Annotated in this window: 199 protein-coding genes, 2 tRNA genes and 1 pseudogene (1 of these 202 cut by a window edge); 113 read left to right on the forward strand and 89 right to left on the reverse strand. The window is 43.4% G+C overall.

What is annotated here, in order from left to right; genetic code table 11:
• From QNI24_RS08880 to QNI24_RS08890, 3 genes are all read right to left on the reverse strand, one after another.
• On the reverse strand, positions 1-935 hold the 5' portion of the coding sequence (locus QNI24_RS08880; protein ID WP_267176341.1) for an SLC13 family permease. 898 nt of this gene lie to the left of the window's left edge; only the first 935 of its 1,833 coding nucleotides appear in the window; it begins with the start codon at positions 933-935; the stop codon falls past the left edge of the window.
• A 5-nt stretch (positions 936-940) separates the two neighbouring features.
• On the reverse strand, positions 941-1,624 hold the full coding sequence (trmB, locus tag QNI24_RS08885; RefSeq protein WP_267176342.1) for a tRNA (guanosine(46)-N7)-methyltransferase TrmB: 684 nt from the start codon (positions 1,622-1,624) through the stop codon (positions 941-943).
• Between the two features lie 75 nt (positions 1,625-1,699).
• Entirely contained in the window at positions 1,700-2,290 is a 591-nt protein-coding gene (locus QNI24_RS08890) for a hypothetical protein (RefSeq protein ID WP_267176343.1), read from the reverse strand.
• A 123-nt stretch (positions 2,291-2,413) separates the two neighbouring features.
• Between QNI24_RS08890 and QNI24_RS08895 the strand changes: the two genes are divergently transcribed.
• The 6 genes from QNI24_RS08895 to QNI24_RS08920 all read left to right on the forward strand — a co-directional run bounded on the left by QNI24_RS08895 (position 2,414) and on the right by QNI24_RS08920 (position 10,772).
• The gene (locus QNI24_RS08895) at positions 2,414-2,935 is read left to right on the forward strand and encodes a MarR family winged helix-turn-helix transcriptional regulator (RefSeq protein ID WP_267176344.1); all 522 of its coding nucleotides are present in this window, start codon (positions 2,414-2,416) and stop codon (positions 2,933-2,935) included.
• Positions 2,928-4,601 (forward strand): urocanate hydratase, encoded by a 1,674-nt coding sequence (gene hutU / locus QNI24_RS08900; RefSeq protein ID WP_267176345.1) that lies wholly within the window; start codon positions 2,928-2,930, stop codon positions 4,599-4,601. The genes QNI24_RS08895 and hutU overlap by 8 nt, the downstream gene beginning before the upstream one ends.
• Positions 4,583-6,124 carry a histidine ammonia-lyase gene (gene hutH, locus QNI24_RS08905; protein ID WP_283708636.1) on the forward strand — a complete coding sequence of 514 codons (1,542 nt, stop codon included), beginning with the start codon at positions 4,583-4,585 and terminating at the stop codon, positions 6,122-6,124. Before hutU ends, hutH begins: the two co-directional genes overlap by 19 nt.
• Positions 6,106-6,882: an N-formylglutamate amidohydrolase gene (locus QNI24_RS08910; protein ID WP_267176347.1), complete on the forward strand. Its 777-nt coding sequence runs from the start codon at positions 6,106-6,108 to the stop codon at positions 6,880-6,882. Before hutH ends, QNI24_RS08910 begins: the two co-directional genes overlap by 19 nt.
• 99 nt (positions 6,883-6,981) lie before the next feature.
• A complete protein-coding gene (locus QNI24_RS08915) occupies positions 6,982-8,394 on the forward strand; it encodes a metallopeptidase domain-containing protein (protein WP_267176348.1) in 1,413 nt (470 codons plus the stop codon).
• 155 nt (positions 8,395-8,549) lie between these two features.
• Positions 8,550-10,772, forward strand: a complete 2,223-nt coding sequence (locus QNI24_RS08920) for an NADP-dependent isocitrate dehydrogenase (protein ID WP_267176349.1) — start codon at positions 8,550-8,552, stop codon at positions 10,770-10,772.
• A gap of 52 nt (positions 10,773-10,824) precedes the next feature.
• Here the strand turns inward: QNI24_RS08920 and QNI24_RS08925 are convergent, their stop codons facing one another.
• Positions 10,825-12,729 carry a tetratricopeptide repeat-containing diguanylate cyclase gene (locus QNI24_RS08925; protein WP_267176350.1) on the reverse strand — a complete coding sequence of 635 codons (1,905 nt, stop codon included), beginning with the start codon at positions 12,727-12,729 and terminating at the stop codon, positions 10,825-10,827.
• 384 nt (positions 12,730-13,113) lie between these two features.
• On the opposite strand from QNI24_RS08925, the gene mraZ reads away from it, so the two are divergent.
• The 15 genes from mraZ to lpxC all read left to right on the forward strand — a co-directional run bounded on the left by mraZ (position 13,114) and on the right by lpxC (position 29,363).
• Entirely contained in the window at positions 13,114-13,578 is a 465-nt protein-coding gene (gene mraZ, locus QNI24_RS08930; RefSeq protein ID WP_267176351.1) for a division/cell wall cluster transcriptional repressor MraZ, read from the forward strand.
• Complete coding sequence (rsmH, locus tag QNI24_RS08935; protein ID WP_267176352.1) at positions 13,578-14,501, forward strand: 16S rRNA (cytosine(1402)-N(4))-methyltransferase RsmH; 924 nt, start codon at positions 13,578-13,580, stop codon at positions 14,499-14,501. The genes mraZ and rsmH overlap by 1 nt, the downstream gene beginning before the upstream one ends.
• Complete coding sequence (gene ftsL, locus QNI24_RS08940; RefSeq protein ID WP_267176353.1) at positions 14,498-14,767, forward strand: cell division protein FtsL; 270 nt, start codon at positions 14,498-14,500, stop codon at positions 14,765-14,767. The genes rsmH and ftsL overlap by 4 nt, the downstream gene beginning before the upstream one ends.
• Positions 14,764-16,485: a peptidoglycan D,D-transpeptidase FtsI family protein gene (locus QNI24_RS08945; RefSeq protein ID WP_267176354.1), complete on the forward strand. Its 1,722-nt coding sequence runs from the start codon at positions 14,764-14,766 to the stop codon at positions 16,483-16,485. Before ftsL ends, QNI24_RS08945 begins: the two co-directional genes overlap by 4 nt.
• Positions 16,475-18,001 (forward strand): UDP-N-acetylmuramoyl-L-alanyl-D-glutamate--2,6-diaminopimelate ligase, encoded by a 1,527-nt coding sequence (locus tag QNI24_RS08950; RefSeq protein WP_283708640.1) that lies wholly within the window; start codon positions 16,475-16,477, stop codon positions 17,999-18,001. The genes QNI24_RS08945 and QNI24_RS08950 overlap by 11 nt, the downstream gene beginning before the upstream one ends.
• Complete coding sequence (locus tag QNI24_RS08955; RefSeq protein ID WP_267176356.1) at positions 17,998-19,341, forward strand: UDP-N-acetylmuramoyl-tripeptide--D-alanyl-D-alanine ligase; 1,344 nt, start codon at positions 17,998-18,000, stop codon at positions 19,339-19,341. Before QNI24_RS08950 ends, QNI24_RS08955 begins: the two co-directional genes overlap by 4 nt.
• Positions 19,338-20,420, forward strand: a complete 1,083-nt coding sequence (gene mraY, locus QNI24_RS08960; protein ID WP_267176357.1) for a phospho-N-acetylmuramoyl-pentapeptide-transferase — start codon at positions 19,338-19,340, stop codon at positions 20,418-20,420. Before QNI24_RS08955 ends, mraY begins: the two co-directional genes overlap by 4 nt.
• A gap of 3 nt (positions 20,421-20,423) precedes the next feature.
• Positions 20,424-21,599, forward strand: a complete 1,176-nt coding sequence (gene ftsW, locus QNI24_RS08965; protein WP_267176358.1) for a putative lipid II flippase FtsW — start codon at positions 20,424-20,426, stop codon at positions 21,597-21,599.
• Complete coding sequence (gene murG / locus QNI24_RS08970; RefSeq protein WP_267176359.1) at positions 21,596-22,645, forward strand: undecaprenyldiphospho-muramoylpentapeptide beta-N-acetylglucosaminyltransferase; 1,050 nt, start codon at positions 21,596-21,598, stop codon at positions 22,643-22,645. Before ftsW ends, murG begins: the two co-directional genes overlap by 4 nt.
• On the forward strand, positions 22,642-24,072 hold the full coding sequence (gene murC / locus QNI24_RS08975) for a UDP-N-acetylmuramate--L-alanine ligase (RefSeq protein WP_267176360.1): 1,431 nt from the start codon (positions 22,642-22,644) through the stop codon (positions 24,070-24,072). Before murG ends, murC begins: the two co-directional genes overlap by 4 nt.
• Positions 24,065-24,976, forward strand: coding sequence for a D-alanine--D-alanine ligase family protein (locus QNI24_RS08980; RefSeq protein WP_267176361.1), 912 nt, complete (start codon positions 24,065-24,067; stop codon positions 24,974-24,976). Before murC ends, QNI24_RS08980 begins: the two co-directional genes overlap by 8 nt.
• On the forward strand, positions 24,969-25,709 hold the full coding sequence (locus QNI24_RS08985) for a cell division protein FtsQ/DivIB (protein ID WP_267176362.1): 741 nt from the start codon (positions 24,969-24,971) through the stop codon (positions 25,707-25,709). The genes QNI24_RS08980 and QNI24_RS08985 overlap by 8 nt, the downstream gene beginning before the upstream one ends.
• A 2-nt stretch (positions 25,710-25,711) precedes the next feature.
• Complete coding sequence (gene ftsA / locus QNI24_RS08990; protein WP_267176363.1) at positions 25,712-26,935, forward strand: cell division protein FtsA; 1,224 nt, start codon at positions 25,712-25,714, stop codon at positions 26,933-26,935.
• A 69-nt stretch (positions 26,936-27,004) separates the two neighbouring features.
• A complete protein-coding gene (gene ftsZ / locus QNI24_RS08995) occupies positions 27,005-28,198 on the forward strand; it encodes a cell division protein FtsZ (RefSeq protein WP_267176364.1) in 1,194 nt (397 codons plus the stop codon).
• Positions 28,199-28,451: 253 nt separating this feature from the next.
• On the forward strand, positions 28,452-29,363 hold the full coding sequence (gene lpxC / locus QNI24_RS09000; RefSeq protein ID WP_267176365.1) for a UDP-3-O-acyl-N-acetylglucosamine deacetylase: 912 nt from the start codon (positions 28,452-28,454) through the stop codon (positions 29,361-29,363).
• Between the two features lie 38 nt (positions 29,364-29,401).
• Here lpxC and QNI24_RS09005 read toward each other — a convergent pair whose 3' ends face one another.
• The 5 genes from QNI24_RS09005 to QNI24_RS09025 are packed head-to-tail and all read right to left on the reverse strand — an operon-like array spanning position 29,402 to position 34,766.
• Complete coding sequence (locus QNI24_RS09005; protein WP_267176366.1) at positions 29,402-29,779, reverse strand: TIGR04076 family protein; 378 nt, start codon at positions 29,777-29,779, stop codon at positions 29,402-29,404.
• On the reverse strand, positions 29,769-31,175 hold the full coding sequence (locus QNI24_RS09010) for a Na+/H+ antiporter NhaC family protein (RefSeq protein WP_267176367.1): 1,407 nt from the start codon (positions 31,173-31,175) through the stop codon (positions 29,769-29,771). Before QNI24_RS09010 ends, QNI24_RS09005 begins: the two co-directional genes overlap by 11 nt.
• 4 nt (positions 31,176-31,179) lie before the next feature.
• Entirely contained in the window at positions 31,180-32,223 is a 1,044-nt protein-coding gene (locus tag QNI24_RS09015; protein ID WP_267176368.1) for an aldo/keto reductase, read from the reverse strand.
• 3 nt (positions 32,224-32,226) lie between these two features.
• Positions 32,227-33,948, reverse strand: a complete 1,722-nt coding sequence (locus tag QNI24_RS09020) for a DUF885 family protein (protein ID WP_267176369.1) — start codon at positions 33,946-33,948, stop codon at positions 32,227-32,229.
• 53 nt (positions 33,949-34,001) lie between these two features.
• On the reverse strand, positions 34,002-34,766 hold the full coding sequence (locus QNI24_RS09025) for a hypothetical protein (RefSeq protein WP_267176370.1): 765 nt from the start codon (positions 34,764-34,766) through the stop codon (positions 34,002-34,004).
• 119 nt (positions 34,767-34,885) lie between these two features.
• Between QNI24_RS09025 and QNI24_RS09030 the strand changes: the two genes are divergently transcribed.
• The gene (locus tag QNI24_RS09030) at positions 34,886-35,281 is read left to right on the forward strand and encodes a phasin family protein (RefSeq protein ID WP_267176371.1); all 396 of its coding nucleotides are present in this window, start codon (positions 34,886-34,888) and stop codon (positions 35,279-35,281) included.
• Between the two features lie 201 nt (positions 35,282-35,482).
• On the opposite strand, the gene rraA is transcribed toward QNI24_RS09030, so the two are convergent.
• Positions 35,483-35,965 (reverse strand): ribonuclease E activity regulator RraA, encoded by a 483-nt coding sequence (gene rraA / locus QNI24_RS09035; RefSeq protein ID WP_267176372.1) that lies wholly within the window; start codon positions 35,963-35,965, stop codon positions 35,483-35,485.
• A gap of 181 nt (positions 35,966-36,146) precedes the next feature.
• Here rraA and QNI24_RS09040 point away from each other — a divergent pair, with 181 nt between their 5' ends.
• Positions 36,147-36,473, forward strand: coding sequence for a HesB/IscA family protein (locus QNI24_RS09040; RefSeq protein WP_267176373.1), 327 nt, complete (start codon positions 36,147-36,149; stop codon positions 36,471-36,473).
• A 3-nt stretch (positions 36,474-36,476) separates the two neighbouring features.
• Here QNI24_RS09040 and QNI24_RS09045 read toward each other — a convergent pair whose 3' ends face one another.
• Positions 36,477-37,001: a GspH/FimT family pseudopilin gene (locus QNI24_RS09045; protein ID WP_267176374.1), complete on the reverse strand. Its 525-nt coding sequence runs from the start codon at positions 36,999-37,001 to the stop codon at positions 36,477-36,479.
• A 199-nt stretch (positions 37,002-37,200) separates the two neighbouring features.
• On the opposite strand from QNI24_RS09045, the gene ssb reads away from it, so the two are divergent.
• Positions 37,201-37,671: a single-stranded DNA-binding protein gene (ssb, locus tag QNI24_RS09050; RefSeq protein ID WP_267176375.1), complete on the forward strand. Its 471-nt coding sequence runs from the start codon at positions 37,201-37,203 to the stop codon at positions 37,669-37,671.
• Between the two features lie 121 nt (positions 37,672-37,792).
• Positions 37,793-39,748, forward strand: a complete 1,956-nt coding sequence (locus tag QNI24_RS09055; RefSeq protein WP_267176376.1) for a hypothetical protein — start codon at positions 37,793-37,795, stop codon at positions 39,746-39,748.
• A gap of 33 nt (positions 39,749-39,781) precedes the next feature.
• Here QNI24_RS09055 and QNI24_RS09060 read toward each other — a convergent pair whose 3' ends face one another.
• Positions 39,782-42,607 (reverse strand): serine/threonine-protein kinase, encoded by a 2,826-nt coding sequence (locus tag QNI24_RS09060; RefSeq protein WP_267176377.1) that lies wholly within the window; start codon positions 42,605-42,607, stop codon positions 39,782-39,784.
• On the reverse strand, positions 42,597-43,208 hold the full coding sequence (locus tag QNI24_RS09065; RefSeq protein ID WP_283708641.1) for an ECF-type sigma factor: 612 nt from the start codon (positions 43,206-43,208) through the stop codon (positions 42,597-42,599). The genes QNI24_RS09060 and QNI24_RS09065 overlap by 11 nt, the downstream gene beginning before the upstream one ends.
• A gap of 161 nt (positions 43,209-43,369) precedes the next feature.
• Here QNI24_RS09065 and QNI24_RS09070 point away from each other — a divergent pair, with 161 nt between their 5' ends.
• The 12 genes from QNI24_RS09070 (at position 43,370) to infA (ending at position 56,938) form a co-directional block, all read left to right on the forward strand.
• Complete coding sequence (locus tag QNI24_RS09070; protein WP_267176379.1) at positions 43,370-44,227, forward strand: aldo/keto reductase; 858 nt, start codon at positions 43,370-43,372, stop codon at positions 44,225-44,227.
• Between the two features lie 107 nt (positions 44,228-44,334).
• Positions 44,335-46,107: an acyl-CoA dehydrogenase C-terminal domain-containing protein gene (locus QNI24_RS09075; protein ID WP_267176380.1), complete on the forward strand. Its 1,773-nt coding sequence runs from the start codon at positions 44,335-44,337 to the stop codon at positions 46,105-46,107.
• A 9-nt stretch (positions 46,108-46,116) separates the two neighbouring features.
• A complete protein-coding gene (locus QNI24_RS09080; protein WP_267176381.1) occupies positions 46,117-46,989 on the forward strand; it encodes a type II secretion system protein N in 873 nt (290 codons plus the stop codon).
• Positions 46,989-48,878, forward strand: coding sequence for a type II secretion system secretin GspD (gene gspD / locus QNI24_RS09085; RefSeq protein WP_267176382.1), 1,890 nt, complete (start codon positions 46,989-46,991; stop codon positions 48,876-48,878). The genes QNI24_RS09080 and gspD overlap by 1 nt, the downstream gene beginning before the upstream one ends.
• Positions 48,879-48,883: 5 nt before the next feature.
• Positions 48,884-50,365, forward strand: coding sequence for a type II secretion system ATPase GspE (gspE, locus tag QNI24_RS09090; RefSeq protein ID WP_267176383.1), 1,482 nt, complete (start codon positions 48,884-48,886; stop codon positions 50,363-50,365).
• A gap of 5 nt (positions 50,366-50,370) precedes the next feature.
• Positions 50,371-51,600, forward strand: coding sequence for a type II secretion system inner membrane protein GspF (gene gspF / locus QNI24_RS09095; protein ID WP_267176384.1), 1,230 nt, complete (start codon positions 50,371-50,373; stop codon positions 51,598-51,600).
• 14 nt (positions 51,601-51,614) lie between these two features.
• Positions 51,615-52,292 (forward strand): cell division ATP-binding protein FtsE, encoded by a 678-nt coding sequence (ftsE, locus tag QNI24_RS09100; protein WP_267176385.1) that lies wholly within the window; start codon positions 51,615-51,617, stop codon positions 52,290-52,292.
• Positions 52,289-53,224 (forward strand): cell division protein FtsX, encoded by a 936-nt coding sequence (locus QNI24_RS09105; RefSeq protein ID WP_267176386.1) that lies wholly within the window; start codon positions 52,289-52,291, stop codon positions 53,222-53,224. The genes ftsE and QNI24_RS09105 overlap by 4 nt, the downstream gene beginning before the upstream one ends.
• A 58-nt stretch (positions 53,225-53,282) precedes the next feature.
• On the forward strand, positions 53,283-54,080 hold the full coding sequence (locus tag QNI24_RS09110; RefSeq protein ID WP_267176387.1) for a response regulator: 798 nt from the start codon (positions 53,283-53,285) through the stop codon (positions 54,078-54,080).
• Between the two features lie 6 nt (positions 54,081-54,086).
• Positions 54,087-54,755 carry a uracil-DNA glycosylase gene (gene ung, locus QNI24_RS09115; RefSeq protein ID WP_267176388.1) on the forward strand — a complete coding sequence of 223 codons (669 nt, stop codon included), beginning with the start codon at positions 54,087-54,089 and terminating at the stop codon, positions 54,753-54,755.
• 69 nt (positions 54,756-54,824) lie between these two features.
• On the forward strand, positions 54,825-56,618 hold the full coding sequence (locus tag QNI24_RS09120) for a hypothetical protein (RefSeq protein WP_267176389.1): 1,794 nt from the start codon (positions 54,825-54,827) through the stop codon (positions 56,616-56,618).
• A gap of 101 nt (positions 56,619-56,719) precedes the next feature.
• Complete coding sequence (gene infA / locus QNI24_RS09125) at positions 56,720-56,938, forward strand: translation initiation factor IF-1 (RefSeq protein WP_099019321.1); 219 nt, start codon at positions 56,720-56,722, stop codon at positions 56,936-56,938.
• Positions 56,939-56,972: 34 nt separating this feature from the next.
• On the opposite strand, the gene clpA is transcribed toward infA, so the two are convergent.
• The gene (gene clpA / locus QNI24_RS09130) at positions 56,973-59,255 is read right to left on the reverse strand and encodes an ATP-dependent Clp protease ATP-binding subunit ClpA (RefSeq protein WP_267176390.1); all 2,283 of its coding nucleotides are present in this window, start codon (positions 59,253-59,255) and stop codon (positions 56,973-56,975) included.
• Positions 59,255-59,575 carry an ATP-dependent Clp protease adapter ClpS gene (clpS, locus tag QNI24_RS09135; protein WP_267176391.1) on the reverse strand — a complete coding sequence of 107 codons (321 nt, stop codon included), beginning with the start codon at positions 59,573-59,575 and terminating at the stop codon, positions 59,255-59,257. The genes clpA and clpS overlap by 1 nt, the downstream gene beginning before the upstream one ends.
• A 305-nt stretch (positions 59,576-59,880) precedes the next feature.
• Between clpS and QNI24_RS09140 the strand changes: the two genes are divergently transcribed.
• The 4 genes from QNI24_RS09140 (at position 59,881) to QNI24_RS09155 (ending at position 65,068) form a co-directional block, all read left to right on the forward strand.
• Positions 59,881-60,969 carry an alkane 1-monooxygenase gene (locus tag QNI24_RS09140; RefSeq protein WP_267176392.1) on the forward strand — a complete coding sequence of 363 codons (1,089 nt, stop codon included), beginning with the start codon at positions 59,881-59,883 and terminating at the stop codon, positions 60,967-60,969.
• 84 nt (positions 60,970-61,053) lie between these two features.
• The gene (locus tag QNI24_RS09145; RefSeq protein WP_267176393.1) at positions 61,054-62,877 is read left to right on the forward strand and encodes a DEAD/DEAH box helicase; all 1,824 of its coding nucleotides are present in this window, start codon (positions 61,054-61,056) and stop codon (positions 62,875-62,877) included.
• A gap of 119 nt (positions 62,878-62,996) precedes the next feature.
• Positions 62,997-63,929, forward strand: a complete 933-nt coding sequence (locus QNI24_RS09150) for a YbgA family protein (RefSeq protein ID WP_267176394.1) — start codon at positions 62,997-62,999, stop codon at positions 63,927-63,929.
• A gap of 80 nt (positions 63,930-64,009) precedes the next feature.
• Complete coding sequence (locus QNI24_RS09155; RefSeq protein WP_283708642.1) at positions 64,010-65,068, forward strand: GGDEF domain-containing protein; 1,059 nt, start codon at positions 64,010-64,012, stop codon at positions 65,066-65,068.
• Here the strand turns inward: QNI24_RS09155 and QNI24_RS09160 are convergent.
• On the reverse strand, positions 65,048-65,581 hold the full coding sequence (locus QNI24_RS09160; RefSeq protein ID WP_267176396.1) for a chalcone isomerase family protein: 534 nt from the start codon (positions 65,579-65,581) through the stop codon (positions 65,048-65,050). The two genes, QNI24_RS09155 and QNI24_RS09160, sit on opposite strands and share 21 nt — an antisense overlap.
• Positions 65,582-65,589: 8 nt before the next feature.
• Positions 65,590-66,144 (reverse strand): nuclear transport factor 2 family protein, encoded by a 555-nt coding sequence (locus QNI24_RS09165; RefSeq protein ID WP_267176397.1) that lies wholly within the window; start codon positions 66,142-66,144, stop codon positions 65,590-65,592.
• Between the two features lie 147 nt (positions 66,145-66,291).
• Here QNI24_RS09165 and QNI24_RS09170 point away from each other — a divergent pair, with 147 nt between their 5' ends.
• Genes QNI24_RS09170 through QNI24_RS09210 form a run of 9 tightly spaced genes read left to right on the forward strand, consistent with a single transcriptional unit; the run spans position 66,292 to position 74,913 of the window.
• Positions 66,292-67,212, forward strand: coding sequence for an acyl-CoA desaturase (locus QNI24_RS09170; RefSeq protein WP_267176398.1), 921 nt, complete (start codon positions 66,292-66,294; stop codon positions 67,210-67,212).
• A complete protein-coding gene (locus tag QNI24_RS09175; protein WP_267176400.1) occupies positions 67,209-68,444 on the forward strand; it encodes an NAD(P)/FAD-dependent oxidoreductase in 1,236 nt (411 codons plus the stop codon). Before QNI24_RS09170 ends, QNI24_RS09175 begins: the two co-directional genes overlap by 4 nt.
• Positions 68,441-69,253, forward strand: coding sequence for a DUF1365 domain-containing protein (locus QNI24_RS09180; protein ID WP_267176401.1), 813 nt, complete (start codon positions 68,441-68,443; stop codon positions 69,251-69,253). The genes QNI24_RS09175 and QNI24_RS09180 overlap by 4 nt, the downstream gene beginning before the upstream one ends.
• A 33-nt stretch (positions 69,254-69,286) precedes the next feature.
• Complete coding sequence (locus QNI24_RS09185; protein WP_458368002.1) at positions 69,287-70,561, forward strand: class I SAM-dependent methyltransferase; 1,275 nt, start codon at positions 69,287-69,289, stop codon at positions 70,559-70,561.
• Entirely contained in the window at positions 70,561-71,085 is a 525-nt protein-coding gene (locus tag QNI24_RS09190; protein ID WP_267176403.1) for a DUF2878 domain-containing protein, read from the forward strand. The genes QNI24_RS09185 and QNI24_RS09190 overlap by 1 nt, the downstream gene beginning before the upstream one ends.
• Positions 71,072-71,848: a DUF1295 domain-containing protein gene (locus QNI24_RS09195; protein ID WP_267176404.1), complete on the forward strand. Its 777-nt coding sequence runs from the start codon at positions 71,072-71,074 to the stop codon at positions 71,846-71,848. The genes QNI24_RS09190 and QNI24_RS09195 overlap by 14 nt, the downstream gene beginning before the upstream one ends.
• Complete coding sequence (locus QNI24_RS09200) at positions 71,845-72,876, forward strand: SAM-dependent methyltransferase (RefSeq protein WP_267176405.1); 1,032 nt, start codon at positions 71,845-71,847, stop codon at positions 72,874-72,876. Before QNI24_RS09195 ends, QNI24_RS09200 begins: the two co-directional genes overlap by 4 nt.
• On the forward strand, positions 72,873-74,222 hold the full coding sequence (locus QNI24_RS09205; RefSeq protein ID WP_267176406.1) for a sensor histidine kinase: 1,350 nt from the start codon (positions 72,873-72,875) through the stop codon (positions 74,220-74,222). The genes QNI24_RS09200 and QNI24_RS09205 overlap by 4 nt, the downstream gene beginning before the upstream one ends.
• A 7-nt stretch (positions 74,223-74,229) precedes the next feature.
• Positions 74,230-74,913 (forward strand): response regulator transcription factor, encoded by a 684-nt coding sequence (locus QNI24_RS09210; protein WP_267176407.1) that lies wholly within the window; start codon positions 74,230-74,232, stop codon positions 74,911-74,913.
• 6 nt (positions 74,914-74,919) lie between these two features.
• On the opposite strand, the gene yjgA is transcribed toward QNI24_RS09210, so the two are convergent.
• On the reverse strand, positions 74,920-75,462 hold the full coding sequence (gene yjgA, locus QNI24_RS09215; protein ID WP_267176408.1) for a ribosome biogenesis factor YjgA: 543 nt from the start codon (positions 75,460-75,462) through the stop codon (positions 74,920-74,922).
• A gap of 163 nt (positions 75,463-75,625) precedes the next feature.
• Here yjgA and pmbA point away from each other — a divergent pair, with 163 nt between their 5' ends.
• The 6 genes from pmbA to QNI24_RS09245 are packed head-to-tail and all read left to right on the forward strand — an operon-like array spanning position 75,626 to position 81,128.
• Positions 75,626-76,942, forward strand: a complete 1,317-nt coding sequence (gene pmbA, locus QNI24_RS09220; protein ID WP_283708643.1) for a metalloprotease PmbA — start codon at positions 75,626-75,628, stop codon at positions 76,940-76,942.
• On the forward strand, positions 76,942-78,294 hold the full coding sequence (locus QNI24_RS09225) for a MurL-like N-terminal domain-containing (protein ID WP_283708644.1): 1,353 nt from the start codon (positions 76,942-76,944) through the stop codon (positions 78,292-78,294). The genes pmbA and QNI24_RS09225 overlap by 1 nt, the downstream gene beginning before the upstream one ends.
• A complete protein-coding gene (gene murD, locus QNI24_RS09230; protein ID WP_283708645.1) occupies positions 78,236-79,594 on the forward strand; it encodes a UDP-N-acetylmuramoyl-L-alanine--D-glutamate ligase in 1,359 nt (452 codons plus the stop codon). The genes QNI24_RS09225 and murD overlap by 59 nt, the downstream gene beginning before the upstream one ends.
• The gene (locus QNI24_RS09235) at positions 79,591-80,433 is read left to right on the forward strand and encodes a tetratricopeptide repeat protein (RefSeq protein WP_283708646.1); all 843 of its coding nucleotides are present in this window, start codon (positions 79,591-79,593) and stop codon (positions 80,431-80,433) included. The genes murD and QNI24_RS09235 overlap by 4 nt, the downstream gene beginning before the upstream one ends.
• 1 nt (position 80,434) lies before the next feature.
• Positions 80,435-80,773 (forward strand): DUF2288 domain-containing protein, encoded by a 339-nt coding sequence (locus QNI24_RS09240; protein ID WP_283708647.1) that lies wholly within the window; start codon positions 80,435-80,437, stop codon positions 80,771-80,773.
• Between the two features lies 1 nt (position 80,774).
• Positions 80,775-81,128, forward strand: coding sequence for a Z-ring associated ZapG family protein (locus tag QNI24_RS09245; protein ID WP_283708648.1), 354 nt, complete (start codon positions 80,775-80,777; stop codon positions 81,126-81,128).
• 34 nt (positions 81,129-81,162) lie between these two features.
• Here QNI24_RS09245 and QNI24_RS09250 read toward each other — a convergent pair whose 3' ends face one another.
• Positions 81,163-81,417, reverse strand: coding sequence for a ComEA family DNA-binding protein (locus QNI24_RS09250; protein WP_283708649.1), 255 nt, complete (start codon positions 81,415-81,417; stop codon positions 81,163-81,165).
• 221 nt (positions 81,418-81,638) lie between these two features.
• On the opposite strand from QNI24_RS09250, the gene QNI24_RS09255 reads away from it, so the two are divergent.
• The 4 genes from QNI24_RS09255 (at position 81,639) to QNI24_RS09270 (ending at position 86,258) form a co-directional block, all read left to right on the forward strand.
• Positions 81,639-83,516 (forward strand): hypothetical protein, encoded by a 1,878-nt coding sequence (locus QNI24_RS09255; protein ID WP_283708650.1) that lies wholly within the window; start codon positions 81,639-81,641, stop codon positions 83,514-83,516.
• Positions 83,513-84,139 (forward strand): hypothetical protein, encoded by a 627-nt coding sequence (locus QNI24_RS09260; RefSeq protein ID WP_283708651.1) that lies wholly within the window; start codon positions 83,513-83,515, stop codon positions 84,137-84,139. The genes QNI24_RS09255 and QNI24_RS09260 overlap by 4 nt, the downstream gene beginning before the upstream one ends.
• Complete coding sequence (locus QNI24_RS09265) at positions 84,136-85,629, forward strand: Ig-like domain-containing protein (protein ID WP_283708652.1); 1,494 nt, start codon at positions 84,136-84,138, stop codon at positions 85,627-85,629. The genes QNI24_RS09260 and QNI24_RS09265 overlap by 4 nt, the downstream gene beginning before the upstream one ends.
• A 98-nt stretch (positions 85,630-85,727) precedes the next feature.
• A complete protein-coding gene (locus QNI24_RS09270) occupies positions 85,728-86,258 on the forward strand; it encodes a DUF5655 domain-containing protein (RefSeq protein WP_283708653.1) in 531 nt (176 codons plus the stop codon).
• Between the two features lie 13 nt (positions 86,259-86,271).
• On the opposite strand, the gene QNI24_RS09275 is transcribed toward QNI24_RS09270, so the two are convergent.
• The 6 genes from QNI24_RS09275 to QNI24_RS09300 all read right to left on the reverse strand — a co-directional run bounded on the left by QNI24_RS09275 (position 86,272) and on the right by QNI24_RS09300 (position 91,242).
• Positions 86,272-87,411: a GGDEF domain-containing protein gene (locus QNI24_RS09275; RefSeq protein WP_283708654.1), complete on the reverse strand. Its 1,140-nt coding sequence runs from the start codon at positions 87,409-87,411 to the stop codon at positions 86,272-86,274.
• A 171-nt stretch (positions 87,412-87,582) separates the two neighbouring features.
• Positions 87,583-87,657, reverse strand: a tRNA-Val gene (locus tag QNI24_RS09280).
• A gap of 99 nt (positions 87,658-87,756) precedes the next feature.
• A complete protein-coding gene (locus QNI24_RS09285; protein WP_283708656.1) occupies positions 87,757-89,049 on the reverse strand; it encodes a PDZ domain-containing protein in 1,293 nt (430 codons plus the stop codon).
• Between the two features lie 20 nt (positions 89,050-89,069).
• On the reverse strand, positions 89,070-89,555 hold the full coding sequence (locus QNI24_RS09290; protein ID WP_283708658.1) for a hypothetical protein: 486 nt from the start codon (positions 89,553-89,555) through the stop codon (positions 89,070-89,072).
• Positions 89,539-90,090: an RNA polymerase sigma factor gene (locus QNI24_RS09295; RefSeq protein ID WP_283708659.1), complete on the reverse strand. Its 552-nt coding sequence runs from the start codon at positions 90,088-90,090 to the stop codon at positions 89,539-89,541. Before QNI24_RS09295 ends, QNI24_RS09290 begins: the two co-directional genes overlap by 17 nt.
• A gap of 63 nt (positions 90,091-90,153) precedes the next feature.
• On the reverse strand, positions 90,154-91,242 hold the full coding sequence (locus QNI24_RS09300) for a glycosyltransferase (RefSeq protein ID WP_283708660.1): 1,089 nt from the start codon (positions 91,240-91,242) through the stop codon (positions 90,154-90,156).
• 86 nt (positions 91,243-91,328) lie between these two features.
• On the opposite strand from QNI24_RS09300, the gene QNI24_RS09305 reads away from it, so the two are divergent.
• From QNI24_RS09305 to QNI24_RS09320, 4 genes are read left to right on the forward strand one after another with little or no spacing between them, the layout of a single operon-like run.
• On the forward strand, positions 91,329-92,009 hold the full coding sequence (locus tag QNI24_RS09305; protein WP_283708662.1) for a glycosyltransferase family 2 protein: 681 nt from the start codon (positions 91,329-91,331) through the stop codon (positions 92,007-92,009).
• Complete coding sequence (locus tag QNI24_RS09310) at positions 92,006-92,398, forward strand: DUF2304 domain-containing protein (protein WP_283708663.1); 393 nt, start codon at positions 92,006-92,008, stop codon at positions 92,396-92,398. Before QNI24_RS09305 ends, QNI24_RS09310 begins: the two co-directional genes overlap by 4 nt.
• On the forward strand, positions 92,398-93,543 hold the full coding sequence (locus QNI24_RS09315; RefSeq protein WP_283708664.1) for a glycosyltransferase: 1,146 nt from the start codon (positions 92,398-92,400) through the stop codon (positions 93,541-93,543). The genes QNI24_RS09310 and QNI24_RS09315 overlap by 1 nt, the downstream gene beginning before the upstream one ends.
• Entirely contained in the window at positions 93,540-95,255 is a 1,716-nt protein-coding gene (locus QNI24_RS09320; RefSeq protein ID WP_283708666.1) for a dipeptidyl-peptidase 3 family protein, read from the forward strand. Before QNI24_RS09315 ends, QNI24_RS09320 begins: the two co-directional genes overlap by 4 nt.
• Positions 95,256-95,279: 24 nt before the next feature.
• On the opposite strand, the gene QNI24_RS09325 is transcribed toward QNI24_RS09320, so the two are convergent.
• The gene (locus QNI24_RS09325; RefSeq protein WP_283708667.1) at positions 95,280-96,677 is read right to left on the reverse strand and encodes a hypothetical protein; all 1,398 of its coding nucleotides are present in this window, start codon (positions 96,675-96,677) and stop codon (positions 95,280-95,282) included.
• Positions 96,674-97,792: a hypothetical protein gene (locus QNI24_RS09330; protein ID WP_283708669.1), complete on the reverse strand. Its 1,119-nt coding sequence runs from the start codon at positions 97,790-97,792 to the stop codon at positions 96,674-96,676. Before QNI24_RS09330 ends, QNI24_RS09325 begins: the two co-directional genes overlap by 4 nt.
• Before the next feature lie 253 nt (positions 97,793-98,045).
• Here QNI24_RS09330 and QNI24_RS09335 point away from each other — a divergent pair, with 253 nt between their 5' ends.
• From QNI24_RS09335 to cgtA, 4 genes are all read left to right on the forward strand, one after another.
• Positions 98,046-98,816: an FHA domain-containing protein gene (locus tag QNI24_RS09335; RefSeq protein ID WP_283708670.1), complete on the forward strand. Its 771-nt coding sequence runs from the start codon at positions 98,046-98,048 to the stop codon at positions 98,814-98,816.
• A gap of 157 nt (positions 98,817-98,973) precedes the next feature.
• A complete protein-coding gene (gene rplU / locus QNI24_RS09340; RefSeq protein WP_267176432.1) occupies positions 98,974-99,282 on the forward strand; it encodes a 50S ribosomal protein L21 in 309 nt (102 codons plus the stop codon).
• Between the two features lie 13 nt (positions 99,283-99,295).
• Positions 99,296-99,556 carry a 50S ribosomal protein L27 gene (gene rpmA, locus QNI24_RS09345; protein ID WP_267176433.1) on the forward strand — a complete coding sequence of 87 codons (261 nt, stop codon included), beginning with the start codon at positions 99,296-99,298 and terminating at the stop codon, positions 99,554-99,556.
• A 77-nt stretch (positions 99,557-99,633) separates the two neighbouring features.
• Positions 99,634-100,665, forward strand: coding sequence for an Obg family GTPase CgtA (gene cgtA / locus QNI24_RS09350; protein ID WP_283708671.1), 1,032 nt, complete (start codon positions 99,634-99,636; stop codon positions 100,663-100,665).
• Here cgtA and gcvA read toward each other — a convergent pair.
• The gene (gene gcvA / locus QNI24_RS09355) at positions 100,655-101,572 is read right to left on the reverse strand and encodes a transcriptional regulator GcvA (protein WP_283708673.1); all 918 of its coding nucleotides are present in this window, start codon (positions 101,570-101,572) and stop codon (positions 100,655-100,657) included. The genes cgtA and gcvA overlap by 11 nt on opposite strands.
• 625 nt (positions 101,573-102,197) lie before the next feature.
• On the opposite strand from gcvA, the gene QNI24_RS09360 reads away from it, so the two are divergent.
• From QNI24_RS09360 to ykgO, 3 genes are all read left to right on the forward strand, one after another.
• The gene (locus QNI24_RS09360) at positions 102,198-102,950 is read left to right on the forward strand and encodes a GGDEF domain-containing protein (RefSeq protein WP_267176436.1); all 753 of its coding nucleotides are present in this window, start codon (positions 102,198-102,200) and stop codon (positions 102,948-102,950) included.
• A 46-nt stretch (positions 102,951-102,996) separates the two neighbouring features.
• A complete protein-coding gene (locus QNI24_RS09365) occupies positions 102,997-103,704 on the forward strand; it encodes a 2OG-Fe(II) oxygenase (protein ID WP_267176437.1) in 708 nt (235 codons plus the stop codon).
• Between the two features lie 92 nt (positions 103,705-103,796).
• On the forward strand, positions 103,797-103,922 hold the full coding sequence (gene ykgO / locus QNI24_RS09370) for a type B 50S ribosomal protein L36 (RefSeq protein WP_077412593.1): 126 nt from the start codon (positions 103,797-103,799) through the stop codon (positions 103,920-103,922).
• Between the two features lie 82 nt (positions 103,923-104,004).
• On the opposite strand, the gene QNI24_RS09375 is transcribed toward ykgO, so the two are convergent.
• Together QNI24_RS09375 and QNI24_RS09380 are read right to left on the reverse strand one after the other, a co-directional pair.
• Positions 104,005-104,373 (reverse strand): Mth938-like domain-containing protein, encoded by a 369-nt coding sequence (locus QNI24_RS09375; RefSeq protein WP_267176438.1) that lies wholly within the window; start codon positions 104,371-104,373, stop codon positions 104,005-104,007.
• 6 nt (positions 104,374-104,379) lie between these two features.
• Positions 104,380-104,706 carry a YhbY family RNA-binding protein gene (locus tag QNI24_RS09380; protein ID WP_267176439.1) on the reverse strand — a complete coding sequence of 109 codons (327 nt, stop codon included), beginning with the start codon at positions 104,704-104,706 and terminating at the stop codon, positions 104,380-104,382.
• Between the two features lie 85 nt (positions 104,707-104,791).
• Between QNI24_RS09380 and QNI24_RS09385 the strand changes: the two genes are divergently transcribed.
• From QNI24_RS09385 to QNI24_RS09415, 7 genes are all read left to right on the forward strand, one after another.
• Complete coding sequence (locus QNI24_RS09385) at positions 104,792-105,409, forward strand: RlmE family RNA methyltransferase (protein WP_267176440.1); 618 nt, start codon at positions 104,792-104,794, stop codon at positions 105,407-105,409.
• 15 nt (positions 105,410-105,424) lie between these two features.
• Positions 105,425-107,356 carry an ATP-dependent zinc metalloprotease FtsH gene (ftsH, locus tag QNI24_RS09390; RefSeq protein ID WP_430539209.1) on the forward strand — a complete coding sequence of 644 codons (1,932 nt, stop codon included), beginning with the start codon at positions 105,425-105,427 and terminating at the stop codon, positions 107,354-107,356.
• A gap of 11 nt (positions 107,357-107,367) precedes the next feature.
• Positions 107,368-108,189 (forward strand): dihydropteroate synthase, encoded by an 822-nt coding sequence (gene folP, locus QNI24_RS09395; RefSeq protein ID WP_267176441.1) that lies wholly within the window; start codon positions 107,368-107,370, stop codon positions 108,187-108,189.
• A gap of 1 nt (position 108,190) precedes the next feature.
• On the forward strand, positions 108,191-109,531 hold the full coding sequence (glmM, locus tag QNI24_RS09400; protein WP_267176442.1) for a phosphoglucosamine mutase: 1,341 nt from the start codon (positions 108,191-108,193) through the stop codon (positions 109,529-109,531).
• Between the two features lie 44 nt (positions 109,532-109,575).
• Complete coding sequence (locus QNI24_RS09405) at positions 109,576-110,037, forward strand: copper chaperone PCu(A)C (RefSeq protein ID WP_267176443.1); 462 nt, start codon at positions 109,576-109,578, stop codon at positions 110,035-110,037.
• 16 nt (positions 110,038-110,053) lie between these two features.
• Complete coding sequence (gene queA / locus QNI24_RS09410; protein WP_267176444.1) at positions 110,054-111,079, forward strand: tRNA preQ1(34) S-adenosylmethionine ribosyltransferase-isomerase QueA; 1,026 nt, start codon at positions 110,054-110,056, stop codon at positions 111,077-111,079.
• Between the two features lie 232 nt (positions 111,080-111,311).
• On the forward strand, positions 111,312-113,501 hold the full coding sequence (locus tag QNI24_RS09415; protein ID WP_267176445.1) for a hypothetical protein: 2,190 nt from the start codon (positions 111,312-111,314) through the stop codon (positions 113,499-113,501).
• A gap of 288 nt (positions 113,502-113,789) precedes the next feature.
• On the opposite strand, the gene QNI24_RS09420 is transcribed toward QNI24_RS09415, so the two are convergent.
• The 4 genes from QNI24_RS09420 to QNI24_RS09435 all read right to left on the reverse strand — a co-directional run bounded on the left by QNI24_RS09420 (position 113,790) and on the right by QNI24_RS09435 (position 120,878).
• Complete coding sequence (locus QNI24_RS09420; protein WP_267176446.1) at positions 113,790-116,471, reverse strand: M14 family metallopeptidase; 2,682 nt, start codon at positions 116,469-116,471, stop codon at positions 113,790-113,792.
• Positions 116,472-116,597: 126 nt separating this feature from the next.
• A complete protein-coding gene (locus QNI24_RS09425) occupies positions 116,598-118,697 on the reverse strand; it encodes a 3-hydroxyacyl-CoA dehydrogenase NAD-binding domain-containing protein (RefSeq protein WP_267176447.1) in 2,100 nt (699 codons plus the stop codon).
• A 4-nt stretch (positions 118,698-118,701) separates the two neighbouring features.
• Positions 118,702-119,997 (reverse strand): acetyl-CoA C-acyltransferase, encoded by a 1,296-nt coding sequence (locus QNI24_RS09430; RefSeq protein ID WP_267176448.1) that lies wholly within the window; start codon positions 119,995-119,997, stop codon positions 118,702-118,704.
• 131 nt (positions 119,998-120,128) lie between these two features.
• Positions 120,129-120,878: a 2OG-Fe(II) oxygenase gene (locus tag QNI24_RS09435; RefSeq protein ID WP_267176449.1), complete on the reverse strand. Its 750-nt coding sequence runs from the start codon at positions 120,876-120,878 to the stop codon at positions 120,129-120,131.
• Between the two features lie 203 nt (positions 120,879-121,081).
• Here QNI24_RS09435 and QNI24_RS09440 point away from each other — a divergent pair, with 203 nt between their 5' ends.
• Positions 121,082-121,726: a urate hydroxylase PuuD gene (locus QNI24_RS09440; protein WP_283708678.1), complete on the forward strand. Its 645-nt coding sequence runs from the start codon at positions 121,082-121,084 to the stop codon at positions 121,724-121,726.
• 331 nt (positions 121,727-122,057) lie between these two features.
• Positions 122,058-124,142, forward strand: a complete 2,085-nt coding sequence (gene fusA, locus QNI24_RS09445; protein WP_267176451.1) for an elongation factor G — start codon at positions 122,058-122,060, stop codon at positions 124,140-124,142.
• A 158-nt stretch (positions 124,143-124,300) separates the two neighbouring features.
• Here fusA and QNI24_RS09450 read toward each other — a convergent pair whose 3' ends face one another.
• Entirely contained in the window at positions 124,301-124,762 is a 462-nt protein-coding gene (locus QNI24_RS09450) for a methylated-DNA--[protein]-cysteine S-methyltransferase (RefSeq protein WP_283708680.1), read from the reverse strand.
• Positions 124,759-126,156 (reverse strand): DNA-3-methyladenine glycosylase 2 family protein, encoded by a 1,398-nt coding sequence (locus tag QNI24_RS09455; RefSeq protein WP_283708681.1) that lies wholly within the window; start codon positions 126,154-126,156, stop codon positions 124,759-124,761. Before QNI24_RS09455 ends, QNI24_RS09450 begins: the two co-directional genes overlap by 4 nt.
• Before the next feature lie 174 nt (positions 126,157-126,330).
• Between QNI24_RS09455 and QNI24_RS09460 the strand changes: the two genes are divergently transcribed.
• From QNI24_RS09460 to QNI24_RS09480, 5 genes are all read left to right on the forward strand, one after another.
• On the forward strand, positions 126,331-126,870 hold the full coding sequence (locus tag QNI24_RS09460; RefSeq protein ID WP_267176453.1) for an RNA polymerase sigma factor: 540 nt from the start codon (positions 126,331-126,333) through the stop codon (positions 126,868-126,870).
• Entirely contained in the window at positions 126,860-127,684 is an 825-nt protein-coding gene (locus QNI24_RS09465) for a HEAT repeat domain-containing protein (protein WP_267176454.1), read from the forward strand. The genes QNI24_RS09460 and QNI24_RS09465 overlap by 11 nt, the downstream gene beginning before the upstream one ends.
• A gap of 20 nt (positions 127,685-127,704) precedes the next feature.
• On the forward strand, positions 127,705-128,598 hold the full coding sequence (locus tag QNI24_RS09470) for a DUF4097 family beta strand repeat-containing protein (protein WP_267176455.1): 894 nt from the start codon (positions 127,705-127,707) through the stop codon (positions 128,596-128,598).
• A gap of 16 nt (positions 128,599-128,614) precedes the next feature.
• On the forward strand, positions 128,615-129,451 hold the full coding sequence (locus QNI24_RS09475) for a DUF4097 family beta strand repeat-containing protein (protein WP_267176456.1): 837 nt from the start codon (positions 128,615-128,617) through the stop codon (positions 129,449-129,451).
• Positions 129,452-129,579: 128 nt separating this feature from the next.
• On the forward strand, positions 129,580-132,834 hold the full coding sequence (locus tag QNI24_RS09480) for a S41 family peptidase (protein WP_267176457.1): 3,255 nt from the start codon (positions 129,580-129,582) through the stop codon (positions 132,832-132,834).
• Between the two features lie 39 nt (positions 132,835-132,873).
• Here the strand turns inward: QNI24_RS09480 and QNI24_RS09485 are convergent, their stop codons facing one another.
• The 4 genes from QNI24_RS09485 to QNI24_RS09500 form a co-directional block, all read right to left on the reverse strand.
• Positions 132,874-133,017 carry a hypothetical protein gene (locus tag QNI24_RS09485; RefSeq protein ID WP_267176458.1) on the reverse strand — a complete coding sequence of 48 codons (144 nt, stop codon included), beginning with the start codon at positions 133,015-133,017 and terminating at the stop codon, positions 132,874-132,876.
• 79 nt (positions 133,018-133,096) lie between these two features.
• The gene (locus QNI24_RS09490) at positions 133,097-134,149 is read right to left on the reverse strand and encodes a phosphatidate phosphatase App1 family protein (protein WP_267176459.1); all 1,053 of its coding nucleotides are present in this window, start codon (positions 134,147-134,149) and stop codon (positions 133,097-133,099) included.
• 155 nt (positions 134,150-134,304) lie between these two features.
• Positions 134,305-134,925 carry a hypothetical protein gene (locus tag QNI24_RS09495; protein ID WP_267176460.1) on the reverse strand — a complete coding sequence of 207 codons (621 nt, stop codon included), beginning with the start codon at positions 134,923-134,925 and terminating at the stop codon, positions 134,305-134,307.
• A gap of 71 nt (positions 134,926-134,996) precedes the next feature.
• Positions 134,997-135,081, reverse strand: a tRNA-Leu gene (locus QNI24_RS09500).
• Positions 135,082-135,325: 244 nt separating this feature from the next.
• Between QNI24_RS09500 and QNI24_RS09505 the strand changes: the two genes are divergently transcribed.
• Complete coding sequence (locus QNI24_RS09505; protein WP_267176461.1) at positions 135,326-135,640, forward strand: HPF/RaiA family ribosome-associated protein; 315 nt, start codon at positions 135,326-135,328, stop codon at positions 135,638-135,640.
• A 66-nt stretch (positions 135,641-135,706) separates the two neighbouring features.
• On the opposite strand, the gene QNI24_RS09510 is transcribed toward QNI24_RS09505, so the two are convergent.
• The 3 genes from QNI24_RS09510 to QNI24_RS09520 form a co-directional block, all read right to left on the reverse strand.
• Positions 135,707-136,174 carry a Dps family protein gene (locus QNI24_RS09510; protein ID WP_267176462.1) on the reverse strand — a complete coding sequence of 156 codons (468 nt, stop codon included), beginning with the start codon at positions 136,172-136,174 and terminating at the stop codon, positions 135,707-135,709.
• Positions 136,175-136,293: 119 nt separating this feature from the next.
• Positions 136,294-138,171 (reverse strand): formylglycine-generating enzyme family protein, encoded by a 1,878-nt coding sequence (locus QNI24_RS09515; protein WP_283708682.1) that lies wholly within the window; start codon positions 138,169-138,171, stop codon positions 136,294-136,296.
• Entirely contained in the window at positions 138,171-139,691 is a 1,521-nt protein-coding gene (locus tag QNI24_RS09520; RefSeq protein ID WP_283708684.1) for a bifunctional metallophosphatase/5'-nucleotidase, read from the reverse strand. Before QNI24_RS09520 ends, QNI24_RS09515 begins: the two co-directional genes overlap by 1 nt.
• Positions 139,692-139,791: 100 nt before the next feature.
• On the opposite strand from QNI24_RS09520, the gene QNI24_RS09525 reads away from it, so the two are divergent.
• Positions 139,792-140,847, forward strand: coding sequence for a ribonuclease D (locus tag QNI24_RS09525; protein WP_267176465.1), 1,056 nt, complete (start codon positions 139,792-139,794; stop codon positions 140,845-140,847).
• Positions 140,848-140,856: 9 nt separating this feature from the next.
• Here the strand turns inward: QNI24_RS09525 and QNI24_RS09530 are convergent, their stop codons facing one another.
• The 13 genes from QNI24_RS09530 to QNI24_RS09590 form a co-directional block, all read right to left on the reverse strand.
• A complete protein-coding gene (locus QNI24_RS09530) occupies positions 140,857-141,426 on the reverse strand; it encodes a hypothetical protein (RefSeq protein WP_267176466.1) in 570 nt (189 codons plus the stop codon).
• The gene (locus QNI24_RS09535) at positions 141,423-141,905 is read right to left on the reverse strand and encodes a GNAT family N-acetyltransferase (RefSeq protein ID WP_267176467.1); all 483 of its coding nucleotides are present in this window, start codon (positions 141,903-141,905) and stop codon (positions 141,423-141,425) included. The genes QNI24_RS09530 and QNI24_RS09535 overlap by 4 nt, the downstream gene beginning before the upstream one ends.
• Positions 141,906-141,909: 4 nt before the next feature.
• Entirely contained in the window at positions 141,910-142,686 is a 777-nt protein-coding gene (locus QNI24_RS09540; RefSeq protein WP_267176468.1) for a Bax inhibitor-1/YccA family protein, read from the reverse strand.
• A 270-nt stretch (positions 142,687-142,956) separates the two neighbouring features.
• Positions 142,957-143,568: a response regulator transcription factor gene (locus QNI24_RS09545; RefSeq protein WP_267176469.1), complete on the reverse strand. Its 612-nt coding sequence runs from the start codon at positions 143,566-143,568 to the stop codon at positions 142,957-142,959.
• The gene (locus tag QNI24_RS09550; protein ID WP_267176470.1) at positions 143,561-144,679 is read right to left on the reverse strand and encodes a sensor histidine kinase; all 1,119 of its coding nucleotides are present in this window, start codon (positions 144,677-144,679) and stop codon (positions 143,561-143,563) included. The genes QNI24_RS09545 and QNI24_RS09550 overlap by 8 nt, the downstream gene beginning before the upstream one ends.
• A gap of 12 nt (positions 144,680-144,691) precedes the next feature.
• Positions 144,692-146,533, reverse strand: a complete 1,842-nt coding sequence (locus tag QNI24_RS09555; protein WP_267176471.1) for an amidohydrolase family protein — start codon at positions 146,531-146,533, stop codon at positions 144,692-144,694.
• Positions 146,533-147,300: an ABC transporter permease gene (locus QNI24_RS09560; RefSeq protein WP_267176472.1), complete on the reverse strand. Its 768-nt coding sequence runs from the start codon at positions 147,298-147,300 to the stop codon at positions 146,533-146,535. The genes QNI24_RS09555 and QNI24_RS09560 overlap by 1 nt, the downstream gene beginning before the upstream one ends.
• Positions 147,297-148,217 carry an ABC transporter ATP-binding protein gene (locus QNI24_RS09565; RefSeq protein WP_267176473.1) on the reverse strand — a complete coding sequence of 307 codons (921 nt, stop codon included), beginning with the start codon at positions 148,215-148,217 and terminating at the stop codon, positions 147,297-147,299. The genes QNI24_RS09560 and QNI24_RS09565 overlap by 4 nt, the downstream gene beginning before the upstream one ends.
• A gap of 147 nt (positions 148,218-148,364) precedes the next feature.
• Complete coding sequence (locus tag QNI24_RS09570; protein WP_267176474.1) at positions 148,365-150,569, reverse strand: DEAD/DEAH box helicase; 2,205 nt, start codon at positions 150,567-150,569, stop codon at positions 148,365-148,367.
• Positions 150,566-151,459 (reverse strand): HamA C-terminal domain-containing protein, encoded by an 894-nt coding sequence (locus QNI24_RS09575; protein ID WP_283708685.1) that lies wholly within the window; start codon positions 151,457-151,459, stop codon positions 150,566-150,568. The genes QNI24_RS09570 and QNI24_RS09575 overlap by 4 nt, the downstream gene beginning before the upstream one ends.
• 693 nt (positions 151,460-152,152) lie before the next feature.
• Positions 152,153-153,634: a S41 family peptidase gene (locus QNI24_RS09580; RefSeq protein ID WP_267176476.1), complete on the reverse strand. Its 1,482-nt coding sequence runs from the start codon at positions 153,632-153,634 to the stop codon at positions 152,153-152,155.
• Positions 153,635-153,718: 84 nt separating this feature from the next.
• Positions 153,719-154,537: a helix-turn-helix transcriptional regulator gene (locus tag QNI24_RS09585; RefSeq protein WP_267176477.1), complete on the reverse strand. Its 819-nt coding sequence runs from the start codon at positions 154,535-154,537 to the stop codon at positions 153,719-153,721.
• Positions 154,538-154,604: 67 nt separating this feature from the next.
• On the reverse strand, positions 154,605-155,702 hold the full coding sequence (locus QNI24_RS09590; protein WP_267176478.1) for a bifunctional chorismate mutase/prephenate dehydrogenase: 1,098 nt from the start codon (positions 155,700-155,702) through the stop codon (positions 154,605-154,607).
• Between the two features lie 84 nt (positions 155,703-155,786).
• Here QNI24_RS09590 and QNI24_RS09595 point away from each other — a divergent pair, with 84 nt between their 5' ends.
• Positions 155,787-156,488 carry a CsgG/HfaB family protein gene (locus tag QNI24_RS09595; protein WP_267176479.1) on the forward strand — a complete coding sequence of 234 codons (702 nt, stop codon included), beginning with the start codon at positions 155,787-155,789 and terminating at the stop codon, positions 156,486-156,488.
• A 78-nt stretch (positions 156,489-156,566) separates the two neighbouring features.
• Here the strand turns inward: QNI24_RS09595 and QNI24_RS09600 are convergent, their stop codons facing one another.
• The 3 genes from QNI24_RS09600 to QNI24_RS09610 all read right to left on the reverse strand — a co-directional run bounded on the left by QNI24_RS09600 (position 156,567) and on the right by QNI24_RS09610 (position 158,726).
• Positions 156,567-157,655 (reverse strand): hypothetical protein, encoded by a 1,089-nt coding sequence (locus tag QNI24_RS09600; RefSeq protein ID WP_267176480.1) that lies wholly within the window; start codon positions 157,653-157,655, stop codon positions 156,567-156,569.
• Positions 157,648-158,061, reverse strand: coding sequence for a hypothetical protein (locus tag QNI24_RS09605; RefSeq protein WP_267176481.1), 414 nt, complete (start codon positions 158,059-158,061; stop codon positions 157,648-157,650). The genes QNI24_RS09600 and QNI24_RS09605 overlap by 8 nt, the downstream gene beginning before the upstream one ends.
• A 143-nt stretch (positions 158,062-158,204) precedes the next feature.
• Positions 158,205-158,726 (reverse strand): fasciclin domain-containing protein, encoded by a 522-nt coding sequence (locus QNI24_RS09610; protein WP_267176482.1) that lies wholly within the window; start codon positions 158,724-158,726, stop codon positions 158,205-158,207.
• A gap of 177 nt (positions 158,727-158,903) precedes the next feature.
• Here QNI24_RS09610 and QNI24_RS09615 point away from each other — a divergent pair, with 177 nt between their 5' ends.
• The gene (locus QNI24_RS09615; RefSeq protein ID WP_283708686.1) at positions 158,904-159,449 is read left to right on the forward strand and encodes a CIA30 family protein; all 546 of its coding nucleotides are present in this window, start codon (positions 158,904-158,906) and stop codon (positions 159,447-159,449) included.
• A 70-nt stretch (positions 159,450-159,519) separates the two neighbouring features.
• Here QNI24_RS09615 and lpdA read toward each other — a convergent pair whose 3' ends face one another.
• From lpdA to QNI24_RS09640, 5 genes are all read right to left on the reverse strand, one after another.
• Positions 159,520-160,941, reverse strand: a complete 1,422-nt coding sequence (lpdA, locus tag QNI24_RS09620) for a dihydrolipoyl dehydrogenase (protein WP_267176537.1) — start codon at positions 160,939-160,941, stop codon at positions 159,520-159,522.
• Between the two features lie 10 nt (positions 160,942-160,951).
• The gene (gene sucB, locus QNI24_RS09625; protein ID WP_267176484.1) at positions 160,952-162,145 is read right to left on the reverse strand and encodes a dihydrolipoyllysine-residue succinyltransferase; all 1,194 of its coding nucleotides are present in this window, start codon (positions 162,143-162,145) and stop codon (positions 160,952-160,954) included.
• A 7-nt stretch (positions 162,146-162,152) separates the two neighbouring features.
• Positions 162,153-164,984 carry a 2-oxoglutarate dehydrogenase E1 component gene (locus tag QNI24_RS09630; protein ID WP_267176485.1) on the reverse strand — a complete coding sequence of 944 codons (2,832 nt, stop codon included), beginning with the start codon at positions 164,982-164,984 and terminating at the stop codon, positions 162,153-162,155.
• 430 nt (positions 164,985-165,414) lie between these two features.
• Positions 165,415-166,182, reverse strand: coding sequence for a hypothetical protein (locus tag QNI24_RS09635; protein ID WP_267176486.1), 768 nt, complete (start codon positions 166,180-166,182; stop codon positions 165,415-165,417).
• A gap of 105 nt (positions 166,183-166,287) precedes the next feature.
• A complete protein-coding gene (locus QNI24_RS09640; protein ID WP_267176487.1) occupies positions 166,288-167,253 on the reverse strand; it encodes an RICIN domain-containing protein in 966 nt (321 codons plus the stop codon).
• Between the two features lie 308 nt (positions 167,254-167,561).
• On the opposite strand from QNI24_RS09640, the gene acnD reads away from it, so the two are divergent.
• Together acnD and QNI24_RS09650 are read left to right on the forward strand one after the other, a co-directional pair.
• The gene (acnD, locus tag QNI24_RS09645; RefSeq protein WP_267176488.1) at positions 167,562-170,150 is read left to right on the forward strand and encodes a Fe/S-dependent 2-methylisocitrate dehydratase AcnD; all 2,589 of its coding nucleotides are present in this window, start codon (positions 167,562-167,564) and stop codon (positions 170,148-170,150) included.
• A 27-nt stretch (positions 170,151-170,177) separates the two neighbouring features.
• Positions 170,178-171,149: a M28 family peptidase gene (locus QNI24_RS09650; protein WP_267176489.1), complete on the forward strand. Its 972-nt coding sequence runs from the start codon at positions 170,178-170,180 to the stop codon at positions 171,147-171,149.
• 121 nt (positions 171,150-171,270) lie between these two features.
• Here the strand turns inward: QNI24_RS09650 and QNI24_RS09655 are convergent, their stop codons facing one another.
• Entirely contained in the window at positions 171,271-171,477 is a 207-nt protein-coding gene (locus QNI24_RS09655) for a cold-shock protein (RefSeq protein WP_267176490.1), read from the reverse strand.
• 438 nt (positions 171,478-171,915) lie between these two features.
• On the opposite strand from QNI24_RS09655, the gene prpF reads away from it, so the two are divergent.
• Positions 171,916-173,097 carry a 2-methylaconitate cis-trans isomerase PrpF gene (gene prpF, locus QNI24_RS09660; RefSeq protein WP_267176491.1) on the forward strand — a complete coding sequence of 394 codons (1,182 nt, stop codon included), beginning with the start codon at positions 171,916-171,918 and terminating at the stop codon, positions 173,095-173,097.
• A 30-nt stretch (positions 173,098-173,127) separates the two neighbouring features.
• Here the strand turns inward: prpF and QNI24_RS09665 are convergent, their stop codons facing one another.
• Positions 173,128-174,471 carry a diguanylate cyclase gene (locus QNI24_RS09665; RefSeq protein ID WP_267176492.1) on the reverse strand — a complete coding sequence of 448 codons (1,344 nt, stop codon included), beginning with the start codon at positions 174,469-174,471 and terminating at the stop codon, positions 173,128-173,130.
• Positions 174,472-174,750: 279 nt separating this feature from the next.
• On the opposite strand from QNI24_RS09665, the gene QNI24_RS09670 reads away from it, so the two are divergent.
• The 3 genes from QNI24_RS09670 to QNI24_RS09680 all read left to right on the forward strand — a co-directional run bounded on the left by QNI24_RS09670 (position 174,751) and on the right by QNI24_RS09680 (position 176,924).
• Positions 174,751-175,524 (forward strand): sulfite exporter TauE/SafE family protein, encoded by a 774-nt coding sequence (locus QNI24_RS09670; RefSeq protein ID WP_267176493.1) that lies wholly within the window; start codon positions 174,751-174,753, stop codon positions 175,522-175,524.
• 239 nt (positions 175,525-175,763) lie between these two features.
• Entirely contained in the window at positions 175,764-176,072 is a 309-nt protein-coding gene (locus QNI24_RS09675; protein WP_283708688.1) for a hypothetical protein, read from the forward strand.
• 6 nt (positions 176,073-176,078) lie between these two features.
• The gene (locus QNI24_RS09680; RefSeq protein WP_267176495.1) at positions 176,079-176,924 is read left to right on the forward strand and encodes a hypothetical protein; all 846 of its coding nucleotides are present in this window, start codon (positions 176,079-176,081) and stop codon (positions 176,922-176,924) included.
• Here the strand turns inward: QNI24_RS09680 and QNI24_RS09685 are convergent, their stop codons facing one another.
• The 6 genes from QNI24_RS09685 to QNI24_RS09710 all read right to left on the reverse strand — a co-directional run bounded on the left by QNI24_RS09685 (position 176,925) and on the right by QNI24_RS09710 (position 183,599).
• Positions 176,925-177,737: a crotonase/enoyl-CoA hydratase family protein gene (locus QNI24_RS09685; protein WP_267176496.1), complete on the reverse strand. Its 813-nt coding sequence runs from the start codon at positions 177,735-177,737 to the stop codon at positions 176,925-176,927.
• An 84-nt stretch (positions 177,738-177,821) separates the two neighbouring features.
• On the reverse strand, positions 177,822-179,231 hold the full coding sequence (locus QNI24_RS09690) for a sensor domain-containing diguanylate cyclase (protein ID WP_267176497.1): 1,410 nt from the start codon (positions 179,229-179,231) through the stop codon (positions 177,822-177,824).
• An 83-nt stretch (positions 179,232-179,314) separates the two neighbouring features.
• A complete protein-coding gene (locus QNI24_RS09695) occupies positions 179,315-179,809 on the reverse strand; it encodes a DUF2306 domain-containing protein (protein ID WP_267176498.1) in 495 nt (164 codons plus the stop codon).
• Complete coding sequence (locus tag QNI24_RS09700; RefSeq protein ID WP_267176499.1) at positions 179,806-181,056, reverse strand: saccharopine dehydrogenase family protein; 1,251 nt, start codon at positions 181,054-181,056, stop codon at positions 179,806-179,808. Before QNI24_RS09700 ends, QNI24_RS09695 begins: the two co-directional genes overlap by 4 nt.
• Positions 181,057-181,171: 115 nt before the next feature.
• Positions 181,172-182,731: a leucyl aminopeptidase gene (locus QNI24_RS09705; protein ID WP_267176500.1), complete on the reverse strand. Its 1,560-nt coding sequence runs from the start codon at positions 182,729-182,731 to the stop codon at positions 181,172-181,174.
• Between the two features lie 139 nt (positions 182,732-182,870).
• Positions 182,871-183,599 carry an SDR family NAD(P)-dependent oxidoreductase gene (locus tag QNI24_RS09710; protein ID WP_267176538.1) on the reverse strand — a complete coding sequence of 243 codons (729 nt, stop codon included), beginning with the start codon at positions 183,597-183,599 and terminating at the stop codon, positions 182,871-182,873.
• 264 nt (positions 183,600-183,863) lie between these two features.
• Here QNI24_RS09710 and QNI24_RS09715 point away from each other — a divergent pair, with 264 nt between their 5' ends.
• The gene (locus tag QNI24_RS09715; RefSeq protein ID WP_267176501.1) at positions 183,864-184,535 is read left to right on the forward strand and encodes a hypothetical protein; all 672 of its coding nucleotides are present in this window, start codon (positions 183,864-183,866) and stop codon (positions 184,533-184,535) included.
• A gap of 66 nt (positions 184,536-184,601) precedes the next feature.
• Here the strand turns inward: QNI24_RS09715 and QNI24_RS09720 are convergent, their stop codons facing one another.
• From QNI24_RS09720 to QNI24_RS09735, 4 genes are all read right to left on the reverse strand, one after another.
• Entirely contained in the window at positions 184,602-185,729 is a 1,128-nt protein-coding gene (locus QNI24_RS09720) for an esterase/lipase family protein (protein ID WP_267176502.1), read from the reverse strand.
• Between the two features lie 91 nt (positions 185,730-185,820).
• Positions 185,821-186,834, reverse strand: a complete 1,014-nt coding sequence (locus tag QNI24_RS09725; RefSeq protein WP_323373320.1) for a cupin domain-containing protein — start codon at positions 186,832-186,834, stop codon at positions 185,821-185,823.
• Positions 186,835-186,934: 100 nt separating this feature from the next.
• A complete protein-coding gene (gene purB, locus QNI24_RS09730) occupies positions 186,935-188,302 on the reverse strand; it encodes an adenylosuccinate lyase (protein WP_267176504.1) in 1,368 nt (455 codons plus the stop codon).
• Between the two features lie 176 nt (positions 188,303-188,478).
• Positions 188,479-189,129 carry a peroxiredoxin-like family protein gene (locus tag QNI24_RS09735; RefSeq protein ID WP_267176505.1) on the reverse strand — a complete coding sequence of 217 codons (651 nt, stop codon included), beginning with the start codon at positions 189,127-189,129 and terminating at the stop codon, positions 188,479-188,481.
• Between the two features lie 155 nt (positions 189,130-189,284).
• Here QNI24_RS09735 and QNI24_RS09740 point away from each other — a divergent pair, with 155 nt between their 5' ends.
• The gene (locus QNI24_RS09740) at positions 189,285-190,430 is read left to right on the forward strand and encodes a M14 family metallopeptidase (protein ID WP_267176506.1); all 1,146 of its coding nucleotides are present in this window, start codon (positions 189,285-189,287) and stop codon (positions 190,428-190,430) included.
• The gene (locus QNI24_RS09745) at positions 190,427-190,771 is read left to right on the forward strand and encodes a hypothetical protein (protein ID WP_267176507.1); all 345 of its coding nucleotides are present in this window, start codon (positions 190,427-190,429) and stop codon (positions 190,769-190,771) included. The genes QNI24_RS09740 and QNI24_RS09745 overlap by 4 nt, the downstream gene beginning before the upstream one ends.
• Positions 190,772-190,781: 10 nt before the next feature.
• On the opposite strand, the gene QNI24_RS09750 is transcribed toward QNI24_RS09745, so the two are convergent.
• The 4 genes from QNI24_RS09750 to surE form a co-directional block, all read right to left on the reverse strand.
• On the reverse strand, positions 190,782-191,942 hold the full coding sequence (locus tag QNI24_RS09750; RefSeq protein WP_267176508.1) for a GGDEF domain-containing protein: 1,161 nt from the start codon (positions 191,940-191,942) through the stop codon (positions 190,782-190,784).
• Positions 191,943-192,147: 205 nt separating this feature from the next.
• Complete coding sequence (locus QNI24_RS09755) at positions 192,148-193,071, reverse strand: peptidoglycan DD-metalloendopeptidase family protein (protein WP_267176509.1); 924 nt, start codon at positions 193,069-193,071, stop codon at positions 192,148-192,150.
• Positions 193,071-193,727 carry a protein-L-isoaspartate(D-aspartate) O-methyltransferase gene (locus tag QNI24_RS09760; protein WP_267176510.1) on the reverse strand — a complete coding sequence of 219 codons (657 nt, stop codon included), beginning with the start codon at positions 193,725-193,727 and terminating at the stop codon, positions 193,071-193,073. The genes QNI24_RS09755 and QNI24_RS09760 overlap by 1 nt, the downstream gene beginning before the upstream one ends.
• Positions 193,724-194,488 carry a 5'/3'-nucleotidase SurE gene (gene surE / locus QNI24_RS09765; RefSeq protein ID WP_267176511.1) on the reverse strand — a complete coding sequence of 255 codons (765 nt, stop codon included), beginning with the start codon at positions 194,486-194,488 and terminating at the stop codon, positions 193,724-193,726. Before surE ends, QNI24_RS09760 begins: the two co-directional genes overlap by 4 nt.
• 278 nt (positions 194,489-194,766) lie before the next feature.
• On the opposite strand from surE, the gene QNI24_RS09770 reads away from it, so the two are divergent.
• The 4 genes from QNI24_RS09770 (at position 194,767) to QNI24_RS09785 (ending at position 197,413) form a co-directional block, all read left to right on the forward strand.
• Positions 194,767-195,183 carry a hypothetical protein gene (locus QNI24_RS09770; RefSeq protein WP_267176512.1) on the forward strand — a complete coding sequence of 139 codons (417 nt, stop codon included), beginning with the start codon at positions 194,767-194,769 and terminating at the stop codon, positions 195,181-195,183.
• Positions 195,183-195,401 (forward strand): helix-turn-helix transcriptional regulator, encoded by a 219-nt coding sequence (locus QNI24_RS09775; RefSeq protein WP_267176513.1) that lies wholly within the window; start codon positions 195,183-195,185, stop codon positions 195,399-195,401. The genes QNI24_RS09770 and QNI24_RS09775 overlap by 1 nt, the downstream gene beginning before the upstream one ends.
• 166 nt (positions 195,402-195,567) lie before the next feature.
• Positions 195,568-196,482, forward strand: coding sequence for an oxygen-dependent coproporphyrinogen oxidase (hemF, locus tag QNI24_RS09780; RefSeq protein ID WP_267176514.1), 915 nt, complete (start codon positions 195,568-195,570; stop codon positions 196,480-196,482).
• 4 nt (positions 196,483-196,486) lie between these two features.
• Positions 196,487-197,413 (forward strand): aldo/keto reductase, encoded by a 927-nt coding sequence (locus QNI24_RS09785; RefSeq protein ID WP_267176515.1) that lies wholly within the window; start codon positions 196,487-196,489, stop codon positions 197,411-197,413.
• 14 nt (positions 197,414-197,427) lie between these two features.
• Here the strand turns inward: QNI24_RS09785 and QNI24_RS09790 are convergent, their stop codons facing one another.
• Both QNI24_RS09790 and QNI24_RS09795 read right to left on the reverse strand, forming a co-directional pair.
• Positions 197,428-200,076 carry a M14 family zinc carboxypeptidase gene (locus QNI24_RS09790; protein WP_267176516.1) on the reverse strand — a complete coding sequence of 883 codons (2,649 nt, stop codon included), beginning with the start codon at positions 200,074-200,076 and terminating at the stop codon, positions 197,428-197,430.
• Complete coding sequence (locus QNI24_RS09795) at positions 200,073-201,188, reverse strand: hypothetical protein (RefSeq protein WP_267176517.1); 1,116 nt, start codon at positions 201,186-201,188, stop codon at positions 200,073-200,075. The genes QNI24_RS09790 and QNI24_RS09795 overlap by 4 nt, the downstream gene beginning before the upstream one ends.
• A gap of 167 nt (positions 201,189-201,355) precedes the next feature.
• Between QNI24_RS09795 and parC the strand changes: the two genes are divergently transcribed.
• The 5 genes from parC to QNI24_RS09820 are packed head-to-tail and all read left to right on the forward strand — an operon-like array spanning position 201,356 to position 206,623.
• Complete coding sequence (parC, locus tag QNI24_RS09800) at positions 201,356-203,596, forward strand: DNA topoisomerase IV subunit A (protein ID WP_267176518.1); 2,241 nt, start codon at positions 201,356-201,358, stop codon at positions 203,594-203,596.
• 19 nt (positions 203,597-203,615) lie between these two features.
• Complete coding sequence (locus QNI24_RS09805) at positions 203,616-204,395, forward strand: CE1 family esterase (protein ID WP_267176519.1); 780 nt, start codon at positions 203,616-203,618, stop codon at positions 204,393-204,395.
• Position 204,396: 1 nt separating this feature from the next.
• A complete protein-coding gene (locus QNI24_RS09810) occupies positions 204,397-204,846 on the forward strand; it encodes an ATP-dependent zinc protease family protein (RefSeq protein WP_267176520.1) in 450 nt (149 codons plus the stop codon).
• On the forward strand, positions 204,843-205,748 hold the full coding sequence (gene rimK, locus QNI24_RS09815; RefSeq protein WP_267176521.1) for a 30S ribosomal protein S6--L-glutamate ligase: 906 nt from the start codon (positions 204,843-204,845) through the stop codon (positions 205,746-205,748). The genes QNI24_RS09810 and rimK overlap by 4 nt, the downstream gene beginning before the upstream one ends.
• The gene (locus QNI24_RS09820) at positions 205,745-206,623 is read left to right on the forward strand and encodes a MaoC/PaaZ C-terminal domain-containing protein (protein WP_267176522.1); all 879 of its coding nucleotides are present in this window, start codon (positions 205,745-205,747) and stop codon (positions 206,621-206,623) included. Before rimK ends, QNI24_RS09820 begins: the two co-directional genes overlap by 4 nt.
• Here QNI24_RS09820 and truD read toward each other — a convergent pair.
• Genes truD through QNI24_RS09835 form a run of 3 tightly spaced genes read right to left on the reverse strand, consistent with a single transcriptional unit; the run spans position 206,610 to position 209,345 of the window.
• A complete protein-coding gene (gene truD / locus QNI24_RS09825) occupies positions 206,610-207,668 on the reverse strand; it encodes a tRNA pseudouridine(13) synthase TruD (protein WP_267176523.1) in 1,059 nt (352 codons plus the stop codon). The genes QNI24_RS09820 and truD overlap by 14 nt on opposite strands.
• Complete coding sequence (locus QNI24_RS09830) at positions 207,665-208,528, reverse strand: bile acid:sodium symporter family protein (protein ID WP_267176524.1); 864 nt, start codon at positions 208,526-208,528, stop codon at positions 207,665-207,667. Before QNI24_RS09830 ends, truD begins: the two co-directional genes overlap by 4 nt.
• 7 nt (positions 208,529-208,535) lie before the next feature.
• Entirely contained in the window at positions 208,536-209,345 is an 810-nt protein-coding gene (locus QNI24_RS09835; protein ID WP_267176525.1) for a class II aldolase/adducin family protein, read from the reverse strand.
• A gap of 138 nt (positions 209,346-209,483) precedes the next feature.
• On the opposite strand from QNI24_RS09835, the gene QNI24_RS09840 reads away from it, so the two are divergent.
• Positions 209,484-210,200: a response regulator gene (locus tag QNI24_RS09840; RefSeq protein ID WP_267176526.1), complete on the forward strand. Its 717-nt coding sequence runs from the start codon at positions 209,484-209,486 to the stop codon at positions 210,198-210,200.
• A gap of 12 nt (positions 210,201-210,212) precedes the next feature.
• Here the strand turns inward: QNI24_RS09840 and QNI24_RS09845 are convergent, their stop codons facing one another.
• From QNI24_RS09845 to uvrA, 3 genes and pseudogenes are all read right to left on the reverse strand, one after another.
• Positions 210,213-211,451 (reverse strand): hypothetical protein, encoded by a 1,239-nt coding sequence (locus tag QNI24_RS09845; RefSeq protein ID WP_267176527.1) that lies wholly within the window; start codon positions 211,449-211,451, stop codon positions 210,213-210,215.
• 76 nt (positions 211,452-211,527) lie between these two features.
• The gene (locus QNI24_RS09850; protein WP_267176528.1) at positions 211,528-212,265 is read right to left on the reverse strand and encodes a TMEM175 family protein; all 738 of its coding nucleotides are present in this window, start codon (positions 212,263-212,265) and stop codon (positions 211,528-211,530) included.
• Between the two features lie 59 nt (positions 212,266-212,324).
• A pseudogene (gene uvrA / locus QNI24_RS09855) lies at positions 212,325-215,147 on the reverse strand (excinuclease ABC subunit UvrA); the annotation flags it as partial.
• A gap of 176 nt (positions 215,148-215,323) precedes the next feature.
• On the opposite strand from uvrA, the gene QNI24_RS09860 reads away from it, so the two are divergent.
• From QNI24_RS09860 to QNI24_RS09880, 5 genes are all read left to right on the forward strand, one after another.
• Entirely contained in the window at positions 215,324-215,494 is a 171-nt protein-coding gene (locus QNI24_RS09860) for a hypothetical protein (protein WP_267176530.1), read from the forward strand.
• A 160-nt stretch (positions 215,495-215,654) separates the two neighbouring features.
• Entirely contained in the window at positions 215,655-216,188 is a 534-nt protein-coding gene (locus QNI24_RS09865) for a DUF7010 family protein (RefSeq protein ID WP_267176531.1), read from the forward strand.
• 299 nt (positions 216,189-216,487) lie between these two features.
• On the forward strand, positions 216,488-216,877 hold the full coding sequence (locus QNI24_RS09870) for a hypothetical protein (protein WP_283708693.1): 390 nt from the start codon (positions 216,488-216,490) through the stop codon (positions 216,875-216,877).
• 20 nt (positions 216,878-216,897) lie between these two features.
• Entirely contained in the window at positions 216,898-217,200 is a 303-nt protein-coding gene (locus tag QNI24_RS09875; RefSeq protein WP_267176533.1) for a hypothetical protein, read from the forward strand.
• A 228-nt stretch (positions 217,201-217,428) separates the two neighbouring features.
• Positions 217,429-217,635: a hypothetical protein gene (locus QNI24_RS09880; RefSeq protein ID WP_267176534.1), complete on the forward strand. Its 207-nt coding sequence runs from the start codon at positions 217,429-217,431 to the stop codon at positions 217,633-217,635.
• 95 nt (positions 217,636-217,730) lie between these two features.
• Here QNI24_RS09880 and QNI24_RS09885 read toward each other — a convergent pair.
• On the reverse strand, positions 217,731-218,020 hold a 290-nt coding region (locus QNI24_RS09885), incomplete at its 5' end, for a phage integrase N-terminal SAM-like domain-containing protein (protein WP_283708694.1).

A 218,020-nucleotide genomic window follows, 5' to 3' on the forward strand; every position in this document is an offset into this window, starting at 1 on the left:
AAATTAAACTCTTCCGCAAAATCTTCGATTTGTTGTTTGCTGCCCATGACGCCCAACACTGCACCATTCCAAATGAAGCGGGTTCTGGGAGGCGAGATGGTTGATTCATTTTCACTGAACAAAGCGACAATGTTGGGAATATGAGGGTCAAACTCCAGCTCATAGATCATCTTACCAACCAGCGGAGAGTCTTTATTAACGATCATTTCAGTGATGGTCTTATCAATGCCGTAATTGTCACGGAAGTAGGAGTCAGATTTGTGGTTATTGACGTGGTTGACCGCTTTGTCTTTGGGTAATAGAAATCGTCCAATCAGTAAAAAATACAACACCCCACTGGTCAACAAAGCCAGTCCTATTGGGGTGGTCGAAAACAAATCAAAAGATGGCATGGTCTCAGCGCCTGGCGGCAGTGAGCGGTTGGAAGTTTCAATCAAATCATTGAGTAAAATCAGTGGTGATGATCCTACCATGGTGACGGTGCCGCCTAAAATGGCACAAAAACCCATGGGCATCAATAGGCGTGAAATGGGTAATTCAGCAGCGCTGGAAATTTTACTCATGACCGGTAAAAACAACGCGGTCGCGCCAACATTCTGCATGAAGCCAGATATGCCACCAACTGTGGTAGAAACAATCGGCATCACGGTTGTTTCAGTCTTGCCACCAATTTTGAGGATCACATTGGCCACGGCGGTCATGACCCCAGTGCGATCAAGTCCAGCACCCAGAATCATCACCGCAATAATAGCGATTACCGCATTAGAAGCGAAGCCATCAAATAAATGCGTGTCTGGCACCAAGCCGGATAAGCCCAACATAACCAATATCAGTAATGCCGCCACATCAATCCTGATAACCTCAGTAACAAACATTAAAATGGTATAGGCCAATATGGCAAATACCATCAACATCTCATTAGTGAGTGGCAGCATTTCCATTATTTTTTGGTCATGATGAGGTCATAGGAGCCGTGTTCTAATTTTTGCCCACGTCGTTCGAACTTGGTGACGGGTCGCCATTCGGGCCTGCTGGCAAAGCCGTTGTTGCTTTCTTGGTTTTTAAGCCAAGTATTGGCTGCCAGTAATTCTTGAACCTCTAAGGCATAAGGGTGCCAGTCCGAAGCATAGTGGAGGCGTCCACCTGTTTGTAGTTTGGTTTGGATTAAGTCAAGGAATTCTTGGTTCATGATGCGTCTTTTGTGGTGGCGTTTTTTGTGCCACGGATCGGGAAAGTACACATGAATCGCAGCCAATGATTCATCGGCGATGAATAAGTTGAGCATATCTACGGCATCGTTGCGAATGATGCGTACGTTTGTTAACCCCAGCTCTTTGATGACCATCAACAAGTGTCCCACACCAGGCAAGTGCACTTCGATACCGAGAAAATTAATCTCGGGGTGTTGTTGTGCGGCATGAATGATGGATTCACCGTTGCCAAAACCAATGTCTAACCACACGGGGTTGTTGTTGCCGTAAAGTTTTTCAAAATCAATGGTTTGATCTGGGTCAAAGGCATAGATGGGCATCAGTTCTTCGACTGCTTTTTTTTGCCCTGTGGTCATTTTCCCTTTGCGCAAAACAAAGCTGCGAATTTGTCTGTCGGTTGGTTCGAATTTCATGCTTGGCCATTGATCTCAATGCTGCTATTTTACCGAAAATCAGGCCATGATGACCACCACTTTGTTAATCAGCCTTCAGATTATCGGGCTGGGTACCAATGTTTGGTATTTCTCAACGGGGCCCTCAGCAGTGAAATCAGTGAGCTTCAGTGTGTTCAAGTCAAGCACATGGTCGTGGGGGTAGGGGTTTTTATCGTAATAAGTTTGCTCGCCACATTTGATGATTTGTATCAGTTTGGCCTCTACCAATTGTGCAATGACAGCCTCTGCGTCTTGTGTCCAGGGTGTTTGTTGTTGCGAAAAAAGCAATAGCGTGTCATGGCAAGGATGTTGTGGTGTCATTCTGATAAACAACAGCATGTCAGCCATTTCATTGTGTCCGGCCAGGTCTATGGCTTCAAGGTCTTGAATGATTTGGAATTGATGCAGGCAACGCTGATGATGAAAACTCGCTTGCATCAACGCATATTGGGCCAATTGTTTTTCTATGATGAACGATTGGCTGGAAGTGCAACGGGCCAGGTTTTGTTGTAACTGCATGAACAGGTGTTTGGCCATGGGGCCCATCCAACTTCTGAAATTACGGGCTTTGTCGGTGTGGTTAAGTTGTAAGCAAAACTCATGGGTGTTTTGGAAGTTACAGTCAATATGTAGTGTCCAGGTCATGATAATACATTGTTGAAAAATTAATCTTAAATATAAATGATAATCATTCGCATTACAAATAAAACTTTGAAATATTTTGACTTGATATGCAGATTCAGAGAAAATAGCAAGCTATTGCGCAACATGTTACCTAAATTGACAAAGAACAACAAAAAATATCAATTAAATGAATCTTTTATTGGCAAACAAGCCGATGACTTGGGGCAATTAATCAGTGAACAAATCAGGCCACTGTATGACTCTTTGGGCATAGTGGTGCCGGTAAAATCTTGTTCAATCATCCATGCGCTAAACGAGGTTAAACAAGCCTCGGTCACAGAAATTGCGCGGTCATTGAAGCAGTCACATCAATTGGTTAAACAGAAACTGCCGAGGTTACAAAAACTGGGCTTAATCACCGCCAGTTCTGACCCAAGTGACAAGCGTAAAACAGATTATCAACTGACTTCGATGGGTCAAGACCAGGCGTTGTTGTTGAAACAACATTCCTTAGCAGCAGTTTACGAACAATTATCTCAAGAAGTTGGGGCAGACCTGTTTAAGGTGCTGACGGCCGCCATTGACGGCTTAAAAAACAAAGATTTAATGACCCGATTCAAACAACAACTACCTAATCATAGAAACAGCGAGACAACACATGAATGATCGAATCATCAAAGCACCGACAGGCACTGAACTTAATACCCAATCATGGCTCATTGAGGCGCCATTGAGGATGTTGATGAATAATTTAGACCCTGATGTGGCAGAGCGCCCGGAAGATTTAGTGGTTTATGGCGGCATTGGTAAAGCAGCTCGAAACTGGGCTTGTTTTGATGGCATGGTGGATGCGCTTAAAAGGCTGAATGAAGACGAAACTTTGCTGGTTCAGTCGGGTAAACCAGTGGGTGTATTTAAGACCCACATTGATGCGCCCAGGGTGTTGATTGCTAATTCAAATTTGGTGCCTAAATGGGCCAATTGGGACCATTTCAACGAACTGGATAAAAAGGGTTTGATGATGTACGGTCAAATGACCGCAGGATCATGGATTTATATTGGCTCGCAAGGCATTGTGCAAGGCACTTATGAAACCTTTGTAGAGGCTGGTCGCCAACACTTCAGTGGTGATACCAATGGCAAGTGGATCCTTACTGGTGGTTTGGGTGGCATGGGTGGTGCGCAGCCCTTGGCAGCCACCATGGCGGGCTATTGTATGATTGCGGTGGAGTGCGATGAAACCCGAATTGATTTCAGGATGAAAACGGGCTATGTCGATAAAAAAGCACAATCTATCGATGAAGCAATGAAACTGCTGAATGAAGCATTAGAATCAGGCCAGGCGATATCGATTGGCTTACTGGGTAATGCCGCAGATGTTTTTGCGCAAATGTATAAAAACGGCGTGCGCCCTGACTTGGTGACTGACCAAACCTCAGCACATGATCCAGTCAATGGCTACTTGCCGCAAGGATGGAACGTCAGTCAATGGCGCCAAGAAGCCAAAACCAACCCAAAAAGAGTGGCTGCTGCTGCCAGAAAATCAATGGCAGTGCAGGTTCAGGCGATGCTCGATTTTCATGCATTGGGCATACCCACAGTTGATTATGGTAACAACATCCGCCAAGAGGCCTTTGATGAAGGGTTGGAAAATGCTTTTGATTTCCCAGGGTTTGTACCAGCGTATGTCAGACCTTTGTTCTGTCGTGGTGTGGGGCCATTTCGCTGGGCTGCCTTATCTGGTGATCCTGAAGACATCTATAAAACTGATGCCAAAGTCAAAGAGCTGATACCTGATGACCCTCATTTGCATAATTGGTTAGACATGGCTCGTGAACGCATACACTTTCAAGGACTGCCTGCGCGCATTTGTTGGGTCGGATTGGGCTTGCGACACAAATTGGGTTTGGCTTTTAACGAAATGGTTAAAACAGGTGAGCTCAAGGCACCAGTGGTGATTGGTCGTGATCACTTGGACTCAGGCTCCGTGGCTTCTCCCAACCGCGAGACAGAAAGCATGCTGGATGGCTCAGATGCCGTTTCGGATTGGCCGCTACTGAATGCCATGTTAAATGTAGCTGGTGGGGCCACTTGGGTGTCACTGCACCATGGTGGCGGAGTGGGCATGGGCTACTCTCAACATTCAGGTGTGGTGATTTGTTGTGACGGCACCGATGCTGCTGCTAAACGAATCGAAAGGGTGTTATGGAATGACCCTGCCACTGGCGTCATGCGTCATGCCGATGCCGGTTATGACATCGCCAAAACATGTGCCAAGGAACATGCATTGAATTTACCGATGATCAATAAGACATGGGAGCAGCAATCATGATTTTTACCATCAGCAATAAGGGCTTTACTCTGCAAGAGCTGCGCGAAATTTGGCAAAATCCGGTCGAGATCAAGGTCGATGACCACATGATGCAAGGCGTGATTCGCTCGCGCCAGACCATTGAACAGGTGGCGGCATCGGATGAGACTGTGTACGGCGTCAACACAGGTTTTGGGCTGTTGGCCAATGTACAAATAGCCAAAGATGAGTTAGACACCTTACAACGAAATTTAGTGATTTCTCATGCCACTGGGGTTGGAAAGCCGATTGATATTGGCACCACCCGATTGATTATGGCACTGAAAGCCATGAGTCTTGCTCAAGGATATTCTGGCATTCACCCGAACACGCTGAAACTTTTAACAGACATGATCAAACACGAGATTTATCCGATCATTCCGGAGAAAGGTTCGGTTGGTGCCTCTGGTGACTTGGCTCCATTGGCGCATTTATCGGCTGCCATGATTGGTATGGGTGAGGTTTATTTTCAAGGTGGTGTGGTTGCTGCCATGGATGCATTGAATGCAGTGGGTTTATCGCCGATAAAATTGGGCCCCAAAGAGGGTTTGGCATTGTTGAACGGTACCCAGGTTTCGACCGCCTTGGCATTGAAAGGTTTGTTTCTTACTGAGAACTGCTTCTCCGCTGCGATTTTATCTGGTGCCTTATCGGTGGATGCAGCGAAAGGCTCCTTGTCGCCTTTTGATGAGCGCATTCACCAGGCCAGAAGGCAGGTGGGTCAAATACAAGTGGCGCGGGCCATACGTGGGTTGCTGAAAGACAGTGAAATCGTGGTATCACATGAGGATTGTGATCGGGTACAGGACCCATATTGTCTGCGTTGTCAGCCACAGGTGATGGGTGCGGTGTTAGATACCATCAATTATGTCGCTGATAAACTATTAATAGAAGCCAACGCTGCCACTGATAATCCATTGGTTTTTGCAGAACAAGGAGATGTCTTATCGGGTGGTAACTTTCATGCCGAACCAGTGGCACTGGTGGCAGATTTCTTGGGCATTGGTTTGACCGACATGACCAACATGTCTGAGCGCCGCATGGCGATGCTGATTGACCCGGCCTTGAGTCGCTTACCGGCCTTTTTGGTGCCTGATTCAGGGGTCAATTCTGGTTTTATGATTGCGCATGTGACAGCGGCGGCTTTGGCCTCAGAAAATAAAACCCTGGCTCATCCGGCCAGTGTTGATACCATTCCCACATCAGCCAATCAAGAAGATCACGTCAGTATGGCCACTTTTGCTGGAAGGAAGTTAACCGATATGGCAGAAAATTCTGCTGCGGTTATCGGTATAGAAATGATGGGTGCTTGTCAAAGTATTGATTTTCATCGAGATTTAAAAACTTCAGAGGCACTTTTTGCGGTGTATCAAAAAGTCAGAGAGGACGTGGCTTTCTTGGACAAAGACCGGATGTTTGCACCGGACATCAACCACATGCAGCAGTTGGTTTTATCAGGTGCATTGAATCAATTTATGCCGGCTTTATGTCCCTCTTTGAGTTAAGACAAGAGACATCGCCCTTGGTGATCAGTGTGCCGCACGATGGTGCTCAAATACCCGACGATATTGCAGCACTGATGAATCCGGCGGTGATGGGCTCAACTGACCGAGATTTATTGATCAACGAGGTGTTTGAATTTGAGGGGTTTAAATATTCAAAAATCAAAGCCAACTATGCACGCCATGTGATTGATTTGAATCGTCCGGCCAGTGGTGAGGCTTTGTATCATAACCAAGCAGAAACCGAGCTATGTCCTACCAGTACATTTGATTTTCAACCGATTTACAAACCAGGGCTTGAGCCTGATACTGAAGCTGTCAAATACCGCATAGAAAATTACTGGCAGCCTTATCATAACCAGTTAAAAAAGTTGATTGATCAAGCCCAACAGGCCTATGGTTTTTGTTTGTTGCTTGATGCGCACAGCATTGATGATGAAGTGCCGAGGTTTTTTGATGGTCGCTTGCCAGACATCAATGTGGGTTCCAACGCAGGCAACTCTTGTGGCGCAGCCATTGAGTCGCTTTTGATGCATCAATTGGCGACCCAAGAACATTACAGTTACATCAATAATGGCCGATTCAAGGGTGGTTTTATCACTCGCCATTACGGCCAACCAGAAAGAGGTGTGCATGCCATTCAGTTGGAGCATGCCAAAAGTGCCTACCTGCATAAGAGCCAGTTCAGTGGTAATAAAACCCACAAATTACGTCAATTCTGGCAAGATTTGATAGCGGTGCTGTTAAAAAGCCTGAATTAATGTTAACTACATAGCAAAAAGCAGAAAGTGGTGTAACAATGCATGCAAAAGCATTTAGAATGTTTAACCAATGAAATTAAAGACATTCTGGTGAAAACAATGAACACATTAAAATCAATGCTGTGCTTATCGACCCTCATTTTAATGACTGCAGCGATGGCTGCTGAGGATTCAGTTGAAGGTGTTTTGATCTTTGAGTATGGGGACACTTTTGATGCCACCCAAGCCCCGCATCAAAACTTTTACTTACAAACTGAAAAAGCAATCATCAAACTGGATGCCAGCGCGGCTTTCAAATCACGCCTGCCGATTGACGCTTGGTCTGGTAAACGTGTTTCTGTTAAATTCAAAAACCAATTGGCCACAAATCTGGGTCGTTCAATCCAAGCCATTGAATTGATAGAAGGAGAGGCTATGCGTGGCGGTGGTATTTCAGGGCCACAAAAATGGGTGTCTTTTTTATGCAAGTTCAATGATGTTGCTACTGAGCCGGAAAACGAAGCGTATTTTGATAATATGTATGCCAACACGCCAGCTGGTTTAGACCATTACTGGCGTGAAGTTTCCTATAACAACGCCAATGTGGCCGGGTCGGTGGCTTTTGATTGGGTGGACTTGCCCGGTACCCACACCAGTTATGTTCCCACTCCTGGCTCGGGAACAGATGCTGATTTGAACTTGTTGTTTGATGACTGCACCGACACAGCCATCAGTACCTATGGAGGTTTGGATATCAATGATGATTTTGTTGGCATCAATATGATGTTCAATGAATCATTGGATTGCTGTGCTTGGGGTGGTGGGCGTTACACTTCACTGGATGGCGGCCCATCGAAATTGTGGCGTGTGACCTGGAATCCACCTTGGGCTTTCAGAAGTATTGGGGTGATTGCGCATGAAATGGGACATGGTTTTGGTTTACCTCACGCCAATAATTCTGACGGTGACAGCAATCCCTATGACAGCCCATGGGATGTGATGAGTTCAGCCACAGGCTATGCTGTGAATGATGGGGTGTATGGCAGATTGGGCAAGCACATCAATATGGAATTCAAACAGCGACTTGAATGGGTGACTGATGGTGATGGCTTTATCGCTGATGAGAATACCGACAATGAGGAGGTTTTTATTAATTATTCATCGCGCCCCACTACCATGGTCAATGGTGTCAGATTTGCGCGCATACCGGCCAGCAATAATACCTATTACATGGTTGAGGTGCGCAAAGCAGAGGGTAACTATGAATCCAACATCGTAGATACCGCCGTCATCATTCATAATGTGGCGAATTGTAGATCAGAGCCACCTTGGGTGGTTGATGGTGATACGCCTGCAGCTGACTATGCCGATACTGAAGGCGTGTTGTGGCGCACTGGGGAAGTTTTCGTGGATCCAATTGATGATTTCAGCGTGACCATTTTGAATGAATTCGAAAACGGTTTTACTGTCAATTTGTCGGCTTCACAAGATTTAATCAATCGCAGCACTTTTGAAAACACTGGATGCCTTTAAACCAAGCGTAGCATCATGAAAATGCGACGATAAAAGTGAATGCAACATCACGACTATATATTCACTGAACTTATATGATCTATTTGTTATAATCCGCGCCAGAAATTAAGCCATGAACCATCACAGTTTATGGCTTTCACTTATTTGGAGCGGACATGACTAAACAAACCATCATTTATACCATCACTGATGAGGCGCCGGCGTTGGCGACTTATTCTTTTTTGCCAATTGTACAAAAATTTGCTGCGCAAGCTGAGGTTGAGGTTGAAACCAAGGACATTTCACTGGCCAGTCGCGTGTTGGCACAATTTTCAGATCGCCTGAGTGCTGATCAACAGCACCAAGATGCCTTGGCTGAGTTAGGAGAATTGGCCAAGACGCCAGAGGCCAACATCATCAAGCTGCCCAATATTTCTGCTTCAGTGCCCCAGCTCAATGCGGCCATCAAAGAATTACAGGAGAAAGGCTACGACATTCCTGATTACCCCGAAGAGGCTGAAACAGCTGAGCAAAAAGACATCCAAAGCAGGTATGCCAAAGTTTTGGGCAGTGCGGTTAATCCAGTTTTACGCGAAGGTAATTCAGACCGCAGAGTGGCTGCGGCAGTCAAAGCCTATGCCAAACAAAACCCACACCGCTTGGGCGAGATTTCAGCTGATTCCAAAACCCATGTGGCACATATGGATGCCAATGACTTTTATGGCAGCGAGCAGTCATATGTCATGCCAGCAGCGGATGAGGTGCGAATTGAGCACGTTGATGAAGCTGGAGAAGTGACAGTGATGAAATCTGGTTTGCAGATGCAGGCCAAAGAGGTTATTGACTCATCACGAATGAGCAAGGCGGCACTGCGCAAGTTTTTCAGTAAAGAAATTAAAGAAGCCAAAAAATCAGGGGTTTTACTCTCGTTACATTTAAAAGCCACCATGATGAAAGTGTCAGATCCCATCATGTTCGGTCATGCCGTTGAAGTATATTATGAGGATGTATTTAAAAAACATGCTGACTTATTTGCTGAATTAGGCGTGGAAGTAGACAACGGTATTGGTAATGTTTACAACAAAATTCAGGACTTGCCAAAAGCCAAACAAGCTGAAATTGAGGCAGACATTGCTGCTGTGTATGAGTCTCAACCTGCTTTAGCCATGGTTGACTCAGACAAAGGCATCACCAATCTGCATGTGCCCAATAATGTAATCATTGATGCATCCATGCCAGCGGCAATTAAGTCATCGGCCAAAATGTGGAATGCCGATGGCCAGTTGCAAGACACCAAAGCCATCATTCCAGATCGTTCTTATGCCGGCATTTATCAAGAAATCATCGAGTACTGCCAAGAGCATGGTGCTTTTGATGTGGTGACCATGGGCAATGTCTGTAATGTCGGCCTGATGGCGCAAAAAGCCGAAGAGTATGGTTCGCACGACAAGACTTTTGAAATCGAAAAGGCCGGTATGATGCGTGTGGTTAATTCATCAGGTGAAATCCTGATGCAACATGATGTTGAGGTGGGCGACATTTGGCGTGCTTGTCAAACCAAAGACTTACCGATTCGTGATTGGGTTAAGTTGGCTGTGACACGTGCCAGAAACACCGGTGATGCGGCCATTTTCTGGTTGGATGAAAACCGTGCACATGACCGAAACTTGATTGAGAAAGTCGAGACCTATCTGGCCGATCATGACACCACTGATTTAGAAATAAAGATCATGAACCCCAGAGCAGCGATGCGTTACACTTGTGAGCGGGTCACCGCTGGTCTCAATACCATTTCGGTCACTGGTAATGTGTTGCGTGATTACTTAACTGACCTGTTTCCTATTTTGGAATTAGGAACCAGCGCCAAAATGTTATCTATTGTGCCTTTGTTGGCCGGCGGCGGTTTATTTGAGACTGGGGCCGGCGGATCTGCACCGAAACATGTGCAGCAGTTTGTCGAAGAAGGGCATTTGCGTTGGGATTCTTTGGGAGAGTTTTTGGCTTTGGCGGTTTCTCTAGAAGACATTGCTGAAAAGACCAACAACACCCAAGCCAAGATATTGGCTGAGGCTTTGGATGATGCCAACGAAAGGTATTTGTCACACAACAAATCACCTTCGAGAAAAGTCAATGAGTTGGATAACAGGGGTTCGCAATATTACTTGGCTAAGTACTGGGCCAAAGCGCTTTCCAGACAAGATGATGATGCGGCTCTGAAAGCTAAATTCACTGAAGTTTTCAATTTGTTGCAAGGCAATGAAGCCAGTATTCTTGATGAGTTATTGGCAGCGCAAGGTGCTGCTGTTGAGATTGGTGGTTATTATGAGCCAAACGATCAAATGGCTGAGGCCGCCATGCGTCCCAGCGATACTTTGAATAACATCATTAATTCATTGTAATAAGATATTGACCACCGCCCTAAATTGATTGGGTTTGGGGTGGTGGTTGTTTTTATTGGCACTCAAACCCGTCATTGGCCAAAGCTGTTTGATTCTTATCGCCATGTTTGACAGCATACATCGCCAAGTCCGCTGCTTTGATACTTTCCCTCAAGTCATCTGTACTGCGATGTGTTGCTATGCCAGCAGAGAAGCCCATCATCTGATTCAGTTTTCCGCTGTTATTTTTGATGTCGATTTTTTGGTAGGCAGATCTGAGCTGGTCGATGATGACATGGGCTTTTTCAACGTCTGTATCGGGTAGTGCTAACAAAAATTCCTCGCCACCAATGCGTCCGCAAAGTTGAGGTGGTTGAATCATTTGCTGACACAAAGCGCCCATTTTTTCTAACACACAATCGCCGGCGTCATGTCCCAAAACATCATTGATGGTTTTAAAATTATCCAGATCAATCATAACAATCAACATCTGTTCATTTGGGTGTAAAGACAGGCTCATCGTATTGAGGCACTTAAGTGTATACGAACGGTTGGGTAATTTTGTCAACGAATCAAAATTGGCCAACTGGTACAATTTACGTTTTTGTTGTTTGTTTTGAATATAAGTCACACTTAAAATCAGCACGATGATAGCTGCAGTGATTAAGCTTATCAATAATATTTGTTTGGCTTGAGTTTCCTTCAGCAGCAATAGTTTTTGGTTGGCATTTTCCTGTGCCAACAACAGATTGGTTTGCTCTTTTTTTTGTAATTCAAACTGAGTTCTTAATTGGTGCAGTGCTTGGGTGCTTTGTGAAGAAAGTAAGCGCTGTCTATCACGACCAATCTGCAAGAGTTTTTCATAGGCTTGTTGGTGTAATCCTTTTGCCGCCATCAGTCGGGTTTCTAATTCAGTCAAGGCGAGTGCTTGGATGGGCATTCTTTCATGGTTCAGATATTCTTGAGCCTTTTGGTGATATTCATAGGCATCATTGATGTTATTTTGTTTAAGTTTCAACACACTCATGGTCTTATGTGTATCAAACAACATCAACTTGTTTTCACTTTCAATAAATAACTTGATGGCCTCACTCAACATATCATTTGCCACTTCAAAATCTTGTTTTTCGATGTAAAGCGGTGCCAATTCTTTTAAGGCGTACGCCACGCCTTGTTGGTCATTTATGGCTCTGGAAATGGACAAAGCTTCATCCAATTGAGTTGTGCCCAAATCAACGTTTCCTATATTTTTATTGGCGCGACCGAGTCCATAAAGGCCTATGGACAGTTCCAGTGGATTTTTTAGTTGGCGGTGGTAGTCAACTGATTCTTCGAAAAACGGGATGGCAAGATCATATTCTCTGCGGTACTCATAAACCAAGGCCACGCTGCTGGCAATCGCACTGCGGGTGTTGGCAGTGCCTGTTTCGGGTGCGGTGTTGTAGGCTTGCATGAAGGCATTCAAAGCATCGACGTAATTGCCCAGGGTATTTTCTATGTAGCCCAGGCCCAGCAATGCGTCAATATAAAGGATTTCATCATTTTTTTTGGCCCAAGCAACAACTTGTTTGACCAGAGGTAGTGCTTCTTTGGCCATGCCGCTGATTTCCATCGCTTGAGATTTGACCATTAATATTTGGTGATACAGCCATTGTGGTTCTTTAGCTGTTATGTGGCTCATTGCTGTGTTGGCTGACTCCAAGGCTTTGGTGGGGTAAACCAAACTGATATAGGCGCGGCTGAGGGTGTTGAAGTGTATGGCTTTGATAATCGGCGGTTCATTGGCAACATCCTTTGCCAGCAGCTGAGCCAGAGCAGTTTGTGGTTGGTTGCTGATTAACTGATCTAAGCGTTGGTAATCATCGGGTATAACTTGACTTACTGCTGCATTTTGAGCAAAGGATTGGCTGGTCAGCAACAACAGCACCACCATGTATGTGCTGAGGAGGGGTATTAAGGTTGCCTGAAGTTTGCTCATCAACAAGGATTGTAACTTATCAACGCACCAGCAACAACTGACATTGCTGAGCCTTGACTGTTGTTGAGAGCCTTTGGGGCTGATTGTTGTTTGTTGATAAAAAAGTGCGTTTTGATGACTGAATTGGCATAAAATCCCAGCGTTTTTTGCTGGCTATTGTATTGTTGTTGTAGTGGCTTGCTTGAACGCTTGATTTGACCGGATCTGCTTCCTTCACCGCTTTTTAACTCCTCAACATGTAGCCATATAAATCAATAACTTACGGCGACTTATTAATGTAAAATGTTTTATAAGTTGTTGATACTACTCACTTTTTTACATTTGTAACTTGACTTGCATGGGATTTCGACATAAAGTGCATATTTGTGGAGTAAAGTAGTATTTTTGTGGGATATTGTAGTGTTTTACGGTGAAATTGCGTTAAATTTAGATGTAAAAGGCCGGTTGGCGATACCTTCTATGTATCGTGAACCGATCAGTGACGTCTGCGATAACCGTTTGGTATTGACCTACAATGCCTATGAGAACGACTCACTTTGGTTGTACCCGCAACACGAATGGGAACAGGTTCGTGATGCTGTGATGGCTTTGAGTACGTTCGACCCAATGCATCGGGCTTTACAGCGCCGACTGGTGGGTAGTGCTTACCATGTTGTTCCAGACAAAGGCTCACGTATTTTATTGCCCATCACTTTGCGTCAAGTAGCATCAATGGAAAAGCGTGTGGTGATGCTGGGTTTGGGAAGCAAGTTTGAAATCTGGAATGAGGATGCGCTGCAAAAGACCCGTCACGAGGTCCCAGCCATGAATGGCGAGGTTTCAGATGCCATGAAATCATTGGTGTTGTGATGGAACAAGCTTTGCACCAGACTGTTCTACTTAATCAAGCAGTAGAAGCCCTCGCTGTGAAATCTGATGGTCATTACATTGATGCCACATTCGGAAGAGGTGGTCACAGCAGATTGATTCTCGAACGACTAGGTCCTGACGGTACATTAACTGTGGTTGATTGTGATCCTGAGGCCATTGAGTTTGCCAAGCGTTTACAGCAAGCAGATCCAAGGGTCAGTGTTGAAGTGGGTTTTTTTGAAACCGTTATGCAGGATTTACTAGAAGAGGGTGCGCACTTTGATGGTGTGCTATTTGACTTTGGTGTTTCCTCGCCGCAACTCGATCAGGCTGAACGTGGTTTCAGCTTTCAGCAGGATGGCCCATTGGATATGCGCATGAACAATGCGGCAGGGTTGAGCGCTGCACAATGGCTTAATTCGGCCACTGCTGATGAAATGAAACGGGTGTTTTGGCGATATGCTGAAGAAAAAAATGCCGGACGCATCGCCAGAAAAATTGTTGAGGCCAGGGAAGAGAAGCCCTTAGCGACCACATTTGACTTGGTTGATGTGGTGAAAACTGTCAACAAACCCAACTACAAAATCAAAAAGCATCCAGCAACCCGAGTGTTTCAAGCCGTCAGAATTTTCATCAACGATGAGTTAGGGCAGGTTGAACGGGTTTTGCCGGTTGCATTGAAGCTTCTTAATAAAAGTGGGCGCTTGGTGGTGATTAGCTTCCATTCGTTAGAAGATCGACTGGTGAAACGTTTCATGCGTGATGCATCGCAGCCACCAAAGGTTGACAGGCGCATGCCAGTCATTCCAGATGATGCCAAACAGCCTGAGCTTAAATTAATTACCAAGCCCATTAAGGCGGTTGACCATGATGAGAATGTGAGGGCACGAAGTGCCATCATGAGGGTGGCAGAAAAACTATGAATTGGCACAGTGGCATAACCGTGGTTTTGGCAGTGATACTGATTGCTGTTTTGGTTAATTATGTTTTTTTCCAGAACGAGACGCGCAAATTGTTTGCTGCTTCTCAAGCCATTGAAAAAGAAAAGCTAGAGTTGAACTCTGAATTTGCCAGGTTGCAGTTAGAGAAATCCACGTTGGTGGCGAATAACCGCATTGAGCAGGTTGCCAGAGATCAATTGAACATGAAATTGCCAGAAGATGAACAGGTTTTGGTCATAGTGCGATGAAAAAATCACAACACAGACAAGTAAACATCAGTTTCAGGATTGCCATTGTTATGGCTTTTTTACTGTGCTGTTTTGTGGTGGTGGTTGTCCGGGCTTTTTCAATCCAGGTCAAAGGTGCTGAGTTCTATCAAACACAAGGTGAAAAGCGGCATGTGCGAGAAGTTGAAATACCCGTATCACGTGGTTCAATCTATGATCGCAATGGTGAGCCATTGGCTTTAAGTACAGCAATGGTCTCGGTCGGTATTGTGCCTGGACAGTTGTTGGATCAATTCAGCAAGGTTGATCAACTGGCTGAAGTATTGGAATTGGATGCCGATGAGTTGAAACAGGTCATCACATCGCGCAAAGACCGCCAGTTTTTATTCATCAAGCGACGCATAACGCCGATGTTGGCCGATCAGGTTAAGGCTTTGAATATGAAAGGTGTTGAGTTCAGAACAGAGTTCAAACGTTTTTACCCCACCGGCGAAATATTAGCCAATGTTGTGGGATTTACCGACGTAGAGGATATTGGGCAAGAAGGTTTGGAAAGAACGTATGACAATTGGCTCAGCGGCACTTCAGGTAAAAAAACTGTGGTTAAGGATTTGCTGGGTCAAGTAGTTGCTGACATTGATGTGGATGAGTTAGAACCAGCGAAGCCAGGTAAAGACTTACATTTAAGTTTGGACCGCAGGTTGCAATATGCTGCCTACTTAGAATTGAAGAAGGCGGTATACAAACACCAGGCTACATCTGGCTCTGCAGTGGTTTTGGATGTGAAAACAGGTGAAATTTTGGCCATGGTCAACCAACCCTCATTCAATCCAAACGGTAACAAAGAAAGCACCGATGGACTGAGAAATCGTTCGGTTACGGATATTTACGAGCCCGGTTCTGTGATGAAGCCTTTTGCCGTGGTAGCGGCATTGGAGAGTGCTGAATACACGCCGCAATCAGTAGTGAATACGTCGCCAGGGGAATACAAAATTGATGGCTTTGTGATTCATGATTTCCGTGATTACGGTGAATTGAGCTTGGTTGATATTTTAGTTAAATCAAGCAACATCGGTGTGGCCAAATTGGTTTTGGGGTTGGGTAAAGAGCACCTGTGGGATGTGTACCAAAGATTTGGTTTTGGTCAGTCATCTGGCAGTGGCTTCATGGGAGAGTCTGCGGGTTATTTGCCTCACTTTGAGCGTTGGCGAACCGCTGATCATGCGGCGTTGTCGCGTGGTTATAACTTGTCAGTAACCACTTTACAGTTGGCGTCGGCTTATTCTGTTTTTGCTAACAAGGGACGCTACCGCGCACCCACCTTTATAAAAGGCAACATCAATGAGGATAAAGCCATCATTGATCCCATGATAGCCACCCAGTTGACAGACATGTTGTCGCATGTGGTCATGGACAATGAAGGGCACAAAGCATTTATCCCTAATTATTCTGTGGCTGGTAAAACGGGCACTGCGAGGATTGCTGAAAAAGGCGGTTACTCTGATAACTACATGTCATCCTTTGTTGGGTTCTCGCCAGTTTCATCACCACGTTTGGTGGTCGCTGTGAGTATCAATAACCCCCAAGGTGAGGATTACTATGGTGGGCTGGTGGCAGCACCGGTATTTACTGAAATCATGAAAACTGGCCTGCGGTTGTTGAATGTGCCTGCAGACCAGGTAACCAGAACATGGGTCAATGTACAAGACGATGGGTTGGAGGCTGATGATGCAGAATGATCTGACCCCCAAAAACTTACAATGGTTGTTAAAGGAATTACATCAGCTGTCAGCAGATTTTCCCAAAGAACAAGCATTTGATGCAGCTTTCAATCAAGACATTGAAAATTTATCTTTGGACAGCCGTAAAATCAAACAGGGTGATGTGTTTGTGGCATTGTCTGGTTTTAATGTACATGGAATGGATTATGCCTACCAGGCAGAGCGTGCAGGTGCCATTGCGATTCTCACAGAACCACCCAAAGCTGGCCGAGCCAAATACGTAGGCCGTCAGAAGCCATTACAGGTTCCAGTGATTGAATGTGCTGATTTGAGTGAGATTCTGGGTGATTTAAGTTGTGCTTTTTATGACCATCCCAGTCAATCATTGAAAATCACTGCCATCACTGGCACCAACGGCAAAACATCAACGGCATGGCTGATGATGCATGCGCTGGAACAGTTGGGTGTCAAAACTGGATACATAGGTACCCTCGGTGTAGGTGACACTGAACAGCTTAAGTCGTCTCAGAACACCACACCTTCGGCCATCGCCATTCAGAAAAATTTGGCATCGATGCTTCAATCTGGCTATAAGCATGTGTGCATTGAAGTTTCCTCACATGCTTTGGATCAAAATCGTTTCAATGGTACCGATGTGGATACGGCAATTTTCACTAATTTGAGTCGTGATCATTTGGATTACCACCAAACACTGGCGGCTTATGAAGCGGCTAAGTTGAAATTGTTCACGACGTTCAGTCCGCGCCTCAGTATCATCAATGCAGATGATGCCACTGCCGAATCCTGGCTGCAGACGAAAGTGATAACAGGTCAGGCCTTGACTTATGGTATCGATAATCCAGCAGCTGATTTTATTGCCAAAGAGGTGCATTTGTTACCTGCAGGTATTGCTTTTGAGTTAATCGCCAAAGAGCAAAGAATCAGCTATGAAACCGCCTTGTTAGGGCGTTTCAATGTACACAATACGTTGGCGGTGTTGGCGGCTTTGAGCCAAGACTTTAAGCTAGAAGCTACACGCAATGTGGTCAAAACGTTACAACCTGTACCGGGCAGAATGAATCGCATTGATGACCCACGCAATGGTTCTATCATGGTGGTTGATTATGCCCATACCCCAGATGCATTAAAACAGGTGCTAATGGCTTTGCGAATGCACACAGACGGACAGTTGTGGTGTGTGTTTGGTTGTGGTGGCAACCGCGACAAAGGCAAACGACCGATGATGGGTGCGATTGCAGAGCAACTGGCTGATAAAGTGATTTTAACTGATGACAACCCGCGTTTTGAATCATCCGCACAAATCATCGCCGACATTGAAAGTGGCATGCAAAACAAACCGCATGTGATCAATGACCGTGAACAAGCCATTGCTTATGTGTTAGATCAAGCGAACAAAGGAGACATCATATTATTGGCCGGTAAAGGTCATGAGTCTACCCAAGAAATCAATGGTCACCTGTTGCCATTCAATGACATGAATAAAATCAAGATACTGATGCAGGAGGCCACATGATACAAATGAACTTGCATCAAATTTCAGCCGTAGTGGGCGGTAACATGGTTGGTAAAGAGGCGCGGATTCAGGGTGTTACCACTGATTCGAGAGGCGACTGCCAAGGCAAATTATTTGTCGCTTTGAAAGGTGAGTTTTTTGACGGTGAAGCTTATTGTCAACAGGCAGTGGATAAAGGTGCGGCAGCGGTCTTGGTCGCTAATGCTGTTGAGGTTGATGTACCACAATTAATTGTTAAAGACACTTTGGTGGCATTACAAGCCATGTCCACTGCATGGGTGATGCAAACCGGTGTTAAAGTCATCGGAATCACCGGTTCAAACGGTAAAACCACAGTGAAAAACATGTTGCATGCTGTGCTCAGCCAGAAATACCAATGTTATGCCACCGCAGGTAACTTCAACAATGAAATTGGCGTGCCTTTGTCGCTGTTGTCAATCAGTACAGATGATCAAGTGGCAGTGATTGAAATGGGTGCAGCAAAAATTGGTGATGTGGCAGCACTGACTGAAATCATCAAGCCTGACATTGCCATCATCACTAACATTGGTGATGCCCATGTGGGACGCTTTGGTGGTGTCGATAACATCGCAAAAGGCAAGGCTGAGATTTACCAAGCTTTGGACCAAAATGGCAAAGGTGTGGTCAATGCCGATTGTGCCTACGCTGATGATTTTAAGGAAAAAATAAGAGGTAGCATCATTACCTTTGGACAAAGTTCTGATGCCGATTTCAGGTTGGTTGAAACCACTGATGGTTATCAAGTATTAACCAGGCGTGGTGAAAGTATCGATATGAATTTGCCACTGTTGGGTTTACATAACTTCATGAATGCCACCGCAGTATTGGCAATTGGTTTGTCTATGCGATTAACGGTGACAGAAGTTTTATCCGGTTTGCGCGAATTTCAAGGCGAATCAGGGCGGCTTGAAGTGCACGATACTGAAAAAGGAATGAGAGTGATAGATGACAGCTACAACGCCAATCCAACCTCGGTCAAAGCGGCCATCGACGTATTGATACAAGAAAAACAACCCACAACATTGGTGCTGGGTGACATGCTTGAACTTGGTGAGGAGGCCCAACAGTTACATTCAGAAGTGGGTCATTATGCTGCTAAAGCGGGAGTTAACTTGTTGTTGGCGGTTGGAGAGTATGCCCCTGATGTTCAATCAGGTTGTACCCATCAGCAGGGGCAGTGCCAAGTTTATCAAAATGTCACGGATTTATTGTCTGACATAGAACAAAAAATACCCGCAGAAGGTACCGTTTTGGTCAAGGGCTCGAGAAGCATGCGCCTGGAACGTGTGGTAAAAAAAATAGTAGGAGGTGAAGCATGATTTATTGGTTAACCCAACACTTCAGTGAAACGGTTTCGGGTCTGAACTTGTTCGGATATTTAACCTTCAGATCCATCATGGCCGCCTTGAGTGCCTTGTTGTTGTCATTGTTCTTGGGCCCTTGGTTCATCAAGACCTTGCAGATTAAACAGATTGGTCAACAAGTGCGTAGCTTAGGTCCAGAGTCTCATTTAAGTAAACAAGGTACGCCCACCATGGGTGGTGCCATGATACTGGCCATCATCATCATAACCACTTTGTTGTGGGCTGATTTAAGCAACCAATATGTATGGGTGGCTTTGTTTGTGCTGTTTGGTTTTGGCGCCATTGGTTGGGTTGATGATTATAAAAAAATTCACTTAAAAAGTTCGGACGGACTATCTGCGAAGTGGAAATATAGCATGCAATCCTTGGTTGGCATCGTTGCGGTTTTGTATTTGTATGAGTACGGGCACAGCAGCATCCACGAACAAATTGTTATACCGGCCATCAGTAATTACAACTGGTCACTGGGCTGGTTAGCCATACCTTTGGGTTATTTCGTTATTGTTGGCTCGAGTAATGCGGTGAATTTAACTGACGGTTTGGATGGTTTGGCCATCATGCCTACCGTATTGGTTGGTTCTGCTCTGGGCGTGTTTGCGTATGTTTCAGGCAATGCGGTGATATCGGATTACCTGTTATTGCCATTTATACCAGGAACGGGTGAGTTAACGATCTTTTGTGCGGCCATAGCTGGTTCTGGCTTGGGCTTTTTGTGGTTCAACACTTACCCAGCACAGGTATTTATGGGTGATGTCGGTGCACTGGCCTTGGGTGCTGCTTTGGGCTTGGTCGCTTTCATTACCCGACAAGAATTGGTGTTCTTTATCATGGCAGGCATATTCGTGTTAGAGACTGTGTCAGTCATTTTACAAGTGGCCTCGTTCAAATTAACCGGTAAACGCATATTCAGAATGGCGCCGATTCACCATCACTTTGAATTGAAAGGTTGGGCTGAACCAAAAGTCATCGTGCGTTTTTGGATCATATCTATCATTTTGGTATTGATTGGTTTGGCTACTTTAAAAATCAGATAAACAATGACAACAAAGCAAAATAAAAAAGTTAACGCAAACTGGTACATCGTTGGTATCGATGTCTGGCTGGGTGTGGCTTTTGTTATGTTGCTTGCCATCGGTGCCGTTATGGTGGCTTCGTCGTCAATTGCTGTGGCTGAGAATTCAGCCAACGATCCTTTCTATTACTTCAAACGCCACATCTTGTTTATTGGTTTGGGTGGCTTAGTTGGGGTGTTGGTGATGAATATTTCATCGGGTTGGATGAACCGATTAAGCCGCCCAGCCTTGATTTTAGGTATATTGGCTTTGGTTTTGGTGTTGATACCAGGCATAGGTGTTGAGGTTAATGGTGCCCGTCGTTGGATCAATTTGGGCATTTCAAGATTCCAAGTGGTTGAAGCCATCAAATTGGCCTTAATCATGTCACTGGCCAGTTACATTGTTAAACACAAAAAAGGCATTCAAAACTCCATGGTAGGGGTGTTGAAACCATTGTTAGTGGTGGTCGTGATTGCTGGGTTGTTATTGGTCCAACCTGATTTTGGCTCGGCCGTGTTGTTATTGATCATCACTTTGATCATGGTTTATATTGCAGGAGCACGATACCGAGATTTGACCTTGTTAGGTATGTTAGCTGGCTCGGCCATGATGGTGATTGCTTGGGCAGAGCCATACCGGGTCAAACGACTGGTTAATTTTGTTGACCCTTGGCAAGATCCATTCAATGCCGGCTTTCAATTGGTGCAGGCGCTGATTGCTGTCGGGCGAGGCGAGGTCACTGGTGTTGGCATTGGTTCGAGCATTCAAAAGTTGTTTTACTTGCCAGAAGCACATACTGACTTCATATTTGCGGTTTATGCTGAAGAAATGGGCTTTTTGGGTGTCTTGTTGCTGATTGGTCTGTTTCTGCTGTTGATCTACCGTATTTTTAAAATAGCCCGTGATGCTTTTGATCAGGGTAACGATTACGCTGGCTTTATTTGCACAGGAATTGCTGTGTGGTTGGCTTTACAGGCGTTCTTAAGTATGGGTGTCAATCTGGGTATGTTACCTACCAAAGGATTGACTTTACCATTTATCTCATCAGGCGGCAGTGCCATCATGATGAATATCATCGCGCTGAGTGTGGTTTTTCGTATTTCATATGAAAACCGCAAAGTTAACTTTCGCAGTCATCAAAAGGAGGCAGTGGCATGAATTTTGCAATCATGGCAGGTGGAACCGGTGGACACATATTCCCTGGTATTGCAGTGGCTAAATCATTACAAAAGAAAGGCCACAAAATATATTGGTTGGGCGCACAAGGTGGCATGGAAGAGCGCATAGTACGTCAGCATGGCATCCACATGACTTTATTGCCAATCAAGCCTTTGCGTGGTAAAGGCATCGTTGGTCTGATGACCATGCCTTTTAGGTTATTAAAGGGAATTTGGATGGCGCGTGGCTTTTTCAAGAAAAACAACATTGATGCTGCTATCAGTATGGGCGGTTATGTGGCTGCACCTGGCGGTTTTGCCACCAGTTTATGTGCCACTAAGTTGATTGTGCATGAACAGAACAGTGTGTTTGGAATGACCAATAAGGCACTGGCCAGACGAGCCAATTTGGTGATGACTGGTTTTGACTTGGGTGGTCAATTTGAATCACAGTGGGTGGGTAACCCAGTACGTGAGAGCATTGAAAAAATAGTTAAACATTCGAATCGGGTCAAGCCAGTGAATGTTTTGGTGCTTGGCGGTTCATTGGGCGCACAAAGTCTTAATAACATGGTGCCATCGGTATTGTCAGAGTGGATAGACAGCGAAGCGGTGAAAATTAAGCACCAATGCGGCCGCAACAAGAAAAATGCCACGGAAGCGGCATACGGCCAATTGGCTGAGCACGTTGATTTACACGAATTTATTCATAACATGGCAGCTGCCTACCAATGGGCTGATATTTGTATTTGCCGGGCTGGTGCGTTGACGGTTGCTGAAATAACGACGGTAGGAATTCCTACTATATTTGTGCCATACCCACATGCCGTGGATGATCACCAAATGGAAAATGCGCTGAGTTTGGTGCACAAAGATGCCGCTATGATGTGGCAAGAAAAGCAACCGCAATCAGAGTTTTTAGCCGCATTCAAAAAACTGATGGAAGCTGAAGTCAGGTTGGCTATGCGGGCCAACCTAGCCAAAGTAAGAAAAAATCAAGTCTCTGAACACATCGCTGAACTTTGTGAGCAGGTGGTGGCAGCATGAGTTATTTGAATCCTGAACATAAGTTTGCCAGCCGCATGCAAAGAATTCATTTGATAGGCATTGGTGGTTCAGGCATGTCGGGCATTGCAGAAGTTTTACATAACCTTGATTTCAAAGTCAGTGGGTCGGACATCAATCAAGGAAAAGTAACCACTCGTTTGCAAAACATGGGCATCAAGGTGCTGTTTGGCCACGATGCGGCGCATGTTGAATTGGCCGATGTGGTAGTTTACTCTTCTGCAATCAAAAACGAAAATCATGAGCTGAAAGCTGCCAGAGCAGCCCAAATACCAGTCCTCACTCGTGCTGAAATGTTGGCTGAGTTGATGCGCTTCAAAGTGGGTATTGCGGTGGCTGGAACGCATGGTAAAACCACAACCACTTCATTGGTAGCAAGTATTTTAACTGAAGCGGGATTGGACCCTACCTTTGTCATCGGTGGTTTATTAACTGCAGCAGGTACCAATGCTGGTTTGGGTACAGGCGAATACCTGGTGGCAGAAGCTGATGAGTCTGATGGCTCATTTCAGTTACTTCAGCCAGTGATGGCGATTGTTACCAACATTGATGAAGATCATATGGAAACGTTTGATAATGACTTAGAGCAGCTCAAACAATCGTTTTCTACATTTTTACATCGCGTGCCCTTTTATGGTGTCACTGTTTTGTGTGTTGATGACGACGCTGTGTTCCAACTTTCCCAAGAGGTTTCCAGACACCAAATCACTTATGGTTTGGATGCTCGGGCACAAGTCAGGGCGCTGAACGTCAAACAACAGCGTCAGCACATGTCTTTTGATGTCAGTATCAATGACAACATGGTGATGCAAAATGTGGTTTTAAATCTTCCTGGTACTCACAACGTATTGAATGCTCTGGCAGCCATTGCCATTGGCATTGAACTGGACATAGATTTAGCAGCGATGAAAAAGGCCTTGGCCGAATTCAACGGTGTCGGTAGGCGTTTTAACCTATATCCTGATTACAAAATTGGTGATAAGTGTGTCACCTTGATAGATGACTATGCGCATCACCCAACAGAGCTGGCAGCGGCCATTGAAGCGTGTCGTTCTGGTTGGCAGGAACGCCGCTTGGTGATGGTATTTCAACCACACCGTTACAGCAGGACGCGGGACTTGTATGATGATTTTGCTGATGTATTAGACGGCGTTGATTTGTTGATACTCAGTGAAGTTTATGCGGCGGGAGAATCCGTAATTTCAGGTGCCACTGCCAATGATTTGTGTCGCAGCATACGTAACCGTGGCAAGTTAGACCCTGTTTTTGTGCAGGACATTCATGCGGTGCCTGAGGCGCTTTCTCATGTGGTTCAAGAAGGCGATGTGGTCGTCATGTGTGGTGCCGGTAACATTGGTGCATTGATTCAAAACATGGTTAATCAAACTACAGGTGAGAAAGATGCGTAGTTTGAATGTGATGTTGTTACAAGGCGGTCAATCGGCAGAACGTGAAGTGTCGCTGAATTCAGGTGCTGCGGTGCACCAAGCACTGCTTGCTCTGGGCCACCAGGTCACAGTGGTTGATGGCTTTTCAGCGCTGAAAAAGCAACAAGCAGAAGTTGATGTGGTCTTCAACATGTTACATGGTGCAGATGGAGAAGACGGGCAATTAGCAGCTTGGTTGAATTTAGAGGGTTATGTATCAACCTGTTGTGATTTTGCAGCCACCAGCGTGACTTGGCATAAAGACCAAGCCAAAGCCATAGTGGCTGAAGCTGGGTTGCTGACGCCAAAAGCCCAGTTATTAAAACATCACGATGATTTAAAAATTGTTGGTGACGGTCCATGGATCGTTAAGCCTGCAACCGAAGGCTCCAGCGTGGGACTATACAAAGCCAACGATGCCCAAGCATTAAAACAAGCCGTTAATGAGGCTTTCCACACAGCAGATGAGTTGTTAGTAGAGGCATTTATTGATGGTGTCGAATGTACTGTCGGTATTGTCGGTAATGATGTGTTACCTGTGGTCAGCATCAATCCAGCCAGTGAATTGTACGATTACCACGCCAAATACATGAGTCAATCGACTGAATACCATTGTCCAGCAGACTTTTCATTAGAATGGCAAGAAGCGTTGCAACAAGATGCCAAATTGGCCTATGAGACATTAAAAATCAAAGGCTGGTGCCGAGTCGACTTCATCATAGATAATCAGGGACGCCGTTGGTTTTTGGAGGTGAATACCACACCAGGCATGACCAATAACAGTTTATTGCCAAAAGCAGCTGCGGTTCATGGCTGGTCATTTGTTGATTTGGTTGCACGTATCCTGGCAACAGCTTATGTCAGTGAAGGAGCAGCTGATGAGTAAAACCATGCAATTAACCTTTATTTTCAGTTTGTTGGTGTTGCTCTTGGTGGTGGCCATGATGAGTGGGCTGATTCAGTCAGATCGCTGGCGCATCACGCAGTTAGAGGTGGCCGCCGAATACAACCGCATCACTCCAGAACAGTTACGCCTGATGGTGGCTAAAACACCAGAACGTTCTTTCTTTCGCTTGGATGCAGAACAAGTGAAGAGCAACATCGAATCAATGCCATGGGTCAGGTACGCGCATGTGGTCAAGCAATGGCCGGAAACTTTGCGCATCACCATCAAAGAGCATCAAGCCATTGCCATTTGGAATGGTAATGATTTGTTAAACCAATCAGGAGAAGTGTTTCAAGTTGATGCAGTTGACCATTTGAATGCATTGCCACGGTTGTATGGATTGAACAAAGATTCAGCTGAGACCTTGGACAACTTCACTCGTTTCAATCAATTGCTGAAACCGGTTGGACATGAAATCAGACAAGCAAGGGTGAATGAAAGGGGTGATTGGCAACTGATTCTACGCAATGGCTTGGAAGTGCTGTTGGGTTCAGAGAAACACGAAGCCAGGATTTTGCTGCTGGCAGAAACATGGGATCAATTGTTGCAGACTGCCAACAGACTGCCTGAGCGAGTTGATTTGCGTTACAGCAACGGTTATGTGGTTCGGTGGCGTGAGCAAGAAGAAGTCACAGATAAAAAAATGAGCTTTGAAACACGAGACGTGGGATAAAAATGGCAAAGAAGCAAGAAACAAGATTACAAGTTGGTTTGGATATTGGAACTTCTAAAGTGGTGGCCATTGTTGGAGAGCTTCACCCTGATGGCTCCATTGAAGTGGTTGGCATCGGTTCATCCCCTTCGCGCGGTTTGAAACGTGGTGTGGTGGTAGACATAGAGTCGACTGTGCAATCCATCAAACGGGCCATTGAGGAAGCTGAATTGATGGCTGGTTGTGAGATTCAATCGGTGTTTGTTGGTATTGCTGGTTCACACATTCGCAGTATCAATTCTGATGGTATCGTGGCAATCAAAGACAAAGAAGTGTCTAAGACCGATGTAGAAAAGGTATTGGATGCTGCCAAGGCTGTGCCCATCCCCAATGACCAAAAAGTATTGCATGTGTTGCCGCAAGAATACGTTATCGATGGGCAAGACGGTATTCGTCATCCCATTGGCATGTCCGGTGTGCGACTAGAGGCAAGGGTGCATCTAATCACTGGTTCTGAGAGTGCGGCACAAAACATCACCAAATGTGTGGCTCGTTGTGGATTGTCAGTTGATCAAATGATTGTTGAACAGTTGGCTTCATCCACTGCTGTTTTAACTGAGGACGAAAAAGAATTGGGTGTGTGCATGGTCGACATCGGTGCTGGCACCACTGACATTGCGGTATTTACCCAAGGTGCTATCAGGCACGTATCAGCCATACCAATAGCTGGTGATCAGGTAACCAATGACATCGCTGTTTCAATGCGCACACCGACACAGCATGCAGAGGACATCAAATTGAAATATGCCTGTGCGCTGAGACAATTGGCTTCAGCAGAGGAAACCATTTCGGTACCCAGCGTGGGAGATCGTCAACCCAGGCGCTTGGCGCGTCAAACGTTGGCCGAAGTGGTAGAACCCAGATACGAAGAATTATTCAGCTTGGTACAAGCTGATTTACAACGCAGTGGTTACATAGATTTGATTGCTGCAGGAATTGTGCTAACCGGAGGCGCTTCCAGAATGGAAGGTGCCGTTGAGTTGGCGGAAGAGATATTTCATGTGCCCGTACGTTTGGGCCTACCAGTCGATGTGGCTGGTTTGAAAGAGGTTGTGAATAACCCAGTTCATGCGACTGGAGTTGGGTTGTTGCAATATGGGGGTAACACAGATTTTGTTACCGACAGTGTCATGGAGTCAGAGGGCTGGCTGCATAAATTTAAAAAATGGTTTTTAGGCGATTATTGAGGGGGTTTGATGAATCCTGTCGTCAATAAAATCAAAAATGAGATTATTTAATAATCGGAGGTATAGAAAATGTTTGAATTAATGGAAACAGAAAACACAGGTGCGATCATCAAGGTTATTGGTGTCGGCGGTGGCGGTGGCAATACTGTACAGCAGATGGTTGACGCTGATATTGAAGGTGTGGAATTTATTTGTGCCAACACCGACATGCAAGCTTTAGAAAAAACCAATTGTAAAAATGTGGTCAGAATTGGTCAAAATGTGACCAAAGGTTTAGGTGCAGGTGCCAATCCAGAAGTGGGGCGCCAAGCAGCTTTAGAGGACACCGAGCGTTTGAAAGAATGTTTGGCAGATACCGATATGGTCTTTATCACAGCTGGCATGGGCGGTGGCACAGGAACTGGTGCGGCACCGGTGATTGCTGCGATTGCCAAAGAGATGGGTATCTTAACGGTGGCTGTGGTCACTAAACCCTTTCCTTTTGAAGGCAAAAGAAGAATGGATGTGGCCAACAAGGGCATCCAAGATTTAGAACAGCATGTGGATTCGTTGATTACCATTCCTAATGCGAAATTGTTGACCCACTTTGGTCGTGATGTGACTTTGTTAAATGCCTTCAAAGCAGCCAATGATGTACTTCAGGGTGCGGTTCAAGGGATTGCAGAACTGATTACTTGTCCTGGATTGGTTAACGTGGATTTTGCTGATGTTAAAACAGTGATGTCTGAAATGGGTATGGCCATGATGGGTTCAGGTGCTGGCAAAGGAGATGACCGCGCTGCTGCAGCTACGGAACTGGCGATGAACTCACCATTATTAGAGGACATTGATATGCACGGTGCCAATGGCGTGCTGGTGAATATCACTGCAGGTATGGACATGACCATCGGTGAATATGAAGAAATTGGTGATTTAATTAAGGAATATGCATCGGATGAGGCCACGGTTGTGGTTGGAACTTCTATTGATATGGATATGAAAGACGAAGTCAGGGTGACAGTGGTTGCTACTGGTTTAAATAAAACGGTCAAACAGAAACAGTTTAAATCAGTTGAGATTGTTCGCAATGCAACCAACAACAGGGTGGAACAGCCCATTCGAGCAACCCGAGAGGAAGGTGAGGCAGAAACAAGCAATCGTGGCAGTAACAGTGCATCCAGCAACGGACAAGCCGTTATTGATCAACTGCGTGATGGTAAAAGTACAGTTGAGAATGATGATTACTTGGATATCCCTACTTTTCTCAGGAACCAACTGGATTAAATGAACTGATTCAGTCGCATCAATAATAACAAAAGCAACCCAATTCACCCAATTGAGGTTGTTAAGAAAGACGTCAGCCTCGCCGGCCACGCCACCTCCAGTGGCCGGCACTTTTTTTCGCCTTGCTGATAATGTCACAGGGTGTGGTAATTTAGTCACAGTCGTTGTAAAAAAACCACAAAAGCCGTTCCATGTCTAAAACAGTGTGATACAATTCACAAAATTTAGTTATATCAATCAGTAAGATTCGCCTATGATTGCACAACAAACGTTAAAAAATACCGTTCGAGCCACCGGAGTAGGAATACATTCCGGTCAAAAAGTTTTCATCACACTTAATCCAGCACCTGTTGATACAGGCATTGTCTTTCGTCGTGTCGATTACAAACGGCCTGTGGCAATTCAAGCCAAGGCTGAGAATGTCGGTGAGACCAGCATGTCCACCACTTTGGTGAAAAATGGCATCAAAATTGGCACTGTAGAGCATTTGATGGCAGCACTGGCAGGAATGAATATTGATAACTGTTTTGTTGATTTGAGTGCCTCTGAGGTACCAGTGATGGATGGTTCTGCTGGGCCGTTTGTGTTTTTGATTCAGTCTGCTGGTATCCAGCAACAAAACGCAGCACGAAAGTTCATCAAAATCAAAAAAGAAATCAAATTCACTGTAGATGATAAGGAAGCTTCCTTATCGCCATATTCTGGTTGTAAATTTTCATTTGATATAGAATTTGATCATCCCGCTTTTGAAGAGCATTGTAATCACGTTGATATCGATTTAAACAGCCAATCTTTCATCAAAGAGATTTCACGCGCCCGAACATTTGGATTCATGCGTGACATTGAAATGTTACGTAATAATAATCTGGGCCTGGGCGGTAGTATGGATAATGCCATAGTGCTGGATGATTACCGCGTGTTGAATAATGATGGTTTGCGTTATGAAGCCGAATTCGTTCGCCATAAACTACTTGATGCCATTGGTGACATCTACCAATTAGGTCATCCCATCATCGGTGCCTACCACGGCCATAAATCAGGTCATTATCTTAATAATGAATTGGCTCGCGCCCTACTGGCTGATGAGTCGGCTTATGAAGTGGTCAGCTTTGAATCAGCCAAAGACAAAGCAGAATCTATGCTACCAGCTGGGTTGTTTGCTTAAAACCAGACCTTTTTTATAAAGCCCTTTTAACCGAATTTTCAGTCCGAGTCCTTGTTCCATTGGATTGGGCTGACATCATCATGATTTAAAACACGTGCTTTGTTTCGCTTGATTTTCATGATAAGGCCACATTCAGGGTCCGGACAAGTGACATGAGAATCGGTTTCTATCCAATCAGCTGGATCATTTTTTCTTTGTTTAACTGGCAGTAATGGGACAGTGGATTGCAATGCATAGAGACAAAAATTGCTGTTATTAGGTAAAGAAATTTTACCTCCTTGCAAATAAAATGTATCTCCTACAGTCATGTCACAAGTGCAATTACCGTTGATTTGTTCTACCACAACCTCGAGGTCGAATAATTCAAATTGATCTTCACGCAATATTTTTTTATCTTCAGTGGTTTTATTTGTCATTGGTTTTGCTTGGGCTTTTTCCAAAGCCGAAAAAAAGCGTTATTGATGCCATAATTAATAAGCCCCATGACATAAAGTTATACAGGCCAACTTCCAGTGGGCCCACTTGAGGTATACCGAACTCTTTGCCAGAAGCAGTCATGTTTGCCATTAAAATGACGGGAATAAAATAAGGTAATATAAAGGGAAATGTACAAGCCATCAAGCTCAGTAAATTGGCTCGTCTTATTTTAGCAACGCCCAATTTTTCTCCAGTTTTATTTGAAAAATCGGTCACCATCAAAATAGCAACAATACTGTGTGTGGTTAAAAGTACAGCTGTACTCATTACTCCGGCAATCCAACTTTCGGCTTGTTTCTTTGTCTTGGCATGTAAAGCCGCAAAATCGACCAAGTTATTCATAATGCCACTGGCCTGTAAGGTAGCTACAAGTCCCATGAGTAGCATGGTGAACACACTTAAGCCAACAGCACGATTGATACCATCTATAACAAAGCTCTTGGCGACAAAATTTTCGAGGTCTAATGAAATGACTTGTTGCAAGCTCAAAAGTCCAGAGGCCAGTCCGACCAGTGTGCCGAATATTAATCCAAACAGTAATCCGTGTAACAAATGCTTACCATTTAAAAACAGGAATATAATGAATGCAGGCACTGTTAACATGATTAAACCTGCAGGTTTACCCGATAACATCATTTCATTTGTGCTCGATTCAGCGTTCAGTAATGTTGAAGTTATTGTATAGCCAACCAATGCCAGAACTGCTGCAGGTAGTACGTATTTGATTCTGCTTTTTACGGTTGCTCCAATTTTTGCTTTTTGACTGAGCGCACTGGCAATGGTTGTATCTGAAATGGGGGCTATGAAATCACCAAAGGCTGCGCCCCCAATAATTGCGCCAGCAAGCGAGGGTAAATGAGCACCTAGAACGCCGCCGGTAGGATAGAGTAATGGGCTACAAATTAATATGGTCGCAAAGCTTGAACCCGTTGATAAGGATACGATACAACAAATAATAAATGTAGCGACCACAAAACCAACTCCATTGAGATTGAGTTGGTTGGAAATCCAAATAAGTGCTTCAACAAAACCAGTCAGCGTCATAAGAATTCCAATAATGGAAGCCAGCATCCAGGCCATAATCATAATCATGACTATTTTTTGTGACATGCCTGCAATAACAACCTCTGAAAAAGCAGTTCGGTCTTTGGCCAGGATGAGTCCTAAACTCATAGCTAATATCAGCACAGGCCAAAACCCTTTTTCATCTGGTGCACCTGATAATGCGATAATAACAACGCCAATAATAAAAATAATGAAAGGAATCAGTGCGCCAAATATTCCGCCGTAGAACTTGAGCGATATGGTTTTGTCTTCTTGCAGGTCTATATTCAAGTGTTTATGACTCGTTTAAGTTGTATTTCATGATAGCGCCATGCTTACCTGTTTTGTCACGCTCCAGTTCATAAAAAGGCCCGTGCGGTCCTTTACTTTGCTTGGTTATCTCAGCAATTGCTTTCAGATCGTCATCATCCAAAGAGAAACCATCTAGGTTTTTTAGACTGTTCAGGTGATTGGTGTTTCGAGCGCCGACAATGACTGATGCCACCATTGGTTTTTGCAGCACATATTTACTGGCAACCTCGGCAATGCCAACATGGTATTTATTGGCAATGGTTTTCACTGTCTTCAGTAGCTCTTGAAATAAATCGTAACCGCCAAATTCATCAATGATCAATCTGTATTTTGTCAACGAACGGTTTTCATGAGGTTGTGTTGGGTCTGATGCACCTAAATAACGGTCACTGAGAAACCCCCCAGCAACAGCGCCATAACATAAATACGGTATGTTGTGTTTTTGCGCCAAAGCAGTCATGTCATTTTCCACGCGCCTGTCCATTAGGGAGTACTGCACTTGGTTGGTGGTGATTTCAACACCAGCATCAATCAATTCTTGAATTCTTTGTGTGTCAAAATTGGTGATACCAATGTATTTTATTTTTCCTTTTTTCTGCAATTCAGATAAGTGTAGGGCTGTATCTATGTATCCTGGAAATTGATAATCCCACCACGCAAACTGAACCAGATCCAATTGTTCAACCTTGAGTCGTTTAAGTGATCGATCAATGATCTTTTCGGTGTCTTTTTTCTTTAAAGTGGCCAATGCAGAATAATCAGGCACATATTTCGTGTGAATTTGAATAGGCGGCAAATCGCCTGCTCGAAATTCATCTCGATACTTTTGTCTGAACTTGCCAATGAGTTCCTCCACACCAGTATAAATATCTGCACAATCAAAAGTTGTGATTCCAGCCTTGACGAATTCGCGCATATCTTCTAGCGCCTTTTTTTCGTCAATTTGCCCATGGCCACCTGCGAGGTGCCAACCACCTTTAATGACTTTTGAAATGGAGTAGCCTGGTCTTATTTCGATGCGTTGCATGGGTTAATTGGGTGCAGTTAAAGCAAAGATTTCGTAAAACTCGTCGATTGGAATGGGTCCTGCTTTCATGATCGTGTCCATGAAAAGTTTTAGCTCGAATTTATTTCCCAGTCGCTTTTGCTCAGCATGCCATAATTTTCTGAATTGGCTGCCTCCGAGAAAGTAGGATGTCAGTTGCATCGGTGAATTCATGATTCTTCCCCAGAGACTCTTGGCAAACTGAGGGGCAAGTAATGATGTTTCCGTTGAAAACTCCATGACTTGCTCTTGGCTCCATCCATTGCAATGTACTTGCATTGAGGTGTATGCCCTATTTGCATTCTCAAGACGTTTACGCAAATGCGCTAAATAGGTCAAGTGATTCTCTTTTTCCCAGCCAGCATCAAGCAGTACTTTTTCTGTGAATGTCGCCCAGCCCTCTATATAAGTGCCGTAGGGAAACAGTAAACGGGTGGGGTGAGCCGTTTCCCGACTTATTTTTAACTGCATGTAGTGACCAGGAAATAACTCATGTATCACAATCATGCGATTGAAAGGTTTATTGAATGATGCCCAGAAGTCAATTTGTTCTTGTTTTGGCAGTGTTTCTGGAATAGAAGGTAAATTCAATGTGGTGATTGGATTCGGGTCAAAAGGTGGCGCACTCGCTACCCAACCAATTCTGGCAGCTGGGCCAGCACTTTCAGGAGCTGTTATGATGCGTAATGTGTTGTTCTTTGGTAACGTCGCTATTTCATTTTTTTCAATGAAGTCAACTGCTGCTTTGGAGAGTTGATGCCAAAACTGAAGATAATCCTCAGCGTTTAAAGGCGCATCCTTTTCCATGTCACCGAGTGCTTTTGCTGTCAGCGCATTGTAATTATCAGGAATGGGTTCATTCGGATAGGTCGCTTTTAAATACGTTTTTGCAACTTCGCCAATCAACCCTCTGACTATTTCAATTTCTTCCAGTGCCATTTTAGCCAGTTCTTCTGGAGTCAATTCGCTGTCTGTGTATAATTTCAATCTTCTGGCATACTCATCGTAACCAATGATTTTCTTCGGTTTTAAGGCATTTGTGCTGAGTTTTCCTGTTGCCAATGTATGAAGTTCGTCCAGACTCTTGATTGCGTTTTGTAATTTTAAGTTGAAGCCTTGGCAATTAAAATTTGAAAATTCGCTTTTGAGTGTTTGCTGTAAATCATTTTGGTAAAACGCCAAAGTCGCACTGAGGTTTGTAATGCCTGTGGTTAAATCATCCTCGGCAACCCTATTGAGGTTGTTTTGTGCCGCTTGACTCAACTTGGTTACTTGCTGCAGGCGTTGACATACCAAATCGAATTTTTCAGGAATAAGTAAATAATCTGCTTTTAATACTGGATCAATGGCACCAGCAATACGTGTTGTGTATAACTGCAGTGAGCTTTGTTGCAATGACAATTTTTTCCACTGGTCTATTTCTGACAGAACTTGAATACGCAACAAACGGGCATCAATGGCATTGATATCGGCATCTGATTTTGAAAGCGCTGATAAAAATTGTTGATTGAATCCAAGCCACTTTTCAATGTTTTGGCTGGAAAAATCTTCAAATTGAAAAATGGAGGCATGAATGCCTTTTGACAGTGATTTTGATGGGTAGAACTTTTTCCATTCATTGATGTATGTTTCATCAAGGCCATGTGACCACGTTGTGGTGCTGAGGAAAAAAAGCAGTGCAAAAAGTATTTTTTTTGAGGGTTTCATTTTAGGTGCGATTTCTATTGTCTTAGCGCGTGGACAAAATAAACCTATCGACTTCAATCTTCCAACTGAGACTGGGCAAAATCTACATCCATGGCTTGTAAGGCATCCAAAGGTTCAATTTCAGCGGCTCGTTCATAATAAGCTGTGGCATCATTCATGCCTTTATCACCTTTGAGCAATAATATGGCATTGCCAGCTTCTATCAAGTTTATGGCATTAGGGACCAGCTCCAGCGATTGTTTGATGTGTTTTTGTGCGGTTTTGGCATTGGCGCCATAAGTCAAACCACCCAATGTCGCACCCACTTTGTCGATGATTTCAGCATGGTACATGGCCAGTGCTAAATGTGCTTCTGCATGATTGGGTTGGTCATCTAATACTTTTGTCAGTAAGTTTTTAACTTTACTGCCTAATCCTTTGGCCAAGGCCTTGGTAACAGAAATAGATTGGGAGTAACGACCCATGGCCAGTGCTGTGGTGAATTGGGCGTTGCTATCACCCTCATCAACATCCTCGCCCAATAAATAAGCTTCTTCAAGTAAAGCCGTACAAACATCTTCGTCTTCACAAATGTAATCAGTGTATGCGACCACCGCACGTTGGACCACAGGTATGCCCTCTGCACCTAAAGTCAAACCCGCTTCAGCAGCTGCAGCATAATGGCCATTATGAAACAGTAGCCATGCAGCGCGAACATCCTCGCTGGGTAGGTCTGCTAAGTCAGCTGCATGTAATTGTGGCCAAACTTCAGTGAGGTCATCATCACTTAAGGTTCTAATGAATTGTGAATCGGTTTTTTCCCAGTCAGTTGTTTTCATGTTTTTTAGCTTGTTTTTGATTTTTTTTAAATAAATTGTGGCTTTAGTGTGTTTACTCTACAACTGATTATTACTATACCCACATCATCAATAAAACACAACTTACATGAGGTGTAACCATGAATACAAAACAAATTAAAGAATCAGCAAAAAATGCAGTATTGGCCGGATTGGGTGTTGTTTCAATCGCACAGAAAGAAGCCACTAAAGTTTATGACCAAACAGCCAAGAAAACCAACAAGTTTTACGACACTTTAGTTAAAGAAGGTAAAACATTAGAGAAGAAGTCAAAAAAATCAGTTGACCAAATCACTAACAAAGCTGAAAGCAGAATCAACAAGTACCGTGAGTTGGCTTCTAAGCAATTCAACAAAATCGAAAACGTTTTCGAATCTAAAGTTGAAGTTGCACTGAACAAGTTGGACATTCCTACTTCTGATGACTTGAATGGTCTGAGCAAACGCGTAGACACGTTGATCAAAGAAATCAAAAAGATTGATAAAAAAGCTGCCTAATTAGCGCTTAATCAATCGCGAGTTTTGAACCTCGTCCCCCAGCAGCAGCCAAGGAAGGTTGCTGTTTTTGTTTGTGCATCATATATAACTAAACCCTGCCATTGAAAATTACCATTCACCCACCCATCCAGAACTGGTTTGCTAGCTGAGTGCAGAGCCCACTTAACAGCAGTAAAGGTTCGTTATTTTAGATGAATTGAATCAGAACAGTGCTTGCTTTGAGACAATCACGCCATTGTTGTCGCTGTAAAGCCAGTTGCCAGATTCGATGGTTTGGCCGGCAAAAGTCACTGCTAGATTTAAATCGCCGAACCCACGCTTCTCAGTTTTGACTGGAATGGTATTCACGGCCTTGACGCCTAGGTCCAAAGCGGCTATTTCATCACAATCTCGAATACAACCATAAATCAGTAGACCAGACCAACCATTTTTCATGGCGTTTTCAGCTATCATATCGCCCAGCAATGCACGGCGTAAAGAGCCGCCGCCATCAACCACCATAACGCGTTGCTTGCCGGGTTCTGCGGCCAATTGTTTGACCAAGGAATTGTCTTCATGGCATTTGATGGTGATGACTTCGCCACAAAAAGCAGTGCGTCCACCATAATTGGTAAAAATAGGATCTAAAACCTTAACTTCATTGGGGTGGTCGTCGCAAAGATCAGGGGTTGAGAAGTTTGACATGTTGGTTCACAAAACCATCATTGTACCTCGCCATAATTATCAGGTACAGGTGGTAAAAAGTAAAAATCATGTCTCAGTGCCATTGGTGCACCCATCACTTGGGTCACAGGAGAGGCCAATTCTCCCTTGAAAAAAAATAAAACCACGCCATAATAACCTTGATTAACATACTGAGTATTTCATGTCTTTACAACTGACCCAACAAGCAGCTGACAGGATCCTGCATTTTTTAACGCTTGATGATGATGCCGTTGGTTTTCGTGTATCAGTTAAGAAAATGGGCTGTTCTGGTTGGGGTTATGACGTGGAATTGGCGCATCAAGTCAAAGGTGATGAAATCACCATGGAAGACAAAGGTGTCACCCTGATCGTGCCACAAAGTGCGCTTGATAAAGTCGAAGGTACGGTGATTGATTATGAAAAACAAGGCATCAATCAAATTTTCGTCTATAAAAACCCCAATGCCACGGGCTCTTGCGGCTGCGGTGAAAGTTTCACCACCAATTGACCATTAACCACAGCTTGATATGGCTTGGCTGATTCTGGGCCTGCCAGCATTGTTGATGATGATGGCTTTGCCATAGTCTGACCCACGGTTGTCACAAAATCTGATGGTTAAATTGGTTCCTGCCGCAAAACCCACCTGATTAAAGCGGATGTGCTGTCGATAGATCGAGGATTTGGCCTCTAAGCCTGCAGTCATGTTGTTTTCATTCAGTAACATCTGATCACCATGATCAAACCTTCTGTTGCGGTTCTTATCAATGAAAACCATCCATCCAAGATGCCATTGGCTGTCACCATCACATTCATTGAAACTGTTTGTGGCACATAAGATGACATGCTGATTAAGGATGATGCTTTGGTTGCGGGCAAAGCTGATAGTTGCTGCCAGTCGGTTGATTTCGCTGGTCATGGATTGCGCTTGTTTGAAGTTAAGGTAATTGGGAACTGCATAAGCACTTAAGATCGAGAGGATACTTAATGTGATGATTAATTCAATGAATGTAAAACCTTTGTTGTGTTGTTGAAACATCAGTAATTCCTTTTATATGAACGGACCTTTGACATTATGGTCAACTGGCGCCGAGTAAACTTCAGTGAAGTTCTTAAATTTTTGTCTATTTTTTCGCACAACATGCGAGCTTCTCCTCAGCTAAAATCAACCATCTCGGTTGATAAGGCTGACGGTGCGCCCTATAATCAAACTTCATAATAACAATCAGGTAAAAAACATGGCAAGAGGTATAAATAAAGTCATTTTAGTCGGTAACCTGGGCAATGACCCAGAGGTGCGATACACCCCCGCAGGCGCGGCGGTCACCACCATATCAATAGCAACCACTGAAAGTTGGAAAGACAAGGAAGGTAACAAACAAGAAAAAACGGAATGGCACCGAGTGGTGTTTTTCAGCCGTTTGGCTGAAATTGCTGGCGAGTACCTGAAAAAAGGCAGCCAGGTTTACATCGAAGGTAAACTGCGAACCAACAAATGGCAGGATCAAAACGGTCAAGACCGCTACACCACTGAAGTGCTGGCCAACGAAATGCAAATGCTCGGTGGTCGTGCCGGTGATTCGAGTCAAGGCGGTTTCGGCGGTGGCGGCATGCCATCAGCACCCAGACCGAATAACAACAACAAGCCACAGCAAAACCAAAATCAACAACCTAATTTTGATGATTTTGATGATGAAATTCCCTTCTGATTTTAATTCAGTATTTGTACATTATTAAAAAAGCCTCAATTAATTTGAGGTTTTTTTGGTTTTGGTGTCATGAATTTTTTTCGTTCAACGTAATTAGATACATCAGAACGGAGAAAATACCATGAAAAATTTAAAAGTCGTAACGTTGATTGTGGGCTTGTTTTTGGCCAGTTGGACGCAGGCTGCCACCTTGTATGTGGGTGTGGGCGCACAATGTAATGCCTCTAATCACTACGATAATTTGGCTTTGGCTTTATTAGAGGCGGCTGTTAACGGTTCTCAAAACGATGAAATCAGGTTGACCAATACAGTCAACTACATCGGTGGTGCCGACGGCGATAATGTGCTGACTGATTTTAACCCAGCCAACCGCGGTGAATTGACCATTGTAGGGGGGTTCGCCAATTGTAACTCAGTTAGCAGCAGCGGAATCACCAGTATCGGTGGCAGTGTTGGAGCGGTTTTTGATCTCATTGGCCAGTCTGTTGTGACTTTACGCAATTTACAATTAACAGGTTCACAAAACCGCGGTTTGGTAGTTCGAGAGGGCTCATCAGTTTTCCTGGAATCCAGTGATGTATCAACCAATGTCGCGGGCATTCGAGTTCTAGGTGGTGGTTATGTCTCGGTTGATGAATTCAGTTCGATTTCAAGTAATGGCGATCTTGATGACATTCCCAAAGGCGGCGGAATTTGGTGTTTTGAGAATAATTCAGTGGTTAACGTGGCTGGTTCTGTGGCTAATAACCAAGCCGTAGAGGGTGGTAACATTCATGTTGAAAGTGGTTGTTCAGTGATTTTAGAAGCTGGTGCTGAAATCAAAGGTGACCGATTTGGTGGCTTTACCTACAGTGCTCAATTTGGCGGTGGCATCATGATCAATGACGGTGGTGAATTATTTGCCGGCGGTGGCATGGAGCGGGTGTTAATCACCGATCACAGGGCTGTTCTTGATGGTGGTGGGATTTATGTTCGTGGCACAGGCAGGGCCACATTAATTAATACCTACATAGCAGGCAATGTTACAGAGCGAGACGGTGCTGGTCTTTTTGCTATTGATGGGGGAACTGTTACCGAGCAAGTCTTAATGGACAGGGCGAATACATGCCCAAACCTAATCAGTTGTTCAGAATTTGAAAATAACACGTTTACAAACAATGTGGTGCACATTGAAAATTCTAAAGTAAGAATCCAACGAACACTGTTTGATCGCAATCAGTATTTTTTTAACACATTTGATTTCAACGGACTGGTCACTGTGATTCAAGGAGGCGTGTTACAAATGAGTCACAGTAACATGATAAATAATGAAGCCCATTTTTTGATTGAAAACTTTTCCAACTCTGAACTTTCACATATTACTGCTGTTGATAACTACACCAATGGTGAGTCTGGCGGGATTGAAGATTCATTTGTGTGGTTTTCAAGTTTAGGCAATCTGCGTTTTGAAAACTCCATATTTCAAGATACTCAGGGTGGCATGAATGCCCCAACCACCTCGCCAAATATTTCTGGTAAATGTAACTTGATTGACAACAGCAATGACTGGCCAGTGGGTTCATTCACCATCGGCACAGCCATGTTCAATAATGTGCCAGGCGGTGATGCCAGACAATTGGCCAGCTCAGATGGGGTGGATATGTGCCAACAAGACACTTTTGCATGGAGCATCGATCGTGACATCGAATATCAAGTTTCCCCAGTCAATGAGGCCACCAACCCCCAAGGCGATCCCGGTGAGTCAGGCGGTTTATATGATGCAGGCTTTGATGAAGTTTATGACAACATAGGCGATGATGAATTTTTGTTGACGGTACAAAAAGAGGGCTCAGGTGAGGGTTTTGTCATCAGTGACCCGTTAGGGATTTCTTGTGGTTCAGATTGTACTGAAGTGGTTTTCAATGGCACCTTGGTAACGCTGAGCGCCACAGCCACAGGCAACAGCGAATTCATTGGCTGGCGCAGTTGTCCTTTAGTCAATGGCAGCAATGAATGCTTGATCAGTGTCACCGAAAGTACCACGGTATTCGCTGAATTTCAGCCAGATGATTTAATCTTTAGTGACAACTTTGAGTGAATAACAACTTAATTTTATGTCAAGGTGCATTGATCAATTGCCATTGAGCTCTTTCAGTCTATTTTGAGTTTTATCGTAGTTGAGGCCATGCACCTTGAGGGTGTCGCTGACTTTTGTAATCAATGCTTTTGCTGCTGATATCTCTTGCATTTCAATCAGTAAAGTTGCACGTTCAAGTTCGGCATTTAAGTAGAGTTCATCAGTTGCGCTGTAGATTGATGACAGGTATTGGGTCCATTGTTCTAAAAATTGTTTAGCGGCCTCATAATCTTGCAAAGCAAAATGGCTTTTACCAATCAAGTAAAGTGATCTGGCATGGTTGTTTTTGTTACCTTCGGTCCAGTTGTTGATGTGATTGAGGTTATGTATCAGTGCCTTTTGATGATCATTGGCCATAAAATACACACGGCCCAAAATACTTTCTGAATGGTTGACTAAGTCTGCATTTTCAGCAAAGTGTTGTTGCATCAAGCTGAAATTTTCGAGCGCATGAGACACCGCTTTTTCATACATACCTGATTGACCGTAAGTCAGAGCCAAGGCCATTTTTGTATACAATGTGGTGCGGCTGGTGAGGCCGTATTGTTGTTTTTCATATGCATAAATTTCCTCCAGAACAGGCAGTGCTTCATGTGGCCGATTGTTGGCATTGAGAATCACTGCCAGATTGGCTTTGGCATCCATCGCCTCTGGATGCAGCGGTGAAAATATTTCAGTTAACATTTCAGCCGCTGCGCTGAGTTGATTGATTGCTGGTTCAGCCGCTCCCAGATAATGGTGAACCACGCCTTGGTTGCTCAATGCTTGGGCCAAGCCCTCACTGCTGTCACCATAGCGTTCACGGTATATGGATTCACTTATTTTTGCACTTGCCAATGCTTCTTTCAATTCACCATCAAGACGTTGAAATACCGATAAGGCGTTGTAGCCCAGTCCCACATACGGATGCGTGTCGCCTAAGATCTTTTTATAAGTTTCGATGTTTTGTGCAGTGAGGTTTTTGGCATCAGCGTAGCGACCAGCGATGTCTAGGTACTGGACCAAATCACTGTTTAGGCCCAAATTAAAAACATTGGTATCAGGCAGTGGATGTGATTGTTTCAATGCTTCAATGATTTTAATTGATTCTTCCGCTTCCCCTTTGAGGTAATACATTTCTGCCAATAGGGTTCGATTTTTTAAATAATGTTCTGAGGTGTCATTCATTTCCTGCAGATGGTCATACAGCGCAAAAGCCTCTTGGTGTTTGCCTGCTTGCGATAATAGATTGATTTTAATGCGTAAAAATTCGGCCTGAAGAATGACACCAAAACCACTGATGTTGGTACGATTTATCAGTTCGTTGACTTGTTCAATTTCACCGGCATGGAAAAGAAATTCAGCCAATCTGACTGTGGCCGATGGTTCATTGGGTTTGAGAGACAAAGCCTGTTCAATCAAAGCCACTGCCTCGGGGTAGAACCCCAACTTACCATGGGCAATGGCCAGTGACTCATACAATTCAAATTTAATTTGATCGTCCATGTCATCATCTTGATTGATTTTGCTGGCGGCAATGCGTAATAACTCTTGACCAGAAATATCAATGCCTTGAGCTGTATTGGGGTCGGTGATGCTGAAGGAATTGAGCATGAATTGTTTCACTGCCTGGGCTTTTTTCGCTTCAAGTTTGATGGCTTTGTTTTGGACACTCAGTGCAATTACTGCAACAAGCAGTGTCAAACTCAAGGCCAAAGATGTGGTGAACAATGCCGTTCGTCGTTCGGCAAAGCGGCGCAAACGATACCACCACGTATCTGGTGTGGCAGTGACTGGTTTTTGTGCCAGCCAATCATTCAAGTCTTCTTCAAAGGCATTCATGCTGCGGTAGCGTGATTCTGGTGCAGTTTTCAATGCTTTTGTGAGGACATTGATTAAATCTTGGTCGGTCAAATGCTGTTGCAGTAAATGCCTGACATGAGATTCATCCTCGGAACATGATTTAAGCATGCGATTGCGCGGAAACGGTAGGCTGGCTGTCAATAACTGCACCGCCACAGCCGCCAGCGAATAGATGTCAGAAGTCACATCGACCCGTTCAGAATTGATTTGTTCGGGTGCTGCGAAAGAGGGTGTCAGCGCCAGAAGGGTGTCCTTGGCTTGGTTGCTTTTATCAGTTTCGGGCGCAATCAATTTAGCGATGCCAAAATCCAGCAATTTGACGTGTCCATTCGGATTAACCATCAGGTTCGAGGGTTTGATGTCTCGATGAATAATCAAATGATTATGGGCATGTTGCAATGCTTGGGCTGCCTGTATGACCAGTTTGATGACGGCTTTGGCTTTGAGTTTGTTTTTGCTCACATATTCATCAATACTCAAACCCTCATCAAGCAGTTCCATGACCAAAAACGCAGCTCCCTCTGGGGTGCTTTGGCCGTGGTGAAAGTCAACGATGTGTGGATGCGAAAGGTCAGCCAAAATGTCTTGTTCTGCTTTGAATTTAGCTAAGATAAGTGGTGATTGATTGGCGATGTTAAAAATTTTTATGGCCACTGGCTTTTGACTTTCGCTGTCAGTCCGTTTGGCCTTAAAAACCAACGACATGCCGCCCGTTCCAATTTGTTGGACCAATTCATAACCACCAAGCTGCATGCCGGCACGCCATTGGTTGTTCATGGATTGATTGAAATGCTGCGCCACCTTCTGATCAAAAAACTCGCTGGACTGTTCGCTGTTGGTAATCAGGCTTTTGACCAGATTGAGTACTTCATGATCCAAATCATCGTAGGTGTTCAGTTGTGACATGGCTTCATCAATGGTCATGTCTGCCAGTGCTTCATAGATTTGATTGGCTTGTTTTAGTTTTTCAAGTTTCATGGTTTTTTTCTATCAGCGTGAGCATCAAGGCTTTGACTTGGGTCCATTGGCGAATGATTTGTCGCTCTGACAAATCAAAAATTTCAGCCAATTCCTTGAAAGTAAAATTGAACAAAACTTTTTGTTGGAACAACTCAGCCAAATGGGGCTTGATTTCAGCCAGCGTATCAATCAAACGATCAATTTCAAGCAAGTCAGTCTCAATATTCGGCATCCCTATGAGTTGAGACAGCTGATCATAATTTAATTGGCCTTGTCTTTTTTGCCGGTTTTTGGCTCTGATTTGATCAATCATGAATCGGCGCATGGCTTTGGCCAGATAATTCAGTAAGTGTCTGCGGTCTTGGTGTTGAATCGATTCTGCTTGCACCAGCTTGATGTAGCATTCATGTGCCAAGACGGTGGCACTGATGGTTTGGTTGTTGTGTAGTTGTGACAGTTGGTGATTGGCAATGGCTTTGATGTCGTTGTATAGCAACTCATAAACTTGATTAATCTGAGCTTTATCATCAGGCTTTAGTTGTTGTAATAAGATTGTTATTTGACCCGTTTGCATACATTGATTGTAACTGAAGTTAAATATTAAGCCCAGTTGTTGCATGCATGGTGCTGTCTGAATGAATAAAAATGTGAAACGACACACGAATGTCTTGTTGACATGCCTTTGTTAATTCTAGAACCTCTGCGTCTGCTCATGGTCTATAGTAAGAACATGGGCTTTGGAGTCACAATATGCTGAAACGCAGGCAATTTAACCTAATTATGAGCCAGTTACCTTGGTTGCTGGCGGCCAATGGCACCCTGACTTCAGTCGATGCCAAAACAATTGATGAACTTCCAAAAATTGGCATGGGAACCTGGATTACCTTTGATCATGATCCTGCCACTGCTGATTTGAATCATTTCAAGGCAATACTCAATGCATTTTTTACTGCTGGAGGCTGCATGATTGACTCATCCCCGATGTATGGTTTTGCTCAAGCGCTATTGGGTAAGGTGTTATCTAAAAGCCAATATGAAGCGTTATTTGCTGCCACCAAAGTCTGGACTCCTGGGAAACAACTGGGTGTTGAACAGATGGAACAATCGATTGCGCTTTGGGGACAAGGTCAAATGGATTTGATGTATGTACACAATCTTTTGGACTGGCAAACTCATTTACCCACTCTTAGGGATTGGCAAGCCGCAGGCCGCATCAAAAATTATGGTGTCACCACCTCTCATGGTAGACGGCACGCTGAGTTGATAAAAATCATGCAGCATGAGCCTTTGGATTATGTGCAGTTTACTTACAACATAATGGATCGAGAAGCAGAACAGTATTTATTACCATTGGCGGCGGAAAAAGGGGTCAAAGCAGTGATTAACAGGCCATTTCAAGGTGGTGGCTTGTTCGCTCGTGTAAGGGGGCATTCATTGCCATCATGGGCCAGTGAAATTGAATGCAAAACATGGGCCCAGTTTTTTCTTAAATTCATTATTTCGCACCCGGCCGTTACTTGTGCGATACCAGCTACCAGTCAGCTTAATCACATGAAAGATAATATGATGGCGTTGAAAGGCGCTTTGCCTGATGCATCAATGAGGGTGAAAATGGTGGCTTATTTTGAGCAAATTTAATGGCTTTTATAGGTGATGAAAATAGCCTTATTTTTGTTGCTTTTGTTTATTTCATTTCTACACGCTGAATGGTAAAATGCTTGTCTTTTAAAACAAACGTTTGAATTATGGCAAATCTACCCGCTCCAATTAAAGACATACAATTCGTCGCTGATGAGGTTCTTGACCTGACCTCTCATTATAAAAAACTAGGCGTTCATGATGACATTGATGCCGAAACTTTCATGACCATTGTTGAGGAAGCTTCTAAGTTCTTGCATGAACATGCAGGCCCTTTGAACCGACAAGCCGACGAACAAGGTTGTCGTCATGAAGGCAACACAGTCACCACCCCAGATGGCTTCAAAGAATTATACAAAGAATTCAAAGAATCAGGCTGGGCATCGCTCGATGGTGATGTTGAGTACGGTGGCCAAGGCTTGAGTTATTGGTTACAGCTCATCCTGGGGGAATTGAATACTTTCTATTGTCCAGGGTGGTCTAACTACCCGGGCTTAACCCATGGTGCCAGGGAGTTGATTCAACATTTTGCATCAACCGAATTAAAAGACAAGTTTTTACATGGTTTGACCACCGGCGAGTGGGCTGGCACCATGTGTTTGACTGAACCACATTGTGGTACTGATTTGGGCTTGGTTAATACTTCTGCCAAACCCAATGATGATGGCTCTTATGCCGTTACAGGAACTAAAATTTTTATCACTTCTGGTGAGCATGACTTGACTGAAAATATCATTCATTTGGTGCTGGCTCGATTACCGGATGCGCCGAAAGGAACCAAAGGCATATCGCTGTTCTTGGTGCCTAAATTTTTATTGAATGAAAACAACCAAGTTGGCGAAAGAAACACCTTGGGTGCTGCCAGCATTGAACACAAGATGGGTTTGAATGGCTCAGCCACTTGTGTGATGAATTTTGATGGTGCCAAAGGTTATCTGATTGGTGAAGGCAATGACGGCTTGAAAATCATGTTCACCATGATGAACGGTGCTCGCTTGAATACCGGTATTCAAGGTCTTTCAGCAACACAGGCTTCTTACGAAAGTGCTTTGATGTATGCCAAGGAGCGTTTACAGATGCGAGCAGCTACAGGTCCTAAATTACCCAACAAGCCCGCTGATCCAATTATTGTTCATCCAGATGTGCGCCGCATGCTTTTGACGCAAAAAGCTTTTGCTGAAGGCAACCGAGCCATGGCTTATTTTGTAGGACAACAAATTGAAATCATCAAACATTCAAAAGATGAAAACGAAGTCAAAAGAGCCGATAAGCTGTTGGCATTTTTGACGCCCATCTTAAAAGCCTTCTTAACTGAGGTGGCTTTGGAAGCAACTGATAATGGCGTGCAGATTTTTGGTGGTCATGGTTACATCCGTGAACACGGCCAAGAACAATGGCACCGTGATGCCAAGATTTTTACCCTTTACGAAGGCACCACAGGTATCCAGGCTTTGGATTTAACCGGCCGTAAAATGCTGATGATGCAACACGGTCAAATTGGTGAAATGGCTGACATCATTCAAGACTTCATCAACAACAACGACACACCTTTGAATGATGAGTTACAAAACTATTTAGACATGTGGCAAGAAGTGACTCAGTTCATCGTGCAGGAAGCGCAGAAAAATCCCAACGAAGTGGGCGCTGCTTCGGTCGACTATTTGATGCTCTCAGGCTATGTAATCCTTGCATATTTTTGGGCGCAATTGCATAATTCAGCTGAGCACAACAAAGGTCAGTTGGGTGCGGAATTCTATAGTGGAAAGCAAAAAACCGCGAAATTTTATTTCGCCAAAATATTGCCAAGATGTCACAGTCTAAAAGCCACTATATTTACCGGCGCTGATCCTTTGATGGATTTTGAAGAATCAGAGTTTTAATGCAAACGATTGGAAAAATATAAAAAACATTTAAAAACAATCATCACATGGGTGCTGCTGGGGCTGTTGTTGCTCTTATGGGGACAGTTTATTCTGTTCCCTAAGCACAAAACAGATGCCATCCAAGCAGTCACGGCACCACCCACTCCACTGATTAATCGGTCGAACTTACCACCGATATCCAGCTACAATATTTTCGGTTCATCGACAGTCACAGAAATACCCTTGGATTTGATGCAAGGCGAATCTTCGCTTAAATTAATTATTACTGGCATTTTTGCCAGCAACAATCCCAGCCAAGGACGTGCTTACATCAAAAATGTTCAAGGTGATGAAAAGAAATTCGCGGTGGGTGATGATGTATTTGGCATGGCTGAACTGGCTGCCATTCATGAAGATTACCTGCTGCTTTCTCGCAATGGTAAAAGAGAAAAGTTGTCCTTGAGTAAAGGCCATGATTTAAGCACCCGAACACCAACAGCCAACTCAACAACAGCCAATGAGAAAGCCCAAGTCAATAACCAATCCTCACAGCGCATAGCCAACCACATCAAATCGGGTTCAGACTGGCAAGATGTTTTGAATCAAAAAAAATATGACCCCAATAAAATTGCGCAAATTGCTAGCAACATTCAAGTGGTCCAAGATGCCAAGGGCAAAGTGGCTGGATTGCGCGTTTCTCAACTTTCAAGCGGTGGTGAGTTAATGAAGCAAGGCTTGCGAGCCAATGATCAAATCGTAGCGGTCAATGGTGTAGATATCTCGTACCAAAATGTGCTGACCATCCAAAAACAATTACAAAGCAGTGCTGATGTCAGCGTGACAGTGATGCGCAATGGGCGTAGAATGAATTTAAACCTTAACTTGTCTGAGTTCCAATAATGAAGAAAATCCGATTATTTTTTGTCTTGATGATTACCGTGCTGATGGTAAACCCTGCAGCTGCTAACGATCACATGCACACTTTGAATTTACAAGACACAGAAATCAGATTATTGGTTGAAACCATCAGTGACATCACTGGTAAAAACTTTGTTATTGATCCCGAAGTTTCAGGCAAGATTACGGTGATTTCAGGCCAGCCGGTATCAGAAGACAAAATTTATGATTTGTTCTTATCTATCCTCAGCGTCAATGGCTTCACCACAGAAACCATCGGTGATACCATTAAAATCATTCCCATTGATAAAAGCAATCCACTCTCTGGCCTGACCAGTGACCATCCTGATCAATTAATGACGAAAATTTTCCGCATCAAGCACATTCCGGTTGATGAGGTGATGAACATGCTTAAGTCCATGAACAACAAAGCCAAACTGATCAGCAATAAAGACTCTAATTTATTGATCGTGTCTGATAAAGCAGGTAATGTTGAAAAAATGGAACAGTTGATTGCTAACATTGATCGCAAATCTGATTCTTCGATTGAGCTGATTCCATTACAGCATGCCAATGCCCAAGATGTGGCCGATACCTTGTCGCAGTTATTGGATTCTACCAACGCCTTGGGTCCACAATCCAAAATCGTTCCCGATACCCGCACCAACGCAGTGATCGTCAACGCCAACCCATCATTGAAAACAAAAATCATGAGTATCATCAGTCGCTTGGATGTGCCACTGGATACCAACACCCAAGCACAGGTGGTGTACCTTAAATATGCCTCAGCGGAAAATTTGGTACCAATATTGGAGCAATTGGCCAAACGCGGCCAAGGTGAAAATACCGACAATGATGTCAGTATTCAAGCCCACAAAGAAACCAATTCTTTGGTCATCAATGCCCCACCAGCCATCTACCGCAACATCCAACAAGCTGTTGAGATGCTGGATATCCGACGTCAGCAAGTGTTGATTGAGGCCATCATCGCAGAAGTGACCGTGGATAATTCAAAAGAACTCGGTGTCGATTGGTTTGCGCCGATTGCTGGTGATTCTGATGATGGCATTGTTGGTGGTTCTTTTACCGGCTCTAACCTACCCAATATAGGTGCTGATGATCCATTGGATGTGTTTGGCAGCTTACTCTCAGGTGGTCTGAATTTAGGCTATTTGAATTTCGGCACTGGCAACAACGGTGAACAGATTTTCAAATTCGGTGGTTTACTGAAAGCCATTGCGACCAACGGCAATAACAATATTTTATCAACGCCTTCGGTGGTCACGTTGAATCATCAAGAAGCCTCGCTGTCTGTTGGCCAAGAAGTACCTTTCGTTACTGGACAATTTTCCAACACAGGTAGTTCGGATCAACAAGGCACGCCCAATCCTTTTACTACCATTCAACGTGAGGATGTGGGTTTGTCATTGACAGTAACGCCCCACATCAATGAAGGTGGTCAGATTGTGGTTGATATTGCTCAAGAAATATCCAGCATCGATGCCACAGCGGTCAACGCGGTCGATTTAATCACCAACAAAAGGACCTTATCGACCTCGGTCATGATACCTGATAATAACATCTTGGTGTTGGGTGGCTTGATTGATGATTCGGTTCAGGAAACCATCCGCAAGGTACCTGTCTTGGGTGATATCCCGTTGATCAAGAACCTATTCAGGACGAAAAAAAGAACCCGCACCAAGCGCAACTTGATGATCTTTATTCATCCTAAGATTATGCACAGCGATGCCCAACAAACCACCATCAGTACAGAACGTTACAATGAAATACGCAGACAACAGTTAGAAGAGGTGTCGCCAGAAAAATTTCGCCGTGAAAAACCAGTACTGCCAGAGATGGAAGAAGCTACTCAAGACTCAGGCAAGCAATAAGACTGATGGGCAATAAAGCAGTCAAGTTACCTTCATACAGTTTCGCGAAGCAACGAGGCGCTACCATTTTACAACAGGCAGCAGATGGACAAATTACGCTGGCTGTATCCAAACAGGCATCACCTGCTGCCATTGCAGAACTACAGCGTCTGAGTGATGTTCCTGTGGCATTGAACTTTTATGATGCCAAAGAATACCAACAAGTCATACAAAAAATTTATCATCACCAGCAGTCGATGACTGACAATGTGGTGGCAGACTTAGATAACTCAGAAGCTGAGTTGTCACAAGTGGCTGAAGCGTTGTCAGAGCCTGAAGATTTACTCGAAAGCAATGATGATGCACCAATCATCAGATTGATTAATGCGCTGTTGGCTGATGCGGTTAAAGTCAATGCCTCAGACATTCACATTGAACCTGGTGAAGATCATTTGTCCATCAGGTACCGGGTTGATGGCGAATTACAAGAAGTTTTGACCCCCGACAGGAGCCTGACCCAGTTGATTGCATCGCGGGTTAAAATCATGTCCAAATTGGACATTGCAGAAAAGCGCTTGCCACAAGATGGTCGCATTTCACTGAAAATTGCTGGGCACCCGATTGACGTTCGGGTATCAACCATACCCGGCGCCTTTGGCGAGCGCATTGTGATGCGTTTGTTGGATAAAAAGGCCGGTCAACTGAGTTTGAAACAGTTGGGTATGAATCAACGGCATTTGATGATGATGCAGGAGCTGGTCAAGTTACCTCATGGCATCATTTTAGTCACAGGCCCAACCGGTTCCGGTAAAACCACCAGTTTATATGCCGCCATTGAGGCAATCAATGAGCGTTCACGTAACATCATGACCATTGAAGATCCGATTGAATATCACCTACAAGGAATCAGTCAGACTCAGGTCAACAGCAAAGTAGATATGTCATTTGCACGTGGCTTAAGGGCCATCCTAAGACAAGACCCGGATGTCATCATGATTGGTGAGATTCGCGATTTGGAAACAGCTGAAATTGCCATACAAGCGAGTTTAACTGGTCACTTGGTGTTCTCAACGTTACACACCAACACCGCGATTGGTGCCATCACTCGGTTGATTGATATGGGTGTGCCACCATTCTTGTTAGCCTCTTCGGTCAAAGCTGTGATTGCCCAACGTCTGGTCAAAAGACTTAACCCAGAAACTCGCCTTGAACAACCAGTGGATGAAGCAATGAGACAAGCATTGCAGCTACCTGATGATGTAACAAGTGTTTATCAAGCCGATGAATCTCTGCCAGTGAATCAAGCTTATGCCGGTCGCATGGGGGTGTTTGAAGTGATCACCATGGATCAGCAGTTAAAAACCATGATTCACCAAAACCAAGCTGAAAATGATATGGCTGCCTATGCGCATAAAACCAATCCCGGGATTGCGGCAGATGCCAAAGAAAAATTAATTGCTGGAGCAACCAGTATAGATGAAATATTGCGAGTCATTCACAGCGGTTGATACTGATGGAAGCCTTTGAGTACATTTCAATTGACCAGCTAGGTAAGCAACAAAAAGGCATTATCCAAGCTGATAATGAAAAACAGGCCAGACATCTGCTGCGCCAGCGGGCATTGACTCCAGTACAGCTTAACCTCGTTATCGAACAAGTCAGCAATACTTCCGATAAAACAGGCAACAACATAAAAACCAAACGCTTGGCCCTGAAGAAAACTGAATTGCCTTTATTGATTCGACAGTTGGCCACTTTGGTACAAGCCGGTCTGCCGTTGGATGATGCATTGAAAACTTTGATTGAACAAAGTGAGACTAAAACATCTGAACGGATACTAACCAGTGTTCATGCCAAGGTGCTTGAAGGTCAATCATTGGCTGCTGCCATGCGTCAGTTTCCTAAGGCCTTTGATGAACTGGTCGCAACCAGTATTGAGGCCGGAGAACAGTCGGGTCAGTTGGAAGCGGTGTTGTTACAGTTGGCTGATTATTTAGAAACACGCGATGAAATGGGCAAGCAGTCCACCTCTGCGTTGATCTATCCATTGGTACTGATAGTAACTGCGGTGGCTGTTGTGGCTGGTTTGATGGTTTATATCGTACCCAAAGTGATACAGGTTTTTGAAAGCAGCCAAGTTCAATTGCCAGCGATGACTCGGGTATTAATCAGTGTCAGCAGTTTTCTTTCCAGTTATGGCATTTACTTGTTGGCTTTTTTGCTGTTGTTGTTCATTGGGTTTTTGCTGCTGCGTCAATACCCGCCTTTTGAGTTGGGCTGGCACCGCTGGTTGTTGCGACTGCCAGGTATCGGTCGTCTCATTCGGGTCGGACAAGCGGCTCGCTTCACCCGAACTTTGGGCATATTAACGCAAAGTGCGGTACCCATCGTGTCTGCATTGTCCTTGTCTCGACAGGTGGTCAATAACCGCATCATAGAACAAGCTTGTGATGAGGTGGCAGCCGCTGTGAGGGAAGGCAGTTCGCTGGCAAAGGCCATGCAAAATACCCAACAGTTTCCACCCCTGAGTGTGAAATTAGTCAGTTCCGGAGAGCAGAGTGGCCAACTCAGTGAAATGTTGGTGAGGGCTGCTGTGGTTCAGGAAAAAGACGTAGAGAATAAATTGAAAACTTTGATTGGTGCCATCCAGCCCTTGGCTATATTATTTGTTGGATTGATGGTATTATTTATTGTGTTGGCTATGCTCTTGCCGATTTTTCAAATCAACACCATCATCCAATAACTGTTTCATAAACCATGATTATAGAGTTCAACCGAGTCAGTAAATCATACGGCAAACACAACAAGGCATTGGCTGACGTGAGTTTTGCAGTTGATGCGGGTGAAATGTTGTTTCTCACTGGTCACTCTGGTGCGGGTAAAACTTCAATACTGAAGCTAATCATGAAAATTGAGGAAATCAGTTATGGACAAGCCCAGGTCAACGGTTTTCAGTTGCGGGGCATCAAAGACCATCAATTGCCGAAGTATCGACAAGGCTTAGGGATGATTTTTCAAGACCACAGGTTGTTGGAAAATCGCACCATATTAGATAATGTTGCGATGTCTTTGTGGATTCGGGGTTACAGCCAAAGTGAGAGTTTGAAACAAGCACGTGTGATCCTACAACAAGTGGGATTGGCAGAGAAGCTGCCTTTTTATCCCAGCCAGTTATCCAGCGGACAACAACAACGGGTGGGCATAGCCCGCGCCATTGTCAGTAAACCAGACATATTACTGGCAGATGAGCCGACCGGAAATTTAGACCCTGATTTGTCTTTGGAGTTAATGGAGTTGTTCATGAAAATCAACGAAGCTGGCACCACAGTGGTCATCGCTTCGCATGATTTGATTTTGATTAAAAGACTGCGCAAACGGGTGTTGATATTGGATTCAGGTCAATTGATTGACGATTATCGGCCGAACCAAAAATGAACCAAATCACCCAGTCTACGCCCGATTCATTTTCACGCTGGTACCGCGGCCATTTGCGAGCAATGAAAGAAGGCTTGAGGATGCCATTGCATGCGCCTTTTTCTAGTTTATTTATGGTGATTACCCTGGCCATATGTTTTTATTTGCCGTTGGTGATGTGGACCCTCTGGCAAAATTTCTCCGAAGTGGAGGCCAAATGGCAAGGCCAAGGCAGTGTGGCTGTGTTCCTCAAACAAGGCTTAGATGCCACCCAAGTTCAGGCCATTAAAAAAGAGTTGGACGACAGGGCTCTGATCAGTGAAGTTGTGGTGGTGGATAATGACACCATCAAAACCAGCTTAACCCAAGACCCACAGCTGAAACAGATCATCGATGTGATTAAGTCACACGAATTGCCAGATCAAATCATGCTCAAACCACACCCCAATGCCACCAGCGAGCAGCTGCAGTCATTGGCGCAAAAGTTACAATTAAACCCCGATGTGGATTACGTCAGTTTTGATACCGACTGGTTCAACCAATTGAAAAGCCTGACCCAAGCTTTTTACTATTTGATGCAAGCCAGTATTGCGGTTTTCTTGGTAATTATTTTGGTGTTTTTGAGCCATTCTATAGGCAGTGAAGTGTCATCACATAAAGCAGAAATTGGATTGAAGAAATTATTGGGTGCCACCGCTGCACAAATCAGGAGAAGATTTTTGTATGGTGGTGTTTATTACGGCATCACTGCGGCATTGGTGGCATTGTTGATGTTAAAAGTCACTTTGTGGTGGATTGAAATTCCCATTCAAAATTTATCACAATCATTCGGTCAGGAAGTGATCATCAAAACCCCTTCGTTTGAACACATGTTGTTGTTCGTTCTAATCGTGGTGTTGGTGACCTGGTTTGGCTCTAGAATCAGCGCATCGAATCATATCCGTGCATTATGATTGACACAAATGATGACATTAGCTGCCACTGAATCAAGCATTGGTGTACAATATTGGTATGAGTGAATCGCAAAAAGTTTTGATAGCCGACTCTTCTAAATTGGCCAGAACACTAACCGAAAAATTAGTAAAAAAAATAGCACCCTTAACCAATGTGATTTCAGTCAGTTCGGTGGATCAAGCCATCTCAAAACTGAAAAAAAATCGTGTTGACTTAATTATTTCAGCTTTGCGTTTACCCGATGACGATGGCACAAAAATTTGTGAGTATGTCAGGGAAAACCATCATTATTTGCCAGTAATCATCGTTTCTGGTGATGTTGATTCCCGTTTGAAAGACAGGCTGCTCAGTACCGATGTCACTGACTATATCGATAAATCCGCAGGACAAAAGGGACTGGAAATATTCTTGCGAGGTTTGTTGCGTCCCGATGATGAAATCAATGGCAAGATACTTTATATTGAAGATTCTGCCGTGGTTGCCCATGCCACCAAAAAATTACTACAAAACCACCATTTAGATATCACCCATAAAGTCAGTGTCACTGATGCCAAAACTGAAATTACCGACAGTCAAATGGCGCTGGATAAGTTTGATTTAGTTTTGACTGATTATTATTTGAAGAATAATGAAACGGCCTTGGAAATACTCGATTATTTTCGCAACGATCTGAAGCTTGATAAGATTGATATGCCGTTTGTTATTATGACCGGTGATGAAAATACTGAGAACCAAAAGCAGATTCTTAATTTGGGTGCCAATGACCTCATTGGTAAACCGGTTAACCAAGAAGCTTTGGTTAAAAAAATAAAATTTCAGGTCAGGTTCACGCAATTCCATCGCAAAAACAACTGATCCTCAATGCAACCTCAGATTGATGCCAGCTGGTTGCAGCATTTGGAAACAGAATTTCAGCAACCTTACATACAAGACTTGAAAGCCTTTTTATTAGAACAGAAACAGGCCGGTAAAGTGATTTTTCCACCCGGTAGTTTGATCTTTAATGCATTGAACAGCACACCACTTGACCAGGTCAAAGTGGTGATCTTAGGGCAAGACCCCTACCATGGACCTGGTCAAGCCCATGGCTTGTCATTTTCAGTACCAGATGAGGTAAAGATTCCGCCATCATTGAGAAACATATTCAAAGAATTAGCTGAGGATTTGGGCGTAATAAATCACACGGGCAACCTACAAAGTTGGGCCAATCAAGGCGTACTTTTACTTAATTCAGTGCTTACAGTTGAACAGGCACAAGCAGGCAGTCATCAGGGCCGAGGCTGGGAAAGATTCACTGATCGCATCATTCACGTCATCAATGAGCAGCGAAAACAGGTGGTTTTCATGCTGTGGGGCAGTTACGCCCAAAAGAAAGGCGCTCACATCGATACCGATCAACACCTGATATTAAAAGCCCCACATCCCTCGCCATTATCTGCCCACCGTGGGTTTTTGGGTTGTCAACATTTCTCAAAATGTAACGAGTTTCTCAAAAGCCAAAAAAAATCACCAATAAATTGGCAAATTTAGTTAATTTCACTTTTTTCTGCTTATCAGGCAGTATTATAATCATTGAGTTAAACAAATGATCCATAGCCCATGAAAACAATCATACCAACAATTATACTGACCATTTTGGCCTTTATTTGTAGCGCTGAATCCAAAGATAACCACAACTACCGAGCAGATGGTGGACAATTAAAATTGTACTTCTTTTATGAGTTGTTGCATGATTTGGGTATTGAGGTCGAAGATGGCATCAAAACCAGGTCGAAAGACTGGAGTTTGAATGAACTCGTCATTCCAGTCAGTCAAGCCGGTGGCTTGGATCTTTATGTGCCAGATGATGGCCTCAAAGGCGTTCCAACTGGTCAGTTGTTGCTGGAAGCGGATTTCAGTTGGCGCAGCGAGGGTGATTTGATCAGTTTCAGAAACTTGACCATTCAACCGGTCAAAAGGGCGCTGAAGGCAGGAGAGTTAACGGCCTTAGAAGTGATCAATGAGGGTGGCGATGTGCTGTTTAATTTAGATCATATACACGCAGGATTTAACAACAACAAATCCATGGTTGAATTCAACAACATGGACTTAAGGATCAGTCAATGGTTGGCTGATAAACTGGGTAAATCATATTTAGGCCAAATGGTGGTTGGTCATGCCCACATGAGCAACCAGGTCAGTATTCCGACCAATTATGTCAAAGACCAAGCATATATATTAGGTGGTTGCACCAGCGGTGGCTGGCCGGATGAAAACAACCCCATTGATGTGCAGTTGATTGCCATGAGTGCACAATATGTCAGGAGCATAGGCAATGACCACGTGGTATTCACACCCAGTGCGACACTTAAAAATGTGGCTGATTCAGATGTGGCATGGTGGCGCAAATTCACAGGCGTGAATCCACCTTATGACAACGACCAACATCCATACTTGTATTGGAGCATGTACCGTGAAATAGACAACCGTTTTGAACAAATTGGCACCTCTGGTTTAAAACATGCCTTTTTTACCGTCAATACTTTCTGTGCCTGCAGCGGTGGGCAAATATTATATCCAACTTGTGAAGACACCTACAGTGTGGGCAACAATGACAGCCCATCACACTTGGGCCCCAAAGCTGAAATAGAGGCCTTCAGTGGCCTGTGGCAGAGCACCGGTTCGTTTTTTGACCAAGTACCTGCTGGCGGTGATGGCAGTCAGGATACCAATTCCAACGGCACCGATGAAAACCGCATGGTGGTGGCAGAAGCTGATTTTGCTGATACCAACCTGGATTATTACATATCATCTTGGTATGTGATCAGAGATGACATTGATATTTATAACTCCATGGGTTATCGCGGTTATCAATTCACGCCAAACGGCAATGCATGGATAACCAATTCCACCACTGCCTTTATCAATGGACCTGCCAGTGATCAGTATGTGACTCCAAACACTTTTGATTTGGCAGCGGGCACGGCATCGCAGCGTTTATTGCAAGCAGGTGAGGGACATTTGACTGTCGCAGTGAAGGTGATTGATTTAAAAGATGGTACTTATCGCTACAATTACATGGTTGAGAACCATGATTATGACCCACAGGTCCAAACCATCACCTTGGTTTTGGCAGACTTGGCATCATTCAGTGATTTCGTGTTCGCGGATACCGATGAATTGGCTGCCAATGATTGGGGGTTCATCCGTGACTCTAATGAACTGATCTTGCAAGCGCCGCCTGAAAATACACTGGATTGGGGTGAGTTGTACAGTTTTTCATTCACCACAAATGCGGCACCTCAAGCAGGTCAGGTTGTATTGACAGGTTCTGAAAATGGCGGTGATGAATTCAGTGCAGATGTTATAACACCTTTATTTACTGATTTGATTTTTGAGAACGGGTTTGAATAACTGAACTGTGTCTGAATCGGTATCGATAAGAATCATGCAGCGCTGCGTTATATCTGTTAGAATACGCACTTTTTATTACTTTAGGAAATTATTTAGTTTTTATGGCGAAAGAAGACGTAATTGAATTGGAAGGTAAAGTCATTGATACCTTACCCAATACCATGTTCAGGGTTGAATTAGAAAACGGTCACATCGTGACTGCTCACATCTCTGGTCGCATGCGCAAACACTACATCAGAATTTTAACTGGTGACACCGTTACCGTTGAACTCACACCTTATGATTTAAGTAAGGGGCGAATCACGTTCCGCAGTAAATAATTTTCTAAAAAAAAAGCCCTTCTCAGGGCTTTTTTTAATGTTCAGTTGATGACTCTTGAGTCGCTGACAGCATCAGTGTATTGGGAACGATATCGAAGCTCAAAGCATCATCCACCACGCTGACTTTGACCAAACCGCCTTGCTTTAACTTACCAAACAAGATGTCATCAACCAATGGTTTCTTGACGTACTGATCAATCGCTCGTTGCATCGGTCTGGCGCCCATTTCTGGGTTATAACCTTTTTCAACCAACCAAATTCTGGCAGCCTGGGTGATACTGAAAGTGATGCCTGGATCTGTCAGTTGTTGTTCAAGTTCAATCATGATTTTATCGACAATCTTCTCGATGTGTTCTTTCTCAAGAGCCTTGAACGGAACGATGGCATCCAGTCTGTTGCGAAATTCTGGGGTGAAATGGCGATTCAATTCAATCATCGCATCGGTACTGCGGTCTTGGGTGAGGAAGCCAAAACTGTTTTGACCAAAGACTGAAGCACCGGCATTGGTGGTCATAACCAACAGCACATTCCTGAAATCGGTTTCGCGACCATTGGAGTCTGTTAATTTGCCGTTGTCCATGACTTGTAACAATATGTTCATGACATCTGGATGGGCTTTTTCTATCTCGTCCAAAAGGACAATGGCATGTGGGGTTTGATGCACTTTATCGGTCAACAGACCTCCTTGTTCATGGCCTACATAACCTGGCGGTGCACCAATCATTTTAGCTACAGTGTGAGGTTCCATGTATTCGGACATATCAAAACGGATAAGTTTTAACCCAAGGTGATGAGACAATTGTTTTACCACCTCTGTTTTGCCTACACCTGTTGGGCCTGCAAATATTAAATTTGCCACTGTGCGGTTGTCCCTGTTCAGCCCAGCTCTGGCCATTTTTATCGCATCAGATAAGATTTCAATGGCTTCATCTTGTCCAAATATGACGTGTTGTAGGTTGCGTTCTATGGACTGCAATTTTTGACCGTCTTCTTGGCTGATGTCATCAACTGGAATTTTGGCAATGGAAGCAACCACGCGTTTGATGTCGCTTGCATTGATTGCATCTTGTTGTAAACCTTGGATTTTTTGCCATGAACCTGCTTCATCGATGGCATCTATGGCCTTATCCGGTAAGAATTTATCGCTGATGTGTTTGGCCGATAATTTAACCGCTGCTTTGATCGCATCGCACTCGTAATTAACCCCATGATAGGATTCAAAATGAGGTTGTAAGCCGGTGAGTATCTCAATCGCTTCATCTTGCGTAGGTTCGTTCACTGTGATTTTCTGAAAACGCCTTGACAGTGCGCGGTCACGATCAAACACAGTCCTCACTTCGTCATGCGTGGTGGCTCCAATACAACGCAGTTTGCCCTGGCTCAAGGCTGGCTTCAGCAGGTTAGATGCGTCCAGTGAGCCGCCGGAAACAGCACCGGCGCCGATGATTGTGTGAATCTCATCAATAAACATGATGGCATGCTCAATACCTTGGATGTACTTAATCACCGCTTTAAGGCGTTTTTCAAAATCGCCACGGTATTTCGTCCCCGCCAATAAGCCGCCTAAATCCAGTGCAAACACATGAGCATCCTGCATCACTTCCGGTACGTTTTTGTTGACCACATTCAAGGCCAGTCCTTCTGCAATGGCGGTTTTACCCACGCCTGGTTCACCAACCAGTAAGGGGTTGTTTTTTGAACGCCGCATTAAAATTTGCACCATCCTTTCCAGTTCAGAAGAACGACCTATCAAGGGGTCAATTTCACCTGCTGCCGCTTTGGCATTGAGGTCTATTAAAAACTCTTTTCCGCTGTCTTTGTTTTCAGTATCTGCTGACTCGTCTTGGTTTTGATCAATGGTGTCTGGCTGCAGCGCATCTTCACTGCTGGCTTCATCACCGTGGGCGATACAACGCACCACGTCAAAACGTGTGATGCCTTGTTTATTCAGCAAATAAACCACATGAGAATCCATCTCATCAAACATCGCAACCAAAACTCGGTCACCGCTGACGCTTTTCAATTCAGCTGATTGGGCTGAGTAAATAGCACGCTGGATGACTCGCCTGAATGCCAATGTGGGTTGTGTTTCTAACTCAGTTTCTGCTGGTAAAATTTTGACGTGTTGACCAATCAGCACTTCTAATTCTTGTTGTAATAACTGTATATCTGCACCGACTGTATTCAATACATGTTTGGCATGTTTGTTGGTCAACAAAGCAAGCATCAAGTGTTCCATGGTTAATAATTCATGGCGCCTTTTGCGGGCATACTTATAAACTTGGTTGATACTTTGGTCTAGGTGAATATCAAGCATCAGACCACCTCCGCGACACACAACAAAGGGTGTTCGTATTCTCTGGCATATTCATTGACTAAAGCAGTTTTGGTTTCAGCCACTTCGTGGGTATAAATGCCACATAAGCCTTGTCCACGGGTGTGCACATGTAGCATGATTTGTGTGGCTTTCTGTTCATCCATATCGAAAAACTTTTGTAACACTTCAATCACGAAGTCCATGGGCGTGTAGTCATCGTTCAAAAGCATGACTTTATACATTTTCGGTTCTTTGAATTCAGTGTCTGTTTGTTCTAGTAACTCAGCACCCAATTCGTGTTTGTTATTTTTATTTGACATAGTTCATTTATTTTATCTCAATGTCTAATATTTGCTTTTATCAGCATATTTCAAGTGGGTTTTGTATTCATTTAATATCATAACTCATAAATCTTTATCAGGGAATGACCTTAAAGCCAGTTTCCTCGTCTGGGCTTTGAATTGACTGTGTGAACAACGCAAAGATTGAGTGTTGCATCACCAGAAAGCCCAAAATATATATGCCTTTAACTGACCTGTTGCATAAAACTCAAAGTAAATATTGACCGAACGGTCAGTCAGTAGTAATATTACCATCATTCAACTGTAAATCAATGCCATCCGCCATGCACAAACAAAAGCCAAAAAAATACTTATGGATACTTTCAACCCTGGTGCCTTTGATGGGCTTGTCAGGGGTCGTTTTGTATGAATTAACTGATCAATCCATCATGTTGGTGGTGCCGTTGTTGTTCATTTATCTGGTGGTGCCGGCATTGGATTTCGTGTTTTCTGCTGATGAAAGCAATCCTTCGGAAGCTGATGTTCCAACTTTAGAAAAAAACAGTTATTACAATTGGATTTTGTATTTGATGCTACCGATTCATTTCCTGGTGTTCACCTCATTGGTGGCATACATGGTCACTGAACCTTTGGCTTGGTGGATGCAAGTGATGCTATTGATGACATTGGGCGTGTTTGGTGGGTTGGCGGTTAATTTAGGCCATGAGTTAGGCCATAAAAAAAGTCGCCTAGATAAAAACTTGGCCAAATTGGCATTGGCCACAGGTGCCTATGGCCACTTCAACATCGAACACAACGCAGGACACCACCGTGATGTCGCCACGCCAGAGGACACCGCCAGTGCCAAAATGGGTGAGAGTATTTATCGTTTTGTATTGCGTGAATTTCCAGGTGGTGTAAAGCGCTCATGGCGGATTGAAACAGCGCGTTTAAAACGCAAAGGTTTACCTTGGTATTCAGCCGACAATCAAATCATCCATTCCTATTTGTTAACGGTGATCATTTATGCTGTGTTGACTTACATTCTTGGGTGGGCAGCTTTGTTGGTGATGCTGCTGCAAGCGCCTTTGGTGTGGTGGCAATTAACCAGTGCTAATTACATCGAGCACTATGGCTTGCTGCGACGGAAATTAGACAATGGCAAGTATGAGAAATGCCAACCCAAACATTCTTGGAATTCAAATCATTTGATTTCTAATTTGTTGTTGTTTCACCTACAAAGACATTCAGATCACCATGCCAACCCATCTAGGCATTATCAAAGTTTACGGCATTTTGAAGAGGCACCACAGCTGCCAACTGGCTACATGGGCATGTTTGTTTTGGCTTACTTTCCACCGTTGTGGTTCAAAGTGATGGATGCCAAGTTGATGAAAATGTATAAAAATGACATGAGTTTGGTGAATAATTAACTAATTAAGCCGTGCAAAGTGAGCTATTTTGTGGTGCTTGCTATATAATCCGCTCACTTTTCTTGCGGCCTCGCATCGTACTATATGTCACAATCAACACCTGTTAACACATTCGAAGAACTGGGTTTATCCAGTCCAATTTTAAAAGCAGTCAAAGAAAATGGTTATGAACAGCCATCGCCTATTCAGTCGGCCAGTATACCGCCCATATTATCTGGCAAAGATGTTTTAGGACAAGCGCAAACTGGTACCGGTAAAACCGCTGCTTTTGCGTTACCCATCTTGTCAAAAATTGACTTAAAAGCCAAACAAGTTCAGGTGTTGGTATTGACTCCTACCCGTGAGTTAGCCATTCAAGTGGCAGAAGCATTTCAAGCTTATGCCAGGCACATCGATGATTTTCATGTGTTACCGATTTATGGTGGTCAAAGTTATACCATCCAATTAAAGCAGCTTAAACGTGGTGTGCAAGTGGTAGTGGGAACACCAGGTAGGGTGATGGATCACATGCGTCGCAAAACATTGAAGCTAGATGGCTTGCAGACATTGGTTTTGGATGAAGCCGATGAAATGTTGCGCATGGGTTTCATAGATGATGTGGATTGGATATTGAGCCACACACCTGATGAACGACAAATTGCGTTGTTTTCAGCCACCATGCCCAAGGAAGTGAAAAAAGTTGCTGTTAACCATTTAAATAACCCGGTTGATATCAAAATCAAAACCCAAACCACCACCGCAAAAAATATCAATCAACGGTTTTGGATGGTCAGTGGCATTAAAAAATTAGAAGCATTGACGCGGGTCCTGGAAATTGAAGAATTTGATGGCGTGTTAATTTTTGTGCGCACCAAAATGGCCACTGAAGAGCTGGCAGAAAAATTACAAGCCAGGGGCTTTTCTGCCGAAGCATTGAATGGCGATATGATACAGAAACAGCGTGAGCGTTTGGTTTCAAAACTGAAGAAAGGCGTGATTGATATACTGATTGGCACCGACGTTGTGGCAAGAGGCTTGGATGTAGAGAGAATCAGTCACGTCATCAACTATGACATTCCATACGATACCGAGTCATATGTTCATCGCATTGGCAGAACGGGTCGAGCAGGGCGTTCAGGTGAGGCCATTTTATTCATCACCAAACGTGAGCAAAGGATGTTGCGTATGATTGAAAAGGCCACCAATCAACCAATCAAACCAATGAACATACCATCAGTTGCTGATATCAATGACAATCGCATGCAACGTTTTAAAAATCAGATCATTGAAACTTTGGCTGCTAAAGATTTGTCTCTTTATAATAACTTGGTGGCTGAGTTACAACAAGAAACCGACTTTGAAAGCAATCAAATAGCAGCAGCATTGGCCTACATGAATCATGGCGATAAAGGTTTGTTCATTACTGAGACCAAAGGTGAAAAGCATGCACGCGCTCAGGGCTCAGACCAGCTGCGTGATGAAAAACGACCGATCAGAAAAAGCGGTTCGGAAATCATTGATACCAAGCCAGTGCCATTGATTACGCATCCTGATGTGGAAATGGAAAGGTATGTATTGAATGCGGGTCGCAATCAGCGTGTCAAACCAACTCATGTGGTTGGAATGATATGTAATGAGGCCGAATTAGACCGAGAGTATGTCGGCCAAATAGAAATATACGATGATGTGACCACTGTTGATTTGCCCGCTGACATGCCAAAAGAGGTTATGGATATTTTGTGGCAGGCTAGATTATGCGGGCGCAAAAGTGAAATCAAACGAGCGCAACAAACAGCCAAAAAGTCATCGCCATCAAGCCGAAAACCTGCCAGCCCTAAACGTCGTCGCAAACCGGTCAATAAAGGTAAAAAGAAAGCCAAATCAAATTCATTTGGAAAAAAGAACAAAGCCAGAGGAAAAAAATATTAACTGATCAATAACCTGATTGTTAATCGACTTTGAAATTTTGTTCTGTTGTCAGAGCTGCTTAAAAAAGTGGCAGTGGCAGCATGTTAGAATAATGTATTCAGTGCTGTGATTGTCAGATTGTGGATAAAATAAAGGTTGGTGTCAGTGCATGTTTGTTGGGTCAAAACGTTAGGTATGACGGTGGACACAAACATGCCCAATGGATGACTGATGCGTTCAGCGAGTGGTTTGATTTTCAGCCTATTTGTCCAGAAGTCGAAGTGGGTTTGGGTGTGCCACGAGAACCCATTAACTTGGTTCAGGTTGAGAACAAAATCAGGGTGAGGGCAGTCAACAATCCGAACCTTGATCATACCCATAAGTTACATCTATTGGCTGATCAATACATTCCCGAACTTGAAACTTTTTGTGGTTATATTTTTATGCAGAAGTCACCCAGCTGTGGTTTGCATAAGGTCAAAGTTTTCTGTGAGGATGGCGAGAACCAGATTGGCGTTGCTGGAGGTGCATTCAGTACCCAGGTGATTAAAAACCATCCCAGCTTGCCTGTGGAAGAAGCGAGCTGTCTTGCTGACAGTGAAGTTCGTGCTCATTTTTTAACTCGTGTGTTTGCCCATTCAGATTGGCAAAAAAATGTACTGATATCACCATCAGTCAAAAGCCTTAAAGATTTTCATCGCCGGTATTGGTTGCTGTTCAAAGCACATTCAGAGCCGCTGTTGCATCAACTGGACCAGTTGTTGGCAGATGCTAATAACAGCAATAACAGTCATCTATTGAATAGCTATGAGGCCATATACAGAGACTGTTTGGCGGCGCGACCACAGCGCAACAATCACGTTGCGGTGATGTGTCACGTGTTGAATGAGCTGGAGCCTCTGTTGCAGGCACAGCAAGTGCTTAATTTAGAGGCCATGATAAACCAATATCAAAATCAGTTGTTCAATAAATCAAAGGTCATTGAAGCACTGCTGGAATGCATAAAAGTATCTACTAAAGAGTCATTGTTAGAACAAAAATATTTCGAACCTTATCCTTCAAAATTGCTTTAAAAATAACTCAATCGCTTTGATTCCAGTGCTTTCGTAATCAAGGATTGTTGTATAATAATACCTGTGTGATTAGAGGGGGCGTGATTCAATTGATGGTCGATGAGTTGGATAAGAATAAGCAGCGGGTGTTTCAAGTCATTTTGATTTTCACTTCTGTTTCTGGTGTAATTTTCGCTGTGATTAATCAAATCAGAGGCCTGTCTTTGTTGGCAGCCATTGAGTTCGTAGTGGCATTGATTTCTTTGTGGCTATTGCTCAAGGTCATTCGCAACCAAAATGAACGAGGCTTCAGACGTCTGGCGTTGATTTATGTGATTATTTTTTTCAGTATCATGATGTTTGCATTCTCTACAGAGGGTGTTTCAATCACCATATTTTCATGGGCGTTGGTGATACCACTGGCATCTTATTTGCTGTTGGGCGTTAAATTAGGCTTCATTATCACAGCTTGCTTTTATACCTTATCAACTTGGATATTTTTCTCTGGATTCAGCGGTCATGAGGTGCTTGAACAGAAAGTGGCTTATGCCAATATTATCATCTGCGCTTTGTTGTTTTGGGGTATATCTCATAGCTATGAAAGAGCCAATCGAAATGCCAAGTTAAAACTAAGAAAACTGGCCATTCATGATCATTTGACTGGTCTGTATAACCGCACAATGATGTATGACTATTTTGACCAAATGTTGAATCAAAATGATACCGCAAAAGAGTCGCTTGCATTGATTCTTTTTGATTTAGATAAATTCAAAGCTGTTAATGATAATCACGGTCATGCAGCGGGTGATGAAGTATTGATTAAGTTTTCTCAACTGATGCAGCAATTCAGCCCTGAGGGCAGTTTTTGTTTTCGCTTGGGCGGTGAGGAATTTGCGTTGTTTATGTTCATTGATGATGACAGTGAAGCCAAAGAAGTGGCAGAGCAAATCAGATCAGCCACGGAAGACATTGCTGTAGACGGTTGTTTTCAGCGAGGGGGTGTTTCTGTCAGTGCTGGTATCGACTTTGTTAGGGCAGAACAGGCTGAAGTCTCCAATATGTTGAAAAAAGCTGATGAAAGGTTGTATGGAGCGAAAGCAGCAGGCAGAAATCGTGTGGCTTTTATAACAGCTACCGAATCAGTTGAAAGCTTTCTTTAGTTTATCAATCACGGGTTCTTTACCAAACCAAATATTGAAGTAATTAACGGCCAAGTCTTGGTTGTTGGTAGAGCCAAGTAATTGACTGTTTCGAAACAAACTGAGTTTTTCCTTGTCTTGGTGAAACAAATCGAAGTATTCGCCAGGTTTGATACCAGTGTAACTGTTATTGAATTTCTTTAAGTCTTCTATCAGTTCTGGGCGTTTTTGTTCCCCCGTCAAATTTTTAACAAAAAAATCTTCTGCACTTTCCTTAAAAAAGTCTGCTTTGACGTCCCTGAAGTAATGAAAGCGTACAATTTTATTGCCTATCTCAAGGATGGGTTGATTGACATCACAATTCTCGGCATACCAACCGATCTCAGCAATTTTGAAAAACAAGCCGTAACGAAGGGTGTAGCTGTTACACCTTTCGAATGAAGTTTGGTTTTTTTCAATTGACTCAGGCAGTGCTTCAACAGCCAGCGTTGAAGTGCTGAAAGTGAGAGTTAGTGCAATAATAAAAAGTTTCATAATAGTAGTTATAACATGGTTTTGACTTTTTTGACAAATCTTCCCATCATTGGTAAGTGTTCAAAAAACGCCTCGGATGAATCCCAAAAGTCTTGGTGAAAAATAACTTTACCCTGTTCGTCGAAACGCAGCTGAGTCATGCCAATGGAGTGTGAAAAAATGTCTTTGCCACTGATAGTGGTATCAATTTTCATCGACCACCTAACAAAATAATCATGTTCGCTGCGAATAACATCGAGAATGTCGACTGTTGTACTGTTTACTTGACCAGCTGATTGTGACATGTAATGAACCAAATCGTCGATGTTCGTGATGATTTTGAAAGTGTCATTGAAATACAGGTCATCAGCATAAACTGCTCTGATATTGTCTTCAGTGGCGCCTTGTTTGTAATCAGCATATATTTGGTTAAAAACCTTTTTGACATCCTGATCGGATGTTGCTGGGGTTTCATTCAATTGCTCAAAATAAAGCGCTGCTGTACGGTTAGGCTTCAATTGTGGCGTTCTGCTGCATGCATACAATGTGAGTGTAGCCAGTAAAACAACGATTAAAACTTTCATGACATTTATAATGTTTATTAATAAAAGTTGCCATAATAGTTTAATATGTGTGTAATCAATGTGAACTGAATACTTGACCGGTTCAGCGGTTCACAATTTTTTCACCAATGCTTGCTACCATGCTGGAATTAAAATAAACGACCCAGAATGAAAAATTTTTTCTCAAAATGGTTCGACAACTCACAAAGCCAAGTCGAATTGTTAGCCGATTCAGATGACATAGATTGGACTCGAATCATTCCCTTTATAGCCATACACCTTGCTTGTTTGTTTGTGTTTTATGTAGGCTTTTCATGGGTGGCGCTGTTGGTATGTGTTTTGTCATATGTCATCAGGATGTTTGCCATCACTGCCTTTTACCACCGCTATTTTTCGCACAAATCATTCAAAACATCACGTATCGTGCAAGGCCTGTTTGCCGTTATTGGTGCGACCGCAACTCAGCGTGGGCCCATCTGGTGGGCTGCACATCACCGTCACCACCACATCCATGCCGATGGCGAAAAGGATACCCATTCGCCCAGAAATGGGTTTTGGCACAGTCATTTAAAATGGTTTTTGATGAAGAAAAACTTTGCCACCAAATCACAGTATGTCAAAGACTTAGAGAAGTTTCCAGAACTGCGGTTTATTGACCGTTTTGATATCTTATTCCCAATCATATATGCCACTGGCCTGTTTATGTTAGGGAGTTATTTGGCCAAGTCACATCCGGAGCTGGGAAGCAGTGCTGGACAAATGTTGATTTGGGGTTATTTCATATCAACTGTTTTGCTGTCACACATCACATACTGCATCAATTCATTGGCACATATTTTTGGTTTCAGAACTTATGAGACTCAGGACGACAGCCGCAATAATTTCATTTTGGCTATTTTTACTTTGGGTGAGGGTTGGCATAACAACCACCATTGTAATCCTGGTTCAGTCAAACAGGGCTTTACGTGGTGGCAATTAGACTTCAGCTACTACATATTGTGGGTAATGAACAAGCTGGGTTTGGTCTGGGACATGAAAGCACCCAATCCAACCTTATTGGCCAAGAAACAAATCAGAGCTGATTCATGAAGGTTGCGATTATTGGTGGAGGGGTGAGTGGATTGATGGCTGCTGATGGCCTCAATGGTCATTGTGACTATACTTTGTTCGAAGCGGCCGACTACTTAGGTGGACACGCCAACACTCAAACTGTCAGTGTCGATGGTCAAACCATCAAAGTGGATACTGGCTTCATTGTATTTAACCAAGACGTCTACACCAACTTTTGTCGAGTTATCGATAAGTATGGCGTCGAATCAATTAAATCTGACATGAGTTTTGCGGTTGCCAATCGCGAGAGTGGCCTGGAATACAATGCAACCAGCTTAAGGACTTTATTTTGCCAAAAACGAAATTTGTTTAATCCAAAATTTTACCGCATGATTTGGGACATAAAACGTTTTTATACTGCAGCTGAAGGTTTGCTCAATACCTCATCGGATGTCAGTGTGTACGAGTATTTGGTTGAAAATAATTACAGTGACTATTTTATCAATGAGCACATCATACCAATGGTCAGTGCATTGTGGTCGGGCGATTTTAATTCGGTCAAAGATTACCCCTTGGTTTACATGCTGCAGTTTATGAAAAACCATCAAATGCTGCAAATCAATCAAAGGCCGGAATGGCGAACCATCAAAGGCGGATCTGAGCAATACGTAAAAGCGATTGCCGAAAACATGCAAGGACAACATGTTACAGGTGTAGCAGTTGATAAAGTCAGCAGAAAAGCTAATCAAGTTACCGTTCACGCAGCGGGTACTGAACAGATATTTGATGCGGTTGTTTTTGCAACTCACACCGATACAGTTTTAAAGATTCTAGAGGGACCCACCGAACAGGAACGTCAGTCAATGGCAGCCATTGAATACGTAGAGAATCAAATGGACTTACACACAGATGCCAGTTTATTACCAACCAACAAACATGCCTGGGCGAGCTGGAGTGTTAACAAGCACAGGGAGCCAAAAGCGGCATGTACAGTTAATTATTACATGAATTTATTGCAATCACTGCCATGTAAAACCCCCGTGATTGTCAGTCTTAATCAAAGCGAGTACATCAAGTCAGAAAAAAAACTGTTAAACAAAACCTACCACCACCCAGTTTACAACCGAAAAACTTTAACAGCACAACAAAGCATCAGTCAAATACAAGGCAATAACAACAGTTATTACTGTGGCGCTTATTTGGGTTGGGGATTTCATGAAGATGGCGCAAGAAGCGGTGTTGAAGTGGCTGATTTGATTAAGCAATTATGACTAAGCCGGCACCCTCGAACAGTCACTGTCAGGTCTATACAAAATTGTCAAAAGCCGACGGATTTGTGATACATAGCCGCAGAACACCAAAAAATCACCGTTTCAAATACCGCATGTGCTGGTTTTTTTTGGATTTGAAACACCTCGATGATTTAGCAGGCCAGTCCAAACTATTTGCCCACAACAAATGGGGCATCACGGCAATTCATGATAAAGACTACATCAACCCATCATCACAACCAATCATAACCAAGCTCAGTGCTTTTATAAAACAAAAGACAGGCAAGGATTATGAAGGTGATGCTTGGCTTTTTACCCATCCTAGGTTTCTGGGTTACGGCTTTAATTCTGTCAATTTTTATTTTTGTTACCAAGACCGACAGTTACTTTATATTGTATCTGAGATTAACAACACGCCTTGGGGTGAAAAACACTTGTATCTGCACGATTTTTTGGATCATAAAACCATTTTGGATGCTGCAGATAATCACCATGTTTTTGAATTTGATAAACAGTTTCACATTTCACCCTTTGTGCCAATGGATGTGCATTATTGTTGGAAGTTTAGGGTGGAAAAAGAGCATTTATCAATTAAGATGTCTTTGAATAAAAATGACGTGAATGTTATGAATGTGGTTTTAGACACTAATATCACACCCATTATGGAAAATGAGGTGAATAGGGTGGTATTTAGTAGGCCGTTTCAATGTTGGAAAATGTCCCTAGGTATTTATTGGCAAGCCTTCAAACTGTGGATTAAAAAAGTACCCATTTTTGACCATCCAGCCACCAAGAAACCTGAAAAATAACAGATGAGCCAGTGTTCATCGGAGAAAGAAATGATGAACCAAGTCGACACCATAACCAGCAAATCCGCTAACAAAATCAACGCGAAAACAGGTATTGTGAAATCTTTCATTAAAAAACAAGTCCTTAAACAATTAAAGTCCTTATCTCATGCACAGCTGACCATTACTGAAAACGGCCGCGATATGGTTTTTGGCGATGCAGCATCAGACTGTCATGCGCAGATCCAGCTAAACAACCAAAACTTTTACTCTGAAGTGGCTTTTCAAGGCAGCATTGGTGCTGCGGAATCATACATAGCCGGCGATTGGGATTGTCCTGATTTGACCAAATTGATTCAAGTTTTTGTTCGCAACCGTGATCTATTAGATGACATGGAAGGTGGCAGTGCCAAATTCAAAAACGCTTTATTAAAAATAGGCCACTTTTTTAATAAGAATACCCTTGAAGGTAGTCGTAAAAACATCGCTGGTCATTATGATCTGGGTAATGATTTGTTCGAGCAATTTTTAGATTCGCGCATGATGTACTCATCGGCAATATATGCAAGACCAGATGAAGAATTGGAAATAGCCAGTGAGAGGAAGCTCCGGGTGATTTGCGAAAAGTTGGACTTACAGGCAAGTGATCATTTGGTTGAGATTGGTACCGGTTGGGGAGGTTTTGCTATTTATGCAGCACAAAATTATGGCTGTAAAGTGACCACCACAACCATTTCTAACGAACAACATGCTTATGCAGCGGCCAAGATCAAGGCTTTGGGCCTGGAAAACAAAATCACACTGTTGAAAAAAGATTACCGTTTACTTGAAGGTGAATTTGATAAATTGGTATCCATTGAGATGATTGAAGCGGTGGGCCATCATTATCTTGAAACCTACCTTAAGAAATGCGCACAATTACTCAAGCCCGAGGGTTTGGGGTTGATACAGGCGATTACCATTGAAGATCATCGTTACGAACAGGCGCTTCATGCCGTAGATTTCATAAAAAAATATATTTTTCCGGGCAGTTTCATTCCGTCTGTAGGGGCCATCTTATCGGCCAATGCCAACAGCACCGACATGAAACTGGTCAATGCCGAGGACTTCGGTGAAAGTTATGCTTACACCCTGCGAGACTGGCAACATAAATTTAATCAAAATGTGGCACAGATTGAAGCGGCTGGATACGCTGATGATTTCCAGCGCATGTGGCGATTTTACCTCAGTTATTGCGAAGGTGGCTTCATTGAGCGTGCCATCAGCGATGTTCACTTGGTTTTTGCCAAACCAATGAACCGCAGATCCTCTATTCAGGCGTTTTCATAATGACTTTGATTAATGTCATTTTATTGAATGTTCTCTGGTTCACCTGCGTGCTGGGTGCAGCCAATGATTTGTTGTGGCCTGGTTTTGTGGTTTTATTGGTGTTGATTGGAATTAATATCTATAAAAAATCGTTGAATAAAATTGATGTTAAGATTGTTTTATTCAGTATCATCTTTGGCCTCGTCATCGATGGGATATTACACGCAAGGGGTATGGTTAATTACGAATTGAAAATACTAGATGCGGCATTCCTGCCACCCATATGGATTATGATTTTATGGGTGGGTTTTGGAGCGACGGTAAGAACCGGCATGCAATGGCTGCTTAATCACCCCAAAATAGGCGCCATGTTCATGTTAATTGGTGCGCCGTTGAGTTATGTATCAGCGGCAAAATTAGGTGCCGCGCAAATTCCAGTGCTGTGGCATGCCATGTCATTTATTGGTATCAGCTGGCTGGTATATTTTGTTTTTATTGTCTGGTTCACCCAGCAGGATAAGGATTCTTCTGATGCAATTGTTTAATCACCCTGTTTTCTATGGTTTTTTGTTGTGTGTGACCATACAACTGATCGCTTGGTACCAACAAAAAAGAACCAGCAATGCTGACAGCGTGGATATCGCTTGGACATTTGGTATTCTTATTTGTGCTGTCACCTATGTGTTGTTGGTCGATGCGCCTTTGAACAACGTCATCATGGTCATGATTTTCCCGCTGACCTGGTACGGGCGATTGCTGTATCATTTGCTGTTGCGCTACGATGTTAACCACGAAGACAGCCGCTACCAAAACTTACGCGAGCATTGGTCTGAGCACACGCAGCTGAAATTCCTCACGTTTTTTCAATTCCAAGCCATGCTCTCAGTGATATTCTCACTGACAGCCTACTGGGTTTTGACCTCGCCAGAGGTGTCATCGACGCAAATGGTATTTGCTGCACTGTTAGGTTTGAGTGCTTTGGTCGGAGTGAGCATTTCAGATCACCAACTACACAAATTTAAAAAGAACAACGACTCCAGCCAAGTTTGTGACATTGGCCTGTGGCGTTATTCAAGACACCCAAATTACTTTTTCGAATGGCTGCACTGGTTTGTCTACCCCATTTTGCTGTGGCACTCTGAGTATTTTTGGTGGTCATTCTTAGTGGTTGCTGTGATGCTGCTGTTTTTACTGAAGCTCACTGGCATTCCCTTCTCGGAACAACAGGCTCTAAAAAAACGGGGTCAAGCCTATCGTGACTACATGGAAAAAACCAGTCCATTCATTCCCTGGATACCTAAACAATGATTAAAACACTGATTAATATGATTGAACGGGGCTATTTACCCGATTCACTGGTTCGTGCAGGCATCAGAAAGCTATGCCGACAGCGCCTGATAGAGGAAAAAGCCAATGATGTTGAATTGGCCAGCCAGCGATATACGGATTTCTTAGAGGAGCTCAAACAATCACCTTTGGCCATTGATACAGACAAAGCCAATGAACAACATTACGAGGTGGACGCTGATTTTTACCACCATGCCTTGGGTGCCAGACGTAAATATTCATCTTGTTATTATCACGGCAATGAGTCATTGGATGAAGCCGAAGAAAACATGTTGGCACTGTATTTAGAGCGCGGTCAATTCACCGATGGTCAAGACATCCTCGAGTTAGGTTGTGGCTGGGGCTCAATCACCCTTTACATGGCTGAAAAATTGCCGCAGTCAAAAATAATTGGGGTTTCTAATTCTAACTCACAACGTCGATACATCATGGCAAAAGCCAAAGAAAAAGGTTTCGATAATGTTGAAATCATCACTTGTGATATCAACGAGTTGAGTTTGGAACAAAAATTTGACCGGGTTATTTCTATCGAAATGTTTGAACATGTCAGAAACTACCAAAACCTCTTCAATAACATTTCAGGCTGGTTAAAAGATGAAGGGAAATTGTTTGTACACGTATTTTGTCACAGGTATCTGATGTATCCATTCATTGCAGAGGGTGACGATAATTGGATGGCCAAATATTTCTTCAGTGGTGGGCAGATGCCTGCAGCTGATACATTTCTGAATTTTCAACAACACTTGAAAATTGAACAGCGCTGGATCAATTCTGGACAACATTACGAAAAAACATCCAACCATTGGTTAGCAAACATGGATAAAAATAAGCAAAAAATCATGCCTATTTTTGAACGTGTCTATGGGTCAGATGCCAAACTTTGGTTCCAGCGGTGGCGTATTTTCTTTATGTCCTGCGCTGAATTGTTTGGGTACGATGAAGGGCGTGAGTGGCTTGTTGCCCACTATCTGTTTAATAAAAGTCAATGAGCACCCCGATTCCTAAAACAACCAAACGCAGTAAGCCTGCCAAAGGCACCATGCACAGGCGTTTAAATAAAGTTTTTTTTGTGCAGTTGGTGTTTATCAGCATTGCCACAGTGGGTGGTGTCATCGGTGCGGCAAAAGTGGTTGAAGACGTTCTGATTAAAGAGGCCTTGATTGGCGAGGCTAAATTCTTTTGGGAACACCGCAATAAGTATGAAGATTTTCCGCTGCCGAAAACCATGAACCTCACTGGTTACCTGGTTTATGACGATGATTATTCCATGGTGCCGGAAGTTTTAACAGAAGTGACTGAACAATACCAACGGATTGATTTGAATGAAAAAAGACCGATTGTTTATATCACGGAAAAAAACAATCAAAAATTATTTCTGATCTTTGAAGAAGCACAGGTTTCCAAACTGGCTTTGTACTTTGGCATAACACCTTTAATCATTGTGTTATTAATTGTCTATGTGCCTGCCTTTGTGTCTTATTTGTTTTCGAAAAGGGCATTTTCTCCGGTACTTAAGCTGGTTGATCGATTGGAAAAGGCCAACATTTCAAAATCAGGTCTGGATGATCTTAAATTTGACGACATCAAAAAAATGGGACATGTGGATGTCAACACCCTAATTGATAGTTTTGATGCGTTTTCTCATCGCATATCGACCATGATCACCCGTGAACGTAATTTTTCAAGGTATGCATCACACGAGCTGCGAACACCTTTGACTGTGTTACGGGGGTCGATGGACTTGTTGCGAAAACAAAATTTGCCAGAAAAAAGTCAAAGGTTAATCAACCGCATGCAGCCAATGATTGAAGAGATGCAGGCATTGATTGAAGCCTTGCTGATGCTTTCAAGAGATGAGGTGATAGAAATTTCTGATCATCCGATTTTGGTTAATGACATCTTGAAAACCACGGTTGAAGACACCATTAGAATGTTTGAGCCACGAAGTATTCAACTGTCTTGGCAACCAACACATTTGGTTCAGGCTTACCTTTCCGAACAGCTGTTTGCGATTGTGGTCAGCAACTTGGTCAGGAATGCATGTATTTATTCACAAGACCCTGCCACTTTATCGGTTAAAATTGAAGGTGCAAACATCATCATTGAAGATCAGGGCAAAGGCATGAATCAAGAACAGTTGAACCGCATCATGGAACCGTTTTATCGGGTTGATGAGCACGGTGCTGAAAAAGGTTTTGGTTTGGGCTTATCAATTGTCGATATGATTTGTAGACAATGTGGATGGACAATCAAATTTGAGAGTGAGCTTGGCCATGGCACCAAGGCCATATTAACCTTAGACAACGCAGAAATTTTAGCAAGTAACGAACAGTAGAAAAACCATGACCAGTAAAAATGTATTAATTGTAGAAGATCACACGGCTTTGGCTGAAACCATCGCAGACCACCTTGAAATGGCCGAGTTTACTGTCGACTTTGCCGCAGATGGCATCACCGGCTTGCATTTGGCAGTTACCAATCCTTATGATGCGATTATCTTAGATGTGATGCTGCCAGGCATGGATGGTTTTGATATTTGTGAAAAAATACGCAAAGAAGCCAAATCGGATGTGCCTATCATTATGTTAACAGCCAGAGACCAGATTGGTGACAAGTTGAAAGGTTTTGATAATGGTGCTGATGACTACCTAGCCAAACCATTCAACCCCGACGAGTTGATTGCACGTCTTGAATCCATGATCAGGCGCCACAGAGGAGAATTCGATAGTAAAGCATTGAAGGTGGGGGATCTGGTGTTTGACTTGGGTACCATGGAAGTAACACGAGATAAGCAAAAGCTCAAAGTTTCACCCACAGGGTTGCAAATTTTAAAGATATTGATGAAAAAATCACCTGAAATCGTGACAAAAGACCAACTGGCACAACAATTATGGGGTGATTTGATTCCTGATTCAGATGTGTTGAGAAGTCATCTCTACATCTTGCGAAAAACCATTGATAAGCCTTTCGAAACTCAGCTGTTGCATACCATTCCTGGTGTTGGCCTTAAAATATCTGAAGCTTAAAAGCATTTAAGCCAAGGTTTGAGGGTTGGGTAATTCCGTTTGCTGATCCAATTGGCGTAAAGCTTGGAATAATTTTTTGCGTTTGACACTGTCTTCTGGTTTTTTCATGTGGGCCCTGACATGTTGGCGCAGATGTCCCAACTGTTCGTGATCAAAATGTTGATACAGAAAGTCAAACAAAGGTTTGTCATCAACACCCATTTGCTCGATCCACAAATTAATCACTGCATCACGGATTTGGTAATGTCCATCAAGATTTTCAATCTGCATGATTTGTGTTCTGATGGCCTCATGATCGGCTTTTAATAACAGTTTGGCCATGTATTGAAAATGTCGTTTTCTGGCAATGTGACTGGTGATCCGCTTAGATTCAATGATGGCATCGGTGAAAGCAGAGGGCAAATCAATTTGCTTGAGTTTATTTTTTGGCATGGCGGTGATTTCTTTGGCCAGTTGTTGCAAGTCATGCACCACTTGTTTCTTTTGAGTTTTACTCAATACTTCTTCTTCGACATCATAGGGGTGTGGTTGTTGGTCTTTGTTGCTCATGGAATCACTCAATTTAATAGCAGCGTATATCTTAACAAAATCATAAGTAAGGCTGTTGTAAAACCTGTTTTCAGTTGATTGATAAGGCTTGATGATTTTGACAAAATTGTCAGTAAATCAAGTAAAATGGCTGCTCCAAAATAACATGCCTGGAATAATAAATATGTCTGTAACATTGATTGAACAAGTCTTAACTGAGCTGAAGAAGCAAGGAGCAACAGAAGCAGAGGTGGTTTACTCAGAGGGCTCTGGTGTGTCAATAAGTTGTCGTGAGGGTGAGGTTGATACCATTGAGAACAACGTCGACAAATCAATGATCATAACGGCTTATAAAAACCAAGCCAAAGGCTCAGCCTCGACCGCAGTGGTCGACGATGAGAATGTACAATTGACGATTCAGAAGGCACTGACGATTGCTGGGTTGACTGAAGCCGATGAGGCGGCAGGTCTGGCTGATAAAAGCTTATTGGCGACTGATTTTAAAGACCTGGGTACTTATTTTGACAATGAGGTTGAAGGTGAAGCGCTGGTTGATATGGCATTGGCAGCCCATCAAGGTGCAATCGACTATGCACAATCTGTCGGTCAATCCATCACCATAGATGAGGCCAATGTGCAACTCGGAGAAGGCCACAGCATTTATGCCAACAGCAATGACTTTCTGGGTGAAAAGCATGGCAGCAATGCCTCAGCCAGTGTGGTTGGTATTGCTGAGAAAGATGGCATGATGGAGCGTGAATACTGGTGGGATGCCGAGCGTGATTTATCTCGGTTTCCTGCACTTGAGGACATCGGTCAGATTGCTGCACAAAGAACGCTTGAGCGGCTTGGATCAAGAAAAATAAAATCTTGTAAAGCACCGGTATTATTTGATCCAGCGATGGCCAAGTCGCTGATTGGTCATATGCTCTCAGCCATCAGTGGCAGTGCTTTGTACCAGGAAGCCAGTTTCCTTAAAAACGATTTGAATGAACAAATTCTGCCAGAATGGTTGAGTCTGTTTGAAGATCCGTTTGTTCTGGGCGGATTTGCCAGTCGCAACTTCGATAGCAATGGTGTGCAGACCAAACAAAGATTAATCATAGAGTCCGGTACATTAACCGGTTTTTTACTCTCAGTTTATTCAGCCAGAAGGTTGGGGTTGGAAACCACCGGTAATGCAGGTGGCGCGCACAACATCATGGTGCAAAGTAACAACGAATTTGATGATAACTTAATCAAAACCATGGACCGTGGCTTATTTGTAACCTCAATGATGGGCCAGGGTGTGAATGCAGTAACCGGCGACTACTCTCGCGGTGCCTCAGGTTTCTGGGTTGAAAACGGTGAAATTCAGTTTCCAGTCAGTGAATTAACCATAGCTGGTAACCTCAAAGACATGTTCAGTAATTTAGCAGGGGTTGGCGCTGATTTTGATTTGCGCAGTAAAATCCATACAGGTTCTTGGTTGATTGAAGAAATGACCATAGCAGGTGATTGATGTCAGTGCAGCCTGAGCAAAATTCAAAAAAAGGGTTTTTATTCAAATCCTGGCATTTTAATCAACAATCAGGTCAATTGACTTGTCACTACTTTGACGCGCAATTTGGTGACTTTACTGAAACTTTTACCTTTGCAAATATCGATCAGGCGCGTTATTTAAAACAGCAAAAAAACATCGATGCGGCCATCGATTGTTTGTTTTGGATGGCAGGGGTCAGTTACTACAAAACCGCTCTGGCCAAATCCATTTCTTTTCAGCACAAAGCACCCACTAAACAACAGGCGCAATGGTTAACAGCAACCTGGCAAGCTGGTTTGGCTGAATTGGGTCATGAAAACAACTTAGGCTGGTTGGATTGGGTGAAGATTGAGGGTCACTCGCCAGCACCCATGCCAGAACCTTGCGAGCTGCGCCAAAGATCGTTGGTAGCCATTGGTGGTGGCAAAGATTCATTGGTCTGCATAGAGGCCATCAAGCAGTTGCAAGAGGAGGCCTGTTTGTTTCTCGTGGGCCAATCAGAATTTATTATGTCTGTGGCTGAAAAAACCAACCTTCCATTAATATCAATCCAGCGCCAAGTTGATAAAAAATTGGCACAAGTCAACCAACAGGGCGCTTACAACGGACACATTCCAATCACTGCCATCAATGCCTGTGTGGCGGTTGTAGCGGCTTTGTTGTACGACTTTGACAGTGTGGTGTTTTCTAATGAACGTTCCGCTGATGTGGGTAACTTACAAACTGACAGCGGCCAGTGGATCAACCACCAATATTCCAAGTCATTGGCTTATGAACGCAACTGGCAGTTAATCATTCATACTCATATCACTGAGGCTTTGGATTGTTTTTCATTGTTGCGGCCCTTTTCAGAACTGGCTATCATCAAGCGTTTTGCGTCAGCAGAAAAATACTTTGCTTACTTTTCTAGTTGTAACCGTAACTTTCACCTCACAGGCAGTCAAAACACCAGCCACCATTGGTGTGGTGTGTGTCCGAAGTGCGCTTTTGTTTTTCTGTGCCTGGCACCCTTTATTACAAGGCAGCAACTGCTTGATATATTCAAACAAAATCTATTTGATAACCAAGCACTCGATGTGCTGTTCGACTCTTTGTTGGGAATCGAGGGTATCAAACCTTTTGAATGTGTGGGAGAACAACAAGAATGTCGATTGGCTGTTATGCTATTGACTCAACATGCTGATTGGCAAAACCACCCAAAAATCATCGCTTGGAGCAGGGTCTTACCACCAACCACTGAGCAGGATAAAATGTCAATAATGCAGCCAAGTAATGACCATAACATACCAGCGAAACGAAATTTCAGTCAGGCCATTCAATATGAAGCTTGAGACACTGAAAAATAAAACCACAGCCATTTGGGGATTTGGCATCGAGGGCAAGGCCACCTTGGCGTATTTGTTGGCACGGTGTCCGAATATGGAGATTGCTGTGTTGTGTGGCGCAGATGAGGTGCCTGATGAGCACACAAAGGGTGTTAGCTTCATCACTGTGCCAGTCTCAGTTGAGGTTTTGAATCAATTTGAGGTGGTGGTAAAATCACCCGGTATCAGCCCTTACCAAGCGCCTGCAAAGCAGGCCAAATGCCAGCTCATCAGCAGTGCTGCACTGTGGTTTGATAATGAGAAATCCGGGCAAGTCATAGCCATCACTGGCACCAAAGGAAAAAGCACCACAGCCGCCATGTTAACCGCCGTTTTAGAGGCGATGGATTTCAAGGTGGTGTTGGCGGGAAATTTTGGTTTGCCATTGATTCAGTGTACCGGGAGTTTCGATTACGTGGTGTTAGAAACATCCAGTTATCAGGCCTATGATGGCAGCATCAAGGCTGATATTGGGGTGTTGTTGAATTTGTATTCAGAACATTTGAATTGGCATTTAACTGAGCAACAATACCACCACGATAAATGGCGGCTACTGCGTCAAAGTAAACGCGTTTTGCTCAATGCTGCCGATGAGAACAGCACCAAAATGCTACAGATTGAACCACTGCGAAAGCGGCCTGATTATTATGGCAATCAGCATGGATTTTATGAGCTCAATGGCGTATTGATGTACCAAGACAAGGCCTTGGTTTCAGCCTATGGGTGGCAACTTAAAGGCCAGCATAATTTACACAATGCAGCAGCTGTCTGTGCCATTGTATTGATGTTGGGTCTGGACATTAAAATGGCCATCAACGCCATCAAACAATTTCAACCATTGCCTCATAGATTACAACTCGTGGCTGAGTCTAACGGTGTTAAATTCATCAATGACAGCATTTCATCGACGCCACATTCAACCTTTGCAGCCATGGGCACAGTCGATCCGTCGCGAACTATTTTATTGGTTGGTGGCTTTGACCGAGGGGTGGATTGGCAGTGGTGGGTAGAGGCGATTGAGGTGCATCCTCCTAAAATGATTATTTGCAGTGGGGAAAACAGCAAAAAAATACATCAACTTGTCTTGAATCAGCAGATAAAAACACAATGTATTAAGCAACCAAATCTCAAACAGGCGGTCGAATATGCCAAAGACCAAGCAAAACCAGGGGATACAGTGTTACTCTCTCCTGGAGCGCCGAGTTTCGATGCATTTGACGATTACCAACAACGAGGTCAGAAGTTTAGCCAATGGATACAACAATGAAAAACATACTGCTGGTAATGTTGCTGGCAGCCGCAGCAGCCACAGCTGAGCAAGCCACTGAAGTGGTTGATGACAGTGAGGTAACAGTGATTCCTGATTCGTTGTTGCAGCAAGTTGAGTCAGGCCATGCGGAAAGTGCTTTTTTCATTGGTTCGGCATTTGCACAAGGTACCATGGGCATTGATCAAAACCTCGAAAAAGCCCAAGAGTGGTTTCTTAAATCTGCTGAAATGGGCTACGTCCACGGCATGTTTGAAACAGCCCAATTGTTATTCAGAGATAAAGTCTACGACGAAGCCAAAACCTGGTTCACCAAAGCAGCTGGAGCGGGCCATGGTGAGTCCATGTATCGACTTTCGTTGTTTAATTTATATGAAATAAACGGTGAAACATTCAATTGTGATGCAGCTTATGAATTGTTAGACAAGGCTCAAAGTAGGGATGTCAAACCAGCATTCAACGACCATGCTTGGATGTTATCCACTTTGCCTGATAAAGCTTGTCGCAATGGACAAAAAGCATGGAAGGTTTATGCTGAACTACAAAATTTGTATGCCCCAAGTGAGCCCATACCATGGGCATACCTGGACACCAAAGCCGCGGTGTTGGCAGAAATTTCTGACTTCAATGAGGCCATTGAAGTGCAATCGTGGATTGTAGAAGATTTTTGTGATGTTGACTTCCCCAAAACTGATGAAGCATTCAAACAGTCTTTACAGCAATTGCTTTTGAGCTATGAAGCCAAAGATGACCGCCTTTGTTATGGAGCCATCCAACGTTTACAAAGTTATGTTGACAGAAAACCTTGGCGTGAAGCCCCAGAATTTATTACGGAATAACATGGAAATCGATCCAACAAATAACCAATCACTGGAGTCATCTCGTACTCGTTTTGCCGAACAAATGGCACCCATCAGTTTCCAAGAACTACAGAAACATTTTGCCAAGGGTATTCTCATTAAGGTCACAGAAAACATGGATTTATTGGATGTCGCTGTGGCCATTCACCAAGATAATGCGGAACAAATTCAAAACTGGATGGAAAACGGTTCATTAGAGCGAGCACATGATGAACATGCTAAGGATTGGATAGCTCGGCGCAGTGTGCTGATGGCTGTGACTGTTGCGCCATGGGTTCTGGTACAAGACTTAATTGATGATATTGAAGTGAGGAATTGATATGGAGCAGATTTTAAATATGGTTATGGCGGGTGCATTGGGATTGATTATTGGTGCATTATTTATGTATTTTGCCAGTAAAAAAACTTCATCAGAGCAATCAGTCAAAGCGGTTCAGGAAAAATTAGACAGTTATCAAAGCGAAGTAGAAGATCATTTTGCTAAGACCGCTGATCTGATAGACAACCTGACCGAAAGTTACAAAGAAGTCTTTAATCATTTATCAGACTCGGCCGAAAAATTATTGACTGAGGAACAAATTCAAAACCAACTGATCAATCGCCGCTCTCGTGAGGTGACTATCAAATATTTGAAAGGCTCAGATACAGACGAGAATAAAGACCCAACTGAATAATCAGACAGTTGGGTTTCATTTATCGATTATTCAATCATTTCAAAAGAATTTCGCTGCGGTTCTTTTCCACAGTTTTCAAGCCGATGCCTTTGACTTCTGTCAGTTGCTCAACTGTTTTAAAAGGCCCGTTCTGGGTTCTGTAAGCCACAATGGCAGTGGCCTTTGACAAGCCAATGCCTTTGAGTTCCTCGGCAATTTGTGCAGCGTCTGCTTTGTTGACGTTGACGGCGGCCATGGCAGATTGTGCGAATAAAAACACAGCGATTAATAAAGCTTTTAAATAGTTCATTTTTTTCTCCTTATGATTAATTTAAATAAGTGACCTAAATCAATTTCTGATCACTTGCTGTCCATGTTAAGTACGCCAGCACATTGTACCAATCATCAGTTTCTGAGTACTGTGTCAATTATTTGGTAGAGATTGACAATAAATGCGACACATTGGTAGGAATTTATTGATGGGGTGCTATATAATGAAAAGATAATATTAAATATTCACTTTCCACTCACATGTCATACAAATTAATTCTTAAATACTTGGTGCTGCTACTTGCCAGTGTCCAAGTTCATGCAGGCAGTCAAATTGATTTCACGCCACATGGCACACAACCAGGTCTTAACTTTTCATTAGAACCCTCTTCGAACTGTCAAGGATGCCACAAAGGAGGCAATGTAGCAGATGACAGTATTAATATGCCTAACAGAACATGGATGGGGTCAATGAAAGCCCATGCTACCCGCGACCCGTTATTTTGGGCTGCACTAGATGTAGCCAATAATGACCTTCCTGGTGTGGGTGATTTTTGCCTGCGGTGCCATACTCCAGATGGTTGGTTCAGAGGCAATGTTAAGCCAACTAAAGCCAGCCAATCCTTTATAGATGGGCCTAATGGATGTGAATTAACAGGTAACTATATACTGCCTGAAAGTAAGCTGAATGATTATGGTGGAGTAAGTTGTCATTATTGTCACAGAATTGAGCCGATAGGCCCCGGTGGTGAAGCCGGTTTTTTACAAAATGGTGACAATTGGATTGATGATGTGGCTTGTGAATCAGGCGGATTCGGTCCTTGCAGAAACGGACCATACAACGAACAGGATTATATGGATGGTGGCTCAACTCCACCCCATGCATGGGAAGGGTCCAATCATATTCAGTCTTCTGAATTTTGCGGGTCGTGTCATGATATTTCTTCCCCTGAAATTTTACAAAATGGAATGTTGAGTATTGCCAGAAAATTTTGGAACGATGGTGTCGAAACAGACTTGCCTATGCCTATTGAGAGAACTTACAGTGAATGGAAGAACTCTTTATTTGCTGATCTCATTTACAGAGACAGTATGGAAGTTGGGTTATCAGATGAGTTTCCTCTATTATTGGAAGGAGAAACTTGTCAAAGTTGTCACATGCCACAATCAGAGAGTGAGGCTGCAAGGGCTTGTATTTTTGATGCTTTAGATGTTGATGGGAATGGTCGCAGGAAAGGTAATCTGCGCACACATCAGTTTGCTGGTGCCAATACTTGGATTCCTCAAGTTATTAAAACAATATACGGCGATCAACTTGAATCAATCAATGAAGGTATAAAAGAGTCGCTGGATTTATCCACCGACTATGCCTTAAATAAGCTTCAAAATGAAAGTGCATTGATTGAAGCTACACTCACCAATCAAACCTCAGATGAGCTAAATATCAATGTTAAAGTAACTAACCTATCGGGTCATAAATTACCCACCAGTTATGCAGAAGGTCGCAGGATGTGGCTGCATATTGTGGCAAAAGATGGTGCCAATAATGCTTTTTGGGAAAGCGGTGCGTATGATGAAAACACTGGTATTTTAACAGAAGATACACAGTTGAAAGTTTATGAAGCTCTACAAGGTATTTGGAATCCTGACCCTGATGGAAATTCAAGCACAGAAGATGGTAATTGTGAAGTAAGTGATGAAAATGGAGACAAGATGTTTCATTTTGTCTTGAATAATTGTGTAGCTAAAGATAACAGGATTCCACCATTAGGGTTTAGAGCTGCTGATAACATTGAGATGAAGCCAGTGGGGATTATATACACTCCTCGACCAGGCCACCCAGGCCAAGTGGTGAATTTTGATGTAACCAATTATCAAATTCCGGTCACCGGTGTTACTGGACCGTTCGTAATTGAAGCAACCTTAAAGTATCAAACTGCGAGCAAGGATTATATTGACTTTTTAGCGCGTGAGGCAACCGTCAATAATTTTGCAACAGAGAATGAGATGTGTGACAGAGATTGGGATATTGGTCCTGCCAATCAAAGTAGGGGGGCATTTATGAAGGAATTATGGGAAGAAAATGGACGTTCCGCTCCGGTTGATATGGTGATGGATTTTTTACAGGTGAATGAATGAAGTATATATACATTCTATTGTTAACGTCTTTAACTTTTAATCCAGCACTCGCATTGGAAATATTGCCTTTTTACGAATCCGATTTGCCACCTTGGGCGATTGCGATAAAAAAAAATGAATCAGGCGAGTTTCTTGAGGTAACGACAAATCAATGGCATGACAAGGTGATGACTGATGAGGGGGAAAAAAGGTTCATCTATCGACAAGGTCATGATTATATTAAAAGACAGGGTTTCTTGCGGACATACACTCACGACGAACAACTGGTCAATGAAGTGTATGATGTTGAAAATGACGCCAGTGTTATCAGAGAAGAAATATTCATTGCATTCGAGTTGTTTAAGATGCATCCAGAAATCAGGAAATTATTGATTGATGAAGGCCAGCCCATTATTTTGAACGGTGGTTTTAATTATCTGGATAAAGAGCCAACACAGCCTTGCTATTTTGGGAATAGATGCGTCCATGTGATGGCATCATCTGCAAACACAGCTATGGTTGCGCATGCAGTGGTAAGGTTATCTGATAAAAGCATACCTTATCCACATTTTGATACTGATAAGGCTACTGAACAGGGCATTAAAAACAGAATAAAAAAAGTTTTAAAGCGGAAAATACAATGAAAACAATAATACATAATGCAGTGGTTGCATTTTTCATGCTGTCCTACACGTTTTTTGTTCAAGCTGGATCTCCTAACTGTGATGGTTTTGGCGAAAATTATGTAGGCTGGCCTACACTGGAGCCTGTGTGGGAAATGTGCTATTTATCACCAGAAAACAGTTCAGCATCAAGGGGGTCGAGTTTAGAAGTCAGGAACGTGCATTTGAATGGATTTTTGGTCTTGGAACGAGCACATATACCTATGTTGTTTGCTAATTATAGTAGTGGCACTTGCTACCGAGATTGGAAAGATACTTCGTCCAATTTTTTACGAGCTGATGCCATTGAAAATCCTACAAGGCCTGCAATCACAACATGCGATATTTCAGTGGATGAAGATCTTCCTGTCGGTAACTGTCCTTTTCAGGATGTCAGTCCTGGGGGCAGCGGCACGGTAGGAAATGCAAATGACTGTACTTCTCAGGTACAAGTTGAGAAATACGATGACCGAATGGTGATAACAACTAATCATTCTGCTGATTGGTATAAATACTCTGCAAGATATGTTTTTCATGAAGATGGTCGTATAGAACCTAGGTTTGGTTTTGGCAACAGCGATGGTACATTCAGTGGCACAACCCATTGGCACCATGCTTATTGGCGATTTAACTTTGATATTGAAGGTGGTGATAATGACCTGGTATACATTGTTGATCAAAATGGAGAAAATTTACAAACCACTGAGTTTACAGATTTAAGGGAAATTACCAGTGGAAAAGCCAATGATCCTAATACCTTTGATGATGAAGTTACATGGTTGGTTAAGGACAGTGTTAGTGGTCGTGGATATCGAATGGTACCTGGTTTTGACGGTGATTCCCAGTTGGGTTTTATCGATGATTACAGCGTTCCTGCTGATCCCAGCCTGGATAATTACCACGAAGTAGACGTGATGGTTTCACGATACAAGCTGATCAACGGTAGCTTAACAGAATACTCAGATACACCAGGTCAGAATAGTTTGGGTAACTGTTCTATGGATGAAACAAGAATAGTCGATAATGAGACACTGGTCAATGAAGACCCTGTGTTGTGGTACCGCGCAGCTGTGAATGACATTGCTAATCAAGGTATGTTATGTAAAACAGCAGGTCCTACATTGTATCCAGTGGGTGACTGGGGTATTGATCAAGCACCGGTTGCGGTCGCAGATGCCGCTCAAGTTGAGGAAAACAGCGTTGATAACGTACTTGACCTGTTGTCCAATGACACTGACACGGATGGTGGAGAACAGTTCATTGCATCAGTGACTCAGCCAGTAAATGGAGCGGTGGTCATTGGTGTTGATGGTGCCGATGTCAGTTACACTCCAGACGTTGATTACTGTAATGATGGCAGCCCAACTGATGATTTCAATTATACTTTGAACGGTGGTTCATCAGCCACAGCCGCGGTTACCGTAACTTGTTTCATCGATTTGGATTTAATTTTTGAGGATGGTTTCGAATAACCAAGAACCTAATCCTATTAAATGTATAAAAAAAGGCCCGTTTGTAGGGCCTTTTTTTATTGGGTTATACTATTGATTTGTTGCGGAAGGTTGAAACGATGGAAGCAGGTTTAGAAAAACAAACAGGTCATTCACTTGCTCATTGGGTTGATGTGGTGAAAAAATCTGGTATTGAAAAGCACAAAGCCGTGATTGATTTCCTTAAAAGTGAGCACGGTTTTACTTATGGCTTTGCCAACTTTGTGGCGCACAAAGCCAATGAGTCAGATGCTGCTTCGCAGGATGCAAGTGATTTGGTTGTCGCTCAATACCAAGGCAAGGAGTCTTTGAGACCAATCTTTGATCAACTACATAAGAAAATTTTGGCTTTGGGTGAGGATGTGACTGTCACACCGAAAAAAACCACTGTCAGTTTTATTCGAAAGTTTCAGTTTGTCTTAGTGAAACCGGCAACCAAGAAAAGAATCGATTTGGGGTTAAAGCTTAACAACAAGAAAATCACAGATCGTTTAGAGGCATCAGGGCCATTTGGAAGCATGTGCACGCACCGAGTTCAAATCACCAGTTTGAAAGATGTGGATGATGAACTGCTGGGCTGGATCAAAGCGGCTTATGAACAATCGGTTTAATTGGTAATTGTTTTCAGGCCACAGACAATTGGCCGGAACATATCTCAGCATCTTTAAACATGCTTTCATCAGCAAATTGGTATCCGTTTTTGCCATTTTTCTTAACCTCATACAAGGCCCTGTCAGCAATGTTTATCAATGCTTTGATGCCATACTTATCATCCTTGTGGTTGAAAGCAATGCCAATAGAAACCCCCAGTTTGCTGTTGGCTTGTTGATCGTTTAATTGAGCTGAAATGACTTCAACTTGTTGGATGATGTCTTGGCAGAGGAATTGTATGTACGCTTCATCGGTGTCATAAAAAAGTAACACAAATTCATCACCACCAAAACGCGCAACCATGTCCAATGGCCGTTTACAGTGTGACTGTAGCACATGGGCCACATGTGTCAGCACCTGGTCGCCTTGCTCATGCCCCATGACATCATTGATTTGTTTGAAATAATCCAAATCAACCAACAAAATGGCGAAAGATTTAGATTCACGCTTGGCGCTGTCATGAATGTATGAAGATTTTTCAAAAAAGTACCGGCGATTGCTGAGTTTGGTTAAGTTGTCGGTGTTGGCTTGTTGATTCATTTGTTTGATTAATTTGAAATTTTGTACCAACATCTTGGTGCTGATCATGTTCATGAATAAACAACATGCTGAGAAAGCCAAATAAAAAACAGTTATCGATAATACCTCTTCTTGTGCTAAGCCCGCTGCAGAATATGAGTAAGTGGCATACAGAATTATGGCAGCTGAGGATGTGATTGAATACAGCAAGGGCATGGATAAAATAATCCCTGCATAATATAAGATGATTACCAAACCTACTTTCGGGAAATAACTGTTATTTTCAAAAGCTGCTACTAAAATTTCAGCATGACCCACGCCGACTGTGGTTACTGCGACAGCCAATAATCCATTGACCAAGTGCTTATGTTTGGGGGTGCACAATTGAAAAAATGACAACGATATCATCAACAGGATTGGAATGATCTGAAAGGTGACTCTGATTAACAATACGGTTCTGAGCAATTCCCCAGAAAATCGTTGGGTGTCCAAATAAATGAAACATAGCAGACAAAACATAGCAAAATACAATGCCAATTGTCGAATATGATATATTTGGTTCAGGAAATAACCTGACTCGATTTCAGCCTTCATCCCACACACTTATGTTACACACTCCAGTTAACATAGCATATATTGATGGTGAGCAGGCTTTATATTAGCTGTGTTTGATATTTAGGACTTTTGGGTACATTTGGTGATCGGTTGTAGATTCAACAAGCACCAGCGCAAATGAGATCAGAGGGTGGGGGTTATAGTAGGATGTGGTGGACACGACTGGGATTGAACCAGTGACCCCTTCGATGTCAACGAAGTGCTCTCCCGCTGAGCTACGCGTCCACAATGGTATGTTTTACTTGAGACAAACAAAGACCTGAAAAGGACTTTGTTCATCAAAGAGCGCGTATTCTATCAAAACTCAGAAGACAATAGCAATGATTAAGACTCTAAATAAATGGTTTCTTTATCACGCATGATTTCAACTTCAAATGATTCGCCAGACTTGAATGATGACATGATTCTGACCACATCCTTTGGTGAGTTGACGTCCTCACCATTGATGGCTTGAATCACATCGCCGTCTTTGAGCCCCAGTTTATTGTCAGCATCAACCTCGAGCACCAAAACGCCTTTATCGGTGCCAAAATATTTGCCCAAGTTTTCAGTGATGGTTGAAAAATGGTGATTTTTCCCCAGCCATTGATTCATTTTGCTGCCGGAGAAAAAGTAGGCATCGGCATCGGCTGTGGTTACCACGTGTATTTCGCGATTTCCTAAACCTTCAATCAGTTTATCCAAATGCTCAACGTCCACATTCAAGCCTGCAAATAGGCCATCCATGTCACCGGAACTGAAAGTGAATTCTTGGCCGGAAGAGGACAGCCAATTTTTATTGCCATTTAAGGTCATGAGTACATCGGGCGAGTCAATCACTCGAGCGGTGATGCCCAAAACCAATTCATTGCCATTGCGCAAGACTTGCACATCGCTGACCGCGCCTTCTTGGTGGTCATTGGCGATGAATTCAGTTAAACCCAAACCGTCTTTGGCGGTACTCTGGCCATCGATGGCAGTGATCAGGTCGCCTGACAACAAGCCCGCTTCATCAGCACCGCTGCCGGGCACCACAGAGACCACTTCCCAGCCACTGTCCTTGACGTTGGCCATAAAACCCAATCGTGGTTTGTTGCTATCAACCTGGGTGAATTTTCGATCCAATTTAATGACTTTGCGGTGCACCTCAGCATCGCCAGCTTCAATGCCATGAGCCCTCATTAAGTCATCAATCAACACATTGATGTCTTGTCCCGCTGTGAGATCAAAAGATTCTTCAATGACTTCTACCTCACCATTGCGGTCTTTTCTGATGATGACTTTGGCTTGCCCGTCTAATAAGTCCACGGACACATCATCATTTTTTTGCAGCCACACCATGTCTTTGTTGCCTTCATGGACCATTTTAATGATTTCTTTGTGGTGTTTTTCGCCTTGATGTTCAATGCCATGTTCTGCCAAGAGTTCATCGACCAAAGCGTCAATGTCTGCGTTTTTATCTGCCACGAATGTATCTTCAATGGTTTGGGTTTCTCCATCAACGACTCGAAGGATGGTGATTTTGCCCTCGCCATTGTCAATGTTGACATTGACATTCACTTGGTCATCGGCTGCCTCAGCAAAAGCCATTGAACATAAGCCAAACAGGCTGGTTAGTAGTGCGGTTTTAAATTTCATGTTTTCACCTTTTTATTGGTTTAAATTACTTGTTGGTTGACTGGTGACTGCATTTTTCTCTGCAAAGCCACCAAGTCATCGAGGATTTCAAGCTTGGCATGCATCAGCTCGAGTTTGTGGTTGGGGTCATCAGTTTGCGCAATGTTCTGATTCAATTGATCCAACCAGTTTTCCATGGAAATCATTTTCTCTAAAATATGTGAACCAGGGGAGGAGTGCTGAATCACAGCACCTCGAACCACTGATTCAATCTGAGTTATTTTCGTGTTCAGCAGTGCCAGTTGTTGAAACTGCTCACTGTGGTTTAATTCTGTTGTTAGCTTGGGTAATTGGCTCAACAAAATCACCGCAAATATAGCTGCGGCAACTGCTGGAATGCGAAAGCTTCGGCGTCTTTTTTGACTGTGTACCTGGTCCATGATGGCGTCAAACCCATCTCTGGCGGGTAACATTTGTGGCTGTTCTTGCAGCCATTGAGACAGGTGTTTATCAGTGTTGTTGTTCATGTTTTTTCTCTTGGTTTTGCAACCATTTGCTGAGCAATTGTTTGCTTCTGGCCAATTGTGATTTAGAAAAGCTGGTTGACATTTCATATACCTCAGCAATTTCTTTGTGGGTCAACCCTTCCACCTCATACAGCCACAACACCGACCTAGAAAGTGGTGGCAGTTTAGCTAATAAAATATTCAAATCATGTTGGTAATTGTAGGCAATTTGATCGTTTTCAGTTGCCAGGGCTTGAGCATCCAAAGTAAGTTGGTGGTGGTTTTTTTTGATTTCATTCAAGCATTGATTGATGACAATCTTCCGCAACCAAAACCCAAATGCCACTTGACCAGACCATTGAGAAATTTTTTGGAATGCCAGAACAAAACTGTTCTGCATGGCATCTTGAGCATCGTCTTTATTTTGTAGCATGCGGTATGCCAAGTTGTATACCGATGATGAAAACTGATCATATACTTGACGACAAGCAGCCTGTCGGCCTTTTGATACCTGGGCCTTGGTGATGTCATCTATGGTCTGATTAAAATAGCTCAAAATTTCATTTTTTGTTTTCAATATACCCTATAAGACTGTCTCAGCGCCTAAAGGGTCGCATATTCATAAAAACTTTTTGAAATTTTTCATAAATCGTTGGGTATCAAATGATGCTGCACGTTGTTCACAGGCGGGCCGCATGACCAATGCCTGATTGCGGTCGAACTGTTTGACATGCTCAGTCAGAGATGTTTTGAGGTTATTGTTGTCTATGTGAAAACCGGTCTCTCCATGGATAACAGATTCCAATAAGCCGCCATGATCGGAACAAAGAACGGCTTTACCTGCTGACATGGACTCAACTGGCGACATACCGAAATCTTCATCCTCGGGAATATAAATGGTGGCCAGACATTCGCCTAATAACTTCAATAAGTTAGCTTCGGTGAGCCAGCCAGTGAATACAATGTTGTCATGCCCGGCTGCAGCTTGTTTGAGTTCGGCAGTCATTTCACCACCAGAGGCAACCACCAGCTTCTTATCTGGCATGGCCTTGAATGCCTCAATGATGACATCAATGCGTTTCAGTGAGTCGTGTCTGGCCAGTGACAAAAAGTAATCGCCATCGCTGCGCCATTTGAATGATTGGGTTTCACAGGGTGGGTAAATGACTGTTGACTCAATACCCAAATGTTTTTTGATGCGGTTTTGTACGTATTTGGAATTAGTCAACACATGATCCATCTGCGAGACGGCCTGTTCGTACTGTGGTCGAAACCAATTAATCAATGCCTTGAACAAGGGTTTTTTAATTATGTTCAGCTGGCTTTGGTAATAGCTTTTTTTGTCATAAACGAAACGTGGTGGGGTATGACAATAAAATATATTTCGTGACTCTAGGTGGTGTTTAACCGCCAGCGGGGCCGCAACGCCGCTGTATATCACATTTTGATGATTGTTTTGAGGTGGGTGGTTTTTAAAGGCCCGTGCCAAACGCCATGTTTTGATGCCGTTGATGTTACCCAGGGCGTTCAAGTCAGTGATTTTGCCTGGCAATTGATCTAGTTGAAAAGTATGTTGGCCGATGTGGCCGGTCAGCAAGTCAGCTTGCAACTGTTCGCATAGTATTGAAACCAAACGTTCACCACCACCTTTGATTTGAAACAAATCATGGATAACAAGGGTGTTGTTTTGCTTGGCTGATTTTGGCATTGGCTTTTAAAAAAGTGAAAAAAAACACCATAAATTGGTGCGCTTGATATATAACTTGCTGACTATTTTAAAACATTAATCTTGTCATGAAGACACTTATTGTGATTCCAGCTTTCAATGAAGCAATCAATCTGGCTCGCTTGTTACCAGATTTGGTTGCAACTGTATCGTATGATGTGGTCATTATCAACGATGCCAGCACCGATGACACAGCTCGGGTTGTTAAAGCACACGACGTCGACTGTTTTACTTTACCAATCCAGTTAGGCGCCTGGGGAGCCACACAAACAGGCATTCGATATGCCGCCAAAGCGGGTTATTCTGAAGTCATCACCATGGATGCAGATGGGCAGCACTTACCGGTTGAGTTGAATGCTTTGATGCAAGTGTATCGCAACACCAATGCCAATGTGGTTATTGGGACTTTTCCTTCGCGCTTGAGCCGGCTTAAGAAATTGGCATGGAAATTCTTTAAAATGCTGACACACATTAAAATAGAAGACCTTACATCTGGCTTCCGACTCTATGACAAACAAGCCATTGAAGTACTGTCATCCAAACAGGCCAGCATGCTGGATTATCAGGATGTTGGTGTGTTGTTGTTACTTTTGCGTGCGGGTTTAACTATTAATGAAGTTCCTGTTAAAATGGAGGATCGAAATGATGGTAAATCACGTGTATTCAGTTCCTGGCTGGTGGTTTTGAAGTACATGGTGCAAACCACCACATTATGTGTTGCAAACATAGGCAAAAGACCAACCCAATGACAAACTTAACTATCCTAATTATAGGTTCTATTCTCTCAATCAGTATTCTTTACCTGGTGCGCAAAGGCAAAATGCATGGACCATATGCCACCTGGTGGCTGTTGGTTGCTTTATCTGCCATTGTTTTATCTATTTTTCCGCAAATCATAGATTGGGTTGCGGCGCGTTTAGGTATCACCTATCCACCCACACTGTTGTTGGTGCTTTCAGTCAGTATGATTTTAATCAGAATGCTCACCATGGATATGGCATTGACCAGAAAAGAAAGAAAAATCAGGCGGTTGACCCAAAAAATGGCCATATTAGAAGCAGCCATTAATCAACCTGAAACCACCAATGAAAAACCTGCAGACTCCGTTGAGCCCATCCAAAAAAGCCAAATTGGTTAATGAAGATTCTTCACATAGGTAAGTTCTATCCACCTTTTCATGGTGGCATGGAAAATTATTTATGTGATTTGGCAGAAGCCCAAGTGTCGCAGGGCAATGAGGTCACTGTATGGGTCCACAACCATGACTGGTCTTGGGTTAAATCCAAAACCACAACCACTGAGCTCAATGGTGTTCGTGTGATTCGCCAAAGTACCCTCAAACCCTTTTTATTTACCCCAATCATGCTCGGCTTCAGGCGTCAATTGAAACACCTGATGGCCACTGATAAGCCTGACATCATCCACCTCCATTGGCCGAACCCCAGTTTGTTTTTTTTATTAAGCCACAAGTTGGTTAAAAGCATACCTTGGTTGATGAGTTGGCACTCAGATATGGTGACTGAGCACAGCCGCTGGTTGATGCGTTGTATTTACCGTTGTATCAAACCCCTGGAAAATAGTCTGATTAATGAAACTGATCGGATTTTGGTTTCAACCCAAGCTTACGCCAACCACTCGTCTCAGTTGGCTAAGAATAAGAAGAAAACCGAAGTGCTGCCATTGGGTATTGATGTCAGTAAAATCCAAGCTTTGCATGCCAAACCTGCCAAAGAGCGGTGGCCTGAGAATAAATTCCGTTTATTCCACTTGGGGCGCCTGACTTTTTATAAAAACCAAGCCATGTTGGTAGATGCCATGTCGTTATTGAACGATGCACACCTGCTGATAGCTGGTTCAGGCCAGTTGGCCAGCCAATTGGCAGATCAAATAAAAACCGTTGAAGCAGACAATGTTGAGTTGCTCGGCTCTCAATCATGGCAGCAAGTACATGAACTGTATGCAGGCTGTGATGTTTTTTGTATGGCTTCAAATGATCGAGCTGAATCATTTGGGGTGGTCTTACTCGAGGCCATGTTACATGAAAAAATTATTTTGGTGCCTGATACCCAAGGCTCAGGCATGCAGCACTTGGCTGAAAAATACCCCAAAGGATTTGTTTATCAAGCCAATAACCCAGCTGACTTTTTAGACAAAATTAAATTCATTCAAACAAATTTTGATGAAATCAGTCAAAAGCCACATGATTTTGATTACCACATAGATCAAGTGGCAGAACAAATTCAAAACCAATACCACCATTTAATTTCCGGAGAATTAAGATGAAAAAACCAATGAAATCGATGCTTGTTGTTTTAACCCTCTTGGCATTGACAGCCTGTCAGACAGAGACTGAACATGTCGATTCACAGGCGCCGGAGCAAACAGCGGCTGTACAAGAGCCAGACCCGGTGGCTTATCAACAAGACCCAGTTAAGCCAGCAGTTAAAAAAGCCCATGCCGAGCTGCTTAATAAATATGCCACTTTCAGGTTGTCCAGCGATGTTTCACACCTATCTGGTGAACAACAAAAAATATTGGCTATTTTGATTGAAGCTGCCAAGATCATGGATGAATTATTTTGGCTGCAAAGTTATGGTCCCAAGCAACCTTTTTTAGCCGGCATAGAAAACCAACGTTTGCGTAAATTTGCTGAAATTAATTATGGGCCTTGGGACCGTTTGGATGGTGACAAAGCATTCATTCCAGGGGTTGAAGATAAATACATCGGCGCAAACTTTTACCCCAAAGATTTAGACAAAGCTGCGTTTGAAGCCAATGCCACTGCAGCGATGAAAGGACTTTATACCATGGTTGAACGTGATGTTGATGGTAACTTGGTGGCAGTGCCTTACCATGAAAAATATAATGAACAATTGGCTGCAGCAGCTGATTTGTTGTTGCGTGCCTCTGAATTGGCCGAAGATGAAGGCTTCAAAAATTATTTAAAACTGCGGGCTGCAGCTTTAACCAGCGATGACTTCAGGGCATCTGATTTGGCCTGGATGGATATGAAAACCAACAAAATTGAGGTGGTCATTGGTCCCATTGAGAATTATGAAGATCAATTGTTTGGTTACAAAACAGCCTATGAGGCTTATGTTTTGATTAAGGATTTGGCTTGGAGTGAACGCTTGTCTAAGTTCGCCGCTTTTTTGCCACAGTTACAGGCCGAACTGCCAGTGGCAGAACAATTCAAACAAGAAACGCCAGGCACTGACTCAGATTTGAATGCCTATGATGCCATTTATTATGCCGGCCATTCCAATGCCGGTAGCAAAACCATCGCCATCAACTTACCCAATGATGAAAGCGTGCAATTAGAGAAAGGCACGCGCCGTTTACAATTGAAAAATGTCATGCAAGCCAAGTTTGAAAAAATATTGGTGCCAATCGCTGAACAGCTGGTAACCCCGGAACAAAGAAAGCATGTCACTTTCAATGCTTTCTTTGCCAACACCATGTTCCATGAGGTGGCACATGGTTTGGGTATCAAAAACACCATCAACGATCAAGGCCCGGTGAGAACTGCTTTGAAAGAACTGGCCTCACCCATGGAAGAAGGTAAAGCCGACATATTGGGGCTGTATATGGTTGAAAAATTGCATCAAATGGGTGAGTTAGAAGAAGGCGAAATCATGGATTATTACACCACATTCATGGCAGGTATTTTCCGTTCAGTGCGTTTTGGTTCAAGTTCAGCACACGGTGTTGCCAATTTACTCAGGTTCAATTACTTTGCAGAACAAGGTGCATTCAGTTTCGATGAGTCCAGCGGTCATTATGCGGTCAATGCTGAAAAGATGTCTGCAGCCATTGCCAGCTTATCAGAGAAGATATTGACCCATCAGGGCATGGGTGACTATGCCGCGGTGAAGGCGTGGTTTGATGAAAAAGGTCATATCAATGATCAGTTAGCCAGGTCACTGAAGAAAATTAATCAAGCCGGAATTCCGGTTGATGTGGTTTTTGAACAAGGCCTGAAATACCTCAAGTAGTCCAAAATCACCACCAGCAGCGCCTCAAGGCGTTGCTGGTGTCTCACTCCCATTTTTACCTTGCCAGCCGGTCAACATCTTAAATAACAGAAAAACATAACAAGGGGTCAACTGCAGAATGACCCTGTTAACTGCAGTAAAATCCACAGCCCATTTACTGGCCTCGGTAAAATAAAACAAAAATAAGAAACTCAAAATGGCCGATACAAAAAACACATGCACCACTCGTTCAGCCGTGCTGTGACTGTTGATGAGGTATGAGCATATCAAGAAGGGTAAGCCCAACCAAATCAGCGACCAGTTGTTCTGCCAAAAGAAACCGCTCATCAATAAATCAGTTACATCAGTGAATGAAAGTTCTGAGTCAATCAGGGTGAAAACAGTAAGGCCCTCACTGCTGAGTTTGAACTGTCCAAACGGCGTGTCAATGTTGATGCCAAACAATACGATGATCAACAGCAAACCCACGGCGAAAACCCCTAAAGCTATTCTGCTGGTTTTGTTTTTGTATAAATAAAGCAGGGCGTGCGACAGTAAGAGCAAAATCAACCAAACCCAACCTTCCAGCTTAAACATGGGTAATAAGGTCAAATAACCTACCAGAGTAATGAGCGCGCCCTTGGTTTTGAATTTGTAACAGTCCAGATAAGCAATCATTGCCATGGCCAAAATCATCCCAATCCAAATATCGGCATAACCAATGATCATCAAGTGGTTGCTGATTAAGGGCGTGGTATAGAGCACCAAAACCAAAAATACTTGCATGAATAGTGAGCCTTCCCAGTCCCTGATGCGATTGGCCAACAATAAGGTGGTTGCGGTAAAAGCAAATAAATACAAAACATGAATGGCGCTGAAGGCATTGGTTGTGGCCAGTTTAGCGGTAAAAAACAACAGCGATAAACCATCTGGGTAGTTGGCAGATTGGTTGTAAAGCAGGTTTTGCCCATTGATCCAGTTTTCCCATGTTTCAATTGGGCTCGATAAACCATGATAAAACCATTGGTCCGCTTTGCCTTCCCATACGGCCCAGGAGTCCCAAGCCATATTGGGTAAGGAGTGACTGGCTATGAATATCAAAATGGAACAACTGATGGTCAAAGCCGTAACAATCAAAGTGGGTGGATCTGGTCGTTCAATCTTGAACGGCAGTTTCAAACCGCCAATAAGCACCACCATGCAGCTGATGAGAGCCATGAGTAACAGCAGCATTGTTATGGCCTGGTTGGATAGCGTAAAGAACTGCACGAAATTGAGCATCAGGATCAACACCAAGATGCCCTGGAAGAAAGCGTGTATGACGAAATCAATGTCTAACTGTAATGGTTGTTTGTGCTGAGCCAGCAATGAGAAGCCAAATCTGAATGCGCATCCCAGCATCAACAGAAAAAACACCAAACACAAGCCGATGAAAAAACTCATAATGGCCTCATCACACAGAAACTTGGGTCGACGTAGACTTTGTTTAAACCTTTGGCCAGTATCGTATCGGCTTGTTCGCAAATGGCGTGTGATTGATTGAGGAAAACCAAAGTGGTTGACTGTTGCTGCAATTGCTCAGGTAAATCATTGAAATGGCTTCTGATACTGGTGTTGAATTCATTCAAGTGTGTGACCAGCCGTTGGTTGGTAAAGTCATTGCTGCCAACGATGATGATTTTTTGTTCAATTTCAGGAAATATATTGATTGTGGCCAATGCTGATTTGAGCTGTTGGGCCAATTCGAAGGTGGTTTGATCTGTTTTATTTAAAAAAGCAGAATTGCTTGGAAACAAGTCTTGAATTTGCTGCTGCTGATTGGCGCGGTTATTTAGGTGAAACACAGCCGGTATCAACCAAGCCACCATTAAACTATACATCAAATGCTTCTTGGCTGGCCTGATCAGGATGAAAATCAGCAATGAGGCCAAGAGCCACATGGATATTCTTTTGATCAATGACTCATAGACTTGGTTGTCGATGGACGTGTAGCCATTGATGGCACTGAAGCTCAGTGGGTTGAATGCCAGCCAACTGTTTAGGTTTAAGCGAAAAGCAGTGAAATTTGACTGGTGGTCTAACAACATCCTTTTGAATTTAATCTCATCTTGAAAGCTGTGCTCGGTGCCAAATGTTTGGTCTTGGATGATGTTAACTCTTAAGTTTTTAATGGCTTGTTTTTCAGATGTATTGAAATCAATGGCTGTGTGCGAATGGTTGTTCAACTGTAAAGGGACCTCGTGCGACTGTGCACTGGTTTCCCAGCTTAGCGTGGCCCTGGTATCCGCTTTGTATGTCAAACCTTCAATGCTGAAAAGGTTGTATTGAGTTAAGTCTTGGTTCAGGTTGTCTGTATCAAAGCCAATTTGTAGCTCTCCAACTACCAAGGCTGAATAGGCATCTTTTTCGCGGTATAAAAATTTAGGTTCAACCTTGATGTGATTGGTCAGGTTCAATGGTTCAACGCCAGCAGTTTCATTGCGGTCGAAACTCAGGGTCAGAGACAGCAGTAATAACAGCGCTACTATCAGCCAATATAATGACGCCTTATTTAACACCCTGTTGTATCTCCATTTTCAAATCGCATGCTGCAGTATTATAATCTATTTGTGGTTATCAACAAGATGACTGTTTGAATTCATTATGTTATGTGTGAAGGCAAATTAATGATATGATGCTCTGATGATTCGAGCTTACAGGGTAAACTTTTGGTGGGGGTAAAAGTGTGACGCACTGCATTAATTCAATCATTCTCGTTGATATTTCTTTGGCATTGCAGCTACAATCTTTTGGTTGTACCAAGTAAACCACATGTATTTAGTTCTTGAAAACACCAAACAAACCTTTGAGTTTCCTGCCAACAGAGAGCTGGTGCTGGGTAATGATGCTGATTGTGATGTGCAAATCAATCACCCCAAAATTTGGGGCAGGCACTTCTCAATTGCGCATAAAAGTTACGGCTGTGTTCTCAATGTTTTCAATGAAAGCGTTAAAGTTAATGATACTGAAATTGGTGAAACCTGCCTGTTAGATACCGGTGACCTGATCACCATAGATGATTTGGGTTTTCGATTGCTCGATGATGGTTATATTCCTAAAGATTCCCAGTTAAATCACACCAATGCATCCATACACAAACCTGCCAATGTTTCATCAGTGTTTGGAATCAGGAGTTATGCAACAGATGATACGGGTCTATTCATCATAGATAACTTCCACCATCCAGATGGATGGCATGTGATCAGAGAAGACAATGAATTGCACCTGTTAGACAGTAAAAATATTACTTTACTGAATGGCATGAGGATTGCCCAAGCTCGATTGAGCAATGGAGATATCATTTCGAATGATGATTACAAATTTAAGGTGGAGTTGCCGGGCACTTCAGGTTTTTCAAAGTTCAGTCCATCCCATCCACGCAATGTGCAGCTCAGTGAGTCATTCACAGCAGCCAATGACAAAGGTCAAAAACCTTCTGCAAAATCAAAACAAGCCTTTCTTAAAAATAATTTGTGGTGGATGACTTTGTTGGTAGGTTTAGCGGTGTTGGTTTTGGTTATCATGAATAACCCGAGTGGTTAATTTTAAGCTAAAATAACCAGGCTTCAGCCCAGCCCAAAGGCGCATTTGCTAGGTATTGAGAAGAATTGACAAATCTAAACAGATTTAGGTTGACCGACAGATTTAATTTAAGTAAAATCCCCGCTCTTTTTAAGAACAACCAAATTGGAGTAGTTTCATGCACGCAGTTGTAGCTACAGGTGGCAAACAGTACAGAATCAAAGAAGGCGACGTCATTAAAGTTGAGTCGTTGAAAGTTGAAGCCGGTGATAAAATAGAATTAGACCAGGTTTTGATGGTTTCAGATGGTGAAAACATCGAAATCGGCAAACCCTTATTAGAAGGCAAAAGCGTATCAGCTGAAGTGTTGTCAAACGGCCGCCACAAAAAAGTAAGAATCATTAAATTCAAAAGACGTAAGCACCACATGAAACAAATGGGTCATCGTCAGAATTTTACTGAATTGAAAATCACTAAAATCGGATAAGAGGTAAAACGTCATGGCTCATAAGAAAGCAGCAGGTAGTACTAATAACGGTCGCGATTCAAATCCTAATTATTTAGGCGTCAAAATGTATGGTGGTCAACAAGCATTGGCTGGTAATATTTTGGTTCGTCAACGCGGAACAAAGTTTCACGCAGGTGATAACGTTGGCATGGGTAAAGACCACACGCTTTTTGCATTGAAAGATGGCGTGGTTAAATTTGTCAAGAAAGGCAAAAATTACCGTCAGTACGTTACTGTAGAAGCACAAAATTAAACAAACATTCTTGTTTGTGAAGAGAAAGCTCACTTTATGGTGGGCTTTTTTTATTGTCATCATTTATAGTCAATACCATGAAATTCGTCGATGAAGTTAAGATAACAGTTAAGGCCGGAAATGGTGGCAGTGGATCTGCCAGTTTCAGACGAGAGAAATTTGTCGCCTTTGGAGGACCTGATGGCGGTGATGGTGGTCACGGAGGTAACATCATTCTCGAGGGTGACCAAGGGCTGAACACCTTGGTTGATTTTCGTCACAAGCGCCGTTTCGACGCGCAGAATGGTGAATCCGGTAAAGGCCGCCAGATGTATGGCAAAGGTGGCAACGATTTAATCATAAAAGTTCCTACTGGTACCGAGGTTTATGATTTAGAAACTGATCAGAAGCTTGGTGACATCACCACCCACCAGCAACAACTGGTAATCGCCCAAGGCGGTAAAGGTGGGTTAGGTAACATGCACTTCAAAAGTTCGGTTAACCGTGCGCCCAAACAATTCACTTCGGGAGAACAGGGTGAGCTGCGAGAGATCAAACTTGAGTTGAAAGTGCTGGCAGATGTAGGGTTATTGGGTTTTCCAAATGCTGGTAAGTCAACATTTGTGAATGCGATTTCCAAAGCACGCCCTAAAATTGCAGGTTATCCTTTCACCACACTTTATCCAGCTTTGGGAGTGGTGCCAGTGGATGCAGATACCAGTTTCGTGGTGGCTGATATTCCAGGTATCATCGAGGGAGCGGCTGAAGGTGCTGGATTAGGCATTCAGTTTTTAAAACACTTGCAAAGAACAGGGTTGTTGTTGCATTTGATAGAGCTCCCAGCTTTTGAGGGCATGTCAGATCCAGTAGAACAGTTCCATCAATTATCAGAAGAATTGGTTAAATTTTCAGAACACTTGAGAGAAAAGCAACGTTGGTTGGTGTTTACCAAGGCTGATGTAACCACTGCAGCAGATGCTGAGGAACTGGCGGCAGCTTATGCCAAAGCAATCGGTTGGCAAGGGAAGTATTATTTGATTTCATCAATCAATAAGACTGGTCTGAAAGAATTAATCAATGACATTGCTGCACACTTGTTTTCAGAGCAAGATGAGTGGCTTAAACCTTAACTTGTTTAAAAGTTTCTGCTTCCTCAAACAGCCATTGTCTGATCATTTGTAACTTATGGTCATCCTCCGTGTGCTCAGGGTAAACCAAATAATAAGACATTTTACCTTTCAATTTGATGTCAAAAGGTGCCACCAACAAGCCGCGAGCAATGTCATCCTGCACCAACGGTGTTCTACCTAAAGAGAAGCCTTGGTGGTTCTCTACTGCCTCCAGCATGGTTACCATGTGGCTGAATCTAGTGCCACGTAACTTGGGCTTGGCTTCTATGTGAGCGGCTTCAAACCAATCATGCCAATCCTCAGTGGTAAAATCTTCGTGACATAAATTGGCATCCAATAACATTTCTGGCGTCAGATCACCTTGGAATGAATCAAATAAATTTTTTGAGCAAATTGGGAACACCTCTTCTTCCAAGAAAAGCTCGCTTTTAAGGCCTGGGTAGTTGGGGTTGGCGGAATACCTGATGGCAATATCACAGTCATCTTTCTTAAAATCAGTGAGCCACTCAAAAGCAGAAATTCTGACATCCAGTGTTTTGTGGTGCTGCTGAAACTTCCAGATTCTCTTGGACAGCCATTTGGTTGCAAAAGAGGGCAAGACGGAAATGTTTAAGGTGCCAGAGGTGTCTCGGTCTTTCAGTTGTCTGGTGGCATTTTCCAGACTTTGTAAGGTGTTGCGGATGGTGATGAGGTAGAGTCTGCCCTCAAAAGTGAGTTTCAATGATCGATTGAAGCGCTCAAATAATTGTACCCCCACCAAAGCCTCTAAGTTTTTGATTTGGTGGCTTACTGCAGCTTGTGTGACATGCAACTCTTGTGCTGCTTGGGTGAAGCTTAATAGGCGTGCCGAGGCCTCAAAGGCTTTGATGGCTCTGAGTGGTGGGATGTTTTTGTATTTGTTTGCCATAATCTTTTCGGATTAGTATAACTTATCCGAAGCATTAAAACAATTAGCTTGTCATCACCACTTTCCTAAGTAAAATAACGCTCTAACTTGTTATTCAAACGATTGTTTAATTTTGATTTAAGTTAATTAAAATTATTTGAACTTTCTTAATAACAGGTGTTCAAAGTAACAAAGCAGATACATTTTAACTCCATTTGCTTTCACGTTATGTTCATCTTTGATGGATATAATAGGATTTAACAATTTTCATTGTTCCCCGAAATCGCAAGATTTCACGCATGTTTCTTTAACATGCAAATATAGCTGAGGTTTTCCTCCCTCTTCCTCAGCAATACACTTAAGGCGTCAGTTTGACGCCTTTTTTTTTGGCTTTTTTCTTTCTTGTGCCACTTTAGTGGGCAGTTTAGCTTAAGATGGTTAACGTGTGTTTTTAACTGTCTTAGTAAATGAGACCAGATACTGTGTGCAATTGCTGTAATATTCGAATAATAAATAGAGTCATCACGCCTTGATCAGTTTATATTAAATAGTTTTATTATTGGTTACCGCTGTGGTATTCACAGTCTATGACTTGTTGTATCTTGAGCCCATACTCGATATTAGGGTATTTAATTTGGTAATTGAGATGTCATTTGCAGTGATGAGTTTGACCTTGTTTTTATCTATTGACTCGCTGAAGGGTAAAACATTTTATTATTTTCTCAGTGCAGGGTTTTATTTGATATATTTATCCATGCTGGTTGATGGCTTGGATCAGTTGCATTTGCATAATGAGTTCTACACTGCGGTTTGGGAAAAAACCACTTTATTGTTTGGTTTCACTTTTGTTTTTATTGGGGTCAAAAACTGGATCGTTGATCATGCCAAATTAAACAAGGAGCTGGAATTACAAGCCATTACTGATGAATTAACTGGTTTGTATAATCGCCGTGGTATCCTGAAAAAATTTGAAATTTTGAATGAATTAGCCATACAACGCCATAAGACTTTGTCTTTCATCATTACCGATTTGGATGATTTCAAAATATATAATGACGCCATGGGACACCTTAGTGGTGATGAATTCCTTGCTGAATTGGGAAATACGTTGTATCAAATGGTTGGCGATGATCAGGTTATTGGTCGCTGGGGTGGTGAAGAATTTGCTGTGGGAATGCTCGGTAGTGACCTCAATGAAGCGCTCTTATTTGCCGAACAAATAAGGGCTGCGGTGGTTAATATCCCCATACCTGATGCCATCGATAAGCAGTCTGTGACAGCCAGTTTGGGTGTGGCTCAAAAAATGCCTCAAGAACCCTTCATGCTGGCCTTAAAACGAGCGGATCGGTCATTGTATGTGGCGAAACAGAAAGGTAAAAACCAATCCATTGCGAATTGACCGTTGTTGCTTCTATAATGTTTGTTTTTTCTAACAGGACAGGTCATTGAATCAGTTTATTGAAATCTATGAAAATGCATTAGACAGAGATTTTTGTGAGCGCTGCATCAAAAAGTTCGGCAGCAGTGCAGAACAGCACAAAGGCCAAACAGGGCATGGCGTTGATCCCATCAAAAAAAACAGCACAGACATCACCATTACCCAATCACAACAGTGGCAGGAAGAAGTCGCTCACCTGCAAGGGGTTGTTCTGGGTGGTTTGATACAATACGTCAGAAAATATCCTTTTGCTTTGGTCGGTTCTATTGCCTTGCAGGTGCAAACACCAGATGGTGTGGAGCAAATTTCATATGTTGATATTCCAAAACTGAATGATGAATCACTGGCCCGGTTGATACAAACGGTGTTTCGTCTGGGTTCTATTAACATTCAAAAATATGATCAAAATGAAGGCGGTTATTTTTACTACCATTCAGAGATTTATCCGCATCCCAGTGATCCTCAGAATGACGCTTTGCATCGAAAGTTGTTGTGGATGTTCTATTTGAATGACGTTGATGAGGGCGGTGAAACAGAATTTTTTCACCAAAAAGTTGTGGCAAAACCTAAGCTAGGCAGCTTGGTTATTGCTCCCGCTGGTTTCACCCACACCCACAGAGGCAATATGCCAGTGTCCAATGACAAATATATTTTCACCTCCTGGGTGTTGTATCAGCGCTCAGAACACTTGTATGGCGAGCACGGTGGCCAGTGACAACCTCAATCAGGTGAAATAATTGCCATAAAGAGTTGCAGTTTGATACTGGATGGGTATAATTTCCACTCTTTTTAAACCAGCGGTAAATTATGAAAGTTTTATCATCTTTGAAATCAGCCAAGACTCGTTCAAGAGACTGCAAAGTGGTTCGCCGCCGTGGTAAAGTTTTTGTGATTTGTAAATCAAATCCAAAATTGAAAGCACGTCAAAGATAAACCGCTTAAAACTGAATCATTAAAATGCCCTCATATGAGGGCATTTTTTTTGTCTACTTAACAATACCTGACTGATTTTAAATTACATCAACATCAAACAAACGGCTTGACGATCTTCACTCAGCAGCACATTAAAAGTTCTGGCTGCAGCTTGATTGGTTAATACCTCCAAGCCAATATTTTTTTCAATCAATGGTGTCAGCATATCTGGATCAGGAAAGTCAATTTGCGAACCAGTAGCCAAGATGATTACCTCAGGTTCGAATTGACACAATTGTTCAATGGTAGATGCTTCTAACTCTGTCACCGTTTTAACATCTATTGCAGTGACTTCACCGTTGGACGGAATGATGATGCTGTTGGTGTGTTCAATCTGACCAATGATGCAAGCGTTGTCGGCAACAGATTGAATCAGGTTGCGATGATTGGTGCGGTTTTCTGATAAATCCATGGTGCTTTATTTGGGTAATTCGTAGACAGGTTTTTTAGGATTGGCTCGAAACAGAGTTAAGGTTTGGCCAATCGCTTGTATTTTATGTGCGCCAGTTGCTGCCAAGATGTCTTTGATGTGTTGTTGGCGGGTTTCTCGATCAGTGCGCAGTTTGACTTTGATCAGCTCGTGTTGATTCAAGCAAATATCTAATTCGTTAAGGATGTTTTCAGTGATTCCTTTGTCTGCGATGGTTACCACAGGCTTGGTGTCATGACCGATGCCTCGAAGAAATTTTTGGGCATTCTTACTGAGGTTTTTATTGTGGGATTTATTTACAGCTTTGTTTGACATTCAATGATAAAATTTTAAATAAGCACCATTTTACCAGTTAAACAGGCACCTTAACACCACAGCAGCACATTTATGGCAAATCAATATGGCAAGAAGTAAAAGTTCGAATAGTTGGCTCAAAGAACATTTTGATGATGAATTTGTGAAGAAGTCGCAGGATTCAGGCTATCGCGCACGTTCCGCATTTAAGTTAGAAGAAATCATCGATAAATATAATGTACTTGATGGTATCAGTGCGGTGGTTGATTTGGGGGCGGCGCCGGGTGGTTGGTGTCAGGTCATACAAAAAAAATCACCCAGTACTGAGTTCATCATTGGGTTGGATTTATTACCGATTGAGCCGATTGATGGCGTTGAATTTATTCAGGGAGATTTTACTTCGGATGAAGTTTATGAGGTGCTTTTACAGCGCCTTGGGAGTCGAAAAATAGACCTTGTTTTATCTGACATGGCCCCCAACTTAAGTGGTATGAATGCCATGGACCAACCACGTTGTATGTTGTTGGCCGAAATGGCTTTGGAGTTTTGTCAACAAGCACTGCAACCTGGTGGCGCTCATGTTGTCAAACTTTTTCAGGGCGAAGGTTTTGATCAACACATTCAAAACATGCGTCAATTATTTAACAAAGTAGTGATATACAAACCCAAATCATCGCGCCCACGATCAAGAGAAGTTTTTGCGGTGGCCACCGGGTTCAAGTAATAGCAGAGGCTGATTTTGAATAACATAGCTAAGAATATATTATTATGGGTCGTTGTACTGATGGTGCTGATGAGCGTTTTCGGTAGCATGGTTCAACCACCACAAAAACAAGGCGAAGTCGTCTATTCGCAATTTATCAATATGGTTCAAGGCGGCCAGATTGAATCGGTGGTTATCGACCCCGAAACATCGGTACACCGTAAAATCACTGCCACCACCACTGGCGGAGAGACCTTAACTGTACAGGCGGGTGATGACCCACATCTTGAGGACGACTTACTGCTGAATAATGTCACTTATTCAGTCAAAGCACCTACCAAAGAAAGTTTTGGCTGGCGCATGTTTGAAATTGTCTTTCCGATACTGCTGTTCATTGGCCTGTTTTTCCTGATTATGCGCCAAATGCAAGGCGGTGGCGGTAAAGGTGGCGCCATGAGTTTTGGTCGCTCGAAAGCCAAACTGATGACAGAGGAGCAAAATAAAGTAACCTTCGCTGATATGGCTGGTGCCGAGGAGGCCAAGGAAGAAGTCTCTGAAGTGGTTGATTTTTTGCGTGACCCCACTAAATTCCAGAAATTAGGCGGTCATATACCGCGTGGTATCTTGATGGTAGGATCACCGGGTACAGGTAAAACATTATTAGCCAGAGCCATTGCTGGTGAGGCTAAAGTACCGTTTTTTACCATTTCGGGTTCTGACTTTGTAGAAATGTTCGTAGGTGTCGGCGCCTCTCGTGTGCGTGACATGTTTGAACAAGCCAAAAAGAATTCACCCTGCATCATTTTTATCGATGAAATCGATGCTGTCGGTCGCCAACGTGGAGCTGGCTTGGGTGGTGGACACGACGAACGCGAACAAACCTTGAATCAGTTATTGGTTGAAATGGATGGATTTGAGGGCAATGAAGGCGTGATTGTCATTGCAGCAACCAACCGTCCCGATGTGTTAGATCCAGCCTTGTTGAGACCGGGCCGATTTGACCGTCAAGTGGTGGTGCCATTGCCTGATATTCTGGGCCGTGAAGCGATATTGAAAGTGCACATGAAAAAAGTACCATTGGCAGATGATGTCATACCCTCATTAATAGCGCGAGGCACTCCAGGATTTTCCGGTGCAGATTTGGCCAATCTAGTCAATGAAGCTGCCTTGTTCGCAGCGCGCCAAAACAAAACAGAAATCAACATGGAGATGTTCGATAAAGCCCGCGATAAAATCATGATGGGTGCCGAACGTAAATCGATGGTGATGAAAGATGAAGAAAAAAGAAACACCGCTTATCATGAAGCAGGTCATGCCATTGTGGGTCTGAAAGTACCTGAACATGATCCGGTTTATAAAGTCACCATCATCCCACGTGGTAGGGCGTTGGGTGTGACCATGTTTTTACCTGAAGAAGACCGGTATTCTTACAGCAAAACAGCGCTTGAAAGTCAAATTGCCAGTTTGTATGGTGGGCGCATTGCGGAAGAAATTATCGGTGGTCCCGAGTCGGTGACCACGGGTGCTTCAAATGACATTGAGCGAGCCACTGAAATTGCCAAAAACATGGTGACCAAGTGGGGTTTATCTGACATGGGTCCCTTGTCTTATTCTGAGGACGAAGGTGAGGTGTTCTTGGGCCGTCAAGTGACTCAACATAAGAACATGTCGGATACCACGGCGGAAAAAATCGATAAAGAAATCAGACAAATCATCGACCGCAATTATGACAAAGCTGAAACTATACTCAAAGAAAACATGAATATATTGCATTTGATGGCAGATGCTTTGATGAAGTATGAGACCATCGATGCCAAACAAATTGCTGAAATCATGCAGGGCAATGAGCCCACACCTCCTGAAGGTTGGGATATTGACATGCCTGAAGATGATAACGATGACAAACCAAAAGGCAAAAGTTCAGGTGAGGGAGAAACCACCATCGGCGGGCCTGCTGAACAAGTCTGAAACGGCTGATTATGAAAGATTTTAAAGTGATGGGGGTCCTGAATGTGACCCCCGATTCATTTTCTGACGGTGGAGATTTCAACCAAATTGATGCTGCCATGGCACAAGTTGAGCGCATGGTTGAGGCACAAGCTGACATCATTGATGTCGGAGGCGAATCCACCAGGCCAGGTGCAACCACCGTTTCAGTGGATGAGGAAATTGCTCGGGTTGTTCCAGTGATTAAGGCCATTCGGCAAAAATATCCCCAAATAACCATTTCAATCGACTCCAGTAAAGCTGAAGTGATGGAAGCTGCCATCATGGCAGGTGCCAATTTCATCAATGATGTTAATGCATTGGAAGCTGATGGTGCCATTGAAGTGGCTGTTAAGCATGATGTGAAGGTTTGTTTGATGCACAAAAAAGGCACGCCCAAAGACATGCAAGATAACCCTGAATACGATGATGTTGTGCAACAGGTACTGGATTATTTTGATGAGCGGATAGAGACATGTTTGTCATGGGGCATGGACGCCGATAACATCATTTTGGACCCAGGCATCGGTTTTGGAAAAAAACTAGAACATAATTTACAATTAATCAAACACACCTCAACCTTGAAACAAATGGGTTTTCCAGTTTTGCTTGGGGTGTCAAGAAAATCGATGTTTGGTGAATTATTGGATCGTCCGGTTGATCAGCGATTGGCCGGTTCCTTAGCGGTGGTTCAGTTTGCTTACCTGCAAGGCGCTGATTATTTTCGGGTTCATGATGTCGCTGAAACCGTAGATGTTTTGCAAGTGTCGCAGTCGTTATTACAGCAGCAGGACGATACAGCAGAGGAGGTGTGAGGTGAGTAAACAGTATTTTGGAACCGACGGTATACGCGGCAAAGTGGGCGGTGAATTGATCACTGCTGAATTTGCCTTGCGACTGGGTTATGCTGCGGGAAAAGTCTTGGGTGAGTCGATGCCCAATAAAACCATTGTGATTGGTAAAGACACCCGCGTCTCAGGATACATGTTGGAATCGGCCTTGGAGGCTGGGCTGTCTTCAGCGGGTGTCAACATCATCTTATTTGGGCCAATGCCCACTCCGGCGGTGGCTTGGTTGACTAAAACCTTACACGCCAGTGCTGGCATTGTGATCAGCGCATCGCATAATCCCTATTACGACAATGGCATCAAGTTTTTTAATCAAAATGGCAACAAACTCAATGACGAACAAGAGCTGGCCATAGAAGCTTTGTTGGACCAACCCATGAGCATGGTTGAGTCAGCTGAACTGGGCAAAGCCAAACGCCTTACTGATGTGGCGGGGCGCTACATTGAGTTTTGTAAAAGGGCTGCCAATCGCCAATTACTGGCAGGTAAAAAGATTGTTTTGGATTGCGCCAATGGTGCCACTTACCACATTGCGCCCCAGGTGTTCCAAGAACTCGGCGCAGACATCACTGTCATAGCCAACCAACCCAATGGCTTTAACATCAATCAAGATTGCGGCTCGACTGAGGTATCAGTGCTCAGTGAGAAAGTGTTAGAAACCAAAGCCGATCTCGGCATCGCGCTCGATGGCGATGGTGACCGGGTGGTTATGGTTGATCACACCGGTAACGAGGTCAATGGTGATCAGTTGATCTTCATGGTGGCCAAGCATTTACAGCAGAAAAACCAACTCAAAGGCGGGGTGGTTGGCACCTTGATGTCAAACCAAGGCATGGAGGCTGGTTTGAAACAACTGGGCATTGCCTTTGAACGTGCTGATGTCGGTGACCGTTATGTGCATCAAAAACTGACCAAAAGAAAGTGGATTTTAGGCGGTGAGTCTTCTGGACATATATTGAACCTGGATTTGGCTGGCACCGGTGATGGCATCATCAGTGCTTTGATGGTGTTGGAAGTGATCATGGAATCTGGCAAATCACTGAAAGACTTGGCAGCAGAAATGGAACTGTTTCCACAGGTTATGATCAATGTGATGAATGAAAACCCCAAGCAATTGAGCCGAAACATCAAGCTCATAGAAGCAGCAAATTTGGTTGATGAGTCCATGGGCGATGATGGCCGGGTGTTGATCAGGGCCTCAGGTACAGAACCCAAATTACGCGTGATGGTCGAAGCCAAAGATGCTGATGCCGCCAAGCGACAAGCCCAAAACTTAGCAAAACTGGCTGAAACTCTGGGCGCCAATTAATAAATTTACCCACAATAATTACCCATAAAAACTGAGAAAAAACCATGAAAAATATTTTGATTTTGTTATTCATAATGTTTAATTTCAGCGCCTATGCTGAACAGCAAACAAGACCCGCTGAAACCAGTATCGAGTTTCCCACAACCAGTGACTTGTGGTTGCGGGCTGCACCGCCTTCAGCGAGGATGTTAGCAGCCTATGTCTCGATTGATAACCAAACCGATCAAGCACTGACCCTGGTGGGCGCTTATGCACCGGATTTTGGTATGACTGAAATTCATAAAACCATCGAAGTGGATGGCATGCTTAAAATGCGTGAACAAGAATCCATTGCACTGCCACAACAGTCACAAATCACCATGCAACCAGGTGGTTTACATATCATGTTAATGATGCCGAAAACATCATTCAAAGAAGGCGATGAGGCTCGGATTTGTTTGATTTATCAGGATGAAGCGGGTAATGAGCATGTGCAACACCTGGATTTTCCGGTAAAGAAAAAATAGCAAGATTTAGGCTCTCATGAAAAAAGCTGATTTTAATTTCGAGTTGCCCAGTGAATTGATAGCCCAACAACCGCTGGCTCAACGCAGCCGCTCGCGTTTATTGAAGCTGGATAAACAAAGTGGTCAAACCACTGATTTGATGTTCACTGATATCCTGAATGAACTGAATGATAATGACCTGCTGGTATTCAACAACACCAAGGTGATTCCAGCGCGGTTATTGGCACAAAAAGCCACTGGTGGTAAGGTTGAAGTGTTCATTGAACGTGTGCTCAATTCCGGTCAAGCCAAAGCCATGCTCAAAACCAATAAAGCGGTTAAGTTAGGCACTGAAATTTACTTTGATGAGGTGCCCAAGCTGGTTGTGACTGCCAGGCAAGGCATGTTTTATCTGGTTGAGACAGTGGGCGACATGGCACTGAGTGAGTTGATGGAAAGCCATGGGCACATGCCGCTTCCACCTTACATTTCCAGGGCCGCTGATGAGACTGATGACGAACGTTATCAAACCGTTTATGCTGATGATAATGAGGCAGGCGCTGTGGCAGCACCCACCGCAGGTCTGCATTTTGATGATGAACTTTTGGCCGAGATTCAAGCCAAGGGGGTTCAATCTGCTTTTGTCACCTTGCATGTCGGTGCGGGTACCTTTCAGCCGGTTAAGACCGATGACATCGAAGCCCACCAAATGCACAAAGAATGGCTCAAAGTCGATCAGTCTGTTTGCACAGCTGTGCAAAAAACCCAAGCCAAAGGCGGCCGGGTGATTGCTGTGGGTACTACGGCGGTGCGTTGTTTAGAGACAGCCACTGTAGATGGTGTTATCCAGCCATTTGAGGGTGATACAGAAATATTTATTTATCCAGGTTATGACTTCAAAACCATTGATGGTTTGATCACCAATTTTCACCTGCCAGAATCCACTTTAGTCATGCTGGTCTCGGCCATGGCGGGACGTGAAAACATCCTCAATGCCTACCAACACGCTGTCGATGAGCATTATCGTTTTTTCAGCTACGGCGATGCCATGTTGATTGTTTAAGGATCTTATACAGCAGGCCTCATCATAAAGTGTCATTCTGAGCGCAATCGTGGTACTCAGTTAACGGCCTATTCTTTGAAAAAAGTCATTCTATCGTTCACTGAGCTGAACCGAAGTGCGAATGAAAATACCTAAGTAATTATTTTTTTAACCCATATTTTCAATAATTTTGATGTTATTGTCTTTGAATTACGCTTTATAGACTACGAGTCAAATAAATGTGCAATTCACCATGATTAAAGAACCAAAACATTCACTAAAACAATTCAAAAGAAACCTATTGTGCAGCGCCATATCGATCTGCCTTCCATTAAGCATTCAAGCGGCTGATTTTCCGGTGACTGTATCGAATGATGATGGCACTGGAAATACAGTTGGTACTTTAAGCCACGCCATCAGAGAAGCCAACGTCACACTTGGTATCGAACATAACATCATCTTACAAACTGATGTGACTGTTCAAGGTGTTATGAAGCGCTTAATCGACTCAAATGTTACCATTCAGAGTGATGGCACGCGAAGAACCATAGACGGTAACAGTCAATTCAGACCCTTGTTTGTTAAATCTGGTAATGTCACCATTCAAGGTGTAGATATCATTAACGGATATGCGAGCGGTGGTGATGGTCTAGGTGGTGGAGCGGGCATGGGCGGTAGCCTATTTGTTTACGATGGCAATGTGACACTTAATGAAACCGTCTTTTCTGGTTCAATAGCAAAAGGTGGCTTGTCCGATAACAGCCTTTCAGGCGGCGGTGGCATGTTTGGCCAAGCAGAGAATGGGGGTGGCGGTCTGTTTGCCTCCGCAGCAGGTGGTTATGGTGGAACTGGTGGATATTATAGCGGCTTTGGTCATGGCGGTGATACTGCTGAGAACGGCCAAGGTGGTTATTTTGGTGGCGGTGGTGGTTTAGGGTTTAGTGGCGCAGCAGGCCCAGGTGGTTTTGGCGGTGGTGGTGCTTTAGGTATTGAATTAACTTTTCCAGGTCCAGTGATAACAAATACCTATGGAGCAGGTGGGTTTGGCGGGGGAAGCATTGACGACCCTGGCTACGGCGCATCAGCCAACGGTGCCGGTATGGGTGGTGCCGTGTTCATACGCAGTGGAAATATTGACATAAAAAACAGTAGCTTTGAATACAGTGAAACCACAGCATCTTCAGGAGCCAGGGGTTTAGGTGGCGGAATATTCGTCATGCACACAATGACCAACAGCAACGGCAATAACCAAGGCATGCCAGCACAACTCGCAACTGTAACAGGATGTGGCAATGAATTTTTTGCTAATATTGCCTCAGGCGCATCTGGCGTTCCTGGTGATAACAATGATATTTTCGATGTAGGTGGCTTGGCTGAAGATTTAACCCAGCTTTGCCCACAGGAACAAAATTTAATAGTGACTGTCGCTGAAGATGATGGCACCGGATCGACAGAGAACACCCTCAGTTGGGCCATCAAAGAATCTAATGCCCTATCAGGTGATGACACCATCACATTGGCCACCGATGTGACTATAACTGGTGTGATGAAACGCTTGATTGACTCCAATGTAACCATCCAAAGTGATGACACCCGAAGAAGCATCAGTGGTAACGGACAATACAGACCTTTGTTCGTTAAATCAGGCACTGTATCCATTCAAGGTGTGGACATGATTAACGGCTATGCCAAAGGTGGTGATGGCTATTCCGGTGGTGCTGGCATGGGTGGTGGTTTATTTATTTATGATGGTGTCGTTACGATTGCAGACACCCATTTCAGTTATTCCTCTGCCATCGGTGGATCAGGAGAAGTTTACTTAGGTGGCGGTGGTGGTATGTTTGGTCATGGAGATGCCGCTGGCGGTGGACTGTTTGCCTCAGCAGCTGGCTCATACAATGGAGATGGCGGATATTATGGCGCTTTTGGTCGTGGTGGTAACCTTGACGGTGGCAATGGTCAGTTTGGTGGAGGGGGTGGTGTATCTTATATAGGTTCCGGTGGTAATGGTGGTTTTGGTGGCGGTGGTGGTGATAAAAGTGCGCTCTCCGGCGATGTGGGAAGTGGCGGTTTTGGCGGAGGCAGTGAAGATAACCCTGGTTTTGGCGCCACTGATGACGGTGCCGGCATGGGCGGCGCTGTTTTTATCAGAAGTGGTCAGGTAACCATCAAAGGTTCAAGTTTTAGCAACAATGCAGCCGATGGTGGTCAGGCAGCTGGATTTGGGGGCGCTATTTTTGTTGTACACACGACAAGTAACAGCAACTCAAATAACCAAGGTATGCCTGCTAATCTTGCAGATGTAGAGATTTGCGATGTTCAATTCAGCAACAATTTGGCCTCAACATCAGCAGGCACATCGAATAACAACAATGATTGGTTCGATCAGGGTGGTCAAATATCTTTAACTGAATGTCCGATATTCAAAAGTGGTTTTGAGTGACTTTTAGAAAATTAAATCAGTTTTTAAGGGTCACTTGGGCACCGCTCAGTCAGCGTATCGCCCACTGAAGACTTCCAGTTCGCTCAACACAAACTGAGCCAAAAAGCTTTTAAACTATATGGAAAGCTAAAATTATCTCAAAATCTAAGGTGAGGATAGAGTAACTATTTCGTGTGCTTTATGAGTTTCTTCGGCTCACTGCATTCGAATCAGGCTTTATGTGCTTCGCACAAATCTCTTTATTTATATGGACTCGCCTTGAGCTCGCTCAGAATGACCATTGAGAATTTAACGCAACTTGCCGGAGTGTGCCACACTTCTAAACAGGGTGTTGGTCAACATCAATTGCAACCCATCCATGAAAGCCCGCAATGTGGGTTCTTGGGTGTAAGCGATGACCATGCCTTTACCGCTGGGTTGGTGAATCAGAAACGGTTTGTAAGCCAGTTGTTGGCGGTTTTCTTGCCACAGGTAACCACTGGCTAAGAGTTCATCGGCTGCTTTGAACCATGCCATATTCTTACCTTGGTCCAGCTTGATGGGCGTCAGAATGCGATCACCGGTGACCATACCAATCACCTCAGGCTTGATACCAGCGGTCAACCAATGGTCTTGATCCACCGCCACACGTGCCAACACACCAGCGACTGAATCAGGTGGGCTATCTGTTGCCTTGATGGCATCCATGTAGGTTGCTTTGGAGGGGATGATTTGACCCTCGGTGGTGCTTTCAGTTTCATCAATGGGTTGGTCGTTTGAGAGGTCATTTGGTTCATCTTCATATGCCAGTTCTTTTTGTACGGCCAGCCAACCGGTTGATGGTTCCAGGGCGAAATCAGTGGCAGCGCCCAGTGTGATCAGCACGCCGCCTTGTTCAACCCAGCTGGAAATTTTTTCAATAGCGGGTTCTGCAAGGTGGCTTTGGTAATTGCCTGATGGCAGGATCAGCACGTCGTATCGAGATAATTGTGCTTGTATTAAATGTTGGGTTCTGATGGCTGTGACAGGGTATTGTAATTGTTGTTCAATCACAAAGCGGGTGTTACCGGCACTTAAGCTGCTGGTGGGTTCATCCCATGCCATGGCAATGCGAGGCACCGGCATTTCGACCACTTGGGTGCTGCCAAAATTAGGGCCTTTGGTGACCCAGCTGCTGTCCACACCATCCACAATCGCACCTGTTTCTTTGGCCAACGTTTGTATATGTGCTGCTAATTCATCTGTGTTTTGTTTCACTTCAATGATTAAGGTTCCAGCAGGGTATTTTTTACCTCCAAGGGTAAATGACATATCAGATGATTTCATTTTCAGACCTTTTCGTAAACCTTGGGTCAGAAAGCGCCCAGCGGCCATGTCATTCCAAGGCACCAAATAAGCCACCTCAGGTTCAGGGTTATTGATGATGGCGGGCATCCAGCCACTGGCATTGAAAGCCATCAGGTCTTTGCTTTTGATGGAACCACAGCGGGTCACATCCAAATTGAACATCAGTGGCAAAGACCAAGCGGTTAAATCATATATTTCGTCATTAAGGTTGCGGGCGCGACGCGCTTCTTGGGTTTTAATGAAAGCCTCATCCATGTCGATTTGTTGACGCAACATGACTTCGACCATGCGGCCTTTGGGTTGGGCTGGATCCACCACGAAACTGCCAGATTTGAGGTTGTTACCACAAGCCTTTATGTCTTGTTTGAGTTGTTTGACTTCAATGCCATGGGCATCCAACAGTTGTGCCAGCTTGTGGGCGCCAGCGCGGTCTTTTTGTGCGGGAATAATAAAGGCCTGGCTTTTCTTTCCAGCAGCGATAGCGCTGACTTGGTACTGGTAAAAGTCTTTTAGCAGTTTCTCGCGGTTGGCTGCAGTGGCTTCAATGGTCGAGATTGATGCGATGAAATGTTTTTGTACCGAATCGGCATACGTGTAGCGCTCGCCGTTGCGTTTGATAAATACCTCGCCACGGGCAGAACCCACTTCATATGTAGAGGCTGAAGCGCCATAAAAGGTTGGCCAAGAGTCTCCATATCCCGGATAGAACGCATCGAAAATTTCGCGGGTGAAATAGTCATAACCCATGGCATCAAAATGCTTGGCGTGGTTTTTACCGATCAAGGCCATGTTGTCTATTTGCTCAGCAGTCATCAATGGATTCAAGGGTTGAGCTGCTGGGGCAAAATAATACGACATATCGCCGCCCATCTCGTGCAAATCAATCACCACCAATGGCAAGTAGCGATTCATATCAAAGATGCGCCCTTGGGTTTCGGGTTGGGTCATGGCCAACCAATCTCGATTCATATCGAACAGGTAGTGGTTGCTGCGACCTCGGGGCCATGGTTCGTTCTGCTCGGCGCTGTAACGATCACCACTGTGTTCCAATCCAACGGTGGCGTAATAGCGGCTGGTGAACCGCTCACGCCCATCTGGATTCTGTAATGGGTCAATGAACACCAAGGCATTGGCCAGTATGTTTTGCGTCATTGGCTGATCTTTGCTGGCCAATAAATGATAGGCCGTCATCATGGCGGCATCGGTGCTGCTGATTTCATTGCCATGTACGCCGTAACCCAGCCACACGGCTGCCGGCATGTTGTTGATTAACTGATCGGCTGCCGCTCGATCAGTGACTCTGGGGTCTGCCAGTTTTTGAATGTTTTGTTCAAACTCATCCAGTGCCGCGATGTTTTCAGCAGAGCCAATCACCGCATACATCAGGTCTCGCCCTTGCCAAGTTTGGCTGTATTTAACCAGTTTGATGTGTTCAGGTGCACTGCGCTTTAGGGCTTTGAAATAGTCCATCATGTCAGCGTGGTTGGTGATTCTTTGACCGGCAGCATAATCCAAAGCATCAACATGCCTGGGGATGTTTTCATCGTAAGTCATCTCAGGCCAATACATGTTGGTGGCATGCGCAGGGCAGGTGATTAACAGTATGAGGGTGGTCAGTGTGAGCAGCATTTTGTAGATAAACATGAAAAGCATCTGATGTTAAAGAAGCTGTTCAGTATAACTTAAAATCAGGGGAAAATAATCAGGCAAAGAAAAAGCCAACCCTGATGGGGTTGGCTTTGGTTAATGACCGCTCAATATGCAGAGGTATCAAACGAAAGGTTTGTTGTCCTTGGCATGTTCAACCAATAAGTCTGCCGGTGTGAAGCGGTTACCGTGTTTTGCTTCCAGTGCTTGCAGCGTTGCCAGGATATCTGCGGCACCAGTGGCATCAATGTAACTGAAGGGTCCACCGGTAAAAGGAGGGAAGCCTAAGCCCAGAATGGCGGCTAAATCACCGTCTTTGGCGTGGAATAAAATGCCTTCTTGCAAACACAACACACATTCATTGACGAACACCAAACCAATTCGATTCTGTATTTCAGTCTTATCCATTTCTTTGCGCTCTTCGCCACCAAAGAATTGGTAAATGTTGGTGTTAACGGTTTTGCGACCTTTTTTCGGGTAGCTGTAAAAGCCTTTACCGACTTTGCGACCGAATAACTTGGCATCAGCTAATTTTTGCACGGTGTCATCTTGTTCAACACCCCGGGCCACAAACATGTCACCCAAAGCACCGCGAGCGATGTGTGCCCCGACATCAATACCTACCTCATCCATCAAAGCCAAAGGACCAACAGGGAAACCCCAATCTTTCATCGCCGCATCAACGTCTTCAATCTTGGCGCCATCATGCAACACCTTGATGGCCTCGTGGGTCAGTGCTGATAATACGCGGGTGGTGTAGAAACCTGGGCCGTCTTTGACCGCCACCACCGTTTTACCTTGTTTGATGCCAACATTGGTGGCCATTTGGCGCGCTCGTTTGGAAGTTTTGTCAGTAACAATCAACTCCAACAAGGGCATTTTGGGTACTGGAGAGAAGTAATGCATGCCCACCACGTTTTGTGGGTTGGCTGCTTTTTCTGCAATGTTAGCCAGTGGCAGTGATGATGTATTGGTGGCAAAGACCGTAGATTTTTTACAGCGCGCCTCAACGTCAGCGAGGATTTTTTGTTTCAGGCCAATGTCTTCGAACACTGCCTCAATGATGAGATCAGAGTGATTCAGGTCATTGTCATCGGTGGTGGTTTTGATTTTCGACATCAAGCGATCTCGTTCAACCCGGCCCATGGCTTTTTTCTTCACCATTTGACTGAAATCTGACCAAATGGTTTTCAACGCACTGGCCAAGCCTTCTTCAGAGATGTCTTTGAGGATGACATCATAGCCATTCTTGATTGAAACTTCGGTGATACCGGCACCCATAAAACCAGCGCCAATCATAGACAGGGTATCCACGTTCTCGGTTTTGTTGTTGTTTTTCAGCTTTTTGTTTTCTTGCATGGCCAAGAACAAGCCAATCAAACTTTTTGAAGCTTGGGTGGCGTGTAATTCACCAAAACCAATGGCCTCAGCTTCAAGTCCTGCTGCCATGCCGTGTTCTAAACCAGTTTCAACACAATCCAGAATCTTTAATGGCGCCGGGTAATTACCACGGGTTTTGCGCATCACTGTTTCGCGGGCTTTTTTCAATACGAAATTACGCCCAGCAGATGTTTTCAAGGCTTTGTCCACCAAGCCCACTTTCTTGGCTTTGCGTTTGATCGGGTTGGCGGCCACTTTCAAAGCCGCTTGATACAGACCTTCTTTGTGTACCAGTGAATCAACCAAGCCTGATTTCTTGGCGCTGTGAGGGTAGATGTTTTTACCAGTTAACAAGGCATCTAAGCCATAACGGAGGTTAGTTAATCTGATCAATCTTTGGGTACCGCCGCCGCCAGGCAAAAGGCCTAATTTCATTTCAGGTAAACCAAAAACGGTTTTTTTGTCGGTGGTGGCCACGCGGTAATGACAAGCCATGGCGACTTCCAAACCACCGCCCAAGCAAGCACCGTTGATGGCAGCGATGACTGGTTTTTTTAATTTTGACAGGCGTGTGAGGATTTTGTTGCCCTCGCGAGAAAGGTTCTCAACTTCTTTTGAATCTTCAATGGCCATCAAATCCTTAATGTCAGCACCCGCTATAAAGCAGTTGTCTTTTTTCGAGATAAGTACTGCGGCTTTGATGTCGCTGTCGTTTTCTATTTTGTCCAACAGTCCGCTGAAATCATCCAGCATTTTGACTGACAAAGTATTGACTTCGGCGCCAGCTTGATCCATCCAGATGGTGGCGATTTCGTTGTCTTTGGTGAGTTTAAAATTTGCCATAACCTTATCCTATTTTCTTCAGAAGAATTGCTGAACCCAAGCCGCCTGCCGCACAGGCGCTGATCAGGGCGTACTTGCCTTTGCTCTCAATCAACCGTCTGGTGGCTGAGGTCAGCAGCCGCGAACCGGTGGCACCGAAGGGGTGTCCCAGTGACAGCGAACCGCCTTGTAAGTTGACTCGATCCATGGGAATCTCACCAAACGCACCATCCAGCCCTAAGCTTTCTTTGCAGAAAGTCTCGTCTTGTAATGCTGCCAGATTAGCCAGTACCTGACCAGCAAAAGCCTCATGAATTTCATACACATCAATGTCATCAATGCTCAATCCAGCTTCATTCAGTAATTTCGGCATGGTGTAAGCGGGGCCCAATAACAATTCACCCTGTGGATTTTGGCCAGAGAACACATAACCTTCAATCACCACTTGGGGTTTCAATTTGCGGCTTTTGGCTTCATCTACATCCATCAACAGACTGACTGCAGCGCCATCGGTGATGGGTGAAGCGTTACCGGCTGTGATGGTGCCGTGTGGGCGCACAAAGGCAGGCCTTAATTTACCCAGTTTATCCATCGAGGAGTTGGCGTAGAACGTATCGTCTTCGGTAATCACCTCAAACTTGGGTGGGATGGACAAGCTGCACACTTCATCTTTGAATACACCAGCTTCCCAAGCTTTGGCTGCCAGGTTGTGTGAGCGCAAAGCAAATTCATCTTGTTGTTCACGACTGACACCAAATTTGGCTGCCAATTGATCGGCATCTGCGCCCATGGTCAGACCAGTAGAAAATTCCGCAATCGCTGGCGCTTCAGGTGCCAATGAGTTGAATTTGAAATCTTTGAAGACTTGCCAGAAGCCTTTGAAACCTTTGGCTTTTTGTGCCTGTAATAAGGTTTTCTTCAATTTATGCGTGATTCTGACCGGTGCATCGGATGATGACTCGACACCACCGGCGATGGCCACTTTGGCCGCGCCAGACTGAATGGCGTTGGCGGTGTTGGTGATGGCGACATTGGCCGAAATACAAGCCATGGTCACCGAGTAAGCTGGCGTGTCCAGATTCAAGCCTGCACCTATCATCGCTTCTCTGGCAATGTTCGAGGTCGACGCATTTTGAATCACACTGCCCATGGTCACCAGGTCACAGTCATCTTGTAAAAAAGGATGGCGGTGTTTGAGGTTATTGATGGCTTCGCGAGCCAAGTCATAAGCTTTCAGGTCCATGGCTTTGCCACCTGGCGCTTTCATGAACGGCGTTCTTAATCCGTCAATCACAGCGACTTTGGAGTCTTTGAATATCATAAATAGTTCTGGCTAATATTAGAATTGAATTATTTTCACCATACGCATGCGTATTGTCAAGTGAAATACCACTCTCTTATATCTATAGCCAAATCAAGTGGTTTCAATGCTGAAAGGGGTTTGAGGTGTTATTAAGCTGGCCGCTCTTTATAATCCGTGGACTGATAATCATGTGATTGTTCTGGCGAATAGTAGTAAATCGCGATGGATTTTCTGATGCGACCCTCAGGACAACGCAAGGGTTCCGGGTGTCCGTGGTAGGAAGTGCTGGTGGAATTAAAAATGACCATGCGGTTGATGATGGGTTCGACGCTGCGCACACATTCAGACATGTTGTGGTCCCATAACTCCAAGTTACCGCCGTAGGATGCCTCCCAATCATCATTTAAATACAGCAGGAGGTTCACTTTGCGGGTGAAGTGAGTTTGTGGGTGGGAGTTGAAATCCGCATGCACTTCTAAGCTGCCGCCAGGTAATACGGCATGTAAGCCGCCACCTTCCATGTACGGATCAGGCACCAAGCATTGTATGCCAGTGAGTTCTTGCAGAAAATTAATGAACGGCTGCGAGTTCAATTCGTAAATCAAATGACGGGTGAAATAGGGAATCATGAAATCATTGGTGGTGGTGTTTTTATTCCACTCCAATGGGTGTCTGAAAGTCATCCAATTTTCTTGTTGGTCGGGCGGAATGAATTCCTTGTTAACCTTATTAATGATGGCAGGGTTAAAAAAATCATCCAAGACTATGTGGGGAAAAGGCTCTGCAGTGGTGTACTGGCTGTGCCACTGGTTTTTGTTGGCTTCCATTTTCTCTAATGGCATCATGGAATTGTTGCCGCGGATGTAGCGCCAAACTTTAAAGTCGTTGATCAGTCTCATGGTTAATCATTGCGTCAATTGAAGCGGCTATTCTAATTGAGTTTGGGCTTTGATACCAATTGATAAAAGTCAATATTAAATGGAATAAGACTATTCAGCGGTCATGCTATGAAGTGGATAGCTTGGTTGATTTCTTGACTGATGCTTGGCAATTCAACTAACATGTCTGACAAAATTTTAACAATTAAGGTGAGGCAGGTATGATGAGTAATGTTTGGGTAGATATATTGGCACGATGGGGCCACGGGTTGTTTGGTATCACGTGGATTGGCATGTTGTATTATTTTAACTTTGTCCAAGGTGAGTATTTTAAGGAGGCATCGAAAGAGGCCTTACCTGATGTCAAAGCCAAATTAGCCACGCGTGCTTTGTGGTGGTTCCGTTGGGGAGCGATGATGACGTTCATCACTGGCGTGGTGCTGTTAGGTGGCTTGGCTGCAGCGGTTAATGCCTGGATTTTATTGGGTGCCTTAATGGGTACTTTCATGTTCTTGAATGTGTGGTTGATCATCTGGCCCAACCAAAAAGTGGTGTTGGGACTGAAATCGGGTGATGTGGCTTCAAGTGCGGGTAAAGCCGGCTTGGCTTCAAGAACCAATGTGTTGTTCTCTGCGCCGATGCTGTTTTGCATGTTTGCATCGAAACACGGTGCAGCAGTGTCGACTGGCATGATTCCATTGAAAACCAGTGGTTTAACCACTGGCTTGATTGCGGCTTTGGCTTTGACTGTGATACTTGAGTTGAACGCTTTGTTCGGCAAAATGGGCCCCATGGCCAGTGTCAAAGGCGTGATTCATTTGTCATTGGCTTTAACGGCTGCATTGGTCGCTATGGTGGTTTATCTCTGATTCAATTGGCTGGCTTCAATATGTCAGTCAATAAGTAAGTATCACAATTCGCATAAATTCAATGTTCGATACATTGGATTTATGCGCCCTTGAATTTCAAAAAAATACCTCAATATCTCACGAATTCCTTAACCTTGGGGCGCTTTTATAGTATGATGCGCGCTCTTTATGGCCTATAAAGATTTTAAGAGACTTTTGTCTGATTTGTTGAACGTAATAAATGGCATGAAAAAACCATTTTATTCAGCAACTTAGCCAAAGGTCTTTTTATCAAAAACTGGGCCAATTTTTTAACTTTACCTGATTGGGTAAATGACGCAAGAAGAATGACATGACAGATTTAGCAAAATACAGAAATATTGGTATCTTTGCTCACGTGGATGCTGGAAAAACCACAACCACCGAGCGAATCCTTAAGTTAACCGGTAAAATCCACAAGTTGGGTGAGGTTCACGATGGTGAGTCAACCATGGATTTCATGGATCAAGAAGCAGAGCGTGGTATTACCATTCAGTCTGCTGCGACCACATGTTTCTGGAAAGACCACCGTTTCAACATCATTGATACCCCTGGACACGTTGATTTCACTGTTGAAGTTTACCGTTCATTGAAAGTATTGGATGGTGGTGTCGGTGTATTCTGTGGCTCTGGTGGTGTAGAGCCTCAATCAGAGACTAACTGGCGTTATGCCAATGAATCTGAAGTGGCACGAATCATTTTCGTCAACAAACTAGATCGTATGGGTGCTGATTTCTACAGGGTTGTTAAGCAAACAAAAGACGTTCTGGGTGCAACACCTTTGGTTATGACGTTACCGATAGGTATTGAGGATGATTTTGTTGGTGTGGTTGACGTGTTATCCAAGAAAGCTTACGTTTGGGATGATTCAGGTCAGCCTGAGAATTTTGAAGTTCAAGACGTGCCAGCTGATATGGTAGACAAAGTTGAGGAATACTACGAGCAATTAGTTGAAACTGCCGTGGAACAAGACGATGACCTGATGATGGCTTACATGGAAGGTGAAGAAGTTTCTATGGATGACATCAAGCGTTGTATCCGCAAAGGTACCCGTGACTTGGCATTCTTCCCAACTTACTGTGGTTCAGCATTTAAAAACAAAGGCATGCAATTAATCTTGGATGCTGTTGTTGATTACTTGCCGAGCCCAGTAGAAGTTGATCCACAAGATTTAACCGATCCTGAAACTGGTGAGCCCACTGGCGAAAAAGCCATCGTTTCTATTGATGAGCCATTCCGTGCTTTGGCCTTTAAAATCATGGATGACCGTTTTGGTGCTTTGACCTTTATTCGAGTTTACTCCGGTAAAATCAACAAAGGTGATACGGTATTGAATTCAGCCACGGGTAAAACCGAAAGGATTGGTCGTATGGTTGAAATGCATGCCGATGACCGCAACGAATTAGAATCTGCACAAGCCGGTGATATTTTGGCTGTGGTTGGAATGAAAAACGTACAAACTGGTCATACCTTGTGTGATCAGAAGCACGAATGTACTTTGGAACCAATGATTTTCCCTGATCCAGTGATCTCGATTGCTGTGGCACCTAAAGACAAAGGCGGTTCTGAAAAAATGGGTAACGCACTGGGTAAAATGGTTGCAGAGGATCCATCTTTCCAAGTTGAAACTGATGAAGATTCAGGTGAGACCATTTTGAAAGGCATGGGTGAATTGCACTTGGACATCAAAGTTGATATTTTGATGCGTACTTTCGGTGTTGAGCTGGAAGTAGGTGCGCCTCAGGTGGCCTATCGTGAATCTATCACCAGTAAGGTGGAAGATTCCTACACCCACAAGAAACAATCAGGTGGTTCAGGTCAGTTTGGTAAAATTGATTACACCATTGAGCCAGGTGAAGTGGGTTCAGGCTATGAGTTTGAATCAACAGTTACAGGTGGTAATGTACCTAAGGAATACTGGTCTGCGATTGAGAAAGGTTTTCACATGATGATGGAAGAAGGCCCACTGGCCGGTTATCCATTACAAGACCTGAAATTCACTTTAGAAGACGGTGCTTATCACGCGGTTGATTCATCAACCATGGCGTTTGAAGCAGCTGCCAAAGGTGCTTACAGACAATCTGTGAAGAAATGTTCACCACAAATCATGGAGCCCATCATGAAAGTTGACGTGTTCACGCCAGACGATCACGTGGGTGATGTGATTGGTGATTTGAACAGACGCCGAGGCATGATCAAGTCGCAAGACCCAACTGCCACAGCAGTTCGCATCAAAGCCGATGTGCCATTGTCAGAAATGTTTGGTTACATTGGTTCATTGCGTACCATGACTTCTGGACGTGGTCAGTTCTCTATGGAGTTCTCGCACTACAGTGCTTGTCCAAACAACATTTCAGAAGAAGTGATTGCAGCGGCCAAAGCCAGAAAAGAAGCTTAATTAGCTGCTTTAAAAAACCGAAGAAAAGGCTGCCCATTGGGCGGCCTTTTTTTTGGATATAAAAAAACGAATGTGATTGAGTCTTGGTGTTGAATTTTATTGGTTTGATTTTTTGATTTACACTCACGGAATGCAGCCACTAAGTGTTTTAGGTGTAGTTAACTGTTCTGTGATTCATGATTCAGCAACCATTCTTTCCGTCGCAGTCCGCCAGCATAACCAGTCAGGGTGCCGTTGGCTCCTATGACGCGATGGCATGGAACGATGATTGAGATGGGGTTTTTACCATTGGCAGCTCCAACAGCACGAACCGCTTTGGGATTATTAATCCGCTCAGCAATGTCGGCATACGAGGCAACCTCTCCATAGGGGATGGTATGTAGGGCTTTCCATACTTGCGTTTGGAAATCAGTGCCACAATCAGGCAACAGAGGTAAATCAAACGTTTGTCGTTGACCTAAAAAGTATTGTTGTAATTGCTGCTTACAAGACGCAGTCATCTGATTGGATTGCGGCTTATGTTCTTGAGTATCAATGAAATAAACACTGCTGAGGCCATGTTCAGTCGCTGAAATTTCTATTGTGCCTATCGCAGTGCTTAAGTATTCGGTGTAAATCATAATTGGTTCCACAATTGAAAAGTCAGGTAACTGCGCCAAGGTGCTACCGCTGCTGCATCAAAGGTTTTTTTGGGGCATTGTTCTATCGCCCTGATGACTCCCAAATCACTGCCTAAAAAAATGTCTGGGTCATTCAGACCTCGCATTTTGGCATAATTGACGGTCCAAGGACCAATGCCTTTTATCGCCAGCCATGAATCCGGATCTTCTGCCTCAGTTGAGGTTAGAAAATGTTCAGCCAAAGATTTAAGTGATTGTTTTCTTGCCGCTGGCATGCGGAAAAAACCAAGGGTACTGTCGCAGATGGATTGAGGTGTTGGAAAAAAACATTTTTGGTCATTGTGTTTTCCCAGTTCAGCCACCAGCTGTGACACCAGGTTTTTGGCTGCTTGTACCGATACTTGTTGTCCTAAGATGGCACGCACGCCGGCTTCAAAAACAGACCAAATACCAGGAAGCCTTAGTCCATGTTTCAAGGGGAAACCTTGCGGTAACTGTGCAGCCAGGTGTGATTCTACAGTCGATATGTCGGTATCTAGGTCCAGTATGCGGCGAATTTTTTGAATCACTGCTCGCAGTTGGCTCAAATCAGTCAAGCTGATTTTAACTGCAAAAGCATTTTTATCAGCCAGGTGAGTGGCCAAAAAAGAGCCTGATACGCCGTTAATTTGAAAACTCCTGCCATAACTGTCTTTGCTGATTTGTTCCAGTGATGCAATGGCACGAGTTTCAAGAAATTGTTGCATACTGGGCCAATCAAAAGGTGGTCTGTAGCTTAATTTCAAAGACAAATCATTGGCAGGCTGAGGTGCTTCATTGTTTCTCACCTGGCTGGGGGACAGTGATATGGCTTTGAGAAAACAGTCGTTGAAACGTCGCACGCTGTTGAAACCACAACTCAAGGCAATGTCCTTGATGGGGAGCCTGGTTTGGTGCAGTAGTTGTTTTGCCGTCAGGCATTGATGATACAAAGCATAAGCTTTGGGTGCTGTGCCTATGTGCTTAACAAACAGTTTTCTCAAATACCTGTCACTGACACCTAAATAATCAGCAAAATCAGTCAATGATTGATGGTCCAAGGCACCGGCTTCAATCTGTCTAATCGCCCGATTAAGCAAAGCTTGATTACCGAGCCATGCCGCAGAATGTGGTGCGCTGTCAGGTCGACAACGCAAACAGGGTCGATAACCAGCTTGTGCTGCTTGGTGGGCATGCATGAAGTACTCGACATTTTCTTCTTTGGGCGGTGTCGCTGGGCAAATACTGCGACAGTATATGCCTGTGGTTTTTACCGCGGTAAAGAATTGACCGTCAAACCTGGCATCTCTGGACAGTCTGGCTTTGTGACAAACGGCAGCTGATAACAATGGATATATAATCTGATGAAAAACCATATTCTAGTGCTTATGAATTAACAAGCCAGCCATTTTCGGAACTTTAGCAAAATAGTTCATAAATTCCGTTACTTTTATCACGCAAGTGCGTTTTCGTGCATAAGATGGTAATGATAGCTATTTATTGAATCACAATTGGGCGGGAGTTGAATTATTTTTAACGACAATCAAATCATGTTACAAGTCAAAGCAGGTGAAGTGCAGATGCTGGGTTTGTTGTATGAGCGGCACAAAAAAGCGCTGTTTGGTTTTTACTACAAAATGACTCGATCAACCCAATTAAGTGAGGATTTGGTACAAACGGTATTTATCAAAATACTTAAATCAAAACACACCTTCGTGGGTGATGGCAAATTCATTACATGGATGTTTCATATTGCCAGGAATGCCTTGCATGATCATTACCGGAAAAACAAACATGCTCACATGCATGTGGTGGAAGACCAAGTCAATGAATTGGTCTCAGATGAAAATTTAGCGGCACAACATGAAGCTGATGAAAACATCGAACGCTTATTTACAGCGATTGATTTACTGGCCACTGAGAAAAAAGAGTTATTAATCATGAGTCGATTTGAACAATTAAAATACAAAGAAATAGGTGAAATTCTGGGTTGTTCTGAGGGTGCAGTGAAAATGAAAATTCGCCGCACATTGATTGAATTAAGGGACAGTTACCAAAAACTGCAAACTGGAGATGAACATGTCGCCTAATGACGACCAACACCAGCCCCAGTCAGATTGGGTTATGGATTATTTGAATGGTGAATTAGACCACAGTCAAAGCAGGACTTTCAAAGAAATTTTGGCAGCTGACCCTGATTTGAAAAAAGAGGTTGAAGCGTTGCAACAGGTGATGCAGCAATTAACCCGCGCTGAACAACTTGACCAAGCCGAACCGTCAACTGACATGGATAAAAATTTTTATCAGATGTTGAATGCTGAAGTTAAGTTATCAAAACAAACAAAGACAACAACCATACAACGTTTATCGCAGTTGTTCTCACTGCCGGTTTTGCGGCGTTTTGGTATGGCTTTTGGGTTCGTGGCCTTTGGCGTTTTTGTTGGGCACTATTGGCATTTACTCAACCAACAAACAACCTTGCAAGCCCAGCAAGTAGCGATGAAAGACCAACAAATTCAAGCGCTGACTGTGTTGTCATTATTGGACATGCCTTCTGCCAATAAACGCATGTTGGCAGTGAGTCTGGCCAACACCACGAATCAACCTGATGCGGTGGTGGTCGATGCTTTATTAAACACCTTAAGACAAGATCAAAACATCAACGTACGCTTAGAGGCTTTGGATGTGTTGGCACAACTCAGTGGTCAAGACAAAGTCCGTCAAGGCCTGATTCAGGCAATAGCTTACCAACAATCACCCATGCTACAGATTGCCATAGCAAACTTGATGTTGCAGTTGAATGAAAAACAAGCCATTGAACCATTACAAAACCTACTTAAACAGCCTGATTTGATGCAACCAGTAAGAACGCAATTGGAAACCACGGTCGAAGGTTTGATTTGATCAATATTTTGGAGATGAACATGCAAAAAATTAAAAGTACTTTACTGCTGTTATTTTTGGCGTTATCTGCCCATGCAGCCAATCAAGTGACTGACAGTGAAAACATTACCAAGCAATTTAAATTTTCGTCGCAATCGACAGCTAATTTGATCAGGGTATTCAACGTCTATGGTTCAATTGATGTGGCTGGTCATGACGGCGATGAGATTGAGGTAGAGGCATACAAAGAGGTACGTGCCTCGGACGCCAAAACCCTGGCTGAGGGTAAGGATGAGATTAATCTGGCTTTTGTTGAAAAAGGCCATGAACTTTGGGTTTACCTGGAATCACCCTTCACTTACATCGATGAGGACAGCGGCAAAATTTGGCACAGCGATACCTGTTGGCGTCACGACGATTGTTCAAAGAAGGTGGCTCGTAAACACTATCGATACCATATGGACATCAAGATTAAAGTGCCACACCAGACCAATATAGCCCTTTCAACCATCAACGACGGTGACATCTCAGTCAGTGGTATTGCGGCGCAGGAAATCAAAGTTAATAACATCAATGGTGCGATTGATATGGTTGATGTGGCTGGGGCCGAAACTCATGTCAATGCCATCAATAAAGACATCAACATTGCTTATGCTAACAATCCCACAGCTGATTCTAGTTACGAGTCAATTAACGGTGACATCAATATATCTTATGCTGATGAACCGGACGCTGAAGTGGTTTATCAGACCCTGCATGGTGACATGTACACCAGCTATCAGGTGGCCTTTTTACCACCAGCCATAGCTCACAAACGCAAACAAAAAGAGAATGGCATTCGCTATCAACTCAATGCCAACAGCCGATTAAAGCTGGGTCAAGGCGGACCCGAATACCGTTTCAAAACCCTTAATGGCGACATCAAATTACAATAATACCCGGAGATATTGAATGAATATTAAGACAAAAAAACTATTTTTACATGGCAGCTTTATGTTGTTTGTAACAGGTCTGGCTTGGGCCCAAAAAGAAGATGTATTCACTGAAGAAATCGTCATTCCTTTGAGTCAACCGGATGCCATAGGCACCTTGGAAGTTAATCAAATTTATGGTGGTATGACAATCACTGGTTACGAAGGTAGAGAGGTGATTATTGTGGCGCAACAAAAAAAGATGCAAACCACACAAACCATGAAAAACGGTTTAAGAAGAATCAATAACAGCTCATTGGCCTTACAAGCAGAGGAGAGCAACAATTACATTGAGGTCGAATCACATAATTACAGTGGTGGTAAAAACCAATCAATGAACCTTGAAATTAAAGTGCCGCATGAATTCAACCTTAAATTGAACAGCATCAATGACGGCGCCATTACAATCAGCCAAGTTTCTGGAGATATGGAGGTGAGTAATGTGAATGATGACATCACCTTGAATCAAGTTTCAGGCTCAGCCGTGATTGACAGCGTCAATGGCGAAATCAAAGCCACATTCGATGCCATCACAGCAGGCAGTCTGATGGCTTTCACCAGTTTCAATGGCGATGTCGATTTAAGCCTACCGGCTGCAGTGAAAGCAGACTTTAAAATGCGCACCATGCAAGGTGAAATATTCACTGGTTTTGATATAGATTTTGACACTTCTGCACCAGTGGTTGATAAAGAAACATCTGGCAAGTCTTATAAAGTGAAATTAGAAAAATGGGTGACAGGAACCGCCAACGGTGGCGGCACCGAAATTATTTTAAAAAGTCACATGGGGGATTTGATTCTTCGCTCGCAAGATTGATTGCCACGATTATTTTTCAATAAAAAGCGGCCATCTGTTGATGAGCCGTTTTTTTATGGCAGTGAAGAAAAGTTTCATCTGGCGTACTGTATAATCATGGCGGTTTTCTTTTGACACTTGGAATGTATATGTACAAATTAATTATTTTCGCCATGATGACTTTTGGTCCATTCGCAATGGCAAATCCTGGTTATTTTCGTTCTGCTGACTTGCATGATAATCAATTGGTGTTTACCGCTGAAGGTGACTTGTGGTTAACTGACCTCAATCAAGGTATGGCTAAAAGATTAACCACGCATGCAGCAGAAGAAAAAGGTGCGGCGTTTTCAGCAGATGGATCGATGATTGCATATGCAGCTAATTATGAGGGCGCAACAGAAGTTTATGTGATTCCAAGTAAAGGTGGCGTGGCCAAAAGAGTCAGTTTTGAGCATGCCAGAGTCGCTGTTCAAGGCTGGACCCCTGAGGGCGAAGTTTTGTACAGCAGTAACTCACGTTTGGGTGTGCCGGGCAGCTGGTCACTACTGAAGGTTAACCCAGTTACTTTGCAGACCCAACAGCTGCCCTTGGCAGATGCCATTGAGGGCACTGTGGATGAGTCAGGTGAAAACTTATATTTTGTGCGTTTTGGGCTGCAAGTTTCTACCGACAATGTGCGCTCTTATCGTGGTGGCGCGCAAGGTAAGTTGTGGCATTATGTGCTGGGTTCTGAGCAGGAAGCAACGCAGTTATTGCCTGAGCACTCAGGCTCAATCAGAGCGCCTATGGTAGCTGCTGGACAAATATATTTCATCAGTGATGCCAGTGGCACTGATAACATTTGGATGCTTTCAGCCGCCGATGGTTCTGCCAAACAATTGACATCGTTCGATGACTTTGAAGTCAGAGATGCTCAATTGTCAGGTGATCAAATTGTTTTTCAACACGGTGCAGACATCAAACGTTTGTCATTGAAATCAGGTGAGGTTGATGCGATACAAATTGATTTGGTGTCTGATTACCCACACATCAGAAGTCACTGGGAAAATAAACCTTTGAAGTTCCTGAACAGTGCCAAATTGGCAGCCAACGACAAAAAAGTTGTTTTGACTGCGCGTGGACGGGTGGCTGTGGCTGGTATCAACGAGTCAAGATTGGTAGAAGTTGACACGGGCGATAAGAACCGATCAAGGTCTGCCATTTTGAGCAAAGACGGTCAGTCAGTTTATGCCATCAGTGACCGCAGTGGCGAGTATGAAATTTGGCGTTTTGCTGCCGATGGCAGTGATGATGCCGAACAGTTAACCGATGATGGAGAGGCTTTGAGGTGGCGTTTGAATTTATCACCTGATGGTCAATGGATTGCGCATGATGACAATCAAGGGCGGTTGTTTTTGCTTGATTTGTCCAGTGGTAAGAACAAAGAAATTCTCAGTAACAATGTGGGTTTAGGTCCTTTTGCGGACATCGCTTGGTCACCTGATAGTGCCTATTTAGCGGTCACCAGAAATCACGTTGATGATCTCAGGCGTCGGGTCATGTTGTATGCTGTTAAATCAGGTCAATCACAGGTATTAACTTCAGATAAATACGAATCTTACGCACCAACCTTCAGTCATGATGGTGATTGGCTGTACTTTCTGTCTGACAGGAATTTTGTTGCCTCTCCGGGCAACCCTTGGGGCGACAGAAACACTGGCAGTAACTTTGATCGTCGCACTGAGGTCTTTGCATATGCTTTGAACAGCGACGCCAATTTTCCTTTTCAAGTGCCAGATGAGTTACAAGCCGCCAAGCAAAGTGACAGCAAAGATGACAATGAAGAAAAGGGTGTGAAAACTGAGGTTGAGTGGAAGAACTTAACTCAACGTTTGTGGCAAGTACCCATTGAGTCTGGTAACTACGGTCAATTGGCGGTCAATGATAAGCTGATGTTCATCAGCGACCGGGTTAATGAACCCAATCAGAAACCAATGATAAAGAGCTTGAAATTAGAACATGGTGCCAAGCCAGAGCAATTCACTGGCGGTGTTGTTGGTTTTGAGCTCAGCCAAGATGGAAAAAATATACTGGTATTCAAAGAAGGTGCTGACAATGCCAATATGTTCATTGTTCCCGCTGCAGCCAAGTTTCCTAAAGAAACCAAAGGCACGCAGTTAGTCACCCAATCATGGCAATTGTTGATTGAACCCCAAGATGAATGGCAGCAGATGTTTCTCGATACATGGCTGATGCACCGCGACTCTTTCTTTGACGAGACCATGCGTGGTTTGGATTGGGTTGCCATCAAGCACAAATATGAACCCCTATTGAGTCGGGTAACAGACCGGTACGAATTAAATGATGTCTTTGCCCAAATGATTGGAGAATTGAACGTTCTGCACTCACAAGTTCGCGGTGGTGATGTTGCAATCGATGCAGACAGCCCAAAGGCGGCTTCATTGGGGGCCGTCTTAAAAGCCCATGATAAAGGGGTTGTGATTTCACGGATTTATCAACACGACCCAGAATTACCAGGTATGGCTGCACCGTTGGCCAAACCAGGCGTCGATGCGCAAAATGGCGACATCATCATCGCGGTCAATGGTCAGCCTGTAGACCAGCCAGCTACCTTGAATCAGCACATACGCAATCAAGTGGGTAAGCAAGTATTACTGCAGCTTAAGCGGGGCAAAAAGACCCACAAAACAGTGGTGGTTCCAGTGTCAACTAGGGATGATGCACGTCTGCGTTATCAGCATTGGGTGAGTAGTCGTAAACAGGCTGTTCAGCAGTCTGATGCTGCAATTGGCTACTTACATTTGCAAGCCATGGGGGCTAATGATTTTGCTAATTTTGCACGTGAGTTCTATGCTCATTTTGACAAAAAAGCCTTGATTATTGATGTCAGACGTAACCGTGGTGGCAACATAGACAGCATGATTTTAGAGAAATTGCTGAGAAAAAATTGGGCCTTTTGGCAAACAACCCGAGGGGTGAAATTTGGCAACATGCAACAAACATTTAATGGTCACTTGGTGGTTTTGGCAGACCAGTTCACCTATTCAGATGGTGAAACTTTTACTGCAGGCATCAAGGCGATGGAGTTGGGTACGGTCATTGGCAAACAAACCGCTGGTGCCGGAGTTTGGCTCAGTGGCCGCAACAGGGTGGTAGATAATGGTATCTCAAGGGTGGCTGAATACCCTGTTTATGATACTGATGGTCACTGGGTGGTAGAAGGGCGGGGCGTTTCGCCACACATAGAAGTGGATAATATGCCATACGCCACTTTCAAAGGCAAAGATGCACAACTTGAAAGGGCGATCAGTTATTTACAACAAAAGCTTAAAGATGAGCCTATTGTGGTTCCTGAAGCTCAACCATTTCCAGCTCGTGATGTACCGGCAAGAGACGTAAATTAATGAAAAAAAAGGCCATCATTGTCAGTGATGGCCTTGGTTTTACTTACTGGTTTGGTGTAACCAGCGACTGATGCGTCGGCACCAGTTGTTTTTGTGGTTTAAATTTCGATAAGAAGGAAAGGGTCTAAAAGCTTCCAAACCATCATCTCGATGGGGGTGAGAATTGTTATATTCAGCATTCATAATTTACCTCGCGGTTTTGTTGCTATGATTCATTATAAGGATTAAATTAGAGTAAACCACCCAATTAAAAATTATTTTTTTAATTGTATTTACTATCAATATCAATGACATGCATGCCTTTAAATCGTTCTGGATGCTGTTGATAGTCACCCACCACATCTCTGATGTGTATGGCTTTAATCTGCTTGGGCTGTGATGTTTTTATTTGTTGGTAGATTTCTGGGTCATGTTCTCCTGAATCACCAACCAAAATAAATTCACGGCCAGGGAAATGCGCCAGTATGTTACTGATTTGGCGTGTTTTTTGATCAATGCTCGCCTCTGAACCTTTGCTGATTAATTGCCATAAATCATGGTAGCTTTCTGACTCGAATGGATTAAGACGTACGTTTTTCATGTGAATACTGCCACTGGGAAAGCCAACGCCCTGACTGAATAAAAATTCAGCCAATGGCTCAAACATCTGCCAAGGTCCGCCGGATACATAATGAAATGCCGTGTCGGCGCCAAAACCATGATAAAAATCTAACATGCCGGGTGCAGCAACAAAATCTTTAAAGAAAGTATTCATTAAAACCACAGCTTGACCCGCTGAAATGTCAGTTATTTTTATGGTGTCATCTATATCAGAAATCACCGAAGTGCCTGTTGGGTTTATTAATCTGAGTTGGCCTTTTCCCACATGATCATCAGAAACGGCGTTGAAAGTAAGCCAGCCATTTTTAGCATTTTTTGCTTCGAGCAGTTCATCAGCACGTTCTGCGGTTAAAGTTAATGTGCCGTGCTGTAAGCCATTGAAGTCAGTTCTGACGCCGCCACTGGTGTCTTTGATGTGGTATCGATGTTGTTTGGGATCATGATCAAACTGGAATTCAACTTTTTCGAATGACTCATTGTCTGCAACGAAGTTTTCTGCCCGTAGCATGAACATTTGTAACTGTTCCTGATTGAGTTTGTGTAATCCAGCCTTGTCTCGAATAAGTTTGCTGGCTTGGTTTGCTAAAATCTTACGTAAACCGGTGGCAGCCTCTCTGACCCAGATCCGCATTGGGATATGCCATACACCATTAACTAAATACCCATAAGTTGGATAAAATGTTACCTGTTCATTGGCTGTGTTTCTTTTATTCATCAGTTCAAATCCAGTTCTGGGATAACAAAAAAATCAAGGTGAAATCACAGTGTTATATGCGCGTGAGTTAGGCAATTTGTTCATAGCAGTTAATTGAAATCATGTTGCGAAAAGCTTATCCAGAGCTTTTGCTTACTGGTTAACTGTCTGATAGTTTATGAATAAACTTGTAAGGCGTTTTGTTGTTTTCTTTTTGTCACCAAACAGCCAACGATAAATATCAACACTGCCAGCAACAATTTTGAGAAAAACTCAATGGTGGGTACTTGTGCTGGTAGCGGGATTGGCCCCAAACTGAATGTGTTTGCTTGACTCGCTAACACTGTATTATCTGCTGCCAGAATTAAACTCCATTCTACGGTGTGCTGTTCATCACCAACCAGACCAATTGTATATTCACCCTCACATGTGACGCTGGACATGGCAGGTATTTGATCGATTGTTATGTACTGAAAATAACCGTCAGTCCAAGCCGGCCATGGCGAATATGCACCTGTGCCCCAAAGACAAATGTCAGTTATTTGCGGTTCAGATGGATTATCGACTGCAACACGAGGTGAGGTATTTAGGTTGGTGTAGTAATTAAATGACTTATTGAGCCTGACACCAATGTCTTGGTTGGTTGAGTTGGTGACAGTGATGCGCATCGTACCTTGTTGTTCTGTAGTGACCGTACCGTCTTCAGCACCGACATAAAGCACTTCCAAATTGATGTTGTTTTGCGCCAAAACATTACAAGAGATGAACAGAATCAGCAGTGTATAGAAAGTTTTCATAATCCATTGAAAGTGTAAATAAGCTATTATGGTAATGGATTATGGTATGAATGACAAGTTTGTCATGATGATGGTGCCGAGGGCGAGAATCGAACTCGCACTTCCGAAGAAACCGGATTTTGAATCCGGCGCGTCTACCAATTCCGCCACCCCGGCACAGGCGGTAAAGTATATAAGATTTTGATTTAATGGCAAGTGATTTTTTAAGGAAATTTTTGCAGCGGTTGCGTTGAAATCTGATTCATGAGTTATTGGTATGAATGGAATGAGTTAAATTTTCATTCAAGGCAGAGAAGAGGGGGGATTTTTCGTTTCAAAATCAATTGAAATGATTTGAAAAAAAGATTTTTGTCCGCAGTTTAATAACAGACTAAATAAAAACAATAAACAGGAGTAAAACATGCAAATACAGGTTAATACTGACCACCATGTTAAAGGCGGTGACTTATTGAGACAGCACGTAGAGAGTCTTTTAAATGATTCTCTTAATAGTTTCAAAGACCAAGTCACGCGTGTTGAAGTATTTATCTCAGATGAAAACAGCCACAAAGGCGGTGATGATGATTTGAGGTGTACGATGGAAGCCAGGATCAGGGGGCTGAAACCGATTGCAGTAACGCACCATGCAGAGAATATCAACGTGGCCATTGATGGGGCTGCTGATCGAATCACCAGGTCGGTCAGAAAAACAGTTGAAAAAAGGCGTGATGGTTAAGGAACATTAAATGGCATAAAAAAGGCCAGCATCAGCTGGCCTTTTTATATTTTTATTGTGATTCGATTAACCCAGCAACGAGCGTAGCATCCAAGCGTTTTTCTCATGGAACTCCATACGCTGTGTCAGCAAGTCTCCACTGACTTCGTCGGTTTCAATGGCGTCTGTCTGCAACAATTCCCTGGCATGTCTGATGATGACCTCATGGGAATCAAGTAGGTTCTTCACCATCTCATCAGCACCTGGTACTTCAGTCTCTTCTTTGATGGCCGTTAGCTTTGAAAACGCGTGGTATGAACCGGGTGCAAATTCACCCAAAGCTCTAATCCGTTCTGCAATCACGTCTACGGCTGCTGCCAGTTCGGTGTACTGTTCTTCAAACAAAGCATGTAATGAAGTGAACATAGGACCGGTCACATTCCAATGGTAGTTATGTGTCTTCAGGTATAAGGTGTATGAATCTGCCAGTAACCTGCTGAGTCCATCTACAATTACAGTGCGGTCTGATGAATCAATTCCTGTATTTATACTCATAATAATCTGTCCTAATTTTTAAAGTATGGTTATGATAACTGACTGTTGCTGGCTTGTAAATTTGAGTTTATTGATGGCAACAATCGATAAAATCGAATGATTAATTATTTAACGATAAATCATTTAAATGAAAGTGTTTTAGCCACCCTGAAGCCAAGTCTTGGGTCGGTAAAATCTGTGGCTGCTTTGAGCCTGTGGTGAATCTGGTACTCTTCATTGGCACTGCCCCAGCTACCACCTCTGATGACACGGTTTTCACAACCACGGTTAACCCAAGCTGAGCCGTCTCCAGGAGCCCTGATGTAAGAATCATGCCAACAATCGTCAACCCATTCCATGACATTGCCACTGAGGTCATTTAAACCCAGCATGTTGGCAACAAATGAACCCACCGGTGCAGGTCCCCAGTAACCATCTGCATATTCTTTGAAACCCTCTCTCCAGCGAATACGACTTTTCTTGAATTTATCTTTGGCTCCTGAAAAATTACCCCAAACCTGAACCGGTTCAGCATCACCCCAAGGGTACAAAGCATTTTCTCCATCAGCCAAAACATATTCAAATTCACTTTCAGATATCAGTCGATAAGGTTCTCCAGTACTTTGTGCCAGCCAGTCAGCATAAGCTTTGGCATCTTGCCAAGAAACATGAATCACAGGAAGATAATCCTCAGCATATTTGCCAAGGTAATCATGCCGCCAGTTGATGTTGAACTTTTGCTTGAAGCGTCCGGTTCTCTCATCGTAAATTTTGGCACGATTTCTGAGTTCTGCTGTGGTGGTATATCCGGTGGTTTCAATGAAAGTTCGGAAATCGGCCACGGTCACTTCATTTTTAGCTACCGCGAAACCATAATCAATTTCTACTAAATGTCGTGGACGCTGGTGTTTAGGTCCGGTTTGTGAGCCCATGTAGAACTCTGCTGTTGGTAACACCACCATAGTGGGACCGGCATTGCCATTGGCCAATAAATCGTTGAATTCCTCAGCCAAATCGAAGGGGCCATAGGTTTGGGTTTTCTGCAGTAGTTGCTGGTAATTGTTAAGCTGAGAAGGTGGTATATCCAAAGCGATTAGTGCGTCAATCATGTCATTGGCTCTGGCTAAATTTATATTTTGTATGGCGTTATAAAACTGTTGATCGAGGTAGGCAAAGCGGTTTTGTTTTTGCGACTGCAGTTCATCTATGGTGGCCATGGTGATGTCATGAGATGAGTCTAACTCACGCATAATCTCAATCTGTTGCTCAGCGATCAAAAAGTCCAGTTCCTGCGCTGCCCTCAATGCCCTAGCTTGTAATTCCAACAGTATTTGTTCTTTGATTGTTGTTATGGGCTGATAATTGGCATCAATATTGGTGGCCTTGATGGTGGTGTTTACAGCGTCTTTGCGGTCTTGCTCGTAGAGTTTGCCAGCCAATAAATATGCTTCGGCTTCAGTGGTTAATCTTTCGAGTGTGTTGATGATGCTGATTTGGTTGATATAATTGGTAATGTTGTTATCATTTTCATCAATGGATTTAAGTCTGGCTGTCAGTGCGGTGAGCTTGGTGGCATCATAATTTTCTATGGCCAGTTCGGCTTCTGAGTATAGGGCAGCATGGATGGTGGTTAGTAGTTCTTCAATCTTGGGGTCTTCTACCCCCATGGCTTTGGCGTTGATGAGGTAGACCAGTGCGTTTTGATTTTCAGGAAAAAAATCATGACCTTGCTCATGGGCCAATTGAGCCAGCTCTAACAGGTCCTCCAAAGTGAGGTTGTCTAACTCATAATCACCTTTGTTACCTAGCCAGTCAGGTATTTCGACTTGGTCTAAAACCGCTGGAGGTAATGTCGTTTGTTCGGGTTCAGTTGCGACCATCAAATCCACTTGGCCTGATTCATTGTTGGTTGATTGGGCTGGTGTGGCTGTGAATATTTGCTCGTTTGTTCTGAGGTAATACAAAGCAAAAATCAGCACCATGCCTAACAGCAACATACTGATCTCTTTGATGCTCATCAGTCGCATTGATCTCTGCTGGTATTACAGATTCTGAAATCCCTTGTCACTGCCAAACCTGTTGCCTGCTGATTGAGGTATTCAGTCAACAATCTTTTTACCTCAGCGCCATTGGCATCGCAGCTGACTTGCATGGACTCATTGATCATGCTGTAACCATCATGGTCGGTATGATCTGAAATCAGGTAATAGGGAACCACGGCGCGAATAGTGGTTTTCGTAGGCTCATCACCGCAGCGTTCGTTTTTTAAGTGTATGTGACTTGCTGTGGTGGTCTCCGGATCATGAATGTATGCCATGCCTGCGATTTGTAACCAATGCCCATTTGCAGTCCAACTGGAAATGCTGTGGTTGATGATTTGAGGCAACAGCTGGCGATCAAACTCAATCAAGCGCAAATCACTGGAATAAGGAAACATTTCCTCCAAATGTTTGACTGTGATGTCGCTGTGAGCCGGCAGGTTCTGGTTGAGGCGAATTGAACCTGAATTAAGCAAGGCAATATCTGCATCGCATTGGGCAAAAGCCTGCAATGATAAATCGGCCAATGCATTGCCCAGGTTGGTTTCAAACCGCCTGATTTCAGTTTCTTCAGCCATCAGTTTAACTTTTGTGTGGCCTAATTTTCGTTCCAAACAGTCATCGGTTTGATTCAATTGGCGGCAATAAGCCACGTCATTTTCATCTTCCAATACTTGCGTCAATTGTGCTGTGGCTGTGTCTTTGGGAAAACTGTGGTCAAGGCTGATGATTTGAGGGGTAACACTGGTTGTGGATGAGTCAAGTGTAATTTCAGCTACCACTGCTGATGCGGCATCGGCATCGGCTTTTAAAATCCAATTGTTATTGACTTGTTCAATTTGGGCATAGTGTTCATGACCCCCGAAGATGATGTCTGGTCGATACTTTGCTGGTAAATTCATCAAGGCGCGATCATCCTGCAGCCAATGGTGGGTGAGCGCTATGACAAAGTCTGCACCAGCAGCTCTCAATTGTGGCACGTATGCTTTGGCGGTTGTCTCATAATCAGTGAAAGACTCAATGTAATCCGGATGGACGATGTCTGTGGTAAAAGAGAAAAGACCAACGGTTTTATCGCCAACTGGGAAAAGCAATTGTTTGAGGTTGTTTTCGGCTTCAAGCGCGTCTTTTTTCCAGGTGATGTTGCTGTCAAGCCAATTGAATTCAGCTTGGCTCAGTAATTCATTCATCAATGGCACATGCTCCATACGACCCTTATCGAATTCATGATTTCCCCAGGTAACCACCATATTGTCATCAAACTCACCCAAGGCGCCGTCCATCATATTCAAGGATGTAATCATGGCTCGGCCGTCGTCTTGTTTGCTGATAAAGGATGGATGCAGAAAATCTCCAGCATGCAAGAATAAAACATGTTGGTATTTTTCTTCGATTTTTTTGCGCAATTCGCGCACCCGTGCCAAACCGCCAGTATCACCATTATCAATACCATTGATGCGGTATACATCATTGATTGATATCACCGCTAATTTTGTCACTTCTGCACTGTTGGTTTTTAATGAGCTCGGTTTTTTAGTTGCATGTTGGCAGGCAGAGCATACAATGAGGATTGTTGAGTAAATAATAATTCGAAAATTCATGACTCAAATTTTATCAAATTTTACTTGGATTGATGACATTGATGATGCACTAAATTTAGCCCAATCATTGGAAGCTGATTGTGACTATGCCATTGATACTGAATTCGAGCGCAGCCGAACCTTTTATTTGAATCCGGCGTTGTTACAAATTAAGGTCAAAAACCAAGTTTACTTGGTTGATATTGCCATCCCTGAAATTGCTGATATGGTTCTGCAACCAGCCAAAGGATTGGTGCTGCATTCTGGTTCTGAGGATTTGGAGCTTTACCATCAGGTAACCGGTACCAAGCCCAGCCGAGTGTTTGATACCCAAGTGGCTGCTGCATTGAGTGGTTATGATTTGCACACTTCTTATTTGAATTTGGTGCAAGACATCATGGGTGTTACATTGGATAAAGGCATGAGCCGCTCTGATTGGTTGGCTCGGCCGCTGTCTGATGCACAATTAAGCTATGCTGTTGAGGACATTGCCTATTTAGATGAATTCAAATCAGTCTTAACTGAAAAATTCATGGGAAAAGGGCTGGGTGACTTGTTTGGTGTGTTGATGCAACAAATGATTGATCAACTTGATACCGATCATCATGCAGAAAAGCTGTTCCAAAAATCAGTGAAGTCAGAACGTTTGAATCATCAGGAAGCGATTAAATTGTGGTTGATACTGCATTGGCGTGATGACCTTGCAAAAGCACGAAACAAACCCAGAAACTGGATTTTAAAACCGAATCAAATCATTGACATTATCCGCAAGGTGCATAATTTCGGCGACTTATTCAAATTAGGTCTGCACCCTAAATTTGTCAAATACAACGGCGAAAGCCTGATGAAAGCGATGCATGATGATCAGCACCCCTGCCTGGCTGATCTACCAAAGAATATCAAATTAAGCGCCCAACAAGGCAGCCACTTGAGTGCAATGAAGCAGCGCCTCAAGCAAGTGTCTGAGCGTTATTCGATTGAACCGGCAATCATCATAAACACGGCTGGTTTGAAAAAACTGGCGTTTGAGGGTAAGGAATTAAGTGATTTGGCTACTTGGCGTGCCATCAACTGACTGAGTCAGTTATTCGATCGGATTATCTTCCCCACCTGGACAAGGTTTGAAGGCGCATTGTTTTTTAGGGTCGCGACCGACGTAGCTGCCATCCGCGCATCGTTTGGCATCCTGAGGACAATACACGATTTCTTTACTGTCTGACAAGGCAGACTCACATGGATGGAACTCACAATTGTTGGCGGGATCTCTGCCAACGCCGCTACCGTCCGGACACACTTTTAAGTCCTTGGTACATGCTTTTAGTTGGGGTGTTTTTCCCTCGAGTTCGTCATCATCCCCGGGGCATGCTTTGAACTCACAGAAATTACTTTGGTCACGCTCAGCAAAACTGCCATCAGGACATTGTTTCACATCGTCCGGACAGGCACTGACTTCTGTTGATTCAGGGCAAACAAAGAACTCACATTGATTGTTGATATCGCGGCCTACGGTTTGTCCATCAGGACAAATTTTTAGGTCTTTGCTGCATGGTCTGGTAGAGGGATCCTCCTTGGTGGTCGCAGAAACTGGCTCATTGCTGGTGTTTTGACAGCCCATCAATAACATCAGGGTGGTGACCAGAAAAGCTGTTTTCATAACTGTTTTTCCCAGAACATGGCTGCGCCGTTCTTATCGTCAAGTTGGTATTGTCTGAAACCGTACTGTTCATAAGCCGCTTGCGCAATTGAATTGCCATCAAGTACTTCTAGAGTGAGCTTACAACAGCCGCGTTGGTTGGCAATGAACTCTACTTGGTCGAACATCTTACGACTCACGCCCATGCGCCGGTATTCACTGGCCACCACCACATCATGGATGTTGATCAAGGGGCGGCAAGCAAAGGTAGAAAATCCTTCAAAACAATTGGTCAGTCCCGCTGGTTGGCCATCGACATAAGCAATCAAGCTGAACGCATCAGCGCGTTTGGCCAATTCGGGAACCAGGTTTTGTGTGGTATAATCACTTAAAGCTACGCCACCGCCCATGGGGTCGGTGGCGTAACAATCGAGTAACTCAATCATGTGTTTGGCATGTTGAGGGTTGTGGTAATCGACTTGAACGATTTGGGTGCTCAAATCATCACTCGCGAAGTTTGGCAAGCAAGCGCAACAACTCGATGTACAACCAAACAATGGTTACCATCAAACCAAAAGCGCCGTACCACTCAAAGTGTTTTGGCATGTTACTTTCTGAACCACGTTCAATGAAGTCGAAATCCAGTACCAAGTTCAAAGCAGCCACTGCACAAATAACCACACTCATACCAATGCTGAACAAGCTGGCATTTTCAGTCTGGAAATAGCTGATTTGTGCGCCAAAACCAAAAGAAGCCACCAAGCTGATTAAATAAAATACAGCAATACCCAGTGTGGCGAAAACAATGACTTTCTTGAAAGTCTCAGTGACCTTAATCAAACCAGTGCGGTAGCAAAATAACATAGAGAACATCACTGCCATGGTCAAACCCACGGCTTGCATCACCAAACCAGGATACCTGGCTTCAAACATGGCTGATAGGGCGCCAACAAACAATCCCTGGAGGCCGGCATAGATCATTGAGCCAACAGGTGCAAAATTCGGTTTAAAGGCGACCACCAGACCAACCACGATGCCACCAAACATACCAGTCAGCATCAAGGTGCGACCCAAACCTGGGTCATTCAGCATGGTTTGCCATGCCCAAGCACCGACAGCCAAAACAATCATCAACAATATACCTGTTTTGTTGATGGTGCCGTTGACAGTCATGCGTTGTGAGTCATCAACGATAAATTCATCTACTGGGCCCAAGCTGACGGCTTGTTGGTCCATCTTAGCCATGGCTGGGTTAGATGATTTAAGATTATTTAGATTCATGGGTTATACCTCAAATGTAAGATTTATTTCTAATTATTATAGCAATTCTAAACCACTATTCACAAGCAATAAGTAAGCACTTTGGGTGCAAATTTCAAGAGGTTTACATAAATATTAAATCACTGTTAATTTGGGCTTAATAAACTATTTTTAAACAACAATAAAAGCAATGTGTCAATTGATTGAAGCTATGAGTATCAACTGACATGCTTTTCGGACTCGGTTTCTCTCAGCCTGCGCATTTATAGCCAACAAAAGATGTTTTTGTGTTTACAACCAACCCTTTTGATGGGCGATTCTGGCTGCTTCTACGCGGTTTTTGGCGTTCAATTTACTACAGGCAGATGAAAGGTAATTTCTAATAGTACCTGAGGTCAGGTGGAGTGTTTTTGCTATTTGTTCAGTACTTTTACCTTCTTTGGCTAAGCGCAGGGCTTTGATTTCCTTGTCTGTGAGTGGGTCTTGTTTCATCCAGGCGTCTTGTAATAATTCGGGCGCAATGACTTTGCCACCGTTGGCAACCTTTCTGATGGCCGCCAGAAGTTCATCACTGGGTGAATCTTTGAGCAAATAACCTTTAACGCCAGCATCCATAGCTCGGCGCAGGTACCCAGCTCGAGAAAACGTGGTTAAAATAATGACATTAATCTCAGGTTTTTGTTTTTGTATGGCTTGTGCTAATTCAATACCAGTCATATGCGGCATTTCTATGTCAGTTAAAACCAAATCAACTGCATCATTGTTCTCATCCATAATGTAATCCAGTGCCTCTTTGCCATTGGCTGCTTGGTGAACAACATGCACATCTGTTTCCAAGTTAAGTAAAGTCGCCAAAGTCGATAACAGCAGGGCTTGGTCCTCTGCTATTAACAGCCTAATCATTATTGCTTGCCTCAGTCAGTGGAATGGTTACGGTAATAGATGTTTGTTTAATGGAGTCTATCTCCAATGTGCCTGAAAAATTTTTCACACGTTCTTCAATCCCTTTGAGCCCGAAACCTTTCTTTTCATTGCTTTGAATGAAACCAACGCCATCATCAACCACAGTTAAAATCACCGCCTGTTCACTTTGAGTGATTTTTGCGGACACTTGACTGGCATGCGCGTGCTTTAGTATGTTGGTCACCAGTTCTTTTAATATGATAGCGAGTTCTTTGTTAATCTGATTTGACATTTCAATGTCGTCGAATTGATAGGCAAAATGAATTTCATTGCTTTCCAAAACATATTTAGCATGTGCCAATTCGGTATTTAAGTCACTGGTTCTGTATCCGGTGACCACTTCACGCACTTGTTTTAATGCATCACGTGAGATCTGTTCCAATTCAGAAATTTCATGGCGTGCTTTGTCTTTGTTTTTGTTGATCAACTTGCCTGCGAGTTCAGCTTTCAAAGTAATCACTGAGAATGTGTGCCCAATCAAATCATGTAAATCTCTGGCGATGCGTTCCCGCTCAGAGGTTCTGGCCAAATCACGTACTTCCTGTTGAGAGAGCATCAGCGCTTGGTTTTTTAGAGTAATGTCATGTTCATAAATATTGATGCCACCAATTAACAAGGTAAACAGTGCAGCAGGTACATAATAAAAAGGCGAAAAGTTAAATGTGATGGTTAAGGCCAGTATCCAAACTATTATAACCAGTAAACCCATAAAAGCTTTTTTGGTGCTACCTAAGCGACAACAAAATGCCCCCGCATAGACAAAAAACACACTGGCACCTGGTGTAATTAAGGTCATGAATGAACCAATGATTAAGATACCCAGGATGTTCCACTTGATTTGTCTACTTGAAACCCAGTGGCTGTGAAAATAAATAACCAAAAAAGCAACGGTACCGATGGCGGCATAGATGTAACCATTCGGATAACGTTGGAAGAACACCAAGCTGGTAAAGAAGATTGAGAGGTAGATTAAGTAAACATAAGGCGCATAATGAAATCTTCCAATATCAGGCAGTAAAAATCGATCTATCTTTTTTAAAGTGTTTATCATTTTTTATGAACTTTATTTTAACTCAATATTATCAATCATGAATTCATATTCACCGAGTTCTTGAGAAATAACGAACGAAATATTACTGACTTCGGTTAGATCAGCTGCTTTGAATTGTGATAATTCAACAACATGATTCTGCCATTCTTTTGATAATTTGATCATATGCGTTACGGGCTGAAAACTGCCTTTTTCGAATAACAACAAGGCCAGTTCTTGCTTTGCATCAATGGATTTAGCGTCAAAAGTTAATTGTTTAATCTGACTGAAGTTAACAGCTTGTGTTGGGTCTTGAGACAGCATGTAGCTGAAGCCACTCCAGCGATACATAAAACCCTTCAGGATTTCGCCCTTCACATGTAAGTAGCTATCTTCGCTGTTTTCATGAGATTTTTGGTTTAACTCAACGGTCGATTTGCCACCGGCCATTTGATCTGTGGATTCAATGATGCCTTGACCAATTTGCGTCTCAGTTAGGCTGGCATTGAAGTCACTAACCAGGCCTGGTTGGATGATTGAGTTGTTGTTAACAGTGTTAGCCAAGGTGGTTCTTTTATGACTGCTGCCATTTTTCCAAATTTTAGCGATGTTTTGGGTATGGGTGATGTCATCAAATGGATTGTTATTCAACAACACCATTGAAGCCATGGCGCCTGTTTTTAAAGTGCCACGTAATCCCACGTCAAAGTGTTCTGAAACAGCACCTGTGGCACTGTGTAATACTTGTTGCTCAGTCATCCCTGCTTTGACCAAAAACATCAACTCGCCATGCAGGGTGGCGCCGTGGGTGGTTCCTGGGTTAGGTGCATCGCTACCTGCTAAAATACTCACACCCGCTTTAGCGAGTAATGAAACACTTTCCATGGCATTTCTAAAGCCTTGTTCGGGGATGCCAAAGGCTGGAAATTTGGCGTCGAGTTGTTGTTTCTGTTGTTTGCTTAAAAAACGGCTTAGGTTTTGGTTTTGTAGTAATTCATCAGCATTGGAAAGCTGTACTGCTGAGGCCAATACTGACAATGTAGGAACAACAAATGCATTGTTATTCAACATGCTTTGGATGAATTCATCATCAACCACCGAGTCCATAAAACTGTGAACAATACCATCTGCACCGGCATTGATGACTTCCTTGGCTGATATCAGGTTATCCACATGAACCACCAACATGCGATTATTCTTGTGTGCGCTTTCAACCAGTTCAACCATGACTTCATAACTGACAGATGGGAAGTGTTTTCTGTCTGCCAGCTCAGAGTTGTATACGGCTTTAATGAAATCGGCACCATCGTTTATGCGCTCAACCACAAAACCTTCCACTTCATCCACATGGTTGAGAACAGGAATATCAAAACCAAACTGGGTACCATGACCATTGGTGGTTGTGGCTAATATGGTGGCGCTGAATAAATCGGCATGATTGGTGTTAGTAACTGAATCGCGGTTTTCAAAATGATCTTGGGCGAATGCAGGCATGGTGAACATATCCAATTCTGTGGTCACACCAAAATTCAAAGCATCCTCAAGCGCTTCACCATAAGCATGGGTATGGGCATCTATTAACCCGGGTATAAGGGTTTTGCCTTGGGCATCTAGAACTGGAAAATTGTTTTTGTTTTCAATGTTAACAGCAATGTTCGCTATTTTATTGTTTTCAATCAATACATCGGTCTCTTCAAAAACTTTAAACCCATCAAACAAGCGAACTTTACTGATGATAAAGTTCTGATCGAATGATTGGCTGTTTTCATCAACTTGTTCATTCGAGTCAGTGGGTTCAATAGATTCATTCGGCTCAGGAAGCAGGAAGAACAAACCAGTTATTACTGCTGTGATAATCAGGACTTTAGTTTTCATTATGATTTATCCTTTTTGTAATAAGCTTTCATTGCCAATAAGATGAAAACAATGGAATATGCAGCCAGTACACCCAAGTGTAGGTAAATGCTGTCACCTACATCCATATCAATCACTTTCAAAGCCACTTGAGCCAAATGATAAGGTGGTAATAAATTCGCCAGTGATTGCATCATTTCAGGAAATAAAGTAATTGGCAGCCATAAACCAGATAAGAAACCCAGTGGTAAATAGATCAGGTTAACGGTGGCTGGCGCAGCACTGGATTTCAAACTCAAGCCCAAATACATACCGATGGCACAGAAGGGTAATGAACCAATGATTAATATCAACGCAATCAACAACCACTGACTCCTGTAAAGTTGCACGTCAGCAAAGACTGCAGCCATAAAATACAGCAGACAGATAATCACAAATGAAAAAATAAAGGTTAATGCCACCCGTGCAAAAATATAAGCAGAAGCGGGCATGGGGGAAACTTCTTTTAAATTAAACCAGCCTTGACCACGTTCTACTGCGATGCCCACTCCAAACGAAAACAAAGCTGGACCAATCACACCAAACACGCCATAAGTGACCATTAAGTAGGTCGGCATGGCAGGTGACATGGAAAACACAATGCCAAAGAAGGTGTAAAACATAATGGGGAAAAGCAGGGTAGGGATGCTGAATCCTGGCGTTCTGATTAAACGCATGAATTCAGTTTTCGCCTCTAAGATATATATTTTCAAAAGATTTGGCTTTTCAGATAGGGTTTTTGTGTTCATAGTTCTTCTCCTGCTGCATTTGTTTTCATAGGATTGGCTTGATTCAATTGAATAAAAGCATCTTCAAGCGCTGCGCCTGTGACGGTTAAGTCTTGGATGTCATCGCTGACCTGAAACAGCTTCCTAAGGATTTTTGAGCTGTCTTTACTTTGAATTTCGTAGTACTTGCCTGAGCTGGTGATTTTCAGCTTGTCACCTATCGACATTAGTTCAGCCAGTGGTGTTGAAGAAATAAAGCGAATTTTCTTGGTGTTGATGTTGGCCTTGATCTCATCAGGTGTGCCTTGGTGAATGATCTTGCCTTGGTTCAACATGATAATGCGGTCGGATAATTGATCCGCCTCTTCCAAATAATGTGTGGTGAGAATCACGCTGGTGCCGTTGGCTTTGAGTTCATTGATGGTGTGCCACAATGATTTTCTGGTTTCGATGTCCATGCCGACACTGGGCTCATCTAAAAACAACAACTTGGGGTTACCACAAATGGCTAAGGCGAACAGTAAGCGCTGTTTCTGTCCACCAGATAAAGTTTTACTGTACTGGTCTTCAATGCCAGCTAATCCAGCCAAATCAATGATTTTTTGATACGCAAAAGGATTGGCATAATAACTCATGAACAGTTCGATGTGCTCTTTCACTGTCGACATGTCAGGCAAGCCAGATAATTGCAGCATCGCACCGCACTGTCTTTTCAGTTCTATGCTACCGGGTTTCAAGCCGAAGATGGAAACCTCACCCGTGGTTAAAGCCATGCGACCCAGCATGAGGTTAATCAACGTGGTTTTACCCGCGCCATTGGGCCCTAAAATGCCCAAGACCTCTCCTGAACGAATGTCTAAAGAGACTTGATCTAAGGCCAAATTTTCATCAAATTTCTTGGAAACTTGATGAATTTGAGCGATGTGTTCGTGCTGCATAATGAATCCTATTGGTTGCTATAGGTTCATTATGGTAATTTTGTAGGGGTTATTGAATTGAGGAATGTCACTAATGTTTTGTGACATTTGTCATTTTGTGTCGGGAATTAAACTTAAGGTATTTCTGAGCTACGTACTTATTCTTATTCAAAATGCACTTCTGATTTTAGAAATCTCATATTTCAACAGATTGTTTGATGAAAGTTCTTCATCAGAAAGTTGATTAAGATTAATAATATTCATTTCAGGAGTTCGGTCTTTATTAATGTATTTGTCCAATTTTCGGATAGCAGATAGCGGGATATCATATTCACTTAAAGCAGCTATATTGGGGTGTAAAAATCCGTTTTCTATACTACTCGAAATGAAAGAGTAGTTCCCATATTTTAAATTGTTCTTTTTAAAAACATACTCTTGCAAATTAGAAACTACATTTAACCATTTAGGTAGCTTGTAATCAAACCAATGGCGAGTAATATGTAAGATAGAATAAGTTGCAGTATCAATTCTCTTTTGTCTATCTGGAATCTTTTCCGTCCAAAAGGAATCATTAATGTATGTGTTTATGACTGCTCCTATTGATTTTAAATTTATATATGAAAACGCAAAACTAGCTAACCACCGAGCAGATAATCTACCAATACCTTCAATATAAGTTTTATCACCTGGTCCTGCTAGGGTATCCCAACATAATTCAATAATGGTGCTAAGATTGTCAAAACTCTTTGGAAGGGAAGACCAAGCTAACTCCTTGTTGTAGTATGGTAGATTTGATTCCAATTTCTTTACTATAGCTAATTGGGCATCAATTGATATGCCTGTATTCAATTTAACGACATCCTTTAAATCATCTGGAAGACTATTAAACTCCTCAAGTCTAGGCTTAGCTTTTTCTTCAATTTCTTCATCTTCTAGGCCTATCAATATTTCTAAAGGTGCTTCTTCTTGGTTGAATAGTGGAATATCAATAAATAATTCCATTTGTTCTGGTTGGTCTTCAAAGCGAATTACATTTCCAACAAAGTGCTCTTTCATGCGTCCCGACCTTCCCGCAATATTTTTATAATCAAAGAAATCAATTGGTTTGGGACCTTTTTTCTTATCGAATAAAACCACATTCTTCGCAGATGTGTTTACTCCTTCAATGAGAGTTGACGTGCAAAACAACCACCTAATTGACCCATTGTTAAAGTAGTCAACTATCGTGCTACCCAAATGCCTAGGGACTGCACCGTGATGAAAGCCGATTCCAAATTCAAGAGCATCATTTAATGACCACTTACCATTGATATTCTCTTTTACCCATTCAATAACGTCATTGTTTTCTTCAACATATGGGTTGTTAACCTTAATAACATTTTCTTTTAGGAATTGTAAAAATTCTAAAGCGAGGTTTGTTGTTCTGTTTGGTGCTGAGCAGTAAACGATTGTTTGTTCATTCTGGGAAATGAGGTAATTGAAAAGGTTTAGCTTTTTAAGTTCCTTCTTTTCTTTTACCTTTAGTTTACCTTCTACTATGTTGCTCGTTTCATCAACTGCAACAGTTGCAAACTCGGTTGGAAACCAAGTAAGTTCAAACTTATTTTTGAAGTTAACAGGGATATTTTTAATCATCGGCCCCAATAAGTAGAACTTGTTCGTAAACTTTAGAAGTCTGTGAAATGCTTGATTTAGAGCTATTGCTCTATCATCGTCTCTATCAATACTAAGCTTGTAGAACTCATCAATTACAAAAAACTCTATTGAGGGAAATTTATCATATTCAACGACTCTTTCACCTGTAAAAAGGAAAATGTTTCCTTTCTCATCATCAGGTTCTTGGCTTGTTGAAACAACAACTTTGTATGAGTCCTTATATTTCAATAATTTTTTTCTTGTTTCATCTAGTAATGCAAGGGTGGGTTGTATAACAACAATTTGCTTATACAATTTGCTTGCGATTAACTCTTCTATTAGTAGACTTTTCCCAAAACTGGTTGGTGCACTTACGACAAGTGATCTTTTGCTTTGAAGTTCTACTGATAGTTGTTGTTGTTCTTCGTGCAGATATACTCCATCCAAAAAGGGTGACTTATGGTATTCAAATCTTAATAAACCACTCTTTGATAAGTATTTTGGCTTCACATATGGATATAATCCTGCAGACTCAGTAATATCGTTCCATATAGGTTTTGTATGTTCAGGTAAGAAATCCCAACTATCATGTATTCTAATGACTAAGTCCCTACCTTCAATTTCGTTGTTACGTAAAAGGAATGAGCAATATTTCGATAAATCGAAACTATCTTCAGTTGATATTTCTGTGTTCTGGGAGAGAAAATCAACGGCTTGGGTATAAGATTCAAAACTCATATTCTTTGCATTGATTTTAATCTTTTATCTAGTTCGCTATTTAAAGCATCTTTATCTGGGACTGGTAAGAGAAGCAAAATAATTTCTACATCTGATTCTGGCTTACCATTATTGAATCTAGTACATAAGTCATTACATTCATTAACAAAGTCATCAAAGTACTCCTTAGTGTTATCATTATGATTTTTAAATAATTCACTGTTGTAGGTGCAAACCATGGGAATTACAATGTTTGAAAATATTTTATCTAGCCTTTGGTGTTTGTCCATTAGCTGACGCCAATGTTCGATTTCAGGTACTGAACTAGGCAATTTTCTGGAAATAAGATTAAACTCCTTCCTAATGTAGTCTTCGTTTACATGTTTTGTGATGTCACCTAATAATTCTCTAATACCACTTTTACCTGTTTTGTATAATTTGGATTCTCCTAACCACAACTTTTTCTCATCTCCATTTATTGTAATTTGAACTCCATCAAATCCATGGGCTGGAACATTGTGAGAGTCCTTAAAATACATTTTGGAGATTAGAGGGATAGTATTATGAAAGTCTCTTAGAAGTAAGTGTAAGATAAGTTCCCCAAACTCTCCTCTAGTTTGATACTTCTCAGTTAGGTAGACTGTTTCTGCAGCTTCTTTTAATCTCTCGATAATTTCGGTTAATGGAATATTCTCACCGCAATGATAACCAAGAGAAAATTCAGGAATGACATTTCTGATAATGTCAACAAGAGGGGCGAATCGAAATTCATTTTTATCAAACCCTACATGATAAGCCCTAATACCTATATCTGATATTTGTTCATCAATTACTAGGTCACTTTTGAATGGTCTTGTCATTTGATATTTTGTATTGTAATTTCCGTGTCCTTTTATTATAAACATTAACATAATAGTATACACAACTGCATAGTTAAAGGCTATATATTATGTATTCTTATGTACATGAGGGTGTTGTAATAATTACTAATTAGTATCATCTAAATATTTAAATAAATTGAATTATGCTCGTTCCCAAGCTCCAGCTTGGTAATGCATAGAGGTTTAAAACAAAGTAATAATTTCAATTTAAATTAGAAACTAATTTATGATTATTTTCCATAATGTAGTATCCCTAAGGGTTCCCAGACAGGAGCTTGGGAACCAGAAAGAAATCATTTCAATTGGATGATTTTCTAAACTAAAGATCCTTCTGCCTAGGTTCCTGCTCTCACGGCCTACGGCATTCCAATATCGCTTCTTGTGCTTCGCCCAAATCGCAATATTTCAATCGCCTGGCCTTCCGGCTCGACTGGAATGACGTGTGTTTTTAAGTTTTATTCAACAAGATGTCATCCCGAGCGTAGCGGAGCGCAGTCGAAGGATACCCAAAGGGCAGACCCTCTCCCGAAGAGTAGAGTGTACTTATTTAGAATGAGAGAACCAGTGTTAGGAGATCCTTCGGTTCCACTGTGGCTCCACTCAGGATGACAAGTTAGTTTTGGTTATGTTTGAGCTTTGAATGCATGAGCTTTGATTAGGGGTAATCGCTCATTCCCTCAAAGCTCCCAGTATTAATCAATCATACATGTTCTTGGCAACTGGCTATTTGTGATTCAATATTTCTATGGTTTTATCAATCCATTCATAGGGTTTAATGGTTTTGTCAAAATAGTAATCAGGTTGAATGCCTTTTCCGTCGATGGTCATTTCAGGGATTCTGTGACTTTTTGACAGTCCATACCACAATTTAAATTCTTTTGATGGTGATTCAACATGGTACATATTTGAAATATCTAATACACCTGCTGTAGTGGTTCCAAAAAGTTTTACTTTTGTACTTTGTTTGGCTTCTAAGAGAAATTGTTCAGTCGTACTGCCAGAATAATTATTGATCAAAATGGCAACATTCTTTGGATTGGGATAGACATTTTTAAGCGTATCAATATTGACAATACTTTCTTTTAAGTCAACAAATTCTCCGATGTGCTTGTTTAATTTATGTAAACTTTCTTTTGCCCATTTTTTATCATCATCTGACCAATCTGGATCATTCATGTAATCAACCATTCGTTGATTGTTTAATTCTGTTGATAAAAAGGCTACACCCACTTTTCTTATTGGGTTTGTATAGAAATAAGGCTTTATTTTTTCATAACTGGTATCTGCGCCACCACCGTTATTTCTGACATCTATGATGAGATTCTTGCTACTCTTTATCAGGTCATCATTGTTGGCTAATAAACTATCAATTATCTTTTTATTGGAATAATTAAATGATGGAATTTTCAATAACACGGTATCATCAGATACTTTTTCAATATAAGGTTTTTGGGCATACATTAAGTTGTAGTATCGATCAATGTTTTCATCAATTTTTTGTTCAGGTAAAACCCTTTTAAGAAGAATAAAGCCTGAACCCGCACGCAGATAAGTTTTGCCCCATAATTCAACAATTTCGAAATCTTCTACTGAATGGTCGCTCATAAAGTATTTCATACTGTACTTGCCTTCATTTGATTTAAAAATTTCAAGTTTGACTTGGTTTTCTTGCCAGTTGGGACTGGTAGATTTGACGATAAAGCCAATATATTCTCTGTTTGGGTTTTTATCGTCTTTTACGATGCCAATGGTGTAAGGCTCTGAAAACCAAACGCCTTCAAAACCTGGGTTGTTTCCAAGCTTTTTTATGTAGTTGTCAAAATCTTTTTTATCTACTTTAAATTGTTCAGTATTTTTATATTTTTCTATTTTTTCTTTATCCGATGCTCCAGTTGGTTCAGATGTATTCTGATTTTGGGCAATTAACTGAACATTGAGATGACCCGTTCTAAAAAATTCTGTCCAGTCATTGAGTAATGTATGGCATTCATTTAAACCCGATATTTGCGACGCTTTTTCAGTGTAAAGTTTATTATGTGCTGCATAAGAATTTTCTCCTTTGATGTCAATGATATATTGAAATCCTGCATCATTTTTTTCAAATGTTTCCGTGAGCCATTTGAGGTTTGAAGAACAGTCAAATGTTTTTGAAAATGCTTGTGTTGAAGTGAGTAGGGCGAGTGTGATTATTAGATTATTATTCATTTTTGATGATTACCTTAGATTTATTTTTTATTAAATATAAATGAATCTTCAAAGATAAAATTGTAAAAAACCTGCAATCATATTTTAAACACTTACAAAAACTTTGTTATCAATAGAAATTAATTTTGATTTAATTTCTTTTGGTGTTACTTCGCACATAAATTTTGTTTCTCTTATAAAGTGTGATTGGTCTGAATAACCATTGATGTAAGCAATTTGAGCCAATGAAATCTCTGGATTAGAAATAACGGATTGGATGGCATTTCTGATTTTTAAAATCCTGATATATTGTTTAGGGGTAATTCCGAAATGATCAAGGAACAGTTTATACATTTGCCGTTCACTGCATTTTATGTGTGACAGCAATTCTTTTACAGTCAATAAGGCTTGCTTTTGGTGGATAAATTCAATAGCTAATTTTAAATTGTCTTGAGCAAAAGGCTTGAGTTTAGTAATGAGAAAATCTTCGATAATCAAAGCGCGTTTGGTTAAGTTTGATTCTTCAAAAACATGCCTTAATAGACTCAAATCATTATAAGAAAATAGGGTAGTTGAAAAATCATTATCTATGATTTGAGGCATACTTGGTATGTCAAAGAAATGAAAATAGCCACTTGGATGGAAATCTATACAAATTTCATCCCATTTTTGGGTTATTTGAAATTCACGAGGTGTGTTGTACAGCCCAGTTGTGTAAGCAAAGATGGTATCTTGACTGGGTTGACTACTGAATGTTTTTCCTTTTTGAATCAATCCATTACCATTTGAAATGCCTAAACAAATATTGGTATTTGGATATGACTTTACTGAGGTTTGAGCATCACAGTCATTTTGATTAAACAATATAAATTGAACATATGGTTTAAGTATGTTCGATTTTATATTGTGTACTTTTGATTTCATTGACTGATTTTTAATTCTTTTGTAACTGTTTCGCCCCATCAACGTTATTAAGGTAAATGCTGGTTAATTAACTTCTTTGGTTTATATAGCTTTTGGCTTGGGTCATGATGTTAACGAAAGCAGCTTGGTTGTCTTGGTGCACCATTTGGATGATTCTTTGTACAGCATCGGACAGGGCATTGAGCGTGGTGGGGCTGTAATGATTCAGTTTTTGAATCTCAAAATATAAATTGGGATTTTCAGCTGAAACATTACTGGCGATACCTAGTTGGGCATCGAAAGTGGTGCTTGAGAGTTTGGCCAAAGCTTCAGCAGCTTCACCAGACTCTGATAACACCGTCATGAAGGCGATGTTAATGACATGGGATAAACCAAGCACATAGGCAATGAGGCGGTCATGATCTTCAAACTTCATGTCAATCCGTTCTGCCATGGTCGGTTGAAACAATTGTTTGACTTGATTGACTGCCTCTTCATTGCCCATATCGATAAAGATGACATGCTTGCCTGACATCAGCTGTATGTCAGGCCCAAACATGGGGTGAATAGAAACCACCCGACAGCCCGAATCTGCCAACTGTCTGAGTGGCAATCGCAAAGGACTTTTGATTGAAGAGATGTCTAACACTATGCCACTGGGTTTAAATGGTATCAGCTCACGCAATATGTCGGCACTCTTTTGGATCGGTGTGGCCACGATGATGTAATCGTGATCTAACTCAATACTAGCAAGATCAGCAATGAAATTCTCTTGGTGGGGTAGTGGTTCCATGTCGTTGATATGAACATCGAAGTTTTGTGAGGCCAAAAACTGTGCAAACCATTGGCCCATCTTGCCGTTACCACCAATGATCAGGGCAGATTTGTTGGCGCCATAATTAGATTCTTTGACTTTTTGAATTTCCTGCTTACTTAACGAAGTTTCAATCACCAATTCAAAAATATGCTGGGCTATTTCAGGATCCAATCCTTTTAATTTGGCGTGGTTTTTGATTTTATCAATAACTTGCTTTTCGCGTTGATAATCTCTGGTCGGTGAATTTGTGCTCAACTTCACATTTCCAATTTGTTCGACGTTAAACTGACGTTCAGCGATGAGGGTTATAATCTGTTCATCAATTTCATCTAGTTTTCTGCGTAGTTGGTCAAGTTTTTTATTATCCATGATTGATTGTGAGCAAAAATAAGAGTAGATTGTTACAATATATGTAAGAATTATCAATTAAATATTTTATCTGGGAGAAGAGAAATGAAAAAGTTACTTTTTTTAATGACAACATTGATGTTTGTCGGCAGTGCAATTGCCAAAGATCGAGCGGTGGTGGCCGTTTTGGATTTCACTAACGAGACCAGAGCCCATTGGTGGCAAACTGATGTGGGTCGTGAGTTAGGCGGCATGTTGGCCAATGAATTGGTTTCAACCGGCGCTTTTAAAGTGGTTGAGAGAAATAAATTAGACAGTGTTTTGGGTGAGCAAGATTTGGGTGCTTCAGGACGTGTCTCAAAAGCTTCAGCAGCTAAAATGGGTCAAGTGACTGGTGCACAGTACCTCATCACTGGTAATGTGGCTGCTTACGATGAAAACACCAAGGGTACCGGCGGTGGTATCGGTTTCAAAGGTATTTCAATCGGTGGCAAAAGTTCTAAAGCTTATTTGGCGATTGATTTGCGTGTGGTGAATGCCACCACGGGCGAAGTTGAGTACGTCAGAACTGTTGAAGGTCATTCTAAAGGTGGTGGCATGAGTTTAGGTTTTTCTCGCAGTGGCTTTGGTGGTTCATTGGGTGGTCATAAAAAGACCCCAGCTGGTAAAGCGATCCGTGCAGCTTTGATTGAAGCAACTGATTACTTGGCATGCGTGATGTACGACCAAGACAGTTGTATGAAGGAATACCGCGATAAAGAAAGAGAGCGTCGTAAAAAATCTAAATCAGCGTTGTCTTTAGATTAATCATTATTCAAGTAATGCAATAAGAAAGGCCGGGTTTTACCCGGCCTTTTTTTGTTTCAATGATAAGGTTCTTAATTATCAGTTGTCTTCAAATAAAGATCCAGCTACCCAATCAAATTGGCCGCTGGCTGTTCTGAAAGCACCACCACTTACAGTAGAGGAGACGCCACTGGTGGAATTACTTGAACCACCGCTGATTGTTGAATATTGTCCGTTGGCATAATTATTGTCACCGCCGCTAACTGTAGAAAATGCAGTATCCGCAACATTAAACTCTCCACCTGTAATACTTGCAGCTGTTGAGTCAAGTGTAATCAATGCGTTTGCGCCACCATTAATGATGGCATATGCGCCCGCATTGGAGTTAGTTTGGCCAGTTGTGATTGTTGTGTAAAGCCCACCGCTGGTTATGTTTTGAAAGCCAGTTAGAATGACATTGTGAGCTGTGTTTAATATATTAGAATTACCGCCTATGGTGCCACCAAAGCTGGTATAAGAGTTGCCTTTTCCGGTGATGATGTTATGTGATCCTGTGTAAACATTACTTAATATGGTGCCTCCAGCATCAGTACATTGTCCCAAACCAAAAATACCAGGTGTTGAACAAAACAATCTGGGTGAAGTTGCATCTTCGTTATATCCAACTATTAAATTACCCAAACCATTGGTCGCGCCTTCTGTATCACCACTGCCATCATTGATTTGCACATTAATTCCTTCAAAAACTGCTGCATTCAGTCCTTTATAAAAACCAAGTGATAAATATCCATCCAATGTAAGCACTGAATTGGAATTAATGGTATCGACATTGTTTTCTATATCATTGAGGCTCGCAACCAATTCTGAATTCTCATTGATTAGAAAATTAGTTGTTGATTCAAGTTGAGTGATGTTGTTTTGTTGAGCCAAAACAGTTTGTTGTAATGTCGAAATTGCATTGTTTGCATCAGCTAGATCGTTTTGTAAGGTGCCGACTAGGGTAATTAAGTCATCTAGCCTGGTATCGTTATCGTCAACAGCCGTTTCTATGGCTTGAAAGTTTTCATTCACTTGATCTGCACTCGCAGGTGTATTTGGAGTAAATGTATGAGGTATTTCCACATCAGAGGCCACAGTTAACTGACTTATTAAGAACAGATTGATTAGTATTATGGTTTTCTTATTCATTCCAGGCTCCTTCGTTCCAATTCATCACATCCCACTGCCATGCTGTATCAGAACAATTGATTAAAGTTTGATTAGCCCCACCGATGGGTAGAATGCCGTTGTTATTGATTAAGCGGCAACTTTGTTGGTTGGGGTTGTTAGGTAATTGAGTGGTTTCAATCAACCAGTTCTGTCCTATGTTTACATAAGATTCAAATAGGTATGAACCATTTTGATTGATTGTAATAAACTCAGATATTTGATTTGAGGTTAATAACAAAGTTAAACCATTGTTGGTAATACCATTAGCTGTGATTGTTATTAATCCATTCTCTTCAAAATTTGACTTGTAAAGTAAGTCATTGCTCAATGCATTTTGAAAAACATGCAATGCAAAGACGACGGTAACGATTCTTAATGCTTTCATATATGGTAGGTTATTGTTGCAGTAATATATAAAGCGTAATTCAATGCATTTCACATCATTAATTTTTGAAAAATTTTCTTAAAGCAAAAAAAAAGACCGGATATTCCGGCCTTTTTTTTGGTCAAAATTTTGTGCGAAAATAATTATGATGCTGGTGGTAAGATAACAGTATCAATAACGTGTATCACACCATTGCTTGTGTAGATGTCAGTTTTAACAACATTGCTGTTGCCGTTTAATACAACACCACCATCTTTTACCATGATATCAACTTTGCTGCCTTGTACAGTGGCTGCTTCAGTTAAGTTAACAACATCTTTGGCTTTTACTTTGCCTGATACCACGTGGTAAGTCAAAATAGCGACCAATTGGTCTTTGTTTTCTGGCTTCAACAAGCTTTCCAAAGTACCTTCTGGTAATTTTGCGAATGCTTCATCAGTTGGTGCAAATACAGTGAATGGACCGTCGCCTTTCAAAGTGTCTACCAAACCAGCAGCTTTAACTGCTGCTACCAATGTGTTGAAAGAACCAGCTGCTACAGCTGTGTCTACGATGTCTTTGCTTTTCTCTTTCTTGCCGTAGTTACCGCCAGCGATTGCGCCGAAAGCAAATACTGTTAATACAGCGAAAGTGACTAACTTTGAAGTTTTATTTAAAATGTTCATATATATTCTCATTAATATTTGTGGATAAAAAGTCGTTACGTCCGTCGCTCTGTTGAACGTTGAGCACTATAGTAAGCAGGGTATCGTCGTTTATGTGTGATGAAAACCAGATGATGGGTTCACAAGTAATTCACGAGATGAAAGTAGATTGGATGTTTTAAGAATTCAATAAACACCATGTTATTACTTATACTTATGGCCATGACCAACAATTCAGACACGCCTGCATTACAAGTCTTCAAATTCAACCAATTGCAAGACAACCAACACATGATTGTCAACGACAGTGTGATGGGTGGACGCTCTGACAGTGAAATGGCAATGCAGAATGACGCGGCACTTTATACCGGTAAAGTCTCACTGGAAAACAATGGCGGTTTTGCCTCTGTACGGATGATTTGGCCATTTGAATTGGCAGACACAAAAGATCAACCGAAAGTCGTTCGATTGAATGTCAAAGGTGATGGCAAGAGCTACCAGCTGAGACTCAGGACCAATCGAGGCTTCGATGGCGCAGCATACAGTTATCAATTTGATACCATCAAAGACCAGCAACAAACCATTTACATACCTGTTGATCAATTTATACCGACTTTTCGTGGTCGGGTGTTGCGTGACATGCCAAAGTTGAAGTTCAGTGATGTGCGCCAGATGGGTGTTTTGATTGCTGATTATCAAACCGGTGATTTTGCCATAGAGCTGCACTACATCACGCTGCAATAAACAGCATTTAAAAGCTCAACGCATAAAAAAAGCCGCTGTTGCGGCTTTTTTTATTGATCATCAGTGACAATCAATTGGCTTTGTGAATCGCGCGTTTGTCTACATTCATGGCTGCCTCAAACACTGCCTCTGAGAGGGTTGGGTGAGCATGCACAATGCGAGCCAAATCTTCAGCACAACCTTTGAATTCCATGGTTACGACGCATTCTTGCAATAAATCAGCCGCATTGGCTGCGTAAATGTGCGCTCCCAGTAATTCATCAGTTTCTGCATCGGCTATCAGTTTTACCATACCGGTTGGTTCATTCATGGCCAAGGCGCGACCGTTGGCAGCAAAAGGAAAGGTGCCAATTTTGTATTCGACGCCAGCTTCTTTTAACTGTTCTTCGGTTTTACCCACCCAAGCAATTTCTGGTTCTGTATAGATTACCCATGGGATGGTGTTGAAGTCGATGTGACCATGTTGTCCGGCAATGCGTTCAACCACGGCTGAACCTTCCTCAGAGCCTTTGTGTGCCAACATCGGACCTCTGACGGCATCACCACAGGCCCATACACCAGGCACTGATGTGCGACATTCATCATCAACATCAATTTGACCACGTTCAGTTAACTCAACACCACAATCATCACTCAACAAACCGGAAGTTTCGGCTTTGCGGCCAACAGCAACCAGTAGCTTGTCATAAGTTTCAGTGGTTTTTTCGCCGTTCTTCTCATAGACCACTTCAACTTTGCCGTTTTTGACGGTGGCTGATTTGACGAATGTAGATAAATGAATGTCTAAGCCTTGTTTCTTGAATTCTCTGGCGGCCATCTTGGCGATGGTCTGGTCACAAGCGGCTAAGAAAGTATCCATGGCCTCAAAAACAGTGACCTGAGAACCCAAACGGCCCCAAACACTGCCCAGTTCCAATCCAATCACGCCAGCACCAATCACACCAAGTTTCTCAGGTACTTGTTCTACATCCAAGCCACCGGCATTGTCGAGTATGTATTCATTGTCTATTTCTACATTTGGGATGCTGATGGGGACAGAGCCACTGGCCAGAATGATGTGCTCACCTTGGACAATTTCTGTGCCCTCATCATTGCTGATTTCTACTTGTTTATCCTTCAGTAATTTGCCACTGCCTGGTTTGTAGTTGACTTTATTGGCCTTAAATAATTGAGCAATACCGCCAGTTAATTGCTTAACAATCTTGTCTTTGCGACCAATCATGGTTGGCACATCGATGGCTGCATTTTCAAATGAAATGCCATGTACGTCATAATGCTTGGTCATTTGCTCGTAATGCTTAGATGAATCAAGCAAAGCTTTTGAAGGGATACAACCTATATTTAAACAGGTACCACCCAGTGAGTACTTGCCGTTTTTGCCTTTGAATCGATCGATACACAAGGTGTTGAAGCCATGTTGAGCGGCTCTGATTGCGGCCACGTAACCAGCTGGACCGCCGCCAATCACTATCACATCATATTTTTCTGTCATCATTTGCTCCTTACAAGTTCAACAGCATGCGCGCTGGATCTTCTAACATGTTTTTCAAGACTACCAAGAACTGCACGGCGTCTTTACCATCAATGATGCGGTGATCATAAGTCAGAGCCAAATACATCATGGGTCTGACCACAATCTCACCGTCCACCACTACAGGTCGTTCTTTGATGGTGTGCATGCCCAGGATAGCGCTTTGTGGCATGTTCAATATGGGGGTTGACATCAATGAGCCAAAAGTACCACCATTGGTGATGGTGAAGGTTCCACCAGTGAGGTCATCCATGGTTAATTTACCGGCATTACCAGCCACAGCAAAGTCACGAATTGCGCCATCAATGTCAGCCAAACCCATGGCGTCGGTGTTTTTCAAAACAGGTACAACCAGACCACGTTCAGTGGCCACAGCAATACCAATGTTCTGTTGGCGGTGGTAGACAATGTCTTCGCCTTCAACAGATGCGTTGATGATGGGGAATTGTTTCAAAGCTTCGGTGGCTGCTTTGACGAAGAAACTCATCAAACCCAGCTTGATGCCATGTTTGTTAATGAATTCTTCTTTGTATTTTTTGCGGATATCCATCACTGCTTTTAAGTCCACTTCATTGAATGAAGTGAGCATCGCAGCGGTGGATTGGGCTTCAACCATGCGATCTGCAATCTTCATGCGCAAACGACTCATTGGAACACGCTCTTCCATCGGCGTGTTGGCGACGTTTTGTACGTCTGGTTTGGTGATGCGTCCACCACGGCCTGAACCAGAGACTTGTGAGGCGTCGATGTTGTTTTCATGCATCATCTTACGCGCAGCGGGTCCAGCTGAACCGGTGTCTACATCACCCTTACTGCTGCTGGCTTCACTGCTGCTGGCTTTTGATGAGGTACCCATGTCAGCATTTTCTTTGGCGCCAGTGGGCGCTTTTGGGGCCACGGATTCTTCGGCTTTTTCTTCAGGAATTTCGCCTTCTTTAACCACACCCAATACTTGATTGGCCTCGACCACATCGCCGGATTCAACAGCAATCGACTCCAACACACCATCGGCTGGTGCGGGTACTTCTAAAACCACTTTATCAGTTTCTAAATCAACCAGGTTCTCGTCTCTCTTAACGAAATCGCCTGGTTTTTTGTACCAAGTGGCAACCGTAGCATCGGTTACTGATTCAGGTAAAACGGGCACTTTGACATCAATGCTCATACTTTTATTACTCCGCGTCTATGGCCGAACCATGTTTTCCATGGATGGCATCTTTAACTAATTGTTGTTGTTCTTTGATATGTACTTTCAATGCGCCTACAGCTGGAGACGGTGACCCTTTGCGGCCAGCGTAATACAGTGGAAAGCGATCGGCAATGCAATGTTGTAAATGGTGCCTGATTTGGAACCAGGCACCTTGGTTGATCGGTTCTTCTTGACACCAAATCACTTCTTTGACGTTGGCGTATCGATCTAATTGTTTGGTCAGCGCTCGGCGAGGGAACGGATACAACTGTTCCACACGGGCCAGCGCCACCGTGGTGTTTTCTTCTTTGGTCAGTTGTTCCAGCAAGTCATAATAAACTTTACCAGAACACAAGACGATGCGTTTGACGTCTTTGTCTTTCAGGCGGCGATCTGGAATCACTGTTTGAAATTGACCTTCAGTTAGCTGTTCTTTGGTTGAGGTGGCTAACTTATGGCGCAATAAACTTTTGGGGGTCATCACAATCAGGGGCTTACGTGCTTTACGCAACATTTGGCGTCTGATCATATGAAAGGTTTGGGCGGGTGTTGATGGCATGCAGACTTGCATGTTGTTGACCGCGCATAACTGTAAAAATCGTTCTAGTCGAGCCGAAGAGTGTTCTGGGCCTTGGCCTTCAAAACCGTGTGGTAAAAACATCACCAAGCCACTCAAACGACCCCACTTGGCCTCGCCTGAGGAAATGAATTGGTCTATGACCACTTGGGCACCATTGACGAAATCACCAAACTGGGCCTCCCAAATCACCAAGGCTCTGGGTTCAGTGGTGGCATAGCCGTATTCAAATGCCAGAACTGCCTCTTCAGAGAGCACTGAGTTGATGATGTCAATTTTGTTTTTATCTGTCTCTAGCTGCGTTAAGGGGGTGAAGTTTTCATTTTGTTGTACATTGTGAACCACAGCGTGGCGGTGAAAAAATGTACCGCGTTGTGAGTCTTGGCCGTCAATGCGGATTTGAAAACCTTCATCCAAAATGCTGGCATAGGCCATGGTTTCAGCAAAACCCCAATCCATGGGCACCTCACCATTGAGCATTTTGATTCGATCTTGATTGATTTTATTGACCCTTGGGTGCGGTTTTAAATCTTCCGGTAATTCGGTGATGACTTCACCGTATTGTTTGAAACGCTCCTCTGAAATGGTGGTTTTGACCTTTTCGGTTAAATCACCATTGAGGTAAGGTGTCCAGTCAACGGCATATTTGTCGTTGTTGTGAGTTGGACCAAATTCTACAATGTCTTCTTTGTTGTCCAAACGATCACGGTATTCATCACTCAATTGTTTGGCATAAGCCGCTTCAATAACCCCAGATTCAGTCAAACGATTGGCGTAAATCTCTCGCGGAGATTTGTGCGCTTTGATCAGTTTGTACATGTGAGGTTGAGTGGCTGAAGGTTCATCGGCTTCGTTGTGACCGTGTTTGCGATAACAAACCAAGTCAATGACCACATCCATGCCGAACTTTTGGCGGTAGTCAGCAGCTACTTGGGTGGCAAAGACCACCGCTTCAGGGTCATCGCCATTGACGTGGAAAATCGGCGCTTGTACCATTTTTGCTACTTCAGTACAGTACATGTCTGCTTTCTTATCCAAAGCATGAGTGGTGGTGAAACCAATTTGGTTATTGACGATGACGTGAACTGTGCCACCAATGTCATAACCTTCGACCATGGCCATATTAAATAATTCCATGTTGACGCCTTGGCCTTCAAAGGCGGCATCACCATGAATCAAAACCGGTACCACCACATTTTTCTTCTCATCATCACGACGAACTTGTCTGGCCCGAACAGAGCCAATCACCACTGGGTTGATGATTTCTAAATGCGATGGATTGAAGGCCATAGCCAAATGCACGTCACCACCCGGTGTCGGTACGTCAGATGAATAGCCTTTGTGGTATTTAACATCGCCAGAATTAACGTTATCCAATTCGTCGGCTTTGACACCATCAAACTCATCAAATAATTCAGCTGGAGATTTACCCAGTATATTGACCAACATATTGAGGCGGCCCCGGTGGGCCATGCCAATCACCAATTCCTTGGTTTTTTGGGCGCCTAAGTGTTGAATCAGAAAGGCCATTTGAGGAATCAATGCATCCCCACCTTCCAGTGAAAAGCGTTTTTGTCCGACATATTTGGTATGTAAATAGCGCTCCATGCCCTCTGCTTGGGTCAAACATTCGAGCATTTTTTTCTTGTCATCATCAGAGAACGGAAATTCACCGGCTGGTTTCTCAAGACGTTGTTGTAACCATTCACGTTTCTCAATGTCAGTGATGTGCATGTATTCAATGCCGATGTGCTGACAGTAGATGTTATTCAGTTGTTTGATGATGTCCTTCAATGGCATTTCATCAGGAGCCACCAGTGATCCGGTCGCGAAGCTGGTATTTAAGTCAGCTTCAGACAGGCCATGAAAGCCCAGCTCTAAATCAGGTGTGGCGGGTCTTTTTGAGTATTTGATGGGGTCGAGGTCGGCTTTTTGATGGCCGCGCAAACGGTATGAGTTAATCAATCGCAGCACAGCAGCTTGTTTTTGCGCGTGCGCCGCATCTCCGCTGGTTGAACCAGCACCGGCAGGTAAACGGCCAGCCATTTCGAATTTCTCGATAATGGGTAAATGTCTGGTGTCCGGCTCATCTTGGTCAAACTCTTTGAACAGTGCTTGTAACTCAGGCGTTACGGCTTGTGGATCCTCTAAATAGAGGTCGTAATATTGTTCCAACCACGCCGAATTGGTGCCAAAAAATGCGGCTGATTGTTGTTTTTCTTTAATCCAGCTTCCCAAGGGATATCTCTGTGTTATTGATTGAAAACGCGTATTATACCTGAACCATTGCAGGGTAAAAGGCCATAGACTGATAAAGCGTAAAAAATCAGACCAAAGCATTACTTATTCATGGCGATATTGAGTGAAATACTTAAATATCAAGGGTTTTATTGTTCATTCTGCTTGAAACAATTCATTTGAATTGATGCTGATTCTCAGTGCTGCTATTTTTACTCACCTATTTATTTAATTCATTTAACTATTGTCAACGATCATTATTCAGCTTCACCTTTGATTGCTTTTGAGTTATTGGTGGCAGACAACTAAAAGCCGACATAAATAAATGATGATTGAGGCACATAAAAGCACCTTTCAATGTGATGTGTTATCAAAGTGAAAGGTGCAAACAACTGAAGGTGTGTATATGCCCATTAAAAAAAATCAGGTTTTAACGTCGCATGTACATCATTCCTGGATCACCTGTTTTACACAAAAATCTGGCTTGGTGCTCTTGTATCAGTGACATGGCCCAGTGTGCTTCATTGAAACTGGCATACCTTGATGGTCTTTGGCTGCCAGTTCCAGTGGGAACTTCTGGGTTAGGAAAATATATGTAGTCAACACTTTCGTCACTATTGCTGATCCACCAACCACGTGGCGTTTCGTTGAATACCAGTGAATCTGGGTCTATTGAGCGACAAGTTTCATTGTTGGTTCGGCCTGTGGGTATATTGCTATCAACCAGCAGATAGCTGAAGTTTGCATCAGGCCGATTGATAAAACATGACTGATCAATACCATATCTGCGTATGGCTCGTGCGGCGATATTAGCCGCAGTTTCATCATTGTTAAAATCGAATAGATAGTGGTTGCCGCTTTCAGTTCTTTGGTAGACTTTCATGCGTCCATTTATTTCACCCACACGAGTTCCAGACCTACTAACGTCAACACAATCAACACGATTCAATTGTTCATTGATCCAAAGTGCTATGTCAGGCAGTGGTCTGTTATTGTTGGTATTGAAGCCACCGCGAAAAAATGTCATTACATGCCGGCCTTCGCCTTGGGTGATGCCGACAAGTCTTAACTTGGCACCATCTTGCCAATACAATGGTCCGCCAGAATCACCGGGAATAATCCGTGCGCCACTTGTTGAGCGGACCCTCATCTTAGATGGGTTGGGTCCAAAATCTGTCTCAGGCCAACTGCTAAACACGAAGTCCCCCCTTGTTTGTCTGATTCTAGGAATGGTGCCACCGGCAGTACCACCCCATCCAGCGACGCGGAGTATTTTTCCCTGGAAAAATTCTCTGATTTCATCTTAGTTGATTGTGGGTCCATTTGTGGTGATGACATCGGCTGGAATGGCTTCAGAGTTTGGCACCGGATCAGCCAGTCTAAACATGATAATGTCGGTATTTCCCGTAATGTTGTATTGACTGATTGCGTAGGTAGTTCCGGCTAGACTGTCATTTGAACCAATTCTGGCAACCAGGTTGGCAGTTGCTGGAAAGTTATACCAATCACCAGGCGTTTCCCAGTCATTTAAACTGAATGGTGCAGCTGATCCTACTGGTCTTGGACGAGGTGATGGATCCCAACAATGTCCGGCTGATAAAATAATGGTGGGTGAAATCAGCACTGCACTACATGCTAAATTGCCATTTGTCCTTTCCAGGCGTACAGTGGCATTACGCTGTCTCGAATTGATGTCATTGATGCCGCCAGTTAATCTTGCAGAGGTACTTCCAATGTCATTTGAGAGGTTTGTTAATTGCCATGATTGGTCATTTGATGAGCCATTACAGGTGTATGATGTGACAGGTGCTCCTTCAAAATTATGACGTCCTCGATGAATATTTAAACATCTATTGGTGCTTTTGTTTTTTAATTGAACGCTATGGTCATTGTTTTTAACCACCTGCCAAAATTGGTCTGGGGTGTTGGCACAGTTTGCTATTGAGACCTTACCTCCCTCTTTATTCTCTCTGCCTTTGTGAATATTAAGGCAGCGCCGAGTACTGATGTTTTTTAATTGAATCCAATCGTCTTCAATTTCTATGACTGCCCAATTTTGATCATTGGTAGTGGTGCAAGAGTAAACTGAGACAGCTCCGCCATGTCGGTTTTCATTGCCGGCGTGAACATTCAAACAACGTTCTACAGATTGGTTCTTAAGTTTTATTATCACTTCAGCATGACTGAAACTGATAACAGAATTAAAGACGAATAAAAAGCCAGTTAATGATTTCAGAATACTGGGTTTAATTGCTCTTTTGATTTTCATATTGAACTCCTTTTTTTTTAGTTTCATCCTATAAATACGTTAGCGCATGAAAAATTATGACATTTAAATACAAATCATATTTTTAAAAACAGAGATAAAAGTAGTCTGCATTTTTTTAAAGACTTTCAGACAATATTGGCAGCAGGGAGCAATTGGTGGTTTCTATCGTTATGAGAAAAGGCAGAGATTCATATTTCTTGTTTTTTATGGGGTCATTTGAAATGATTTTTTACCACGCATTTGCTGTGTTTTAACAAGAAAAAGGTTAGAATCTTCCCTTCAAAATTCAACCAGCAATGATCTTAAAAATGAATACAAAATACCGCAAAAAACTACCAGGAACAGATTTAGACTACTTTGATACCCGAGCAGCGGTGGAAGAGATTGCTGCTGGGGCATTTGATGAGTTGCCATTCACGTCAAAAGTATTGGCTGAAAATTTAGTCAGGCGCTGTCCGCCTGAAAACCTTGAAGCAAGTTTAAGTCAGATCATTGAACGTCGTCGTGATTTGGATTTTCCTTGGTTTCCGGCGCGTGTGGTATGCCATGATATTTTGGGTCAAACAGCATTTGTTGATTTAGCGGGCTTACGTGATGCCATTGCCGAGAAGGGCGGTGATCCGGCGCAGATAAATCCAGTGGTGCCGACGCAATTAATTGTGGATCATTCACTGGCCGTGGAGCATGCTGGTTTTGAAAAAGATGCTTTTGAAAAAAACCGAGCGATAGAAGATCGCCGGAACGCCGATCGATTCAGGTTCATTAATTGGTGTAAAACCGCCTTCAAAAATGTCAACGTTGTGCCTCCTGGTAATGGCATCATGCACCAAATTAACTTAGAGCGCATGTCACCGGTGATTCAAGCCCGTGATGGTGTGGCTTTTCCAGATACCCTGGTGGGTACTGATTCACATACTCCGATGGTCGACGCTTTGGGGGTGATCGCAGTGGGAGTGGGTGGTTTAGAAGCTGAATCGGTGATGCTGGGTCGCGCATCCTATATGCGCTTGCCAGATATCATTGGGGTTGAAATGGTGGGTAAACCACAAGCGGGCATCACCAGTACCGATATTGTGTTGGCTGTGACTGAATTTTTACGCAATGAGAAAGTGGTCTCTTCCTACTTGGAGTTTTATGGCGAAGGCGCAGATGCTTTGACTTTGGGCGATCGAGCAACCATTTCTAACATGACACCTGAGTTCGGTGCCACGGCTGCGATGTTTTTCATTGACCAACAAACCATTGATTACTTAACTTTAACCGGACGTGACGCAGCACAAGTCAAGCTGGTTGAAACTTACGCCAAACAGACTGGGTTGTGGGCCGATCAGATGACAGGCGCCAAATATGAACGGGTTTTGACCTTCGATTTGGCTGCTGTGGGTCGTAATATCGCTGGTCCTTCAAATCCGCACGCCAAAGTGGCTGTCACTGACCTGGCTGCCAAAGGCCTGACCGGCGATTACAGCAGTGAGGATGGCTTGATGCCAGATGGTGCTTGTATTATTGCAGCGATTACCAGTTGTACCAACACCTCAAATCCCAAGAATATGATTGCTGCCGGTTTGATTGCGCGCAATTTAAATAAACTGGGTTTGACCCGTAAGCCTTGGGTCAAAACCTCCTTGGCACCGGGTTCAAAAGCCGTGACATTGTATTTAGAAGAGTCTGGTTTGTTACCAGAACTGGAACAATTAGGTTTTGGTGTGGTTGGTTATGCCTGCACATCCTGCAACGGCATGAGTGGTGCTTTAGACCCTAAAATCAAGCAGGAAATTGAAGACAGAAACTTATATTCTACAGCGGTGCTTTCAGGCAATCGCAACTTCGATGGCCGCATTCACCCCCATGCTGATCAAGCCTTTCTGGCTTCACCGCCATTGGTGGTGGCCTACGCCATTGCGGGCTCGATTCGTTTTGATATTGAAAAAGATGTGTTGGGTATTGACCAAGATGGCAATGAAATTCGCCTGAAAGATGTTTGGCCGACTGATGAAGAAGTCAATGCAGTGATCAAAGCGAGCGTTAAGCCGGAGCACTTCAGCCAGGTTTATGAACCGATGTTCAACGTACAAGAAATGCTCAATAAGAAAACCAATCCATTGTATGACTGGGACGTGAAATCAACTTACATTCAGCGACCACCTTATTGGGAAGGGGCATTGGCCAAAGAACGTACCATGAAAGGCATGCGACCCTTGGCTGTGTTAGGTGATAACATCACCACCGATCATTTATCACCTTCTAATGCAATTCAGTTATCCAGTGCCGCTGGTGCTTATTTAGCGAAAATGGGCGTGCCAGAGGAAGATTTTAATTCCTACGCCACCCACCGCGGTGATCACTTAACTGCCCAAAGAGCAACCTTTGCTAACCCCAAATTACTTAATGAAATGGTGCTTGATGAGCATGGTGAGATCAAACAAGGCTCACTGGCACGTTTAGAGCCAGAGGGTACTGAAATGCGCATGTGGGAAACCATTGAAACTTACATGCAACGAGAACAACCTTTGATCATCATTGCGGGTGCTGATTATGGCCAAGGCTCATCAAGGGACTGGGCGGCCAAAGGTGTGCGCTTGGCGGGTGTTGAAGTGATTGTGGCTGAGGGCTTTGAGCGCATCCACCGCACCAATCTGATTGGTATGGGCGTGCTGCCGTTGGAGTTCACCGGTGGAGAAACCCGTAAGACATACCAAATCGACGGCACTGAAACCTATGAGGTGCAAGGTGATATTGCGCCCGGAGCTGATATGCAAGTGATTATGACCCGTAAAAACGGTGAGCAAGCGACCATTCCGGTTAAGTCCAGATTGGATACGGCTGAAGAGGTTTTGATTTATGAAGCCGGCGGCGTGTTGCAGCGCTTTGCCAATGATTTTTTGGCTGGTAGTTAACGGTCGATTTAAAAGCAACATAAAAGCATGAAATCAAATAGGCTGGTGAAAAGCTTGATGAGGGTGATTGTGGCTGTCCTGATCAGCTTGATGGTGGTTATTTACATGGTTGTGAGACCTACATTTTTCACCAGCCAAAAGCAGCAAGTTGAGATAAGTGTTAATGCGCTGGAATTAGAAAAACATGTAAAGCATATTTCAGAAAATTTATCACCACGAAGCTATCAAAACTCAGACAACTTATCTGACACTGTTAATTACATCCAAGGACAAATGAAACTTCACACCACAGACGTTGAAATACAAAATTATGTGGTAAACCAAGTTGAGTATAAAAACGTGATAGCCAGATTTGGACCAATTACTGATGATTTGATAGTGGTGGGAGCACATTATGATGTCATGGGAGAATACCCTGGCGCCGATGACAATGCCAGTGGGGTGGCTGGACTGTTTGAATTAGCCAGATTACTAAGCCAAAGCGATTTGAATAAAAGTATTGAGTTAGTTGCCTATACATTGGAAGAACCTCCTTTCTTTGCCAGTACAGATATGGGTAGTTACATACATGCTGAATCTGTTAAAAGCAGAAATGTACTGTTGATGATTTCATTAGAGATGATTGGTTATTTCACTGATAAAAAAGCATCTCAGGATTATCCATTATCTGTGATGAAGCTTTTTTACCCTTCCAAGGGGAACTACATTTCCGTCGTCGATCAAGTTTTTTCAAATGCTGCCAGCCAACTCAAGCAGTCTTTAAATAACTACACGGATTTACCAGCGTACTCAATCAACGCGCCAACGGCAGTCCAAGGCATTGATTTTTCAGATCACAGGAATTATTGGCAGTTTGGATTTCCTGCAGTGATGGTTACAGATACTTCGTTCTATCGTAACAAATATTACCACACAGCTGAGGACACCTTCGAAAAGTTAGATTATGAAGCCATGGCTAAAGTGGTGTTTGGCGTTTATAAGCATGTGGTCTCGTTGTGAATAATAGTTAACAATCCATAACTGGCTTAAAGAACCATAACAAATGGCTCATCATATATTTAACGCAAATAAAAAAGCCGGTACAAGACCGGCTTTTTTATGCTTAAACTGTTGTGCGCTTTTATTGCGGCACTACGTTGTTAGCACAAGGACCTTTTTGGCCTTCGCCAACTTCAAACTCTACAGCTTGACCGTCATTTAAAGTAGCGAAACCGCCACCACTTTGGATTGCTGTGTGGTGAACAAATAAATCTTTGCCACCGTCTTCTGGAGTGATAAAACCAAAACCTTTATCAGGGTTGAACCACTTTACTGTACCTTTACTCATAATATATATTTCTACTTTGTTTGGTGAAAAATAAATAAACCAATGACCCAATTCACCGTTTGGGCATCAGCACTTATAGTTAAATCAAGAACATGGTTATATAAAATGAATTAGACAACGATTTGGTTTTGAACAGAAGTGATTATTTAATGGAAGGTTTTACTTTCGAATTGAATAAGTTTTGTATTCTTAACCCGCAAAAACAAAACGTTATGTTTTGAATTACGCCAGATTTGAGTGCATTGTACAAGATTATGCTGAACAATGTATGAATGATGGGTTATTTTAATCCAATAAAGCCAAATTAAATCGTTTTATGTTCGAGTTTCAGTGAAGTCAGGGCTTTTTCAACAAAATTAAGCGGACAATAATCAGTAAGCTATATAATACCCAGCCATTATTTAGTTTGTTCCTTCACCTTAAATTTTAAAATCTGCTATGAACCTCAAACCACAAATTCAAATTCCTGCCACTTACATGCGCGGCGGCACCTCAAAAGGAGTCTTTTTTAACTTAACTGATTTGCCTGAGCGCGCACAGGTGCCTGGTGATTATCGTGATCAGTTGTTGTTGCGTGTCATTGGTAGCCCTGACCCATACGGCAAACAAACCGATGGCATGGGTGGTGCAACATCCAGCACCAGTAAGACTGTGATTCTATCGAAAAGTGATGAACCTGGACATGATGTGGATTATTTGTTTGGTCAAGTGGCCATTGATAAAGCTTTTGTGGACTGGAGCGGCAACTGCGGCAACTTAACCGCAGCAGTGGGTTCATTCGCTATCAGCAATGGTCTGGTCGATGCTTCCCGAGTTCCAGATAATGGCACCGCAGTGGTGCGAATCTGGCAAGCCAACATCAAGAAAACCATCGTTGCGCACGTACCAATGACTGCTGGCCAAGTACAGGAAACTGGTGATTTTGAATTAGATGGTGTTACTTTCCCAGCAGCGGAAGTGAAAATTGATTTTGTTGATCCGGTGGGTGATGCAGCCATGTTTCCAACAGGTAAATTAATTGATGAACTACAAGTGCCCGGGGTTGGAGGATTGATGGTAACTATGATTGCTGCAGGCATTCCAACCATTTTTCTCAATGCGGCAGACATTGGGTTCAAAGGTACTGAACTACAAGGTGACATCAACAGCAATACTGAGACCTTACAATTATTTGAACTGATACGTGCTTATGGTGCGGTAAAAATGGGTCTGATTGATTCAGTCGATGAAGCAAGTGGTAGGCAACACACACCTAAAGTAGCGATGGTGGCGCCATCACAGTCATACACGTCATCCAGTGGCAAAGCGATTGCTGCTGGTGATATCGATTTGAATGTTCGGGCCATGTCGATGGGTTTATTACACCATGCCATGATGGGTACGGCAGCAGTGGCGATTGCTTCAGCTGCAGCCATTCCAGGTACATTGGTCAATTTAGCAGCTGGTGGTGGTGACAGGAACTCGGTACGCTTTGGTCATCCTTCTGGCACCTTAAAAGTGGGTGCTGCAGTTGACCAAGTTAACGGTGAATGGAAAGCGCAAAAAGTCAGTATGAGTCGCTCAGCCAGGCGGTTGATGAAGGGTGAGGTGTTTGTGCCGGGCGATGCGCTGCCTGCTTAGGTTGGGCCAGTTGTTAGGTTGGTCCATTAATTAAGCTGAGATTGCGATGCGATTTCTGCCTTCGTGTTTGGCTTGGTACAACAATTGATCGGCACGATCCAGGCAACTTAATATGGTTTCTTCAGTTCGCAGTTGAGCCACCCCAAAGCTACAGGTCAAGGCTTTGCCATGTTTGAATATGTGATTTTTTAAATGGTTTTGGATGCGCAAGCAGAGTTTCTCAGCGTCTTTGAGTTTCGCTGGTTGTTTAACGATTACAAATTCTTCACCGCCCCAACGACAAACAATTTCTTGGTTTTGGCAACACAGTTTCAGGACCTGGGCAAATTCTCGCAGCACCTCATCACCTACCACATGGCCATGGGCATCGTTGATGGCTTTGAACCAATCCAAGTCTAAAAATATCAGGCACAAAGATTGGTTGTTGTCTTTGAAATCATCATTCGATATCAATTGGTTGAAATAATGGCGGTTATAAAGTTGGGTCAAACCATCTTTTTGGCTGATTTTTTGTAGGTTGGCATTGGATTTAAGTAATTGTTTTTGTAAATCACTGAGTTGATGGTTTTTGGTGGTCAACACCGTGTTATAGCGTTTGATACTGAAATACCTGACCAAGACCAGTAAAAATAAAACCAATGCGCCTATTCCCAACTGCCACATTAATTTGTAGTTGGTGCTGTCTATTACTTTGACATTGTTCCATTTGTTATATATCTCAAAGTGTTGCTGCCGGTCCATGTTGGCCAGCGCGTTATCAATACTATTGAGCAAGGCTTGATTCCCTATTGCCACACCCATTCGCAGGTCGTCATCTGGGCCACCCCAGCCAGCGATTTTTAATTCAGTTAAGCCTAAGGTTTGGATGTGGTTGTTGACTGAATGAACTGACCCAACAAATAAATCAACTTCACCATTTTCAACCGCCATCAAACCATCCAATTCACTTTCATAGGCCACTGTGTTTATTTGGGGATAGTTATTGGCGATGTATTCAGTGATGCGGTAACCCGCTGTTACTCCTAAAGTGCGCTCACCAATGCTTTCAAAGCTTTGCATGAAAGGTTGTTCGGTATCAGAGACCAGAAAGTTCGGCGATGAAAAATAAACTTGAGTGAAGTCTAAAAACGCATCACGCTCATTGGTTTGGTTCAACATCGGTAGCAAGCTACATCGGCCTTGCTTCAAGTATTCTACCGATTGCTGCCAGTTTTTGGTTTCAATCAATTCAAATTGATATGGGGTGGTTTCATTGAGGTAGGAGATGTAGTCAGCTGATAAGCCAATGTGTTGGCTGTCTTCAATCGCTTCGTAGGGCAACCAGTTAGGGTCGATACAATAGGGCACACGAATCTGAGCCAAAGCAGTTGTCATTACACAACTGACACACCCAAGAAGCACACTTATTCTTATCCACTTAGGGTTGTTCAAAAAAAAACCCAAGCATTTTCACACTACACATACCGTCAGCATATATCGATATGAAAGATTTTGGTTGGTTTGGTATCGTATTAGGCTGAAAAATAAGCTAAAAAGTCGGGTGAACCCTAAGTTATTGCCTAGAGATCATAAAAAGTACAAAATTTTGTCAATTTAATTTGTACGTCATTCTTTCGGCTTACAATGTCATCAAACTAAAACATACTGAGCTTTATGGAAATCATTATTATTTCGCTGGTGGCACTGGCAGCCTCACTTTTAACCTTGTTTTCAGGCTTTGGCTTAGGTACCTTACTGATGCCGGTGGTGGCTGTGTTTTTCCCATTGGAAATTGCTATTGGTATGACGGCCATTGTGCACTTGACCAATAATTTATTCAAAGTGGCCATTCTCGGCAAACATGCGGTCAAACAAGTGCTTATCCGTTTTGGTGTCCCTGCTGTACTGGCGGCATTTATTGGTGCTTGGGTATTGGGTTTGTTAGCAGATGGCAGCACCCCCATCAATTATCAGTTGATGGATCATCAGTTACAAACCACCTGGCTTAATGTGGTTGTGGGTGGTTTGATTTTAATCTTTGTGTTTTTGGAATTTTCCAAAACTTTTGCGGCAATCAAATTAGGGCCTAAATTCCTCCCTTTGGGGGGCAGTATCAGTGGTTTTTTTGGTGGACTATCAGGCCATCAAGGGGCTTTTCGCAGCATGTTTTTACTCAAAGCAGGTTTGACCAAAGAACAATTCATTGCCACTGGAGTGATGGTGGCGGTGATGGTCGACGTGGCTCGTCTAAGCATCTATGGCAAGGATTTGGCTGAGAATTACCAAGCAATAGACTGGGCTTTGGTCATCGCGGCCAGCTTGTCGGCCTTTGTTGGTGCCTATGTGGGGAAGAAAGTGTTACAAAAAATCACCATCAAAACTGTGCATTTGTTGGTTTCATTGTTGCTGGTGGTAGTCGCTGTTGGTTTGATGCTGGGTTTGATTTAATCTACCTGTTTCGATTTTGTGAATATTGGCACATGTTTAATTGATGGGTGTTGTGATAACTTATCAATCAAGTTATTCATACCCACAAGACATCAATCAGTTTTGACAGAACAACACAATTATGGCCTAAGTGGGTATACTTTATAAGATACACAATGGTATTTTTTGGCTCAGCAAAGCCCATTTATTGTCTGTGCCAATTGTACGGTAATGAATCTTGAACTATGGAGGGATTAATGATGAACGATAAATTTGATTTTATAAAAAGACCGGTTAGCTTTTTTCTATTGCTTACGGGTATCCTGGTGAATGTCTGTCTGGCTTCGGTCAATGATGAGCAAACCAAAGTCGACCCTATGTCTTCATTGGATGATTTTGAAAATCCAAATCGTCCACTTAATGAAAATGACATATGGAATCTTGACTTTTATCGTTATTTACTTGAACAGAACGACATCAATCTGGCAATCAAAGGCCTGGCGCATTTGAACAGTGCATATGCCACCCTGGTAGAAATGAAATCAGGTAAAAAAATTCTATCAGATTAAAATACTTTGGCCCTTATTGAACGGGCTTTGTTCAGTCCAGAAACCAATTTTGGTAGTTTGTTGATGATACAGTCCATTTGTTTAAACTTGAACTCATGTGATCCTGCGATCATTCAGCAACAGCTGGAGTCAAAGCATTCGGATAACCTCACGACCTTTCTGGTGCCTTTGCGCGACGCTGTCACTGCTGATGATTTTGAACTGGTGATTGCAATACTGGAAGCCATGAGTCAGGCTGACAAAAGTCAATTGATGCATGCCTTCAATCTTGGGTATGAACCTATGGTCGATGCCTATCTGAAACAACATCCGATGCCGGAAGTAGACTATGCTGAACTTGAGGAGTTGGGTGTTGATTGGCAAGAAGTGAGTGCTCATGAATTGAGCTTATCTCATCTGTTGATGAGCGATAAATTTTTATCAATGATTTATAACTCACCTGTTGCTCCCATTTATAGAAGCTGTGAATGGTCTGAGAAAACCCATACCTTGTGTCTGAAAATTGCTGATATCATGATCAACAAAAGTGATAACTTATTATCAATGCACGTGGGCTACGAATTGAAGAAAAAAATATATGAATGGCAAGACAATCAGCCCGCTCTGGCTCAATCAAACGAAGAAAAAGAATCTTTTTTCAACTACATAAATTGCATTGGAAAAATGCAAAGCCAAAATAACAGTCTAGATTACATCACCGATACGACTGCAGTGCGTCTGTTTTATGAAGGCACGGATGAATTGCGTTACCTCGAAGAGATTGCCTTGTATTTGTATGACAAATGGCAGCAACAAGGTGTGCCAAATTTACAAGACCCAAGAACTTGTGGTTTGCGATTTATCAAGGAATAATTACCAACGCTTGCGCGGCTGGAATGATTTTTGTTTATCAGCTTCGTGGGTTTGGTTATAGGCTTTGATCTTGCTGTTTTTACCGAAGATGGTGCGCAGTTGGTACCAAGTTTCACGCATCAGTGCAGTGCCTTTACCGCCGCGCCAGCTTTTGTTATAAAGATTTTTAACTCCGGCCAAGGCATCGGGTGATTGTTGTAGCAGCTCTGTCACCATGCTCTGGGCCATGGCCATTGGGTCATCGGTGACGTGAGTGATTAAGCCAGCTTGTTGGGCTTTTTTTGCGCTTAACAGTTCTGAAGTCCAGGTCAGTTCTTTGGCCACATCAATGCGGCAATGCTGTCGCAAGGCCAGTAAACCTCCCATATCAGGTATCAGCCCCCACCTGCCTTCCATGATCGATAATGAGGCCTCAGGATGCGCAATCCGAATGTCGGCACCCAGGGCAATATGCAAACCACCGCCCCAACAACGACCTTGGATTACGGTGATTACTGGCACCGGTATTCTTTGCCATTCTGTTGATACTTTTTGTGCCAAATTAGAACGCCATGGGTTGAGTTTGAGTAGCAGTTTTAATGGTCCACTGGTGGTTTTCATCATGGACTTCACATCCAGGCCTGAACAAAAGTTGTCACCTTCGCCAGTCACTATGACGGCTCTGATAGAACGGTCTTTGCGCAGCTGCTTAATGGTTTGGTTGATGGCTTTGAACATCGCAAAATCCAAGGCATTCATTTTATTCGGGCGATTGAGGCTGACATAAGCAACTTGATTCTTGAGGGTGGTTTTAATGCGCTGCGATGAGTTCATGATCCCATGGATTAGTTTAAAATGCTCACCTTAACTGAAACCAAGCCAATAGTCCAATCACATCTTTGGTGCTGAAACAGTACATTATTGTTTTTTGCTTTTGGCATCGTAAAGAGAGGAATCAGCACGGTTGAATAATGATTTAAGTGTCTCATCTGCATCTAATTCAGCCAAACCAAAACTGGCTGAGAGTTGGGTTTCTTCAACCTTTAAAGCAGTGATTGCACGGCTTAATTTATCAACCAAAAGCTGGGTATCTGCCAAGTTCAGGTCAGGGAATAACAGCACAAACTCATCGCCACCCAAACGGGCAATGACATCGTTCCGGCGCAGCACTTTTTGCACCGCATGGGAGACATTGATCAAGCACTCGTCACCCGCTGTGTGACCATATTTGTCATTGATGCTTTTGAAGCGGTCCAAGTCCAGAATCACCAGAGTCAAAGGATGAGAGTTTTCATGACTCTGAGCAATTTCAAGTTCAGCCCTTTGTTGGAAGTAATGCCTGGATGAAGCACCGGTTAAGGCATCGGTGAAGGCCAGTTTTTCCAACGCCTGTTTATCTGCGGTGAGCTGTGGTACAGCAATGCCAAACAGGGCATTGGCAGCTATCACAGTGATGGCAAACTGATAAACCATGACGTGATCCATCAAACCAAAGAAATGCACCAAAACCACAATCAGCACACTGGAAATGGCCAACGAGACCACGTTGAATTTGGGGCTTTCAGTACAGGCTATCCACATGTGCGTCACGGCCAAGAAGAAAATAGCAAATGAACTTTCAAAAGAGCCGGTTAAATGGGCCAATAACATGGTGAAAATAATCAAAACCACATTCAGCCCAGTTTTATTTACTAAGGTCTGTAGAGAGCCCCATGCTGATTTCATGAAACGGCTGTAATCAATCTGTGGCCGAGGTAAAAGCTTAACCAACCAGCCTGTGAATAGAGGCGCCAATACAACGATGCCGGCCATATCGCCAATCCAGAAGGGCAACAAAGTTTTGCTCACTTCATCACGTGGCATTAAATCAGTTACCACCAAAGATGACAGCACCAGCAGTGTGCAAATCAGTGAGGCGAGGCCAGCAATCAATAGAAAAGTGACTATCAATTTCGGTGTGTTGGTGGTTTTTTGAGAAATTCTGACCACCATCTTGGCGCCAACCCAATAGGGCAAAATATGTGCCAGGCCAAATAAAAAACCTGCCCACAGGGATTCAGCTAGGCTCAAAGGCAGTTGATAATAATGAATCTGTAAGATGGATGAAACGATGGCAGCCGCCATGATGGGAATGAAAGCGCGCAGTCCAATCACCAGCATACAAGCAAAAGTAAAACCCGCTGCTGGAAACCACACACTGGCATGTTCGGTGTATTCGACTAATACACCTATCTCCCATACTGCCAGCCAAATCAAAAATAACACCACAGACTGCAAGACAAATGATGTTTTGATCAGTTTCAGCGACAGCTCAATTATTTTATCCAATGATGCATTCCTCTCAGTTCGCACAACAAAACTTGTTGTGAGTGCTTAGCGTTATTTTTCCTCATAACTTCAATAACAAAGGTTCAACTGAATGATGAATCTGGCTGTTTCCTGAGCCACCACATTTGACTGATGAGCATCACCAAGAAAATCACTGTGATGATTAAAAATGTTTGGTGCAGTAGTGGATCTTTGAGTGAGCTGACCCAAGGCGAGTCCAGCGGAAAGCGAATCATAATTTCAGTTGTGGTGGGCAGCAAGTGAAATAAAATGGTGGCTGAATAACACAAAGCAACAAAATATTTATTCAAGCCTCTGAGGGGTTGGTATTTTTCGGCCAACATACCGACCACCACAGCCAGTATAGTTAAAATGCCCAAACCATGGGCTACATTGAAGCCACCGTGATTAAAAATGGTCAATGAAAAAGCAGCCGTCAATAAAGTGGCCAACAAATAAATTTTACCCAATTGGGGTTGCCAGCTGATGCGCTTGTTTTGCCACAACAAAATGAAGCCGGCAATCAAGGCGATGATGCCAAAAATGGTGTGAATCCAACCGGTTAAAGTCAGCGTCATGATTTTTCCTCCTTTTGGGTTTCAGTAGATAATACTTCAAAACTGACCCCAGTGTGTTGGTTCAGGCGTTCAATCAATGCTTTACCCATGAGTGTGGCCGGGGTCCAGAACCCGCCCTTGACCGTTGGTTTGACGTCTTGTGCCATACACAAAGCGGCTTGTCCAATGATTTGGGCGGTTGAACCATAACCGGGGTCGCGATCACCGTAAACTTTGGTGATGATTTGTTGTTGTGTATCGGTGGTGCCAACAAAGCGAAAGTCATAAAAGCCTTTTAACTGGGCTTTGGGACTGGGTCCTTCGCCGGGTTTGGGTAAAAAGAATTTTTGCATCAAAGCCCTTATTGGACCGAGGCTAGCGCCCAGATAAAATGACATCAAACCCCAATGTATACTACGTGCTTTGGCTTTGGCTTTCCAGCCTCGGCCGGTTAAAACACCTTCGTTGTATTTAAAATCAGTACCATAAGCATGTTGGCTTAAGGCATTAGAGCGATGCACGATGCGGGTATTAATACCTGCCATGAAAAATGGACCATACCAAGCATTGAAAGTGTCATCATAATAAATACCGTCTTTTTGTTGCCTGGTTTTGAAGCCATGGTTTTCTGGACACAGTGCATACGGATTAACCAGCACTTTTTTAACGGCAGGGTCTGTGCGAACCAATTTGGCAATGTTCAATGCAGTGGCTATGGTGCCACCTGAAGCGCTACCACGCATGTTCTTGATGCGTAATTTCACATTTGGACAGTGTTCACCAAAGGCAGCCTTGGCGGCTTGTTGTAGATGGAACACCCCCAAATCTGATGGAATGGAATCAAAACCAGTACAATGGACGATGCGTGAACCGGATGTTTGGGCTTGGCTTTCGTATTTATCCAACATTTTTTTGATCCAATGGGCCTCGCCGGTTAAATCACAGTAGTCGGTGCCGGTTTCGACACAGGCTTTCACTACCGGTTCACCATATAAATCATAGGGACCTACCGTGGTCAGAATCACTTTGGTTTGATTACACATGGCTATCAATCCTGCTGAGTCATTGGCGTCAACCACAAGCAACGGTAAATGTGCGCCTGCCTCGCCCAATTCAGCTTGTAGTGTGGTGAGCTTTTCTTTAGATCGGCCGGCCAGTGCCCATGTGAATGATTCATTTTTAGCGTGTTCGCAGAGGTATTGGCAGATGATTTTGCCAACAAAACTGGTGGCGCCAAAGACGATGATGTCGTAGTTTGGGTTTTTCATAATTGATCGTTGGTTGAGATAGGGATAGGATACCACAGCCAGATAATGACGTGATGAGGTCAGGTATGAAAGCCAGACACTGGGTCAGTGCCTGGCTGATATCAATGTTTATACTTTATTCAAAATTTGCTTTGATGTAATTGTTCAACAAGCGGATACCAAAAGAGGTTGAGCCGGGTGAAGCTTTGCTTGGAGTGGCGTCATCGCGATAGGCAACACCGGCTATATCAAAGTGTACCCAAGGTGTGGTTTCACGCACGAAAGTGCCCAAGAACGCGGCCCCGGCACTGGCTCCTGGTGCATCTGGACCAGAGTTCATCACATCAGCAACTGTGTGCTCTATGGCTTTGAAGTGGTTGTCGTTCAAAGGCAGTTGCCACACTTGGTCACCGCTGGCTTTACCCGCAGTTATAAAGTCTGACACCAGTTCATCGTGGCGAGTGAACATGGCGGCATAGTCTTTACCTGTGGCGCGACTGGCTGAACCGGTTAAGGTGGCCAAGTTAATCAATAATTTTGGATCATACGTCACATCGGCATAGTAGTTACCATCAGCCAGTACCAAACGGCCTTCGGCATCAGTCGATCTGATAGATATGGTTTTGCCTGACATCGAAGTGACCACATCACCGGGTCTTTGGGCATTGCCACCTGGCATGTTTTCAGCCAAAGCCGCAACAGCTACCACATTGACTTTGGCATCACGCCCGGCCAATGCATACAACGTTCCCATAACACTGGCAGCTCCTGACATATCAAATTTCATGTTCCACATGTTGGTTGGATTTTTCAAACTGATACCGCCGGTATCAAATGTAATGCCTTTGCCGACCAATAAAATGGGTGCTTCATCTGAATTGCCGTTCATGAATTCAACCACCATCATGCGGGGTGGGCGCTTACTGCCTCTTCCCACACCGTAAATGGCACCCATGTTTTGTTTGATCATGTCTTTCTCATCCAACACTTTGATTTTGATGTTTTTCATGCCATCAAAATGTGATTCCCAGCGTTCAACGAAACTTTGTGGGAAGATGACGTTAGCTGGTTCGTTGGCCACATTGCGTGCATGCCATATGGCGTTGGCTACAGAACTTAATTCAGTTTTATAAAAATGCTCTGCTGCAGCTGCTTGCTGGGTAATTAAGGTCAGTTTGGTTTGCTGCTTGTGACGTTCTTCATCGGTGTAATACTTATCGAAATAGTAGGCACCCAGTTTGGCGCCAAATGCCAAGTTGGCAGTTATTTCGCTGTCATTGACATCAAAGGCCATGGCAGGAGCGGTTTTGAATGTGGTAACAGCTGTTTGAACCGCATTGCCGCCTAAGTTTTGCCAGTCCAAATGAGTTAACTTGTCAGCTTTGTCACCCAAGCCAACCAAAAGAATCTGTGCCAGCCCAGATCCTTTCGGTGCTGTTATCAACTGCGTTGAGTCTTTTTTTGCCTCGAATTCAGTGGCTTTTATGGCGTGATTGATCCCGCCATTGGTGCTTTTGTCCAGCGTTGAGCCATATTGCCCCAGGCTGCCATCGGCATAAACACCCAGCAGCAAATTTCCTGACACAGGCAATGACTCGCTGAATTCAACTGCGGTAGGTAAGCTGTCTTTGTGGTTGTGGGCCTGGGCCAGATTCAGGCTCAATGAGGTTAGTACGATGAGTGACCAAATTTTCATGTGTTTTATTTTCCTGTGGTTTTAAAAGAAATCGATTGTGGTTGAATGGATCAACAAAAACAGCAGATTACTATAGGTTCAAAGGTGTGAAAATCAGGTTGATTTTTCTGCTGTTTTGAGCTTTTTAGCAGGGCATTTGTTACAAATGTTCTTGGGCAGTGTAATAACCACCATTGGTGGCTTCAGATGCCATGAGTTTAACAAAAACCGCTGCGATGTCTTCGGGTGCGGCGAGTTGGCCTTTTTGATGCAACTCATTCCACATGTCGACCATCGGGAAATCTTGCTGGTCTTGGGCCCTGATTTCAACTTGCATACCAGTATCCATAACACCTGGGTTAATGGTCATACAGCTTATGGGATGTTCACAGGCCTTTTGTTCAGTTGCTGTGGTATCAATGAAACGTTCAAAAAATGCTTTACTCGCTGAATACATCGCCAATCCTGGTATGTCCCGTCGGGCAGCACCTGAGGATACATAAACAATTGTTTTGCGGGCAGAATGGTCCTGAAAGTTCAGGATGAAAGCCCGTAACAGGTACATGGTGGCTGTGACATTGATGGTGAGGTGCTGAGCCACTTCACCGCTTTGAGTTTTAGTCAGTGAGCCAAATGGTTTGAGTACAGCCGTATTGACGATGAGGTTGATCTCTTTGATGTCTGGACGAGATGCAGCTTGTTTGAATGTGGCCTCAAATATTTGATTGGCATCATCTGCTTTGGCAAAATCACACGCGATGTGATGCTCTCCTTCGCCGGTTCTAGAGAAGTCAAATACTTCATGTCCTTTGGTTTCAAAAGCGTTAGTTAAAGCAGCTCCAAGGCCTTTTGAACCGCCTGCGATGAAAGTCAGTGCTTGGGTGGTCATCAAATCAATTCCAAATTAATAGCACGGCCTATTATATGCGAATTTAACCCTGAGATTGAAGCCATGGGTTGTTCTTGATACAGCTATCTACATTACCAGTTGAGGCTGGTCAAAAAATGTCATATGGTGTTTTTTTAGACGGTTTTTTAGCCACAGACCCAAGCAGTGGCTTTATTTACGCTTAATCGACCCTTATTTCTAAGAGTTTTATTGACTTCATTGAATACAACCATAAAATCCGTTTTTATTTGAATTCAGATCACCATGAGAACAACCATCCTAATCATGTCTTTGCTCAGCGGTGCTGCCTTAGCTCAAAACAGCACACAGCAGAACAATGATCAAGCTGTTGAAGATAAGCCGCCAGTTACCGAACAAAAAAAGCGCCCGAGTTGGTCACAAGGCTTGCCTGAGCGTCAAAATGCACCATCTGCGGGCAGTTTGTTGAGCAAACCCAAAGCCGTCATCGATGACACACCTGAACAACAAGCGATCAGGCCTGAATTAGAAGTACCAGAAATCGATCTGGGCTTTAAGCCCAAGCCTGCCAGTGAATTCAACGTGGAGCCAGTTTCAGTTGATTTGTCACTGAGCCGCGAAGAAATGCGCGAAACCTTTTATGAAAGTGAGAAAAATGAACCTGAGGTTGAAGTTGTTGACAGCGCATTACTGGCCCAATACAAATGGCAAGTAATTAAGGTGACAGAAGTTGAAGTGCCGAGTGATTTTGATGCTTCAAAGGCGTTGAATTTAAATATACACATCAATCCAAAGGGTGAAGTAGTTAAAGTGGTCAGCGAAGATTCAGGCGTATCTTCAAGAGCCATGCGTGTGATTGAGAAAAGCATTAAAAATTGGCGTTTTGAGCCACCAGCTGATTTAGGTATCGCTGCAAATATCAATAAATCTTTCAACATCGACATACAAGCAGACTGAATTCATCAGGCTGCTTCAATTATCTCGAACATATACAATGAAACCGAATCAGTGTGTGGCTGAAAATCAAACGGAATGATTGATGATTTGATCGATACAGTTAAATACCCCACGGTCTGAAAGTAAGTTCATGTGATTGATGTTTTTAAAAATCAATTGGTGTTGTTGTGGAAAATTAATCTCATGTTCTGGGTTTTTATGATGACCCAAGGCTGAATGCACAGTCACCAAGCCATCACCAATCCATTTTTTATGTAGTATGTTTGCATCATTTTGGGCATTGCTGGCAGCAAAGGCATAGCATTTGATTTGTTTGGGTAATTGAATGATTTGGTGGTCTTTTGTGACTGTACCATGGCGCAAGTTTTTGATGCCATGGCTGCGGGTATGACCCAGTTTAGCAAAGGGTGCACTGTAGGGATTGATGCTGATGAGGTAATCTATCAAATTACCGGTTTTTTCTAACACAGCACCTTGGTGTGGGGTGCCCAAAAAAATGACTTTATTGATCTTGTTAAGCCACTCCTCAGCCGCCATTGAGGCTACATGCATGGCACTTCGCAACACCAAACCTCCCATACTATGACACAGTACATCAATGCTTTTATCATCAGTTAAGGCTTGTACAAATTCAGCCATCATGGCTGCCAATTGATGACCGTTTTGATACACTGCCAAGCCGCTGTTGTATCTGAGATAGATGGTGGTGATGTTATGCTCAGCAGCCAGTGCTTGACCGTGATTGTGGCCTTGGCGACTCCACTGTAGGTCATTCATACATAAACCATGTATCAAAAACAATACTTTGCCTGGTGTTCGATTACAGCATTCAGCAGCTTGCTGCGGTGTTAATTGCTGCCCTCGGTGATGCCAACTCATGTCCATTGCCAGTGGATTATCGGTTTGCTCTAAATGGTCGCCTATCACCCCATTCATGATCGAAAGCCAGTTGGTTCTTTTCTTATCATCCACCTTGAAGGGCAGCATGGGGGCAAAAGTTTGTAAGGCTAAATTGACGCCATGGGTGCTCAGTTGGGTGGTTTTGCGAATGCTTTGGTAGATTAAACCTGTCAAGCCTGTGGTTTTATTTAAATCGCCTTGGTTTAATAACCCGCCCAATGAATAGATCCTTTGGTGCATGGACTCAACCAAATCAACCACACCAGTGATGCCATCCTTACTGAGCTGGTTCAAGCCAACTAAATCACGTTGTAATTGGGTGTTTTTGATAAAGATGCTCGGAACAAAACAACATCATAACCTGTTTGTTAGCTTGGGTGCGGGTTCAAGCTGGAATTATCGCCTGCATCTCACTTAGTGTTGTGATCATTTCAAGGTCTTCAACTGGCTTATTTGAACTGATTTCAATTTCATCGATTTGGAAGCTGGTTTGGTTGCAAATCAATTGGGCAGTGTAAGGTGTGGTACGAAACACTTCGCCATTGACCATCAAAGAGGCTTCAGAGGCATCGATAAGGTGGTAGGCAAAAACAGCAAAAGGGCTTTTTTGCCACACTTTATTTGCGTTGTTTGCGGTTGTGTTTACAGCGTATTCAGTTTCCTCGAACAATCGATAGCTGGTAACGACTTGGCCAAATAATTTGGCTAGATTTTCTTCTTGCATTTGGCTGATGGCAAGCAGCTGGCTTCTCAAATAGTTTATTTCATGCTGACCGATTGAGGCATCTGAATTTGGCTGTTTGACACCATCAGTGAAACGGGCGTCGGCACTGGTTTGTTGGCTATATAGTTCGATGAAAGATGACAGCAGTTCAGCCTCAGAAGGGGCCCTCAAGCCAATAGAACAGGTCACACAATCATCAGATGTGGAAACACCATGGTGAGCAATTTCTGGCGGCAAATAAAGTACATCGCCTGGATGCAGTTCATGGTTGTGCTGTGGTTGAAAGTTTTTGATTACTGCGATTTCGCTGTCTTCATCCAGCTCAATTTTGGCCAAAGGCTGATCATCATATGACCATCGGCGGGTGCCTTGTACCTGAAGCAAGAAAACATCGTAGTGATCGGTGTGGGCACCGACTGAGGCGCCGGAGGGTGCATAAGACATCATCAAATCATCAAAGCGCCAATTTTTAATGAAGGGAAACCACTGCATGATTTGAGCGGCTTGTGGGTGCCATTTCTCAATGTCTGAGACCAGCAATGTGGGTTGGTGGGGTTGCAGTGAATCCCAAGCTTCGGGTTCATCGTATACCGCTTGGTAGCTGTTACCATCGGTTGAAAAAATGATTCTGGACTGAACGCCTTCTTGCTCAGCCAGCGTGAATAGTTCTGTCACGCTGGGTAAGCAACTCAGATTTATTTGTGTCTTTTGGAATAAAAAAGGCGTACGCTGCCAGTGAGTTTTAAAAAACTCAACAGCTGAGATGTTTTGACCATCAAAGACGTTTGGCTTGTTCTTTGGCATTGCCGAGGTAGTTGGCTGGGGTCATTTGCATCAGCCGTTCTTTGGCCGCTTCAGGAATTTCCAAGGTTTGGATGAATGCTTGCATTTGTTGTTGATCAACCTTCTGACCGCGGGTCAGTTCTTTGAGCTTTTCATATGGGTTTTCAACACCATAACGCCGCATAACAGTTTGAATCGGTTCAGCCAACAACTCCCAGTTGTTATCCAAATCATGCATCAACATGTCTTGATTGATGGCCAGCTTACCCAATCCTTTTTGCAATGATGCCCAGGCAATCGCGCAGTGACCAAAAGCCGATCCAAGCGCGCGCAAGACAGTCGAATCAGTCAGATCTCTTTGCCACCTTGAAACTGGCAGTTTTTCAGCCAGGTGATTCAGTGTGGCGTTTGAAAGGCCCAAATTGCCTTCGGCATTTTCAAAATCAATGGGGTTCACTTTGTGTGGCATGGTGGATGAACCAATTTCTCCTGCCACAGTTTTTTGGGTGAAATAACCATTGGCAATGTAGCCCCAAATGTCTCTGGCTAAATCTAATTGGATAGTATTCAAACGAATCATGTTGTGACACAACTCGGCAACAAAGTCATGCGGTTCAATTTGCGTGGTGAATGGGTGAAAAGTCAGCCCCAATTCGCTGATGAAAGATGCAGAAATTTTTGGCCAATTCAACTCTGGGTAAGCGCTGTAATGCGCATTGAAGTTACCTACAGCGCCATTGAGCTTACCAAATAAAGTGATTTCACTCAGTTGTTTCAATTGGTATTTTAAGCGGAATACCACATTGGCCATTTCTTTACCCATGGTGGTGGGTGAAGCCGGTTGGCCATGCGTTTTGGCCATCATCGGCACTTCGGCATAGTTCATGGCCATTTCAGTGAGTTGATTGATGATGCCTTGTATGGTTGGAATGAAAACGTTGTCTCTGGCAGTTTTTAGCATCAAGGCATAGCTTAGGTTGTTGATGTCCTCAGAGGTGCAGGCAAAGTGTACGAACTCTTTGACTTCATTGAGTTTTTCATGGGCGCCGAGTTGGTCTTTGATGTAATACTCAACGGCTTTGACATCATGGTTGGTGGTGGCCTCTATGTCTTTGACTTTCTGGGCTTCGTCTGGAGTGAAATTGTCATATATTGACATCACCCAATCGATGTCTTTTTGACTGAGTTCTTTGACCTCGTCGACTCCATCGGTTTGGCTCAGGTGAACCAGCCATTTAAGTTCAACCAATAAACGGTTCTTAATCAGTCCATATTCACTGAAGATGTGGCCGAATTGTTTGGTTTTGCTGTGATAACGCCCATCTACAGAGGTAATGGCGGTTAATTCTGAAAGTTGCATGCTGTCAGTCTGCTATTGAAAGCGTGAATTATAAGGGCTGCAAGGACTTAAAACAATTGACTAGCGGGGTTAGTTTTAAACTAAAGAAAACGGGACTTAATCATAGACCAAGCCCCGCTGTGGATGGTGGCATAAAGGGGGAAGGCGCCACCAACCATGCGCGACATTGTACTCCTTTATTGAGTTCGTTTCAAATAATCGTTAACAACAGCTGATAAAATACTTGGGGCCAGCCTGATTTTATAGTCTGGATTGACGTATTGAAACTGAATCACACCGTCTTTTCCAACCACAAATGTGGCCGGTGCTGGTAGTAAATGGTGGTCATAGCCAGAGGCCTTTTCCAGATCAATGCCCCACTGCTTGTATTTTTCTACGGTGGCTGCTTCAACTTTGAATGCGATTTTGAATGCTTTGGCAATTTCCATGCTGGCATCAGACAACAATTGATGGGTGGTGTTGGTGCTGAGGTCAGCCTTTAGTTGTTGATCTTTCAAGCTTTCTAACAGAAAACTGGGTTGGTCAGGGCTGATGAAAAATACATCAAAGCCTTGCTCGTTCAATTCTTTTTCAAGCAGTCGCATTTCGCCCAGATGGGCATTACAGTATGGGCACCAGCCGCCGCGGTAAAATGTCAGTACAAAAGGTTTGTTCAAATTATCAGCATCAAATTCAACCAAATCACCGTTGGGTGTTTTGGCGCTGAAGCTAGGAATACTCATTCCGGGCAGCAGGGGAGTGACATCCTCCGCCCGATCAAAATAGTCTTTGGCATTGATGGCCATGCTCAAACTGAGGCCAAGTAGTAGGGTGGCAATTGCTTTCATTTTATTTTCCTAGTAGTCAATAGAGATTGAGGAGATGACCTTGTGGTCAGAAATTTCTGACAAAAAAATATAGTTTACTGCAATTAAGTGGGTGCTATTGAATCAAATAACCATCTATGTAATGATTGCAAATTGATTTAAAGTCGAATTAATTTATGAAAATTAGCAGTCATTTTGATGGCGGCCGCATTGAAGTGGTCAAAGCCGAAGAATTCCAAGACATTCAATTAAAAATTGATCATGATTCACATTCTGAATTTCGTCAGTGGTTCCATTTTCGGGTCCAAGGTGTGAAAAACCAAGATTGCGTTATGACTTTTTTAAATGCATCGGAAACTTCATATGTAGAAGGGTGGAAAGACTATGATGTGTGTGCGTCAACTGATCGCCAAGAATGGTTTCGTCTGCCAACTGAGTTCGATGGTAAGCAATTAACGGTCGAATTCAACACCGACACCGATGACATTTATTTTGCCTATTTTGCGCCATATTCATTTGAAAGACACTTGAATTTGTTGGCGTTTGCTCAGCAATCAAACTTGTGTAGTCTGCAGAATCTGGGTCAAACCCTCGATGGCCGAGATTTTGATATGTTGATCATTGAAGATGAAGATGTTGATCTGGCTGACAAGTTAAATGTTTGGATGATTGCCAGGCAACATCCGGGTGAAACCATGGCAGAATGGTTTGTTGAGGGCTTTTTGGAGTCTTTATTAGATCAAGACAACCCCACATCAAGACAGTTGCTGCAAAAATGCCGGTTTCATGTGGTACCTAACATGAATCCAGATGGCGCTTATCGTGGTAACCTGCGAACCAATGCTTCGGGGGCTAATTTAAACAGAGAATGGATGGAACCCTCGATGGCAGCCAGCCCAGAAGTTTATTTGGTCAGAGAACAAATGCACCAGCGTGGACTTGATATGTTTTTGGACATTCATGGCGATGAGGCCATACCTTATAACTTTGTTGCCGGTTGTGAAGGAAATCCAAATTATGATGCGCGTTTGAAATTATTCGAGGACACATTCAAAGCTGCTTGGCATGCTGCCAGCCCGGATTTTCAGGACGTACATAAATACGATGATGATGAGCCAGGTAAAGGTGATTTACGCATCGCCACCAATTACATCGGACAGACGTTCAACACCTTGGCCTATACGGTGGAAATGCCTTTCAAAGACAACCATGATTTACCTGATGAAGCATATGGTTGGTCGCCTGAACGCTGCAAAAAATTCGGTGAAGATGTCATCATCGCGATCAACAACACCGTGCCGACCTTGCTCGAAAACAAGTGACACCGACTGAGTTCTTATATGCCAATAACTGGCTGATAGCCCTGACAGTTGCTGTTGGGGTTATTGCTTGGGCTGTGTTGATTCTACAAGCGTTGTTCAGCGACAAAAGAATTGCATTGGTGGGTGTATTTGGTAGTTTGTTGTTCAGTTTTACTTTTATGTTTCCCGCCATCATACCGCTGATTATTAAATCAGTCGCAACGTCGTTGTGTTTGTTGTTTTTTGCTTGGTTTTTGGTTAAAAATTTCAAAAAACCAGTGATCTATATCGCAGCCATTGGCGTGATTTTGAGTGCTTACTCAGGCTGGTGGTTGTATGAAAATTACCAAGCGTTGCTTTGATGGACTCGATTCAAACAGCGATGGCCTGATTGCGGCCGTTGTTCTTGGCATCGTACATCGCCAAATCAGCTCGTTTTAAGGTGGCACTGAAACTTGATTCATTGATTTTTCTTTGAGCCACACCAATGGATGCTGTGGTATGAAAGGTTTTTTTGCCATAACTGTGTTCATGCTTTTGAATGGCCAGAAGCATTCTTTCTGCCAGTTGCCTGGCTTGTTTGAGGTCTGAATTCGGTAACAGCACAAAAAACTCTTCACCGCCGAAACGACCAACAAGGTCTTCCGCTGCCAACAAACTGCGAATTAATTGCGCGGTATCAATCAATACTTGATCACCTGCGGCATGGCCATACTGGTCATTGATACTTTTGAATTTATCCAAATCAATCAACATAACAGAAATGTTTTGATTGTGCTTTTGAGCTTCTTTGAATAAAGCCCTGGCCTTGATTTCAATGGCATGGCGGTTATATATTCTGGTCAAGCTGTCGATTGATGCCATCCGAGTCAATTCATGGTAGGCCTTTTCTTGGTGCATGAACATAAAACCAAAGGTAGCAATAACCGGACCCACCACTGCCATTAATATGGTTAAAAAATCTGCCGTCGATACTGCATTGAAATCCCAGGCGGTTTTGTGTGAGACAAAGTATTCCAGAGCCCTGAACAGCATAACTGCGATAAATGTACAGTTGATGCTGAATAAAATGATTTTGGCAGAAGTGGGCTGTTTTATGATGAGTTTTATCATCGGTTGGGCTTGTGAACATACAATAACTGTTAAGCAAGCAATGGTTATCAAGATGGTCATGGTGGGACTTTGAATCACAAAGTTGCCGGCCAAAATCATCAGCATGCTGATCATGGTGAGTGTTTGTAATAATTTAAGGCTGTTGGTTTTAAGGAATAAACTCACTGCATAAGTCATGAAACTGATGCCAAGGACAATTCCGAAATCACCAATAAAATTCACTGCCAGGGATTTTTCTTGATACAAACTGCTGTAAACAGCATAAGAAATAGACAAATAAAACAGGCCAAACGACCAGTGCCTCATGCTTTGAGCGGCAATGGTCGGGAACTGCCTGGCGGTGATCAAAATCAGGATGGCCATGATGGCATTGATGGATAGGCCTAAAATCATGGCCGTCATCATGTCTATGGATCCCATTCAGCCCTCTACAGCAGCAGTTAAACAGTCAACAGAAAAGTAATTTATTATACGCACCAGAACATCATAACGACTGTGGCAGTGGCTTGACAAGAAGTTTTTGCAGGGTTGATGGCGATAAGTGCTTGATTCGTTTGTGCTATTTGTGGCACAGCAGCTTAAAATGATGGCATCAAATATGGCAATCCTTTTGATCGCTTTAGGCTTATGGTTTAACGTAATTCAAAGGGTTGACTGGTTTGCCATTTTTGCGAATTTCAAAATGCAGGTTATTGACATTGGTGCCACTGGAACCCAATTCAGCAATTACTTGTCCGCGCGTCACGCTCATGCCTTCTTTGACCTTGAGGGTCTTGTTATGTCCATAGGCACTGAGGAAAGCATCATTGTGTTTGATGATGATTAATTCACCATAACCCAGCAGTCCATTGCCGCTGTAAACAACCACACCTGCCTCTGCTGCTTTCACCGGTTGTCCTGACTGACCTCCAATGGATATGCCTTTGCGCGCGGGATTGCTGGCCAAAAAAGTGGTGCGAATTTTACCATTGGTTGGCCACAACCATTTGAGGTTGCTGTTGTTGGGCGTTTTCACCACCATCGGCTTTTTAGCCGGTGGTCTTTGTGTGGTTGGCGTTGTTGGTACAGTTTTGGCTTGTGCTTCTGGTTTACTGGCTGGTTTATTGGCTTGTTTATTAGTTGGTTTTGGTTGGTTGTTTGTGGCTTTATTTGTATTTTTATTTGTGGCTTCATTTCTTGCCACAATGGGCTTGTTGCTGACGATGGGCTTGGTTTCAACCGTGGTGTTTTTACTGGGGCTGAAAACCACTTTATCCGGTTCGCCAGTTAATTTGAGGATTTGGTTGGGATAGATTCTGTAGGGCGGTTTGATGTTGTTGATGGCAGCTAATTGCTTGTAGTCTTTTTGGTATCGAAAACCAATGGAGTATAAGGAATCGCCTTTGACTACCTTGTGGGTTTTTTGTTGCTGATCTTTTTTGCTGTGCCGAGCATAGGATTTGGTGTGACTTCGATGTGGCTTGGTGCCCACTTCATCTACCTTGGCTGGTCTTCGGGGGGCACAAGCCACCAAGCACAGTATAATCAGCAAAATAATGGCCTTGCGCATCACCTGACAACACCTTCTAACAATGGCACAAAAATCACCTCACCCAACATTTCTTTCTTATATCCATGTGATTCTTTGACAATGGCAATGAGTTTTTGTTGCTTTTTATTGCCAACGGGGAGAATCATTTTGCCACCCACTTCCAATTGATCCAATAATTCATACGGGACCTTTTCTGGCGCGGCAGTAACGATGATGATGTCAAACAATGCCTCAGAAGGCCAACCTTCAAAGCCATCTCCGGTTTTACAGCGGATGTTGCGGTAGCCCAGTTTGATGAATCGGCGCCGTGCGATGCGGGTCAGCTTATCGATTCGTTCAATACTGAAAACCTGGTCAACCAGTTGACCCAGTACAGCGGCCTGGTAGCCCGAGCCAGTACCAAGCTCTAAGATCTTGACAGGATTATGGTGTTTGATTACCTCCTCAGTCATGCGAGCAACAACGAATGGTTGCGAAATGGTTTGGCCGTATTTAATCGGCAAAGCATCATCTTCATAGGCACGATGTGCCAGTGCTTCATCAACAAATAAATGCCTAGGAACTTGCGCCATGGCCATCAACACACGCTCATCACCAATCCCACGTAAGCGCAAACGATCTATCATGCGCTGGCGGGTTCGGTCAGAGGTCATGCCTATGCCATGTGGGTTCATATGTTTTTAGCCCAATCGTCCAGCTCGCTGATGAAAGCGTGTTTGGTCATATCAGTTTGAATGGGGGAGATAGAGACGTAACCATTTTTGACGGCGTGAAAGTCAGTGCCCTCACCGGCATCGGCTTCAGGCCCAGCAGGACCAATCCAATACATTTTGAATCCTCGAGGATCACGTGTTGGTATGGCGTTTTCAGCTTTGTGGCGGTAACCCAAACGAGTCACTTTCATGCCTTTGATTTCATCAATCGGTAAATTGGGCACGTTAACATTCAAGATGGTGTCTTGAGGTAACGGGTGTTTGATCACGTGCTGGATGATTTTGTTGAGGAAATGAGTGACCGTGTAATAATCACGTTTGCGGCGATTTTCCTTAACTGAATCTAGCACAATCGACGCTGCTATGGCGGGCAGTCCTAAATAGCGCCCCTCAATGGCGGCAGCCACAGTGCCTGAATAGAGTACATCATCACCTAAATTAGCAGCATTATTGATGCCGGAAATAACCATATCAGGTTCTTCATCTAACACACCAGTCACTGCCAAATGCACACAGTCAGTTGGTGTGCCATAAACGCTGAAGGTGTCATCGGTGACTTTCTCAACCCGAATGGGACGATCCAAAGTCAATGAGTTACTGGCTCCTGAGCGATCGCGGTTGGGGGCAAAAACCACAACATCACCCAAGTCTTTGAGCATTTCAGCCAATATTTTTATACCTTTGGCATGCACGCCATCATCGTTGCTGACCAGAAATTTCATGAAATAAGGAGTTTAAAGTAAGTGCTCATTATAATCAGTTGGATGGTTAAAAATAAACAGTCCAAATAACAAAATATAACAATTTAAACCACGTATTCCATGACTTTTAATGTTTGAAAGGGTGTCTTCTGCTATGACATAAAATAATCTAAGATTTATTTCTGATTTAAATTAAGTCAAGTTTAATCATAATTGTTGCTCGATGTAAAAATATTTGACACTAAGTTCATGTCGTGCATAATATACACCATGTCAAAAATATTATACATTAATAAATTATGAAAAATTTAACCTTTCAAGAAAAAACTCTTTGGATCAGTTTGTTTGCAGTGATATTTGTTTATGGACTCTATTATTTAAACGTCTTACCTGCTGTCGATGGGAATATGGAGACTCCTCATATCTGGCAATACTTTAAATACATAGGGCTGCTCATCCTCGTCATTGTCATTGGTGTTGTGGCCATTGCAATCAAAGACAGAAATGAACTTGTAGATGAAAGACAAAAACTGATTGAAATGAAAGCCGACAGGGTCAGCGCCTATCTATTACATTCGGGGATTCTGGTTGCGATAGTAGTGGCTATGTTTGTACCAGGTAATTATTGGTTTATACATACTATAACAGTGGTTGGCGTGCTCACTGATGTGGTCAATAAAATACAACAACTACTTGCATATAAAAGGGGTTACTAATGGGGAAGTCTCCAAATATTAGTAATCAAATCAGGTCTTTGCGATTTCACCATGAAGAAATGACTCAACAACAATTAGCAGATTTAGTTGGGGTAACCCGACAGACAATAAACGCCATTGAACACAATAAGTACTCTCCATCTTTAGAGGTGGCATTTAAGATTGCTGTTGCATTTAATAAGCCTCTAACTGAGGTATTCCAATATGAAGCGCACTGATAAACAGTTTCTGATGATTGTTATTGTCTTTTTTATTATCAACATACTATTACAATAAAATGTTTGTGTAATGAAAACTGGAAGAAGGTGTATATGTGATTAAAGTCAATATGATTAAGTTATCTCAACGGTTATAATAACAAATTGTCAATCAGCCAGTAATTCAATGAACCAAAACCAATTTGATCAAGTGGTCGCATTTCTTCAATCATTACAAGATAACATTTGCCAACAATTAGAGTCAGTTGAGCATGGTGAAAAATTCAAAGAAGATGCTTGGCAACATGATGCGGGTGGCGGTGGACGTACTCGGGTGCTCACCGGTGAGGTATTTGAACAAGCAGGGGTTAACTTTTCACATGTGGTGGGTAAACAGCTGCCAGCAGCTGCTACGGCCAAGAGGCCAGAAATGGCAGGACAAGGGTTTGAGGCCTCAGGCGTTTCTTTGGTGGTTCATCCGGATAATCCGTTTATTCCTACATCACACGCCAATGTCCGCGTATTCAGAACCGTACCAAAAGCCGACGAGCCAGCGCATTGGTGGTTCGGTGGTGGTTTTGATTTGACGCCTTTTTATCCATTTGAAGAAGACATCAAGCATTGGCATCAAGTGGCCTATGATGTGTGTAAACCATTCGGCAGTGATGTATATAAAAAATACAAAAAATGGTGTGATGAGTATTTTTATTTGAAACACCGTGGTGAAACCAGAGGCGTGGGTGGTTTGTTCTTTGATGATTTGAACGAATGGGGGTTTGAGCAGTCTTTTGCATTCATGCAAGCGGTTGGTAAGGCTTATTGTGATGCTTACCTGCCGATTGTCAAAAAACACCACCACTCGGTGTTTGATGATGAGCACAAGCAGTTTCAGAAATACCGCCGCGGAAGGTATGTTGAATTTAACTTGGTTTATGACCGAGGCACACTGTTTGGGCTGCAATCAGGTGGGCGCACTGAATCGATTTTGATGTCCTTACCACCTGAAGTTTCCTACCGTTACAACTACCAGCCCGAACCAGGCACCCAAGAAGCGCGACTGGCTGAATTCTTGAAGCCACAAGACTGGCTGGGTATTGAATAACTGAATGAAATACCGCCAGTTGAGTGGTGCCGATTTAAGGCTGTCTTTAGTGGGCATGGGTTGTGCCAGTTTTTGGGGCAAAAGCAATTTCTCAGAAAAACACGCCATTGAAGTGTTTGCGGCAGCTGCAGCTTCGGGTATAAATTATTATGATACCGGTTCCAGCTATTCAGGCGGTCACGCCGAACAGCGTTTGGGCCGCGCCTTACATGCACACCCTGACGGCAAAGATGCTGTTATAAGCAGCAAAGCGGGCACCCGAATTGGACGCTGGGGTAAACTATATAATGATTTCTCACCGGCATGGATCAGACAATCTTGTGAAAATTCATTGCGTCACCTGCAAATCGATCACATACCGATTTTTTTCTTGCATGGGCCTAATCCAGAAGATTTCACTGCGGCGTTGTTTGAGGAATTAGAACAATTACAAAAAGCCGGTAAAATTGGTTTGATAGGCGTCAATGCTTTCGCTGAGCCTAGCTTACAGTCGTGTTTTGATTTTCCACAGATTCAATGCATCATGTTGGACTTCAATATTTACCAACCACAGCGGTGTGAAATGATCAAACAATTCAAGGCAGCGGGTAAAAATGTGTTCGTGGCTGGTGCGCTGGCCGGTGCAATTTATGATGACAGATTTTGGCGCTTTCAAGGGCGCAAAAGCCTGTGGTATTGGCTGCGAGCCTGGAAAAATAACCCACAACTGAAAGCCATGAAAAAACAAATGAAGTTTCTGAATGATTCGCCAAATTTGACTGCCACACAATTGGCTTTGGCTTATGTCCTTAACAACCCTGATTTAAGTACTGCTTTGGTAGGTAGTACCCGAGTGGAGCATATGCAAGAATTACTTCAAGCGGTAGATGTTCAGCTTGAGCCAGCCTTGATCAAACGCATCGAGTCACAAGCCCAACAGTTGGGCTTGTGATGGTGCGTTGCATTTTATAAAGGACAAACAAACTCATTCACAACCGGTCTGGTGATTGGCTCAATACCATATTCATCTGATCCATATGCACTGTCAATGGCCGTGTATTTAAATGTTCCTGTGGTGCATTCTAGAGTGACTTCAATGCGACCCCATTCAGCGAGTTGAATATCATTGGTATTGAAGTCTGCACCGAAGGGTGTGCCTTGACCCACCTCAAAAACTTGGTCAAATGTGAAGTTGATCCCAGTGGTGGTTTGGCTGATCACACCATCAGAACCAATGAACCATTTCTGATTGCCATTGAAATCATAGGAATACCAGAGAATTACGGCTTTGCCGGTGATGGTTTCTTGGATGTGAAAACCTTCACCATCCCGCTCAGGATTGAACCAAGAACCAGCCACACTGGCGGCATTGAGTACTTCAGTGGGGGTAACATCACTTTGTTCCGATGGTGAAATTAAGCCGGCTGGCAAAGTGATTGGCACCAAGTCGGTGCGTAGTTTTTGACCATTTGCAGTGGTGTACTTCATTTTGCCATTTTGTACCCAGAAAGTTTGGTTGTTAGGCCCGGCAACCAAAGTGGCAGCTTCAAAGATCATTTCCAATGAGCCCTCGGTATTAAAAAACACCTCATCAATGTCAAATTCTGGACCAAAAACACCGCCTGAGGTTGACAGCAGTTGTGGAATATTGACGGCATTTTGTGCCATTAAAGGACTGGTTCCCAGCAGCCACTTGTCATTGCCATCGGCATCAAAGGTATACCATTGAACCAAGACATTGTCATCGCCCAGTGATTCAAAATTAAAGCCTTCGCCATCTCGTGAAGGGTCATACAAAAGCGCTGTTTGTGGCTTTTGTAGGCGTTGATTGAGGCCCGACTGTCCACTGACAGTCAGTTTAAGGGTACGGTCAAACCCACCTATGATAGAAGCGTTGCCATTGCTGTCTTCGTAGTTCTGCCATTGGCCATTGCGCCAAGTCACAATGGTGGCAGGGTTGGCATCAATATTTTGTCCAATCATATCAGTGGTGATGATTTCCCAATCAACAGTTGCATCATCAGCAGCTACTAGTTCAGCAGGCAATTCGAACTCAACGACATAAGTATCATCCTTGTATTTGCTGTAAGATTCCCATGAGTCAGTTTTTTCATCAAGCCAACGACCATTGCTGAAATTTACGTTTATGCTTTGATCACCCGTTTTAACTCTAATGATTGGGTTTAAAGGATTGGATTGACCTTGTAATACTTGTAATTGGCCTTGATCACCGCGATCTCGCATGGGCTTATCAAACTTCAGCATCAATGCATAATTTTTATCACTGAGGATTTGGCTAAATTGATGTTGGTACAGGACCCGTTCCTCAGCTGAGGTCACATCCCATTCGGCATCATAGATAATGGCATTATTTTCAATGTCAATGATGCGGTATTGAATGATTGATGGCGGACCTGCTTGGCCATACCAAATCACCATGAAAGTTTCCGCCAATTGCTCTCTGACCCTTCTGATTTCTGATTCAGGTAAAATAAAACCGTCTGCGCCGGTGTTACCAAAACCACCGTAATCGGCACCAAAACCTGGTAAATCTGGATGGGCATCAAGGTTGAATCGATTACTTGGTTCAATTTCTAATGTCCAAGAAGGGATTTCATAAATGCTGGCAAAATAATCAGCGGTGGTCCCAATCCCGGTGCCAGGGGGGTCTGGTAAATCGACATAATTTTTGCCAGCTGGGAAAGCTCTGTGAAAATTCGTGAAGTCATTCAAAAGCCTGGTTTGTAAGGTGTTTCTGTTTTGATTGAAAGTCAGTTTGCTGAAATGCACTTGTGAAAAAGAATGGATGTCGGTGTAAACCCTCAGTTGATCAAACTCAACCAAACTCGCGGCATTGAGGCGAGCCAAGGTTTCTGGTTCAGAGTCAACGGAACTGCCGTGGTAAATTTGACTGGTTACATCAAAAGATGATTCATTGGTGGTGGCCCAAAAAGGCGCGTTGTTTCGATTTAAATCCACCCCCAACAAATGATCATTTTCAGTGGTCATTACTTCATCGACATCACGCATGTTTTTCCTGCGCATGCGGCCGTCTCTGGGCCCCGTGTTGTTGGCAAACCAGCTTTCTGCGGGATAGCGTTGGGTTTGTAAAAAACCATCGACATTGTTCACAGGGATGGTGATGATGGTGGCGTTTTCTAACAGGTACTGATAGAACGACTGGTCCTGGCTGTTGGCATCAAATGCTTCCATGATACCGGTGACTGTTTCTGGTGTTTGCCATTCACGTGCATGGATGCCACCATTGGCCATCATGGCGCCTTCTTTAACACCGTATGGAGTCAGGTCATCCTCATCGCTAAGAACATAAGCCCAGATGTCGCGGTTATAAATACTTTGGCCCACCACTTGACCGGTGATGTAATCATTGTTTAAAGCCATTGACTGGTGCTTGGCAAATAGGCCGTTATAACTTCTGAAGCCATCAAATGGCTCGGTTGTATCTACCGGTATGGGAACTGGATAACCCAAGCCCAAGGTGCTGTTTTGCTCGGTCCAAGGCAGGATGCTTTGAGCCATAGAATGGCTGCTCCATGTGCCAATAAAGAGCGCAGCAATGACTTTGAGGTGGTTTATTCTGGCTGATGATTTCATGGTTTACCTCCAGCTGATTTACCCTCAAAAGTTTGCAACCACTTGGCTGCTGCGGTGTCCTTTTCGAGCTGTGTGGTGAGCTCCTCTAAAGCCACTTCAGCAGCCTGTGTTGGGTTTAATTTTAATGCCAACAGCAGGTGATTTTTTTCTCTGGAATCATCTGACGTCATAAAACGCTGTTTTAATGCTGTGGGTAATGTCATGCTGTTTGACTGACTTAAAGCAAACGCAGCACTCGCTGCAGTGACGGGGTCATTCAGTTGTTCTGTTAAAAAACGTTCGACCCTGGAATCGTTGCTGAATTGGCTCAACAATGAAGTGCTGAATTTGCGGTCCTTTCCTGTTTGGGCTTTGGTCATTAGCAACGATTTGGCGGTACTTGGCGGCCAATGTACCAAAATTTGACGCAGGGTCATTTCTCTGACCTTCACCAGCTCAGAGGCAAGTGCTTTTTCAATCAAATCTGAACGATCAGCAACAAAACCGACATAACTGATCAGTGAATCTAGCGCACCGTTGGCGTCTTTTGAATGCAGCAGAAAAGTCGCTAACCGTTGTAATGATTGGCTGCACATCGCTCCAATGCTGTCCTTTATACCGAGCCATTGGGGCTGGCGCAATTTGATGTTTTGCTTGAGGATCTCGCTGATTTCCTTGGTGGCTTGAGGTAAATTGTTTTCAAACAGTTGATTGAAGTGTTGTTCGGTGCGGTAAGTCGTCCAAATGTTTTCTGTGCCATGGGCTTTGCTGTTGAGGTTAAAAACGGCAACTGGCAAGTGGCCTTCATGAGCGGCACGCAAAGCAATGGTTGGGTAATGCTTCATGCGGTTAACAAAGTTTTGAAAAAAATCTTGGGGTGGCTGCTGTGATATTTCAGTCAATAGATTATACAGGTGAAATTCGCGCTGCAATGGCGTGATGTTGGCCTTTAATAAGAGTTCATCTATCACCCGGTCTGGGTTTTTTGCAGTGAAGTAGTCGCTGATAAGGCTGGCTGAATTCTGGTGGTTTTTGTGGTTGCTGTAAAGCGCTTGAATCTCTGTGTCATCATAAATGACAGCAGAGGCCAAAGTGCTGTGAATCAATGCCCAAATAAGAAAGGTTGTTTTCATGTCAGTGTCCTTGGTAGTACTGATAAATATATTAAACGATGTGTTTCGTATAATCAATCTCACAGCAGCGCTTATATCAGCTGTTTTTTCTTGGTTCTGCAACCATGGAGTCCCACATTTATCCTCAAGCAATGTTAAAATCGATGTTTTCTTAAACTAATTTTTTTATGACACAATCCATGGATTTTGAAACCATTTCAATGGGTGAATATGCCGAAAGGTCGTACTTGGATTATTCCATGTATGTGGTATTGGACCGGGCATTGCCTTTTGTCGGTGATGGCCTGAAGCCGGTGCAGAGACGCATCGTTTATGCCATGAGTGAACTGGGGCTATCGAACCAATCCAAACATAAAAAATCAGCCAGAACCATTGGTGATGTGATTGGTAAGTTTCACCCCCATGGTGACTCTGCTTGTTATGAAGCCATGGTGTTGATGGCACAATCCTTTTCTTACCGTTATCCGTTGGTGGATGGCCAAGGAAATTTTGGTTCACCAGATGACCCCAAGTCATTTGCAGCGATGCGTTACACCGAATCCAGATTAACGCCATATGCCAAAACGCTGTTATCAGAGCTGCCTCATGGCACGGTTGAGTGGGGGCCTAATTTTGATGGTACTATGGAAGAACCACTGTGGCTGCCAGCCCGCTTACCCAATGTTTTGCTTAATGGGGCCTCGGGTATCGCGGTGGGTATGGCCACTGATGTTCCACCTCATAACTTAACGGAAGTAACACAAGCCACGCTGCATTTGTTGGATAACCCCAGTGCTGAGGTGGTGGATTTGTGTGAATTCATCAAAGCACCTGATTACCCCACACATGCCGAAATCATCACGCCAAAAGCCGATATCATAAAAATGTACGAAACTGGACATGGTGGTATCAGGATGCGGGCTGTGTATGAGCGCGATGGCAATGACATCATTGTCACTGCTTTACCTCACCAAGCATCGGGCAGTAAAATTCTGGATCAAATAGCGACTCAGATGCGCAGTAAAAAATTACCCATGGTCAATGATTTGCGCGATGAGTCTGATCATGAAAACCCAGTCAGGTTAGTGATTACGGCACGCTCCAATCGGATTGATTTTGATGCTTTGATGTTGCATCTATTTGCCACCACTGATTTAGAGAAGACCTACAAAGCCAACTTCAATGTGATTGGCTTGGATCGCAGACCTCAAGTGAAAGACCTGAAGATGATCCTCAAAGAATGGTTGCGCTTCAGAACCGAAACGGTGCGCAGGCGCTTGCAATATCGCTTGGATAAAGTGGATGCTCGCTTACATATTCTGGAGGGTTTATTGATCGCCTATCTGGATCTGGATGAGGTGATCCGTATCATTCGGGAGGAAGATGAGCCCAAAGCAGAATTGATTAAAGCGTTTAAGCTATCTGAAATTCAAGCCGATGCCATATTGGATACCCGTTTACGTAATTTAGCGCGCTTGGAAGAGATGAAAATTCGCACGGAGCAAATCGAATTACAAGCGGAAAAAGATGAGATTGAGGGTATCTTGATGTCTCGAGCCAGGATGAAAACCCTGATTCGCAATGAATTAAAAGCCGATATGGAACAATACGGCGATGAGCGAAAAACACAGTTGGCTGAACGTGATGCGGCGCAGGTGTTTGATGAAACCAAACTGGTTCCCAGCGAACCCAATACCATCATCCTTTCAGCCGCTGGTTGGGTCAGGGCAGCCAAAGGTCATGACATAGATCCCAGCAGCTTGAACTACAAAGCGGGAGACGAGTATTTAGACCATGCACTGGGTCGCAGTAATTTAACCTCTGTGTTCCTGTCATCAGATGGCCGGGCATTCAGTTTGCCGACCCACACCTTACCCTCGGCCAGGGGGCAAGGGGAGCCGTTAACGACCAAGTTTAATTTCAAAAACAACTTGTTACCCATAGCAGTGACATGCCAGTTGCCTAATGCGAGGTTGTTGATGTGCTCTGATGCCGGTTACGGCTATCATGGGGTGATGGAAAATTTGTACAGCAAGATGAAAGCCGGTAAGCACGTTTTGAGTGTACCCAAAGGTTTCAGTGCAATGAAACCTACCTGGATTGAAAAATTACCTGATGCGCATGTGGTTTGTATCACCACGGCCGGTTATATGTTGGTATTCCCTTTAGAGGAGTTGCCTGAACTGGCCAAAGGCAAAGGCAACAAGTTGATAAATATACCGGCCAAACGATTGAAGTCAGGTGAGGAGAAATTAGCCGCCACCTTGGCCATCACACCTGAGGATTCATTCTTGGTGCATGCCGGTGCCCGTTACATCCGGTTCAAATGGAAGGACTTGGTAAATTATGTCGGTTCACGAGCCAAACGTGGCTTGATGTTGCCTCAAGGCTTCCGCAACGTAGATCGGGTTGAGCTTGAAAACGATTAAGTACATAAGTTGTTGGTTCATGCTTGGGCTTTTAACCCCAGTCCTGGCCAGTGTGCCCAGTCTGAATCAATGCCCAGAAGTTATTTTCACCAATGGCATAGACAGCCGCTCAGTTCCTTCAAATGGAACAGGTGGTGTTTATCCGGGTGCAGGCAGTCGCACCATAAACAGCAACAATACCTACTATTATTATGTACCCAGCGGTTACCAAGTAAACCAAGCCATGCCTCTTTTGGTGGTTTGGCATGGGGCAGCCGGTGCTGGTAATGCAGGCTTCGCCGCCGCAGACATGCGTGATTTCTGGCAAGCTGCCGCTGAGCAAAATAATTTCATTGTGGTGGCTCAGGCAGCCACCGGTGCCTCTGGTGGGTGGATTCCGAACACCGATGCAGCGCGTTTGGTTGACATCATCAATGACGTCGATGCTCGCTATAACATTGAAACCAGCCGCAAATACATCTGGGGATTTTCTGCCGGTGGTTTTGTGGCGCATGCCATTGCTTTAAATAATGCCGATTATTTTGCTGCCTACGCCGTCAGTGGCGCCCATTTGGGTTATGCCATCAGTGCCGGCTACCCACCAAGTGCTGCCAGCCGTCAATTACCCGTGTTCATTTCAGTGGGGCAATCTGACAGTCATTTCCCTGCCGCACAAAATGATTTGAATTTGTTTGCTGCCAGTGCTTGGCAACTCAATCAAAACCTGTGGTTCGATGCTTTTGTTGGTGGACATGAGTTGTTACTCGATTTACCTGAAAAGGCATGGTATAAAATTTGTAACAGTGTAAACTCAAATTAAGATGAAACAAAAAATATTAAAAGTGGGCTGGAAGGAATATGCAGCACTGCCAGCATTGGGAATCGATCGCATTCATGTCAAAATTGACACTGGCGCTAAAACCAGCGCCATCCATGCGGTAAAACATCGACTGTTTAAAAAAGGCCAACAACATTGGGTTCGTGTTCATTTGGCCCCCTACCAAGATGATGATGACACCATTGTGATTTGTGAACTACCAGTCAAAGACCAAAGGACTGTGACCAGCTCTAACGGCCACCAAAGCGAACGTGTGGTAGTAGAAACCCAGTTTGTCATAGGAGGCGTGGAACGTACCATTGAATTGACCTTGTCATTCAGAGACACCATGAAATTCAGGATGTTATTGGGCAGACAAGCGATGAAAGACATGGCTGTTATTCCCTCCGAATCACACCTGACAACCAAACAAAAACCGAGAAAAAAACAATGAAAATAGCTATATTATCAAGAAACTCCAAACTGTATTCGACCAGACGTTTGGTTGAAGCGGCCACCGACCGGGGCCATGAAGTGCGGGTGCTTGATCATTTGCGGTGTTATATGAACATTTCATCCAGTAACCCAACCTTACACTACCGCGGTGAGGATTTGCCCTTGTATGATGCGGTGATTCCAAGAATTGGTGCGTCTGTGACTTTCTACGGTACTGCGGTTTTACGCCAGCTGGAAATGATGGGCGTTTATCCGGTCAATGAAAGTGTGGCCATCTCCCGTTCCAGAGACAAGTTGCGTTCATTGCAATTACTATCCAGAAAGGGCATCGGCATGCCGGTTACTGGTTTTGCCAATTCACCCGATGACATCCAAGATTTGATAAAAATGGTTGGTGGCGCGCCATTGGTAATAAAGTTGTTGGAAGGCACACAGGGTATTGGTGTGGTCTTGGCTGAGACCAGAAAGGCGGCCGAATCGGTGATTGAAGCTTTTTTAGGACTGAACGCCAATATCATGGTACAAGAATTCATCAAAGAAGCCGGTGGTGCTGACATCCGTTGTTTTGTGATCGGTAATAAAGTGGTGGCAGCCATGAAACGCCAGGGTGCAGAAGGCGAATTTCGTTCTAATTTACACCGTGGCGGCTCAGCCACGTTAGTCAAATTGACGCCAGATGAACGCAAAACTGCGGTTAAAGCGGCACAAATCATGGGCTTGAATGTCGCCGGCGTTGATATTTTGCGTTCTAACCGTGGCCCAGTGGTGATGGAAGTTAATTCATCCCCCGGTCTAGAGGGTATTGAAAAAGCCACAGGCAAAGATGTTGCAGGACTGATCATTGAATTCATTGCAAAAACAGCCAAACCACATCGCACCCGTACCAAAGGCAAAGGTTGAAACCAGTCATAACGAGACAGAAGCTGCCACCCATTGGTCAGTTACTGAGGCACAGCTTAAAGACCCTCAGGCGCCAAACTCCCAGTGAGTTCTGGCAAGGCGCAACCGCCGTCTCGCAGCACTATAAAGCAACTGTTGATGCGGCTAGGTTACAAAAATACAAACACATGTTCAATGGTCTGTTGGCCGAAGTGCCACTGAATTACTACTATTTATTGGCACAGCGTGCTCATTTGCATGTTTGCACCCAGAAAAACTACCCTTATCCGGTACTTGGTATGGTGCACTGCAGCAACGAAATCAGCTGTTATCAAACGCCTGAAAGTGATCTACCACTGGACCTTGATGTCTCTGTCATCGGCAGTGAAATTGACCAGCGCAACAACATCAGGTTGACTTTTAAAGTGGATTTTTTGCAGCAAGGTCAGTTATTGGTTTGTTGCATGAGTGAATATTTGATCAAAGCCCAAGGTTTGAATGGAGGTGGTGTAGGTGTCAAAGCCAAATCCAGTGCTAATCACAACATGCCAAGCGTTGATAAAATCAGCGCAACACAACAATACAAAGCCAATATGGGCATCAAATATGCCCGTGTTTCTGGCGATTTTAACCCCATTCATTTGTATCGATTCAGCGCCAAATTATTTGGCTTTAAACGACCTATACTACATGGCATGTGCCTTGCCGCTTGTGCTCAAGAATTCATCGAAATGAACTTTGGCAATCCAGTGGTCTCGATGAACATTGCTTTCATGCGCCCAGTTTTTTTGCCCTCAGCAGTTAAAATTGTCGCTGACAGTGAACAGGGTGTGTTGCAATTCAAATCGCATATCGGCAATAAAACCCATGCGCAAGTGCGGTTTACTGCGGTTTAGCTTGCGTGGCATGATCGTGGCATTTTAAAACCTCTCTGATCACGCCGGTGGCATAAGCACCAGGTTTCAAGTTAAAACTCAAGCGCAAAGCATCATCTTGCCATTGGTGCGAAAAATGCTGCGGCACCACGCGCACTGATCTGCGGTCTTGTTTGACCCGGTGGGCTGCAAAGCCCTTAAGAAAACTTGGGTGCTGCTGCGCAATTTGTTGTTCCAGTGCTGCGCATTCACCGCTGCTCTGCACGGCATCTTCGCCCCATAATGCGGCGCTGATATGGATATCGAGTGCAGCCAATCTGTCGTTAATTTCAGTTGTCGAGGCCGCTGATGCAGGGAACCATGAATGACTGCCATCCAGTTGCATGATGTCACCATCAATGCTTCGATCCCAAATGCCTTGTTTGATTCTGACTGCTACCATCAGATTAAACAGGTGACTGCGAGCAGCTGAAATCAGGATGCCTCTTTTGTTGCGGTTGTTGACTCTGATGCGTTCTTCAAACCAATCTTCTGCTTGTTGGATGTTGCCCATGTGATGACCAAACCTTTGGGGGCCAAAATAGTTAGGAACGCCTGATTGTTGAATGGCGGTGATGTTCTTTTCAATCTGAGCCCGGTCACCGCTGATGTCTCGAATCAAAATTTTGAATGCATTGAAAGATAACTGGCCCCGTTTGATTTTGCTCTGATGATAATGATGTTCAAGGATTTCGATGCCAGTCGCTAGTTTGGCTGTGATGTCATCGATTGCTTTGATTTTGGGCAGTTGGACACTGAACCATTGTTGGGTGATGGCATGGCGGTCTTTCAGCCCGGCAAAGCCGACTTGTCGAGCCGGTACTTTGCAGGCACTGGCCAGTTGGGTCGCCACCCAAGCGGTGTTGCAATTGCGCTTTTCTACTTTAAACCACAGGTGTTCTCCTGCACCAGTAAAAGACATGTCATGGTGCTCGGTAACCATGAAGTCTTGCGGCTCAACCTTGAGCTTGCCTTGTGCCTTGATGGGGTTGATGGTGGGAAATAGTTGGTCAAATTCGAGTGTCATGGTTTGTTGCTGTATTTTCTCAGTCCGATCAGTACCCCGCCACTGAAAAACATCGCCAAGGAATAAATCGCCGCGGGTATGGCCAGGTCAGCTTGGTGTAGGATCGTGGTCGCAATTAAAATCGCTAGGGTGCCGTTTTGGATACCAATTTCAACAGTGATGGTGGTGGCTTGTTGGCTGTTTAAGCCAGCTACTTTGCTGACCAAGTAACCACTGAACATGCTCACCAAGTTCAAAGTGAATACAGTCAAACCTGTATCAATCAAACCGGCCTTGACCGCAGTTGATTGTTGAATGATGATGGCGACCACTAAAAAAGCCAGAAACAACCCGGAAAAGGCATTAACCTTACGTTCTTGCCGTATCGCAAACTGTGGTAGTTTATGCCTGATCAGCATACCCAAACTCACCGGTAACAAGGTAATTACAATCAGGGTGATGATGGTTTTAAGCACTGGCAGTTGGATCACAGTCTCGGTGGAGAGGAAATGTTCTAGGCTTAAGCTGATGATCAGTGGAATGGTGATCACCGTGAGCAGACTGCTACAGGCGGTGAGGCTGATTGATAAGGCCGTGTCGCCGCGCGCCAGGTGACTGATTAAGTTTGAACTGGTACCACCGGGGCAAGCAGCAATGATCATGACCCCCACAGCCACCATTGGCGACACATTGAGTAGGCTGATCAAGGCCAAAGCCATCAATGGCAGCATAATGATTTGGCCAAATAACCCCAGAATCATTGCTTTGGGGTAGCGGACCACTTGTTTGAAATCATTTGGCACCAGCGACATGCCCATGCCCAGCATGATGATGAATAATGAAACCGGCAGTAAGATGTCCGTTAAATAGCTGTTTTCCATGGATTAATTAGGCTTTGAAAGAATCATCAAGCATTTCTATCATTTGGTACAAAGGTTGGAAACTGCCCCAAACCACCAAATTTGAACCAATGAACTCACGGGTTTTTTTTGCCACTTGTTCAGGTATCAGCTGTTTGTTTGGGAGTTGTTCAACCAACAGTTGGTTCTCGCATGCTCGCTCTAACTGCACAAATAATGAAACCGCACTGTCAACGTCTTTGCCGACGGTTAACAAACCATGGTTCTGCAGAATGACCGCAACGTCATCAGGGTTCATGGCAGCCACAATGGCCTGGCCTTCTGATTGTTCATGTACCACGCCAGAAAAATGTGAAAACACACTGTGTGCCTGGTAAAACAAACAGGCATCTTGGGTCAGTGGTTCTAACAGGCGGCCTTGGGTTGACCAGGCTTTGCCGTATTTTGAATGCGCATGGGCCACGGCGTTGATTTCAGGTTTGGCTTGGTGAATGGCAGCATGAATCATAAACGCAGCGGTGTTAACCAAGGCTTGTCCTTCAACGATCTCTCCTGCGTGATTCATGCGCACCAGATCACTGGCTTTGAGCTGCGCGAAATGAATGCCCAATGGGTTAACCCAAAAGGTTTCAGGATCCAAGCTGTCTCTGGCTGTGATGTGACCGGCCAAGCCGTCGTCAAAACCATAATAGGCAAATAACCTGAATGCCGCAGCCAAACGGGTTTTTATGAATGTTTGTTCAGCTGCTGGATCATCAAATTGGGGTGGTCCAAATTGTGCTTTTGCGGCCTCAGTACCAATGGCACCTTGGTTGATGGCTGATTCTTGAGAACTCATGCTGGGTGGTTAGCTATGGGTGAATTTTTAGCATATACCGGATGCCCAATCAAATCCATAAATTATTTCAAAAGGGCAAAATCTTCAACACTAAAATGTGACAGAAATGTCACTATTCTGTCATAATGATTGACTATCATGGCGACTTTACCAGAAAAATCCGCTTCTATGCAAAACAACATACTGATTGTGGAAGATGACATGGCCATCAGAGAAATGATGGCATTCTCATTGCGTCGAGAAGGCTTTGACACGTTCAAAGCAGCATCTGGGCATGAAGCTTTGGAACAGTTGAACCAGGTCAACCCTGATTTAATTGTCATTGATTGGGGTTTGCCTGACATGAGTGGCATAGATTTGATTGATATGATCAGACGCGATGAAGTGATCAGAGAGGTGCCCATCATCATGTTGACTGCGCGGGCTGAGGAGTCTGATAAGGTCAAGGGATTGGAGCGCGGTGCGGATGATTACCTGACGAAGCCAGCCTCGATGCTTGAGTTGATGGCGCGGATCAGGGCGCATTTGCGCCGTTCACATGGTTTTGAAGCCAGTCATCAAATTGAATACAAAGGCATCGTGATGGATGCTGATGCCCACGAGATTACCATTGATGGAGAAAACTTGAGTTTAAGTCTGACTGAATTCAAGTTGCTTAAACTGTTTCTGCAAAATCCCAACAAGTTATTGGCCAGAGAACACATCTTAAATCACATTTGGGGTCGCAACACTTTTGTTGAAGACCGCACGGTGGATGTACACATCCTGCGCTTGCGTAAAGCTTTGAAAAAGCACAACAAGGAAAAATGGGTACAAACAGTACGCGGTGTTGGTTATAAGTTGGTCAGCCAATAACTGTTGTTGGCATCAGTCTAACTCAATTGTTTGAATCTGCTCCCAAGGGTAATATTTGTATTGGTTGTTACTCAACAATAACAGGCCATTGTTATTGAAGGTCACGCTGTTGTGGTTCAAGGCCAAGGTTTTGACCCCAGAATCTAGCACCAACTCAACTAAATTATTTTCATTTTTCGATAACTTGTTGACGTTATAAAAAGGAATCAATCGGGTGTTGCCGCCAATCTCAGACTCCAATATTTCTGCACCAGATTGTTGGTTCATATCATAAGTGATTGCTTGGGCCGTGATGTTTGTACCGTCTTTCAATTGTACCCTTCCAGACAGCGGTTGGCTGGCTTGGGCGTAATCAGCAAACTCATGCCACTTGACGTCAACTGGGCCGATGGTTAGTTTCTCGAATTGGCGCCAGCTGACCTCAACACGACCCAATTCTGGGTTGTCTATCCAAATGCCACGGTTGCCACGGTTGACATCATTGGTGCCGTCAATAACTAATTCTTCACCATCTTTTAAAACCACTCGAGAGGCATCACCTTGAGCAGTTTTTTCAATGACCTTGATGTCAGCAAATTTGATTTCATATTCTTTGTTATCGGCGTTACCGTCTAATTCTTCGTCGGTCATTCGTTCGTCTTTGTCCCACATGATGCGACCGGCGAAGGTACCAATGCTTGACTCCACTGTGCCGTAGATGCCATCACCGAATGTTTTGGCATCATCTGGTGCAGCGCTAAAAACAATGTGCTTTATGTCATCAAAGTCATGCGTGCTGGTCTCGCCTTCGGTGGTTTTGACCAGAATGTCATCACTGGTATCGTTGTTGTTATCATCGGTGCTGATGGTGCTGCCATCGTGCAGCGATAAAACCACTTCACTGCCATCAATATCAATGCGCTTTATGGCGCCAAAATTAACCGAAAATTCGGGTGGGTCAATTTCTTTACCAAAAAACGATTTAAAAGTGATTTGTAAATCTCCAATGTTGGCTTGGGGGCCGGGTTGGTGGTCAAGCAGGGCGTCCTTTTCATCTTCAGATAAATGTTCAAAGCCGACAGTTTGGGATTTGTAACCATTAAAGATGTCACTGAGAAAAGCTTCTTGCTTATCCCAGCGTAAGGTGCCGGTTTTGGTTTCGCCATTGGTCAGAGTCACTGTACCAAACAGCACTGGCTCAGGGTTTTGATTCACCATCACTTGGCCAGTCATTAAAGCTGTTGATAACAGTAAGGTTTTAAATTTATTCATAGGTTCTGTGCTGATTAACTATTAAATATTATGTCGCAAGTTCAACGAAATTGCATGTATCTAAAGTACCAAATATTCAGGGTGTATCACTTTTAAGCTGCTGCCACTTTTTATCACGCCAATGATAAATCAAAAAACTGGTTGGGCCCAGCAGTGCATAGGTGAATCCAGTATAAGGCACGTGTTCATCAGCCACCCAGCCAGGTAACAGGAAGGCCAACACACAAACCAGCATGATGTCCAAGCGCATGAACAATTCGGTTTTTGCACTGAAAGTTTCCTCAGCTGATAACTTGAGTGGTGCCTTGCGTCTGATGGCATGGGCGTAAAAACCCATGAAGATAAAACCAATCATAAAGAAACCCGCGGCAAAGTACTGAAACAGCCAGCGCAGTTCATCGAAGGTTTGGAGAGAGAACTCACTGGGTAAATAACCATCAGTCAGCCATGAAAACAGGCCTTGAAACATCATTTTCAAGGGATATATAAAGATCAGAACCACCACCACTAAGGTCGCTGATAACAGCACCGTTATGCCATCGTCCAAACCAAATTTACGGCTCCATTTGTTGTGCGCGTGCCAAATAAAAATAATTTGCATCACACTGAGCACAAAACCTGGGATCAGTTTTGAGATGTCTAGTAACTCTGGCACGCTGCTGGGAATCTGGTCAATCGAAATCACCAACATGGTCACGGCAAAAGCAAAAGCCGCATCAACAAACACCTCGATGCGGGTCATTTCTACACCCCGCATGCGGAAATTATCTTCTACCGGGCATTGCGCCAGGAATTCATCACTCAGTGGCTGCATCTATCTAATTCGTGTTAAATCGAACAAATCATATCACAGCAAAATACTCAAGGGGCTCACAGCATGCCTTTGAGAAAAGCGCCGGTGTGTGAGGTTTTGTGTTTGGCTATTTTCTCAGGCGTGCCCGTGGCGATGATTTTACCGCCACCGTTACCACCTTCTGGCCCCAGATCAATGATCCAATCGGCCGTTTTGATCACATCCAGGTTGTGCTCAATCACCATAATGGTGTTGCCGTTGTCACGCAAGCGATGCAGCACTTTAAGCAGTTGTTTGATGTCAGCAAAATGCAAACCAGTGGTTGGTTCATCCAGGATGTAAACGGTTTTGCCGGTATCACGTTTGGACAGTTCTTTGGCCAGTTTAACCCTTTGCGCTTCGCCACCAGAGAGGGTGGTGGCATTTTGGCCCAAGGTGATGTAACTCAAGCCCACATCCAGCAGTGTTTGTAATTTTGTGGCGATGGTTGGGATGGCAGAGAAAAATGGCAGCGCATCTTCAACCGTCATGTTCAACACTTCATAGATGTTTTTGCCCTTGTATTGGATGTCCAAAGTCTCGCGGTTGTAGCGTTTGCCTTTACAGGTGTCACAAGTCACATAAACATCAGGCAGAAAGTGCATTTCTACTTTGATCACACCATCACCTTGACAGGCTTCACAGCGACCGCCTTTGACATTGAAGCTGAATCGACCGGGTTTATAACCACGGGTTCTGGCTTCAGGGGTGTTAGAGAACAAATCTCGAATCGGTCCAAACAACTGGGTATAAGTGGCAGGGTTTGAACGGGGCGTGCGGCCGATGGGTTTTTGATCAATATCCACCACTTTATCGAACAAATCGATGTTTTCAAACTTGTCGAATGGTTGGGCCTGATGTGAGGCGCGGTTCAAATGATTCGCCAGCACCTTATAAACGGTCTCATTGATCAAAGTGGATTTACCAGAACCGGAAACACCGGTGATACAAGTCAGTAAGCCGGCTGGGATTTCTACGTTGACATTTTTCAGGTTATTACCCGAAGCGCCTTTGAGTTTAAATAACTTTTTCTTATCAACTGGGTGGCGTTTTTTTGGCACTTCAATTTTCAAAGCGCCCGTCAGGTACTGACCAGTGATTGAATCTGGGTTGTCACAGATCTCTTGGGGTGTGCCCTCTGCCACGATGTAACCGCCATGTACACCAGCGCCGGGTCCTATATCGACCACATGATCGGCCATGCGCACTGCATCTTCATCGTGTTCAACCACAATCACGGTGTTGCCTAAGTTTTTCAGGTTAACCAAGGTTTTTAATAGTTTTTCATTGTCCCTTTGGTGGAGGCCGATGGAAGGCTCATCTAGCACGTACATCACACCGACCAAACCAGCACCAATTTGCGAAGCCAAGCGAATGCGCTGTGCTTCACCCCCCGAGAGTGAATCGGCTTTGCGGTCCACCGTTAAGTAGTTCAACCCCACGTTGACCAAAAAGCTCAATCGTTCACGGATTTCTTTGATGATTTTTTCCGCGATTTGGGCCTTTTGGCCTTCGAGCTGAAGGCTTTCAAAATGATCCAAAGCACCGGCAATTGACATGGCATTGATTTGTGGCAGTGGTACGTCATTGATAAATACATTTCGCGCCGCTCGGTTCAGTCGTTGACCTTCGCAGGAAGGACAAGGTTTCTTGCTGATGTATTTGTTCAGTTCCTCACGCACCATGGATGATTCGGTTTCTTGGTAGCGCCTTTTCATGTTGTTGGCGATGCCCTCAAACGGGTGGTTGCGCTCGTATTGCCCTTTGTCACTGTAATAAGTGAACTTGATGTTTTTATCACCGCTGCCGAAAAACAACACGTCTTTGGTCTTTTGCGGTAGTTCTTTTAAAGGTGTGTTGACATCAAATTTGTAGGCTTTGGCCACCGCTTGTAGCAGTTGAAAATACCAACCATTGCGTTTGTCCCAGCCACGCACAGCGCCATCAGCCATGGATAAATCTTCATTCATGATGATGCGCTCAGGATCAAAATACTGACTCATGCCCAAGCCGTCACACTCAGAACAAGCACCATTGGGTGAATTAAAGGAGAACAAACGTGGTTCCAGTTCACTCAAAGAATAATTACACACTGGACAGGAAAACAGCGAACTGAACAGTAGTTCAATGGGCTCCTCATCCTCACTCTCGTCAAAGGATACCACTTGTGCCAAGCCCTCAGATAAGGCCAATGCAGTCTCAAATGATTCAGCCAAGCGCTGGGTGATGCCGGCTTTGACTTTGAATCGGTCCACCACCGCCTCGATGCTGTGTTTTTGTTTTGGGTTCAGCTTCGGCAGGTCATCGATGTTGTAAATTTTTGCATCTATGCGCACCCGCACAAAACCAGAACCACGCAGTTGTTCCAGTAACAACAGGTGCTCGCCTTTGCGGTTACGCACCACCGGTGCCAATAACATCAGCTTCCGGCCTTCTTCCAAAGCCAATACCTTATCGACCATCTCTGATACTTCTTGCGCTTCCAGTGAAATGTGGTGGTCTGGACAACGTGGCGTGCCGATGCGTGCATACAACAAGCGCAGGTAATCATAAATTTCGGTGATGGTGCCGACCGTTGAACGTGGGTTGTGTGAGGTGGATTTTTGTTCGATTGAAATCGCTGGTGACAAACCCTCAATATGATCCAAGTCAGGCTTGTCCATCATTGACAGAAACTGCCTGGCATAAGCCGATAAAGACTCTACATAGCGGCGCTGGCCCTCAGCGTAAATGGTATCAAAAGCCAAGGATGACTTACCTGAACCAGACAGGCCAGTGATGACGATGAATTGGTCTCTTGGCAGGTCAATGTTAATGTCTTTGAGGTTGTGGGTTCTCACCCCTCTGAGTGAAATAGATTTCATTTGTTAGGCGATAATCAAACCCATCATTGTAACCAAAAAGCGTGATGATTATGTGGGTAAAGTCAGAAAGATTGTAGGCCTGTGCCGCAGCCCAATCGGTTAAGTCGATAAACAGGCATGCACCTTGAAAATCTTGACAGCCCTTAAGGTATAATCATGCCTTTTGGTGGAAAACAATGAGTCAAAGAACCCTGATTCTCATCGCCACAGCGATTTTAGCCTTGGCCCTTTACACCGCTGGTTTCAAGACCGGTACCTTTGTGCTATTCGGTTTGGCCGTGTTGGCCGAATTGTATTTCTGGTTTAAGCTGTTGGGCGAGCGGAAAAAGGATGACAGTGATAATTAAGTCAAGTAGGGTGGGCTCTGCCCACCAATTAGTTTGAAGACTTGTCATACATTTTTGATTGGCGGAGCCCATCCTACATTCTTTATTCGAATTTTGGCAATGACAATGGACACCAGCGCATGCTGGGGATTCAAGCAAGTAAAGTGAGAGCAATTAATTTATGAACCACCAACAATCACAACAAGACATGCGCAGCGCCTATGCCAGCGGTGCAACCGGTGCTTTGGCTTCGGGTCTGATTTGGACATTGGCTGGAGTTGTTGGCTTATTGATCTCAGAAAAAGCCAGCATGCTCGCCTTGTTTTTTGGTGGGATGATGATTTTCCCCTTATCTGTACTGCTCTCCAAGCTGCTCAAACGCAGCGGTAAACATGACCCAAACAATGACCTGCGCCACCTGGCGTTTGAGGGATTGGGTATTTTATTCGCCGGCTTGTTCATTGCTTTTGTGGTGGCCCAATACAACAGTCTGCTGTTTTTTCCCATTATGCTGTTGATCATCGGTGCCAGGTACCTGACGTTTCAGAGCATTTATGGCTTAAAGATCTATTGGTTGTTGGGTGGCTTACTGATGCTGGCGGGTTTTATGCTGACCATCTTTTCATTGTCATTCATCGCTGGTGCTTTTATCGGTGGCGGCATAGAGATCGTGTTTTCATGGCTGATTTATGTCCAAGGGCGCAAGGCGGACTGAGCCCATCGTGCAGATGAATGGTTATATAAATGCATAAATATTAAGGATTTGCGGATATCAATGCATTCGTGCCCGTATATCCGAAAATGCCCTGTTATTGATGCACACAATAAAGTCCTACCGTCTGAAAAATCAATGACTTATAATAAATTGCTTCAAATAACGTGCATTAATAACAGGAAAATCAGATGGTATCAGGCATTAATGTGTTAATAATAAATTGTTAAGTGCTAGAGTGAATGAAGATACTCTCGAAACTAAAACTGATTTCTTCGGTAATCCTCTTATGCTGTATATTTTTGCCAATAGCAAAATGTAGTAAAGCTGTCGAAGAAGGTTATAAAGGTGAGCCGCCAACTTTCGATATTTATGTATACGGTCAAGAATTAAACGAAGAATCAATAATTCCAGTTCTATCGTGGTCATTGCCATTAATATTTTCTGTTCTTGCTTTAAGGTATGGCAATAGTGTTTTTGTAAGCTTGCTGCAAGTTTCGGCAGGGTGCGCAGCAGTCTATTCAGGTTTTTGGATATTTATTTGGTCTAAAAGTCTTTTATGGCCGGCATACTTAGCTTTAATATCTATGGCTGTATATTGTGCCAGTGCAGCTATAGCAAGCTTTGTTCATATTAAACAATGGCACTTAACAAAAAGCTCAAAGGCGACGCCAAAAAGTGGCGCGCTTTAGCTTGGCGTTACTCGTAAATAATGAAAAATATAGGAAAACTTATTTGTGCTCTTGACTCTGCAGCAGGTTACTTTGATTCTCGTGGCTTTTCACATTGGGCCAGTGAAGCGCGTCATTCAATAAAGTTAATCGAGTCTGGCGATCAGACTGTTATTGAAAAGCTATATTTGAAGTACGCGCCTACATGCGAGGTGGAGGAGCTATTTATTACTGAATACGAAATAGAAGATGAAGCAGAAGTTGTTGCTTTAAATCAAACACTGGCCGAAGTAATTAATGATACGTTTAAGGCGATAGAGCATGTTGGTAGTGAGAACTTCTAACAAAAAAATCAAATCAGGTGGGCTTTGCCCACCAATTAGTTTAAAGACTTGTTATATACCTCTGATGGGCGTAGCTCATCCTGGCACGTTCTTTCCGTGTTCTCACGTCGGAGCGAGAGTGAATGATTTAAATCAAGTGAACATGCTATCAATTGGAAAAATGACCATCGACACATGACAATTCGAACTGTCAGCCCTATGATAATTATCTATATACAGGAGGTTTAAATGATATATTTCAGCTTAGCGGCAGTCTTACTCTTCATCACTTACAGGGATTATGCCAATGACGAAACAGACACCATATTTCTGATTGATTGGTGGCTTTGGTGCGATGTCAGTAAACATGACACACCTTTACTTTACTGGGCTTGTATTGGCGCGCAATTGGTTGCCGTTTTTGGTTTATTTATTTGTGGGTTTAAGAGCATATAAATGCCATTAAGCCAATTGTGAACTCAAGTAGGGTGGGCTCTGCCCACCAATGAGTTTAAAGACTTGTCAAACATCTCTGATGGGCGGAGCCCATCCTACAAGGCTTGATTTTGAGTTGCTGCTGAAACATTTCTTTCTTTGGCTAAATGGCTTAGAAATATTTCAATCTCTACTTTTCCCATTTCTTGTGGGTGTCTTTTGCCATGAAAAACAATATATTTCTTTATCCAATAAATGTAAGTTAATTCTGTATTTTCACTGTAATGTAAAAATTTTATTTTTAATGCAACACGATCTAATAATTTCATAAAATGCACGTTTACCCGGTAATCAGCGTAAATTAATGCATTCGTGCAAATATATCCGCCCATAACTGGATATATGT

It is taken from the genome of Marinicella marina, from assembly GCF_030065545.1.
GTDB lineage: Bacteria > Pseudomonadota > Gammaproteobacteria > Xanthomonadales > Marinicellaceae > Marinicella > Marinicella marina.

What these genes read in the sequence shown, in the direction of transcription:
- QNI24_RS08915 (WP_267176348.1), top strand. Translation starts at nt 6,982, where the DNA reads ATGAACACATTAAAATCAATGCTGTGCTTATCGACCCTCATTTTAATG.
- QNI24_RS09065 (WP_283708641.1), bottom strand. Translation starts at nt 43,208, where the DNA reads ATGCAACAACTGGGCTTAATATTTAACTTCAGTTACAATCAATGTATG.
- QNI24_RS09075 (WP_267176380.1), top strand. Translation starts at nt 44,335, where the DNA reads ATGGCAAATCTACCCGCTCCAATTAAAGACATACAATTCGTCGCTGAT.
- hemF (WP_267176514.1), top strand. Translation starts at nt 195,568, where the DNA reads ATGAACCAAAACCAATTTGATCAAGTGGTCGCATTTCTTCAATCATTA.
- QNI24_RS09420 (WP_267176446.1), bottom strand. Translation starts at nt 116,471, where the DNA reads ATGTTTATCTACAAAATGCTGCTCACACTGACCACCCTCATACTGTTA.
- ftsW (WP_267176358.1), top strand. Translation starts at nt 20,424, where the DNA reads ATGACAACAAAGCAAAATAAAAAAGTTAACGCAAACTGGTACATCGTT.
- QNI24_RS09550 (WP_267176470.1), bottom strand. Translation starts at nt 144,679, where the DNA reads ATGATAAACACTTTAAAAAAGATAGATCGATTTTTACTGCCTGATATT.
- QNI24_RS09470 (WP_267176455.1), top strand. Translation starts at nt 127,705, where the DNA reads ATGCAAAAAATTAAAAGTACTTTACTGCTGTTATTTTTGGCGTTATCT.
- QNI24_RS09515 (WP_283708682.1), bottom strand. Translation starts at nt 138,171, where the DNA reads ATGAGCATCAAAGAGATCAGTATGTTGCTGTTAGGCATGGTGCTGATT.
- QNI24_RS09830 (WP_267176524.1), bottom strand. Translation starts at nt 208,528, where the DNA reads ATGGAAAACAGCTATTTAACGGACATCTTACTGCCGGTTTCATTATTC.
- QNI24_RS09880 (WP_267176534.1), top strand. Translation starts at nt 217,429, where the DNA reads ATGATATATTTCAGCTTAGCGGCAGTCTTACTCTTCATCACTTACAGG.
- mraY (WP_267176357.1), top strand. Translation starts at nt 19,338, where the DNA reads ATGATTTATTGGTTAACCCAACACTTCAGTGAAACGGTTTCGGGTCTG.
- QNI24_RS09165 (WP_267176397.1), bottom strand. Translation starts at nt 66,144, where the DNA reads ATGAAAGTTTTAATCGTTGTTTTACTGGCTACACTCACATTGTATGCA.
- QNI24_RS09160 (WP_267176396.1), bottom strand. Translation starts at nt 65,581, where the DNA reads ATGAAACTTTTTATTATTGCACTAACTCTCACTTTCAGCACTTCAACG.
- lpdA (WP_267176537.1), bottom strand. Translation starts at nt 160,941, where the DNA reads ATGACAGAAAAATATGATGTGATAGTGATTGGCGGCGGTCCAGCTGGT.
- QNI24_RS09320 (WP_283708666.1), top strand. Translation starts at nt 93,540, where the DNA reads ATGAAAAAACCAATGAAATCGATGCTTGTTGTTTTAACCCTCTTGGCA.
- QNI24_RS09025 (WP_267176370.1), bottom strand. Translation starts at nt 34,766, where the DNA reads ATGAAAACAACTGACTGGGAAAAAACCGATTCACAATTCATTAGAACC.
- QNI24_RS09005 (WP_267176366.1), bottom strand. Translation starts at nt 29,779, where the DNA reads ATGACAAATAAAACCACTGAAGATAAAAAAATATTGCGTGAAGATCAA.
- ung (WP_267176388.1), top strand. Translation starts at nt 54,087, where the DNA reads ATGCAACCTCAGATTGATGCCAGCTGGTTGCAGCATTTGGAAACAGAA.
- QNI24_RS09705 (WP_267176500.1), bottom strand. Translation starts at nt 182,731, where the DNA reads ATGAAAATTTGGTCACTCATCGTACTAACCTCATTGAGCCTGAATCTG.
- QNI24_RS09040 (WP_267176373.1), top strand. Translation starts at nt 36,147, where the DNA reads ATGTCTTTACAACTGACCCAACAAGCAGCTGACAGGATCCTGCATTTT.
- QNI24_RS09845 (WP_267176527.1), bottom strand. Translation starts at nt 211,451, where the DNA reads ATGAATAAATTTAAAACCTTACTGTTATCAACAGCTTTAATGACTGGC.
- parC (WP_267176518.1), top strand. Translation starts at nt 201,356, where the DNA reads ATGACACAATCCATGGATTTTGAAACCATTTCAATGGGTGAATATGCC.
- QNI24_RS09555 (WP_267176471.1), bottom strand. Translation starts at nt 146,533, where the DNA reads ATGAAAACTAAAGTCCTGATTATCACAGCAGTAATAACTGGTTTGTTC.
- QNI24_RS09760 (WP_267176510.1), bottom strand. Translation starts at nt 193,727, where the DNA reads ATGAACCCACATGGCATAGGCATGACCTCTGACCGAACCCGCCAGCGC.
- QNI24_RS09190 (WP_267176403.1), top strand. Translation starts at nt 70,561, where the DNA reads ATGACTTTGATTAATGTCATTTTATTGAATGTTCTCTGGTTCACCTGC.
- cgtA (WP_283708671.1), top strand. Translation starts at nt 99,634, where the DNA reads ATGAAATTCGTCGATGAAGTTAAGATAACAGTTAAGGCCGGAAATGGT.
- QNI24_RS09600 (WP_267176480.1), bottom strand. Translation starts at nt 157,655, where the DNA reads ATGAATAAGAAAACCATAATACTAATCAATCTGTTCTTAATAAGTCAG.
- yjgA (WP_267176408.1), bottom strand. Translation starts at nt 75,462, where the DNA reads ATGAGCAACAAAGACCAACAACCACACCCCTATGATGTCGAAGAAGAA.
- QNI24_RS08910 (WP_267176347.1), top strand. Translation starts at nt 6,106, where the DNA reads ATGTCCCTCTTTGAGTTAAGACAAGAGACATCGCCCTTGGTGATCAGT.
- QNI24_RS09265 (WP_283708652.1), top strand. Translation starts at nt 84,136, where the DNA reads ATGAAAACAATAATACATAATGCAGTGGTTGCATTTTTCATGCTGTCC.
- QNI24_RS09275 (WP_283708654.1), bottom strand. Translation starts at nt 87,411, where the DNA reads ATGAAGGCTGAAATCGAGTCAGGTTATTTCCTGAACCAAATATATCAT.
- QNI24_RS09300 (WP_283708660.1), bottom strand. Translation starts at nt 91,242, where the DNA reads ATGCCAAAATCAGCCAAGCAAAACAACACCCTTGTTATCCATGATTTG.
- QNI24_RS09560 (WP_267176472.1), bottom strand. Translation starts at nt 147,300, where the DNA reads ATGAACACAAAAACCCTATCTGAAAAGCCAAATCTTTTGAAAATATAT.
- QNI24_RS09255 (WP_283708650.1), top strand. Translation starts at nt 81,639, where the DNA reads ATGTCATACAAATTAATTCTTAAATACTTGGTGCTGCTACTTGCCAGT.
- QNI24_RS09170 (WP_267176398.1), top strand. Translation starts at nt 66,292, where the DNA reads ATGAAAAATTTTTTCTCAAAATGGTTCGACAACTCACAAAGCCAAGTC.
- QNI24_RS09430 (WP_267176448.1), bottom strand. Translation starts at nt 119,997, where the DNA reads ATGATATTCAAAGACTCCAAAGTCGCTGTGATTGACGGATTAAGAACG.
- hutH (WP_283708636.1), top strand. Translation starts at nt 4,583, where the DNA reads ATGGGAGCAGCAATCATGATTTTTACCATCAGCAATAAGGGCTTTACT.
- QNI24_RS09835 (WP_267176525.1), bottom strand. Translation starts at nt 209,345, where the DNA reads ATGAGTTCTCAAGAATCAGCCATCAACCAAGGTGCCATTGGTACTGAG.
- QNI24_RS09435 (WP_267176449.1), bottom strand. Translation starts at nt 120,878, where the DNA reads ATGAGACTGATCAACGACTTTAAAGTTTGGCGCTACATCCGCGGCAAC.
- gspF (WP_267176384.1), top strand. Translation starts at nt 50,371, where the DNA reads ATGGAAGCCTTTGAGTACATTTCAATTGACCAGCTAGGTAAGCAACAA.
- rraA (WP_267176372.1), bottom strand. Translation starts at nt 35,965, where the DNA reads ATGTCAAACTTCTCAACCCCTGATCTTTGCGACGACCACCCCAATGAA.
- QNI24_RS09440 (WP_283708678.1), top strand. Translation starts at nt 121,082, where the DNA reads ATGAGTAATGTTTGGGTAGATATATTGGCACGATGGGGCCACGGGTTG.
- QNI24_RS09425 (WP_267176447.1), bottom strand. Translation starts at nt 118,697, where the DNA reads ATGGCAAATTTTAAACTCACCAAAGACAACGAAATCGCCACCATCTGG.
- QNI24_RS09795 (WP_267176517.1), bottom strand. Translation starts at nt 201,188, where the DNA reads ATGAAAACAACCTTTCTTATTTGGGCATTGATTCACAGCACTTTGGCC.
- QNI24_RS09525 (WP_267176465.1), top strand. Translation starts at nt 139,792, where the DNA reads ATGACTCAAATTTTATCAAATTTTACTTGGATTGATGACATTGATGAT.
- QNI24_RS08945 (WP_267176354.1), top strand. Translation starts at nt 14,764, where the DNA reads ATGAAAAAATCACAACACAGACAAGTAAACATCAGTTTCAGGATTGCC.
- QNI24_RS09240 (WP_283708647.1), top strand. Translation starts at nt 80,435, where the DNA reads ATGGAAATCGATCCAACAAATAACCAATCACTGGAGTCATCTCGTACT.
- QNI24_RS09490 (WP_267176459.1), bottom strand. Translation starts at nt 134,149, where the DNA reads ATGAATAAAAGAAACACAGCCAATGAACAGGTAACATTTTATCCAACT.
- QNI24_RS09595 (WP_267176479.1), top strand. Translation starts at nt 155,787, where the DNA reads ATGAAAAAGTTACTTTTTTTAATGACAACATTGATGTTTGTCGGCAGT.
- QNI24_RS09590 (WP_267176478.1), bottom strand. Translation starts at nt 155,702, where the DNA reads ATGGATAATAAAAAACTTGACCAACTACGCAGAAAACTAGATGAAATT.
- QNI24_RS09655 (WP_267176490.1), bottom strand. Translation starts at nt 171,477, where the DNA reads ATGAGTAAAGGTACAGTAAAGTGGTTCAACCCTGATAAAGGTTTTGGT.
- gcvA (WP_283708673.1), bottom strand. Translation starts at nt 101,572, where the DNA reads ATGGCAAACAAATACAAAAACATCCCACCACTCAGAGCCATCAAAGCC.
- rpmA (WP_267176433.1), top strand. Translation starts at nt 99,296, where the DNA reads ATGGCTCATAAGAAAGCAGCAGGTAGTACTAATAACGGTCGCGATTCA.
- murD (WP_283708645.1), top strand. Translation starts at nt 78,236, where the DNA reads ATGACCATAACATACCAGCGAAACGAAATTTCAGTCAGGCCATTCAAT.
- QNI24_RS09700 (WP_267176499.1), bottom strand. Translation starts at nt 181,056, where the DNA reads ATGAAAAACCCAAACTACGACATCATCGTCTTTGGCGCCACCAGTTTT.
- QNI24_RS09850 (WP_267176528.1), bottom strand. Translation starts at nt 212,265, where the DNA reads ATGCAGCCACTGAGTGATGAATTCCTGGCGCAATGCCCGGTAGAAGAT.
- QNI24_RS09755 (WP_267176509.1), bottom strand. Translation starts at nt 193,071, where the DNA reads ATGCGCAAGGCCATTATTTTGCTGATTATACTGTGCTTGGTGGCTTGT.
- QNI24_RS09270 (WP_283708653.1), top strand. Translation starts at nt 85,728, where the DNA reads ATGGAAGCAGGTTTAGAAAAACAAACAGGTCATTCACTTGCTCATTGG.
- QNI24_RS09250 (WP_283708649.1), bottom strand. Translation starts at nt 81,417, where the DNA reads ATGAACTATTTAAAAGCTTTATTAATCGCTGTGTTTTTATTCGCACAA.
- QNI24_RS09685 (WP_267176496.1), bottom strand. Translation starts at nt 177,737, where the DNA reads ATGAACTCATCGCAGCGCATTAAAACCACCCTCAAGAATCAAGTTGCT.
- QNI24_RS09605 (WP_267176481.1), bottom strand. Translation starts at nt 158,061, where the DNA reads ATGAAAGCATTAAGAATCGTTACCGTCGTCTTTGCATTGCATGTTTTT.
- clpS (WP_267176391.1), bottom strand. Translation starts at nt 59,575, where the DNA reads ATGTCAAATAAAAATAACAAACACGAATTGGGTGCTGAGTTACTAGAA.
- QNI24_RS09070 (WP_267176379.1), top strand. Translation starts at nt 43,370, where the DNA reads ATGAGCCAGTTACCTTGGTTGCTGGCGGCCAATGGCACCCTGACTTCA.
- acnD (WP_267176488.1), top strand. Translation starts at nt 167,562, where the DNA reads ATGAATACAAAATACCGCAAAAAACTACCAGGAACAGATTTAGACTAC.
- QNI24_RS09110 (WP_267176387.1), top strand. Translation starts at nt 53,283, where the DNA reads ATGAGTGAATCGCAAAAAGTTTTGATAGCCGACTCTTCTAAATTGGCC.
- infA (WP_099019321.1), top strand. Translation starts at nt 56,720, where the DNA reads ATGGCGAAAGAAGACGTAATTGAATTGGAAGGTAAAGTCATTGATACC.
- QNI24_RS08895 (WP_267176344.1), top strand. Translation starts at nt 2,414, where the DNA reads ATGTTACCTAAATTGACAAAGAACAACAAAAAATATCAATTAAATGAA.
- QNI24_RS08920 (WP_267176349.1), top strand. Translation starts at nt 8,550, where the DNA reads ATGACTAAACAAACCATCATTTATACCATCACTGATGAGGCGCCGGCG.
- QNI24_RS09380 (WP_267176439.1), bottom strand. Translation starts at nt 104,706, where the DNA reads ATGTCAAACAAAGCTGTAAATAAATCCCACAATAAAAACCTCAGTAAG.
- QNI24_RS09480 (WP_267176457.1), top strand. Translation starts at nt 129,580, where the DNA reads ATGTACAAATTAATTATTTTCGCCATGATGACTTTTGGTCCATTCGCA.
- QNI24_RS09485 (WP_267176458.1), bottom strand. Translation starts at nt 133,017, where the DNA reads ATGAATGCTGAATATAACAATTCTCACCCCCATCGAGATGATGGTTTG.
- QNI24_RS09385 (WP_267176440.1), top strand. Translation starts at nt 104,792, where the DNA reads ATGGCAAGAAGTAAAAGTTCGAATAGTTGGCTCAAAGAACATTTTGAT.
- QNI24_RS09695 (WP_267176498.1), bottom strand. Translation starts at nt 179,809, where the DNA reads ATGACGCTGACTTTAACCGGTTGGATTCACACCATTTTTGGCATCATC.
- QNI24_RS09325 (WP_283708667.1), bottom strand. Translation starts at nt 96,677, where the DNA reads ATGAGTTTTTTCATCGGCTTGTGTTTGGTGTTTTTTCTGTTGATGCTG.
- QNI24_RS09615 (WP_283708686.1), top strand. Translation starts at nt 158,904, where the DNA reads ATGTTATTACTTATACTTATGGCCATGACCAACAATTCAGACACGCCT.
- QNI24_RS08925 (WP_267176350.1), bottom strand. Translation starts at nt 12,729, where the DNA reads ATGAGCAAACTTCAGGCAACCTTAATACCCCTCCTCAGCACATACATG.
- rimK (WP_267176521.1), top strand. Translation starts at nt 204,843, where the DNA reads ATGAAAATAGCTATATTATCAAGAAACTCCAAACTGTATTCGACCAGA.
- QNI24_RS09640 (WP_267176487.1), bottom strand. Translation starts at nt 167,253, where the DNA reads ATGAAAATCAAAAGAGCAATTAAACCCAGTATTCTGAAATCATTAACT.
- QNI24_RS09575 (WP_283708685.1), bottom strand. Translation starts at nt 151,459, where the DNA reads ATGTTAATGTTTATAATAAAAGGACACGGAAATTACAATACAAAATAT.
- folP (WP_267176441.1), top strand. Translation starts at nt 107,368, where the DNA reads ATGAAAGATTTTAAAGTGATGGGGGTCCTGAATGTGACCCCCGATTCA.
- QNI24_RS09540 (WP_267176468.1), bottom strand. Translation starts at nt 142,686, where the DNA reads ATGAATCTAAATAATCTTAAATCATCTAACCCAGCCATGGCTAAGATG.
- QNI24_RS09505 (WP_267176461.1), top strand. Translation starts at nt 135,326, where the DNA reads ATGCAAATACAGGTTAATACTGACCACCATGTTAAAGGCGGTGACTTA.
- sucB (WP_267176484.1), bottom strand. Translation starts at nt 162,145, where the DNA reads ATGAGCATTGATGTCAAAGTGCCCGTTTTACCTGAATCAGTAACCGAT.
- QNI24_RS09200 (WP_267176405.1), top strand. Translation starts at nt 71,845, where the DNA reads ATGATTAAAACACTGATTAATATGATTGAACGGGGCTATTTACCCGAT.
- QNI24_RS09710 (WP_267176538.1), bottom strand. Translation starts at nt 183,599, where the DNA reads ATGACCACCCAAGCACTGACTTTCATCGCAGGCGGTTCAAAAGGCCTT.
- purB (WP_267176504.1), bottom strand. Translation starts at nt 188,302, where the DNA reads ATGCAACTTTCAGAATTAACCGCCATTACCTCTGTAGATGGGCGTTAT.
- QNI24_RS09260 (WP_283708651.1), top strand. Translation starts at nt 83,513, where the DNA reads ATGAAGTATATATACATTCTATTGTTAACGTCTTTAACTTTTAATCCA.
- QNI24_RS09195 (WP_267176404.1), top strand. Translation starts at nt 71,072, where the DNA reads ATGCAATTGTTTAATCACCCTGTTTTCTATGGTTTTTTGTTGTGTGTG.
- queA (WP_267176444.1), top strand. Translation starts at nt 110,054, where the DNA reads ATGAAAAAAGCTGATTTTAATTTCGAGTTGCCCAGTGAATTGATAGCC.
- QNI24_RS09285 (WP_283708656.1), bottom strand. Translation starts at nt 89,049, where the DNA reads ATGAAATTTAAAACCGCACTACTAACCAGCCTGTTTGGCTTATGTTCA.
- surE (WP_267176511.1), bottom strand. Translation starts at nt 194,488, where the DNA reads ATGAAATTTCTGGTCAGCAACGATGATGGCGTGCATGCCAAAGGTATA.
- QNI24_RS09235 (WP_283708646.1), top strand. Translation starts at nt 79,591, where the DNA reads ATGAAAAACATACTGCTGGTAATGTTGCTGGCAGCCGCAGCAGCCACA.
- QNI24_RS09105 (WP_267176386.1), top strand. Translation starts at nt 52,289, where the DNA reads ATGAACCAAATCACCCAGTCTACGCCCGATTCATTTTCACGCTGGTAC.
- QNI24_RS09675 (WP_283708688.1), top strand. Translation starts at nt 175,764, where the DNA reads ATGAACGATAAATTTGATTTTATAAAAAGACCGGTTAGCTTTTTTCTA.
- QNI24_RS09315 (WP_283708664.1), top strand. Translation starts at nt 92,398, where the DNA reads ATGAAGATTCTTCACATAGGTAAGTTCTATCCACCTTTTCATGGTGGC.
- QNI24_RS08950 (WP_283708640.1), top strand. Translation starts at nt 16,475, where the DNA reads ATGCAGAATGATCTGACCCCCAAAAACTTACAATGGTTGTTAAAGGAA.
- QNI24_RS09175 (WP_267176400.1), top strand. Translation starts at nt 67,209, where the DNA reads ATGAAGGTTGCGATTATTGGTGGAGGGGTGAGTGGATTGATGGCTGCT.
- trmB (WP_267176342.1), bottom strand. Translation starts at nt 1,624, where the DNA reads ATGAAATTCGAACCAACCGACAGACAAATTCGCAGCTTTGTTTTGCGC.
- fusA (WP_267176451.1), top strand. Translation starts at nt 122,058, where the DNA reads ATGACAGATTTAGCAAAATACAGAAATATTGGTATCTTTGCTCACGTG.
- ftsA (WP_267176363.1), top strand. Translation starts at nt 25,712, where the DNA reads ATGGCAAAGAAGCAAGAAACAAGATTACAAGTTGGTTTGGATATTGGA.
- QNI24_RS09120 (WP_267176389.1), top strand. Translation starts at nt 54,825, where the DNA reads ATGAAAACAATCATACCAACAATTATACTGACCATTTTGGCCTTTATT.
- QNI24_RS09785 (WP_267176515.1), top strand. Translation starts at nt 196,487, where the DNA reads ATGAAATACCGCCAGTTGAGTGGTGCCGATTTAAGGCTGTCTTTAGTG.
- QNI24_RS09810 (WP_267176520.1), top strand. Translation starts at nt 204,397, where the DNA reads ATGAAACAAAAAATATTAAAAGTGGGCTGGAAGGAATATGCAGCACTG.
- QNI24_RS09460 (WP_267176453.1), top strand. Translation starts at nt 126,331, where the DNA reads ATGTTACAAGTCAAAGCAGGTGAAGTGCAGATGCTGGGTTTGTTGTAT.
- QNI24_RS09020 (WP_267176369.1), bottom strand. Translation starts at nt 33,948, where the DNA reads ATGAAACCCTCAAAAAAAATACTTTTTGCACTGCTTTTTTTCCTCAGC.
- gspD (WP_267176382.1), top strand. Translation starts at nt 46,989, where the DNA reads ATGAAGAAAATCCGATTATTTTTTGTCTTGATGATTACCGTGCTGATG.
- QNI24_RS09570 (WP_267176474.1), bottom strand. Translation starts at nt 150,569, where the DNA reads ATGAGTTTTGAATCTTATACCCAAGCCGTTGATTTTCTCTCCCAGAAC.
- QNI24_RS09545 (WP_267176469.1), bottom strand. Translation starts at nt 143,568, where the DNA reads ATGATTAGGCTGTTAATAGCAGAGGACCAAGCCCTGCTGTTATCGACT.
- QNI24_RS08890 (WP_267176343.1), bottom strand. Translation starts at nt 2,290, where the DNA reads ATGACCTGGACACTACATATTGACTGTAACTTCCAAAACACCCATGAG.
- QNI24_RS09465 (WP_267176454.1), top strand. Translation starts at nt 126,860, where the DNA reads ATGTCGCCTAATGACGACCAACACCAGCCCCAGTCAGATTGGGTTATG.
- QNI24_RS09290 (WP_283708658.1), bottom strand. Translation starts at nt 89,555, where the DNA reads ATGAACAACAACACTGATAAACACCTGTCTCAATGGCTGCAAGAACAG.
- QNI24_RS09565 (WP_267176473.1), bottom strand. Translation starts at nt 148,217, where the DNA reads ATGCAGCACGAACACATCGCTCAAATTCATCAAGTTTCCAAGAAATTT.
- QNI24_RS09805 (WP_267176519.1), top strand. Translation starts at nt 203,616, where the DNA reads ATGCTTGGGCTTTTAACCCCAGTCCTGGCCAGTGTGCCCAGTCTGAAT.
- QNI24_RS09045 (WP_267176374.1), bottom strand. Translation starts at nt 37,001, where the DNA reads ATGTTTCAACAACACAACAAAGGTTTTACATTCATTGAATTAATCATC.
- QNI24_RS09360 (WP_267176436.1), top strand. Translation starts at nt 102,198, where the DNA reads ATGTCATTTGCAGTGATGAGTTTGACCTTGTTTTTATCTATTGACTCG.
- rplU (WP_267176432.1), top strand. Translation starts at nt 98,974, where the DNA reads ATGCACGCAGTTGTAGCTACAGGTGGCAAACAGTACAGAATCAAAGAA.
- QNI24_RS09140 (WP_267176392.1), top strand. Translation starts at nt 59,881, where the DNA reads ATGCACAAACAAAAGCCAAAAAAATACTTATGGATACTTTCAACCCTG.
- ftsE (WP_267176385.1), top strand. Translation starts at nt 51,615, where the DNA reads ATGATTATAGAGTTCAACCGAGTCAGTAAATCATACGGCAAACACAAC.
- QNI24_RS09530 (WP_267176466.1), bottom strand. Translation starts at nt 141,426, where the DNA reads ATGAAAACAGCTTTTCTGGTCACCACCCTGATGTTATTGATGGGCTGT.
- QNI24_RS09650 (WP_267176489.1), top strand. Translation starts at nt 170,178, where the DNA reads ATGAAATCAAATAGGCTGGTGAAAAGCTTGATGAGGGTGATTGTGGCT.
- QNI24_RS09210 (WP_267176407.1), top strand. Translation starts at nt 74,230, where the DNA reads ATGACCAGTAAAAATGTATTAATTGTAGAAGATCACACGGCTTTGGCT.
- QNI24_RS09405 (WP_267176443.1), top strand. Translation starts at nt 109,576, where the DNA reads ATGAAAAATATTTTGATTTTGTTATTCATAATGTTTAATTTCAGCGCC.
- QNI24_RS09715 (WP_267176501.1), top strand. Translation starts at nt 183,864, where the DNA reads ATGAGAACAACCATCCTAATCATGTCTTTGCTCAGCGGTGCTGCCTTA.
- QNI24_RS09310 (WP_283708663.1), top strand. Translation starts at nt 92,006, where the DNA reads ATGACAAACTTAACTATCCTAATTATAGGTTCTATTCTCTCAATCAGT.
- lpxC (WP_267176365.1), top strand. Translation starts at nt 28,452, where the DNA reads ATGATTGCACAACAAACGTTAAAAAATACCGTTCGAGCCACCGGAGTA.
- QNI24_RS08985 (WP_267176362.1), top strand. Translation starts at nt 24,969, where the DNA reads ATGAGTAAAACCATGCAATTAACCTTTATTTTCAGTTTGTTGGTGTTG.
- QNI24_RS08980 (WP_267176361.1), top strand. Translation starts at nt 24,065, where the DNA reads ATGCGTAGTTTGAATGTGATGTTGTTACAAGGCGGTCAATCGGCAGAA.
- QNI24_RS09875 (WP_267176533.1), top strand. Translation starts at nt 216,898, where the DNA reads ATGAAAAATATAGGAAAACTTATTTGTGCTCTTGACTCTGCAGCAGGT.
- gspE (WP_267176383.1), top strand. Translation starts at nt 48,884, where the DNA reads ATGGGCAATAAAGCAGTCAAGTTACCTTCATACAGTTTCGCGAAGCAA.
- murC (WP_267176360.1), top strand. Translation starts at nt 22,642, where the DNA reads ATGAGTTATTTGAATCCTGAACATAAGTTTGCCAGCCGCATGCAAAGA.
- QNI24_RS09450 (WP_283708680.1), bottom strand. Translation starts at nt 124,762, where the DNA reads ATGATTTACACCGAATACTTAAGCACTGCGATAGGCACAATAGAAATT.
- pmbA (WP_283708643.1), top strand. Translation starts at nt 75,626, where the DNA reads ATGTCTGTAACATTGATTGAACAAGTCTTAACTGAGCTGAAGAAGCAA.
- prpF (WP_267176491.1), top strand. Translation starts at nt 171,916, where the DNA reads ATGAACCTCAAACCACAAATTCAAATTCCTGCCACTTACATGCGCGGC.
- QNI24_RS08955 (WP_267176356.1), top strand. Translation starts at nt 17,998, where the DNA reads ATGATACAAATGAACTTGCATCAAATTTCAGCCGTAGTGGGCGGTAAC.
- QNI24_RS09415 (WP_267176445.1), top strand. Translation starts at nt 111,312, where the DNA reads ATGATTAAAGAACCAAAACATTCACTAAAACAATTCAAAAGAAACCTA.
- QNI24_RS09455 (WP_283708681.1), bottom strand. Translation starts at nt 126,156, where the DNA reads ATGGTTTTTCATCAGATTATATATCCATTGTTATCAGCTGCCGTTTGT.
- QNI24_RS09840 (WP_267176526.1), top strand. Translation starts at nt 209,484, where the DNA reads ATGGCGACTTTACCAGAAAAATCCGCTTCTATGCAAAACAACATACTG.
- QNI24_RS09185 (WP_458368002.1), top strand. Translation starts at nt 69,287, where the DNA reads ATGAACCAAGTCGACACCATAACCAGCAAATCCGCTAACAAAATCAAC.
- QNI24_RS09610 (WP_267176482.1), bottom strand. Translation starts at nt 158,726, where the DNA reads ATGAACATTTTAAATAAAACTTCAAAGTTAGTCACTTTCGCTGTATTA.
- ftsL (WP_267176353.1), top strand. Translation starts at nt 14,498, where the DNA reads ATGAATTGGCACAGTGGCATAACCGTGGTTTTGGCAGTGATACTGATT.
- QNI24_RS09030 (WP_267176371.1), top strand. Translation starts at nt 34,886, where the DNA reads ATGAATACAAAACAAATTAAAGAATCAGCAAAAAATGCAGTATTGGCC.
- QNI24_RS09865 (WP_267176531.1), top strand. Translation starts at nt 215,655, where the DNA reads ATGAACCACCAACAATCACAACAAGACATGCGCAGCGCCTATGCCAGC.
- QNI24_RS09510 (WP_267176462.1), bottom strand. Translation starts at nt 136,174, where the DNA reads ATGAGTATAAATACAGGAATTGATTCATCAGACCGCACTGTAATTGTA.
- QNI24_RS09750 (WP_267176508.1), bottom strand. Translation starts at nt 191,942, where the DNA reads ATGGGATCCATAGACATGATGACGGCCATGATTTTAGGCCTATCCATC.
- murG (WP_267176359.1), top strand. Translation starts at nt 21,596, where the DNA reads ATGAATTTTGCAATCATGGCAGGTGGAACCGGTGGACACATATTCCCT.
- QNI24_RS09180 (WP_267176401.1), top strand. Translation starts at nt 68,441, where the DNA reads ATGACTAAGCCGGCACCCTCGAACAGTCACTGTCAGGTCTATACAAAA.
- QNI24_RS09060 (WP_267176377.1), bottom strand. Translation starts at nt 42,607, where the DNA reads ATGAAACTTGAAAAACTAAAACAAGCCAATCAAATCTATGAAGCACTG.
- QNI24_RS09375 (WP_267176438.1), bottom strand. Translation starts at nt 104,373, where the DNA reads ATGGATTTATCAGAAAACCGCACCAATCATCGCAACCTGATTCAATCT.
- QNI24_RS09665 (WP_267176492.1), bottom strand. Translation starts at nt 174,471, where the DNA reads ATGACAACTGCTTTGGCTCAGATTCGTGTGCCCTATTGTATCGACCCT.
- QNI24_RS09580 (WP_267176476.1), bottom strand. Translation starts at nt 153,634, where the DNA reads ATGAATAATAATCTAATAATCACACTCGCCCTACTCACTTCAACACAA.
- QNI24_RS09475 (WP_267176456.1), top strand. Translation starts at nt 128,615, where the DNA reads ATGAATATTAAGACAAAAAAACTATTTTTACATGGCAGCTTTATGTTG.
- QNI24_RS09775 (WP_267176513.1), top strand. Translation starts at nt 195,183, where the DNA reads ATGGGGAAGTCTCCAAATATTAGTAATCAAATCAGGTCTTTGCGATTT.
- QNI24_RS09670 (WP_267176493.1), top strand. Translation starts at nt 174,751, where the DNA reads ATGGAAATCATTATTATTTCGCTGGTGGCACTGGCAGCCTCACTTTTA.
- QNI24_RS09205 (WP_267176406.1), top strand. Translation starts at nt 72,873, where the DNA reads ATGAGCACCCCGATTCCTAAAACAACCAAACGCAGTAAGCCTGCCAAA.
- QNI24_RS09145 (WP_267176393.1), top strand. Translation starts at nt 61,054, where the DNA reads ATGTCACAATCAACACCTGTTAACACATTCGAAGAACTGGGTTTATCC.
- QNI24_RS09740 (WP_267176506.1), top strand. Translation starts at nt 189,285, where the DNA reads ATGAAAATTAGCAGTCATTTTGATGGCGGCCGCATTGAAGTGGTCAAA.
- QNI24_RS09495 (WP_267176460.1), bottom strand. Translation starts at nt 134,925, where the DNA reads ATGAAAACTTTCTATACACTGCTGATTCTGTTCATCTCTTGTAATGTT.
- QNI24_RS09245 (WP_283708648.1), top strand. Translation starts at nt 80,775, where the DNA reads ATGGAGCAGATTTTAAATATGGTTATGGCGGGTGCATTGGGATTGATT.
- QNI24_RS09860 (WP_267176530.1), top strand. Translation starts at nt 215,324, where the DNA reads ATGAGTCAAAGAACCCTGATTCTCATCGCCACAGCGATTTTAGCCTTG.
- rsmH (WP_267176352.1), top strand. Translation starts at nt 13,578, where the DNA reads ATGGAACAAGCTTTGCACCAGACTGTTCTACTTAATCAAGCAGTAGAA.
- QNI24_RS09015 (WP_267176368.1), bottom strand. Translation starts at nt 32,223, where the DNA reads ATGCAACGCATCGAAATAAGACCAGGCTACTCCATTTCAAAAGTCATT.
- truD (WP_267176523.1), bottom strand. Translation starts at nt 207,668, where the DNA reads ATGACACTCGAATTTGACCAACTATTTCCCACCATCAACCCCATCAAG.
- hutU (WP_267176345.1), top strand. Translation starts at nt 2,928, where the DNA reads ATGAATGATCGAATCATCAAAGCACCGACAGGCACTGAACTTAATACC.
- clpA (WP_267176390.1), bottom strand. Translation starts at nt 59,255, where the DNA reads ATGCTTGATATTCACCTAGACCAAAGTATCAACCAAGTTTATAAGTAT.
- ykgO (WP_077412593.1), top strand. Translation starts at nt 103,797, where the DNA reads ATGAAAGTTTTATCATCTTTGAAATCAGCCAAGACTCGTTCAAGAGAC.
- ftsZ (WP_267176364.1), top strand. Translation starts at nt 27,005, where the DNA reads ATGTTTGAATTAATGGAAACAGAAAACACAGGTGCGATCATCAAGGTT.
- QNI24_RS09790 (WP_267176516.1), bottom strand. Translation starts at nt 200,076, where the DNA reads ATGAAATCATCAGCCAGAATAAACCACCTCAAAGTCATTGCTGCGCTC.
- QNI24_RS09585 (WP_267176477.1), bottom strand. Translation starts at nt 154,537, where the DNA reads ATGAAATCAAAAGTACACAATATAAAATCGAACATACTTAAACCATAT.
- QNI24_RS09735 (WP_267176505.1), bottom strand. Translation starts at nt 189,129, where the DNA reads ATGAAAGCAATTGCCACCCTACTACTTGGCCTCAGTTTGAGCATGGCC.
- QNI24_RS09335 (WP_283708670.1), top strand. Translation starts at nt 98,046, where the DNA reads ATGTATTTAGTTCTTGAAAACACCAAACAAACCTTTGAGTTTCCTGCC.
- QNI24_RS09305 (WP_283708662.1), top strand. Translation starts at nt 91,329, where the DNA reads ATGAAGACACTTATTGTGATTCCAGCTTTCAATGAAGCAATCAATCTG.
- QNI24_RS09055 (WP_267176376.1), top strand. Translation starts at nt 37,793, where the DNA reads ATGAAAAATTTAAAAGTCGTAACGTTGATTGTGGGCTTGTTTTTGGCC.
- ssb (WP_267176375.1), top strand. Translation starts at nt 37,201, where the DNA reads ATGGCAAGAGGTATAAATAAAGTCATTTTAGTCGGTAACCTGGGCAAT.
- QNI24_RS09225 (WP_283708644.1), top strand. Translation starts at nt 76,942, where the DNA reads ATGTCAGTGCAGCCTGAGCAAAATTCAAAAAAAGGGTTTTTATTCAAA.
- QNI24_RS09770 (WP_267176512.1), top strand. Translation starts at nt 194,767, where the DNA reads ATGAAAAATTTAACCTTTCAAGAAAAAACTCTTTGGATCAGTTTGTTT.